Below are 230,686 nucleotides of genomic sequence, written 5' to 3'. Positions count from 1 at the left end.
GTCCATGAGACGTACCAATCAGACGCTCGACAAGTTCAACGGCTGACTCAGTTTCGCACACAACAGATTCGATTTCGCCATTGTCCCGGGCAGTCAGAAACTCCGCCACGGACCGCTGCTCGTGCCGCCATCCACGCAACTGATTAGCCTCGCGGAATTGACGTTCGCCTTTCCATGATGAAAAGCCACTTTTGGCGAGAACCTTATCGTCTCCAGAATTTTCCAGCTCTCCATGTTGCAGAAGATTCTGAAAACGCTTATCCTTCTTCCCTTCGTCATGGTATAAACCGGCTCTGAAGAACAAGCTTTCCAGCTCCCGCAAACCAATCTGCTCGGCAATGGCCTGAGCACGATTCGCCACATACCGCTGATGCCCTTCAGGTCCATGCAAGTCGACACCGTGCAAGTCGACACCGTGCAAGTCGACATCCTTCTGCCGTACAGAAGAAGATTCCTGCGACAGCTCGTTACCTGTCAGCGCCGCATCGCTACGCAACGCAAACCAATACACATCATGACACGACAGTGAATGGCGCTTGGCATATGTCACCGTATCCACATGCTCGGTTTCATGTTCGCCATCGTCAACAAGATAATCAGCCATGGTCAACTCATTGGCCGCTTGAGATTGCGACTGCATAATGGCGTTCAATAGTCTTTGGATCAGAGAAGGAATTTCACGTTGCTTCTCATCAAGTTTCTCAGAGGAAACCCTCCCCTGTTCCATGTACTGCTGAATATCATCCAGCTGCATGCGGAGATTCTCTGCGGCTTCGCTGGCCGAATTCCTCACAGTCCGGTCAACACGTACGACCACCAGATCTTGTTGTTTGATTGATTGAGATGCTTTATCCATCCCATTCCAATCACCATTGCAGCGATTTAGCACGTCTTCGGTTGGGCTGCCTCCCTTGTCTTTCGGATCAAAAACAGGATATTCAGCATCGCTAAACAAGGGTGCATAGGAATCCACTATGAACACATCACCAGGTTCCACGCAGCCAGACTGTGATATATCGAACTCCTGCTGATTGGTAAAGACAGCAACGCGTGCGCTGGCGTTTGCCGAAGCGCGATACCGGAAGATTCGACGATGATGAAGTTCAATCTCTCCAATCGCATTCTGCATTCGGATTGGCTGATATTCATCTTCGTTCTCTTCCAAGTATGATCTCAGCGAATTAGTGCGGTTCGACAACTGCGCCCAACTGCGGACCGGGAAAATCTCACTGTCCATCGGAGCGGCCAGTCCAATCAATTCCGCGGCAACCGCATCATCCCAAGGAAGATCACGCACAACAATGCCCACAGACGGAGCAATATCCTGATCCAAACTGTCACGAAGCCAGAGATTGATATCCGAGGGAGTCTGTTGAAGCTCGCCGATCGAACAGTCAGCGAACAAATCCTCATCCGTATGAGACAGATTCTCGACATCCCATGATTCCAGACGCTGATACAACAATCGAGAGGGCTTGCTCACAGGGACGGGATTGCCTCGTTCCTCGGCCTCACGTATTGCCCAGGCACTGAATTCATGATCATCTTCCAGAACTGGCAGCTTGTCAATCCACTTCCGGGACTCATCCAGTTCTTCCACAGTGTAGGGCCGAGCATTTTTCTCTCGGTCAGTCGAAGACGCCTTATCGCTTAATCCATATACGTAGATATGTGACAACTCGCGTAATCCACGGCGATTAACACGTCCCGCACGTTGGGCCAACGCACTGGCGGGAGCAAGTTCCGTAACCATATCCGCGAAGTCGACATCCACACCCACTTCCAGCGTTTGCGTGCCGATGATGCAGCAGGGCGCTTGGGCTGAGCTTTTCTCAGCAAACGTGTCATGGAACGATGCCGCTACTTGTTCTTTGTCATACGGCCGCATAGGACCGACATAGCTCTGTATTGTTCCCTTGCTTTCATCCCCTTTCAACCGCTTTTCCAGTTCTTTCTTCACTTTCTGCGCGGTTGAAACGGTGTTCACCACACAGCCCACGATATTGGGCAGACCATCCGCCGTCTGATCGGCATGATTGGCGATAAGTTCCTCGCAACAATCGACGATGTTGTTGATTTTCTCTTGCTCTTTCAACGCAGAACAATCAACAGTTATACGCTTCGAACACCGCTCAAGCACTCCGGAATCATCGACACTATATGAAGCACCAAGGCGCCGAGCAAGGTCCGTGTCCACGGTAAAGTCCGCACTCTCCACACCAACGCTAATGATGTCATCCGCGTGATCCTCCGCGGAGGACGGAGTAGCGGTCGTCTCCACCACTTGCAGCGGCGAAACGCATGAACGCACAGTGTCGTCGGAGGAGAACGACTCAATTCGCGATACTTGCCGCGCAGTTTCCAGCAATTGCCGACTGAGATGCGCTTCGTCAGCGACGAGCACAGTATCGTATGCCAGCTCGCCCGCCTCCATCGGCCGCATGGCACGACTAGTGCCATATCCCCGAAACAGCAAACGGCTGCCAAACATATCCGGCGTCGCGCAAATCACAGCGCAAGTCTGAGGATAATACCGCCATTCACGCCGCTGCGCGTTGGATCCCAGTCCTCCACGCAGCTCAACGGCAATCAATGTGGACAAGGCACGCTGGTCATCTTCAATCTTCGGCAAAGCATCTTTACCAGCACCGGCGCGGGATTCCAAACCGCATCGAAACTCATATAGCGCATCATCCTTGTCGGAATCCAATATCCTCCGTTGCAACGCCAACGCCTCTTCATATTGATCATCGACCAGAGAGCGCCTATTTACCGTCAGCGCCAGTCTTCTCGGCAGTTTTTGCAATGACGGTTCGTTCGCGTCATTGTGCATATCTTCTGGCGACTGCTTGTCCTCTTGCAATCCAGCCATCGCGTTCAAAAACACATGAATGTCGATCACACAGGTTTTGCCCGAAGCCGTAGGCGCTACGATTCTGTCAGGCCAACGACCATGTTCTGCAATCATGCGCATCGTGCGGATCTGCCACTGGTAAGGCACCCGACCATCGTGTGCCGCTGCGATGAACGCACGGAAGCGTTCCTCCAGATAATTCACAAACGTTATTTCAGCCATACCGGCACATCTCTTCCCGATGAATCCTGATCCACAAGATCGTTCGTGATGTCAACAGGAAGCAGAAGACCGCCTCCCAAATGACGACTTTGTCCGATCGCCATTGCGGCGCAAGACAATGATTCCGATTCCTTTGGCGCAATGGATATCAACCCGCTCATGCCTCGCAGTACATTCGCGGCGTCTATGTGATGCGCATAATCCTGCATATTCACGGTGAATACCGGTCGTTCGTCGCAAACGTAGAATGTGGCACTGTCCACAACTCGGTTCGACAACGACCACATGCGGGCCTCATACTTCTTAGGCTGTTCATCCACCGATTGACTGTCGGCGAAAGCGTCACGCCACACGTGCCCCAGCGACAAATACAGCGCCTCCCGAGTTCTCCACCGACGCCCAGATTCTGGGTCCGGCGACAAGGGACGTGTTTCCGCCACGGAGAGAGGGAAAGGCCTCCAAAAACGGGTTCGGTCATCGTCGGGTGCACGCCATAATGCACCGTCATGTACGTATCGAGCTTCGCCAAGCTGGATCCGCCCGACATGACGCGACAGATACACACGCCTGCCCCGACTGCGCTGACAGACCTCATACAGCCTAGTCCGCTCCTCATCGGACATGGTCTGCGGCAGCATGAGGAGGAACGCGGGGAGACCGCATTTCTTGACCTCATCGGACAACAAATCCGTCGCCTTGCCCAAGCCTTCGCTGAGAATTTGGATGCCGATGTTGTTTGCAGGTCGATACATGTCGCTGGCATACTTACCTGTCAAACAGGCGGGAGGATTCAGCCCCCACTGCTTCACCAGGAACCTGTGAAGGGCGACAGACCAGCCGACATAATCAGATTGATCGGGGAGCCACTGTTCATCACTGTTTTCAGCAGGATCAGCGATTACGGGAATGACGATGAAATCCGGCCATGGTTTTTGCAGACCAAGCTTAGCTTCATCATTCACGGGGTATGAGTAACTTGCCTCCTCAACCGTGTCCAGCATGGGCACAGCCGCAAGCAAATTCTGCTCATCCTCCTTACCCCGGACGGCTTTATTGGATCTGGAGGGATTAACCTGCTCATACCCACGCTTGAGCTCATCCAAACGTCCAACGCCCGGGCATGCGAAGAGAACATTCCCTCGCCGTCCAAGGTTGCAGAACTTCGCAGAATCGTCCTTTTGCAAAGAGCCGCTCAGGGGATAATCGCCACCGTGCAATTTTGACGTTGTCAGCCGCACTTTCGAGCATGCTTCGCCCAAATACGGCACTTCCCAACACAGCAAAGACAGTGTATTGGCAACGTCTTCCGCAGGTTCCTGTTCCCACTGCCAAGTCAGCAACCCATCAGTCGTATCATCCGCATACGTCACCGATGTTGAGGCCGATGCCGATGACACTTTCGGACGCTGTTGCCCTTTGCTCTTTTCGATGTATCCTTTTTGGCGAAAGACCACCGCTTCAGAAGACGCTCTATCCGCGCTGAAGTAAGCTCGCGGCAAAAACACTGCGTCCGGGGGGTTGCCCTCAAGCCAACGCAACGCTTTCAGTATGTCGTTATCAGACAATTCCTCAGCTTGGGAACGATCAGGCCGCTCAAATCCGAACACGGTATAGGCGGTGGAAACCAACGCCTTATACAACCGATCCGGCGACGGATAGCACTCTGGCACACCCCCGGAGTCACGCCCCTGATACGTTCCCAGCAAGAATTTCGCTGAGATCGCAAATGGCATCAGTCATTCCCCTCGTCAGAACTATTGTTGATTACTTCAGGATTGCCGACGACCTCGAACGTCTGGCCTTCCCACGTAATCCCAGCCTTGGCATGGGCCTGATCATATGCTTCTTGAAGCAGTTGCTCCGCCACCTCAATGGTGAGCGGCTCCAGCTCCGTCTTGTTGCCGCCGCGCCGGTCCAGCGTCATCGTTGCCGGACCAGTTTCGACAAGGTAGCAGTTCGCCCTAAGCACTGGATCAGCGTTATAACCCACCATTGCTCGAAGCAGGACGGCTGCGATCAACGCACGAATCGCTTCATCGCCTTCCTTGCCCTTGCCGAAACGGAACGTGCGTAGTGTGGCGAAGCTGAGCACATGAATGCAGATGGCCTTGCTGATCGCCACTCCGTCGAAATCCTTGTCTTTATCCGCACTCGGAGGAATCGCTCCAAGCCCAATGGTGGATCCCTTGCCGTCGTTGTCCTTTATGAATTTGTCAGCCGTTTTCTTGCTAAGATCAACCGCGGCTTTGACAATCGCATCTCGATCCTTCTTATCTTCAAAAGACACACTGGCTTCCACTGGATCGACTCTGGCTCCAGCACGATGAATAACGGGATCGTCATTGCTCTGGTCAGCAAGGACACCGATCACTTCCCCTGAGAAGACTGAAGGAATCCTCAGCTGATTACGGCTTCGTGTGGAGTCCCATCCGCCGAAGGTCACTGTGTCCGGAGACAAGTTGAACAATGGAAGCAGGTTCTCCAGCGTCGCATTTCGCGCTTGAATATACTCTTCCACCTCGGAAGTGAGGCTACCGTCATGCGTGCCCACACGAATATGTCCATCAAATGCCCTATGTGGCAGCTCGTTGTCAAGAAATGTTGTTGCGCCAGTTGTCTTCGTCTCATAGGTGACACGAATGCGAGGCATCTTGCTCAGAACACCTTCGCCATCTTTCATGGCGTCACTGATGGTCTTTTCCAGACGATTGGACTGGGAAGGTCGCGAATCCAGCAATATGACACGCTTAGGCTCTTCATCTCCGGCAATAAAACGCTTCTCAATAATGTAGGTGGGACCGCTGTTGCCGACATATTTCGCCGGGGCCACCACACCCTCAACCCCTCCCGCAGGTTCCAGCTCAATACGCTCGCACAAGCTCGCGGGGCCTCCGGTACGAACAGCCTCGTTTAGCATTTCCAACGTCAACGTTTCCATTGTTTCCCCTTTCAAAACGTCAGGCAACCCTGCCCAACACTTGGATGCGATGATACCGTGTGGTGTGCCCGACACGACGCCGGACACACCAACACAGCTCATCAACGAAGTCCCGGCATTGCCGGGAATGTTATATCCTGCGAACTTCTATCGCATGATTGCATCCCTCAATGAAGAAAGCACAGCACGCCTTCCAGTAACATGCACAGAGAAAGCGCGCTATACTTGCTATCGCAGGATAACAAGCAGGGCGAGTATGAAGATGATCCATGCTGTCGTACTCATTAAAACCTCCTTTCCTGCCTTTGGAACCTGGTTCTGGCGGATTCAGGTTCCGAGAGCACTTTGTGTTATATGTAATTATGAGATAGAAGTCTGAAGAAAGACCTCATACCCCTATCATCGACCATGATAGCAGTTTTTTACAGAGAAGCAATCCAGACGAACAGCAAATTGTCCGCCATGTTGCTGAGGACAAAACCTGGCTAACGCAAAGGAGGCAGCGACTTGGTGAAAGTCGCTGCCTCCTGTTGGATTATTGAGCGTTTGGACGAACTACTCCAACTCGACCGCGCCGGTGTAAAGCTGGTAGTACTCGCCCTTTTGCGCGATGAGCTCGTCGTGCGAGCCGCGTTCGATGATGCGGCCGTGGTCGAGCACCATGATCACGTCGGAGTTGCGCACGGTGGACAGGCGGTGCGCGATGACGAACACGGTGCGGCCCTTCATCAGCGCGTCCATGCCGGCCTGCACGACCTCCTCGGTGCGGGTGTCGATCGACGAGGTCGCCTCGTCGAGGATCAGCGCGGGCGGATCGGCCACGGCGGCGCGCGCGATGGAGATCAGCTGGCGCTGACCCTGCGAAAGGCCGGAGCCGTCGCCTTCGAGCACGGTGTGGTAGCCGTTGGGCAGCATGCGGATGAATCCGTCGGCGTTGGTGAGCTTGGCCGCGGCGATGCATTCCTCGTCGGTGGCATCGAGCTTGCCGTAGCGGATGTTGTCCATCACGGTGCCGGTGAACAGGTTCACGTCCTGCAGCACGATACCGAGCGAGCGGCGCAGGTCGGGCTTGCGGATGCCCTTGACGGAGATGCCGTCATAAAGAATCTGCCCTTCCTGCACATCGTAGAAACGGTTGATGAGGTTGGTCACCGTGGTCTTGCCTGCGCCGGTCGCGCCCACGAGCGCGATCTTCTGGCCCGGCTTGGCGAACCAGGTGATGTCGTGCAGCACGGGCTTGTCGGGGTTGTAGCCGAAGGTCACGTCGGTGAAGCGCACGTCGCCGCGCAGCAGGGTCAGTCGGCCGTCCGGGGAGGTGACGGCCTGCTCGCGGGCCTTGGTCGCCACTTCGGCGGCCTTGGGACTGAGCAGGTGGGCGGCGGCCAGCGAACGCGTGCCGTCATCGCCTTCCTCGCGCTTCCACGCCCAGTTGCCGGTCACGTGGTCGACCTCACGCATGGTGCGGCCGTCCTCGTCGAGTTCGACGTTCACCAAGGTCACGGTACCGCCGTCGTCTTCGACCGGCTCGTCCATCAGCGCGAAGATGCGCGAGGCGCCGGCGAGGGCCATCATCACCATGTTGAACTGCATGGAGACCTGGCCGATCGGGTTGACGAAGGAGCGCGAGAGTGTGAGCAGCGAGATCAGCGTACCAAGCGTGAGCGGGCCAGCGCCGGACAGGCCGAAGTTGCCGATGCCCGACAGCGCGACGGATCCGCCGACGATGGCGAGCAGCACGTAGAGGATGTAGCCCATGTTACCCACCACCGGCATGGTGATGTTGCCGTAGATGTTGGCTTCGGAGCTGGCGTGGAACAGGCGTTCGTTGCGCTCGTCGAAGTCGCGCTGGGTGGCGTCCTCGTGGTTGAAGACCTTGATGACCTTCTGGCCGTTGACGGATTCCTCCACGAAGGCGTTCACGTCGCCGAGCTCATGCTGCTGGCGCACAAAGTAGCGGCCGGAGCGGCTCACGATGCCGCGCACCACGACGATGAGCAGCACGGTGAACACGAGCACGAACACGGTGAACGGCACGGACAGCCACAGCATGGAGATCAGCGCGGCGAGCGCGGTGATGGCCGACGAGAACATCTGCGGGAACGATTGGCTGATGGCCTGGCGCAGCGTGTCGGTGTCGTTGGTGTAGTGGCTCATCACGTCGCCGTGCTCGTGGGTGTCGAAGTAGCGGATCGGCAGTTCCTGCTGGTGGGCGAACATCTCGTCGCGGATGTCCTTCAGGGTTCCCTGTTCGATGTCGACGAGCATCCAGTTGTACAACCAGGTGCTGAAGATGCCCACCGCGTACAGGCAGCCCATGAACACGAGCGCCTGCAGAAGCGGCGCCCAATCGGGGTCGCTCACGCCGATCATCGGCAGGATATAGGTGTCGATCAACGACTGCAGGAACAGCGATGATCCGGCCTGCGCCGCGGCGGACAGCAGGATGCACACGACGACGAGGGCGACCTGCCATTTGTATTTGAAGATGTAGCCGAAGATGCGCTTGGTGGTGCCAGGCGCGGCCTTGGCCATCTGCGGTTTGTTCTGCGCGCTCATGCCTGGCCTCCTTCCAGTTCCTCGGGCTGGGCTTGGTTCTTGGTTTGCGATTCGTAGATGCTGCGGTATTCGTCGCAGCTGGCGAGCAGCTCGTCGTGCGTGCCCTTGTCGAGCACGCGGCCGTTGTCCATGACGATGATCATGTCGGATTCCTGCACGGAGGCCACGCGCTGGGCGATGATGATCTTCGTGGTGTCCGGGATCTCGTGGTGGAACGCGCCGCGGATGAGCTGGTCCGTTTTGGTGTCGACCGCGCTGGTGGAGTCGTCGAGGATGAGGATCTTCGGCTTCTTGAGCAGCGCTCGGGCGATGCACAGACGCTGGCGCTGGCCGCCGGAGACGTTGGTGCCGCCCTGTTCGATGTAGGTGTCGTATTTGTCGGGGAATTCCTGGATGAATCCGTCGGCCTGGGCGAGCTGGCAGGCGTGGCGCAGCTCCTCGTCGGTGGCGTTCGGATTGCCCCAGCGCAGGTTCTCGGCGATGGTGCCGGAGAACAGTACGTTCTTCTGCAGCACCATGGCGACCTCGTCGCGCAGGGATTCCAGATCGTATTCGCGGGTGTCGCGTCCGCCGACCTTGAGCGAGCCCTCGGTCACGTCGTACAGACGCGGGATGAGCTGCACGAGGCTTGACTTGGCGGAACCGGTGCCGCCGACGATGCCGATGGTCTGACCGGATTCGATCTTCAGGTCGATGTGGTCGAGCACCGGCTTCTCCGCGTTGTCGGAGTAGCGGAAGCTCACGTCCTCGAAAGCGATGGAGCCGTCGGCGACCTCGGTGACCGGATTCTCGGGGTCGGTCACGGTGCTCTGCTCGACGAGCACCTGGCAGATGCGTTCGGAGGAGGCGCGTGAGATGATGACCATCACGAAGATCATCGACAGCATCATCATGCTCATCATGATCTGCATCGCGTAGGTCACCAACGCGGTCAGGTCGCCGGTGGTCAGGCCCAGGGCGGCGTTGTTGCCGGAGGCGACGATCTGCTGCGCGCCGATCCATGCGATGAGGATGAGCGAGGCGTACATGCAGAACTGCAGCAGCGGCATGTTGAAGCTCATGATCTTCTCGGCCTTGACGAAGTCGACGAAGATGCGTTCGGAGACGCGGGAGAACTTCCTGACCTCATGGTCCTCGCGGTTGAAGGACTTGACGACGCGCACGCCCTGCAGGTTCTCGTCCACCGTGTTGTTGAGCTCATCGTAGGTGTGGAAGACGCGCTCGAACACCGGGTGCACCAGCGCCGCCAGTCCCATCAGGCCGACGCCCAGAATCGGGATGCAGGCGAGGAACACCAGCGAGATCGACGGGCTGATGCGGAAGGAGAACAGCCAGGCGACGACCACCATGATCGGGGCGCGCACGCCCAGACGGACGATCATCTGGTAGGCGTTCTGCAGGTTGGTCACGTCCGTGGTCAGGCGCGTGACGATGGAGCCCGTGGAGAAGCGGTCGATGTTGGTGAAGCTGAAGCCCTGCACCTTCTCGAACAGGTCGTGGCGCAGGTTCTTCGCGAAGCCGGCGGACGCGATGGCCGCGTACTTGCCGGACAGGAAGCCGCTGGCCAGGGAGACCATCGCCAGACACAGCAGGATGATGCCGAACTTCCAGACCGCGGGCATCGAACCGCCCGTGATGCCTTCGTCGATGAGCTCCGCCATCACGGTGGGGATGACGATTTCGAGGATGCCTTCGACGGCGACGAACGCCGGGGTGAGTAGGCTCGCCTTCTTGTATTCGCGTAGTGATTTGAGCAGCGTGCGCACCACCGGCACCTTGGCCGGCGGGGTCTGCTGCTGGGCCTGCGACGTGGCGTTGCCGTCGCGGTCCACGGTTGTGGATGTCATACCCTGTCCTTTCCTTCCATTGTCGTATCGTCCATACACTCTTTGTCGTCCTTGCCGACCTTGCCGGTGGCGATGAGGTTGTCCCGCATCGTATGCAGGCTGCGGCGCAATGCCGCCACCTCCTCGTCGTCCATGCCCCGCAGCAGCATGCGTTCCATCGCATCCCCATGCTGACGCATCGACTCGGCGATGGCCTTCGCCTTGTCGGTGAGCACAATCGATTTGCAGCGGGCGTCGCGCTCGACCGGTCGGCGTTCGACCAGCCCCTTGCTTTCCATCAGGCCCAGCACGCGCGATACGGTGGAACGCGTGGTGCTGAACCGTCGTTCCAGATCCTGCGGGAAGACGTCCCGATCCTGATGCTGCGCCAAAAAAACGATGATATCAGCGTTGACGCCGGTGACCTCGCAGCGGTCCTGCGACGAGGTGACCGCGACGTACCGCGCGATCATGTTGTTCAGCGAACGCACCGCAACCCCCAACGGAATGCGGTTCGAATCGCAATCGTCTGTCATGCGCGCGCCTCCTTCCGATGTGTGCTCCATACACCTTAATAGGTGGCATATACAACAGTTGCATCTACAACAATCGGCGTGTCGCGCAAAGCGTCAATCGAACACACCCTCGTCATCCCGAGCAGAGGCCACAGGCCCCAACATCCTCAAAGCGCAAGCGGAAAGCACCCCGTCATCCCGAGCGGAGGCCGCAGGCCGAAGTCGAGGGATCTCCTGACACAAGATCATCGTTTCGAAGATCCTTCGACTCCACTTCGTTCCGCTCAGGATGACAAGGAGGGGATCATTCCGTCCAGAATGGCAAAAGGAAGCGACCATCAGCCAAGGATGACGGATAGGAATTCCCACGACGGCAACGACAGCCACGACAACGAAGCCGAGGAAACCAGCCCGCACCGGTTCATCGCGGACTGGCTCCCTCGGCTTCGTATCTCCTCCCCTAGGCCCTAGAGGAGGACGTTTATCGGTCGCTCAACTTCGTCACCTTGGCGTATTCGTCGAGCAGGAAGGCGGTGATCTCCTTGCCCGAGGCGCCGAGCAGGGTGGTCATGCTGTTGATCGGCATGGATTCCAGGAACATGGTCATCATGTCGCTGTCGGGCAGTTTTACCAGTTCGCCCGACTCGCCCTTGGCATGCATCGCCTCGACGATCGGAGCGCCAACCGGGTCGGAACGCCATTCGCCGAAGGTGGACCATTCGTTCAACGGCAGAGCCTTGCCGTCTCCGTCGAGCGTGACCACGCCCTTGGCGGCGATGTCGCGGCTGGAGGTGCCGATCTCGACCGTGTATTCGCCGGCCTCCACATGCCAGTCGTTGAAGCGCTCGGACCAGTAGGCGAAGGCGCGCTCGTCGAGCTCGATGGTCACGGTCGCCGACTCGCCGGCCTTGAGGAACACCTTCTTGAAGCCCTTGAGCTCATGCTTGGGACGGGCGACCTCGGCCTTGCCCGGCGCGACGTAGACCTGCACGGTTTCGGCGGCGTCCACATCGGAGGTGTTGGTCACGGTCACGGTCACGGACGCGGTGTTGGCACCGGTTTTGGACACGGCCGCGTCGGACAGTTCGAAGGTCGCATAGCTCAGGCCGAAGCCGAACGGGTAGTCGACCTCCTTGCCGTAGGTGTCGTAGTAGCGGTAGCCGACGAACACGCCCTCGCCATAGTCGACGTGGCCCTCCTCGCCCGGCCAGTTGAGCATGCTCGGGTCGTCGTTGATGTCCATCGGCACGCTCTGCGCGAGCTTGCCGGAGGGGCTCGCCTCGCCGAAGATCACGTCGGCGAGCGCGCCGCCGCCGGCCTGGCCGAGCAGCCAGGATTCGAGGATGCCCTTGGCGTTGTTCGCCCAGGGATGCACACTGACGACGGAGCCGTTGGAGAGCACGACAACCACGTTCGGGTTCTCGGCGGCGACGGCTTCGAGCAGCGCGACCTGCTTGGCGGGGATGTCGAGGGTGGTGCGGTCGAAGCCTTCGGATTCGGCGGCCTCGGGCAATCCCAGGAACATGAGCGCCACGTCGGCGCCCTTGGCGGTTTCGACGGCTTCGGCCACCAGCGCGGGATCCTGCTCGTCCAGGTCGAGCGTGAAGCCGGGGGCGAAGTTCGCCGCGACGGCCCGCTCGGCGAGCGTGTCGAGGAAGCTGGTCATCTTGGTGGGGGTGATATGCGAGGAGCCGCCGCCCTGATAGCGCGGGGTGCGGGCGAATTCGCCGATCACGGCGATGTTCGCCGTCGGGTCGAGGGGCAGGATGGCATCGTCGTTCTTGAGCAGCACCATGGATTCGACGGCCGCCTGACGGGCGACCTCATGGTGGGCGTCCACATCGAAACGGTAGCCTTCGATGCTCATGGCGGCGCGGGACTTGTTCGCCAGTTCGACCATGCCCTGGGCCATCCGGTCGAGCTGTTCGGGGTCGATGCGCCCCTCGCGGGCAGCGTAGACGATCTGGTCGTCAGTGAAGCTCGGCGGCATCTCGAGGTTGAGGCCGGCGTTGAGCGAGGCGACGCGGTCGTGCGCCGCGCCCCAGTCGCTCATCACGATGCCTTCGAATCCCCATTCGTCGCGCAGCACCTCGGTGAGCAGCCAGTGGTTCTGCGAGGCGTGCACGCCGTTGATCTGGTTGTAGGCGCACATGATGGTCCACGGCTGGGCGGTTTTGACGATGTGCTCGAAGGCCGGGAAGTAGATCTCGCGCAGGGCACGCTGGGAGACGTTGGCGGAGATGCGCAGACGGTCGGTCTCCTGGTTGTTGACCGCGAAATGCTTGAGGGAGGTGCCCACGCCCTTGGATTGCACGCCGGAGACGATGCCGACGGCCGTGTGTCCGGCCAGGTACGGATCCTCCGACCAGTATTCGAAGCAGCGTCCGCCGAGCGGGTTGCGTTTGATGTTGACGCCGGGGCCGAGGATCACGGCGACCTTCTCCTGGATGCATTCCTCGGCCATGGCCTGCCCGACCTGATGGATGAGTTCGGGATTCCATGAGCTGGCGAGTCCGGCGGCGGGCGGGAAGCAGGTGGCGGGCACCGAGTCGTTCAGGTCGGTGGAACCGGTTTCGACGGCGAGGGATTTGCGCAGGCCGTGGGGGCCGTCGGTGATCATATAGCCCGGGATGCCTTTGTCTTCGACGCCCTGCAGATGCCAGGCGTCGCCGCCTGAGGTGAGGGACGCCTTCTCTTCCAGGGTGAGGTCGTTGACGGAGGGAAGGGTGTTCTCGCTCATGGGTTCCTCATTTCTTGATGTTCGCGCTTCGTTGTCGCCGATTGATGTGCCGATCAACGGTGATATACATTACCAACCGGTTGGTAGGTAGTTTATCAACTATTATCACCCGACACGCCATCGCTCATTGAAATCACAGCCTACCGACCGTATGGTTAAGGTGGACTTCGCCGCTTCACGGCGGCCGATAGTCGTCAAAGACGACGAAAGGAGAACCATGGCTTCCGACAGCGGCACCGCCAACGACACCGACCGACGCGCCGCGATTCTCAACGCGGCCGTCGCCTCGTTCGGCACATTGGGCTATTACGGCACGTCCCTGCAGCGCATCGCCACCGAGGTGGGACTCACCAAGGCCGGCGTGCTCCACCACGTCGGCAGCAAGGAGGGGCTGCTGAACCTGGTGCTCGCCGAAATGTACGACCGCGAGACCGAGGACATCACCGCCGCCATGGTGCGCGACGAACGTCCGCTGATCGCCGAGTTGTGGCGCCGCACCGTGGCCGTCAACGCCGAACGCCCCCGGCTGGTGCATATGTTCTCCACCCTAAGCGCCGAGGCGCTCGACCCCGAGCACCCGGCCCACGACTATTTCGAGGATCGCGAGCGCGCCACCGTCGACATGGCGCTCAACATCCGCTGGCATGTGCCCGGAAACGTGGATGTGGAGCGTCTGCTGCAGGCCGGATTCTCCATGATGGACGGCGTGCAGCTGCGCTGGCTGCGCGCCCCCGGCAGGGATCTGAAGTCCATGTGGGCCGCATGCGAGGACGTGCTGTTCCCGCTGCCCCTGTGGGACGGCTATCGCTGATCGCGGTCGCGGGCGATGCCGGCAAGGCGTCCGTCGAGGTCGTAGCACAGCAGCAGCACGGCCATCACCGCGACCATGGCGAATGGAATCCATGCGAAGGTGTTCACCATCGCGTCGACGGTGGCCCGCGCCTGCACGGTGGCGGTGCCGTCATAACCGCTGACGCCGAGGATCCAGGCGATCGCGGCCGATGAGACGCCCATGGCCACCTTCATCGAAAAACTCGACGAGCTGAACACGATGCCGTCGGACCGCACGCCGGTCTTCCATTCCCCGTATTCGACCACGTCGCCGCTCATCGCGTTCAGCGCGGCGTTCATCGGCACGATGCCGACCATACGCACGATGATCGAGACGAAGAACACCCACAGGCTCGTCGGGTCGACGAACACCAGCAGGCTTCCCGCGGCGACCAGCGCAAGCCCGGCCAACGAGGAATTGCGTTTGCCGAAGCGGGCGACCAGCGGACCGGCGAACGGTAGTCCGACGATCAGCGGGACCACCGTGGCCAGGCCGATCACCGAGGTCAGGTTCGAATTGCCGAGCACGTATTTGGCGATGTACGCGGCCATGCCGTTCGCGATGCCGTTGTAGATCCACAACGAGAAGTTCAGCCCCAGCGTCAGCCACCAGTACTTGTTGCGCGCCAGGGCGCGGAAGTGGTCCCCCACCGGGCGCCTGTCCACCCCGCCGCCCGCCGGGACCGCGCGCTCCTTGGTGTTCGCGAACGTGAACCAGTAGCCGAACGGAATCATCACCGCGATCACGCCGAAGAACACGCTCCACCCCAGCGACTCCCCGCCGAACAGGTTGATCACCGGCATGGCCAGCACGTATACCAGCATGGCGGCCACATTGGCCAGCGTCATACGGAAGATGTTCAGCTGCGTCTTCTCGTCCGAATCCCGTGTCAGCAGCGAGGTCAGCGAGGCGTACGACACGTTGACCGTGGAATAGGCGATGTTGACCACCGAATACACCACCCATGCGTAGACGACGCCGGCCAGAGAATCGCCGAAGGGGTCGACGAACAGGAAAAGGAACGCCACGCCGTAGGCGATGCCGCCGAACAGCATCCACGGACGGGCCTTGCCCCAGCGGGTCGAGGTCTGGTCGACGAGGATCCCCACGGTCAGATCCCAGAACGCGACGGCCAGACGCACCACCAGCAGCATCGAGGCGACCATGGAGGCCGAAAGATGCACCACATCCGTGTAGAACATGGTCAGATACGTCGCCATGGCGATATTGCCGATGGACGTCCAGAAATCGCCCATACCGAACGCGAATTTGGTCAATGTCGAAAGTTTGCCCGCAGGCTTGACGGATGAAGGCATAGTGGGACCTTTGCAGCGAAAAACGGAAAGGAACGGAGAGGATAGGAACGTCAGCGACGAGACGATATCCACCCGCGGGCCCTTCCGAAGGAGGCCCGCGCGTGGGAAAAGGAAGAAGGAGACGGAGATCAGGCCTTGCGGATGCGCACGGCCATATACTGGCGGCCCAGATCGACGCGGACAGAGCCCTCATAGGTGCCGGGAAGCGTGTCGATCGTCATGTCCCATGTGTCGATCACGTCCACGACGTAGCGACCTCCCTCCGGCAGGAGGAACTCACGATAGGCGGGACGGTACCAACCGAAATACGCAAGCTGGTAGTCGTCGCCGCTGCGCAGCACCGGCACGTCCCAATACCGCCCCGCTTTCTCATCATGCGGCGTAAAGGGCGCTCCGCCCTCAGACGGCGCCGGCGCGGACCACACGAATTCGGGCGGCATGTCGTCGTCCAGAGGGGCCGCGTCCAGCGGCAGATCCGCGAACACGCCGCGCATGAACGCGATGCGCTCCGGCGTCTCGCCGTGCAATTCGCCGCCATGGGCCCACCACACCTGCTCGCCCTGGTCGATGAACGTTTCGCCATGGGTCACATAGCCGCGCCGCATCGCCCCTTCCCAGAACCTGCGGACCAGCTCCTCGCCGGTAAGATTGCCCCATCCCCAATAGATGTTGCCCTCATACCCCGGCTCGTCGCACACGACCGGCTTGCCGAATTCGCGACGCCAGTCGGCGATGCATTCGGTGGTTCGGGTCACGTCGACGCGCTGGGTCGAGCAGTGGGTGCACCACGCCTCGTTGTAGTCGTACACCTTCACGCAGTTGTGGACGGAACGCAGGTGGTTGAAGGGATCGTTCGCCATCACCACGCGGGCGTACCGACGCCAGTCCTCCAGCGGCTTCTGCGGCAGCAGAATGTCATACTCATTGGCCAACGACCACCACACGTTCTTGTAGGCCGCGTACCGGCGGACCATATAGCTGAGATAGAACATGTCGGCCTGCGCGCCCATCGAGCTGAAGCCCCATTCCGGCTTGTCATAAGGATGCAACAGGATGATATCCGCTTCGATGCCAAGCTCGTCGAGCTGCGCGATGCGGCGGTCGAGATTCTCGAAAAACGGCTCATTGAAACGCGTGTGGTCGAATCCCTCGACCATGGACCCCTCATAGGCGAACATCTCGGGATCCGCGGTATTGAAGTCGTAGTATTTGGGGAACACACACATGCGAATCTTGTTGAACGGCGCTTTGGCGAGCGTGGCCACAGTACGGTCCTGCACGCGCTCGGACTGATTCGTCCATGCGTAACATGTCGTGCCATGGGGTTGGTAGGGTGTGCCGTCCTCATAGGAGAAGCAGTACGGCAATTGCGCGCCGTACGCTTCGCGCAGCGCGCCTTTGGCCACGTCGCAGGCCCTCAGCACGCGTCCGTGGTTGCCTTCGCCGGCGGGGTCCACGACGATCTCGCCTTTCAGCTCTTCCATGGAGGGATCGTCGCTTCGCGTCCCATACGTCCATACGCCTTCCTCGGTCGGCATGAAGCGGATCGAATATCGCCCTTGTCCACGGTAGAAACCGTTCACGTCGATGGAATCTCCGGTGGCATGGCTGGTGAACGACGCCCGAAGGGTCACATCCGCGTAGGGGTTGCCCGCCGAGGTTCCGGTGAGATTGAGTTCGAACATCTTGTAGCGTTCGACATGCGCGATTGCAGTCATGATTGGTATGCCTTTCGTCGGGCGCACGGCGACGTGCGCGCTGATCGGTGTGATCGGTAGCCGCCAACAGGTCGAACACCGGAACCAATTCGACTTGTTAGTGATTACTGATAGATAACTTAACTCCAGTCGTCCATATCGTCAACCCCGACGCGCCCGCGTTTCGCGCACACACGCGAAGCACACCGCCTACCGGCATCCCTCCCACTGCGGCAACGGGAACAGATAGTCCGAATAGCGCTCCCATTCGGCCAGGAAGTCGATTTCGTCGGGACGGGCCAGCCAACGCCCCTCCAGGCCATACATCGCGGCGTTCGCCAGCATGTACACGAACTCGCCGTCCACGCCATCGGGCACCTGCCAGCGGTACGCGCGATAGGTGTCCCGCATCCACTGGGGTCGTTTGGCGAAGTAGGTGTACGCGGGATGCTCGGGAGACATGGCCTCGGCGTTGAGCATCTCGAACACGCGAACCAGCTCCGGCTGCCGCGCGTTCTGCTCGACAACCGCACGCAAGGCCTGCGGGATCCTCGGCAGCTCGCCCTCCCGCTCGCCGCCGGCGTCGAATTGCGACAGATAGCTCACGGTCGCGTCGGTCCGGTCGTAATACCGTTCGATCACCGCGATCAGCAGCCCCTGCTTGCTTTTCACACGATGGATCACGGCGGTCTGCGAAATGCCGATCTCCGAGGCGATGTCCTGCAGCGACATCCCGTAATAACCCTTACGTCCGATCAGACGCACCGCCACATCCACGATCTGTTCGAAACGCTCCTCCGAGCTCATCCGCCTCTTCGCACCCCCAGCGCCCTTCGCGGCGCCATGTCCGGCGATCATCTCGGCTATGCGAGCGCGGCCCTCCCCACGCGCCGCGTCCGCAACGGTCGCCCCCACACCATCTTCAGCCATATCGTCCACTCCCCTCGCATCCGCAGAATCATCGTATCGGTCAGCAACCGGTAACCAGTAATCAATAACCAATCTCCCACAACCCGCCTCCACATCAACCACGACACGCCCGAACCTCCACATGTTGACAACGTTTCGACCTCCGGTTAGATTCTGATGTTACTGGATAGTAACTATTAACTAGTAACTACCTACCGGAACAGTGTTGTTGTCATATCCGCATGAAAAACACCAAGGAAGGTGTGCACATGGAATCGCAAACCATCGCCAACGACGAACTCGCCCCGGACACGGGCGAACCCGTCAGCAAACTCGATCTCGGCCGCTTCGGCGCCGGATTCATCTTCTTCTGCATCGTCTTCATGATGTCCGGCACCATCGGATCGACCGTGCTGCTGCCCGCGCGGTTCAACACGCTGGGCATCGGTCAGGGCGAGACCATCCTGGGCACGATGAACTCCATCGGCATCATCTTCGCGCTTGTGGCCAACGTGGTGTTCGGCGCGCTCTCCGACGCCTCGTACAGCCGGTTCGGCAAGCGCACCCCATGGATCATCGTCGGCGGACCAATCGCCGGCGTCGGCTTCTACCTGACGTCCATCTCCGTCACCCTGCCCACCATCGTCGCCTCATGGTCGCTGCTGCAGGTCGGCCTCAACTGCATGCTCGCCCCCTGCGTCGCCATCCTCTCCGACCGTGTGCCGCAGAAGTACCGCGGCACCATGAGCGCCTTCTACGGGGCGGGACAGATCGTCGGCCAATCGCTGGGCACCATCATCGGATCCGCGTTCATCGACGCCCCGACGACCGGTTTCATGATCGGCACCGTCTGCTGGTTCCTGTGCGGCATCGGCACCGTGGCCCTTATTCCCCGCGAGCTCCCCGCGAAGAACGATTCCGCCCAGAAGTTCAGCCTCAAGCAGGTGGCGCTGCAGTTCCGCCCGCCGACCAAGGGCGCCTCCGACTTCTATAAGGCTCTGGTCGGCCGTCTGATGCTGATTTTCGGATACAACATGATCGTCGGCTACCAGCTGTATGTCTGCATGCGCTACATCGGCCAGGACGACGCCACCGCGGCGGCCACCGTCTCCACCATGGCCGTGATCACCATGATCGTCTCGCTCGCCGTCTCGCTGATCTCCGGTCCCATCTCCGACAGGATCGGCAGGCGCAAGATTCCTGTGTTCGTCTCCTCCGCCATCATCGCCGTCGGCATCGCCGTGCCGTGGCTGTGGCCGACCCGCACCGCCATGCTCGTCTACGCCGCGGTGATGGGTCTCGGCTACGGCATTTACATGGCCGTCGACCAGGCGCTCAACGTCGATGTGCTTCCCAATCCCGACGAGGCCGGCAAGGATCTCGGAATCCTCAACCTCGCCAACACCCTCGGCCAGGTCATCGCGCCGATCGTGGTCTCCTCGATCGTGGTCGCCACCGGCGGATACTTCCTCGTGTTCCCAGTGGCCATCATCGCCGTGATGGCCGGCGCCGTCGTGATCATGTTCATCAAAAAAGTGCGCTAGTCCACCCGCCGCGCCCCTCGCCGGCCACGCCACAGTCGCGGAAAACGAGAGATGGGCGGTCTCCTTCAAGGAGACCGCCCATCTCTCGTCGCGGGACCGTACGGTCACCGGCTCGCTCTTACTTCGTCAACGCTTTGAGGATGACGTTCTTGAGCATGCACAGCACGAACACCACGGCGCTGACGCAGAACGCGACCAGGCACGGGGTCATGATCGCCGCGTTGGTGCCGGAGGTCAGCACGTACCCGATGGACCAGCTCAGGATCTGCACGTTCGTCACCGCGAGGATGTAGATGACTCCCGCCAGGATGCCGATCGACGCGCTGGCCACGATCAGCACGAGCCAGACGAGGTTGATCGCCGGGGATGTTTTCAATTCCTGGTATGACTTGCTCATCATGCCATCGCCTTTCCGTCGTCGTTCTTCGCCGGAGCGCACCACGCGCGCACCGGAAGGGTCACGAACAGGGCCAGGGTGACCACCGCGAGCACCACATTGCCCGCGATCCACGCCCACTCCCAGTTCACGTCGTACTTGCCGCTCACCTCGGAGGCCTTGCTGTTGGCGTACACGTACAGGATGTTCTTGGCGGCCTTCTGCATCTGGGTGATGCCGTAGTCGCTGTCGAGCGTGGTGGACGTGTAGCCGCAGTCGCCGCTGGCGCGGGTCAGCATCATGTCGTTGCCCGCCGCGATCGCGTAATCCGGGAGCATGTAGTAGTCGCCGCCGGGGCCGACGCCGTCGGTGATGATCTTGCCCTTGAAGCCCCATTCGTCGCGCGGCAGCTCGTCGCACAGCGCCTTGGTAGCGGAGCTCCACGAGGTGCCGATGCGCGACAGCTCGGTCATCAGGCCGGTGCAGTCGGCCTTCTTGATGGCCAGCTCGAACGGACGGGCGTAGATCTCGCGCAGCGCCTGCTCGTTGCACCAGTTCGCGGCGCCGTCTCGGTTCGTGTCCTGCGTGTTGAGCATGTAATGCTTCGCGTAGACGTACACGCCCTCGCCCTGCATGCCGCTCACCTCAGCGACGGCCAGCAGGCCGGACAGGGTCGGATCCTCCGAGAAGTACTCGAAGTTGCGGCCGCCGAACGGCGAACGGTGGGTGTTCATAGCCGGCGCGTAGATGCCGACGATGCCCCAGGAGAGCGCCTCCTGCGCGTAGATGGAGCCCATCTCGTTAATCAGGTCGACATTCCAGGTCATGCCCATCAGCACCTCGGAGGTGTAGGTGTTCATCTTGGTGCCGCTGAAGTTGAAGCCGTTGAGGCCCTGCGGACCGTCGATGTCGACCGTGGCCTTCTTGCCGACGGATTCGATCGCTGAGGTCTGCCAGCCGGCGTTGCCGGTGAGCTCCACCAGCTCGTCCACGCTCATCTGCTGCACCAGCAGATCCCACTGCTCGTCGTCGTAATCGACGCCGGCCAGGTCGTCGACGCTCAGACCGTTGTCCGCGTCGGTGATCGGGGTTTCGACGTCGGTATCGGCGGTTTCCAGCACGGTGGAGCCGGGACCGTTGTCTTCGAGACGGGCCTTCACCTCATCCGGGATCTCGGTCGGGTTCAGGCGGCGCTCCACCTTCGGGAAGGTGCCGGCCAGATCGGCGCGGGACAGGTAGGTCATGTTGGTCTCCAACGAGCCGGCGTCCTGGAACTCCTGCTGGGAGACGGCGGCCACCTCGTCGGTGGAGCGCTTGCCGTCATGGTCGTCGTCGTAGATGATCGTGTCGGACAGATCGTAGGTGAACTCGGCGTCGTCGTTCTTGACGGTGTGCGAGTCGGTGCGCAGGCTGAAGGTGTAGGTGCCCGCGTCCATCACGTAGGCGCCGGCGTCCTCATAGTCGAAGGAGGCCATGTCGTCGAAGGTCATGGTCAGCTCGACGTCCTGGGATTCGCCCGGCTCCAGCAGATCCGTCTTGGCGAAGGCGCCGAGGTTGACGGCCGACTTCTCGATGCCGCCCTGGATGTACGGGGCACTGTAGTAGAGCTGCACCACGTCCTTGCCCGCGACGTCGCCGGTGTTGGTGACCTTCACGGTGGCGGTCACGTCGCCGCCCTGGCCGTCGACCGTGTAGTCCTCGAGCTCCCAGTCGAAGGTGGTGTAGCTCAGGCCGTAGCCGAACGGATACTGCACGATGCTGTCGTAGTCGGAGTAGTCGTACACCGTGCCGTCGGCGGCGGTGATCACGGCCTGTTCCTCGGCGGCGGTCTCATAGAAGCGGTAGCCGGTGTAGATGTTCTCCTCGAAGTAGAAGTAGCTGTCGGACATCTCCTGCTCGTAGTCGGAGTAGCCGCAGTCGCCCATGTTGTAGTAGGAGGGCGCGCTTTTGACGTCATAGGCGTAGGTGTCCACCAGATGGCCGCTCGGGTTGGTCTCGCCGAGCAGGATGTCGGCCACGCCGCGCATGCCGGTGGCGCCGGGGCCCGCGATCTGCAGTGCGGCGTCCACGCCCTCGTCCTCCAGGAAGCCCAGTTCCATGGCGTGGGAGGAGTTGATGAGCACGATCACGTTGTCGAAGTTCTGTTCGACGGCGTGGAGCAGCTCAAGCTCCGTGTCCTGCAGCTCGAGGTAGCTTTTGCCCTCGTCGCCGCCGACCAGGCCTTCTCCGGTCGTCTCGTCGGTCACGCCCATGTCCATGGGCAGGTCGCCGCCCTCGCCGCCGGCGCGGGAGAACACGATCACGGCCGTGTCGCTGTACTCCTTGGCGGAGTCCATCATATCGAGCACTTCGGTGCAGTTGGCGTCGTAGATGTTGTAGTCGCCGCCGTTCGGGGAGAACACGTTCCACGAGGCGCTGTCCTCGGACTTATCGGTGTAGAAGTCCCACAGGTCCTCGTTGATTTCCAGACCTTCGGCCTCGAACGACTCCTTGAGGGTGTCGCTGTAGGAGGCGCCGGAGGTGGATCCCGATCCGGAGCCGCCGTAGACCAGGTTCACGCTGCTGTAGCCGAACACGTTGATCTTGTTGGTGGTCAGCGGCAACGAATCGTTCTCGTTCTTCAGCAGGGTGGTGCCTTCGCCGCCGATCTCCTGCGTGATCTCGCGGGCCTGCTCGTAGATCGCGTCGTCGCCGCCGTCGCTGATCTGCTTGTTGAGGTCCAGTGTGGACGAGATCGTGCTGGAATACCGGTTGAGCGCCACATTGGCGACGATCATCGTCATGGTGAGGATGACCACCATCACCAAGCCGAACACGCCGAATTTCTTGCTGACCGGATGCATGAACTTCTTCATCGCCACTCCTTCCGGTCGGAGCGTCGCACGCCGGACACGCCGGACGGGGACGCGGAGTGGATTGCATGGGTGTAACGCATTGCGCCTGCTCCTCTGTCTTGCGGTTGTTACTGCCCTCCGAAGCGGATCGTCCTGCATGGCCTCCACGCCATAAGGACCATCCGCTGCGAGTGATTCCATTTCACCGGAAAACAATGGGCTTCGTTCAGCAAACGGCATGGTTGGCATCAATCGCGGCATCATCCGCATACCGCGCGGGCACCGCGCATACGCGAAGGCCCGGTGCCGACGGTCGTATCGAACCGTCGGCACCGGGCCGCGATTGAGCGGGGTCCGCTCACCTCACTTTGCGGATGAACATGATCACCACGGCGCCGGCCAGCACGCTGGCGAGCGCGATCGGGAACAGCGTCGCGTAGCTGCCGGTGGCCACGACGATCGCGCCGACGATCACCGGGGCGAGCACCTGCCCGACCGTGTTGGCGAGGTTGAGGATGCCGAGGTCCTTGCCGGCCTCCTCCTGACTGGGCAGCACGTCGACGTTGAGCGCCTGGTCGACGGCGATGTAGATGCCGTAGCCGAAACCGCCGACGCCGGCGAACAGGACCATGCCGAATCCGGTGGGCATGAACCATGGGATGGCGATGCCGACCGCGATGATCACCGATCCGATGGCCACGATGATCTTGCGCCGGTGCAGCAGGTCGGAGATCGGCCCGGAGACCACGGAGGTGATGATGAGCACGACCATGGAGACCACCGACATCGTGGAGATCGTGGCCGCGGATTCCTCGGTCGTCTGGCCGCAGTACTTCTGCAGGATGTACAGCTGGTAGCCCTGGATCATCGACCAGCCGAGGATGAGCATCAGACGGCCGACCAGAGCGAGATAGAAATCACGGCAGTTCCTCGTGGGCGGCACGAACGACCTGAGGATGGCTTTGGCGTCCAGCCGGGCGGCCGTCCCGCCGTCGGAGGAGGGGTCGGAGGCTTTCGACGAGCGTTCGCGGGGCCATACCAGCACGGTCACGACGCCGGTGATGGCGAACAGCGCGACGCCAACCATAAAGCCCTGCCCCATCTTCTCGATGAACTGCGCGCCCAGGAAGGTGCCGGCGGACTGGCCGACGATCTGCGCGCCGCCGTAGAACGCGGAGAAGGTGCCGCGCGTGCTTTCGGGGATGCGGTCGGAGAGCACGGCCACGGCCGGGGCGATCATCATGTTCACGCCCACCTGCACGACGGACCAGCCCGCCACGATGCCGAACAGGTCGACGCTTTGCGAGGCGAGCACGTATCCGGCCGCGGTGATGAATCCGCCGACGACGATCCACGGCGTGCGTTTGCCGAACCGCGAGCGCGTGATGTCGGAGAGCGCGCCGAACACGACGTTGGCCACCAGCGCGAACACGCAGCCCACGGAGTTCATGGTGCCGAGGATCACCTCGGGCACGCCGATGCCCAGTTCGGTGAAGCGCTGCGGCAGCAGCACGGCCGAGCCGGAGGTGCCGGCGGTCATCCAGATCAGGGAGAACAGCGCGAAGCCCACGCCGAAGCGTATCTTCTCCCGACTGCTCAGGGGGCGTCCGGTATCGGGCGCGAGGTTGGAGACGGTTGCCGTAGCGGCTGCGGTGCGAGTCGTCGACGACTCTTCGTTGAGTGTCATCAGTGCTTCCTTTGCTGAAACTATCGAAGTCGAAAGATTGAAGAATATCGAAAGGAGCGGCGGTGCCGCCGGGCACGAGGGGTTCGGACCCGGCGGCACCGTTGGGCGAGGATGGGTGACGCCTATCGGCGGAATTCGAGCCGGTGCTCGCCCGCGCCGAGCTCGCGGGGCTCGTAGTCGGGGATTTCGACGAGCGCCGTGGTGCCGACCGGCACGGCGACGGTCAGTTCCAGAACGTCATCCGCGCCCCGCCAGTCGACCGCGGCCTTGCCGTAGGGGGTGATATGCGAGGTGGAGGCGTGGTCGATGCCGCCGCCGACGCGCGGCGAGACGCGGAACCGCCGCCAACCCGGCTCGATGGCCTCGAGGCCGCCGATGCGCGCGTGCATCCATTCGGCCACCGAACCCAGCGCGTAATGGTTGAACGAGGTCATGCCGCCCGGGTTGAGCGTGCCGTCCTCGCGCATCGAGTCCCAGCGTTCCCATGTGGTGGTGGCGCCCATCCTGACCTGGTACAGCCAACTGGGACATTCGGTCGAGGTCAGCAGCTCGTATGCCTCCTTGTCGTGGCCGGTGATGCTCAGCGCGGGCAGTACGAACGGCGTGCCGGCGAAGCCGGTGCTCACCCGCCCGCCGGACAGGCGCACGAGTTCGGCCAGTCGGTTGCCGGCCTTGATGCGGCGCACGGGCTCGTCGTCGAGCAGGCCGAAGGCGATGGTCAGCGCGTAGGCGCATTGCGTGTCGGAGGTCATGGTGCCGTCGAGCTTCGTGAAGCGGGCGAGGAATCCGCCGCGTACGAGATCACGCAGTCCGGCGAAGCGTTCGGCGTCCGCGTCGCGGCCGAGGATGCGGGCGATGGCTTGGGCCTGCACGCAGCTGCGGTAGTAGAACGCGGTGGCGACGAGTTCCTTCTCGGTCATCGCCTGGGTGGGATCCTCCGGAGGGGCGGCCGGGTCGAGCCAGTCGCCCAGCTGACCGAGCACGAAATCCGGTTTGCGGTCCCACACGCCGTCGTCCGACAGGTAGCCGGCGACCTCGTCGATCCAGTCGCAGACCAGATCGTAGGAGTCCTCCAGCACCTTCGTGTCCCCGCTGTCCATGTACAGCGTCCACGGCACCTCCACCGCGGCGTCGCCCCATGTGGAGATGGCCTGCGGGTGGGCCCACACGCCGAGCGGGATGAACGGCACATAGAACGGCACGGTGCCCCATTTGGTCTGGTCGGCGCGCACGTCCTTAAGCCAGCTGCCGAGGAATCCCTGCACGTCGTACAGGTAGCTGGCGGTGGGCGCGAACAGGCAGATGTCGCCGGTCCAGCCCAGCCGCTCGTCGCGCTGGGGGCAGTCGGTGGGCAGGGAGACGAAGTTGGAGCGCATGGACCATACGGCGTTGGCGTGCAGACGGTTGAGCAGCGTGTCGGAGGTCTCCAACTCGCCGGCCCGGTCCATCACCGAATGGTAGACGCGGCATTCGATGTCGTCGGCGGTCAGTTCGCCCGGCAATCCCTCGATCTGCGCGTAACGGAAGCCGTGCATGGCGAAGCGCGGCTCCCACCAGGCGTCACGTCCGTTGGAGGTGTAGACGTCGTGCTGCTGGCCGCGGCGCAGGGTGCGTGTGGCGATCGTGCCGTCGGGTTCGAGCACTTCGACGTGCCGCAGCTCCACCGTCTCGCCGGCGGAAAGGCCGCGCATATGCAGGCGGATACGCTGCGAGCAGTTCTGGCCGAAGTCGACCAGCCACACGCCCCGGCCTTGCGCTGTGTCGTCAATGCGGGTGATGGAGAGGGGCTTATGCTCCTCGTGGGCGCGCACCGGCGAGGTTTCGGGGTTTTCGATATTCGCCGGATCGTAGAACACCTCGGCGACGGGCGCCCAGTCGGAGTCGTCGAAACCGGGTTCGGACCAGCCCGGCCGTTCGAGACGGGCGTCGTACCGCTCCCCCTCGCACAGGTCGGAGCAGACGATGGGGCCGAGCGCGGCCTTCCATCGACGGTCCCACGAATTGGAGTAGAAGGCCTCGGTGACGCCGTCGGCGTATTCGACCTCGAGCTGCGCGAACACGCCGATCCTATCGCCGTAGTAGTTCGCATAGCCGCCGTCGAAGCCGACGCGGCCGCGGAACCAGCCGTCGCCCAGCCAGAATCCCAACGCGTTGCCGCCGGCCTGAAGCGCGTCGGCCACGTCGTAAGTCCAGCATTCCACGCGCCTCTCGTAGTTCGTCCAGCCGGGGATCAGCGCGTCATTGCCGACTTTGACGCCGTTGATCTCCGCCTCGACCAGGCCCAGCGCGGACAGGTACAGGCGGGCGCGGGACGGCTTGTCCCGCAAGTCCACCTCGGTACGCACCAGCGGCAGGTGACGGTGGTCGCTTTGCGGTTCAGCCCACGAAGGTCCAACGAAATCGGCCACATGGTCGTGCTCCAGCAGCAGACCGGCTTCGAAATGCAGCGTCTCGCTGGGATCCCCCAACGGCTGGTGGCTGGCCGACACCACCTGCACGGTGGCGTACACCTCCTCACGGGAGACCAGCGGTTCGAACTGCCAGGGCACGAGCACGCTGTCGGCGACCGGCAGATAGGTTTCCAGCTCGACCGGCTCTCCGCCGGGCACGCGGCGGGTGAGCTTGAGCAGGATCTGCGCGTCCTCCGGAACGGGTTTCGCGTACACCCAGCTCATACGCGGGGCTGCGGTGCCGATGCCGAGCGCGTCGCCGGGGTAATGTTCGACGGTGAAACGGGTGATGTCGAGGTCTCCGGCGGTCACGGCCGGCACGATCTGCGGCGTATGCGTGGTGGTGTTCATGATGGTTCCTTCGTCAGCTTATTGCGTGATGTCGTCTCGTGTGTGTTTCTTGTCTCGCATGGTCCGTCGCTTCGGGCGGGACGGGAACGACCGGGTCGCCGCCCGCCCGGAGCGGGGCGCGCCGTCAGGCTTCGGACGAGGCCAAGGCCTTCGCCCGACGCTCTTCATCGGTGCCGTACTTCTTCTGCAGGGCCAGCATCACGGAGCCGGCGATGAGTTCGATGATGACGACCCCCACGAAGCCCCACATGGTGGTTTTGATGACGGCCGGCACCACCAGGGCCGGGGTGACCAGGGCGAACAGGCCGCAGCACAGGCGGGAGAAGCCGTTGATGAAGCCTTGGATGGAGGCGCGTACCTCAATCGGGAAGGATTCCTGGGTCCACACCTTGTAGAGGGCTTCGCCGGCGAACGGGCCGCCGACGTTCATGATGGCGGTGGCGGCGACGATGACCCACAGATTGGTGCCGCCCAGCGAAAGCATGACCATTGAGACCAGCGTGATGGCCATGCCGACGTAGAAGAGCCTGTTGCGGTATTTGCCGCCGGCGATGGACGCGAAGGCGATGTTGAGAACAAGCGTCACGAAGTTGAGGATGATGCCCAGACCAGTGGCGAGGGTCTGCGAGGCGTTGGCCTGCACGAACATGTAGGTCTGGAACTGGCCCCAGGTGTTGGCCAGCAGGTTCCAGCCGAGATAGAAGACCATGATGGACAGGAAGAATCCGAGGAACATCTTCTTATCGGCGCCGAACAGCACCTTGGTGACGGAGACCTTCTCGGTGGAGGCCTCGCGGCCCTGGGCGGCGTCGCGGGCGTCGGCCTCCTCGTGGAAGCGGCGGAAGGTGGGCGACATCAGACGCCACAGCCATGCGACGACGGCGAACACCGTGAGGATGGCGAACACGACGCGGCCGCCTGTGGCGCCGGGCATCGTGGAGACGAGGAAGGCGCAGATGAAGGAGATGAACACGCCGATCTGCCAGAACACCTGGGTGGTGGAGACGAGGCGGGCGGCCATCTGGTCGTTCGGCGCGTCATGGGAGACGACGGTCATCGACACCGGCAGGTCGGCGCCGGAGGCGATGCCTGCGATGATCAGACCGATGAGCAGTACGGTGAAGTCGTTGGCGAAGATGCAGATGCCCGCGCCGATGGCGTAGAACAGGTTGATCCAGTTGAAGAAGGTGACGCGGCCGATCCTGTCGGCGAGGCGGCCGCCGAACAGGGATCCGAAGGCGATGGCGAAGGTGAGCACGCCGGAGAGCACGCCGACCTCGGTGGTGTTCAGTCCCAGGCCGTCCTGCCAGACGGTGATGGTCGAGGACAGGCCGACGATGATGCCGGAGCCGAGCATCGAGCCGATGCCGGCGGCGACGGCCAGCGGCATATATCCGCCGAGTCCCTTGTCCTGCTTCGTTGAAGTATTCATATCTTTTCCTTGCACCTCGTGTTTCATGCCCACCATGGCTTGAAACCTGAATTGATATTTTCAATTCTCTTCAAGATATTCAACAGACGTTCCGTGAGTCAATCTCACAACAACACCATTGTTATTCTTGAGTTCTCTTGGCTTTATCGGGGAAGGCGAGCAATTCGTCGCATATTCTCCGTTCCACCTTGATATCCTTGATTGTATTCCTATATTTTGAAATATTCAAATCTTTCCACTCGGCGTGTTGAAAGTTTTCAAAGACATCGTACGAGATTCGGCGTATTGTGGAACACATCAGCCCATCCCGCCCACACGGCGACGAGTCAGGAGGACGCGCATGCCATCAACGAAGAAAATCGGGGTGTCGGATGTCGCCAAACATGCGGGAGTGTCCATCGGCACCGTGTCGAACTACCTCAACTATCCCGAACGCGTCTCCGACACCCTGAAGGCGAAGATCAGCGCCTCCATCGCCGAACTCGGATATGTGCCGCGACGCGCCATGCCCGTTTCCGCCGCATCCTCGGCACTCGCCACACCGCTGATCGGATATGTGATGACCGACATCGAGCATTCCCTGTTCACCTCGATTTTCGAAGGGATCCAGGAGGTGTGCGAGGACAACGGCATGCAGGTGATCGCGACCAACGCCTTCTCCGACCTCGACCGGCAGCACGAACTGGTGCGCCTGTTCGCGCAGATGCCCGATGTGGCAGGCATCATGCTCGCCACCGTGCAGGATCCGCGGGAGGACATCGCCATCGCCGACGCCGCGGGCAAACCCATCATTCTGCTCGACCACACCTCCCCCGCCGGAGAGAACGCCGTCTGCAGCGTGCAGGAGAACAACGTGGCCTGCGGACGCCTCGCCGCCGAGGAGCTTATCCGCACCGGATGCCGGCGACTGGCGTTCGTCGCCCATTCCTTCGACTACGAGTCGATCCAGGACCGCTACTTGGGCATGCAGCAGGCCGTGATGCGCTCCAGCGCGGACGTGACACTCACCATAATCGATTCGGGTGGACTCGCGGTTGAAGACGGCATGGAGATCGGCCGTCGGCTCGCCGATGCCCATGCCGAGCAGGCATCCACATCCCACGGCGAGGATGGCGACTTGCCGCCTGACGGCATCGTCGCGGGCGGAGACCAGCTTGCGATGGGATTGACGTTGGGATTGACGGATGGCGGCCTGTGTTCGATACCCGGCGACGTCAGCGTCATCGGCACCGAGAACTCACGACTCGAAGCCATCGGCAATACACCGCTCACCGTCGTCTCTGCGCCGGGCGCGGATATGGGGCGCAAAGCCATGATGACGATGCTCGACGAGATCAACAATCCCACGCATATCCACGGCTCCACCTTGCTCGACCCTACGATGGTCCGCCGCGCCTCCACCCGGCGATAGCGGCCCTTCGCACGGTTATACGAAACGGCGGACCTCCACATCGCGTGGACGGCCCGCCGCATCTGCGCGTTCGCGCGTCGGCCTACAGCCGGATCATCTCGCCTTCGTCGGCGGCGCGTTTGATGGCGTTCAGCACCTCCAGCGATTTGATGGCATCCTCCGGAGTGACCAGCGGGTTCGCCTCGCCGCGGATCACCTCGAGGAAATGCTTGAGCTGCAGACGGTGAGGCAAGCCTTCTCGCACGCCCTGGATCTCGCAGACGAACGGCTTGGTCCAGTCGCTCACGCCGCCATCGTGGGTGAACAGCTTGAGCTGCGGCATCGACAGCGATCCCTTGGTGCCCATGATGTAGTAGGCGTCCGTGTCGAAGGGCGCGAAGAAGGGATTCTCGCGGGCGGTCGATTCCCAGTTCCAGGGGCTGGCCGCCGCGTCGGAGAGGGTGATCGATCCAAGCGTGCCGTTGGCGAAGCGCACGTTGACCACGGCGGTGTCCTCCACCTCGAAGCCGCGAGCCCGGTTGGCGGCCATGCCTTGGATCTCCGTCGGCTCGCCGAACAGGAAGCGCAGCATATCCACGTCATGCACCATGTTCACGAGGATTGGCCCCGCGCCCTTCTGGCGACGCCACGGAATATCGAAGTAGCCGTCCGGCTTGTAGATGCCGTAATGCACCGACACCGCGACGATGGTGCCGAGCGCGCCGGAATCGATGATCTCCTTGGCGCGGCGCGCCTTGGGGTTGTGCCGACGATGCTGGCCCACCAGCACGGGCACGCCAGACGAACGAGCCTCGGCGGCGAAGGCGCGCGCGTCGTCGAGGTCGTCGCTGATCGGCTTCTCCACCAGCGCGGGGATGCCGTGGGCGATCGCGGCGCGGGCGTTCGCCAGATGCAGATGGTTCGGCGAGGCGATGACCACGCCGTCGAGTCCACCCGCGCCTGCCATGTCCTCGCAGTCGGCGAACCACGGCACGCCAAGGGAGTCGGCGAGCGCGTGCGCCTCGTCCGTGGGGTCGGCGATGGCGGCGAGCGTGGAGCCCGGATCGTCTTGGATGTAGCGGATATGGTCGCGGCCCATGGCACCGGCGCCGACGACGGCGAGTCTGAGCTGTTCGGTCATGATGATGGCTCCTTTGTGTGTGGGTGTGGATCGAGTTGGATGGAATCGTCAACGGCGGGGAGCGCGCATGGTGCCGGCGCGCCTGACCTTGGCGGCGAGCAGCAGGGTCACGACCAGGCCGATCACGGTGATCGCCGCGGCCGCGTAGAAGGCGTATCGGTAACCGAACGCCTCGCTGTGCAGGCTGGTGGCGATGCGGGGCCCGATCCACGCGCCGAGCGCGTAGCCGAGGAACATGATGCCGTAGTTGATGCCCAAATGTGTGGCGCCGAAGGTCTCACCGGTCAATGGCGGATAGATCACCAGCAGCGCGCCGAACGCGCAGCCCAACACGATCACGCATCCGATGAAGAACGGCGCGGTCGTGGCGAACGACATCGCGACCATCGCGGCGGCGGTCACCACCAGCATCACGGACAGGCAGCGGAACGCGCCGAACCTGTCGTAGAACGCGCCGAATGCCAAGCGCCCCACGAAGTTGGACAAGGTGTTGATGGACACCACCATGGCACCGAACGCGGCGGCGCTCATCGCGCCCACGGCGCCGACCTGTTCCTGTGCGATCGAGGAGAGCGCGCCGACCAGCATGGTGCCGGCGGTCGCGGCCGCGGCGTAGATCAGCAGCAGCACGTAGAAGCGCGGCGTGGACAGCATGCCCTTCCAGTCGAAGCCGTCCACGGGCACCCGCGCTTTGTCCGATTTGCTCTCGTCGGGCGGATTCCAGCCGTTCGGCTGGTAGTTGGCCGGTGCCGGCGAGACGAACAGCGCCCCCAGAGTGATGGCCGCCCAGAAGGTCACGCCGAGAATCTTCAATGCGGTCGAGACGCCGAAGGTGCTGGACAGCAGGCTCGCGATCGGCGAAAGCGTGGCCGGGCCGATGGCCGCGGCGGCCAGCAGGATGCCCGAGGCCTTGCCGCGGATGTCGGGGAACCAGCGTTGCGCGGTGGTCAGCGCAGGATTGTAGACCAGACCGTTGCCCATGCCAGCGATCAGGCCGTGGAACAGGTACAGCATCGGGACGCTGCCGGCCATGCCGGTCAGGAACCAGCCGAGACCGAAGACGAAGCCGCCGATGAGCATCACCTTGCGCGGACCGAATTTGTCGCAGATCCGGCCGGAGAAGATGCCGGTGACGGCCATCACCGTCTGGAAGATCGAATACGACAGGCTCACCTCGGCGGTGCTCCACCCGTGCTGTTCGCTCAGCGGCGTGAGGAACACGCTGAACAGGGCGATGGAGGCCACGAAGAACATGACCACGAAGGCGGCGGCCAGCACGCCGTATCGGTTGGCCTCTTTGGGCGAGGCGACGGCCGTGGTTGTCGAAGACACGTATTGCTCCTTGATATCAGGTATTGGAATGTTGACGATTCGATATGGGTTCGATATGGGTTCGCCGGCGGCGATCGCACGCGGGATGGGTGCCGCCGGTCTCACGCCCCGAAGCATGGGCTCAGATCAGTCCGCGTTGCTTCAGCGAATTGACGGCGAACTGGCGGCGGCCGCCCGGCTTGGGCGTCAGATCCCCCATCATCAGGTGGAAACCTCCGTCGACGCTGATCTCGTCGCCGTTGACGAAGTCGGAACGCGGGCTCGCCAGGAACGCCACGGCGTTGGCGATGTCCTCCACCTCGCCGATGCGGCGCGAGGCGATAAGCCGTTCCCGTTCCTCGGTCACCTTCGGGTCGGCGTAGAACGACGCCGACATAGGCGTTTTGACGAAACAGGGGCACACGCAGTTGCTGCGGATGCCGAACGGCCCCCATTCGGCGGCGAGCATTTTGGACAACATGCCCAGTCCCGCCTTCGCGCAGGAGTACGCGCCGGAGAAGGTCTCCGGCGAATGCGAGGCGACCGTGGAGATGTGGACGATGCGTCCGGACCTATGCTCCAGCATCACCTTGCCGAAAGCCTGCGAAAGGATGAACGCGCCGGTGAGGTTCACGTTGACCACGTCGCGCCAGTCGTCAAGCGGCAGATCTTCCAGGGGCGCGAAGCGCAGGATGCCGACCGTGTTGACCAGCACGTCCACGGTGCCGAAATCGGCGAGCACCTTGTCTTTGAGGATGGCGACGTCGTCGGCGTCGGAGATGTCGCAACCATACCCCCTGGCCTCCACACCATAGGTCGAGCCGATCTCGTCGGCGAACTGCCGGGTGGCCTCCTCGGACACGTCGACCATGGCCAGCCGCGCCCCGGACTTGGCCAGCTCCCCGCAGATCGCGGTGCCCATGCCGCCCACCGCGCCGGTCACCACGCAGACATCCCCCGCGATGCCCAGCCAATCACGTTTCTCTTCCGCCTGCATGGCAGCTACCTCCTTGTATATGCGGCTTGCCCCGTACCGTCTTCGTTCGGAGCGACATCCGGAATGCTAGACTTTGCCCCAGGGGCAAGGTCAAGGAGGTGCGCGTGGCCGACGATGACGAGCTGCTGACGATCGGCGAGGTCGCCAAACTGGACGGAATCACCACGAAGGCGCTGCGCTATTACGACGCGCACGGCATCCTCAAGCCCGAGGTCGTGGACGCGCAGACCGGCTACCGCTACTACTCCCCCGACCAGGTGCTGGAGCTTGACGTCGTGCGCATCTGCCTGGCGACCGGCATGCCGTTGGACTCGCTGGAACGACATCGTTTGGAGGACGGCACGTTGGATTGGCGCGGCGTGCTGAGCGCCAGCCGCGCCCGGGTGGATGACGAGATCGCGCGCCTGCGCAAACAGCAGGCCAGTCTCAACGATTATCTGGATGAGATCGTCCGCAAGGCGCAGACTCCCGAGGACGGCGTGGTCTCGTCGGACCTGCGGCCCACCTGGCTGGCGGCCAAACCTTGGGCCTACGACCAACCGTTCGCCATCAAACGGTATCTGCGCACCATGTCGGCGTTGCGCGACGCCATGCGCAAGGCCGATGCCACGCCCCTGCTTCGGCGTGGCATCCTCATCGACCATCTTCACGAGCGCGCGTGGGCCTACCACCAGTTCGACCCGCAGGACGCGCCCGACGGCCCGTACCGTTTCGACGGGTCGATCACCGTGCTCAACCCCGCGGGAGGACCCGCGCAAAGCATGGCGATCGAACGCGACCGCCTTTCGCAGTGCTTCGACGAGGGTTTCGCCATGACGATGCGCGATGATCCCGAACAATGGCCCCACGCCACCATGACGGAGATCTGGGGCAGCCGCGCGTCACGCGGCAAGGTGTCGATCCGCTATTCGCGGCACCGCTGCGCGATCTGACCGAGCCAGCCGAGGCTGGGCTTCGCCGTGCGTTCGAACGTCTCGCGGTCGACGGCGATCAGACCGAAGGTCGGCGCGAAATCGCCCCATTCGTAATTGTCCAGCAACGACCAGCAGTAGAAGCCGCGCACATCGGCACCGCCTTCGATCCGGTCGGCGATCGCGGTCAGCGAGCCGCGCAGATAGTCGACGCGCCGCGCGTCGTCGTCGGTGGCGATGCCGTTCTCGGTGATGTAGATCGGCATATCGGGCAGCATGGCGCGCACCAGGTCGATGCCGTCGCCCGACGCCTGAGGATAGTATTCCCAGCCGTTTTTGGTGAGCTCCGCGCCATCCGGCACCGGCTGCGGGCCGGAGGCGGTGATGCGGGTGCGCGTGTACGCCTGCACGCCGATGAAGTCGTCGCCGCGGGCCGCGTCGATGAACCACCGTTCGCGAGGCCAGGCGTACGCCCGCAGCACCTCGTCGGCGGTCGGCGCGCCGTCACGGTCCTCACAGGCATCGGCATAGAACGCTTGGGTGGCCACCGACCAACCGGCCTGATAGCCGCCCTCCCGCAATACCGAAACCGCGGCCTTATGCGCGTCCCGCAACGCTTCGGCGATGGCCATGTCGGGTTCGGGGAGGCCGGCGGCCTGCAGGTCGGCCGACTCGTCATGGAACCGCGCCATCATCGACGCGATATTCGGTTCGTTGATCGTGCACACCAGCCGGACGTCATCGCCGAGGATGCCCATCACTCGCCGCACGTAGCGGACGAACAGTTCGACGGCACGCTCCTGCGTCCATCCGCCGGACTGCGCGAACCATTGCGGCGTGGTGAAATGCATCAGCGTCACCATCGGTTCGACTCCTGCGGTGACGCATGCCTCGATCATCCTGCGGTAATGCGCGAGTTCGGCGTTCGAGAAGCATCCCGGCGCGGGTTCGATGCGGGCCCATTCCACGGAGAAGCGATAGGTCCGCAGTCCGGCGTCGGCCAGCAGTCGGATGTCTTCGTCGAAGCGGTGGTAGCTGTCCACGGCGTCGCCGGACGGCTCCTTCACCGACGCGGGCACGGCATGCTCCCTCGCCCACCAGTCCGAGTTGATGTTGTTGCCTTCGATCTGGTGGGCGGCGGTGGCCGCTCCCCAGAGAAAACCTGCGGGATATCGGGCCGCGAGCTCGTCATCGTACGTCATTGGTTTCCATTCCTTCCTTGTATGCACGCATATGGGCGACGGCCGCCGAATCCTGTTCGGCGGCCGTCGCGTTCAACCCGGATGGGCGTTTCGCCAACCGTCTTGCAACGGGGCGGACGGGTATTAAGCGACCGTGAACGTGGCGCGCTTGAGATCCTCGCGGCGCGACGAATGTCCGATGAGCAGCTCGAATTCGCCGGCTTCGACGATGCGGTTGGCGTCCGCGTCAACGATGGTGCAGTCCGCGACCGGAATGTCGAAGGAGACGGTCCGACTCTCCCCCGGCGCAAGTTCCACGCGTTTGAAGGCTTTGAGCTCGCGGTCGGTCCAGCTGTAGGAGGTGACGATGTCACCGATGTAGGCCTGCACGATCTCGGTGCCGGGGCGATCGCCCGTATTGGTCAGGGTGATCTCGGCGTGCACAGTGTCGGTTTCGACGAATGGCTTGGATTCGTTGGCGTTGGTGATCGCCACGTCGCCGTATTCGAAGGTCGTGTAGCTCAGGCCTTCGCCGAACGCGTACGCCGGATCCTGGGTGAGGTCGGCGTAACGGTTGCCGTGCTGGCCGCGGATCTGGTTGTAGTAGACCGGCAGCTGGCCCGCATGGCGCGGGAAGGTGATCGGCAGACGGCCGGAGGGTTCGGTCAGGCCGAAGATGATTTCGGCGATGGCCTGCCCGCCCTTCATGCCGGGGCTCGGCGCCCACAGGAAGGCGCTCACGCCGGAGTCGGAAGGCTTATCGGCCACGCCGTATCCACCGACCACGCTGGCCGGCATCACCTGGGGCTTGGAGCTGACCAGCACCACGACGAAGGGCTTGCCGGTCTCCTTGGCGACGGCGGCGAGCGCGTCGATCAGCGCGTTCTGACCGCCCACGAGTTCCAGCGTGCCGGTGGAGCACCCCTCGCCGATGAGCTGGATCACATCGCCCACCACGGCCACGATCAGGTCGGATTGGCGGGCGTTGGCCACGGCCTCATCGAGCAGCGCCTGGTCGACGGGGGCCGCGACGCCGATCTTCGGACGGGGCTGTCCGTCGGGATAGAACTCGCCTTCGGGATCGGGCACAAGGTCGATGATGTTGGCGCCGCGCGAGTAGACGACTTCGGCTCCGGCCTCGCCGGCGATCGTCTTGACGCCGTCGAGCACGGTGGTGATCATCTCGCGCGGATGGCCCTCGGGCATCCAGTTGACCTGTCCGGAGCTGCCCGCCCAGTCGCCGAGCTGGGTTTGCGCGTCGTCGGCGAGAGGGCCGACCACGGCGATGCGCTTCGCCTTGCCAGGAGCGAACGGCAGCGCGCCGTCGTTCTTGAGCAGCGCCACGGATTCGCGGGTGAGCTCGAGATTGAGACGCTGGTGCTCGTCGGAGCCGATGACGGCTTTGATGCGTTCGGAATCGGGCAGGCGCGGATCCTCGAACAGTCCAAGGCGGAACTTGAGCGCGAGGATGCGCTCCACGGCGGCGTCGATCAACGACTCGTCGAGCAGACCGGTATTGACGGCCTCAATGGCACCCTCGTAGAACTGCGGCGTGGTCATGACCAGATCATTGCCGGCCTTGACCGCGTCGGCGGCCGCATGCACGTAGTCGGGCTTGACGTGCTGCTCCCATACCGAGCGGCCGACGTTGTCCCAATCGGTGATGAGCGTGCCCTGGTAGTTCCACGCGCCGCGCAGCTTGTCACTCAGCAGCCACTTGTTGAAGGTGACCGGCACGCCTTCGATGGATTCATAGCCGAGCATGAACGTGCCGCAGCCTTCCTTGGCGACGCGTTCGAACGGCGGCAGGAACCAGGATTCGAGCTTGCGGTGGCTCAGATCGGCCTCGGAGGCGTCACGGCCGCCTTGGGTTTCGGAGTATCCGGCGAAATGCTTAGCGCAGGCGAGGATCGCGTCCTTGGCGAGCGGCTCGCCCGCCTTGGCGCCGCCCTGATAGCCCTTGACGATGGCGGAGGCAAGTTCGCCGATCAGCATCGGATCCTCGCCGAAGGTCTCGCCCACGCGTCCCCAACGGGTGTCGCGTCCGATGCACAGCACCGGGGAGAAGGTCCAATGCACGCCGGTGGTGGAGACCTCCTCGGCGGTGGCGCGGCCCATCGCCTCGATTTTCTCGCTGTCCCAGCTGACGGCCATGCCGAGCTGTTCGGGGAAGATCGTGGCTCCCGGCCAGAACGAGTAGCCGTGGATGCAGTCGTCGCCGATGACCAGCGGGATGCCGAGGCGGGTTTTGGTGTTCACCGTCTCCACAGCGCGGGGCAGATCCTCGGGGCTGGTGTGCAGGATGGAACCGACGTGCTTGCCGACAATCAGATCGTCCAGGTCTCCGCTGCGGGCGTCGAGCTGCATCATCTGGCCGACCTTCTCCTCGAGGGTCATGCGGCCCAAAAGGTCCGCGATGCGCTCCTCGACCGGAAGATCGGGGTTTTTGTAGGGCAGGGTGGCTGTGTTCTCGGCCATGGGTTTCGCCTTCCTCGCTGAAGTTGCGCCGAATGTTAATTACCATTTGGTATTTTCACACCATACACGAAAGCGCGGCGACACGCAACACCACACCGGCAACCGCCGGCATTCAATACTGAGACACGCCGATAAAACATATGAATACCAACGTTTTTTGCGACATGGTGAACATTATCGAAAATAGGGGCATATACTGAAAACCACTTAATTACCAATCGGTAGTTATATGACGCGAAGTCGCGCCCCGCATGATGCGTACGCACCATGCCCACGTTGTCGCAGCAGACATACGATTATCTCAGAGGAGCAACGCACATGACCAGCGAGTCAACCGCAACCATCGACCCTCGACTGCAGGCCCATTACGACGCCATCGCCGCGGCCGAACGAGACCACACCCTCTCACCGGAGACCGGAAAACCAGTGAGCAAACCCACCCTCTTCCGCTTCGGCGCGGGATTCATCATCTTCGGACTACTGTGGATGAGCGGTTTGGGCATCGTCTCCTCGGCACTGCTTCCAGAGCATCTGAAAACCGTCGAGGGCATCGCGCCGGAAGCGTTGGTCAGCATCATCAATTCGTTTACGGCGGTCGCCTCGCTGGTCTCCAACCTGCTGTTCGGCAACTTCTCCGACCGCTCCCGCTCCCGCTTCGGCCGCCGCACCCCGTTCATCCTCGGCGGCGCCGTGCTCGGAGGCGTCACGCTGTTCGCCACCGGCATGACCACAAATCCGGTCATCATCACCATCGTCTACTGCGCCTGCATGTTCGGACTCAACTGCATGCTCGCGCCCATGGTCGCGATGATCTCCGACCGCATCCCCATGGGCGTGCGCGGCACCATGAGCGCCTTCTACGGTGCCGGCGCCTCCATCGGCTCCCCCATCGGCACGCTGATCGGCTCGTACTTCATCCTCAACCGCGCCCCCGGCTTCGTGCTCGCCGGCGTGCTCATGTTCCTCGGCGGAGTCATCGCGGTCATCATCATCCCCAAGGAGGGTTCCGCCGAATATCTTCCCAAGGACGAAGGCACGCTCAAGGATGTGCTGATGAGCTTCCGCCCGCCGAAATTCTCCGGCGCGCACGACTTCTACAAGGCGTTCGCCGGCCGCCTGTGCATGCTGCTGAGTTACCAGATGATCGCCGTCTACCAGCTCTACATCTTCGAGAAGTACGTGGGGCTGAGCGTGGCCGACGCCGGCGTGGCCCTGGCCACGATGTCCGTGATCCTCATGGTCGTCTCCCTGGCCGGATCCATCGTCTCCGGCCCCATCTCCGACTTCATCGGACGCCGCAAAGTGCCCGTCGTCGTCGCCTCCGTGCTGTTCGCCATCGGCACCGCCATGCCTTGGATCATGCCGACCACCATGGGAATGTTCCTCTACGCCGGCATCGCGGGCTTTGGATATGGCGTCTATTCCTCCGTGGACCAGGCGCTGAACGTCGACGTGCTGCCCAGCAAGGAGGAGGCCGGCAAGGACCTCGGCATCCTCAACCTCGCCACCACCATCGGCCAGATGCTCGGCCCGGTCGTGATGGGCGTCATCACACTGAACCTCAGCTACGCCGCGGCGTTCCCGATCTCCATCTTCTTCGCGCTGCTCGGCTGCGTGTTCATCCTGATGATCAAAGGCGTGAAGTAGCGGCGCTTCTCAGCATTCGCTCCCCCGCCATCCCGGAAGGCCGACCCACACGGGCCGGCCTTCTTCGCGTGATCCACACCTGCCATGAGGCAGGAGACCGGCCCGACCCGGATCCAGCGCCGGTTCGTGGAATTTCAACCCACATCTGCCGTGAGGCAGGTGACCCCGGTTTTTTCTTTTCGCCCGGTTGGGCAAGCATTTCGATCCATATCTGCCATGAGGCAAGTGCCCCGACCTCACCAAGCTCGCCATGGCCCAGATCATTTTTCGATCCACACCTGCCGTGAGGCAGGTGACCTGACCGTAAGCACCACTGCGACCAGCGGAACGATTTCAATCCACACCTGCCGTGAGGCAGGTGACGCCCAGGGAACGCACGATGCCGGTGTCCTTGTTATTTCGATCCACACCTGCCGTGAGGCAGGTGACCCTCCACCGAGGTCACGGTGTCGGCCCACTGCTCGTTTCGATCCACACCTGCCGTGAGGCAGGTGACCCCCCGACCCCGTGCACGAATGTCTATTTGCTTGAGTTTCGATCCACACCTGCCGTGAGGCAGGTGACCGTCCGTCTGATCCACGGACCGGGCCAACACGAGGTTTCGATCCACACCTGCCGTGAGGCAGGTGACTGGAGGCCCCGCCAAACCATACGCAGGCCCGGTAGTTTCGATCCACACCTGCCGTGAGGCAGGTGACCGCCGCGCCCCTGCGCAATACGGGGATATTGGAAGGTTTCGATCCACACCTGCCGTGAGGCAGGTGACCGCCGCGCCCCTGCGCAATACGGGGATATTGGAAGGTTTCGATCCACACCTGCCGTGAGGCAGGTGACCGCCGCGCCCCTGCGCAATACGGGGATATTGGAAGGTTTCGATCCACACCTGCCGTGAGGCAGGTGACCGCCGCGCCCCTGCGCAATACGGGGATATTGGAAGGTTTCGATCCACACCTGCCGTGAGGCAGGTGACTGACCGTAGCGGTCTGACGGACGGACGTCTCCTTGTTTCGATCCACACCTGCCGTGAGGCAGGTGACATGCCGAACGCGGCGAAGTCGTCGTAGGAGGGAGTTTCGATCCACACCTGCCGTGAGGCAGGTGACTCTCGGCGTGGAGTTCTCCTCGTCGATGTCGTAGTTTCGATCCACACCTGCCGTGAGGCAGGTGACCGCGGTCGCCGTCGGGCCAGCCGGACTCCTCGTCATTTCGATCCACACCTGCCGTGAGGCAGGTGACCCTGCACCATCGGCGTGCGGGAGCCCGACTACCGATTTCGATCCACACCTGCCGTGAGGCAGGTGACTTGCGGCAGAACACCCCGCCTCGCTTCGGCACGAGATTTCGATCCACACCTGCCGTGAGGCAGGTGACTAGGCAATGAACACGTTGTCGCCGCTGGCCGGAACGATTTCGATCCACACCTGCCGTGAGGCAGGTGACAGTTGGCCGGCGGCGCGAGCACGCAGGAGCAGGAGTTTCGATCCACACCTGCCGTGAGGCAGGTGACTGTCGTGAGGTGCGTTTGGTGCGTCAGGTACGGGTTTCGATCCACACCTGCCGTGAGGCAGGTGACAGGTCAGGCGGACGCGGAGGCCTGCTGCTTGACGTTTCGATCCACACCTGCCGTGAGGCAGGTGACAGGATGGTCTTTCCTCCATGACCGTGGACGAGCTGTTTCGATCCACACCTGCCATGAGGCAGGTGACCCATGCCTGCGGGGCCGCGCGGTCACGAGGCCATTGTTTCGATCCACACCTGCCGTGAGGCAGGTGACACGACGCAGCTGCTCAACGGCGACGGGTCCGGCGAGTTTCGATCCACACCTGCCGTGAGGCAGGTGACACCGTGGGACGCCGAATCACGCCCACGCAGGTCAAGTTTCGATCCACACCTGCCGTGAGGCAGGTGACTGTACGCCAACCAGCCCATGTACGTGCACTGCTGGTTTCGATCCACACCTGCCGTGAGGCAGGTGACTCACCGCGCAATGGCTGGCCGACATCAACGCCGCGTTTCGATCCACACCTGCCGTGAGGCAGGTGACCGCCGTCGCCAACGCGTTCCAGGTGTCGCCTGAGTTTCGATCCACACCTGCCGTGAGGCAGGTGACGCTCAAGGACATGCGCGACAAGTACCGCGGCATGGGTTTCGATCCACACCTGCCGTGAGGCAGGTGACCGCCGCCAACGCCTATTGGACGGCATAAAGAAAGGTTTCGATCCACACCTGCCGTGAGGCAGGTGACGACCCAAGCCAAAGCCTACGTCGACGCGCTCGACGTTTCGATCCACACCTGCCGTGAGGCAGGTGACTCTGATGACGGAGGCAATGACCGTCTGGATCGGTGTTTCGATCCACACCTGCCGTGAGGCAGGTGACAGTCGTCCAAGCCGTCATGCCCTCTTTCTGTGCGTTTCGATCCACACCTGCCGTGAGGCAGGTGACTCGATGATTTCCGGATCGCCGACGTTGAGGACGTTTCGATCCACACCTGCCGTGAGGCAGGTGACCGTCGCTGATAGGCCCGTTCTCCGGCGTGACCGTGTTTCGATCCACACCTGCCGTGAGGCAGGTGACCCCCAGCCCACCGCCGCCGATCATGTTCAACATGGTTTCGATCCACACCTGCCGTGAGGCAGGTGACGGGAAGCCGCGAACTTATTGGCCCAACGCTCGTCGTTTCGATCCACACCTGCCGTGAGGCAGGTGACTGGTTCGTCGGGTTCCACGGCGGATGTTTCACGTGTTTCGATCCACACCTGCCGTGAGGCAGGTGACCTGATTCCCGTGTTCATCGCCAATGGTTTTTACAGTTTCGATCCACACCTGCCGTGAGGCAGGTGACTGAGGCTGATGGTCGCCACGCCTGGGATAAGCGGGTTTCGATCCACACCTGCCGTGAGGCAGGTGACCATCGCGTGGACGCAGCTCACCGGCTATTCGAGCGGTTTCGATCCACACCTGCCGTGAGGCAGGTGACGGTCACGACGTCGGCGGCGGCGTCGCCGATGCGGGAGTTTCGATCCACACCTGCCGTGAGGCAGGTGACGGCGAGCTCGCCGGCGAATTGGGCGAGGGAGAGCAGTTTCGATCCACACCTGCCGTGAGGCAGGTGACTATTCGCGGCAGTACAGGCCGTTCGCGTAGCCGATGTTTCGATCCACACCTGCCGTGAGGCAGGTGACTCGCCGAACACGACCGCGAACAACAATCCGGCGAGGTTTCGATCCACACCTGCCGTGAGGCAGGTGACCCTGTGACCGGCGTGCTCAAGTCGCTGCTGGCTGTTTCGATCCACACCTGCCGTGAGGCAGGTGACGCGCCCGTTGGCCATGCGCACGAGCAGGTCGGGGTTTCGATCCACACCTGCCGTGAGGCAGGTGACTTGGATCACCGCGCCCACCGTCGCGCATGGCGAGTTTCGATCCACACCTGCCGTGAGGCAGGTGACGCAAGCCTCCTAGATATCGTCGTGCGCGTCGTTGTTTCGATCCACACCTGCCGTGAGGCAGGTGACACGAACGCGACTGGGGCACCGCAATGGCCCTCTTGGTTTCGATCCACACCTGCCGTGAGGCAGGTGACCCCAGACGCATGATTCGGTGGGCGGCATTTTGTGGTTTCGATCCACACCTGCCGTGAGGCAGGTGACCTTCCGCGATGGAGCTTTTCTTTGGATTCAGCATAGTTTCGATCCACACCTGCCGTGAGGCAGGTGACTCCTTCGACGAACTATGTCGCATGGTACCCGAACTGTTTCGATCCACACCTGCCGTGAGGCAGGTGACCGATGTCTTCTCTGCGCCGGTAGCCGACGCTGTCGGTTTCGATCCACACCTGCCGTGAGGCAGGTGACCCTCGTCCAATGGTGTGGCGCTCGATACGGTTTGTTTCGATCCACACCTGCCGTGAGGCAGGTGACAGATCATGAACGAGACCGGCGGCTACGCCTACATGTTTCGATCCACACCTGCCGTGAGGCAGGTGACGCTGGGCGATGGCCGCGCGCGGCAGGCTGGCGGTGTTTCGATCCACACCTGCCGTGAGGCAGGTGACCCGGGCCGCAGGACCCTTGAGCAGATGTCCTCGTTTCGATCCACACCTGCCGTGAGGCAGGTGACGCCACGAGCACGATGATGCGTCGGAAACGATACGTTTCGATCCACACCTGCCGTGAGGCAGGTGACCTGTACGCCAACCAGCCCATGTACGCGCACTGCTGGTTTCGATCCACACCTGCCGTGAGGCAGGTGACATTCGAGGATCTTCCTTCTGTCCTCCGGCTTGGCGTTTCGATCCACACCTGCCGTGAGGCAGGTGACCCATCGCGCCGCGCATGACGGTGTCGCCGACCTCGTTTCGATCCACACCTGCCGTGAGGCAGGTGACCTTCGTCCTGCCGGATGGGCAGGTGTCCATCTGGTTTCGATCCACACCTGCCGTGAGGCAGGTGACATTCCGTTGCCCTGCAATACTGCCTCGAGAGGGTGTTTCGATCCACACCTGCCGTGAGGCAGGTGACCGGACTGACGTGGGACGAGATCAAAGCCCACCGCGTTTCGATCCACACCTGCCGTGAGGCAGGTGACCCGCCGATATGGCGACATTGCACGTGTGCGAAATTGTTTCGATCCACACCTGCCGTGAGGCAGGTGACCATTGACGCGCGCATTCGAGTTGACATGCAGTCAGGTTTCGATCCACACCTGCCGTGAGGCAGGTGACCGCATGGACGCCGACCCCTTCAGCGCCGCCGATTGGTTTCGATCCACACCTGCCGTGAGGCAGGTGACGAGACAGTTCGTCCACGGCCCTCTCCGTGTTGGAGTTTCGATCCACACCTGCCGTGAGGCAGGTGACGTCGCTGTTCGCGGGCACTTGCATGATGGCCGCGAGTTTCGATCCACACCTGCCGTGAGGCAGGTGACTGATGCCCGTGCTCACCGAGCAGATCGTGGCCGAGTTTCGATCCACACCTGCCGTGAGGCAGGTGACTGCCGGCCCCCTCGGCGAAGGAGTCCGTGGCCGTGTTTCGATCCACACCTGCCGTGAGGCAGGTGACGATCTGGCACAGGTTGCCCTGCGTGATGATGCTGTTTCGATCCACACCTGCCGTGAGGCAGGTGACCGTCCAAGCGGGTCAGGCGTGCGCCGTCCTGATTGTTTCGATCCACACCTGCCGTGAGGCAGGTGACGGCCGGCATCATCCGTGGCGGGTCGAGCTACTGGTTTCGATCCACACCTGCCGTGAGGCAGGTGACTAACTGCTCCTTAATCTGGTTAATTGGTGAAAGAGTTTCGATCCACACCTGCCGTGAGGCAGGTGACATGCCCTTGCCGACCGAACCCCAGTCGGTGTTCGTGTTTCGATCCACACCTGCCGTGAGGCAGGTGACGAGGACTTCGGAGGCCTTGCCCAACGCGGTTTTGTTTCGATCCACACCTGCCGTGAGGCAGGTGACTGCGTTTGACGCGGCTGCCGGTCATGGCGAATTCGTTTCGATCCACACCTGCCGTGAGGCAGGTGACCGTGCCCCACGGGGCGGATTTGCTGCCGAGTTTGTTTCGATCCACACCTGCCGTGAGGCAGGTGACCCGTCGCGCCCGGATTGGCCGTGCTGTGGACGCAGTTTCGATCCACACCTGCCGTGAGGCAGGTGACCGGCCCAGGCGTGCACCTGCGCGGCGTTGTCCTTGTTTCGATCCACACCTGCCGTGAGGCAGGTGACAGGTGACGGGCTCGCATGCATGGTTCAGGTTCTGGTGTTTATGTTCAATGTTCTTTAGGCAGGAGTGTCATGGTGTTTCCCGCTTGATGTGCAGCTGTTTTTCCGCAGAATAGTCATCCCTGATGTTGAGAGGAGACATGGGTTCGCTCCGCCTGTTAGATTCCCGGGTTGCAAACCAAATAGCAGCCAGGGCCGGTTGCCGCCGGCCCGGGGAAGGAAAGGACAGTGACGATACCCATGTCCCAACAGCAAGATATCAGGAGGCTCGACGCGAAGGGCCTGCCGCACGCGGAGATCGCCAGAAGGCTCGGGGTGGACCGGGGCACGGTCGCGAAGTACGCGGGCATGGAGGACTGCTCGCCGAAACCGCCCGCCAGGCGCGGGGTGAAGTCGATTCTCGACGAGTACAAGCCGATCGTCGACGGCTGGCTGGAGGCGGACCGGCTCATGCCCGGCAAGCAGCGCCACACCGCCAGGCGCGTGCATGACCGGCTCGTGGCCGAGCACGGGTTCACGGGCTCGTACTCCACCGTGCTGCGCTACGTGGACGAGTGGCGCGCGGCGAACCGCGAGCCGTCCGACGGCTACGTGGAGCTGGAGTGGACGCCGGGGAGCATGCAGATGGACTTCGGCCTGGCCAAGGCCAGGATCGCTGGCGAGTGGGTCGACGACCATTGCCTGGTCGTCACGTTCCCGCATTCGAACAAACGGTACGCGGCGAGCCTGCCCGCGGAGAACGCGGAGTGCATCTGCGAGGGCCTGACGGCGATCTTCGAGCACATCGGCGGCGTCCCGCACACGCTCGTGATCGACAACGCGTCCGGCGCGGGCCACCGGGATTCCAAGGGGAACGTGACCATGTCGCGCGTGTTCGAGGCGTTCGTCAGTCACCACCGGCTCGACGTGCGGTTCTGCAATCCGTATTCCGGCAACGAGAAGGGCAGCGTGGAGAACGCGGTCGGATTCCTGCGGCGCAACCTCATGGTCCCGCCCATGGCGGCCGAGACCCACGAGCAGCTCACCCGGCTCATGCTCGCCAAATGCGACGGGCTGGGAAGGTCCGTCCACTACCGCGCGCTCGTGCCGGTCGATGACCTGTTCTCCGACGATTTGAAGGCGCTGCGGCCCCTGCCGTCGTGCCGGTTCGACGCGGTGAGGTGGGAGACCCGCAAGGCCGATAAATACGGTTGCGTCGAGATCGACTCCAACCGCTACCAGGTCGGCCCCGCGCTGCACGGCAGAAGGGTCGACGTCGCTGTGCGCGCCACGAGCGTCACCGTCAAGGACAAGGACGGGCGCACGGTGGCCGAGCTCTCCCGCGTCTACGGCAGATCACCACGCACGATCCAGGATCCCGCCACGGTGTTCCCGCTGCTCGCGCGCAAACCCGGGGCGTGGCGCGACTGCTCGATCCGTCCCGACGTGCCCGACGACGTGAGGGAACGGCTCGACCAAGCCGACGACAAGACCCTCAAGGCCAGTCTTAAGGCCATCGCAGGGGCGTGCGAGGCCGCGGGCTTCGAACCGGCGATGCGGGCCGCCTCGCATCTCGTCGACCGCGGCTGGCCCCTCGCCGAGGCCGACATGGCGATTCTGGCCAGACGGTTCGCGGACGGCGACGCCGACCACGGCGGCGACCTGCCCGACCTGGGCTCCTACGACAGGTTCAACCGTCCCGGCGAGGAGGACGCATGAGCACGAGACCCGAACCGCAGATCCCCGAGACCCGCCGCCGCAGGGCCGACACCATCGCCAAGAGCCAGCGCATCATGGAGATGAGCAAACAGCTCACGCTCACCCGCAGCGTACTCGCCAACACGCTGGCCGGGGCCACGCCCGCCCAGCTCGACTTCATCGAACGCTGGTTCGAGGCCGAACTCGAATCACGCGACCATGCCAAACGCGCCCGTCTGATGAAGACCGCCGGCTTCCCGTCCGACAAGGAGCTCGACGGATACGACTGGACCAACCTAGACATGCCCGCCGACTGGGGACGGAGCCAGCTCGAATCCCTCGAATTCGTCGGTAGGACCGAGGACCTCGTGCTCTACGGCAACGTCGGCACCGGAAAGACGCACCTCGCGATCGCGCTGGGACGGGCCGCGTGCCGGGCCGGGATACCGGTAAGGTTCTTCACCGCCTCAAGCCTGGTCATGCGCCTGAGACGCGCGAAACAGGACAACCGGCTCGACAAGGAGCTCGCCGCCATCGCCAAGGCCCGCCTCCTGATCATCGACGAGCTCGGCTACATCCCCATCGACGAGGAGGGCAGCCGCCTCCTCTTCCAGGTCATATCCGATTCCTACGAGACAAGGAGCGTCGTCTACACCACCAACATCGAATTCAGCGGATGGGCCAGGGTGTTCGGGGACCCGAACATGGCCGCCGCGGTCGTCGACCGCACCGTCCACCACGGACGGCTCATCCGGTTCAAGGGCGAAAGCTACCGCAGCCGCAACGCCCTCATGACCAAATAACCAACAAACCAGACCAAGGCGGCGGGCGGACCCACGGAACGATCATCCCGCGGAAAACCCGCTGCACAACCTGCGGAAAACAACATGAATATCCAGCCGACACGAACTTGACAAAACACATTCTGGTTTCGATCCACACCTGCCGTGAGGCAGGTGACCTCCATGTCGGCTCCTTCTTCTCCTGGTATGGGTTTCGATCCACACCTGCCGTGAGGCAGGTGACTACGCCTCGATCGCGATAGCGAACGGCGCCGATGTGTTTCGATCCACACCTGCCGTGAGGCAGGTGACCGCTCGTGACAGGCAAGGGCCAGCAGTACTTCGTGTTTCGATCCACACCTGCCGTGAGGCAGGTGACTGCCCGCCGGGTAGGACTTGCCGGACCCCTCGGCGTTTCGATCCACACCTGCCGTGAGGCAGGTGACCCCTGACCGCCTCCACGTCGTCGCGGGCGCGCTCGTTTCGATCCACACCTGCCGTGAGGCAGGTGACGATGACGGTGCCGACGATCGGCACGATGGCGTTGTTTCGATCCACACCTGCCGTGAGGCAGGTGACCGTTGGTGTTCGGCTCGGCCGAGAGGACGGTGAAGTTTCGATCCACACCTGCCGTGAGGCAGGTGACACCGGTCGCCGGCGCTGAGATCCGCGCGCAGGTAGGTTTCGATCCACACCTGCCGTGAGGCAGGTGACTGGCGGTGGGCCGACGAACCGAACATGCCCTTGCAGTTTCGATCCACACCTGCCGTGAGGCAGGTGACCGAACACATATCCTCGAACGTGTCGTGCAAAACACTGTTTCGATCCACACCTGCCGTGAGGCAGGTGACGCCACGATCCGTGTGGAGACCAGATTCCAATCGGTGTTTCGATCCACACCTGCCGTGAGGCAGGTGACCATGGTGTTCGAATGCGTCGCCACCGGCAATGTGTTTCGATCCACACCTGCCGTGAGGCAGGTGACCTGGTGTCGGAATACGGCGAACAGTTCACTTCCGAGGTTTCGATCCACACCTGCCGTGAGGCAGGTGACAAAAACGATGGCGAAAGACCGCCGAAGCGATGCTGTTTCGATCCACACCTGCCGTGAGGCAGGTGACTGCTTACCGCGTTGACGATATGGTGGCCTTACAGGTTTCGATCCACACCTGCCGTGAGGCAGGTGACCTCAGGGATGGGTCGCAGTACGGCGCGTGGGCCGTGTTTCGATCCACACCTGCCGTGAGGCAGGTGACGAGGTCGATGGATATTCCTCGGTCCTTGGCGTTGTTTCGATCCACACCTGCCGTGAGGCAGGTGACGCCGGCCAGATCATCATCTCCACAGACCCGGCAGGTTTCGATCCACACCTGCCGTGAGGCAGGTGACTGTTCGCGCTGGTGGCCTTGGCGAGGTTCTGCCTGTTTCGATCCACACCTGCCGTGAGGCAGGTGACCGAAGCAGGCGGCTAACACTCAGCTGCAGCAGATGTTTCGATCCACACCTGCCGTGAGGCAGGTGACCGGCGGCGAGACTACAGGGGCATGCTGCTTCCGTGGTTTCGATCCACACCTGCCGTGAGGCAGGTGACTTCGAGGCTCGCCGCGTCGCCCTGTACCGAGTTGTTTCGATCCACACCTGCCGTGAGGCAGGTGACCCGCGCCGCCTGCTGCCTCGACCGCGACATCAGCGTTTCGATCCACACCTGCCGTGAGGCAGGTGACAGGTGGGTGAGGCTGCCGTCGCGCAGCATGTCCTGTTTCGATCCACACCTGCCGTGAGGCAGGTGACTTCAAACAGCGCCGGCGCTCGCCGGCATGCCAGAAAGGTTTCGATCCACACCTGCCGTGAGGCAGGTGACCTACCTCGCTGGCGCATACCACCACGCCTGCCAGTTTCGATCCACACCTGCCGTGAGGCAGGTGACTGATGGCGTCGCGTATGAGGTCCCATGCGGCTTTGTTTCGATCCACACCTGCCGTGAGGCAGGTGACCCGGCACCGCAGTCGCGGGCGTTGTATTAGGGAGGTTTCGATCCACACCTGCCGTGAGGCAGGTGACCGGACACGGCGGCGACTGCCGCCCCGTCGGTCGGTTTCGATCCACACCTGCCGTGAGGCAGGTGACACCGGCACCGCAGTCGCGGGCGTTGTATTAGGGAGGTTTCGATCCACACCTGCCGTGAGGCAGGTGACCGCGCCGAACTTGACTGGCAGCAGGCCGTCCGTGTTTCGATCCACACCTGCCGTGAGGCAGGTGACCCTACGTGTACCGGCCCAAGGAGATGCCCTGGGAGTTTCGATCCACACCTGCCGTGAGGCAGGTGACAGGAGCGTCTGACCTCCGCGCAGAACAAAAGCGTTTCGATCCACACCTGCCGTGAGGCAGGTGACCGGTTTCTGCCAAATTCGTTGGGTCGCGCGATAGTTTCGATCCACACCTGCCGTGAGGCAGGTGACTCTCTTCCATGATGTTCTCTTCTTATATTTTTTAGTTTCGATCCACACCTGCCGTGAGGCAGGTGACAGCGGCCGTCGAGGGCAGCAACCTGACCTACACGTTTCGATCCACACCTGCCGTGAGGCAGGTGACCATGCCGTACAGCAAGGGCGGCAGCGACACCGTGTTTCGATCCACACCTGCCGTGAGGCAGGTGACGGGCGGAAAGGAGGCCGAATTGGCCAACGTTATTGGTTTCGATCCACACCTGCCGTGAGGCAGGTGACCCCAGACCGCAGGCCAGGGGAAACTGACCACGGAGTTTCGATCCACACCTGCCGTGAGGCAGGTGACCGTCCGCGCTGAACGGCATGGGGTCGAAGTCGAGGTTTCGATCCACACCTGCCGTGAGGCAGGTGACCGGTGGCCTTCAGTCGTGTGGCCATCGTGGGCATGTTTCGATCCACACCTGCCGTGAGGCAGGTGACGACGTGGATAAACACCAACTTCCTCACCTACAGCGTTTCGATCCACACCTGCCGTGAGGCAGGTGACGCGACCTCGAACCTAGTAGCGGGGCATGGATTTGTTTCGATCCACACCTGCCGTGAGGCAGGTGACCGACCCCGACAACACGTACGGCGAGGCCGGCAAGGTTTCGATCCACACCTGCCGTGAGGCAGGTGACTCAAGGTCGGCGAATACCCCGCGCGGACCAAGGAGTTTCGATCCACACCTGCCGTGAGGCAGGTGACTCCTGCGCTCCGACCTCAAACTCGACGTGCATGTTTCGATCCACACCTGCCGTGAGGCAGGTGACCCGCATCGGCCACAACCCCTTGCCCATCGGCAAGTTTCGATCCACACCTGCCGTGAGGCAGGTGACACCTCGCCAGCGTCTCGCACGAATTCACCCTCGACGTTTCGATCCACACCTGCCGTGAGGCAGGTGACTCGCCGTCATGGGACTCCAGGAGATGCTCGACGCGTTTCGATCCACACCTGCCGTGAGGCAGGTGACCAGCAGGTATCCAGCATCGACGAACTCGCCAAAGTGTTTCGATCCACACCTGCCGTGAGGCAGGTGACCCGTGACCAAGTTTAGACCCAAGGTCGGAGGAAGTTTCGATCCACACCTGCCGTGAGGCAGGTGACCGACGGCGTTGACCATCGTGTTCCAGATGTTGGAGTTTCGATCCACACCTGCCGTGAGGCAGGTGACTCTCCTAACGCCGCCCGCCACACCGCTTCGAAGACGTTTCGATCCACACCTGCCGTGAGGCAGGTGACAGCTTCACGGTTCCTTCGGTGTTGGGCACCCACTCGTTTCGATCCACACCTGCCGTGAGGCAGGTGACTCAAGCCCACACGCTTCGCCAATCAGGCCGCGAAGTTTCGATCCACACCTGCCGTGAGGCAGGTGACTGTACGCCAATCAACCCATGTACGTGCATTGCTGGTTTCGATCCACACCTGCCGTGAGGCAGGTGACCCGTTGGCCGTGAACATGCACAAGTCGCCTTCCTGTTTCGATCCACACCTGCCGTGAGGCAGGTGACCCCGAAAGGCCCTTGTCGAGCACAATCGATCCAGGTTTCGATCCACACCTGCCGTGAGGCAGGTGACTGCACAGATGGGCTCTCCATCTCGATATATGGGACGAAGAGCTCATCCGCACGTTGATATTATGCGAGTTTATTGTAGAGAGTGATCAGCAAACATGCATCATCGATCTCTTGTCTCACATCAATGCCCACTATTCAGTTATCAAGCATCAAACGGAATCTGCTAAAAAGATTCGCTACAGCCTGAACACAAATTTAGCGGTGCGAAGGAACCAGGGATTTTCTGAGCGCTTCCATTTCGCACCACATATATGAGAAACCCATTAAATCAACATCACATCATCAACGGGAAGATGTCGCCGCCTGCCGAACTGTTCAATCTTGGACGAGTGCTTGGCACCAAGTTTATACATGCGAAGACTGTCTCGTTCTTGATCCATCACCTCCACAAGATCATGTACCAACATCAAATAATCCGACGGCGAAACTTCACATTCAAACACGCTGTTCTGCACACGCTGCCCGTATTTTGCGCTGATTTTTGCCACCGCACGAAGTCTTTTCCGCCCTTCCGGCGTTTCCGTATTAACGTCGTAAGCCACAACCACCATCATGATTCGTCACTTCCAAAAGAAAGGCGGATAAGCATCAAGATCACCACGTAGCAAGCGAGCCAGCAGCAACGCCTGCACATATGGGACCAATCCCCAAGAAATTCTCTCTTGCAGGAAAGGATGGGTTATCAACTCCATCTTCCGTTTCTGCCAAGAAGACAATACCGCCTTTCGACCTGAATCAGTCAGAAACACCCCTCCGTTTTCACGCTGCTCAAAATCTTTGGATTGAACCACTCCTGTATTAACCAAAGTCAGCGCGAAACGATCCGCGAGAACAGGACGAAACTCCTCAACCAGATCCAAGGCGAGAGAGGCTCGTCCAGGACGATCAACATGCATGAATCCCACGTAGGGATCCAAGCCAACTCCCTGCAGCGCAGCAACGCAATCGTTGGTCACTACCGAATAGATAAAAGACAGTAACGCATTCATCTTGTCAAGAGGAGGACGCCGTGTTCTTTCTTCAAAGAAGAAATCATCCTTGCTCTTAAGAATCAGATCGTCAAAGGCATAGAAGTAATCCTTAGCAGCTATCCCCTCTATCCCTCTTAGCGCTTCCATGGACTCGCATCCGCGAATATCCCGCAACGAATGCGCAAGACGTTCGCTCTGCTCAGACAATCGTTTCACATTCACCCGCAGTGCATGATCACGTTTCGCACGCTCCAGCACCCATCGTGAGTTAAACACTTTTCCCAAAATAAACGATTTCGCCAATGTCAATGACAAGACCTCATCGTCCGCATACCTGTACTGTGCACGACGCAGCAGAACGTTACGGTTGTTTTCACCAAGAATCGAACAGTAGTACCTTCCTCGCGGCGAATAGAACGATAGCCCGACGCCAAGTTCGCCGCAGCGCCCCATTAACGATGGAGATGCTCCTTTGTATGAAAAACAGAGGATGGACTCTATCGAGCGCAGCGGAACCTTCGCTAGAATCTGGTCATCTTGATGAACGACCACATTGTCGTTCTCTAAAGACAGATACACATCCTCAGTCGTCACAAACAACGTATTCAGCAGTTGTCTCATCAGATACTCCCCGTTCAGCCCACATCATCGTTGACATACTCGTCGATGTATTCACGCGCTGTTTTTGTTTTTTGCAATTCCGGCAGGCACCAGTCCTTCAACGAACAAGCTGCACATGATTTGCCGGTTTTGACCACCGGCGTCCATCCTCTCTTCATCAGATCATGCATTTGCTCGAACAATTCCCGGACTTTGAACCGAAGATCGTCGTTTAGGACTACCTGTTCGCGCCTTTTTGTTTCCCGGTAGAACAACGCGCCTTCTGGTATCGCGCAAGCGAGCATCTCTTCAAGACACATGGCTTCAGCGCATAACTGGAGTCGATCCGCATCGTTGATTTTAGATTTACCATGCTTGTATTCGATTGGGTATGGAAGCCATAGGCCCTCCCGTCCATGCAGAGGTACACCATCCGATGAACGCTGGAACTCCACCACATCACAGGCACCGGTAACTCCCAACGTTCGTGAAAAGATTCGAAGATCACGCATAATTAGCGTATTGCCACGTGATTCAGACGCGGCGTAATCATGTGCTCTATCGTGCTCGAGAAAACCTGCTGTGGTCAGATAGTTCTCCGACCACAGCTGCTCGATATGGATTAGTGCCCACTGCCGTTTGCAGAACGAAAAGTGCTGGATGCCGGAAAGGGCCAGCCAATCGTCCTCTGGATAACCGTCCGGCCCTTTCATATGCGACCCTCCACCGCGTAACTGCAATCTGACTCGAAAATCAGCGTCCCGAAAGAATCTCGTATTGCAAGCCGGGAATTTCCTCCGGGTTCACAGTCACAGCACCGTCGTCACTCACAGTGACCGCACGATGCACTTTGGCTGAAGAATACTGTCCGCCCTTGCAGTTGTGCGTGAACCAGACCACGTTCAACACCTCCATGGAACCGGCCGGGCGCGCTGAGCTTTCGTCGTTTTCGAACAGCGACAACAAAGCCTGCTTGATTTTCTCAGCATCGGCTTCGGAGAAGCCGGTCTTCTCGGCCAGCTGCGGGCTGATGCTGCCACATGTCGTATACACCACACGACCGGAAACACGGTATTTCATACCCATGGTGTCCGAGGATTTCTTACCGGTGTCCGTGGTTTCACTGTTCACCGACTTCGTGATCTGCACATCATCGATGGCTATCGGCTGAGTGGAAAACGCCGGCTGGATGGAAACAGGCCCCCGGACGCCGAGCGACACCTCGTCGACATCCTTATCCTTCGCCTTCTTAAATGCGAAAACCTGACCGAACGCACGGACATCAAGCCAGTTCTCGCACGCTTTCTTGGATACCAGTTCCTTCTGTTTCTGTTCGTCTTTAGGCAGCGTCTTCAGGAACGTATTGAATCGGTCTGACAACGACTTCGCGCCATCATCGGAACGCTCATCCGCCTGTACAAAAATACGTTCGCCTTCGTCCTGCAGACGATTGCGAATTTTCCGTTTCAACGCGACATCCGAGATCTCGCCAAAACCTTCGAAAGTGGTGCGAGGACGATTACCATCCAGCGGATCACCATTGGGATTCGCGTTCTTGGCCGCGATGGAGACGACGTAATCAATCTTATATGCCAAGCTATTCATTATTGCTCCTTAATACCGAAATTCAATCTTTATATTGTTCTAAATTGATGCATAAATAGGACCTCATTCGGCCTCGCTTCTCTTTTTCGCAGCTTTTTCTTGGGCTTGTTGCCGCAGATATCTACGCTGATGCGAATAACCCACGAGGTACAGCGGAGAGAGGGGACTCTTGTCTTCATACTCGCCATTCTCGAAGAGTGCTATAACGTCATCAATGTCATCACGGAACTTATTAGACACACCCGGTGATGCAGCCGCCATATACGGCAAAAGTCGATCCCACAAGTTTCCCCATGTCGCATATGGTTTAGCCGCAAAATTACTCATCAGTCTCATAGCGTTGGTTTGACGGGTTCCGCCAATACCACGGCGGTACATCTCCCTTTCCTCAAAATTGTCCATCAACGCCAGCAACCGACCATATAAATAGTCCCGATCTGTTCTCTTTGGATCCAGTTCCACCTTTATCTCCTTTGTTCCGTTGCGTTTGAATTCATCGTTGAAATGTTTTTTCCACATGCTGCAGGCAATGCCGAGATCTCGATTCCATGCCGTAGGACTGTCATATCCCATAGGTCTCGAGACTTTGCGAGCAACGGCATTGAGCAGCGAGCGTGGTAGTTCGCTATTGCTGAACATACATTCAATAAGCTGTTTCCTAACGTTCTTTTCGAATCTCTTGTAGCTCTTGCCGCTGCGATCCGTAGTGGGATAAGCACAATTGATGATGTCGATGAAAGATGGAGATCCGATATAGTGAATCGGCTTGGCGGAACCATCGGTTTTTGCGGAATCCTTTTCAAACCGGACCATCGGCCATGATGAATCGACATGCCAATTCATCACGCTCTCGATATATTCGTCTTTTTGCAGCTCACGGTAATATGTAACGCTCAATCGACCTGACGTGGCCGCATCGAGAATCACCACCACCATCGTGTCGGCATGACGCTCTAGAAAATCTGGACTTCCATAGCCCCCTAGCAACGCACGGAAGCGTTTCGCGTAACTGACATCCGTTCGGACAAGCGCATCCTGCAGCGCATCGGACTCCGTCTCCGTGGCCGGCAGGAAATCCGAGAGATCGCCGAATTGCGCCATAGGATCTACAATTTCATCATTGGGCGCTCCCACAGCCCATGTAACGATGGCTTGTGTATCGGTAATGGTTCCATGTCGATTGATCAGCCAGCGCAATGTGGAGTGAATCTTCTGCGATGTCTCCGCGTCAATGCGCAACGCTTCGTCTCGGTCAGCATAGCGCCCCCTAAACGTGAAATTCGTCGAGTCGTTGGCCGAAATCAGTTTGGCATTGCCTGCAGTGCCAACAATGTTTTTGGGGAAATTGGCAGCTTGCGCATAGAGCTCCTTGCCGAATAAATCAGTCCCATCTCTCATGCGCCCGCGCTGACGGTACTCAATCCACCGATTCCGGAGATTAACATCATCCTCCACATGGGGGTTATACTCACCTGGAAGCTGCACAGCAAAACGAATCCCAATCTTTCGATCTTTTTCGGACAGAGCAACCCCACATTCAGACGCATCCTCGCTAACGCTCCGTGCGGAGACATACGCATATATCGCGTTAAGCTTTGGATCGTTTCCCTTCCATTCGGCGAGTTGTTTCAGGTACATAGTCGTTTTCATATCGTCAAAACCTTTGTCGACATACTGCAGCTGATCACACAACGGATGCGGCACAGGCTTACTGGTTCGTCCCATCGATTCCTCAGTGCAAGGAATGATGATGGTACGAGGCCGGGGTTCCTTTTCGATGTGTAGCAGTTCACCATGCTGATTCAGCGTGACGCAAATCTGCACGTGCATTGTCGTGTGATAAAGAGGCAACAACGTCTTTTTTTCATCAACGACATCATTGCCATTGGCGTCTTTTTCCACAGCTTGCAAGCCTGCAGCGTTTTGCACCGAATCGAAAGTCGTCAGCAGACAAGACCATAAACTCATACGATCACTCATCCTCCGCCAAGGTGAGGTTCTCCCCCACCACAAATTTCTTCACCGCCTGCTTCTCGCGAATGACGTGACAATCAAGCAGGTCAGAGTCGGGACGCACGAATTCTATGACGCCATCGCGCATAACCGGAGACCAGAACTGCGCAATGAAATCATGCTGCGGATTTTCATCGAGGTACGAGAACCCATAGGACATGTATCCGAGGCTCAAATCACCGTAACCGTCATAGAATCCCTCTCCGGAGCCGAATTCGCATGACTCGACGTATCCTTGGCATTCTCTCGTTCCGAGGAAGATATCCCGCCTCCCTCCGCGAGCGACTGAACGCAGGGCAATCTGATGATGTTTATTCTCGTTGCGGTCCGCAATAAGGTCTTTGCGCTGCTCGTTCCATTCGAAATGCGCTCGCACCTGGTACCGTACGTCTTTGAGGTATGTGTAATAAGACAATTCATTGCCGCCGCTCATTTTGATTGGCCGGACCCCCTTGCCTTCTGTTTGTATTTTGTTCATGATGCGCACGGCATCAATCACCCATATAATCGTGGGTTTCCAATAAATGCTTTCAGTGATGCCTTTGAGCGCCTGATACGTAGGCACTTGATATGAGCATTTTTCACCGCCGATTCGAGTGGCGACATCTGAGAATAATGCATATCTGGCATCGACCTCGTAGTCGATAGAATTCCGGTGTTTCACAAAAGCCGATTCACGCATCTCCCATCCTTCTTTCCCGTTCGCTGAGCTTCACTGCCCGAAAATGATTAATCTCCAACATACAGCCTTTATCCGCGATAGGTATTTTTTTACCCACGCATGTCGAATAATGTTTTCTAGATCATCATCACAGGCATCTCCGACTCTCTCAGCACACCATATACGTCGTCGTAGTAACTCGAGTCGAGCGCATAGATGTTAAACTCCTTATTCACCAAAATAAACGCGCGCTTCTGATACAGAAGATCGAAATCGCGGTCGAACAGTGACACTGAATACTGCTGCAGCAGCCGGAGCACACGTACTTTCTCACGTAAATCGTCAAGATCCGCAAGCCGATCAAGCAGTTCCGACGCACGACCGTACCGCACCACGATATCCTTCGTAAGATTCGGAATCACATGGAAGCCATCATTCACCGTCTTGAAACCTTGCGCGAACGCATATGGATATTCCCCACCATCGTGACGATTCCTATATTCCCCACGTCCACGTGTATTGAACGAAAGCAGCCCATACGCGGTTTTCGATTCCCCTCCAGGCAGCGCGTAATCCATCGCGTCAGGCCTCTCCTGTAAGCGAGCGAGGAATCTGCCGTAATACTCTTCAAGCATTCCCTTCGAAAGAAGGTCTTCGTTCGGATACTCTCGAACCAACTGATCCGTAAGCTCCTTACCGGTTTGTATATCTTTCAGATTGTTCAGCCCAGTTTCGTCTTTCACTGGGTACACATACACACTTTTTGCTTCCGAGGATTCACCGTTACGGTTGCATCGACCGGCGGCCTGCAGAATGCTGTCGAGTCCAGCCATCGCACGCACCACACAGGAAAACGAAATATCGACGCCCGCTTCAATCAGCTGTGTACTGACGCAAATCACCCGCGAGCGCGATTCACCATCCAGCAATGCCCGCACATGGTTGAGTTTGTCCATTCGATGTTTGCCACACATCGAAGTACTGAGGTGCACGATTTCAAACTCATGTCGGTCATCAAGTTCACGTAGTGCACGACAAATATTCTCCGCTTCGGATTTCAAGTTGACGATGGCGAGGCAGTTACCATTTTCGCGAGCGCGCTCAAGAACGATCGAGGCCAATTCGTCGCACGTCTTCTGTTCTACCGATGCCACAATATTGGTCCGTTTCAGTTTCGCAACGTCGCCTTCGGGAACCTCGATTAATTCCGGATGATCCGACAGCAATAGGTTCTTCCGCTCTGTCCGTTCCAGCAGTGGCTGGGTGGCGGAGCACAACAGGATCGTGCATCCCAGCATCGAGGAAAGGAAGCTCACCACTTCGTTGAACAGGTTGATGGTGTTCGTCGGTAGCGATTGAATCTCATCAAAAATAATCACGCTATCAGTCATGTTATGAAACTTACGAAGCTTGGTTCCCTTCGCGGACATCACCGTTTCCAAGAACTGGACCATAGTGGTGACGATGATAGGGCTGTCCCATCGCTCGGCGGCTAACTTCCGCTGGCGCTCCCCCTCATCCTCGCTTTCTCGTTCGACTTCACTTAATTTGCGCCCGACAGCCGATTCATCGTCCATGCCCACACTGGAGTAATGCTCAAGAAGGACATCACCGTCATCATCCAAATCGAGAATATCTCGGAACACTTTGGAGGTTTGTGCGGTAATCGAAAGGAATGGGATAACGTAAATGATGCGCCTCTTACCGGTTTTCAGCGCATGATGAAGCGCGAAGTTCAATGAAGATAATGTCTTGCCTCCCCCGGTGGGTACGGACAGCTTGTATATGCCTGTCCGCCGCCCACTTGCTTCGCGGCATAAATCAGAAACCCTCTTTCTGACCGCACCGATTTCCGATGAGGAATCGAACGCACTCAGATTTTTTTGGAAACGTTCAAGCAACGCTTCCCAGTCGGCCTCATTAGGAACATACGTCCTTTTGGATTCGAAACAAGCGGCATCCAATCGGTCCGCATCCACCAAGCGAGAAAAAATGTATTTCACGTATAGGCCAAGAAAGAAGCACATGCTGTCGCAAGTCGAGACTCCACTGTCTTTCATCGCTCGGAACAGTCCTGTAACGTCTTTGACGGACTCACTGAACATATTAGATGTATCCAAATTTAACTCAGAAAGATTATTGAGAACTTCTTGATAGGAGTATTTCTCATCGCTTTCAGTCTCATCCGTTAAACGGTCAAAGAATCCCTCATCTCCATTCATCGCAATGCAGTCCGGCAATCCTCCATGATGACGTGAAATCACCATTTCCAGTAGCTCTTGCGCAATCTTCTGAGAACCAGGTTCCGTCTCAAAATCGTTAACAACGAAAGCGCCCTGCCACGCATGAATCACATCACCTCTGCGTCCATCATCCGACAGAAGGTATCGCTGAAACTTTTCCGTCGCCTTCCCCAAGTCGTGCAACAGTGCTGCGGTTTTTGCCGTGGCAGAAAACTCATCTTCGAAGCTTTCCGCCAGCCGACCCGCACCATGCAGATGATCGCGCAATGTTTGCACAGCACCCGTTTTGTCTTTTCGTGCCAGTAGCTCGTTATATCCCACTACCACCCTCCTTGGCACCATTACCAACCTTGTGTTCATCACACAACAATTTGATTTCATCATATCGGCGGTTTAAACTTACGCCAAATCACATTTCACTTATATAGAATTTATTACAGACATGCATCTTCCTTGCTGGCACGCTATTCTAGGAATAGGATGAGGCACGCCTCATCCACGTCGCATAAAGCCGTGCGTGAGTCGAAATTATATGAGTGACATGCAAGCATGCATCACAGTCACGCCAGGAAGGGCGATATGCTATTCAGCACTTCGCCCCTCTTGGACATAGCCTTTCCTTTAAAGGCAGATGACTCCTGCCCACAGATTAAGCCCATCACACACATAGCACATCCGTCACGCAACGGTCATATCCGAACGTACGCGCTCGGCAGCAATATCAATATCGCCAAGCCACGTCGGCACGCCAAATATAAGTCGAACATCATTAAAAACTTTGGGAGAACGAATCTGACGGTACACCCCGCGATCCATATACGATGACATGTCGAACACGCCCGACGTACCATCGGAACATTTCACCTTCAACCGATAGTCCGGCAAAGGCTCGCACTCTACGACTTTCACACCATAATCGACTGACATAATAATACCCTCACCTATCTAAGAGGCTCAATTGTGAACGGACGCTCAAGATTTGAGGCAAGTTCCCAGTTAGCTTCCAATTCCTCGCTATGCAGCAATACCCATGCTTCAACCAGTTTCCGTTGTTTACGAGGCAACTCACCATTCAGCATCTCGCCGTCAAACGTAAACGACGCTTCATGACCTTGATACCGCGCATGAATATGCGGTGGATTATGATCTGCCGTATTCAGCGAGATAATAATGCCAAAAAACATGCTGATTACAGGCAACTATGCCACCTCCTCCTAAGTCTAGATATGAGCCAGACCCAATTGAGAATAATCATACTAGAGCGCGCGTTCACGTAATGATGCACCGACGTTCGTCGTAATGTTTGAGCGCGAAATTGGATTCCGTTCGTCATAAATAATGAGCGCGAAATCCCGCGCGGCCCGCGTCGTTCGCGGGGATGCTTGCCTTATGGAAGGCAGACTGGACATGGCCACGAGAAAACGGCTGACGAACAGGTTCAAGGCGGAGTACGCCAAGGGCGACAAGAAACAGAAGGGCGAGATCCTCGACCGCCTCGAGGCCGTCGGGATGGGCAGGTCCACCGCCCGGCGGCTGCTCACGCAGGCGGAGAGGGAGAAACCCGTGAAAGGCGCGGCGCGGGGCAGGCGGCCGAAGTACGACGCGGGCGCGCAGCGGCTGCTGGAGCGCCTGTGGCTGCTCATGGGCATGCCGTGCGGCCCGTACATGAAGGCCATGTTCGACCAGTGGATTCCCGCGCTCCTGGCGAACGGCGAGCTCGACGGCATCGACGGCGACGCGCTGGACCAGGTGCTGGCGATGAGTCCGTCGACCATCGACCGGCGGCTCAGACCGCTCAAACAGGCCGCCATGCCGAAGGGCGCGTCGCTGACCCGGCCGGCCGCGGAGCACATGCGCAACTCGATCAGGATCCGCAAATGCACCGACGAGACAATCCGCGTTCCCGGCCTGGCCGAGGCAGACACCGTGGCCCACTGCGGGCCCAGCATGAAGGGCGAGTTCGCCCGCACCCTGACGATGGTGGACTACGCGACGAACTGGACCGTGAACGTCACCGCCCGCAACAATGCCAAATCCAACATCAAGGCAGCGGTCGCCACCGCCCTGCCGCTCTTCCCGTTTCCCGTCACCTGCTTCGACTCCGACAACGGCGTCGAGTTCATCAACGACGAGCTCGTCGACTGGCTGCTCGAACAGGACATCGAACAGACCCGCAGCCGCCCGTACAGGAAGAACGACCAGGCCACCGTCGAGTCGCGCAACAACCACGTCGTCAGGAAATACGCGTTCCACTGGCGCTACGACACCGCGCAGCAGCGCGAGCTGCTCAACCGGCTGTGGGCGAAGACCTACGTGCTGCTGAACCTGTTCACGCCCACCCGCAAGCCCGTGCGCGTCGACCAGGGGCGCGACGGGCGCAGGAAGACCGTGTACGACGAGCCCCGCACCCCGTGGGCGCGCGTGCTGGAGCACGACGCCGCCGACCGCGCCGCCGGGGGCGGCGGATACGTCGTCGACGACGCCCGCCGCCGCATCGAGGGGATCATCGCCGCCACCAACCCCGCCCGCCTCAACCGCGAGATCGCCGTCATCCAGGACGAACTCGAACGCGTCAGCCGGGACCGCACCGAGGCGATGGCCCGCCGCGCCGGCCTGGACATGGGATACTTGGGAAAGGCGATCGAACGCATGCGCGCCGACGCCGGACAAAACGACAAATAGATCGCAGGCACCGTTTCGCGCTCACCCATTACGACAAACGAACAACGATTACGCGCTCACTTATTAATGACGAACCTCGTGCACAGGTCGGGGCTGAATTTCGACCCATACCTGCCGCATGGCTAGAGACTTTCCGCGACGCCCGAAACGATCAGTCTCACCTAATTCGCCACCGCAACAAACGCCTACCGGTATCCATCCCACATCGGCGAGGGGAACAGCATGCGCTCGAATTCCAGCCATTCGTCATACAAGTCGATCGGCGGGTCGCTCAGCCAACGCAGCTGCACGCCATCCATCGCCTCCATCGCCCTACGTACAATCGGACGCATGGACTGATCCCAGTCCCCCATCTGCGGCGGAATCTCCCACGAATACAGCGAATAGACCTGCCAAATCTGGTCGTTACGCCCGCTGAATTCGTCATACAGCGGGTGCCCCGGATTGAGAGCCTCGGTGTGCAGCACGGAGAACAGACGCACCATCTCGCGACGCTGTGCGTTATGCCGCACCAGAAAACGCAGATACGACGGAAACCGCAGGTGCTCCGGATCACTACCCGGCAGCTTCGATTCCATGAACTCCTCCACCGTGCCAGAAGTGGCGTAGTAGTCGGTGAACGTCATCGCCAACATATTGTCCTTGCTGCCCACATAACGCAGCAGTCCCTGTTTGGAGATTCCCACCTCGTCGGCGACATCCTGAATCGAAATACCATTGAAACCGCGTTCGCCGATCAGACGCACCGCCGCATCAAGTATCTCGCGCTTACGCTCCTCAGGCGACTTGCGCACCCGCTTTCCGCTGTTCTCCGATGTAGGCATACTACGCAAGTCTAGCCAATCCTCCGCACCTCGACGTGCTTCATGTTTTTGAGCGTGAAACACGTCGTGAACATCTAAGAAATCCCACCTTTTGATATCATTGTGATATCAAACCTAAGGAGGGGCATTATGACCACATCACTGTTGATTCGCAAACTTCCCGAAGACGTCAAAGAGACCCTGGCCAAGGCGGCAAAAGCCAACGGCCGCTCCACCGAGGCGCAGGCACGCTCCGTACTCGAGGAGTTCGCCGCCTCATGGGTGGAACAGCCGAAGGAAAGCATGTACGACTTCTTCACGAGAATACGGGAGGAAGTTCTTGAGGGAGGTATCGACGAGGACGAGTTCCAGCCCATGCCCCGAGACAAAAACGAACAACCAAGGCCGGTGGATTTCGAATGAACGGCAAGCCCCACCGCATCCTGCTCGACACCAACGTGGTCTCGGAACTCTACAAATCACAGCCAGATCAAGCAATGGTCGACTGGTGCGAAAGCATCGACCTTGACGACACCTTCATCAGTTCCATCACCATCATGGAGCTCATGTACGGCATGTGGCGCATGCCGGCGGGAAAGCGACGCACTCTGCTGTCCAACGCGATCACCCGCACCTTACGCAGCTATGAGCGGCGTATGCTGCCGTTCGACCTTGACGCCGGCATACGATGCTCTCTTATCCGAGCCGACCTGGACGCACACGGACATCCTGTCGGATTGGCCGATGCGCAGATCGCCGCCATCGCCCAAGCCAACGACTGCACCATAGCCACGCGCAACACCAAGGATTTCCAGCACACCGGCGTCCCCCTCGTCAACCCATGGGAGACCGCCGCATAATCCTTCGCAGATGAGACAATCACCGACGCAAAGTCACGCCACCGGCGTCACGGCATTGGAGTTCAGACGATCCAGTAAATCTGCCCGGCAGAGACGTTCCATGCGCGCAGTTGCAGCGCCGCGACCGCACGGTAAGCGTCGCGCATGCGTCGTTCGAGTTCGGCGCTTGCATCAGCCGAACCGCCGACGCCTACAGCAAGTTCGCCGCATGACGCGGCCCACCGGTTCTCGATACACCACTCGCCGACCGCCACAGGAACATGAAGCGCCGCACCTCGGATCATCAACTCGTTGAACCCCACGAACACCCATCACCATGCCGCCCTCCGTGGAATATCCGATTCCGCGATGCCTGCCACAACACGTTCTACAATGCCGTACCCTTCTTGGGAACATACAGCGCGTCCATATCCGCATGCTCCAGTTCGAGCAGCGCGACTTTCCGCCGTACTCCCCCAGCGTAGCCCGTCAGGCTGCCGTCGGCACCGACGACACGATGGCAGGGCACGATAACCGAAATATGATTATGTCCGACCGCGCCTCCCACGGCCTGGGATGAGAAGTGCGGCAGGCCGCGTTGCTCAGCGAGCCGCTGGGCGATCTGACCGTAGGTGACGGTCCGCCCGTATGGGATGGTTTGCAGAATCTCCCACACCTCACATTGGAATGGCGTGCCCACGAAATGAATCGGCGGCTGGAAATCAGGCTCCTTACCAGAAAAGTAGACATCCAACCAACGTTTCGCTTCGGCGAGCGCGGCGGTCTCCTTCTCTTCGACGGAAGTCGCCAGATTGTGGGCGTAGTACTTCTGTCCATCGAACCATAGGCCCGTCACGCCGATATCGTCCGCGGCCAGCAGAATGTCACCAAGCGGCGATTGATAATGGCAGATGTATTGCATATGACCGCCCCTGTCTCTTCTTTACTAGGATTTTAGTATAGAAATATCTTCCACCAGCGGTCAATCCATCAACGAATGAAAATAATTTTTTTATTCTGTCGGTTATAGAGTATAATTGAAAAAGATTTTATTTCGAGAGGTGCAGGATGATCGAGCGGCCGCATTACCTAGATATGCTGAAGCCTTGGAAAGACAAGGATGTCATCAAAGTCATCACAGGCGTGCGACGCTGCGGCAAATCCACGCTGATGGAACTGTGGAAGCGTTATCTGCAGGAGCAGGAGGGCATCGACGCACGCCACATCATTCACATCAATCTCGAACTGCTCGAAAACGAGCCGCTCCTGGAGTACCACGCGCTCCACAATGAGATTCTGAGCCGGTGCGCCGACGATGCAATGCATTATGTGCTGATCGACGAAATCCAGAATGTGCCGGATTTCCAGAAGGCCGTCGACAGCCTGTACGTGCGCCCCAACATTGATCTGTATATCACCGGGTCGAATGCCAATCTGCTCGGCGGCACATTGGCCACCCTCCTATCCGGCCGATATACGGAGATCTCGATGCTGCCGCTATCGTTCGCCGAATATCTCACCACGCCCACAAACACCGGAATGTCCCAGCAACGTCGGTGGTCGAACTATATCCACGATGGCTCGTTTCCCGCGGTCAATGAGCTGGACGGCAACGACAATCTCATACACGATTACCTCGATGGCGTGCTCAACACCATTCTGATCAAAGACGTTTCGCAACGTATCAACGCGAACGCCTCATTACTGCGGACCTTGGTGGTGTATCTGTACGACAATATCGGCAATCTGACCACGCCCCGCAATATCGCGAACACACTGACCTCGATGGGTACCAAAGTCTCCACCCCTACCGTCAGCGCTTATCTGGAAGCACTGGAATCGGCGTTCGTGCTCTATTCCGCGGATCGCTACGACGTCAAGGGCAAGCGCATCCTCAAACGAGAAAAGAAGTATTACGCAGTCGACATGGGATTGCGCCGAATCCTATGTTCGAACAATGTTCGCGACACCGGTAGAATTCTCGAAAACATCGTATATCTCGAACTGCTTCGCCGAGACAAAGAGGTATTCGTTGGGCAAGGACCCACAGGCGAAATCGATTTCGTCACCAATGGCCCGCAAGGACGACGATACTGGCAGGTCTGCGAATCGGTGAACAATCCGGAGACTCTTGAACGCGAATTGTCGTCATTCTCCTCGATCCGCGACAACTACCCCAAAACATTGATCACCCTCGATGACGTACGCCCCACCTCACATGACGGCATCCAGCAGGTCTATGCGCTCGATTGGTTGGCTGCGGGCAAGTAGCGTCAGCGGCGAGACACCGACGCCGCGACACTACTTATCCCCATATTCGCCGCCTCTGGCCATTACGACAGCCAGCACCACCAAAGCGGCAGCACTCGACAACCATTTCAGCACGTCGATCATCATGTCGTAGGAATCGCCCCATTCCATAAACCGCAGTCCCCAAGACAACCACGACAACAGATACACCGACATCGAAAGAACGACATAGGATCTTGGATATCGTCGTTCCAAATAGATGAACGCCACGGACCATACGCCCAGCACCGCCCACAACACCATCCAGGTCGAAGATCCGAACGGCAACGACTGTTGAGCCGTCACAGGCAACGTCGCACAGATGTTCATTCCCACGACAAGCGCCGCCGTCACGACGAGATACCCGCCCCATTCTAAAACATATCGTTTCATCCGAACACCTCCGCAATCACTTTGCGTTCCAACCACCGCCCCGTGTTCGGGGCACGAACCAATACGTCTCCCGCACAAGTTGAGCTCATGATAGGCGTTCGCAAACAGCCGCCACAAGCGAACTCATAATAACTTGGAGGCTCGGGCAGGATGAAGAGACACCTGTCTACAATGCAGGTATGAGTCCAACGTCGGAACCAGCCACGCGCATCGGCATACTCGACAATGACCGATGCGCCCTCGACATGATCGCCATGCTCGCGGAACGTGAACACGGCAATTCAGTCATATGGAAAACCACCAACGCCCAGCATGCGCTCGAACACTGTCTATTCGATCGCGAACAGCCGGATATCATCGTGCTCGACATCTCACTGAACGGCATCTCCGGCATAGAGGTCTGCCGACGCATTCGCGCGCGTTCCGCCACAATCAGCATTCTGTGCGTCACCGCGTACCCGCTCACCCACTATCAGACCCAGGCGATCGAATCAGGCGCGCAGGCACTGCTCAGCAAGGACCGTCTGCTATCGCCGATTTTCCAAGAGACGCTGCATGCGCTCAGTGACGGACAGCCCTACCCGCCCGGACAAGGTTTTCTGCCCGTCGACCAAGCCTATGAGCGGCTGCTCAACATCCAATCCTCGGTACGGCAGTCATTGACCGCACGCGAGCGAGAGATACTCGAATGCTACGCCGAGGACCTCACCACGCGCGAAATCGCCCAACAGCTTCGGGTCTCCGAAAACACCGTGTTCTCCCATCTCAATCATGCGATGAAGAAGATGCGACTTCACGGCAAAGCGGAGACGATTCGCATGTTCAAACGGATTCGCGAACAATGACCAGTCCACAGCCGCACCACCACACGCTCCCCTCGATCTCGAGGTGGATAAGCTTCCATCTGCCGTTCATCACACATCGATGGATAGCGGCCTTCGCGCTTGCTTCCTGCGCGTTGAACATCATCGTCTCGTTTGCCGCCGTTCATCTCACGAATCCAACCGCGATGCAGATGACGTCTCCGGCGATTCCGTACCTGCTGTTCATGCACGTTTGCGTGCTGTCTATCGCATTGTTGCCGGTGGCCGGCAGCTGCACGACCATAATCGTCTGGTGCGTGGGAGTCCTTCAGCCAACAGCCGCCACAGGAATGCCGTTCACGCTGATCTTCAGCGTATGCCTTGCCATCGCGGCGCTTGAATACTGTATGGAGCCTGCGGGATTCCCAACCGCCATCGTTGCCGGAATCATCGCCGCCCTCGGCACCAGCGTGGAACGCATCGATTCTTCGGAACTTGTGCCAAGTCATGAGCCGATGAACCTGATGCCCATCACCGTTCCTCTGTTTCTCTGTGTCGCGCTTTTCGCGCATCTGTTGACCAGAAAAGAGCAACTCGATGCGCTTGGCAATGCGCTACGCAGAAAATCGGACAACGAACAGACATCCCGCCTGCTGCATGACTCCATATCCAACGAGGTGACGGACGCCATGCTCCTGCTTGACGATGCTATGGGGACGGCGCAGGACGAGCACGCATCCCTGCGCATACAGCAGGCTCGCACGCATCTGCAGCAAGCCCACGCGCACACCCACGAACTCATCGCACTGCTCGACTCCGATATGAAGGATGCCGAAGCCGCTACAACCGCCGGCTTCTCTCGCTGGGACTTCGCCCTTGCCGGCCCCGCCTCCCCCGCTTCACACAGAGCGGACGCCGCTAACCGCATAAGCCGAGACGACCTGCTTGCCGTATTCCAAAGGATTGAAGGACAGCAGACCAAGGCCTTCACATCGCTTGGATTCGACGGCGAGATTCTGCTTCCGCATTCGCTGGCATGCGCCCACTATGCCAGCGATACCGTCCATCTGCTTCAGGGGCTTTTCAACGAATGTTGCGCGAACGTACGCAAACATGCCGATCCGCGATACGGATACGTCATATCGATCGAATCGGAGTCAAACCGTTTTCTCTTGCGTGTGAAGGACGTTCCTTTGCACGAGAAAGATTCATCATCCGGCGACCATATCGGAAACGCCCACCCGTCCGCATCCATTGGTCTCCGTCTCCACACCGGCTTGCGCCGATACGAGGCGGAGCTCCGCGCTATCGGCGGCACGCTGACCACACAGGATGAGAACGGATTCTGGACGTTGGAGGCCAGCATTCCCGCCATACGATAGTCCTACAACCATCATGAGAATCCGCAGAAGTCTTACTTCAGCGCTCAAAACAAACACAAGAAAGCGCCGCCCGCGACGACTGATCGTCGGGAGCGGCGCTTAGGTGCGGCCCGTCAGAAGACGGGCACGCGGACAGCCACGTCAGGCGACGGGCTTGGACTCGTCGGCCTGGTAATCGAAGAAGTCGAAGTCGGCGGTGCGCTCGTGCAGCGAGGCGTCGGTGACGGCCACGCCGACCATCGTGCCGGTGAACTCGCCGAACTTGCAGTACTCGTCGGAGAAGGTGGTGGTGTCGAACTCGGGTCCGATCTTGGTCCAGTTCTCACCGTCGTAGCCCCACTCGAACCAGGTGCGGCGGCCTTCGATGTTCAGGCGCATGTAGATCGCACGGTCCTCGACGGCCACACGGGTGTCGAGCATCTCGGTCTTCTCACCGTTCTCCAGTCGCACCAGCGAGATGGCGGCGCCGCCGAGCGTCTCCGAATAGTACTTGCGCAGGAAGATGTTGTTCATGTTGTCGTAGTAGATGGTGAGCCCCGCGGAATGCTGGTAGACCTCCGGGGAGAACTCCATCTTCGTGGTCACCGTGGCGTACACGCTGGTGAGCTTGCGGGCCACGAGGCTTGTGCGGTTGAGCGAGGCCAGCGACTCCTGACCGCGCACGCGCAGCCAGCCCGGACGCTCGATCACGTTCGCGAAGGTGGTGGGCATCAGGCGCGGCGAATAGTACCAGTTGCCCAGCTTGTCGCCGTCGAAGTCGTCGAACGCGGGGATCTCGGGCATCGGCACGTCGGGCAGATTCGGCTCCTCAACCTGAATCTTGGCGAGATTCGAACCGTCGGCCATACGCAGCCAGCCGTCCTCGGTCCACGTCATCTTCTGGATGGCGGTCTCACGGCCGAGCGTGCAGCGCAGTTCGGGCGCGAACGGACGCGAGGTCAGATGCACCAGGTAGGTCTCGCCGTTCGGCAGGTCCACATAGGAGCCATGGCCGGACTTCTGCAGCACGGAATCCGGATTGTAGTAGCGGGGCTTCAAGTGGTCGTCATCCGCGCGCTCGTTGGATTCGACCGGCTGCGAGGTGACGATCGCACCCTGCGGATCCGGCTCGTACGGGCCCCACACGTTGCGCGAGCGGCCCATGGTGACGGCGTGGTTGTAGCCGGTGCCGCCCTCGGCGCACATGATGTAGTACCAACCGTCGCGCTTGGTCAGATGCGGAGCCTCGATGCAGCCGCGGTCGGTGGCGCCGCGCCAGATGCGCTTGGGGTAGCCGACCACATGCTTGGTTTCGGGATCGTATTCGACCATGCAGATCACGCCCGGCTTCTCGTAGCCTTCGCGGGTCTCCCATTCGAGCGAGACGATGTACTTCTTGCCGTCGTCGTCATGCAGGATGGACGCGTCGAAGCCGGAGGAGGTGAGGTAGACCGGCTCGCTCCACGGGCCTTCGATGCTCTTGGACTTGATAAGATAGTTGTCCACGTCGAAGTAGCGGGCGTTCATGGAGTTCATCACGCCGTAGATCACGTAGAACATGTCCTCGTCCTCGTTGTAGGTGAGGCACGGCGCCCAGATGCCCTTGGCGGAGGGCAGCTTGGTGAGGTTCGGCTCGGTGTCGTCGGTAAGCACGTGGGTGAGCAGCTCCCAATGCTTCATATCCTTGGAATGGTAGACGGGGATGCCGGGGAACCATTCGAAGGTGGAGACGGCCACATAGTAGTCGTCGCCTTTGCGGCAGATCGCCGGGTCGGGATTGAAGCCTTTGAAGATCGGATTGAGCAGCATTGCGTTTCTCCTTGGGTTGCGTGATTGGTTGCGGTGGTGCGGTGTCCGCCGGTGGGTGGGATGTTCTATTTATGACACGCTCCGGGCCGCTCAGGCCAAGTCTTTACGGTCCTAAACAGAACATCCCACCCACCGGCTCGTTACGTTGTATGAGCCAGCTGCGTCCGACTATTTGTGGTTGGCGGGGGTGGGGAACCAGTCTTGGGCGATGCAGCGGCCGAGATCCCATGCGTCCCAGCCGATCCAGCCGGGGGTGTTGACGGTGTCGGTGAGCAGCTTGTAGTTCCAGTAGTAGTGGCCCAGGCCTTGGCTCCACGCCTCGAGCTGGCTTTTGGCGACGCCTTGGTAGAGGTCGCGCTTCTCGGCCGGGGTGAGCGCTTCGACCTGCGCGCCCTCCTCTCCGTTGAGCACGCTCTGGCCGCCGTGGGTGTCGACGCCGCAGCCGACCGAGTTGAACAGGCACCACTCCCCCACGATGACGGGGAAGTATTCGCTCATCTCCTTGATCATCGGCGCGTAGGTGTTGCGCACGAAGTCGTCGTAGCCTTCCACGGTCTGCGGGCAGCCCATCATTTCGGCGGTCATCAGGTACTGGTGGGTGTCGAGGATCACGTTGACGAACTCGGGTGCGAGCTTGCCGTCCTCGCCGCGCATGAAGTCCTTCCACTGCCAGATGTCGAAGCCGTCGTGGAACACCACGGCCTTATCCTCGGGCAGCGCGCCATGGTCGGCGTCGCGCAGGCGATGGTAGGCGGTGACGTAGAAGTCCTTGAGCCAGTCGAATTCGATCGGGCCGGTGCCTTCGGCGAGTTCGGGATCGACCGCCTTGTAGCGCTCCGTCACGTTCATCAACGACCAGGAGGTGGTGGTGTTCGGCTCGTTGATGATTTCGATGCCCATCAGTGCTTCGCGATCGCCGTAGCGCTGGGCGAGGCGTTCGAGCACGGTGAGCACGAATTCCACCTCGTCGGGCAGTTGCGCCCACTTGCACACGCCGGAGATGCCGCCGTTGTCGAAGCCGTTCTGGCTCAGCGGCGCGGTGTGCAGGTCGATGAGGATGGTCAGACCGTACTTCTCGGCCCAGTTGAACGCCTTGTCGAGTTCGTCGACGCAGCCGATGAAGGGGGCGCGGTCGCCGAAGACGAAGTACGGCACGGGGATGCGCACCGAGTTGAGGCCCCAGGACTTGATGGTGGCGAAGTCGCGTTCGTTGATGTATTCCGCGCGGTGGGTTTTGATGCGGGCCTCATAGACCTCCGGCGAGAGCTGGGTGGGCAGATAGTATTCGTCATCCGCGGTGGTGCCGTCGAACAGAGCCGGGTTCATCCACTTCTCGAGGACGAGCCAGTTGCCGAGGTTCACGCCGTTGATGGTCTTGATGTCCATGTGCACTCCTTCGTACTCGTGTGACCACTTTCTATTACCTAGTAATCACTTAGTTATATGATAATACATTCCAGCGAAAGCGCAACTTCGCAACAAAAAGTCGTGTCGGATCAGGCCATGGACTCCTCCATCCGCAGACGCTCCTCCGGCGAGATCCACTCGCCGCCGGCCGCTTCCACCGCGGCCTTCTGCGAGGCGACGATCTTCTCCTGGTCGGCCTTCACATGCTTCTCGACCCCAAGGAAAACCATCAGCACGGCGATGATGGCGTAGCAGACGATCTCCCCGCCGAGATAGGTGCCGGTGAGCACGGCCTGCACCGCCCCGCTTTGCTCCGGCAGCGACGCGTCGTAACCGCCCGCGACGAGCAGCGCGTTGATGATGCCGTTGCCGAGGCCTGTCATGCCGACCATGATCGAGCCGTACACCGACATGGTGAAGCCGTCGGAACGGAAGCCGTTCTTGGCCTCCAAGTGGTCGAGCACATCGGAGAGCAGGGCCAGAGTCACGTACATGGCGGGGATCGAACCGATGCCTTTAAGCACCACGCCCGCGCACACGACGGTGAGGTTGTGCACGTCAAGGAAGCTCACCGACCCGCCCAGCACGGAGATCACCATACCGGCCACGATGGCGTTGCGTTTGCCGAGCTTGCTGGCGATCGGCCATGCGACCAGCATGCCGATGGCCGTGGGCACGCCGCCGATCAGACCGAGCAGGCTCATCACGGTTCCGGCGGAGGCCTCGTCGGTCACCCCGTCGAACATCCAGCGCGAATAATAGCTCATCGAACCGTTCTTGAGCATGCCGGAGAACTGGAAGAACACGAAATACAGGATGATCAGCCACCAATAGGGCTCGCTCACGCAGCTGGCGACCTGCTTGCCCAGCGGCACCTTCTGCTCGACGATGCCGAGTTTGAAGTTCTCCTCGGTGATGCGCTCGCGGGTGTGGTAGTACTCGATGAGGATGCCGAGCACGGTGACCGCGCACAGCACGACCATGAGGATGCGCCAATGGTCGTAGCTGGCGACGGTGTCGATCGACCCGTCGGTTTCGACGAACAGCCAGCTTTGCAGCAGCACCGGCACCAGGATGCTCGCGCCCACGCCAACCGCGGCCACCATCGACGCGTTGGAGAAGGTGGCCAGCAGGCCGCGCTGTTTGGAATCGCGGGTGGAGAGCGCCACGAAGGAGCTGTGCGAGGCGTAGAAGAACGGGTAGGCGACCGCGTAGTAGATGTTGTAGCTCAGCGCGATCCACACCATCTGCACGGCCGGGCTCGCCTGATACGGGTCGGAGAGTAGGAACACGATCGCCACCAGCAGCAACGGGGCGGAGATCAGCAGATAGGGACGGGCCTTGCCCTGCGAGGTGCGCGTGTTGTCGATCAGGTGGCCGACCCACAGGTTGCCGACGATGACGAACACCACGGAGATCATGGGCAGCAGTCCGGAGAAGACGCCGAACCGTTGGACGTCGGTCCAGCCGAGCACGTCGGAATAGTAGCGGTTGAGGTAGGAGCCGAAGATCGCGTTGGAGATGAACGCCAGGAACGGGCCTACGAGATAGCCCAACACGGCTTCGGGGATCTTCACGTCCGCGGACGTGACGCGCGTCGCGACAAGAGGCGAGTCGAAGAAGCGCTGCAGTTTGGAGGTCATGATCACAAAATCCTATGGTTCAGATGATGGTTGAGAAGGCCATACGGCCCGCCGCCAGGAAAAAGGAATGAAAACCGACGGGCGGGCCGTATGGCCGCGAGGAGGAACCGGTCAGGCCGTCACCGGCTGGGAGACCACTTCCACGGATGATGTTGCGGCGCGGTTGAAGAATCCCGCCGCGCATACCGCGACGACCGCAAGCAGGTAGCATGCGATGCCCGCGAACGCCGTGTACAGGGCCTGGTGCGCGGCGGTGTTTCCGGCCTCCAGCGAGGATCCGAGAATCAGGGCCACGGATTCGGCGCGGGCGGCGATGTACTGCACCATCGCGGCGATGCCGAGCACACCGGCGATCGGATAGCACGCGTCGATCCACTGCCGATCCCCCACAACCGTCTCCAGCACGATGGGCGCCACGATGAGCACCAGGGTCGCCAGGCCAAGCACCGGCACCAGCAACGCAAAGTCGCCGTAATAGCTTCCGGTCGCGTTGACGATGTAGACCACGGTTCCCGCCAGGGAGAACAGCGCGGACAGCGCCAGCAGAATGTTCCCTGCGCCGATCTTCTTCTTGCTCATCGTTCGATCTCCTTTCCGCTCTTGCGCATCGCGCGAGCATACATCGTCAGGGACAGCACCGTCAGAGCCAATGCGGCCACGATGAACGCCGCGTAGCTCCAACGCCACCATGTCATGTTCGTCACGACGCGTGAGGTGCTGTTCAGTCCATTCATGGCGTTCGAATTCGCGAGAGCGTAGAACAGGTACTTCGTGTTGTCCCGGAGCGCCTGCACGAACTGCCGGTCTTCGCTGACGCCTTCCACGGTCATGTACTGCCACGATCCCGAGCTGCCGATCTGGCTGTCGGAGCTGATGCCCATCAGCGTGGTGCCGCCGATGACGGATTCCTTGGCCGACATGTAATCGGTGACGTCCTTCATCGAGAAGATGATGTCGGTCATCAGGAAGCCCTGATAGCCCCACTCTCCGCGCAGGATGTTCTGCATCAGACCGACATGGCCGGACGAGTAGGTGATGCCGACGCGGTTCATGGAGGTCATCAGACCGTTCATGCCCGCATCCACCATGCCTTCGAAGCCACGCAGCTCGGTCTCTCGGGCCTTCTGCTCGTTCATGAACACGCTGATGCCCATGCGTCCGGACTCCTGGTCGTTGAAGGCCAGATGCTTGGGGACGATGATCGTGCCCTTCTCCCTAGCGGCGGCGACCACGGCGCTGGCGCAGTAGTTCGTCACCATCGGATCCTCCGAATAGTATTCGTCGTTGCGTCCGTTGTACGGCGTGCGCTGGTTGTTCACGCCCGGGGCGAAGAAGATCGTGGTGTTCGTCCACAGCGAGTCGTTGCCGAACAGGGCGCCCTGCGCGGTGGCGAGGTCCTTGTTGAAGGTCGAGGCGACGATGGGCTCGCAGACGTAGTCGTTGGGCTTGTAGGTCGCGTTCGGGTCGTCCTCGGACACGTATGTCGGCGAATCGGGGTCGGTGCTGCGGGTGGCGAGGTCGGTGCCGTTGATGCCGCCGGGGCCATCCGACTCGAGCGCGTTGACGATTTCGTCGACGGATTCGTACTTCTTCGGCTGGGTGCCGCCGACTCGGATGCCGTAGAGGGCGTCCTCCAGCGTGACTCCGTCCATGATCTCGTCCCAACGCTCGTCGTCGAGGTCGGCGCCCTTCATCTCCAGGAAGGAGACGCTGCTTTCCTCTTCGGGGAAGATGTCGGAGGTGTCCTCGTCGGTTTTCATCTCGTAGAAATCCGACTGCATGTACGGCTGCATCTCGTCGGTGATCGCGATGTCCGTATAGGCCTTGGGCCAGGTGCCCTCCCAATCGGAACGGGACAGATACGTCACCGTGCCTTCCTGCCAGTAGTTGAGATCCATGTCATCGAGCTGGTTGGTGATCTCGGTGCCGTTCTCGCTGGTGGCGTAGGTGGTGTCGTCGAACTCGTCCTGATGCCAGGTGTAGGTGAGCGACCCGTCCCCCGCGTCGGTCATGCCGTCGGAGACGTCGTAGCCTTGCGCCGCGAGGATGTTGTTCAGCGCCTCATGCGCGCCGTTGCCGATGGACAGATAGTAGTCGCCGGCGTCCATGATGTAGGTTTTCGCGGTGGTGTAGTCGTAGCTGGCGAGATACTTCAGTTCGAACGTGGTCGAGACGGTCTGGGATTCGCCGGGCTGCAGCTCGTCCGTCTTGACGTAGTCCATCAGCTGCACGCCGGCCTTCTCGACGTTGTTCTGCCTGTCGTAGTCGGTATACGGCGACTGCGCGTACACCTGCACGACGTCCTTGCCCGCCACGTCGCCCGTGTTGGTCACCGTCGCGGTCACGGTCATCGTATGGTTCTCCTCGTCGGTCTCGACCGAGTCGAGCCTCTGCTCGAAGGTGGTGTAGCTCAGGCCCTCGCCGAATCCGTAGACGATCTCGTCCTCGTAGTTCCATGCGCCGCCGTCGCTGGATCCCGTGGCGGAGTCCGCGTTGCCCTGGCCGGAGACGATGTCGGCGTATCGGGTTTCGTAGTATTTGTATCCGGAGTAGATGCCCTCTGCCTCGACCAGATACATCGACTCCATTTGGTCGCCCTTGTTGGTGTATTCGAAGTTGCCGAAGTTGACCATGGCCGGAGAGGACTGCGAGTTCGCAGCGTAGGTGCTCGTCAGGTGGCCCGAGGGGCTTTCCTCGCCGTTAAGCACGTCGGCCACGCCGTTGAATCCGTAGACGCCGGGCAGGCCGACCCACAGGATCGCGTCGATCTGGTCGTTGTCGGCGAGATCGCCGAGTTCGAGCTGGTTCACGGAGTTGATGAGCACGACGACCTTATCGAAATTCTGGCAGGCCAGATCGATCATCGCGCGTTCCTCGTCGTTCAGAGCCAACGCGTTCTCGCCGCTTTCGCCTTCGGCCAATCCGTCGTCGCCAGGCAGATAGTCCGCGGCCTCGGAGGCGGAGCGTCCCAACACCACGATCGCGGCGTCCGAGTACTCGGCGAAGGAGTCCTGGTATCCCGCGGCGTTCTCCTCATAGGCGGACAGCGGCGGCTCTCCGACCGCATACTGGCCCGGAACCGGACCGATGAACGTGGAGGTCAACGCGCCCGGACGGTAGGGGTAGATGTCGTTGCCCTGCTCGTCCTTGCCGTCGGTGATGTTGCCGAGCGTCTCGTACAGGGCGGTCATGGTTGGATTGACCTCGAAGCCGCCGTCCGTCAGCGCCTGCTCCAAGGACACCGCGTTCTCCTCGTCGACGGAGCCTCCGAATTCGGGACCGTAGTACGGGTAGTGGCTCGCCGCTCCGAACAGCGTGACCTTGTCTCCGCTGCCCAACGGCAGTGTGCCGTTGTTCTTGAGCAGCACGCTTCCTTCCTCGCTCAGCTGCTCGTTGAGCTCCTCGTGGGCCTGCACCAGCTCGTCGGTGGTGGTGTAGTCCGAGGTGTAGGTGTAGGTGTCGCTCGCCGTTTTGTCGCTGGTCTCGATCGAGCTGGAGGTGGTGCCCAGGTTCTGGTCCAGGGACTCCTTCCAGCTTTCGCACACCGTGGCCACACCCACGGATAAGGCCAGCAATGAGGCGGTGATGGTCGTGAATCCACGCCATACGTTTGTCTTGCGGGACATCCGCTGCTCTCCTTGTTCTAGTTCAGTTCGAATTGATGGAAATCAAAGGCGCCGGTGCCTTCAAAAGTGAAGTACAGCGCTTGCGTTCCCTCTTGCGGCTTCAATGCCGCCGCGGGGAACGTGGTGATGCGTGTGGACGGCGTGACGTCGATGCTGGCGACCGGTTCGCCGTGCATACGAGTGGACACCACCATCCGTCCGCGCGCGTTGCCCTTGCCGCTGATGGCGATCCGTCGGGTGCCGTCCAGCGCGAAGTATTTGAAGCCGGCGGTCGCGCCGTTCCTCATGTTCGCGATGTATTGGTCCGGATTGTCTTCGCGGTCTTTCCCGGTTTGCGTGAAATAGGGCTCGTGGCCTTTGAGTCCCCTGAACGCTCCGTAGAATCGGGTGCCCTTGGCGGACATCAGATTGCAGGCGATTCTTGCCTCATATACTCCTTTCCCTGTAAGCGGACCCCCGTTGAGTCCGCACGACGTCGTTTCGGCCTGCAGGAATCTGCCGTCCTCGAACCGGATCTCCTCGGCGCAGGCCTGCCGGGAGAACTGGTGACGGTTCGTTTGGCGATGGTAGAAGACGTAGTACTTGCCGTTGAGCTCGATCAGGCTGCCATGGATGTTGCCGGTGAAGTTGGTCGCCTCCTCGGCGGTGCGGCCGTCGAGGCCGATGTCTCCGTTGGAGATCAGCACGCCGCCGAAGCGGAATCCGCCCACCGGATTGTCGCTGGTCGCATAGCACAGCTCATGGCTCAACTGCGAGCTGTAGACGAAGTAGTAGGTGTCGCCGAATTTGCGCATCGACGAGGCCTCCAGAAACTCATGCCCCTCGTATCCCGTGCCTTCGGCGGCGCCGGGACCGGGCACGCCGATGTAGTGCACATCCTCATAGCCGGGCTTGATGGTGAGCATGTCGGGTTCGAGTTCGAACACCATGGCACCTTCGACGGTGGGCTTCTCGCCGTGCAGCAGAATCGGATTGGATCGCAGCGCGAATCCGGAGTACAGGTAGATGCGGCCGTCGTCGTCCACGAACACGCCGGGGTCGAACATCTTCGGCTCGTTGCGCATGCCCAGCGCCACACCGTCGGCGTATTTGACCACGCCGAGGTATTCATAACGTCCGGCGGGCTCGTCGCAGACGGCCACCTTGATGTAGTGGTCGCCCATGAAGTAGAAGAAATAGTAGCGTCCGTCCGGCCCTTGGCACATGTCGGGGGCGGCGAATCCGTACTGGATGCGGTTACGCCCGCCGTGCGGATCCTGATCTCGCGAGAGGATCACGCCCTCGTAGCGCCAGTCGGCCAGATCGTTCAGCGGAGCGGACCAGCACACATAGTCGTTGAGGCAGAAGCTGTAGCCGTTGAACCGGTCGTGGGAGCCGTACAGGTACACGCGGTCGCCCCACACGTGCGGCTCGCCGTCGGGCACGTACTCGTAGCTCGGCAGATACGGGTTGAAGGCCTGAAGCGCTGCCATGGGAGAACCTCCTCGTCTCGTTCGTCACGTTGTTGTGATGGTTCCAACGTACCGAACGAGGCAAGGCGGTCAGGCGCGGCGAACGCCATCGGTGGCGATTGTGCCGTGAACTGTCATTCGACGACGCGATCGGGCCGTCTCGCCTCCGAGGCCGAGCGCACGGGGATCAGCATACGCAGGATGAAACGCCCGTCGTCGACCCGTGCGGTGATGGAGCCGCCGTAGCGTTCCACGATTTCGCGCATGCTTTTGAATCCGAACCCATGGTTGGCGTCGTCGCCTTTGGTGCTGCGCGGCACGCCTTTGTCGAAGGCCACCGGCCCCTCGCATCCGTTTTCGACGCAGATCTGCACGAATCCCCTGCGCTCCGCGACGGAGCAGCGGATCTGCCGACGGTCGGCGTCGCGCACGCGACCGGCCGCTTCGATGGCGTTGTCCAGCGCGTTGCCGAACAGCGAGCTCAGATCCATCGGATCGATGAACGCAAGGCTCTCCCCCTGCGCCACGCATTGCAGTTGGATGCCGAGCGCGCGGCAGCGTTCGGCCTTCATGGTCAGCATCGTGTCCAGCACGTCGTTGCCGGTGCGGTAGGCGGCCTCGTACGCGCCGATCTCGCGTTCGAGACGGTCGAGATGCGCGTTCGCGTCGCCGCCTTCGGTCCGCAGCAGCGCGATCTGATGCTTGAGATCATGGTATTTGCGGTTCACCAGCTCCATGCTCTCCTTGGAGATGCGGTAGCTGTTGTATTGCATCTGCAGCATGGACCGCAACGCCGTCTGCTCCATCTCCAGATTCCGCTCACGCATCTGAAGGTCGAACACGAACAGCATGGCCACGCCGGCGAAATCGGTTATCGTGCGGATGATGAACAGCTCGCCCGACAGCGTGGTGCTGAACGGAGTGTCCGACAGCACATAGCTGATATTGCTCAGCGAATAGGCGAACAGACCGATGCACGCCACCGTCAGCAGATCGTTCCAACGCACGCGCAGTTCCGGACCGGAGCCGCGGCTGCGCCGGGTGAGCAGCCACGCCGCCGAGAACACCGCGGCATGGATCACCACCAGGCACACCACATTCGTCACCCGCACGCTCGGCACCGACCAGCGGGTGATCAGATAGTAGTAGATCTGGTATTCGAGCGAGGCGGCGAACTCCCCCAGCATCACCACCTGCACCGTGTAGTATCCGGCCTGCATGGCGCTCAGCCGGCACGTCGCGAGGATGAAGCCGAACACCACCGCCATGCACAGCGCGACGCTGGGCACATACAGCACCATGGGGATGCCGTCGGTCAGCCGCATCCATCCTTCCAGCACGCCGATCGCAGCCAACGACAGCGCGGCGGTGCGCCACCAGTCGAAACGGCGCGGCATACGCGCCACGCACAGCACCAGCGCGGCCAGCCAATAGGCGAACATGTAGTAGCTGCCGGGGGTTTCAACCAGCGTCATATCCATGGGGGCATCCGGGCTCACAACGTCGTCTCCCCCATACGGTCGTTAAGCGCGTCCAGCAACGGCTTGCGGCGGGCGCGGCTGACGATCACCGTCTCGTCGCCGATGATCACGTCGCTTCCGTCCAGCCCGTCCACATAGTCGAGGTTGATCAGGAACATCTTGTTGCAGCGGAAGAACACGCTCCCGTCGAGTTTCTCCTCAAGCTCGCGCATGGTGACGCGGGCGGCCATGTCGCCGTTCGTCGTGTGCAGCACCAGCGTATGGTCGCGCACCTCGACGTATCGGATGGCGTCGGTGCGCACACGCTGGAAACCGCCCGCCATGGGCAACGTCACGAAGCTCCCCTGCTTCTTGCGCAGACTGCGGACCGCCCGCTCGAAATGCTGGCGGAACGTGCCATAGGTCATGGGTTTGAGGATGTAGTCGAACGCGCCGACCTCATAGCCTTTCATCGCGTATTGGGGCGCGTTGGTCACGAAGATGATGATGACGGCGTCGTCGGTTCTGCGGATTTCGGCGGCCGCGTCCATGCCGTTCATGAAGCGCATCTCGATATCCATCAGGATGATGTCGCAACCGGGCTTGTACCGGGCGGCGATGTCCTCGCCGTCCGCATAGCTCGTCACCTCGACGCGTTCGCCGTTCTCCCGGCCGTACCGCTGCAGAAAACCGCACATCTGCGTGCGGCAATCGTCATCGTCCTCGACAACGGACACTGAAAGCACCACATCATCCTTCCGTCGGCCCATATCACCTGCCATTGGGAATTCCATATGGAATGTTCCATCATGAAATCGCGGCACCACTAAGACTAACCGACCAAAGAGATATGACCACGCTCAAGGATGCGAAAACCGCCGACTGACCCACAGATGGAACCGGAAATCCGTTCCGGCAAAGAACACCCGAGCCCCTGCGCGGCGCATGGCGGTCAATCGATACGGGCTTCGGCAAGTCGGCCGAGCAACACGTCGGCCTGCCATCGCGCCGAAGCCCATACCACGTAAGCCACGACGCCCGTCGCAAACACCAGAACAAGCAGACCCGCGGAGGCCAACCCCCACAGGTAGCCGCCTATGGCGACGATGGAGACGATGACGATGGGGATCCGACGCACGGACAATAGAACCGCGTTGCGCGCAAGCGTCAGGACATTCGCGTTCGGACATTCGACGACCAGCACCAACGATATGAGCATCGACTGAATCGCCACCACCATGCACACCACCATCAAGGGCACCACCGCAACACCCCATGCCGTTTGCATGAACAGCAGAAGATCATAGACGAAACAGAACACCAAAGCCATGAACATCGCGCCCATGGCAAGCGCACGTGGAAACAGTCGAGCATACGCCCGAAGGAACGGGCGTGCGAAGGCGACGGACGAATCGACGCGAACATACGGGTCCGCGATTCCCTCCGGCCTGTACGAGGTCTCACCATTCCGACCGATTCCGATCCTTCGAGACAGGGCATTCGCCGAGAACAGCGTCGGATGATCACGAAACACCGCGAATTCCGCGGCCAAACCAGGTGCGCTTAATGCCGCGGCGATGATATACCCCGGCCAATAGGACAGGTCGCCGACGCCGAACGCCACCGCGAACAGCGGTGCCATGCCGACCACCAGACATAATCCGGCAAGCAGCATGACAAGAACCGTGTTGACGACCTTGACATACACCGCGCCGAATCCTCCTTGTTCCGCCTCGTGTCCTCGTTCCACACCGATCATCGGATTCCTTCCCTCGACATAGCATCGATATCCCGGATTCGTGGGGCGTGGCGCAAATCAACGCCACGCCCCTACACACCTCGTCACCCCTTCATACCGGAGGTGGCGATTCCTTCGATGAATTGTTTCTGGCCGATCAGGAAGATGACCAAAATCGGCAATACCGAAATGACCGAACCGGTCATGATCATCGCGTAATCGGCATCGTACTGTGAGATGAATTGCTTCAGGCCGATCTGGATCGTCCACAGGCTGCGGTCGCGAAGATAAATCAACGGTCCCATGTAGTCGTTCCACGTATTGGTGAACGTGATGATGCCCAAAGCCGCGATCGAGGGGCCTGACAACGGCAGCAGAATCCTGCGGTAGATGCCGAATTCCGACAGGCCGTCAAGACGTCCGGCCTCCGAAAGCTCTTCGGGAATCGTGTCGTAAAACTGTTTCATCATGAACACGCCGAAGGCCCCGAACGCCTGAAGCAGGACGATCGACCATCTCGAATCGGACAACCCGATGGCCGAGAGAATCTTGAACTGAGGAACCATATAGGCCTGCCATGGCACGGCTATTGTGGCCACATAGATCATGAACAACACATTTCGCCCGGGAAATCTGATCTTCGAAAACCCATAGGCTGCGAATGAGCCGGTGAGCACCTGCAAAAACGTGACGACCACCGCAAAGAACACGGTGTTGCCAAGCCAGATGAGCATATCGGACTTCGTCCAGATATCCACATAATTCTCCCAGTGCCACACCGAAGGCAGTACCTTGATCGGTACGGTGAACACCTCGTTGTTCGGTTTCAGCGACGATAGGACCATCCACACGAACGGCACCAGCACAAAGGCCGCACACACCAGCAACGAGGCGTAGCCGATAACCCGACCGCCGATTTTCAACGGCGAAACAGGCTGGCGGTTGAACGGAATCGAGGGATTGACCGTGGACACGGTTTGCTCCGACCTGCGCATCTCACTTCTCCTTCCTGTTGTTGTACCAGAACTGGATGAGCGTGACGATCATGCAGATCAGGAACAGAACGAGCGCGACCGTCGATGAGTAGCCGAAGTCATACCGTTCGAAGGCCACCTGGTAGACATACTGGGCCAACACCAGAGTGCTGCTGCCGGGGCCGCCGCTTGTCATCACCAACACCAGATCGAGAATCTTGAACGAGCCGACCGAAAGCATGACCAACACAAAAAACAAAGTCGGCCGCATGCTCGGCACTGTGATACGCCAGAATTTCTGCCATCCATTGGCCCCATCGATCGAGGCCGCCTCATACAGCTCGGAAGGAATCGTCTGCAATCCCGCCAGTAACAGAATCATGTAGTATCCGGCCTCTTTCCATGTGGCCACGATGATGACCGCAGGCATCGCCCAAGAAGTCGAGCCAAGCCATGCGGGAGGATCCTCGACCAACCATCCGATGAACTGGTTGATGACGCCGTGTTGGTCGAACAGCATGCTCCATACCTGTGCGACGGCGACGATCGACGTGATGTATGGGAAGAACGCGACGGTGCGGAAGAACGAACGGAATTTAAGTTTCGAATTCAGCAGCACCGCCAAAGCGAAGGCGATAGCCAAAGTCAGCGGAATATGCACAATCGCGTAATAACAGGTATTCCAGAGCGCTCTCCAAAACATATTGTCGCCGACAAGACGCTTCCAATTGTCCAAACCATTGAAAACCGGGTCACCGAACGCGTTCCATTGCGAAAACCCAATGTAGAACAGACTCAGCACCGGCACCAGTGTGAGCAGGATGAATCCGATGAAATTCGGAGAGATGAACAATAAGCCGTTGCGGGTGTTTCGACGGGTGATGGCGCCGCTCGTCAACGAGCCACGCTGCCGCCGGCGAGCGCCGGCTTGCGGGGATGTGGTGTTCGTGGTCATTGTTGCCTCCATGACTGTTCAAAGACTTGGGGTGGCGGCCTGTCCGAAACCGCCACCCAGCCTCGCGGATCGGGTTACCGTCACTCCTCGGCGGCGCCTTGATCCTTGATGTTCTGCGACGCCTCGGCAAGCGCATCGTCGATGGATTGGCTTTCGCTCATAATCGAGGAATGGGCGGTGCCCAACAGATTCTGAATGACCTGCGTGTGGTCGCCGACCGGATTCTCCGGTCCGCGATCGTGCTTCTGCCAGGCATCGCGTGAGAGCTGATCCTGAGGCATGCCCTCGGCGGAGAAGAACGCGTCGACGACGGTCTGCGACGTATAGGCCGGGGAAATGCCGATGCTTGCCAGAACCTTCGATCCATCCTCGCCGGCAACCCACTTGACGAATTCCTTGGCGGCGGCCAGCTCTTGTCCCGAGATCTCAGAGGACACGGCGAACGAACCCGGATCGCCGAACGTCATCGGCATATCGGATGTCTGCCCGTCGGGATTCTGCGGAATCGGCGCAAGTCCCCATTCGAAGTCGTCGGAGTCACCGGACTTCTGGGATTTGAGCAGAGACGAGATGTACCACGTGCCCATAGGCATCATCGCCGCCTTTTGAGTGCCGAACTGAGACTGGTACTGCACCTTGGTGGTGAACGCCGTGTTGTAGTCGATGGTCAACCCCTCGTCCTGCCATTCGAGGGCACGCTCATAATACGGCTTCATATAGCTGAAGTCGGCCGCAAAGAACTGGTCGTACGCGTCACTCTGCGCCGTGGCGAAGGACTGGACGGTCGCCATCCAGCTATGCAGGTACGTCGGATACACGCTGTCGGCATCATATCCGGCTTCAGGAAGCTTTTCCTTGAGCTCTTTGGCCGCTTCGGTGTAGTCATCCCATGTCCAAGTGCCGTCGGGGGCGTCGACTCCCGCTTTTTCGAACATGTCCTTGTTGTAGTACAGCACCCACGAATCGTTCTTATATGGCAGGGCGTAATACTTGCCGTCGATTTCGAGCGCGGACAGATCGATGTTCTCATCGCCGTCGTAGCTCTGCGCGACATCGGTCAGATCGGCGAAACCTCCGGATCCAATGGCATACGTGTAGTAGGTGGCCATCGTCTTGATCGGCATGACATCGGGCTGCTGGTGCCCGGAGATATCGGCGGTCAGCTGCTTGTCGTAATCGTCCGCCGAGTATTCCTTGATTTCGATGGTGACGTTCGGATATTCTTCCGTGAACGCATCCACCATCGTCTGCCATTCGGGATTCTGGCTCACCGTCCAGGCACCCAGTGTGATCGTGGTCTTCGCCTCCGGATCGAAGGCGACGTTCTCCTCACCTTCGTTTCCGCTTGTTCCGCCGCAGGCGGTCAGCATGGATGCCACAAGCGCGCAAGCGACAAGAGCCGTCACTTTCCTAGCTTTCATATTTGCTCCTTTTGGTAGGCCTGCAACTTTGCCGGGCCACTTCCTCTTCCTGACAGACGTCAATGTTCTGTTCGCGGTCGCATAGCGTTCGCTTCGCGACAGCATTCAGATTACCGCTTTTTTCTTTAACGTTCAACAGAATCGATAAAAAACCCCAAAAGCCTTTTATTACTTGATTTTTCTCGGCGTGTCACCACCTTTATCACGCCATAGTCCTCAAGAAGCCCTCGTATGATAGGTTCGGTACATCGGAGAAAGGGAGCGCATGAAGAAATCGACCCCGCGAAAAGCCCCGGCATCGAAGAAGTCCGACCACCGCCCAGCCACATTAAGCGACGTTGCGCGAAAGGCCGGCACTTCACCGCAATCGGTCTCGAACTATCTCCACGGATACCAGTTCATGAGCGACGGCATGAAACAGCGTATCGCCGCGGCCTTGAAGGAAACCGGCTACATGCCGAACACGACGGCCAGGAATCTACGCATCGGAAAAACCGGCAAAATCCTGTTGGCGGTGCCCGATATTCGCCAGAACTACTTCGCACAGATGGCTGGAGACGTCATCGATCAAGCCGAACGGCACGGCTATGACGTCATCATCCGCTCCTGCAGCAACAGCAGAGACGCCGAAGCCGCCAGCATCGAAATCGCACGCAACCATGGGGTCGACGGACTCATCCTCTCATCGACGGAACTTGGATACGAGGACGCCCGCCTATTGGAGGGAAGCTTTCCTATGGTGGTGCTCGGATCCAGCATTCCGAACGCCCCCGCGCCTCACATCCAGGTCGACAACATCGACGGGGCGAAAGCGGCCACCGCTTGCCTCGCCGACCATGGCTGCACGAAAATCGCCATGATCGGCCCGAATCGGATCCCCGAGCCAACCGATATGCGAACATCATCGGTCTGGCTCAGATTCCATGGATACCGCCAACAACTCGAGGAGCTGGGATTTCCTTACGATTCCTCGCTCGTACGCGGATCCGGTCTGATGCATTCCGCGAACGGAGCGCAGGCCATCGCCGACATCGTCACCGACGGAGGGCGCGCCGACGGAGTCTTTGTGGTCAACGACACAACCGCCTGGGGCGTCATATCAGGACTTCAGCGAATGGGATTCCGCGTGCCGCAGGACGTCAAGGTCATCGGTTTCGACAACTTGGCGGAATCCGCGTTTTTCGCCCCACCGCTATCATCGGTGGACCCCGATCTATCGAAGATTACCCATCTTGCCGTCGAATCGCTGATTCAGCAGATCAATACCGGACAGCGCGGCGAGCCAAACGAACAAATCGTGCCGTCACGCCTGGTCCTTCGGCGGTCGACGGATGACTAAGCCACGCGGCGGACTGCGACTCGGATAGCTTCCCTCTTTGCGAAACACATGGCGTTTGACAATCGTGCGCCTCAGTGTTTAACGTTAAAGACAACTTGCGGAGATCAACCGCAAAGTCACATGGTCCAATGACGATCCATCGAAAGGACAACCATGCAGTCGTCAGCGATGACACCACTCACAACACAACCACAGGCATCGGCGCCTGGGTTCGCCACACCACCCGCGCGCATACCCGTCACGTCTGACCTGCGCGTGCGGGACAACGCACTCAAGACCCTACTCAACCACGGCGCCGAGCGTCGCCTCATCGACTTGACCCAAGCCGACTGGATGTTCTCGAGCCACGGCGGCAGCATCGATTCCCTCGAGCCTGCCGCGGCAGGCTATGACGACTCCACATGGACCCACGTGACGCTGCCCCACACGTGGAACGCCGAGGACACATGCAATGGCGTGCTTGGTGATATGCGACGTACCGTAGGCTGGTACCGCACCCATCTGAATATCGACGCCGGAGCGCTTGACGGCCGCGTCGCATATCTCGAGTTCCTCGGTGCCAATACCATGACATCGGTTTACGTCAACGGAATCAGACAAACGATAACACCCAAAACACCCGCCGACGACGCGCGCGATACCGGCGATCGGACCACGCACTTGGGCGGATACGCGGCTTTCCGAGTCAATATCGGTTCCGACCTGCATGAGGGGGACAATGTCATCGCGGTCCGCGTCGACAATCGTTTCGATGCCCGAGTCGCACCGTTGTTCGCCGACTTCGACTTCTACGGCGGCATCTACCGCGAGGCGTATCTGGTCATCGCCGATACCGTGCATATCGATCTCGATGATTACGGTTCGTCCGGTCTCTACGTCGCCACACCGAACGCCGGCAAACGAGATTCGTCCGACAGACCCGAACATCTGGGACGCACCGTCGTCCGCGCACGTCTCGTCAACAATTCGGATTACACGCGGCAAGTGGTGGCGACCGTCCGCATCGCACAGGCCGACGGCGCAATCGTCGTGTCGGAACGCCGTCAGGTTGAGATCGCCGCGAACGACGGAACAACAATCGTCCAAGAAATGGAGGTCGACGACCCGCACCTTTGGCGGCCGATTGATTACTCGCGAGGCGCCGACCGGTCGGATGTCGGGTACCAGTACACCGTTCTTCTCCAGATAGCCGACTCCGACGGCAACCCGATCGACTCGGTGGTTGAACGAATCGGTTACCGATGGTTCCACGTCGATCCCGAAACCGGTTTCCATATCAACGGCGTTTCCCATCCACTGCGGGGAGTCGCACGCCATCAGGAACGCGAAGGCGTCGGTAATTGCCTGACCAACGCCAACCATCTGGAGGATATCCGCATCGCACTCGATCTTGGAGCCAATTATCTGCGTCTCGCGCACTACCCGCATGCGAATTACTTCTATGACCTCTGCGACGCCAACGGCATCGTCGTATGGGCGGAAATCCCGTTCGTCGACTGGGTAGGGGAAGATCCGGCTTTCGCGAATGTCACCTGCGCGCAAATGACCGAACTGGTCCGTCAACAGTTCAACCGTCCTTCAATCTGCTTCTGGGGATTGCAGAACGAAGTCGGCAACCGAGCCACATCGAATTCCTGGATCGCCATGCCCGAGCTTATGGAACGACTCGACTCGATCGTCCATCAGGAGGATCCGACCCGCTACACCACGCAAGCCACGGACCAGTTCGAGGCGCACTCCTCCTATGAGAATTGGTCAAGCGATCTGATCTCGTGGAACATCTATCCGAGCTGGTATATGGAACCGGGGTTCGGACTCCTGATGGACAAGCGCCGCGCGGCAGAGACTCGTCCGCTCGGCGTCTCCGAATACGGAGCTGGTGCCAACATCCGACAGCACGCCCTCCATCCGACCTGTGACGAGGTACGCCCGAACGGATCGTGGCACCCTGAGGAATTCCAGTGCGACATCCACGAGGAGGCTCTGGCATACATCAACACCCATCCGTGGATTTGGAGTTCATCGGCATGGTCACTGTTCGATTTCAGCGTCGACCACCGTCCCAGCGAAGCCGGACGCTTCGAGCTCAACAACAAGGGTCTCGTCACACGCGACCGCCGCACCCGTAAAGACGCGTTCTACCTGTACAAAGCGAACTGGAACCATGCGGACCCGTTCGTCCATCTCGTCTCGAAACGCTACCACGTGCGCGCCGAAGGCCCGACCGATATCCGCATCTACTCGAACACCGATCGGGTTTGGGTCAAAATCTCCCACGACGGCATGCCCCAAACCAAGATTCAGGCCGAATACCGAGGCAACGGCGTATTCGTGGTGCCGGGGCAGATGCAAGAACCAGGCATTTATACGGTGTGGGCGTACGGTTCGACAGACGGCTGCGACACCGAGACCGTGAAGGATTCGGCGATATGGACGCGTCTGCCGGACAACACCGTTGCGGATGACCGGCCATCGGCGACGGAGATCCGACATACCGGAGAGCCGGCCAGCATCGTCGCCCATGAGAATTCCGGATTCACATTTGACACGGCGACACGACGGATGGTGGCCGATCGAGAACTGTCCCAAATCACGCCGGCGCAATGGGAGAAGGCATTCGAAGTTCGCGGAGATGGGCGTCTTGACTTCCACGCAATCCTACCGGCGAATCTAACACCGGCCGACTATGCGCTATTCACAGACGAGCAAGGCAACGTCATCCGCATCGACGTCGTTTCCAGCATCAAATAATCACATGCCATCCCAACCAAAGAAAGAGTAATAATGTTGAAGTTCTCTGATGAGTTTTGGACGTCGACGTCGGGTGATCTGTCGCAGCGTCGCGAGGCGCTGGCGGTGCCGGCCGTGGTCGATGGTCCGGGGGACGCGGTCAGGATCGTGGTCGATCCCGCCGACCGCAGGCAGCCGTGGATCGGCGCGGGCGCGGCCATCACCGACGCCGCGGCCTCGTTGATCTGGAACAGCATGGACGCCGAGCGGCGCCACGAGTTCCTGGACGACTGCTTCAACCCGGAGCGGGGCGGGTTCTCCGTGGTGCGCGTCCCGTTGGGCTCGTGCGAACCCGCGGCCCAGCCGTACTACACGTACGACGACGTGCCCTTCGGCGAGCACGACAACACGCTCTCCAAGTTCTCCCTGGGCGAGGGCGAGCCCGGCGCGCCGGACGCGACCAAGGACCTCAAGCACATCGTCCCGGTCCTTCAGGAGATCCTCGCGATCAACCCGGCCGTCAAAATCATCGCCTCGCCGTGGAGCGCGCCGGCCTGGATGAAGAACACCGGCCACCTGTGCCAGGGCGGCCGCCTGCGCTTCGGCGAGTGGACCGGCAACGGCTTCGACCCGATGCACGACTCCTTCGAGGGCTGCTACGCGCGCTACTTCGTCAGATACGTCGAGGAGATGGCCAAACTGGGCATCCCGATCTGGGGCGTGACCGTGCAGAACGAGCCCTCCAACGCGCCCAAATGGCCGGCCATGATGTGGACCCTCAAGGAGCAGGCCGCGTTCGTCCACGACTTCCTGCGCCCCGCGATGAACGAGCGGTTCCCCGAGATGCGCATCTTCGTCAACGACGACTCCACCCACAACCTCATGTGGCCGGTGCGCGACCTGGTCACCCCGGACCAGGCGTCCTCGATCGACGGGCTGACCGTGCACACCTACGAGGGCCCGTACGAGAACTTCTTCAACGCGTCGCGCGCCTACCCGCACTGGACGCTGGGCATGACCGAGCGCCGCTGCATGATCGACGAGACCCCCGAGGACGCCGCGCACATCATGTCCGGCGTCATCGGCAACTGGCTCGTGCGCAACGGGGAGGGGTTCATCGCCCTGTGGAACCTCGCGCTCGACGAGCGCGGCCTGCCCAACCAGGTCGGCGCGACCGGACGGCGCGGCGTGGTCACCGTCCACCACGAGACCGGCGGCGTGATCCGCAACCTCGAGTACTTCATGCTGCGCGCCTTCGGCCAGGACGTCGAGCCCGGGAGCGTGGTCGTGCGCTCGTCCAACCACACGCCCGACGGATGGTCCGGCGGCCTGGGATCGGTCGCGTTCCTCGCGCCCGACGGGGGCGTGTCCGCGCACATCTACAACCCGACCGGAGAACCCATCGAGGCGGCCGTGACCATCAACGGGATGGGCGGCGCGTGGCAGAAGGTCGTCGTGCCCGCCTGGGGCACCGTCACCATGCACAAAAACCACCACCCCATCAACCAATCCACCGTCCCCAACGACGACCAATTCGAACTCAACCCACTCCCCGCCGATTTGGCTGGGGATGTGCCGCCCGGCAAAACCCGTATGCGGAATTGACGATTTGCAACGATGGGCTGGCTTTTGCGATATCGATGACTGACGTATCGCAAAAGCCAGCCCATCGTGTCAATGCCAAAGCCTGACGATCCGAACTTATTCTGACGCATCAACAAGCTATTCCAGCAGAAGGTATTACGCGGACGAGCGCACGGATTCATGACGTTCCATTGCTCATCACTCACACTCGTTCAAGTCAACATACTCGCGTTAATCCCTAGACAGAGCAAAAGTGATAGCCTTTTCATATGAAAACGCCATCGAAGAAGATGCCTCTGGGATTCAATCACATCATATTGATTCAGGCGCTTATCTGGATAGTATCGCTTGTGGTCATATGGGTGTTCCCGTCGGTTCTGTCGATTTACGGCGTGCTATGGATCGTCCTGCCATGCCAGCTTTGTTATATCGGATTCAGATCGGGGAAATCCCGTCGAGGCGTATGCGCGAACTTGATGACCGTACTGCTTTCGGGGATATCGTCATTGATTGCGACGATGATTATCGGCACGTCGTTGAATATGCTCTATGGATGGAATCTCTACTTTTCGCCGCTCGATTACCTGATACTCGGCTTCGTTTTTTCCTCAGGCGGAGTGCTGCTTTCCATCGCGACGCAATGGATAAAGACCCATCTCCCTCGAGGATGAGTCCATGGAGCGATCACTTTCCGATTGACAGCGGGCCGCGGATCCAGCTGCGGTCCGGATACCCGGCACAACGTAGGGAAAACAGCTAAGCGAACGTCTTGCGGCACATCCTTTCCGAATGGTCCGCAAGACGTTCGCTTATGGCTTCAGCCGCTCCCCTAGTCCAGCACGAAGGTGTTGAACGAGCGTGGGGCGAGGGTGGCCTTGATGCCGCGCGAGGCGTCGGCCGGATCGGCGAATTCGAACGGCATCTCGGTCTCGAGCGCGTTCTGCGCCACGACGGCGATGGTACCGTCGGGGTTGCGGAAGGCGATGGCCATGGAGTTGAAGTGGCCGGTGGTGCCGAGCACCTTCGCGCCGGGACGCACGAATTGCGAGAAGTGGCGCATCACATAGTATTCGGGGTTGCGACGCACCTCGTTGGTGTCGGCGGTGATGGTGAACAGGGAGTTCTGCCACCATCCCCACGTGGAATCCTGGTCGTCGAGGATCATGTTCCAGTAGGTGTAGGCGGTGGCGCCGTTGCGCAGGTAGTGGTTGATCAGATGGAAGATGTATTCCGCATACTCCCAGCTGTTGTCGCCCATGCCGCATTCGGATTCGGACTGGATCAGTTCGATCTCGGGCCACGACTCATGCGTGCGGGCGATGCAGTTCTGCCCCGCCCACTGGTAGGCGATGCCCTTGATGTACTTGCGCGCCTCGTCGTCGAAGAGGATGTTGTCGACGTAGCGGTTGTAGTTGTTCAGCCGCATGCCGTAGCCGCCGCCGGTCCACGCCATGTCCTCCGGGCCGTTGAGCGTGCCCAGCCAGATGTCGGTGTCGAGGCCGACCTCCTCGAACGCGGGTCCGAGGTAGTCGCGGATGAACACCTTCATCGCTTCGGAATCCCACAGGGCGCTGGGGAACTTCTGGTCGGCGAACACCTCGTTCTGCACATGCAGCTGGTTGACGGTGATGCCGTGCTCGGCGTAGGCCTGCACGTACTTGACCAGATATTTGGCGTAGGCGGTGAGGTTCTCCGGGGTCTGGATCAGACGGCCGTAGTTGTAGGCCTTCGGACGCTTCATCCAGGTGGGCGGCGACCACGGGCTGGAGAACAGCTGCATGTCCGGCTGCCACTCCTGGGCGCGGTGGATGTACGGGATCAGCGTGCTTTCGTCGTTTTCGACGGAGAAATGCTCCATCTCATAGTCGCCTTCGACCTCGTCGTAGCTGTACCAGTGGTCGGCGAAGTCGTTGGCGGCGACGGGCGCGCGGTTGAAGGTGAAGTTCATCTCGTCGGGGCTGAACAGCTCCTTGATGATCTGGTCGCGCTCCTCTTCGCTCACGCGCTGCAGCGGCAGCCATCCGAGTTCGTTGAAGCAGCCGCCGAAGCCGCGCAGGGCTTGGAATTCCTCGCCGGTCAGCTGCAGGTCGGGGGCCGCGGTGGCGCCGGTGGCGGCGATGTCGGCCGAACGGTCCTCAAGTTTGCTCGTCTGCGTCGTTGCGATCCAGGTGGTCATGTCATTCTCCTTTGAATGAGTGTCGTGTTGGGTATGGGAAGTGGGTGAGGGAATGCCCCGCGTCCGATACGGAGAGCCGTGCCGGGCGCGGGGCGCGAGGAGGGGATCACTTGACGTTCTTGATGATCTGGATGAAGAAGCATCCGATGATCGCCAGGGCGATGGAGATGGGGAACGCGAAGGCGTAGCCCAGGGACAGCACGATGGCGCTCATGATGATCGGGCCGACCATCTGGCCGAGGGTGGTGGCGAGGTTGAGGATGCCGAGGTCCTTGCCGGCCTCCTCCTTGTTGGGCAGCACGTCCACGAGCAGGGCCTGGTCGACGGCGGAGTAGACCGCGTAGCCGAGGCCGGCGATGCCGGCGAACAGGTACATGCCGGTGGTGGTGGGCATGATTCAGGGCATGGCGATGCCGACGGCGAACAGCACGGAGGCGACGATCACGGGCAGCTTGCGGCGGCCGATAAGGTCGGAGACGGGGCCGGAGACGAAGGAGCCGATCAGGGAGACGACCATGATGATCGAGGACATCACGGAGATCGTGACGGCGGATTCCTCGGCGGTCTGGCCGACGTAGTTCTGGATGATGTACAGCTGGTAGGCGAAGATCATCTGGTAGCTCACCAGCATGCAGAAGCGGCCGGCGAACGCCTTGTAGAAGTCGTGCGCGGTGGAGAACTTCGGCGGGCGGAAGCTCATGAGCACGTCCTTGAAGGTGCCCTCGTCCTTGGGCAGGAAGTCGGCCGGGCCCTCCTTGGGCATGACGAGCACGGAGACCAGACCGCCGAGGAACATGAGCACGCCGGCGACGGCGAAGCCGGGGATCAGGTTGGTGATGAACAGAGCGCCGATCATGGTGCCGATGGGAGAGCCGATGGTGGCACCGGCGCCGTAGAAGGCACTCATGGTGCCGCGGATGCCGGAGGGCACGCGGTCGGACAGGATCGCGACCATCGGGGCGATCATGCAGTTGAGGCCGAACATGCAGGCGCAGTAGAAGATGGTCAGCAGCACCGGGTTCGTGGTGGTGCCGGTCAGGAACAGGGTCACGCCGCCCAGGACCGCGCCGCCCAGGATGAACGGGGTGCGGCGGCCGAAGCGGGAGCGGGAGCGGTCGGAGAAGTTGCCGAACAGCAGGTTGGAGACCAGCGAGGCGACCGCGGTCGCGGCGTTCACGATGCCCAGCAGGGCCTCGGGCTGGATGCCTTCGATGCTCTTGTAGTGCTCCGGCAGCAGCACGGCCGAGACGATGCCCAGACCGCTCATCCACAGGATGCCGAAGATCAGGAAGCCCGCTCCGTAACGGGCCACGGACAGCTTATCCAGCGAATTGCCAGTCGCCGGCGACAGGTTCGGATCGGCGTTGGCTGCCGCGATGTTCGCGTTGTACGCGGCCAGACGCTCCTCTTTGGAGGCGGTGGCGGCAAACGAATCACTCATTGGGAAACCTCTTTTCTTGCAAATCATGGACGTCGGGGTCCATGCCGGTATACGGAAATATTCGTGTGGTTATCGAGTATTTCGCAATCGGCAGTGATCTACTCCTCGTTGAGTTGTAAGGCAATCACCGTTCTTGTTTTCCAGTACTTAGTAATTGCTTAGTTAGATAATAAACCCATCAAACTTAGTTGGGCAATTCGGCGTGTCGCGTCGGACACGCCACACCTCCTCTCCTTTCACCTAGTACCTTGTAAGTAGACAAATAAGTCATGCGGCCCTGCCGCATGGAGTGCGCCCTTGAAAGAAAGGAACGCCGATGAGACGTCGAGCCACCACCCCCACCAAACGCATGAGCGCCGAGGACCGTCGCAGACACATTCTGGACACCACCATCTCCTGCATCTCCCAGTTCGGATTCTGGGGCTTCACCATCCGCGACGTGGCCGATGCCGAGGGCATCACCGAGGCCGGTCTGCTGTACTACTTCTCCGGCAAGGAGGAGCTGTTGGTCGAGGCCTTGAAGCACGCCGACCGCATCAATCAGATCGCCATCGCCGAACATCTCGGGGTGGAGGGCGTGACCGGCGACGTGCTCGCCGACGGTATCGCCTACCACTGCGACCACGGCCTGAAGGCCATCCTCAACGCCACCGTGGAGACCAACGCGGCGCGCCCCGAACTGGTGCGGCTCTACACCCTGCTGGAAAGCGAGGCCCTCAGCCAGGACCATCCGGCGCACGAGTATTTCGAGGCCCGCGAGATCAATCTGCTCAAGGAGTACGCCTTCGCCGCCAAGCGGGACGGTGTGGACGACCCCGAACGCACCGCCGTGCAGGCGCTGTCCGCCATGGAAGGCTTGCAGCTGCGCTGGCTCAACGGCGCGCGCGAGGTCGATTTCGTCGGCGAGTGGAAGGCCTTGATCGACCTGCTGATTCCTTAGAATCGCGTGGCCGATGATCAGCCGGCGATCACCATCAGGTTCCAGCGGCCGACGGTCAGCTCGTCGCCGACCGCGACCTTCGATCCGGCGTTGATGGGCAGAGCCGCCGTGGCCGCCTCATCGAGGGTGCCGTCCGTGGCGACGGCGACCGGGGCGACGACCACCTCGCCCGCGACGGGGCTGGCGACGGCGACCGGTTCGGCGGAATAGTTGAGCAGGTAGGTGACGGTTTCGCCCTTGGCGTTCTCGCCCTGACGCACCACCAGGGATCCCGCGAGCGCCTGTCCTTCCGACTTGACGCCGGCATTCGCCGCGGCCTCGCCCAGCACGGCCTTCATGGTTTCGGCGTCGAGCACGGTGCCGATCCATTCGGCGCTGCCCTTGCCGAAGGCGTGGCGGGTGACGGCCGCGTAGTCCTTCCACGCGTAGTGGCCGTAGGAGGCGAGCGTAAGGGTGTCCGCGTCGGTGTTGAGCAGTTCGATCAGCGCCTCCGCCCCCGCCTGGGCAGCGCCGCTGAGCGGGCCCGCGAAGTCGACCGGCACATTGCCTTTCGGACGGGTGAACTGGTTGTAGGTCATACCGAACACGTCGGTGAGGTTGTGCGGGGCGCGGTCGTGCCATACGGTCACCTCCTCGTCGGTGACGAAGGAACGCAGCGTGGAGACCAGATGACCGCCGTTCGCCACATACTCGCGCAGTGTGTCGGTGGTGGACTGCGGGGCGCAGTACAGGGCCGGGGTGATGACCATCGCGTACTTGGCGAGGCGTTCGGCCGGTGCGTCGACGGGCACGAAATCGCATTCGATGTTGAGCGCGAACAGCGCGTCATAGACGCGGCGCACCACGTCGTTGTAGTTGAGCCCCACGCCGTCGGGGAAGCCGGTTTCGAGGCGGAACCATTCAAGGGCGCTCAATGCCTCGTTGCTCACCATGATGGCGACCTGGTTGCGTTTCTTCAGATGCACCAAGCGCTCCCCCACCTGCGCGATCTCCTTGCCGAACACGCCGGCCTCACGATAGGTGGGGTTCGGTTCGAGATCGTGGCTGAGCAGGCCCTTCCAATAGGTTTCGAAGGAGTTGTGGATGGAATGCCAATGCCAGTACATCACCGAGTCGGCGCCGGAGGCGAGGTGGCTGTAGGCCTGCAGACGCAGCTGGCCGGGGAACGGCAGCCAGCCGTGCTGGCCTTGGGCTTCGGTTTCGAGTACGAGGTAGTTGGCGCCGTCCTTGGTGGAGCGGGTCATGTCGCCGCCGAATGCGATCTCCGTGCCGGTCAGCTCGTCCTCGGTGGGATGGTAGATGTCCACGCCGGTGATGTCGACGGCTTGGGAGGCTTTGAAGTGGTCGACCGCGGGCTGCACGCCATAGGAGTAGCCGCGCCATTCGAAGTCGAAGTTCTGGGTGACGAACTGGCCCGGCTTCGCGTATTCGCGCACGATGTCGGCCTGCCAGGCAAGGAACTCGGCCACCTGGGCGCGGCGGAACACGTCGAATTCGCCACGCAGCGACTGGTTGATCGAAGCGGTCACATCGGGGAAATCCTCCCACGCGTTGATGCGGTTCGACCAGTAGTCGAGGCCGAAATGCGCGTTGAGCGCGTCGAAGTCGTCATTGAACTTGCCGCGCAGATACTTGACGAACAGCGCCTGCATGTCTGCGGAGACGGAATCGTAGTATTTGGTCTCGTTGTCCACCTGATAGCCGATGACGGCCGGATGGTCGGCGACGTGGCTGATGAGTTCGCGGATCACACGCTCGCCGTAGAAGCGGTATGCGGGGTTGACGATGTCCATGATCTGGCGCGCACCGTACTTGCCTTCACCATTCGGGGTGACGGCGAGCACGTCCGGATGCATCCTGACCAGCCAGGTCGGCACGGCGTAGGTCGGGGTGCCCACGATCACGTCGATGCCGTGGCGTTGGGCGGCGTCGAGCGCGCGGTCGACATGGGAGAAGTCGAAGACTCCAGGCTGCGGCTCGCAGGTGCTCCAGGTGGATTCGGCGATGCGGATCACGTTGATGCCGGCGTCCACCATCATCCGCATGTCTGTATCAACCCGGTCGAGATCCTTGGGGATATATTCGTCGTAGTACGCGGCGCCGAAGAGGATATGGTCGACCGATGCTGCGCTCATCATAAACTCCTTTGTTCTATATCTAATGGCTATTAGATATAGAACAGGATATGCGACAAGGATGACGTTGTCAAATCGAGATGACAGCGCCGTTTTCCTATCTAACGGACATACGATAGATCAGCGATACCTATCCCACATCGGCGAGGGGAAGATCATCCGCTCGAACACCAGCCATTCGTCGTACATGTCGATCGGCGGCTTGCGCAGCCACCGCAGCTGGATGCCGTCCATCGCCTCGATGCACTGGCGGACCACCGGCTTCATCCCCTCGTCCCATGAGCCCAGCTGCTCGGGGATCCTCCACGGGAACCGGCTGTAGTAGTCCCATACGGACTCGGGGCGGTTGCTGAAGTACTCATGCAGCGGATGGTCGGGATTCAACGACTCCGTCTGCAGAATCATATACATCTGCACCATCATGCGCCGGCTGGCGTTGTGCCGCACCAGAAAACGCAGATACGACGGGAACGACGGAGCGTCCGGATCGCTGCCGGGCAGTCCGGACTTCAGAAAGTCGTCGGGAGTGCCGGTGGTGTCGTAGCTGTCCGTGACCAGCATCGAGAGCAGCCCCTCTTTGGTGCCGATGTAATGCAGCAGTCCGGGCTGGCTCATCCCCACCTCGTCAGCCACATCTTTGAGCGAGATGCCATTGAACCCACGCTCACCCACCAACCTAGTCGCGGCCTCGACGATCTCGTCCCTTCGCTCCTGCGGACTCTTGCGCACCCTTTTCTGCTTCACATTCCCCGAATTCACCATGCGCACCAGTGTATAGCGAGCGTCCCCCACCGGCGACCCATCTCCAAAAACGCCTTCACTCCGACATGACGGTGTCGTCCAACACACGATGGACATTATCGTCTCCGCAAGCAACTTCCCGGCGCATCGAGGATACGCGAACGGCCGTCCCATCCGATAGGAAACGGACAGAACGGCCGTCAAGACGCCGCGCGTCACACAAGCGCGATGCGCAGCGTGTTCACCGAAGCGGGGGTGAGGGAGACGACCAGTTCGGTGCCGGAACCGGCGGCGGTCGCCTTCACCATGTCGGCAACCGGCACCGTGCGGGCGCGGACCAGATCGGACCGCTCCTCGGTGTTGCAATCGTGCGGATCCGCTGCGGCCAACACGGTCGCCTCTTCGACGCGCGCGGCGGCCGGAATCACCACGGTGATTTCGGCGGCGCTATTCATATGCGCGTTGGTGAGGTTGACGAGCAGCTCCTTGCCGTCCTGCGACTTGGAGGCGAAGGTGTAGACCGACTCGTCGGCGGCGTCCTGGCGAGGCACGTCGAGCGCGACGGCGTCGCGGTGCGCCTTGTACATCATGAACACGTCGTAGTTCGGCGTGAGGATGGTGGCCCCGCCTTCGGTGAGCACCAGCGAATTGAGCACGTTGATGGTCTGCGCGTTGCAGGCCATCGACACCTTGTCGCAGTTGCGCTGCAGCAGGTCGAGCGTGAGCGCGGTGGTGACCGCGTCGCGCATGGTCACCTGCTGCCTCAATGCCGGGCGGGCGAAGAACGCTGTCTTGTGCCAGTTGCCCCATTCGCCGATGATCAGGTCGACATGGTCGAGTTTGGTGTCCATGGCGACTTCGGGCTCGTGGATCAGGGCGAGCCCGTCCTGCATCAGCCGCCACTGGTCACGCAGAATGTCTTCCAATTCCAGACATCCGTCGATCACGGTGTTCCAGCCGGCCTCGTCGAATTCGGTCGGGGTGTCGGCGTCGTTGTCCACGTTCCAGTTGTAGAAGTGCAGGTCGTAGCCGTTGATGGGAGGCTGGCGGTATTCGGCGAGCGCGCGGAAGAAGTCCTGCGTCCACGCCTCGCGTTCGCGCGGTTTGTTGCCGTCGGGACCGCAGGCGATGGCGTACATCGGCGAGGGCGCGAACACGTCGGTGGTGAACTTCGGCATCGCGGAGGCGAAGCGGCGGTATTCGTCCATGTAGGTGGATGGGGTCATGGTGCCGCCGCCGGCCCACACCTCGTTGCCAATGCCCCAGTATTTGACGCCGTAGGGCGACTCATGGCCGTTGCGCGCGCGTTCGAGCGCCACATCGGTGGGCTGTTCGCGGTTGCAGTATTCCATCCATTCCTTCATCTCCGCCACGGTGCCGGAGAGCATGTTGATGTTGATCCACGGCTCGGCGCCCAGCATCTCGCACAGACGCAGGAATTCGTCGGTGCCGAAGCTGTGATCGTCAAGCTCGTAGGTGGCGAAGTTCTCGTTGAACGTGGTTTTGCGTTCGGACCTCGGCCCCACGCCGTCACGCCAGTGGTAGGTGTCGGCGTAGCAACCGCCGGGCCAGCGCAGCAGCGGAGGTTCGAGGGCGCGCAGCGCGTCGAGCGTGCCTTTGCGGTAACCCTGTTCGTTCTCGATCTGCGAGTCCTCCCCCACCCACAGGCCCTCGTCGATGCATTCGCCGAGGAATTCGATGAACTGCCCGTGCAGCTTGGGGTCGATGCGTCCGATCTCGCGGCTCGGATCGATGAAGGTGGTCATGGACGTGTCCTTTCTTGGAACGGAAGACTACTTGACCTCCTTAATCATCATAATGAAGCCGCAGGCGAGTGCGACCAGCACAATGGTGCCAGCGATGCTTATTACGCGAGCAACGGCGGATTTCCGTAAAAGGTGCCGCAAAGGAAAACTCAGTGGCCGAAATTACACGAGAAAACGGCGACTTCCGTAATTCGCGCCACTGACGGCAACTCAGCGATCGAAATTACGGAAGTCGCCCTTTTGCCTCGTAATTCATGCCTGGAACACGTCGGGATGGGCGGGGTCGCCGGGGACGTCCGCGAGGATGCCTTCGATTCCCAGGAACTCCTGCCAGAAATCAAGCGGCTGGCCATAGGGGCTGGCGTCGCGGCCACGCGCCTGGATGTTGGCTTTGGCCTCGAGCACGTCCTCCTCTCGAAGCCCATCGAAGTAGCTTTCGAGACGGATGCGGTTGGCGGGCACGTAGAACAGCGAGGCGACGATTTCGGTGAGCCGTTCGGCGCGTTCGACGGGCAGCGAATCCCAGTGGCGCAGTTCGATGAAGTTCTTGAGCCGCACATCGTTGAAATGCGTGGAGATGATGTGGTTGATCTCGTACGCGTTGAGCTCGCGGTCCGGGTAGACGTCGCCCGCGTTCTCGTAAAAGGCGGCGCGATGCAGTTCCTTGGCCGTGGTGCCGGATTCGAGCGCCTCCGGAGTGTGCGTAAGGTCGGCGAACATCAGCGGCGTGGACAGCACGTCGATGGCGTAATCCTCCCAGCCGAAACGCTGGTCGAACAGTCCGGGGATCACGTTCGTGCGCTGGAAGTCGAGATAATCCCACATGCGCTGACGCAACAGCGGATAAGGGTTGATCCGCCCCTCGAAATACGGCGAGTTACGGAAATACCAGGCGAGGATCGGGCCGATGGCGGTGCCGATGCGCATTTTGGCGATGGCGTCGTGCTCGTCCACGAAGTCGATGCTCACCTGCGTGGAGGCGGAGCAGCGCATCATGCAGGGGCCGAACTGGCCCACGCGACCCAGATATGAGGTCATCGCGTCATAGCGGTCCTTGGGATTCACCGGTATGTCGGCGAAGCTGGATTTCGGCTGGTACCCGTAGGCGACGAACCGCCAGCCCAGCTCGGCCACGATGGGGTCGGCCTCCTGGCGGAACCGGGAATACAGGGCGTTGAGATCCTCGGGCGTATGCAGGATGCCGATGGAGGTCTCCACTTGGCCGCCGGGTTCGAGGGACACGGACACGCCGTCGCGGGCGAGCCCGACCAGATGGCCGTTCTCCCAGTATTCCTTGGATTCGTCGTAATACGGACGAAGCCGCAGCAGCAGCGTTTCGACGCCGTTCGGCTCGTAGTAGCTCACGGCGGTGTCGTCGGCGTTATGCACGGGCAGATGCTCGATTTCGACGCCGAAGCCGCCGGTGCCGCGCTGGGCCCGGCCGTTCTCGAAGAACGACAGCAGACTGTCGACATGCTTCGGATTAGGCGTGGCCAGCAGGTGCGCGTAACTGATCCGTGGAGTAACCATGCTTCACCATCGTATTCGAGCGCACCTACGGGCTGGCCGAAAGCGCGCCAATCCGCTATACGAATAATCGATAGCCTCCTATCGCCACCCACCATCAACTCATCGATGAATTCATCGATGTCTTATCGATGAATTATAGTAGGGCGTATAGCGAGGTAAGGAGGCCACCATGCCCCTATTGCGGGAGAGTTCCACGGTCGAGTTCAAAAGGCAGCTTACCGAATGGACGAAGAAAGAAATCATCGCCTTCGCCAACTGTGAAGGCGGCGACCTCTATATCGGATTCGACGATGACGGCAATCCCGTCGGAATCGACAATCCAGACTCCGTCATGGGAGCGGTCGGAGATATGATTCGCAACGCCATCAGACCCGACCTCACGGCATACACCGACATCACATGCGAATGCATGAACGACGCAGAGGGGAAACCTCGCGAAATCGTGCACGTCACTGTGCTGCGAGGCACGCAACGCCCTTATTATCTGCGAAACAAAGGACTGACGCCTCCCGGGGTGTTCATCCGGCATGGCGTGTCTTCGGTGCCGGCAAGCGAACATCAGATTCGTCGCCTGCTTCGCGAAAGTGATGATATGGCGTTCGACTCGTCGCCGTGTCTGCGACAGGAGCTCACATTCGAATATGCGGCCGCGTATTTTCGTAAGCATGATGTGCAATGGGGAGAAAACCAGCGACGCACACTCGGACTGGTGAACGACAACGAGCTGTACACGAACACAGCGCTACTGCTTTCGGACCAATGCCACCACACCATAAAAAGCGCGGTGTTCTCCGGAAGCACCAAAGCGTCGGCGTTCATCGACAGGAGGGAATTCACCGGTTCGATACTGCAACAGCTAGAGGACGCCTATCGGTTCCTGGAGTTGAACAACACGCAATCGGCCACATTCGACGGCTTATACCGCAACGACCATTACGCATGGCCGCCAAGCGCCCTGCGCGAAGCCTTATTGAACGCCATCGTGCACCGCGACTACGATTCCACGGGAACCACCTTCATCAACATCTACGACGACCGGGCGGAGTTCATCTCACCGGGAGGTCTTCCGTTGAACATCGCACTCGCCGACGCGCTGAACGGCATGTCCATGCCCCGCAACCGCACGCTAGCCGAAGTGTTTTACCGCCTACGTCTTATCGAAAGCTACGGCATGGGCATCCCCTCGATAACACGCCAATATGAGGGCTGCGGCAGCCGACCTTGGATCCAGACATCCCCTGCGTTCTTCTCGCTGACGCTTCCCAGGCAAAACGGTCCATCAAACTCCGGAGGCGAAACCGTTCCCCAGCCCCGCGGCGGCGGATCCCCCTCGCGCCCCTCCACCATCGCGCAGGAACGCGGAGAACGACGGCACTCCTACACCCAATTCGCCACATTGGGAGAAGACCTCGCCCCAGCGGATGAAGCGAACGGTCTCATCATCGAAACGGTCGCCCAGCAAACACCTACGACCATATCCCGCAAAGGCGCTCCGGACGCACTGATTCTGGCACCGGTGCAAGGCGACGCGCATATCGTCATGCCGGATGGCTCCGTCCTCGACCGTATGGAGCTGCGCGCAGCCGGTCACGTCACGCACGACGACGCGCAGCCGCAGCATCACACAGGTCCGCTCCACCAGACAGCGCCGCCGGAGGAAACGGCCAGTTCCACCGCCCCGCCTCCGACATCCAGCGAGTTGGAGCGGCTCACGCTCGAACTGATCGCCAAACGCAACGTTCCCATGAGCCGACTGGAAATAGAGCAGGCTCTGGGCATCAACAAAAACAGAGCGGCCTACGTGCTGCGCAAACTCGAAAAGGAGGGCAGCATCGTCTCTTCCGGCTCGGCACGCAGCACCAGTTACGCTCTGGCCTGACTGAACCGCTATTCAATCCTCGCGCGCCCCAAACAAAGGATGCCGCCCTGTGCGAAAGGCGGCATCCACACTAAATCGACATCGTTTCGACGTCAGGAGACGGCATTGCCCGCCTGGTTGGCGGCGGTCTTTTTGGCGGCGGCGATCATCAGCTTGATGCGGTTGAGCTGGTTGGCCTCGCTGGCGCCCGGATCGTAGTCGATGCTCACGATGTTGGCCTCGGGGTGCAGTCGGCGGATCTTGCCGAACATGCCGCGGCCGGTCACATGGTTGGGCAGGCAGGCGAACGGCTGCGCGCACACCACGTTCGGGCATCCCTGCTCGATGAGCTCCAGGATCTCGGCGGTCAGCAGCCAGCCTTCACCGGCCTGCACGCCGATCGAGGTGACCTCGGCCGCCTTCTTGACCAGTTCGGGCATAGGCTCGTCCTGCTGGAACTTGCCGTTCGACGTGGCGATCGCGGCGCGCACCGGATTCATATACCGGTCCAAGCCCCAGCGCATCAGCGCGTAGGCCGTCTTGTTGCCGCCGGTGCCGAGGTTGCGCTCATTCCAATCGGAGATGTAGGGGCGCGTGGTCATGAACTCCATGATGCCGGGCACCACCGCCTCGCAATCCTGCGATTCGATGACGTCGACCACATGGTTGTTCGCGTCCGGCTGGTATTTGACGAGAATCTCGCCCACCACGCCGACGCGCACCTTGCGCGGAATATCCTTCAACGGCAGCGCGTCGAAGGACTTGACGATCTCCTTGACGAGCTTGGGATACGGCAGATAGCCCTTGCCCACGCCCAGCGTCTTGCGCGCTGTCTTGGAATGGCCATGGTGTTCGAGCGTTTCGCGCACGATGGTGTCCCACTGGCGGTACAACGCGTCCGCGGAGCCGGGTTCGACCTCATAGGGGCGCACGCGGTACAGGCATTTCATCAGCAGGTCGCCGACGATCAGCGCCTTGATCGCGCGATGCAGCAGCGTGGGCGTGGCGGTGAAACCGGGATTGTCCTCGATGCCCTGCGTGGAGATGGCGATCACCGGAATCTGCGGATATCCCGCGTCGACCAACGCCTTGCGGATCAGGCCGAAATAGTTGGTCGCGCGGCACATGCCGCCGGTCTGCGTGATGGCCAGAGCCGTGGTGTCCGGATCGTATTTGCCTTCGATGATCGCGTCCACCAGCTGCCCGATGACCATGATGGCCGGATAGCAGGCGTCGTTGTTCACGTATTTGAGGCCGGTTTCGACATCCTCATGGCTGGCGTGTTCGAGGATGTCGAACTTGTAGCCGCCGGAACGGATCACGGACTCCACCAGCGAGAAGTGGATCGGGCTCATCTGCGGGGCCACGATCGTGTAGTCCTTCTTCATGGACTTGCCGAAGGGCACACGGTTCGCGTAGCGGCTCATCGTCGCGTTGTTGTGGCCGGAGCCGGACTTCTGGCCGGTGCTCTCCGACGCGCGCTTCGCAGCGTCCTTGACCGCCTGGGTGAGCTTCGGATTGGCTTTCATCGTGGCGTCGAGCAGCACCTGACGGCCCGGAGTCGGCGCTTCGGAGCCGGTTTTGCGGAATCCCGTGGACTTCGGAGCCGTGCGGGAGGCGAGCCTGGCCTCGGCGGCCTCGACCGCGGCCTGCGCCATGGCGAGCTCGGCTTTGGCGGCGTCGAGATCGGCTTGGGCCTGGGCGGCGGATTCGTCGGGGGATCCCTCGACTTCGCTCGGGATGACGGAGGAAGAACTCGGGTCGACGGAAGAAAAACTCGGGTCGACGGAGGAAAGGCCCGAGCTGGCGGAGGAAAGACTCTGGACGGCGGGCGAGGGGGCCTCGGTGGTGTCGATGGCGGACCTGTTGCGTTCGCGTTCCTCGATGGCGGCCTTCAGCGAGCGCAGACGAATCTTCGCCGCGCCGAGGTTGGAGACCTCGTCGATTTTCAGCAGCGTGTACACATCGGCCTTGTCGGCGAGGATCTCGCTCACCTGGTCGGTGGTGACGGCGTCGAGGCCGCATCCGAAGGAGTTGAGCTGCACGAGCTCCAGCCCCGGGTAGGAGGCGACGAAATTGGCGGCCGTGTACAGGCGCGCGTGGTAGGCCCACTGGTTGGTGACGCGCAGCGGCATTTTGGTGACCTTGCGGTCGCCGACGTGACGGAAGCCGTTCGCGTTCTTGGCGCGCGGATCGGTTTCGTCCTGGCCGAGGAATTCGGTGAGGTTGAGCTTCTCCCCCGGCTGCAGCTCGCACACCGAATCCTCGGACAGCACCACCATGCCCAGCGAGCAGATCGTCTCGGGGATGCCGTGGTTGATTTCGGGGTCGATGTGGTAGGGGCGGCCGGCGAGCACGATGCCGCGGCAGTCGTGTTCCTTCATGTAGGCCAGCGCCTTCAGGCCCTCCTGTTGCACGTCGTGTTTGAAGACCTTGTCTTCCGCGTAGGCGGCTTTGACGGCGGTCTCGGCCTCCTCGCGCGTGACGTTCGCCCACGCGAACTCGTCGACGATGCGGTCGACCATCAGCTCGTGGTTGGCGAGGTTGAAGTAGGGGTGCATGTAGCGCACGTTCTCGTCGCGCAATTCGGGCATGTTCGCGCCGATGACCAGCGGATAGTTGGCCACCACCGGGCAGTTGTAGTGGTTGTCGGCGTTCTCGACGAGATTGTCCTCGTAGCTCACGCACGGGTAGAAGATCGTGGTGACGCCCTTGCCCAGCAGCCATTTGATATGGCCGTGCACCAGCTTGGCCGGGTAGCAGATGTTCTCGGAGGCGATCGATTCGATGCCGGTTTCGAACAGCTCGTGCGAACTGCGGCCGGAGATCATCACCTTGAAGCCCAGCGTGGTGAGCAGCGTGAACCAGAACGGATAGTTCTCATACATGTTCAGGCCGCGCGGAATGCCGATTTCGCCGCGGGTGGCGTTCTTGTCGGTGAGCCTGCGGTAGGCGAAGCACCGCTTGTACTTGTAGTCGTACAGGTTCGGACGGTCGGAGCGCTGCTTCTTGGCGTCGCCGCCGCGTTCGCAGCGGTTGCCGGTCACGTAGCGCGACCCGTCGGCGAAGGTGGTGATGGTGAGCTTGCAGTGGTTCTGGCACAGCTTGCAGATGTCGCGTTCGGAGGTCATCGACAGATTGTCGAGCGCCTCGCCGGTCAGAATCGACGAGCAGGTGTGGGCGACGCCGTCGACGACTACCGTATGGGAGGCCTCGCCGGTGGCGCGGAAGCCGTCGGAGGCCTGCGTGGCGGATTCCTCGCCGGACGCGCCCGTCTGGGGCTGCGTCGCGGCCGTCGACTGGCCGTCCATCGCGTCCGCTTCGTCCGTGTAGTGCATGCGGGCGGTGAGGGCGGCGCCGAACGCGCCCATCAGGCCGGCGATGTTCGGTCGGGTCACCTCGCGTTCGGTGAGCAGTTCGAAGGCGCGCAGCACGGCGTCGTTGAGGAAGGTGCCGCCCTGCACGACGACGGTGTCGCCGAGCTCGCCCGAGTCGCGCAGTTTGATCACCTTGTACAGGGCGTTGCGCACCACCGAATAGCACAGGCCCGCGGCGATGTCCTCGATGCTCGCGCCCTCCTTCTGCGCCTGCTTGACGGAGGAGTTCATGAACACGGTGCAGCGCGAGCCTAGATCCACCGGATGCGTGGAGTTGAGTGCCTTCTGCGTGAATTCCTGAATGGTCAGGCCCATCGACATGGCGAAGGTCTGCAGGAAGGATCCGCAACCGGAGGAGCAGGCCTCGTTGACGGCGATCGAGTCGATCACGCCGTCGGAGATGGCCAGATATTTCATGTCCTGGCCGCCGATGTCGATGACGGCGGTGACGCCCGGGCTGGTCATTTCGGCGCCCCGGTAGTGCGCCATGGTCTCGACCACGCCCTCGTCGAGATGCAGGCCCGTGGTGATGAGGCCCTCGCCGTAGCCGGTGGCGCAGGAGCGCGCGATCCACGCCTCGGCCGGCAGCTCCGACTGAATCTGCTTGACGATGTTGATGGCGGCGGTCAGCGGGCTGCCCTCGTTGTTCGCGTACGACGACCAGACGATCTCACGGTCGTCGTTGACGAGCGTGGCCTTGATGGTGGTCGATCCCGCGTCGATGCCGAGGAAGTGCGGTCCGTGCGCGCCCTCAAGCGTGCCGACGTGCACATGCTCGCGATGGTGGCGGGCGTTGAACGCCTCACGGTCCGCCTCGGTGGGGAACAGCGGCGGCATGGTGGGCGTGTTGCTCGGCAGGTTCTCCAGCTCGTCCAGTCGGGCCAGGATATCGCTGCAAGGCCGGGCTTCGAAATGGTTGCCTTCGTCGTCGGTGTCGGATTCGGCGAGCAGCGCCGCGCCGTACGCCACGTACAGGTGGGCGTCGGTGGGCACGATGAACTCGTCGACTTTGCCTTCGAGCGCGCGCTGGAAGGCGGCGCGCAGCTCGCTCATGAAGAACAGCGGGCCGCCGAGGAAGATCACGGTGCCGTGGATCGGGCGGCCGGAGGCGAGGCCGGCGATGGTCTGCGTGGCCACGGCGGTGAAAATCGAGGCCGCCAGATCAGGCTTGGCCGCGCCGTCGTTGATCAGCGGCTGCAGATCGGTTTTGGCGAACACGCCGCATCGCGAGGCGATCGGATACAGGTTCTGGTATTCCTTCGCCATATCGTTGAGACCGGCGGCGTCGGTGTCGAGCAAGGTGGACATCTGGTCGATGAACGCGCCGGTGCCGCCCGCGCACGATCCGTTCATGCGCTGTTCCGGCGTGGGCTTCAGATAGGTGATTTTGGCGTCCTCGCCGCCGAGTTCGATGATCACATCGGCCTGCGGATATTCCGCATCGATCGCCTCGGTTTCGGCGATCACCTCCTGGACGAACGGCACATGCAGATTGTCGGCGAGCGCGAGTCCGCCGGAGCCGGTGATGGCCAGACGGATGGGTTCGTCTCCTCGGCCGAGTTCGGCCAGTGTCTCACGGATGTCGACCAACAGTCCCGCCACGGTGGCGCGCACGTTGGCGTGATGGCGGCGGTAGTCGGAGAACAAGGTGTCGCCGAGCGCGTCGGACTGGTCCAACACCACGGCCTTGACCGTGGTGGAACCAATATCCAATCCCACACGCAGCGGCTTGACCTTGCGAGTCGTCGCGGTGACGTCAACCATACTTGTCCTCATCTGCTCTGTTTCTGGGATGCCATGCAATGGTCCTTGGCGGCCGGTCGGGCATGGCTACGCCCAGCTACTCATATAGGTAATGTAGTCGGTCGCCTCGTCAGACAGGTCGTGGTTCGTGCCGTTTTCGCTCGTAGGATGCATACAAACCGACATTTCCATCGATTATGTCGGCATATGGGCCGCCTGTGCGGACGGGTATACTGGGGCGCATGAGTGAAACCTTCATCATCCGCAAACTCGTCAACGACGACGCCACCGCAACCATCAGCGACTACGGCGCGCATGTGCTGTCGTACGCCCCCGCGGGGCACGAAGCGGTGGTCTGGCAGCCCGCGGCGGTTTATCTCGCCTCGGGTTGCGCCATCCGCGGCGGCGTGCCGATCATCTTCCCGTGGTTCAACACCGGCTACGACGGCGGCCGTCCCGTGAACAAGAAGCCGAAGCATGGATTCGCCCGCGCGAGCTTCTGGAAGTTCGACGAGGCCAACTCCGACCGCGCCCGCCACGTGCGCTACACCTTGGATTCCGCTGATTGTGAGCCCGAACTGCTGCGGACCATCGGCTGCCCCGATCCGCGGTTCCGGGCCGTCTACGATGTGACGGTGGGCGAACGCCTGACCATGGCGCTGACCGTCACCAATACGGGAACCCAGCCACTGGTCTATGAGGCCGCGTTGCACACGTACTTCCAGGTGGGCGATGTGGAACGGACCGTGGTGCGGGGGCTGGAGACCGCCGGATATCTCGACAACGCGCGGGATGGCGTGCCCTATGTCGAGGCGAGCGGCGAGGCGATCACCTTCGACGGTATGGTGGACCGCACGTATGAGGCGGATGGCGCGGTGCGTATCGAGGATGCCGTATTGGGCCGCACCATCGTGGTTGAGAAATCGGGTGCCCCGCAGACCGTGGTGTGGAATCCCGGCGAGGCCGCGGGCGATGCGATCGGCGACATGGCCCAGGGCGAATGGCGCGGATTCGTCTGCGTCGAGGCGGTCGCGCGGTTGGATCGCAGCATCGCGTTGGAGCCGGGTGCCACGCACACGCTGACGCAGACGGTGTCGCTCGCCTGACGCAATCTGACGCACGCCCGACGCATATACGATGCATATGATGAGGGCCGCCGAACCCGTTGGCTCGGCGGCCCTCATCATATCGGAACGTGGACGTCGGTCGCTCCGACGGACGGTTCGCGTATTCGCTCAGCTGGCTTGTTGCCCTTCGCCGGCGGCGCGATCCTTGCCGTAGATTTCGGGGATGAACCGCTCCTGGTCGTGCAGTTTGGCCCAGATCACTGGCTCCCCCGCAGCCAACGATTTCGGCACGTCGAGGATGCGTTGGTTCGCGGAGCCGCGGAACTGCAGCAGCGAGTCGTGCTGAGGCTTCAGGTAGCGGCCGTCCACGAGGATGTCAATGAGTTCGAGCAGCTCACGCTTGTCGGGGGTCTCCCCCTCACGCATCAGCTCCTCCCACGTGTAGCCGGTCCAGCTCCAGATGTCTTTGGTGTGGCCGAATTCACGGCGGATGCGGCGCGCGAGCGGCACCAGCACCGGTGTGGCGAGCATGGGTTCGCCGCCGAGGAAGGTGATGCCCTGCACCCAAGGCTGGGCCAGATCGGTGATGATCCTGTCCTCAAGCGCCTGCGTGTACTCGTGCCCCGCCTGGAAATCCCAGATGGAGGCGTTGAAGCATTCCACGCAGTGGAACGGGCATCCGGAGACGTAGAGCGAATTGCGCACGCCTTCGCCGTCGGTGACGATGAAGGTTTTGTAGTCGGCGATCATACGCTTGGACATGCGGCGGCCGTCCCACTGCCCGGCGCGCGGATCGTTGGCGAATCCGCCGCTGGGAATGGAGGGGCCGCGCCCTGTCTCGCCGGCCGCGAAGTCGCGGCGCTTGGTCACTTGGTCTCCTCGAACCATTCGCGGGTGTTGCCGTCGTCCAGCACCACCTTGCCGGTGGAGCCGCTCATATGCTTGACGCGATGGGCGATCTCCTCATGGCGGCCGTGCACCATCGGGCGCTGCACCGGAGAGCCGAGATAGCCGCAGGTGCGCTTGGTGACGTTGCACTTATCCGGGTTGGAATTGCCGCACTCAGGGCACTTGAAGCCCTCCTCGGTCGGCTCGAAGTCGCCCTGGAAGCCGCATTCGAAGCAGTGGTCGATCGGGGTGTTGGTGCCCAGATAGCCGATGCCGATGTTGTAGGCGTAATCCCACACGGCCTCGAGCGCCTTCGGATTGTCCTGCAGGCACGGGTACTCGCAGTAGTTGATGAAGCCGCCGGAAGCGTAGTACGGGAAGTCCTTCTCGTAGTTGAGCTTCTCCATCGGGGTGGGCTGCAGCCACACGGGATAGTGGAAGGAGTTGGTGTAGAAGTCGTGGTCGGTCACGCCGGACACCTCGCCGAACTTCTCGCGGTCCATACGGTTGAATCGGTCGGTCAGGGACTCGGCGGGCGTGGAGTACACGGAGTAATGGTAGTCCTCCGCACGGCTCCACTGCTTGCACAGCTCGTTCATGCGCTTGACGATGGACAGCGCGAACTCCTTGCCTTCCGGATCCCAGCCATGGTCGCGGATCCAATGCTCGCCGTAGAAGACGGCGGTCGCCTCGGCCAGGCCGATGTAGCCCAGCGACACGGTGGCGCGCTCGCCGCGGAAGAGCTGGTCGATGTTGTCGTTCGCGCCGAGGCGGCCGAAGGCGCCATAGCGGAACAGGGTAGGCGCGTTGACCGGCGTGGCCTGCTTGCAGCGCATGATGCGGAACTGCAGAGCCTGGTGCGCGATCTCCATACGCTCGTTGAACAGCTTCCAGAAGCGCTCCTTGTCGCCGTGGGATTCCAAGGCGATGCGAGGCACGTTGACGGTGACCACGCCGAGGTTCATACGGCCGTCTTCCTCGTCCTGGCCGGTTTCGGGATTGATCCAGCCCTGCAGGAAGGAACGGCAGCCCATCGGCGCTTTGAAGCTGCCGGTGATCTTGACGATGTTCTCGTAGAACACCACGTCCGGATACATGCGCTTGGTGGCGGATTCGAGGGCGAGCTGCTTCAGATCGTAGTTCGGGTCGCCCGGATCGGCGTTCACGCCGTGCTTGACAGTGAACACGAGCTTCGGGAAGATCGCGGTGTGATGCTCCTTGCCGAGGCCGCGGATGCGGTTGAGCAGCATGGCGCGCTGGATCTCGCGGGCGAACCAGTCGGTGCCCAGACCGAAGCCGATGGTGACGAACGGGGTCTGGCCGTTGCTCACGCGGTTGGAGTTGATCTGGTATTCCATGGTCTGCATGGCGTCGTAGATGGCCTTGCGGGTGCGGATCTTGGCGAGGATCTCACGCTCCTGCTCCAGCTCGTCGACATCCGTATGGAACGGCGTGTCCATCGGCAGCGGCTCGCGGGAGCCGAAATGCAGCTTGGCGGGCTCGTTGCGCTTGGCGTTCTCCACCTGGCGGCGGGCGAACTCCACCGGCATGCCGTCGGGAATGGTCTCGCGGGCCTCCTCAAGGAACTTCTCGTAATCCTTGCGGGCGTAGCGGGCCAGATGCTCGTCGGCGCGGTTGGCGGTCTGGCCGCCGTACTGGCTGGAGGCCACATCCTTCATGATCTGGGTGATCTGCGTGGCGGCGATGGCGATGGACTTCGGGGAGGCCATGGGCGCGTTGCCGAGGGTGAAGCCGTTGGCCAGCATGTCCCAGAAGTTCGGCAGCGAGCAGTTGGACTGCGCGGTGAACGGGGAGTAGTCGGCGTCGTGGAAGTGGATGTCGCCCTTCATATGCGCGTTGGACACGGCCGGGGGCAGCATGTTGAACGCCGCGGCCTTGGACACGGCGCCGGCCAGCAGGTCGCGCTGGGTGGCGTAGACGTTGGAGTCCTTGTTCGCGTTCTCATGGATCAGCGTCGGATCGTGGTTGATGAAGCGGGAGACGGCCTCGTTCACATCGGTGGCCTTGGCGCGCTCGATGTCGCGGTCGAGGCGGTAGTTCGTGTAGTTGCGGGCCACGTCGTACAGATGGCGCTCGATCAGCGCGTGCTCGACGAGGTTCTGGATGTCCTCGATTTTGGCGGGTCCGGCGTAGCGCTCCTTGATCTCGCCTTCGATCTGGTCGGCGATGCCGCGGACGAGCTTCTCCTCCTCGGGACCGATCCGCTTGCCCAGATCCTCGAACGCGGACTTCACCGCGGAGATGATGTTCAGCGGGTCGAAATCGACGATACGACCGTCGCGCTTCTCCACCAGCACCGCGGAATTCCTCACCGTCTGCTCGGTTTTCACGGCGTTCTCCAGAACCTGTGCGTCCATCGGGCGTCCCTTTCCTAGTACCTCGCACCGCCCCTGTGGCGGTCTTACGTGCTGCGTTAATTACACACGTGTGATTCAATCAGCTTTATGAACTGTACGGCAAGGGCACCCCTATATCTAGTACCGCAATGCGGCGTGTCTACTATTTATAGTGGTTTTTGGCGTATTTCCGCCAAAACTACATGTGTGTGATTAAGGTAACGATTTCACCTCAGCGTGTCGCCCACTCCTCTCGTCATCCCGAGCGAAGCCGAGGGATCCCGATCCCATATGAGGCAACACCGCCATGGCATACATGTCCCTTATATAGAGGAATCTTGAGGCTTATGACATCGTTTATGGGAACCCCGAATCCAGGCGCGCCCGCCGCCGTGGATATCCCCGCCGAGCCGCGGCCGCTGGACCAACTGCCCGCGCGCGCCGGCGAGACCACCGCGGCCAATCCGTGGCCGGTAAGCATTCTGAGCCAGAAGTTCCACACGGCCGTGGATCGCTGGCCCTCGGCCTGGGTCTGCGGGCAGATCACGCAGATCAACACGCGTCGCGCAGGCTCCGCCTACATCACCCTCCGCGACGATTTCGAGGACATCGCGATGGAGGTCAACGGCTTCGGCCAGTTCGCCGCCGCCGCCTCGCAATTCACGCAGGGCGACCGCGTGGTGATCCACGGCAAGCCGAACCTGTGGATGAAACGCACCTCGCTGTCGTTGCGCGGCGACATGATCCTGCGCGTCGGCGCTGGCGGCAGCCTGAAAGCCATGATCGACGAACTGCGCAAGCGGCTCAAGGGAGAAGGCTTGTTCGACGAGGACCACAAACTTCCCCTGCCCCAATTCCCCGGCCGCATCGGCTTGATATGCGCACCTCAGGCCCGCGCCGAAGGCGATGTGATCACCAATGTGAATCTGCGTTGGCCGGCCGTGGAATTCTCGGTCGTGCACGTGCACGTGCAGGGCGAACAGTGCCCCGCGGATGTGGTCAAAGCCATCGAACAATTGGACGCCGACCCGCAGGTGGACGTAATCATCGTGGCCCGCGGCGGCGGCGCGTTCGAGGATCTCATCGGCTTCTCCGACGAGCGTGTGGTGCGCGCGGCCTACGCCTGCGCCACCCCCCTGGTCTCCGCCATCGGACACGAGGACGATTGGACGCTGCTGGATCTGGTGGCCGACATGCGCGCCTCCACACCGACCGACGCGGCCAAACGTGTGGTGCCGGACGTGCGCGAGCAACAACAGCTGATCGAGAACGCCATCGGCCAGATGCGGCTGCGCGTGCGCGCCCGCGTGGACAACGAGATCCGCCTGGTCGAAGGCTATGCGAACCGGCCGAGTCTGACCCAGCCCCTGACCATGCTGGAACCCCACCAACGGTTCGTAGACGAGGCGCTGCAACGATTGGACATCGGCCTGCGTCGCATCGCCGACGACGCAGCGCTCACCATCGAAAAGGCGCACGCCTCGCTCACCGCGCTCAGCCCCCAATCCACACTGAACCGCGGCTATGCCGTCGTGCAGACCGCCGACGGGCATGTGCTCGACGACGCGGCGAGCGTCTCCCCCGGCGACGAGCTCACCCTGACCTTGAAGCGCGGCGTCCTCACCGCCCAAGCCACGTCATCCGCCGTCGACTGACCCATACATAGATGTTCGTCATCCCGAGCGAAGTCGAGGGATCTCACAGAAAGCAGAACCACATGACCGAGAAAAACACCGCCCCCGCGTCCTCCCTCAGCGATAAGGAACGCGAGGCCATCGCGCAGATGCCGTATGAGGAGGCGCGAGACAAGCTCATCCAAGCCGTGCAGGCGCTGGAGGCCGGAGGGCTGAACCTCGACCAGTCGATGCGCCAATGGGAGATCGGCGAGGCGCTGGCCAAGCGCGCGCAGAGTCTGCTCAACGACGTGCGCGCCAAGCTGGACGCCGCCCAAGCCGCGCAGTCCTCCGGCGCGGATACGGCGGGGACTCAGGACAATCTGTCCTGAGTCCCATTCGCGGCACACCGCTCACCTCGCCTACACGCGCCCCACAGGGACGCGCGCTCCACGGCTCGGCCCAGGACAATCTGTCCTGAGTCCCATTCGCGGCACGACGTTTAATAGATGGCGTAGCCGCCGTCGATCTGCAGATTGGCACCGGTGATATACGAGGACGCGTCGCTGGCGAGGAACAGCAGCGCGCCCGCCAATTCGTCGTTGCAGCCGAAACGCTTCATCGGCACCACATCGATCATCGCGTCATGCACCGCGTCGTCGATGCGGCCGACGTGGATGCCCGACCATACGTATCCGGGAGAGATCACGTTGGAACGGATGCCGTACGGAGCCAGCGCTGCACCCAGATAACGCGCGTACTCGTAGATGCCGGCCTTGGTCGCGCCGTACGCGGCGACCGGCGAGGGTCCTCCGGCGATGTAGTTCGCGTTGTGCCCGGATAGGGACGAGGTGAAGATCAGCGAGCCGCCATGCCCATGCTCGCGCATGATGTTCTGGGCGATCTGCGCGGTCATATAGGCACCGGTCAGGTTGATGTCGATGGTTGTACGCCACACCTCATACGGCTCGTCGGCGTCGTCGCCAGGCACGTTGACGCCGGCGTTCAGAAACGCGATGTCGACCGTGCCGAGCTCGTCCACCAATTGGGTTTTCAGCGCGGCGACCTGCTCGCGGTCGGACACGTCGCACAGCATCGGCACGACGCGCACGCCGTAGCGTTCGGACAGTTCGGCCGCCAGCGCCTCCAACTCGCCCTTTTTCGGTTCGATGTCGACGATGGCCACGTCGGCGCCGGCCTCCGCCCACGCGGCGGCGGCGTTGCGTCCGATGCCACCGGCACCGCCGGTGACGAATCCTTTCTTGCCGTTCAACGAGAACTTGTCCATCACCTTATAGTCGGGATCGCGCCATTTATCGAGGGGATAGATCGCATCATAATCACGCATGTCGTTGCCTTTCTCACGTCACGTCGTTGTTCCGTCCGGCGCATGGCCGTACCGCAACGCTATCATCCCGGCGCGCGGATTCGCCGGCAATCAGCAACGCCACGCCGGGCGGTGAATCACCATCGGACAGTTGCCTTGCCCTACGGGCGGCTGCATACCACCTACGGGCGGCCGTCTCCCACCTACGGGCGGCCGTCTTGCCTTACGGGCGGCAATCCCCGCCTTCGGGCGGTCAAAGATTTTATCCACTCTCCGACATTCGTTTATTCTCGCAATAAGAAACGTTGAAATTCAGCCATTCCCGTCTTGATAAAAACAATCAGCCGATGGAAATGACCAACCCATCAACCGCCCGAAGGGCAAGACAACCACCCGTAGGGCAAGACAGCCGCCCGTAGGTGGTACGTAACCGCCCGAAGGTGGCATGCGACCGCCCGAAGGTGGCGCGCAGCCGCCCTAGCGGAACGGAACAGGCCGATCAGGGAAACCGAAAGGCCAACACCTTACTGGAGCAGCGAGCTGTACCGCCGACGCCACGCCTCCCATGCGGCGAGGTCGGCGGACTGGTTCTCCGGGGTGTCGAAGGTGGCGAGCAGCGACTGGCGCGCGAATTCGGCGAGTTCGGACATCGTATAGCCGGCTTCGACCAACGCGATGTAGTTGTCGGCGATGTATCCGCCGAAGTAGGCCGGATCGTCGGAGTTCACGGTGATGCGCACGCCGGCCCGGGCCAGTTCGCGCAACGGCAGGTCGCGTACGTCCCCCACCACATTGAGCCGCAGATTGGATAGCGGGCAGCAGGACAGCAAAGCGGCACGCTTTTCCAGACAACGCACCGGCGGGCTCGGCCGTCGGCATGCCGAAGGAATGGTGCCCCAGATAGGAATCGAACCTACGACACCATCTTTAGAAAGGAGCGGCCTTTGTGTTTGCATTCTTGTTCTGGCAACATCGGCTGCGACAATTGGTCGAACCAGGTGCGAAACGCGTGTACAATATCAACTCGTTGCCCCAGTAGCTCAGTGGATAGAGCACATCTCTCCTAAAGATGGTGTCGTAGGTTCGATTCCTATCTGGGGCACACTTGTTCTCCGCCCTCCAGCGGCCCTATCGAACAGTTCGTGCCGGTTTGGTGCAAACCGGCGAATCAGCCTGGCGAACGAGTGCGCGCGCCAAGCCCCATGCGTTAAGGTGGCAATTCGCGATCACGCATGTGATTCGGCGACAGGCAGGAGGCATAATGGCAGGATTGGCTGGCAAAGGCAGGAGACGTCATCGCATTCTCGGCGCGTTCGCCGGAATCTTCGCCGTCGCGGCGTTGCTGGGCACGGCCGCGCGCGAGCTTCCCGCCGACTTGCAGGAACTCCCTTATGTGCCGGTCGTCGTCTCCGCCACGCCGTGGTTCACGCTATTGGCGTTACTCGCGCTGCTGCTCGCCATCATCTCCCGTCGTGTGGTGATGGCGCTGATCGCCGTCATTGCCATCGGATTGAACGTCTACTGGCAGTTGCCGTTCTTCCAACCATCCGCCACACTGCCCGACGAAGCGCAGCAGGCGGTGGCCTCGGCCTCGGCCGACACCTCGGACGCCTACGCGCGCGTGATGACGCTCAACGTCTACAAAGGCCAGGCCGACGCGCAGGAGATCGTCGATCTGGTACGCGACCAACGCGTCGAGGTGCTGGCTCTGCAGGAGACGACCGATGATTTCGTGGAACGGCTGAACGAGGCCGGCATCGAATATTACCTGCCGTACGCCAACGTCTCCTCGTCGGATGGCGTGTATGGCAACGGCATCTGGTCGGCCGCGCCGCAATCCGACCCGGCCGACGACGACGTGAACTCCAGCGCCTCGTTCATGCCGGGCGGCACGGTGGACTTCGCCGGCACCGAGGTGCGTTTCGTCTCCGTGCACACCACCGCCCCGGTTCCCGGCTATTGGGCCCAGTGGAAACGCTCGCTGGACGAACTCGCCCTGATGCGAGCCGACACCGACACGCGATACATATTCATGGGCGATTTCAACGCCACCTACGACCACACGCCCTTCCGCAACTTCCTCGGCGACCGATTCACGGACGCGGCCCGCCAGTCCGGACACGGATTCACCTTCACTTGGCCCATGGATCGAACGTATCTGCCTGCGTTCGCCGGCATCGACCATGTGGTGCTCGACCAGGGCATGACGGCCGGCCAATGCCGGACGGTGAAGGTCACCGGGTCGGATCATGCGGCCCTGCTGGCCACCATCGCGGTCTGACCAGGCTTCCGACGTGCGGATCAGTCGAACACGAAGTTCACGTCGACGATGGGGAATCGTGGACGCAGCGCGGCTTCCAGCTCCTGTTTGCGGCTGTTGACGTGGCTGACGTTCATCGTGTCGTTCTCGCACAGCAGGTACACGTCGACCGTGTAGCTCATGCCTTGTTTGAACACGTGGACGCGGTCGAGACTGGTGCCTCCGGGCAGATGCCCACGCGCTTCGAGTTCGATATGCTCGTTGGTCTCCTCGTCGATGACGCGGCCGCCGATCAGTTCGACGAATCCGTCGTGCAGCACGGTCAGCGGTTCCTTGAGCGAAATCGCCACCAAAGCGATGGTGATGAAGAAATCACCGGTGTAGTTGAGCCATCCGAGCGGCGAATCCAACGGCACAAAGGTGAGCGCCAACGCGGCCACGCCGATGCCGCCGGAAACCATGCCATCGACCAGCGTGGTGCGCGCCTCCGCGTCGAGCATGGTGCTGGCACCGTGAATGCGCGCGTTCTCATAGCGGTAGAACAACACCATCCCCACGCAGATCGCCACCATCACCAGCTCATACCAGACCACAGGACCGAGCACCAACGGCTCCCCTATGCCGAAGCGCCAATACTCAATGGCCGCCTGCGTGACGTTGATGGTGGAGAAAGCGAGCAGCGACAAAGTCAGCACCGCCTTGACGATCGCATACAGCGGTTCCAACGCGAAAAACCCGTTGGGGAACCGGTCTGTGGTGCGCGCGCTGCGCGACGAGACGACCAGCGCCACCAGCCCGGAGATCAACGCGATGACGGTGAACACACCGTCTAGGAAAATCGCCTCCATACCGGTGATGAAGAACACCGTCAGACCCGCGGCGCCCATCACCGCATTGCATGCGATACCCACGCCGAGCGCACGCTGTTCCACACGTTTCTGATTGAGCATCCGCCACCTCGCTTTCATTGTCGGGGCGGCTCGAAGAACCCGCACGTTCCATGCTATCGGCAATACGCGGGCGCCGACGCGCATTCAGCGCGGGGCGGAGATGCGAGGTCGCACAAAGCGCCATCCAACCGACGCCCGTGCGACTTTTCCGCACAGAAACGAACACGCGATGATCATACGGTCCGGCGGAATACCGCCGTTCGGGACGAAATCTGTTCGTTTACGCCCCGAAAAAGGGTCGCACGGGACCTACCGCCTGATGCGACCGTGCGACGACCTCACCTCACAAACCTCCCCAGCCGCTCCAGCCCTTCCGCCAGCGCCTCGCGCGAAGCGGCGTACGACAGACGCACATGCGTGTCGGCGGTGGCCGCGCCGAAATCACGGCCGGGGGTCAGCGCCACATGCGCGTCCGCCAACGCGCGCTCGCAGAAGGTCCACGCGTCCATTCCGGTCGAGGAGACGTTGAAGTAGGCGTAGAACGCGCCGTTCGGCTCCACCTCCACCGGCAGCCCGATGCGCCTGAGTCCCTCGACCACGATGGCGCGGCGGGCGAGCAGCTCCCGACGCCGGCGCTCGCATTCGGCGAGGCTGTCGGGGGTGAAGCAGGCGAGCGCCGCGTGTTGGGTGGGTGTATGCGCGCACAGGTAGTAGTTGGTGGCCAGATCGTCGACCGCGGTGAGCACGGCGTCGTCGTCGGGCATGATGGCCCAGCCGAGCCGCCATCCGGTCATGCCGAAGAATTTGGAGAAACTGTTGCACACAATGGCGCCCGGATCGCAGGCGAGCACGGAACGCACCTTGGTGCCGTCCGGCTCGCGGTCGGCCAGATCGAGGTAGGTCTCGTCCACGATGCGCCATGCGCCGCGACCGGCGGCCAGCGCGCAGACTCGGGAGAGCATGTCGAAGCCGATGGTGGTGCCGGTCGGATTCGAAGGCGAGGTGATCATCACGGCTTTGGTGCGTTCGGTCCAATACCGTTCGACGAGTTCATCCGTCAGATGGAAGCGGGTCGCGGCGCTGGTCGGCACGTCCACGACATTGCCTTCGAAGGAGCGCACGAGCTCGCGGTTGCATGGATACGAGGGGTCGGCGACCATCACATCGTCGCCGGGGTCGACGGTCAGCGCGGTGGCAAGCAGCAGCGCGGCCGAACCTCCCGCGGTGATGACGATACGTTTGGGATCGATGTCGAGCGCGTGCCGTTCGTGGTAGAAGTCGGCGATGGCGCGCCTGAGTTCGGGCAGCCCCATGGCCGCGGTGTAGGGCAGGGCGCGTCCGTCGTATTGCTCGCGCATCGCGTCGCGCACGGCGGGCGGCGCGCCGAAGTCGGGCTCGCCGAGGCTGAGTTTGATCACGTCGACGCCGTCCGCGATCATACGGTCGGCCTTCTCACCGAACACCATCGCGCGGAAGGGGTTGGATTCCGCCGCGCGTCGCGACATCGCGGGTGTCGGGACCGGGCCTCCGCCGGACGCCTTGGCGGAACCGGAGGACTGAGACTGCTGCTGTGCTGCGCTTTCCATAATGTCGTTGTAACCGCGATTCGGGACATTGCATCCCTTCCCCGTCGAGATGTTTCGACTCCGCCCACGCCTGCGCCCGGCGCGATGAAAAAGAAACGGCACCTCCGGCCTCCATCCTCCTTCGACATCCCAAGCGGGACGGTACGCCTCCCGCGAGCAGGAGGAACCGTGGATGAAAGATGGATGGAGACCTTTCCGCAGCGTGTCTCCCGCACGCGAGCGGAACAATCCGGTGAGACGGTCGATGCGTGAGGGCGCGGGTATGCCTCCCGCGCGCGGGCGGAACCGTATACTGAGGTACGACGAACCAACATCGACGTTCGAAGGAGAACCATGAGCAGGCTGAACGGCACCCGCGCAGCATTCGACACCAATGACGAGAAGGTGAACGTCGCCATTCTGGGCGCGGGACGCATCGCGCACACCATGGCCGACACGTTGGTCAAAATGGCCGCCGACCCCCGCTATGCGGACCTGATCCACCCATATGCGGTGGCGGCTCGCGACTTGGGCCGCGCGCAGGCTTTCGCCGACCAGTGGGGATTCGACCAGGCGTACGGTTCGTATGAGGATCTGGTTGCCGACCCGGCCGTGGATCTGGTGTATATCGCCACGCCGCACAGTCTGCACGCCGAACAGGCGATCCTATGCATGAAGGCCGGCAAGAACGTGCTGGTGGAGAAGTCGTTCACCGCGAACGCCGACCAGGCCCGCGAAACGCTGGATGTGGCCTGCGAGACCGGCATGCTGTGCGCGGAGGCGATTTGGACGCGGTACATGCCCAGCCGCCGGATCATCAATGAGATCCTCGATTCGGGAGAGATCGGCGAAGTGAAGTCCGTAAGCGCGAATCTGTGCTATCCGGTGTCCGATAAGGCGCGTATGACCGATCCGAACACGGCCGGCGGCGCGCTGCTCGACGTGGGCGTGTATCCGTTGAATTTCATCGATATGGCGGTGGGCGCCGACCATGGCCGCGCGATCGACCATATGGACACCTCCATGGTGGCGCATGAGTCCGGTGTGGACGCGCAGAACTCCACCACGCTGGTTTACGACGACGGCGTGATGGCCGTCTCCGCCAGCTCGATGGTCGCCGCTTCCGACCGCGGCGGCTACGTGTGGGGCACCAAGGGATATCTGGTGGTGCATAACATCAACAATCCGGAAGGCATCGACGTGTATGGCGCGGACCATCGGCTGGCACGCCATGTGGAGGTTCCCGAGCAGCTCACCGGATATGAGTACGAGGTGGCAGACGCGGCGAACGCGTTGATCGACGGCAAAACCGAATGCGAGGCCATGCCGCATAAGGACACGGTGCGCATCATGGAGCTGATGGATTCGATTCGCATGCGCTGGGGTCTGAGGTTCCCGTTCGAGGACTGAGCATCACCGAGACGTGTCGGGTGGCGTCGTCGTATTGGGCACGACGACGTTACCCGGCGAAGTCTCGCTTGGCATGGGCCCGGCCGATGCGGCCCTGACCGGTGTGACGCCGTTTGACTTGACGTCATCAGATACGGCCATGCCGCTGTCGCCGGCGGCATCGTCGGCCGGACCGGCGGCCGCGTCGGCGCTCTGGCCGACGATCTGCTCATACAGCCGCGCAAGCCGCTCCTCGCGGGCGGTTTTCGTCAATTCGCATTCCCACACGGTGATGACATGCCATCCGTCCGCCTCGAGTTGTGCCCGTTGCATCCTGTCCCGTTCACGGTTGCGTAGCAGTTTCGCACTCCAGAACTCCACGTTGGATTTGGGATTGCGCACGCCTTTGGGGCAATCGTCGTGCATATGCCAGAAACATCCGTTGACGAACACGATGGTGTGCCAGCGCGGCAGCACCACATCGGGATGCCCCGGATATCGTTTGTCGTTCTTACGGAACCGCAGGCCGCGAGAGAACAGGTAACGGCGCACCATCACCTCGATCGAGGTGTCTTTTCCCCGGATGCGCGACATCGTGTACGACCGCGTGCCCCGCTCGTATTTCTCCGTTTGCTGCCCTCGTGCCACCCTCACAGCCTATACCACGGTGAGGGCGGCACGTCGCGTTCCGCTTGATCGGCCGTCCTATCGCTCGATGCGCAGGCCACGGGCCAATGGGGAGCCGCACGGAGCGTTCCCCGCGCCGCAATCGCCGCCGGGATTCAGGTCGAGCAGCACCGACAGCACCGCGACCGACGAGGCCGCCGACCATGCCTGGGGATGGCATGCCGCCGGATACGGCGCAGGACCGTACTCCCCCGCATCGCCCGAATACAGTTCCGGAATCTGGTAGTCGAACCTCTCCGCGGCGCTGATCAGTCCTTCGGCGATGGCGGCCGCCTCCTCGACGTATCCTTCGGCCCGCAGACCGCACATGACGATGGCGCTGTCGTGGGCCCACACCGATCCGCAGTGATAGCTGTCGGGCGAATATCCGCCGGCCAGGCCGCTCATCGTGCGCACGCCGTATCCGCTCATCATGTCGTCGCCCGTCAGACGGGCGACCACGTCGCGCACACCCTGCTCGTCGAGGATGCCAGTGCCCAGCAGATGACCGATGTTGCTGGTCAGCGCGTCGACGGGACGCTTGTCCGCGTCCAGGGCGATCGCCGGATATCGGCCGCGCTCGTCCTCCACCCAGAAGCTCCCGTTGAACCGGGCTTTGAGTTCCGCCGCCCACGCGCGCCATTCCCGTGCGCCGTCGCGGCCGAAACGTTCCAGCAGCTCGGCGCCCAGCATGGCCGCCTGATAGGCGTAACCCTGCACCTCGCACAGGGCGATCGGCCCCTGCGCGATGCCGCCGTCGTTCCAACGCACCGAGTCGCCCGAATCCTTCCAGCCTTGGTTGCTCAGCCCATGGCCGGTCTCGTCGATGTATTCCAGGAAGCCGTCGCCATCGCAATCGCCCCAGTCACGCAGCCAAGCCAAGGCCGCTTCGAGATTCGGCAGCAGCGCGCGCACCTCCTCTTCGGGCGCGCCCCAACGTGCGGCCTCGGCGAGCAGGATGATCCACAGCGGAGTCGCGTCGATGGTGCCGTAGTACAGCGGCGGCAGCGTCATCCCATCGGATGCGAACACGCCGGCGGACACCAACGGTTCGGCACGCAGCTCATGCATGATCTTTCCGGGACTCGCGTTGGTCTGCGGATCCGACATCCGGGATTGGAAATGCGCGAGAGTGCGCAGCGTGCCCATGGCCGTGCGCGTCGTCAGAGGCAGCATGAACCGGGCCGCCCACAGCGAGTCGCGGCCGAACAGCGTGAAGAACCAGGGCGCGCCGGCGGCCAGGAATTCATCGTGGGGCAACGCCGGCACCGACATGCGAAGCCCGTCAAGATCGCGCAACGACACGTTCGCCCAGCTCTCCAGCCGATTGTCGTCGGCCCGCACGCGAACGTCAGTCCACGGGCAGGGACCGTCCGCCGCCATGACGGCGTTGCTCGGGGTCTCGACGCGAAGATCCAAAGCCACCTCGCGCACGCCTCGCGCCGGAACCGTCAGATTCCAGACGAACAGGCATTCGAGTCCCGATATGGAGACCTGCGGAACATCGTCGACTCCCTGCGGCGTTCCGACCGCACGGACGAGAGCGGATATCTCGCCGCAGTCGACCGCCACGCCGTGACGCGGCCCCGCCGCCTCACCTGCCGGCAGATGGCGCAGCGTCACCTTCCCGCCCTTCGCCGCGGAGGACTCGATGCCTCCTTTCACCTCCTGCATCGTGGCCATGTCGAATCGCAACGACATCTCGAGACGGACCGCGCGGTCCTCATCCAGCGCGCTGCGCAGTTCGACGCGCTCGATGAGGCCGTCGGCGCTTACGGAACGATGTTCGTTCACGCGCATCTGAGGGTCGACCGTGGGGCCTTCGATATTGCGCGCGACCAGTGTGGACCGGCTCTCGCCCTTGTTCCGCGAATCCCAGCCGATAGGGGTCGGGGTTTCGCCATCCACCCGCAGACCGATGGCGGAGACGATTCGCGTGTCCCCGAGGTAGAAGCCCGCGATCGATTCCGCCCCCGCATGGCTCGCGGTCGCGTCGACCACGCCGTCCGGCGCGCACCACAGCTGCGCGGGCGCGTGCACCAACGGCTTCATATCATGCATCCACGGCTGGCGCGTACGCTGCGTATCGTTGCTCTGCATCGTTATCGATTCTCCATTGTTCGAGTTGTTCATAGTGTGCGTGTGCTGTGCCGGCGTCACGGCCCTTATTCCTTGACCGATCCCTCCGAGCTGTTCATGATCTGTTTCTGGAAGATGAAGAACAGCACGGCCACAGGTATGGTCATCACCACCGCCGCGGCCAGTTTGACCGGATATTGGTTGCCCGCCGACAGCTGGCCGCTGGCCAGCGAGGCGACGCCCTTAGTCAGCGTGGTGAGGCTGGAGGATTGCGTGGACACGATGAAGTGGGACAGTTCGTTCCACGATCCTTGGAACGAGAGGATGGAGATCGTCACCAACGCGGGACGCGCCATCGGCAACACGATCGACCAGAAGATGCGGAACGTGCCCGCGCGGTCGATCATCGCCTGCTCCTCGACGGAGCGGGGAATCGATTCGAAGAAGTTCTTCATGATGAACACGCCGGACGCGTCGATCAGCAGCGGCAGAATCATACCCGCGTAGGTGTCGTAGATGCCCAGGGTTTTGATGATGAGGAATTTCGGGATCAGCAGGACCACGCCGGGAACGCTCATCACCGCGACCAATGCGGCGAACACCAGATTGCGGCCACGGAAGTTCAGCCGGGACAACGCGTATCCGGCGAGGGAGTCGAAGAACACCCTGCCCAGGGTCACCACGATGGTCACGACGAAGGAGTTCCTGAACCACACCGGGAAGTCCGAGTTGAGGAACAGCTTGTTGTACGCGGCGGTGGTCCACACCTCGGGCACCAGCGAGACCGGATTCGAAGTGGCGTCCGCGTCGGTTTTGAACGAGGTGGCCACTTGGATCACGAACGGCATGATGTAGATGAACGCGAGCGCGATCAGCAGGACATACAGCAGAATGCCGCTGTGGGCCAGGCGCTTGAGCCATGACTGGCCGCCCTGCCTTGCGGCGGCGGACGATGTGCGGGACATCTCAGACCCCTTTCTCTTTCACGGCATGCGGTGCGGCGGAGTTCGGCCGTCTTCCCAGCGACATGACCTCATCGCGGCTCATGCCGCGGGCTTCGGCCTTCATCGCCTCATAATCGGCCCGCTTACGACGGGACAGTTTCTTGTCCTTCATGATCTGGCGCTGCGCCCAGGTCATCGCGATGATGATGAGGAACAGGATGAAGGCGATGGCCGCTCCCCTGCCCCACTCCTGGCTGTTGAAGGCGGCGCTGTACGACAGGTAGGCGGGGGTGAGCGTCGTCTTCGCGGGGCCTCCCTGCGTGCCGGTGTAGATCTGGTCGAACACCTGCCAGGTGCCGATGATGCCCAAGGTTACCACGGTGAAGATCGTGGGTTTGAGCTGCGGCACGGTGACCTTCCACAGACGCTGCCATGTGGTGGCGCCGTCCATGATGGCCGCCTCGTCGGTGGCCTCGCCGATGCTCTGCAGGGCGGCGATGAACATCAGCATGTAGGTTCCCGATGTGGTGAACACCACCATCAGGATGATGGCGAACATCGCCACGGATGGACCGGCCAGCCAATCCCACAGGCTCACGCCGAGGAACTCGGTGTTCGTGAGCGCCGCCGGCCCCTGCGTCACGCCCATCGCGCCCAGCAGGATGTGAAGCAGTCCGCGCGAGTCGTTGAACCAGTTCGGGCCTTCCACGCCGAACCATCCGAGGATCGCGTTGATCGTGCCGGAGGCGTTGAACAGGAAGAGCCACAGCACGGTGATCGCCACGGAGCTGGTGACGGAGGGGAAGTAGAAGGCCGTGCGGAAGAAGCCTCTGGCCTTGAGGATCCTACGGTTGAGCATCACCGCCAGCAGTAGGGAGATGATCGTCTGCAGCGGGATGACCAGCAGCGTGTACCACAGGTTGTTGCGGATAGCGGTGCCGAAATCGCGTTGCGCCAGGCCGGGCGTCGTGAGCACGTCCTGGTAGTTCTCCAGTCCGATGAAATCCACGTTGCTGCCGAACGGGGTGCCGCGGCCGCTCCAGTTCGAGAAGCTCACCCACAGCGCCATGATGATGGGGATGACGAGGAACACACCGAGGATGACGATCATCGGAAGGCAGAACAGCCATCCGGAAATCTCCTCGTTGCGCCTGTTGATGCGTTGGCTCGCGCCGTCGCCTTTGCATTTGGCCCCGCCGCAGCTTTTCGCCCGTGCGTCGCCATGCGTTGCGAACTTCATGTCGGCCGACTCCTTCCGTCATGTCTTCGATGTGTGCCGCCCGGGGCGCGCGGGCCCGGGCCGGCCGCCAACAAGGTCGTGTCGCTTCGTTGGCGCCCGGACCGCGGCCATGCGCGCCCGGGCCGGCGGATTACAGAATGGCCTCGAGGTTGGTCTGGGTGTCGTCGAGGATCGACTGCACGTCGCCGCTCTTGAGCCCTTCGATCTGGGCGTTGAATTCGGTGATCACATCGGAGGCGCCCTGGGCCGTGGGAACGGTGACCGAATAGTCCAGACCGTCCATGAATGCACTGAGCTCGGGGAAGGCGGACTTCCAGGTGTCCGCCAGCGTCGTGCTGGCCGGCATGATGCCGAAGGCCTCGGCGAAGTCCATCACCACGTCGTCGCTGGTCAGATATTCGACCAGGCTGACGGCACCCTCTTGGTTCGGGCTGTCGGCGGCGATGCCCCAGCCGTTGGTGAAGTGCATGGTGCCCTTGCCTGCCGGCCCCTCCGGCAGTTCGACGACCGTGTAGTTCACGTCGGGATAGTCTGCGGACATGCTGCCGGTGAGCCAGTTGCCTTCGATGGCCATCGCGGCGGCGCCGGTGCCGAACGCCTCGCCGCCCCAGCCGGTGCCGAGGTCCGCCGCGTAGGCGGCGTTGCCGCTCTCCAGCAGCGTCTTGACCTCCTGCAGGCCTTCGACGGTCTCATCGGTGTTCGCGATCGCGGTCGTGCCGTCGTCGCTGACCAGACCGCCGCCCGCCTGCTTCATGAACACGCCGATGCGGGCGTATTCGCCGCTGAAGGCCAGTCCGACATGCTCGTCCGTGGTGAGCGTGGCGGCGACCTCGGCCAGCTCGTCCCACGTGGTGGGATAGTCGTCCTCGGTCAGGCCGGCCTCCGACCACATATCCGTGTTGATGACCAGCTGCAGGGTGGACACGTCCTTGGGGGCGGCGTACACCTCACCGTCGTAGGTGAACGTCTGCAGCAGATTGTCGTAGAAACCGTCGGTGTCGATATAGTCGCCGTACGCCAGCAGCGAGCCGTTCGACGCGTATCCCGCCAGCTGTTCGGGCGCCAGATAGAAGACGTCGGCGGGGTCGCCGCCCGCGAAGCCCTGGGAAAGCTGCTGGGTGAGGTCGTTGGCCACCTGCACCGTCGCGCTCTGGCCGCTCTCCTCGCACCATGCCTCCACGGCGGCCCTGACCGCCTCCGTCTCGGCGTCGCCGGAGGAGCCGATCAGCACCGTCAGCTCCTGCGAGCTGTCGTTGGTCAGACCATCGGTGGTATCAGTCGCGCTGTCGTCAAAACCGTTGCCGCATCCGGCCAGCATGGTCATCATCGCAACCGAAGCCGCCAGCGCGGCCTGTGTCTTTCGCCTCATCGTTGAGTTCCTTTCAAACCAGGGTGTTGATTGTTCACCACCACAACCGTTCCTTTTAGAACGTTCAAATTCTTTTCCAAAACAATACCATCCGTAATTGCAATCATGATTGTCAACTTCCTTGTGAAAGCTTATCTGACTGTTCCTCACTGAATGTCATCATCTTGATTTTTACGTTCCAAAAGTTGTTCTCATGTTATACAATAGCAATCACATCTGTCAAGTCGTGGCGCGCGCATCGTCGCCATCGGCGGGCATGCTTGGACAAGCGGCGAAGGGAAGGACACGGCATGGTCAGCATCAAAGACGTGGCGAGGGACGCGGGAGTCTCGCCGCAGACCGTGTCGAACTGCATCAACAACCCCCGCATCGTGAAGCCCTCCACCCGGGCGCTGGTCACCGACTCGATCACCAGACTCGGCTACACTCCGAACGCCTCTGCGCGACGGCTGCGCACGCAACGCAGCAACACCATCGCCATCGGCATCGCCCCCGTCAGCTATTCGCGAGTATACGACCGTCTATTGCATGCGTTGGCCACCGAAGCGGACGCCAACGACATCCGCATCATCCTGTACAAAACCGATTCGTACCAGGACGAGCTCCGCCAGTTCAACGCGCTCACCGCCGGCGGCGATGTGGATTCGTTCGTGCTCACCGACACCGGCCATAACGATCCGCGCATCGACTGGCTTATCGAGCACCATCAGACCTTCGTGCTGTTCGGACGCCCCTGGGGGCTCGACGACATGTACGACCCGGACGTGCCGTGGGTCGACGTCGACGGCAGACACGGCATCGCGCAGATGACCCGCCATCTGATCCTGCACGGGCGCAAACGCATCGCCTTCATCGGATGGCCCGGCCTGTCGGGAACGGGTATGGACCGCCGGCTGGGCTGGCAGGAGACCATGTTGGACGCCAAAATGGCCTCCGCAGAGGAGTTGGCCGGATTATGTGCCGAAGCCGAGGACGACATCACCGCCGGGCAATCCGCATGCGCGGCGCTGCTGGAGCGCAATCCGGATATCGACGCGGTGGTATGCGTCAGCGACACGCTCGCCACCGGCGCGGTTATGGCGATGCCGGCCGGCGCGAACATCACGGTGACGGGATTCGACAACACCGTCTCCGCGCAATCCTTGAAACTGCCGACCGTCGACCAGCCCCTCGCGCAAAGCGCGCACGAGATCGTGCGCATCATCCAGGAGCGTCTCGACTCGAGAACTTCCCAAACCGGGCGCGATGAGAGCCGGGCGGCAGGGGAACACCATATCCTGCTCGCGCCCTCCATCGTGATTCCCGAGTGAGCGTCAGCCCAACAGGTCGAGCAGGTCGTCCTTGGTGAGAGCGGCGATGGAGGCGACGCCCGCCGCGTCCGAACCGAGCGCGGAGGCGTCGGTGAACTGGCGCGCGAGTTCGCTTTTCGTGTGCTGCAGCTCCAGAATGCGCTCCTCGATGGTGTCTTTGGCCACCACCTGATACACGCTCACATCTTGGGTCTGCCCGATACGATGCGCGCGGTCGGTGGCCTGGTCCTGCGCGGCGGCGTTCCACCATGGGTCGGCGTGCACCACCACGCTGGCGCCCACGAGATTCAATCCGGTGTTGCCGGCCTTCAGCGAGATCAGGAACGCCGGGGTGTCGTCCCCGTTGAAACGGTCGACCAGCTCCAGGCGGCGCTTCTTCGGCGTGGCGCCGGTGATGGAGTAATGCCTGATGCCATGCGCGTCGAAACGCGCGGCGACCATCTCCAGAAAACTGGTGAACTGCGAGAACACCAACACTTTTTTGCCCTCATCCATGCAGTTGGCCACCAGCTCCTCGATGGCGGCGAGTTTGGCCGACTGGTCTTTGGCGTCGTCGTACAGCAGCCTCGGATCGCAGCAGATCTGCCGCAGCTTGGTGAGCTCGGCGAGGATACGGATTTTGGAGGTGTTGAAATCGGCGGAATCGCTGTGCTCCAACTGCATGCGCAGACGCTGCTCGTGGGCGGCGTACAGTTTGCGCTGTTCGCCGGCCAGCTGCACGGTGACCACGGATTCGAGCTTGTCGGGCAGGTCGGTGAGCACCTGGGATTTGAGCCGACGTTTGATGAACACGCCCACCAACGATTGCAGGCGGTGGGCCACGCGGGCGGATTCGGGATTGACTTCGGCCGCGGCGCGTCCCTCGGCGGTGTCGGCGTCGGCCGCGCGGCCGTTGGCGATCGGCAGCTCGTAGCGCTCGTGGAAGCGCTTGTAGGAGCCGAGCAGTCCGGGCATCAGAAAATCGAAGATGCTCCACAATTCGCTCAGCCGGTTCTCGATCGGCGTGCCGGTGAGCGCGAACCGATGGTCCGCCGCGATGGATTTCACCGCTTTGGCGACCTGCGTGGTGTGGTTCTTGATGTATTGCGCCTCGTCAAGCGCCATCACGTCGAATCGGCGGCCGGACTTCGTGTATTCCTCCACGTCGCGGCGCAGCAGATCATACGAGGTGATCAGCACGACGCTCGACGCGCCCTGCGGCCGCTCCTCGAAGGCCCGCGCTATGGCGGCGCGGCGTTCGGCCTTGCCGCCGGCCACCGTGCGAGCGTCGATGCCGGGCGCGAATTTGGCGAATTCGGCGGCCCAGTTGTAGACCAACGAAGCCGGGCAGACGATCAGCGACACCGTCCCAGCCGTCCCGGGCGAAACCGCATCCGTCACCCCGGGCGACACCGCCTCCGCACTCCCGAGCGGAGCCGCTTCCGCACTCCCGGACGAAACCGCTTCCACACTTCCGGACGAAGCCTTCTCCGTCATCCCGAGCGAAGCCTTCTTCGTCATCCCGAGCGAAGCCGAGGGATCCCGCCCGTCCCCCTCCTGAGCCCGCGAGGCGAGCAACGCGATCAGCTGCACCGACTTGCCCAATCCCATCTCGTCGGCGAGGATGCCGCCGAATCCCTTGTCGCACAGGGTGCGCAGCCATCGGTAGCCTTCGGCCTGATACGGGCGCAGCACGGCGGCCAGTGCTTCCGGCACCTCGTACCGGTCGGGATCGATGACGCGCAGATCGTCCACATACTCCTGGAAGGCGGCGTCCTTGACCGCGTCGGAACCGTCGTCGGGCAGTTCGCCGTCCAATAGGAAGGCCTGATGCCCGGGCAGTTCGATCAGTCCGGAATTAAGCTGTTTCTCGTCAAGCCCCAGCTCGTCGGCGATGCGGTCCACGGCCTCCAACCGCGCGCCCCGCAGGTTGACCAGCGTGCCGTCGGACAATTGGTGGTAGCGCTGGCGGCGTCGGTAGGAGGCGAGCAGCGAACCCACCTCATCCGGCGGCACTTCGTCGGCGATGGGTGAGATCTCCACGAGATTGCCTTTGATGGACAGGCCGACCTTGACGCTTGGCGGTTTGGGCGCGAGCAGTCGGTCGAATGCCGGCGTGGTGTAGACGGTGCCCATGGACCGCAAGGCCGCAAGTCCCTCGTCGAACAGACGGATCAGCTGTGTCGTGTCGTCGCGGTCGATATACGCGGTGTGCGGCGCCGAGGTTCGCGACGGCGCAGGCTGACCATATCCACGGCGACGTGCCGTCGAGCGCGCGCCGGCGGCGTCCGGCATGGCGAAGAACTCACGGACCACATCCAGCAGCAGCCGTTCCGTATCGTAGTCGCGTCCGACAGGCGCGGACGCGCCGGAAACCGCAGGCATCAACGATATGCGGTCGTCGCCGTAGCGGGCTTTGACCTCGCACAGCACGCCATGCTCGTCGCGGTCGAGATAGAACTCGCCCACGCATTCGACCGAGCGTAGTTCGGCGAGCTCGCGCGGCAGTTCTTCCTCGTCGACCAGTCCCGCCTCGATCAACCGCGGCAGCAGCGTGCGGGCGAACAACGGCACGTCGTCGCCGGGAATCGGCTGGCCCTCGCCGTCGGGTTCGAAAAGCTCTCCGATCAGCGCGGACAGCGGACGCACGCGTTTGGGGCAGCGCATGAACCGGCATCCCGACGCGGGTTTGCGGCGGGTCTCCATCAGACGGCGGTCCTGCAACGTCAACGCGGCCGCATACCCTACCGGCTCGTCGGAGGCGAGCAGCAGCCAGTCGTCGTCATCGCCGCGGATCACCGTCTCCACCGCGGGCGCGCCGATAAGCAGATAGCCGGCGTCGTCGCCATGCGCCCGCGAATCACGCCGGCGCACCGTCAGCTCCAGCTGCGCCTCCGATCCGTCCACCCACACGCTGGAGGGTTGGTTGTGGAACCATGTGTCCAGAACCAGTCCGACTCCCCCGCCCTCGCACAGGCGCAACAGCGCGGCGACCTCCGGTTCGGAAAGCGTCAGATGCCGGTCGATGGGGATATGTCCGTAATACCGGTCCTGCCGTTCGGCGGCCTGCCGCGTGGCCATCGCCGTGGACAGCCAGCGCATAATCCCACGCGATGCGGCGTCGAACATATTTGCCGTATGGGTGAAGGCGAGTTTCTTGCCATACTGCGCGTACGCGCCCTCGCGCAGGTCGTTCACCAGCCGGGGGATCGATTTGAGCACATACGACGAGCCGTTGGATGGCGCGCCGATAAGGAATTCCACGCTCCACACGCCGTCGATGAAACTCAGTATCGGATGCAGATGCACGCCGCCAGGCGCGACGGTGTCGGATTCGAACGCCAAGGCCCGAGGCGACGTGGAGGATCGGCCATAACCCCCATAGGATCGGCCGGCGTCGCGTCGGGCGGACGAGGCGCGGCGTGACGGGGACTCGTCCGACGCCGAGTCGAGACGTGCGAACAATGCCTCACGTCGGGCCCGACGGGCGCGCGCCTCACGGTCGTCCTCGCGTTCCATATACGTCATCAGCGCTCTGGAGGGGCGGGCCGGACCGGCACCGTAGCCTTCGAACAGCCGTGGATCGTCGCTGAAGGCGAGCACCACGGCGGCCATATGCTTGCAGATGCCGTAACCGCGCTGGTAGGCGGGGCATGTGCAGCTGCCGCCGGACATCTCGCCGTCGCGAAGATCGAATTGCACGTTGGTGTCGTAACAGTCGGAGGGGCTGGTCGTGCCGCGGACGACCGCATCGAGCTCGCCGTAACCGGTGTGCTGGTTCTCATGGTATGAGGGATCGACCAGCATGCTCTCGCTTCGGCGCGCGATGCCGTGCGCTCGGTCCAGCACCGCGTGGGAGACGGAACCCTCCATATCGGCTTTCAACGCCGCGATCGGCACGGCGGCATGATCCGGAGGCTCCGTAAGATCCGCGAAACGTGTGCCCGACGAGCCGAAGACGTGGGATGCGCGGGACGAACCGACGTAGTTGGCGAAGGGATTGTCGGCATCATCGCTCGTATCGAGGTCATCGGCGTCATCGTATGGGTACGTGTCACCCAGATCGTCGAATCCACCGAATTCGTCCAGGTCATCCAAACCATCGTCCATATGGGCGGCGCGCCAGGGACGGTTTCGACTCCCCTTGCCACGGTTGCCGTCCCTATCGGAGCCGTCGGCGAAAGGATCATCGGGCACATGCCCGAACACTCCCGTGATGCCGCCCATATGGCTCCTTGCCCGAAAACGAATACTGGAATCCCCATCTTAGCCGCCGCCCACCGCAACCCATGCAACACGCGCACCAAGCATTCCGCAAAGCCGATATAAGCGAGTAGCCTTGCATCCATGACGCGTAAAACCTACGCCGGCAACACCTCCATCGATGTGGCCGAGGTGTTGTGGCGGCATACGTATTTCGGCCATGGGCTGAGCGTGCGGCAGATTCTCGATGAGCTCGCCCGCATGCATCCAGGCACGGACGCCCTACCCACGGAGAAAACCGTGCGCAACCAGCTGGCCAATCTGCACGCCAACGGTTTTCTTGGACGCCGCGTCGACCGCGTGGGCGCGGAGGAGCTGTCCGACATCGAATGCGCCGACCCGCAACCGGGTTGGTATATGGACGCATTCCTCACCGCGCCGCAGATGCGCCTGCTGGCCGACAGTCTGACCCTGTCGAGGATCGACCCTGAGGCGCTGAACGAACTGGTCGGTAAGATCCGCGAGCTGGCGGGCGCGGCGGGCGACGGCATCGCGCATCTGGAACATGTCGCGAGCTACGCGCATATGAACGGCGAATTCCTCTACACCATCGACCAGCTCAATCAGGCGATCGAGGAGCGGTGCGCGGTCACCTTCGCATATCGCGATTACGCGCCGGACGGCAGTCTGGTGCCCCATGTGAGCCGCAGCGCCTCCGAGGAGGGCTCCGATCCGACGCCGACCGTCTATACGGCCGACCCGTACCAGATGGTGTACAAGAACGGACGGTACTATCTGATCTGCCGGCTGCATGACAGGCCGAACTTGCGCACCTTCGTGGTCGACCGTATCGCCGAGGTGGACCTGCACGGCGGGCGGATCGCCATGAAGCATCCCATGCCGGAGGACTTCGACGCGGTGGATTTCATGCGTCACCGCCCCTACCCCGTGACGGACGATTCCGTTATGATCCATATGGTCGTCCGCGGACAGTCGATGCTGAACAATGTGTTCGAATGGTTCGACGAGCCCACGGTCACCGAACGGCATAGCGCTACATCCAACGAGTCGCCGGAAGGACGCGAATACATCGTCACCGTCGAAGCGCCGGAGAGGGCCGTGTTCTGGTGGGCGCTGCAGTACTCGTGGAACGGTGCCGTGATCGTGGCCAGTCCGGACAGCCTCAAACAACAGCTGTACCAGGCGGGAACCACGCTGATCAAAGCGTACCGGCGGGACTCCGACGCCACAAGCCAGTGACCGCGGCGGAACCCGCCGCCAAGCCGACGCCCCGTCCTGAGGAAAGGGCCATACGCCCGCAATCGCAGCTCAAGACGCGCATATGGGGCCGAAGCTGGGCGCGACATTTCCGCCATTCGCGATGTTACGGCGTACCTGCCGCTAAGGTGGAGTTGAAAATTGCCCTGCACACACAAGGAGCGAATATGAGCAATGAACGCATGGCATGGGGCTGGGGCCTGGCGAGCGTGGACGCCGCCGGCAACACCCTGGACGTCTGGTATCCGAAGCTGACGCTCGGCGAGGCGCCGGCCGAAGGCTCACGTCCGAACCATCAGTTCGATGCGATGGTCCACGTCGAAACCGACGCCCGCGGTGTGCGTCGTATCCCCGTGTTCACCATCAGCGCCCTCGACGAGCCGGTCGCGGACGCCGCCGACGCCTACCTGCGTCTGCACCTGCTGAGCATGCGTCTGGTCAAGCCGAACACGATGAACCTCGACGGCATCTTCGGCAAGCTCACCAACGTGGTGTGGACCAACTTCGGTCCCTTCGCCGTGCCGGACTTCACTTTGCGCAGACTCGATGTGATGGCAGCCTCCACACAGGCCGCTCCCGGCCTGCCTCGGGCGGATGTGAATGTGCTGGCGATCGACAAGATCCCGCGCATGGCCGATTACGTGGTGCCCACCGGAGTGCGCGTCGCCGACGCCGACCGTGTGCGCCTCGGCGCATACCTGTCCGAAGGCACCACCGTGATGCACGCCGGCTTCGTGAACTTCAACGCCGGCACGCTGGGCGTCTCCATGGTGGAGGGACGCATCTCCCAGGGCGTGGTCGTGGGCGACGGCTCCGACATCGGCGGCGGCGCCTCGATTATGGGCACGCTCTCCGGCGGCGGCAAGCTGCGCAACACGATCGGCGAGCATTCGCTGCTCGGCGCGAACGCCGGCATCGGCATCTCGCTGGGCGACAACTGCGTGGTGGAGGCCGGTCTGTATGTGACCGCCGGCACCAAGATCACCATCTACGACAAGGCCAAGGTCGAAGCCGGCGAGCCGCTTGAGGTCGTCAAGGGCTCGGATCTGAGCGGCAAGAACAACATCCTGTTCCTGCGCAACTCGCTGACCGGCGGCATCGAGGCCCGTCACCGCAAAACGGGCATCGAGCTCAACGAGCAGCTGCATAGGAACTAAGAACAAAGTTCTTGGTTCCTATGCAGCCGTCGCCGAAATGGCTCCCCTCGCCTACGGACAGCCCACAGGGCTGTCCGCTTAACGGCTCAGCATAAGAACTAAGAACAAAGTTCTTGCCTCTTATGCAGCCGTCGCTGCACGGCCGTCGCGCTGCGAACGAAATTACACGGCAAAAGCAAGACCTCCGTAATTTCGATTACTGACTGAATCTCAGTGATCGAAATTACGGAGGTCTTGCTTTTGCCACGTAGAAAGCGCCGCTGACGAGTCATCAACGACGCTTTCTACGGAAGTATGGCTTTGTCCGTGTAGAATCCGACGCACTGAAGCGCCGGGCCATCGCGTGTCTACCGTTCGGACATCGGCACCCAGTCGCGTTCGACGGGGCCGGTGTAGACCTGACGCGGACGGCCGATTTTGGTGTTCGGATCGGCGAGCATCTCGCGATACTGGGCGATCCATCCGGGAATGCGGCCCAGTGCGAACAACGTGGTGAACATCGCCGGATCGAAGCCGATCGCGCGGTAGATCAGGCCGGTGTAGAAATCGACATTCGGATAGAGGTGACGCGAGACGAAATACTCGTCGTTCAAGGCGATGTCCTCCAGCTCGACCGCCACGTCGAACAGCGCGCGCTCGTCGGCCGGCAGCTTCAGCGTATCCTCACGGTCCATGATCCGCTCCAGATACTGACGGGCGATGGCCGCACGCGGATCATACGACTTGTAGACGCGGTGCCCTAGACCGGAGATGCGGTGGCCGCCGTCCTTGGCCCAATCGACGAATTCGCGCACGGACTTGCCGGAATCGCGGATCGCCTTGAGCTGGCGCAGCACCGCCTCGTTCGCACCGCCATGCAGCGGTCCCGACAACGCGTTGATGCCTGCCGACACCGCCGAATACAGATTGGCGTGGGCGCTGCCGGCGATGCGCACCACCGAGGTGGAGCAGTTCTGCTCGTGATCGGCGTGGATGATCAGCAACCGGCCGAGCGCATGCACATACAGCGGATCAGATTCGAAAGGCTCGTATGGCACGGCGAAGCACATGCGCAGGAAGTCGTCGACGTAGCCGCGCGCGTAATCCGGATACAGCATCGGCTCGTCACGGCGGCGGCGGAAGATGTAGCTGACGATCGTGCGCACCTTGGCCATGATGATTTTGGCGGCCTCGTCAAGCTGGTCGGAATCATCCGGATCGGTGGTGTCAGGGTAGAACGTGGCCAGCGCGTTCACCGCCGAGGCGAGCACGCTCATCGGATGGGCGGAACGCGGGAACGAGCCCATGAAAGTGCGGAAATCCTCCCCCACCATGGTCTTATGGTTCACGTCGGCGCAGAACTGGTCGTATTCGGCCTTGGTCGGCAGTTCGCCATGACGCAGCAGCCAAGCGACCTCAAGGAAGTCGGACTGTTCGCACAACTGCTCGATCGAATAACCGCGATAGCGCAGCACCGAGTTGTTGCCATCGATGAAGGTGATTTTCGACTCGCACTGGGCGGTGGTCAAAAAGCCCGGATCCAGCGTCACCCAGCCGTCGTTGCGCAGGCCGGAGACGACGATGCCGTCCGGGCCGTTGCTGGCCTTGACCACGGGCAGCGTGAATCTGCTCTCATCGACGTTCAACTGTGCCGTTGCCATGCAACCTCCTTGAACCCCGCCTGTCGGGATACTCCACAAACCATAGGGCACGTGTGTTACCGCACGATACGCATCGATACACGTGTGCCGAAATGCGCCCATACTAACAGACTGGACGGCACCCGCAGACCGGTTATTCCGTTCTGCGGGCCGGATATGCGCGCCGCCCGCCGCCTCGCGGTTGCGAAGCAGCGGGCGGCGCACGGAACATCTCTCACTCGCCTCGGTCGGTCAGAATGATCGGACCGTTGTCGGTGATGGCGATGGTGTGCTCGCTGTGCGCGCCGCGCGAGCCGTCCGAGGAGCGCAGCGTCCAGCCGTCGCCGGGATCCTGGTAGATCTCGTCGGTGGTTTTCAGGAACCACGGCTCGATGGCGATGACCAGACCCGGGCGCAGCTTGTAGCCATGGCGGGCGCGGCCGTCGTTGGGCACATGCGGGTCGCCGTGCATGATATGGCCCACGCCGTGGCCACCGAATTCCAGGTTGATCGGATACCCGTAGGAACGCGCCACCTCGCCGATGGTGTTGGAGATGTCGCCGAGGCGGTTGCCGGGCTGAGCCGCGTCGATGGCGGCGGCGAGCGCCTCTTCGGTGCATGCGATGATACGCAGGTCCTCGGGGTCGGGGTTGTTGCCGACCACGAAGCTGATGGCGGAGTCAGCCACCCATCCGTCGACGCTGATGGCCAGATCAAGGCTGACGAGGTCGCCTTCCTTGAGGTTGTAGTCGTAAGGCACGCCGTGCAGCACCGCATCGTTGATGGAGGTGCAGATGTAGTGGGCGAAGGGGCCGGTGCCGAAGTCGGGGGCGTAATCCACATAGCAGGATTCGGCACCCTTGCGGTCGACGATCCTCTTATGCACGAATTCGTCGATCTCCAGCAGGTTGGTGCCGACATGCGTCATGGCTTTGAGGTCTTTGAGAATGCCGCCGACGAACTTGCCGGCGGGCTTCATCGCCTGAATCTCCGAGGGTGTTTTCAGTTCAATCATGGCTCCACCCTATCGCGTCGGCTCAACAAACCCGCACGTCACTTGGCGCGGCGGCCGAAGGTGAACGCCCTGATGATGGCGCTGATGCCGATGACCACAAGCGCGCACGCTCCGAAGATCATCAGCCATGCGGTGGCGCTCAGCGGGGAGAACAGCACGATCATGCCGGCGATGATGGAGATGATCGCGTACAGTATGGCCCATCCGGAACGCGGCAGACGCCAGGACTCCACCAGCGACATCACGCCCTCGAGAATCCATCCGAATCCGACGAACAGGGTGATCATCAATGCAAGCGTCTGTCCGGTCAGCACGGAGTTCTTCACCACCATCGCGCCGCCCAAGGCCAGCAGGGCGCCGACGATTACGTCGAGCACGCGCCACCCGCCGGGCAGCCCGGGTTCGACGAGCGCGGTGATGACGCGCACCAGACCGGAGACGATGAAGTACACACCCAGCGCCACGGCCAGCACGGCGAGCGTTTTGCCCGGCACAAGCAGCAGGGCGATGCCGATGACGATGGCGGCGATGCCGGCCACGCCGTAGATGGTGCGGATTAGGGTGACGGCACGGTGGGGCAGGTTCTCCTCGATGAGTTTGAACGGGTTGAGCTGCGGCTGCCAGCCGGGCTGCCATTGCGGACCATTGCCGTAGGGATTCTGCTGGCCGTTGCCGTAGGGGTTCTGCTGGCCGTTCGGATTGTCGGCGTACGGCCCGTAGTACTGCTGGCCGTTCCCCTGGTTCTGTCCTTGCGGGGCGTAGGCGCCGTATTGCGGCTGCTGCGACCCGCCGTTGGGGTCGGGGTTCGCGTACGGATTGTTCTCGGTCATGGTCGCTCCTTAAGTTCCAATTCGGCATGGTGCCTACTTTGAGTTTAGACACCGTGTCTAATTCTCGCCTGAAGCGCAACCCGACGATTCCATTCGGCAGATATGGTCAAAATGTCGGGATATGCGCGTTCCACGCCCGCCACCGACATAGCCCCGCGCCGAAATTCCAACGATTCTCTCCTCATACGATTAGGCTGGGGCCTATGAGTGATTCCCTGACCTCCGGCATCGATCCGGCATCCTTCTCTTCCGTCATCAGCCCCGCCACCGACCTGTTCCGTTACGTCAACGGACCATGGATCGACACCTACCGCCTCCCCGACGACCGCTCCCGCTACGGTGCCTTCGACCGCCTGGCGGAGAACGCGGAGAACCAGATCCGCGACATTCTCGAAGACGAGCATTGCCCCGCGGCCAAGGCGCATGCGCTGTACCGCTCCTTCCTTGACACCGAAGCCATCAACCAGGCCGGATTCGAACCGATTCGTCCGCTGATCGACGCCATCGACCAGGCCGATGACAAAGCCGCGCTCACCCGCACGCTGGGCGCATTGAACCCGGCCGGAGGCCCCGACCTGTTCGGCATGGGCGTCTACGGCGATCCGGGCGATCCCGATACGAATATCGTGCATATCGAGCAGGGCGGTCTGGCACTTCCCGACGAAGCCTACTACCGCGAGGACCATTACGCGCCGATCCGCGAGGCCTACACCGCGATGGTCGCCCGCCAGCTGATGAACGCCAGGCTCGCGGACGACGAGAACGCCGCCGAGGAGCAGGCCAAGCGCTTCCTCGACGTCGAGACGCGCATCGCCGCCAACCATTGGGACAACGTCGCCACCCGCGATTCGGTGAAAACCTATAATCCCACCGATTTCAGCGCGCTGGCCGACTCGTTGGCACAGTTCGACATCGCCGCCTGGGCCACCGCATGGCAGCAGGCCTACGACGCGACGCCCGCCGCGGCCGCGCAGCCTGTCGACATGATGGGCGCGCTGTCGCGTGTGATCGTACATGAGCCGAGCTTCCTGACCGGACTCGACGCGTTCTGGCAGGCCGCTTCGCTTGATGACCTGAAGCTGTGGGCGCGCGTGCACGTGATCATCGGCTCGGCAAGCATCCTGAGTGAGGAATTCGACACGACGAATTTCGACTTCTACGGCAAAACGCTTTCCGGCACGAAAAAGCAGCGCGACCGCTGGAAGCGCGCCGTCAGCCTGGTCAACGGCATCTGCGGCGAGGAGGTTGGACAGGAGTATGTCCGCCTGCATTTCCCCGAGACTTCGAAGCGACGCATGGAGGAGTTGGTCGCCAATCTCATCGACGCCTACCGCGTGTCGATCACCCATTCCGACTGGCTGGGCGAACAGACCAAGGCCAAGGCATTGGAGAAACTCTCGAAGTTCAAGCCGATGATCGGCTACACCAGCCACTGGCGCGACTACACGGCGCTCGATGTGCGCGAGACGGCCGGTCTGGTGGCCAATATGGCCGCCGCCAACCTGTATGAGACGGGCTACCAGCTGGCCAAAGCCGGCAAACCGGTGGACCGTGAGGAATGGCTGATGAACCCGCAGACCGTGAACGCCTACTATGAGCCGACCATGAATGTGATCGTGTTCCCCGCGGCCATTCTGCAGCCTCCGTTCTTCGATCCGAACGCCGAGGACGCGGCCAACTACGGTGGCATCGGCGCGGTGATCGGCCACGAGATCGGCCACGGCTTCGACGATCAGGGCGCGCAGTACGACGGTGACGGCAAGCTCAACGACTGGTGGACCGCTCAGGACAAGGCGAATTTCGAGGCGCGCACCAAGGCTCTGATCGAACAGTACAACGTCTTCACTCCCCAGCAGCTGCTCGACAAGTACGCCGACGAACCGGACAAGGCGCCCCATGTGAACGGCGCGCTGACCATCGGCGAGAACATCGGCGATCTGGGCGGCGTGAACATCGCGATCAAGGCATACGCGTTGGCGCTTGACAAGGCCGCGGGACGTTCCACGGACGGTTCGTCCGAAGCCATCAGGGCTTCGCTGCAGCGTGCCCCCGAACTCGACGGGTTCACCGGAGCGCAGCGCTTCTTCCTCAGCTACGCCTCGATCTGGCGCACGAAGAACCGCGACGAGCTGGCCGAACAGTATCTGCAGATCGACCCGCATTCGCCGGCCGAGTTCCGCACCAACGGCATCGCCCGCAACGTGGACCTTTTCGCCGAGGCTTTCGACGTGCATGAGGGCGATGCCATGTGGCTCGACCCGGACCAGCGCGTGCGCATCTGGTAACCCCATAACACCGCACCGCATCCGTATCCTAAGGGGAGGCCGTCAGAATTCGGCCTCCCCTTCGTCATGTTCGGGGGATGGCGCGAATCCATCCGTATATTGGACGGCGGACTGCATCTCGGCTTCGGGCTGCGTTTCCGCTTCGGATTGACTACCGGTCAAAACGTCGGGCGGCTCGCTCTGATCCACACCGAGATCGACCATCCCCACCGGTGCCTTAGGGACGGCTGGTTGGGCGAAAGGATCCGCGCCGACCGGCGGATATGACGCCATACCGTTCACTTGATTGGTCTGCGCGACGTTCTGCCCGTCCTGCCCGTTCTGCGGATTGACGACGCGACGGAATATGGTGGTGCCGAAGTTCAGATCGTGCCCGATATTCGTCGCTTCGACCACCGGCGTGATATGGTCGACGCCGTCTTTGGTCCATCGTTCTGTACGCAGGGTGCCGGTCACCACCACGGGATTGCCTTTTCTCAGCGACTGGAACGCGTTCAGTCCCAATTTGCGGAACGCGCGAACCGCCACCCATGTGGTGTCCCGATTCTTCCATTCGCCCGAGGACTGGCTGTAGTAGCTGGGAGCGAAACCCACACGGAATGAGCACGCCTGCTGGTTGGGATCCTTGCCGAACATCACCGGGTCCGCTCCCAGATTGCCGCTGATGGTGATGCTGCCTTGTCTCTGTGCCATGATGACTCCTTTCCTAACGGATACGGTGGCCCGCCGGAGCGCCGTGCGGCAGGGATCGGCATGATCCAAACAGCAGCGTCGATGCTTGGGGAGCGTCTCGGCCTGCCCGCGCGGATCCAACGGTGATAACCACTGTGCCCGATGCGAACAGCCCTGTACAAGCGCCATCGGGAATTGTGTATCCAGAGAAGAGGATTCGGCGTGTTGTGGATAGCGTGTGGACGAAATTCCACTTATCCACCATTAGTAAACCTCACAGGCATAAATAGCCCGGCGCGCAGCCACAGGTCTCAGCGTGGACCAAACGCCATACACCACCAGCTTTGCCACGCCTACCGCACCCTCAGCGTGGCAGAAACGTCACATACCGACAACCGCGCCACACTGAAAACACATCAGCGTGGTATGGATGCCACATGCTGACATTCATACCACGCTGAGAAATCCAAGAACGGATTGGCTGAGAAACCTTGTCAGGCCACGCGCTTGACGAGCTCGGCGAGCGCCTCGGCGGCCGGCACGGCCACCAGGTTGCCGCCGTCGCGGTCGCGGATCTCGATGGTGCCGTCGTTCACATAGTCGCGTCCGAGCACGGCGATCACCGGCACGCCCACCAGCTCCGCATCCTTGAACTTGACGCCCGGAGACACCTTCTTGCGGTCGTCGTAGATGACCTCGATGCCGGCCTCCTCAAGTTCGGCGATCAACTGTTCCGCACCTTCGAAGGCCTTCTCGTCCTTGCCGGTGGCGACCACATGCACCTGCGCCGGAGCGACCACGGACGGCCAGGCCAGACCGGCCTCGTCGTGATGCGTTTCGGCGATGCAGGCGAGCACGCGGCTCACGCCGATGCCGTAGCAGCCCATCCACACCGGAACGGCCTTGCCGTTCTGGTCGAGCACGGTCAGCCCCAATGCCTTGGAATACTTCAATCCCAGCTGGAACACCTGGCCGATCTCCACGCCGCGTTCGAAGCTCAACGGGCCGGATCCGTCCGGGCTCATGTCGCCATGGCGCACCTCGACGGCCTCCACAACGCCGTCGGCGGCGAAGTCGCGACCGTAGACGAGATCGTAATAGTCCACGCCGGCCTCATCGGCACCGGTGTACCATGCGGAGCCCTTCGCCACATGGGCGTCGATGAAATAGCGGATCGCCGTATCCTCAGCGGAACCGATCTCGGCGTCGCCGCGCGCCTGCGGTCCGAGCGCCATCGGGCCGATGTAGCCCTTGACCAGTTCGGGATGGGCCTTGAGATCCTCCTCGGTGGCCTCTTCGATCTCGGCGGGGGCGAACTGCGCCTCCAGACGCTTCATATCCACCGTGCGGTCACCGGGCACGCCCACCACGACCAGCTCGCGCCACGGCTTGTCATGCGCGTCGTCCTCGGCGTGCTTGACCGCGACGACCACGTTCTTCAACACATCGGCGGCCTCCCACGCGCGACCGTCCTCGCGCGGATACGTCGCGTTCGCATACTCGACCATCCTCTCGATGGTCCCCGCGTTGGGCGTGGGGCGCTTGGTGGCGGCGGGCGTGGCGGAGCAGTCGACCTCGGCCGGCTCGGGAGTGGTCAGCGCCTCGACGTTCCATGCCTTGCCGGAGGGCGCGAGCGCGAACGTGTCCTCGCCGATGGCCATCGGCGCGAGGAACTCCTCGGAGGCGGAGCCACCCATCGGGCCGGACATGGCGAACACCGGCACATACTTCAGATCGAGACGGTCGAAGATGCGCTCGTAGGCGCCGCGCTCGTCCATATAGGCCTTGCGCATGCCCTCCTCGTCGATGGTGAACGAGTAGGCGTCCTTCATAATGAACTCGCGTCCGCGGATCAGACCGGCGCGGGGGCGGAACTCGTCGCGGTACTTGGTCTGGATCTGGTACAGCGTGACGGGCAGGTCCTTATATGAGGAGTACATGTCCTTGACCAGCAGGGTGAACATCTCCTCGTGCGTGGGCGCGAGCAGGTAATCGGCCTGATGGCGGTCCTTCACACGGAAAATATTGTCGCCGTACTCCTCCCAGCGGTGCGTGGCCTCATAGGGCTCGCGCGGCAGCAGCGCCGGGAAATGCACTTCCTGCGCGTCGATGGAGGCCATCTCCTCGCGGATGATCTCCTCGATTTTGTTGAGCACGCGCAGACCCAGCGGCAGCCAGGTCCAGATGCCGGGCGCGGCCTTGCGGATATAGCCGGCGCGCTGCAGCAGCTTGGCCGAGTCGACGTCCGCGTCGGCGGGGTCTTCGCGCAGGGTGCGCAGGAACAGTGTTGACATACGAAGGGTGTTGGAACTCATGGACTCCAAGATATTCGCGTCAATCGACAAGCCGCCCCGCGTCACCCGCCCTAGGACTTACGCCCGCGGCCCGCCGTGGCGTCGATGGTCTCGTCGACCTGTTCCTCGACCAGATCCTCCAACATATCGCGGCGCAGCGAGGCCGGAGGATAGGCGAACACCGGCAGGATCATCAGGCATCCGATCAGGTAGAACACATCCGCGAGCGGGAACAGCCCAAACAACGACACCGCGTTGGGGATCATGATGCCCACGCACACGACCACCACACCGACCGGCGGCAGCGTCGCCCAAATCACACGGTTCGGGGCTCCGTCGGCGGTTTTGCGCGCCACCGAATCACGATAGATCGGAGCGATGAACAGCACGCCGCCGACGATGGCGAGCGCGTCTGTCAGTTTGAACGTTCCCCATGCGGGAACATCCGGATTGGTGAACATGACGAACGAAACGAACAGAACCAGCAGTCCCACCGCGGATACAACATACGACCATACGTGCTTCATGGCATCCTCCTTCGGATGGGCGGCCCCTCGCGCCGTCGTCATTGGCGGGCATGAGGCGGGTCCGCCTGTGTGCCACCATCTTACGCCTCCGGCTCGCGCCCCGGCCGCATCCCGCGCCGTTCGTCTCGACCAGACCGGCGTCCCTCAATCAGAACAGCGCCTCCTGCTCGAACTCGTCACCCGCGTCTCCCTGTGCGTTTTGGGTCGAGTCGAACCGCACGAACGCCTGCGCGCCTTCGTCGGCGAGCCGACCCGAGGCGTCGGCGGAGCTGGCGCGCAGATCGCCGTCGAGACGCACTGCCTCGGGCGAGACGAGGAACATCCGCTCGTTGACTCCCGCCAGGTACAGTCCATCCAGGAATTCCACACGCGACAGCGCCACATAGCCCATGCCGGGCGCGAAGGTGCGTTTGAGGTCCATCACCGCCCGGTCGAGCGTCATGCCTTGCGATTTGTGGATGGTGATGCCCCACGCGCAGCGCAACGGCACCTGTTTGACCGAGGCGAGCACAGTGTCGCCATCCATCATCTCCCATGATGCCGGCTTCATGGTGACGATATTGCCGTTCTCGAACTCGACGATCGGCCAGCCGCCTTTGGCCTCCGGTGCGAAGCCGCGCACCGTGCCGAGCGAGCCGTTGACGTACTGGCGGTCGGGGTCGTTGCGCAGCGCCATCACGGCGGCGCCCGTTTTGAGCACCAGACATTCCGGCGCGAGCATATTGCGTCGCAGCCGGTCCACCAGATTCGCCTGCCCCGCGGTCTCGGCGTGGAACTCATGCGTTTCGGCCATGATCTCGGCCAATCGCATGTCGTTGAGATTATCGGCCTGACGGTTCACGGGGAACAGGTGCACGGCCACCTGCCCAGGTTCGGGAATGCGCCCCAACCGGGTGACGAGCACGTCGCGGTCCCGCTGGGTGACCGCGCCCTCGCGGATGTCGGTGAGCACGGTGAGCAGTTCGCCGGTGTCCTGACGGTGCTGTTCGGTCAGATAACAGATGGCGGGATCAAGCCGTTCCCAGACCAACGATTCGGTGACGAATCCTTCCGGATTCCTGCCGGCGCGCGCGTACCGTTCGCGGGATTCCAGGAATTCCGGCGTGGGGGCGATCATATCGTTGTTGCGCCCGGATACGCTCACGGGCGGCAGTTGGAAGAAGTCGCCCGAGAGCACCACCTGGATGCCGCCGAAGGGGCGGGGGTCGCGGCGCACCTCACGGCACACCTGGTCGACCATGTCGAACAGCCAGGCGTGCATCATCGACACCTCGTCGATGATGAGGATGTCGGTGGCCTGGATGCGGCGTTTGCGCCGGGCTTTGATGGTTTTCAGCAGACTGGGGGTCAGGCTGGTGGATACGCCCACGCCGCTCCACGAATGGATCGTCTGTCCGTTGACATGCGTGGAGGCGATGCCTGTGGAGGCGGTGACGGCGATATCCGCCCCATCCGCCCGCGCCTGACGGATGAACTCGTTGAGCACGTATGTCTTGCCCGCGCCGGGAGCGCCTGTGAGGAACACGTTCGCGCCGGCGTTCAGAATCGCCAGGGCTTCCGATTGACGCATGTCGACTCCTTCCGGGTTCGCACGGATGGTTGGCCGAGGTCTGCCCGTGCGACTTTTCCGCACACGAATCCAACAATCGCACATCGGACTGATTGGCGGAATCTCAACGAAACAGTCGTTGTCATGTGCGATTGCAGGCCGTTTGAGGGTCGCACGGACGACCGCTTCCGGTCAGTTCGTGCGAAGCAGGCTGGTCGCCGCCACTTCGGCGGCGACCGCTTGGGCCTGGGCCGCGTCCGGACCGGGGGCGGGCGCCATGAAGGCGGCCCGATAATAACGCAATTCGTCCAGGGATTCGATGATGTCGGCGAGCGCCCGGTGGCCGCCGTTCTTGGCGGGGCGATGCTCGTAGACCGCCGGATACCAGCGGCGGGCGAGCTCTTTCAGGGTGCTCACGTCGACCACGCGATAGTGCAGATGCTCCATCAGTTCGGGCATGTAATGGTCGAGGAATTTCTTGTCGGAGCCGATGGAGTTGCCGGCGAGCAGCGGCCGCACGCCGTCAGGGGTGAACCGCTTGACGTAGTCGATCACCTTGGCCTGCGCCTCCTCAAGGGACAGACCGCTCTCCCACTCGTCGATCAGTCCGGAACGGGTGTGCATGGCGCGCACGAAGTCGTTCATATGGTCGACCGCCGCGGCCGAGGGCTTGATCACATAGTCGACGCCTTCGTCGAGCACGTTGAGGTCGAAGTCGGTGGGCACCACCGAGATCTCCACCAGTTCGTCGCCTCCGAAGATGTCGAGTCCGGTCATCTCACAGTCGATCCAGATCAGGCGCGAATCCCGCGCAGTGTAGGTCTCCCCGTCGTGGGCGTCCACCATCGTATGCCTCGTTTCCTTGATATGTTCGGACATTACAGCCTATGCCCGCCCTGTGACCTAGCGTGGCGCCACACGCGCGGTGGTGGAACGCATCACCAGCGAAGTGGGCATGACGCTGTACGGTTCGTCCAACGCCTCCCCCTTCATCAACGCGAGCGCCTTGAGCGCGGCGGCCCGACCGATGGCCACGGGATCCTGCCGCACGGTGGTCAGCTCGGCCAGATCGCCGAGGTTGTCGCCGTCGAATCCGACCAGTGACACCTCGTCGGGAATTTTCCACCCGAGCCGGTCCAGTTCCTTGCGCAGCAGCACCGCGCATCGGTCGCTCTCCACGCAGATGCCGGTGGGTTTGCTCGGCGCGCTGAGCAGCTGCGCGGCGAGGTCCGATATGGCCGTCTGCATATCGCGGGCATCTTTGCCCCGCATCGACGGGATCGTCATCACCTGGTCGTCGTCGTATCCCAGTTCGTCGACCGCGTCGAGGAACCCCTGCAGCCGCACGGAGTCGCTGCATACGAACGGCGAGGGGTTCGCCGGCTGCTCGACGTAGGCCACGCTGGCATGACCCAGCGAATGCAGCAGCCGCACCACGGCGCGCATCGCTTCGACGTCATCGATCGCGGCGGAGGCGTCGAGACCGTCGTTGGTGGGGGTGTTGATGCCGATCACCGGCAGGGTCAGTTCGGAAAGCACGCGTTTCTTGTCGTCGTCCAGATCGAACGAGGTCACGATGATCGCGTCGACGTTCTGCGTGCCGGGTAGCGTTTGAAAGAAGCGGTCCAGATCTTGCTCGGACCACATCACATAGGGAACGACGTCGTACCCCTCTTTCGACAGCACCTCGTACACGCCTTCGAAGGCATTGGCGTTGAACCAGTCGCTGATCTCGTTGGGCAGCAGCACGGCCACGCGCATGGTTTTGCCGCTGGCCAGGGACGAGGCCGTTTTGGAGAAGGAGAAATGCAGACGCGCCGCGGCTTCTTCGACCCGTAAACGCGTTTGCGGGTTGACCTTGTCGAGTCCACGCAGCGCGCGGGACACGGTGGAGACGGATACGCCGGCCTCCTTGGCCACATCGTCGATCGTGGTTCTCGCCATTGCGTTCCTCCTTGCCGCCGCTGACCATTCTACCTGACAGGTAACAGCGCTTGCATCTCCATAATATAATAACGCTTGCATATGACAAAAGCATTGAAATTCAGCCATTATTCAACAATGCGACACGCCGTGGAGTATACATTTTGCATTCTTTTGTGCAAGCGCTATTATTCCTACTAACTTCAATCTCGTCGACAACGCCGCATCGAGAATAAAAGAATCCGAAAAGCTGTCATGACGCCGCTCGCGGCGAGATGACAGTCCTGCACCACACGGTGCAAACGCTGTTACGAAAGGAGCACCCATGATTGAGGCACAGGATCCGGCGCTGTGGTGGAAGCAGGCCGTCGTCTACCAGGTCTATCCGCGCAGCTTCAAGGACACCACCGGCTCGGGACTGGGCGACATCGCCGGTGTGACCGAGAAGATCGACTATCTCGCCGATCTCGGCGTGGACGCGATCTGGCTGAGCCCCTTCTACCCCTCCCAGCTCGCCGACGGCGGCTACGACGTCGACGACTACCGCAACGTCGACCCCAAGCTCGGCACCATGGACGATTTCGACGCCCTGACGAAAGCCGCGCACGAACGCGACCTCAAAGTCGTCGTCGACATCGTCCCCAACCACAGCTCCAACCTGCACGAGTGGTTCCAGGCCGCCCTCGCCGCAGGCCCCGGCTCCCCCGAACGCGACCGCTACATCTTCCGCGACGGCAAAGGCCCCAACGGCGACCAGCCTCCCACCAATTGGGAGAACCACTTCGGCGGTCCGGCCTGGACCCGCGTGCCCGACGGCCAGTGGTACCTACACATGTTCACCAAGGAACAGCCCGACTGGAACTGGAACAACCGCGAGGTGCGCGACGACTTCCTCACCACCCTGCGCTTCTGGCTCGACCACGGCGCCGACGGCTTCCGCGTCGACGTGGCGCATGGCCTGGCCAAAGACCTCGATCGCGACGACCTCGACGACTACGTGGTGTGGTGCACCTCCGACCAGCCCGACGACGGCACCCATCCGGTGATCGACCGCGACGAGGTGCACGAGATCTACCACGAGTGGCGCCAGGTCTTCAACGAGTACGATCCGCCGGCGTTCGCCGTGGCCGAGGCTTGGGTGCAACCCAACCGCCAGCACCTCTACGCCTCCCCTGACGATCTGGGACAGATCTTCAACTTCGAGTTCGCCAAGAAGGACTGGATCCGAGGGGATCTCCACCTCGCCATCGAGGAGGGACTGGCGTGCGCCGAACGTTCCGGCTCGTCCGCCACTTGGGTGATGAGCAACCACGACGTGGTGCGCCATGCCACCCGCTACGCCCTGCCGCAGGTGCCGACCAGCGAATACCATCAGCTCGCCAAGGACTGGGTGCTGCGCGACGGCACCACCTATCCGGAGGACCGCGAATTGGGCACCAAACGCGCCCGCGCCGCGATTCTGATGGAGATGGCCCTGCCCGGCTCCGCCTACGTCTATCAGGGCGAGGAGCTCGGACTGTTCGAGGTGGCCGACCTGCCGTGGTCCGCCGTCGAGGACCCCTCCGGACACCGCACCTCGCAGGCCGCCAGCACCAAGGGACGCGACGGCTGCCGTGTGCCGCTGCCGTGGGTCGCCGCCGACGCCCCCACGCTCGATGACCCCGACGACCAGTTCGGCCACGGCGGATCCTTCGGGTTCTCGCCGACCGGCGCAGCGAACGAGCCGCATATGCCCCAGCCCAAGTGGTACAAGGATATGGCCGCCGACGCCGAAGCCGCGGACCCGGATTCGATGCTCAACCTCTACCGCCGCGCGTTGAAGCTGCGCCACGAGCTGCAGACCACCGACCTGACCATCGAATGGCTGCCCGAGGACGCTCCCAGCGGCAAGCTCGACGGCGCCAACGGTTTCGAGGGAGGCACCATCGCCTATAAGCGCGCCAACGGCTGGGCCTCGATCACCAACTTCGGCGCCGATCCGGTGAGGCTGCCGGCGGGCGAGGTGTTGCTCGCCTCCGGACCGCTCACCGAGGATGGTTTGCTGCCGCAGGATACCTCCGCCTGGATCCAGCTGGGCTAACCCCTCCCGCAATACCCCGCGTTCGCCACGCGAACCCGCCGAATCGGGGCGGGACGGTGTCCGTCCTTTGGAACTACGCCAGCCGTCCCGCCCATACCCCATTCCACCCATGCCCATGCCCATGCCCATGCCCATGCCCATGCCAAAGGAGAACATCATGTCTTCCGCCGCCTCATCCGCCGCGCCGTCCAGCTCGGCCGTCAACAAGTGGCGTTTCACCGCCGCGTTCATGTGCTTCGCCGTACTCTCCGGCGCCGCGTTCTACATGACCATGTCGGTGATGGTCCCGCAGCGCCTGCGCGATCTCGGCATCGAGAACTCGACCGCCGTGCTCGGCGCGATCAATTCCGCCGGATCCATCGCCTCGATTTTCATCGCCCTGTTCGTCGGCGCGCTGTCCGACCGCACCGCCAGCCGTTGGGGACGCCGCACTCCTTGGATCTTCGCCGGAGCTTTCGTGTACGGCATCTGCTTCTGGTCGCTGTCGCGCCCCTCGAACGCGGTGATCATCGGCATCTGCTACGTGCTCGCCCTGGTTGGCCTGAACATGGTGCAGGCGCCGATCTACGCGCGCCTCTCCGACCAGGTCGAGGAGAAGTCCCGAGCCACGGTTTCCGCGGCCATCGGCGGCGGCGGTGTGATCGGTCAGGGCATCGGCACACTGATCGGATCCTCCCTGATCGAGAATATGGAGCTGGGCTTCGTCTGCGCCGGACTATGCGCGTTGGCCGCGGGCGTGCTTTCCGTGATCGTGGCTCCGCGGGAGCCGTCGTCCAAGGATATGCCGAAGGACACCACCGGCAAGCCCATGTGGAAGGTGGTCGTCGAATCCCTCACCCCGCCGCTGAAGGATTGCGCGGACTTCTACCGCGCGTTCATCTGCCGCACCTGCCTGATCGTCGCCTACCAGATGGTCTTCAGCTACCAGCTTTACATCCTGCAGGACCATGTCGGCGAGACCAAGCTCGAGGCGGCGGCTTCGATCCAGATCATCTCCGTCATCACCATGATCGTTTCGATGATCGCCTCACTGATCTCCGGACCCATCGCCGACGCGCTCCACCGCCGCAAGGCCCCGATCGTCGTGGCATGCATCCTGTTCGCCATCGGCCTGGCCATGCCGTGGATCTTCCCCACGCAGATGGGCATGTTCCTCTTCGGAGGCATCGCCAGCTTCGGCTACGGCATGTACCTCTCCGTCGACCAGGCTCTGAACGTGGACGTGCTGCCGAACAAGGAGACCGCGGGCAAGGACCTCGGCTTCATGAACATCGCCACCTGCGCCGGCCAGGCCATCGGCGTGGCCATCACCTCCTCCATCGTCACCGTCACCGGATCCTACGTGCCGGTGTTCCCGACCGCCATCGCGATGACCGCCATCGCCGCGGTGAGCGTGCTGGGCATCAAGCGCGTGCGCTAGTCCCGGTCCGGCCTTCATAAATCGCCCCGAGCGCCATTTCCGCGCCCGGGGCGATTTCGTATGCGTCGGCGAAGTCGAGAGCCCCGGCCTACAGGCCAAGCGCCGCATGGCGCATATGGTGATGGCGGCCACCCAACCGGGTGGCCGCCATCACCATATGTCTTCGTCGCGTATTGCGCGCGATTGAACTTTAGTTGCCGTGGAAACCGGAGTAGTTCGGCGCCTCAGAAGTCATCACGATGTCGTGCGGATGCGATTCGCGCAGACCGGCGTCGGTGATGCGGATGAAGCGGCCCTTCTCGCTCATTTCGGGGATGTTATGCGCGCCGATGTAGAACATCGACTGGTGCAGGCCGCCGATCATCTGGTAGAGCACGGCGTTGAGCGGACCGCGATACGGCACTTCACCTTCGACGCCTTCCGGCACGACCTTGTCGCTGCTGGTCACGTCGGCCTGGAAGTAGCGGTCCTTGGAGTAGGACTTCTTGCCGCGCGGGGCCATCGCGCCCAGCGAACCCATGCCGCGGTAGAGCTTGTACTGCTTGCCGTGCAGCAGCACCTTCTCGCCCGGGGCCTCCTCGCAGCCGGCGAGCGTGCCGCCGAGCATCACGGACGAGGCGCCGGCCACCAGGGCCTTGGCGATGTCGCCGGAGTAGTGGATGCCACCGTCGGCGATGCACGGCACGCCGGCGGCCTTGCAGGCCTGGGCGGCTTCGTACACGGCGGTGAGCTGCGGCACGCCGACGCCGGCGACCACACGGGTGGTGCAGATGGAGCCGGGGCCCACGCCGACCTTGACGGCGTCGACGCCGGCGTCGATCATGGCCTGCGCGCCGGAACGGGTGGCGATGTTGCCGCCGATGATCTGCACACCGTTGAAGGCGGAGTCGTGCTTGATGCGGCTGATCATGTCGAGCGCCAGTCGGGCCTCGCCGTTGGCGGTGTCGACCACGAGCACGTCCACACCGGCCTCCATCAGGGCGGAGGCGCGCTGCCAGGCGTCGCCCAGGAAGCCGACGCCGGCGGCCACGCGCAGACGGCCCTGCTCATCCTTGGTGGCGTCCGGGTACTGCTCGGTTTTGACGAAGTCCTTCACGGTGATCAGGCCGGTCAGACGTCCTTCGCCGTCGACCAGCGGCAGCTTCTCGACCTTGTGCTTGGCCAGCAGGTCGTGGGCGTCCTCCTTGGAGATGTCGGAGGGGCCGGTGATGAGGTTCTCGCGGGTCATCACGTCCTTGACCTTCAGATGGTCGTAGTCCTCGGAGGCGATGAAACGCATGTCGCGGTTGGTGATGATGCCGACGAGCCTGTTGTCCTTGTCGACCACCGGCAGGCCGGAGATGTGGAAGCGGCCGCACAGCTTGTCGAGGTCGGCCAGCGACACCTCGGGGTTCACGGTGAGCGGATCGGTGATCATACCGGACTCGGAACGCTTGACGATATCGACCTGGGCGGCCTGGTCGTCGATGGAGAGGTTGCGGTGCAGCACGCCGATGCCGCCGTTGCGGGCCATGGCGATGGCCATTTCGGATTCGGTGACGGTGTCCATGGCGGCGGAGATGGCGGGCACCTTCATCGTGATCTCGCGGGTCAGATGCGTGGTGGTGTCCACTTCGGACGGAATCACATCCGTCTCGTTGGGCAGCAGCAGCACATCGTCATAGGCGAGGCCCAGCTGGGCGAAAATCGGAGGGAGGGGAGCATACGCGGATTGATTATTCATATCAGTTGTAGCCATGTACCCACTATATGAATGCGTCCTGACGAGCGACACACGTCGGCCATTGGAGGCGGGCGCGGCCCACACGCAACCGCCCCACGAATCAGACGTCAGTCGAGCCGCCATCGCCCTCCGTGCCGCCCTTGCCCTGCCGTTTGGCGGCGGCGAACTGCGCGTTCTCCTCCCTGATGTCGGGCAGACGGCGTTTGAGATACGGGAACAGCGTGGCCGCGCTCAGCAGCGCGACTGCGACCGCCATGCCGACGAGCACATAGCCGATCGGGAAGAACAGAATCGTCAGCGAGCCGAAGGCGATCAACGCCGCCCATCCCCACAGGATGAGCACCGCGCCGCGCACGCTGTGCCCGATTTTGAGCATGCGATGGTGCAGGTGCATGCGGTCGGGGTGCATCGGCGATTGGCCGTGGCTGACGCGCCGCACGATCGCCAGGCACATGTCGAGCACCGGCAGGAACAGCACGAGGATCGGCAACAGGATCGGCATAAAGGCCGGCAGGTAGATGCTGGCGTGGATGGTGGCCGGGTCGAGGCGTCCGGTCATCACAATCGAAGCGCAGGTGATGAGATAGCCGAGCAGCATGGAGCCGGAATCCCCCATGAACAGTTTCGCCGGATGCCAGTTGTGCAGCAGGAATCCCACGCAGATGCCGACCAACGCCACGTCGATCAGCGTGGCCAGAGAGGCGTAGCTGGGTGAGGAACGGGCGATGATGTACGAGTAGATGGCGAAGGCGATGCCGCCGATGGCCACGATGCCCGACGACAGGCCGTCCAGTCCGTCGACGAAGTTCACCGCGTTGATCGAGGCGACGATCAGAATCGCGGTGATCGCCATGGACAGGCTGGGTGAGGCGGTGACCAGCGAACCCAACGGCAGTGAGATGATCTGCAGGCCGCCCCATGCCACGAACACGGAGATGAGCAACTGCCCCGCGAGTTTGAGCATCCAGTCGAGATCCCACAGATCGTCGGCCATGCCGAGCAGGCTGATCATCACCGCGCCGGCGAGCACCACCCATGGTTGGTGGTTGTTCGCGAACAGTCCGGACAGGAACGGCAGATGGCTGGCGAACACCATCGCTACCGCGAAACCGATCAGCATGCCCAACCCGCCCAGTCGGGGGGTGGGAATGGTGTGCACGTCGCGGGCACGCACCTCCCCCACCGCGCCGATCTCGATGGCGATATGCCGAATCAGCGGCGTCACCAGATAAGTCACACCTCCGGCGATGGCCGCAAGCAGCAGGTAGATCCTCATGCGCCGAGCCCTCCGCCGTTCATATGCAACGCTTTGCGGATCACATGCGAGGCGATCACGCCTTCGCGCAGAATCTCGATGCCGTCGCGTCCGTGCGGATCGGCGGCGACCACCGTGCTGGCCACATGCCCTTGGGTCGGGCCGCCGTCCAGATACAGCGCCACCTGATCGCCCAGCGCGGCCGCGGCCTCATTCACGCTTTGCGCGCTGTCCTGACCGGACAGGTTCGCGCTGGAGGCCGCCAGCGGACCGGTAGCCCGCAGGATGGCGAGCGCCGCCGCGGAGTTGGGGATGCGCACGCCTTGCGTGCACGCGCCTAAGGACGCGCGCGACAGGGTGCACAGGTCGCAGTCCTCGCGGGCCAGGGCGATCGGAGAGAACGCGCCGGGCAGGAACTGCGCGGCCAGCCGGTTGAGCGGTGCGGGCAGCTCCAGCCCAAGCTCGTCGAGCTGGTCGATGGAGTGCAGCAGCACCTGCAGGGATTTGAATCGGGGACGCCGTTTGATGGCGAAGATGCGCGCGATGGCGTCCGGGTTGCGCGGATCGCAGGCCACGCCGTACACCGTGTCGGTCGGCATCACGATGAGTTCGCCCGCATGGACCAGTTCGGCCGCCAGGGCGAGCGAGTCGTCGTTGATTCCTCGGATGCGCGGTTCGCTCGTCATTCCTGCTCGCTCCTTACCGTCTGTTATCCGTTTGTGCCAATCGGATCCGTCCGTTGCCCTGTCCCGGCCGTCGAGCCGAACGCGTCGGGTCATCTATCCAACCTACCAGCGTGTGGACGCGCGTGTGCGCGACACTCCCCGAAAGCGGCCCGTTCGTAGGGAAACGCCGTTCGCTTTCGCCTGCACGCGCCGCTAGCGGACCGCGAAAAGATACCGTTCCCGCCCGGTCCAGTCGCGTTCGGTGCGGGATTCGACGAACCCTACGGAATGTGCGTATCCGGCCAGTTGGTCGCCTTGGCTGACGTCATGCTCCATCACCAGCGCGCCGCCGTCGCGCAGCAGTCGCCAGGCGCGTTCGATGATGCGCTCGGGGATCAGCGTGCCGTCCGTCGAACCGCCGTAGAGTGCCAGGGCCGGATCGTGGTCGCGCACTTCGGGCTGTTCGGGGACCGCCGACAACGGCACGTACGGCGGATTGGTGATCACGAGGTCGATGGTGCCGTCGAGATGCGCGAGTGTGGTCGCGTCGGTGGCGTCGGCGACCTCCAGCTGATAGTTGGAGGCGATGGAGGGGTATCGTTTCGCCGTGTCGGCGAGGTTGCGCCGGGTCCATTCGGCCGTGCGATCGCTCAGTTCCACCGCCCATACCTGGCTGCCGGGCACTTCCGTGACGACGGACAGGCCGATGGCGCCGCTGCCCGCGCACAGGTCCACCACGCGGGGGCTGTACAGTCCCTGCTGGGTGATCCAGTCGAGGCCGGCCTGCACCACGGTTTCGGTTTCCGGACGCGGAATGAACACGCCCGGCCCGACCTTCAAGTCGAGATAACGGAAGGGCGCGTGCCCCGTGATGTGCTGCAGGGGTTCGCGCGCGGCGCGCCGGGCGATGAACGACGCGAAACGTCGGTCGGCGGCGGCGTCGCTCCAGCGCTCCCCCATCAGTCCGGCTTTGTCCACATCACACGGCTCGCATCCGTGGGCTTCGGCCAGCAGGAGTTTGGCGTCGTGTTCGGGGGTTTCGATTCCCGCCTCACGCAAGGTTCGCGCGGCCGCGCGGATGGTGTCGGCGACCGGTTGCGTCGTATTGGTCGGATCGATCATTGCTGGCTGGCGAGACGCTCGGCCTCATCGGCCTGGATGTCGGAGTCGATCACGGCCTGCAGATCGCCGTCGAGCACGGCGTCGAGGTTGTACGCCTTGTAGTTCGTGCGATGGTCGACGATGCGGTTCTCCGGGAAGTTGTAGGTGCGGATGCGTTCTGAACGGTCGAGGGAACGCACCTGGGAGTGGCGCATGTCGGCGGCCTCGGCGGCCTCCTGCTCATGCTTCATGGCCAACAGTCGGCTTTTAAGCACGCGCAGCGCGGCCGCGCGGTTCTGGATCTGCGACTTCTCGTCCTGCATGCTCACCACGATGCCGGTGGGGATATGCGTCATACGCACCGCGGAATACGTGGTGTTCACGGACTGGCCGCCCGGGCCGGAGCTCATGAAGATATCGATTTTGAGGTCTTTGGCGTCGATCTCGATCTCATCGTCGTCCTCGTCGGCCTCGGGGAACACGATCACGCCGGCCGCGGAGGTCTGGATGCGGCCCTGCGATTCGGTGACGGGCACGCGCTGCACGCGGTGCACGCCGCCTTCGTACTTCAGGCTCGCCCACACGCCGTCCTCGGGAGCGGGAGTGCCCTTGGCGCGGATCGCCACCTGCACGTCCTTGACGCCGCCAAGCTCGGTGGTGTTCTCGGATTGGATGTTGACGGTCCATCCGCGCTTTTCGGCGTAGCGCGTATACATGCGCAGCAGATCGCCGGCGAACAGCGCGGCCTCCTCGCCGCCGGTGCCGGCCTTGATCTCCATAATCGTGTCGCGGGCGTCGTCCGGATCGCGCGGGATCAGCGCGGTGCGCAGCTTCTCTTCCACCCCCGGCAGCTCGGCTTCCAGACGCTTGGCCTCCTCGGCGAAATCGGGATCGTCGGCGGCCATCTCCCGGGCCGCCTCAAGGTCGTCGCGCACCTGCGCGTAGGCCGTGTACGCGGAGACGATGGACCCCAGTTCGGCGTGGCGCCGTCCGAGTTTGCGCAGTTGGTCCGGATCGGACACGATCTGCGGATCGGCCATCTGTTGTTCGATGGAACGGTATTCCTCCAAAGCGGTCAAAGCCGCGGGAAACTGTTCGTTTGCCATGCCGTTGTTCTTTCCGCCCCGATGCGTGGGGCTTGGCGGGATTGTCGGATGAGGTCTTGAATATACAAAAACGCCAGTCCGTTGTTCGGCTGTCCAGACGCGCGAACGCGCGCCTTACCGAGCGGACTGGCGTGAAGTATGCTACTTGGTCTTCTTGCCGTAGCGCTTCTCGAAACGGGCGACGCGGCCGCCGGTGTCGAGGATCTTCTGCTTGCCGGTGTAGAAGGGGTGGCACTTCGAGCACACGTCGGCCGTCATATGATCGCCATTGGCGGTGGAACGGGTGACGAAGGTGTTGCCGCACGAGCACAGAACCTCGACGGCATGATAATCGGGATGAATACCCTGCTTCATGGTGTGTCTCCTAAGGGATTCGGGGGACCCGGGTCGCCATGCCCCTGTGGCAGGCGTGAACCGGAACCTATGGGATTGTACGCCCACCTCGAGATTTACGCGAGGCGCGGAAGAAACGAGTGGGGCTGCAGGGGCTTGAACCCTGGACCGGCGGATTATGAGTCCGATGCTCTAACCGACTGAGCTACAGCCCCACGTCGACTGTCTCAGACAGCCAACTCGCCTAGTGTATCAGCCGGCCGGACAGAGTCAGTCTTCGGGCATGAAATGCAACGGATCGTCGATGAAGCGCCTCAGGCCCATTTCCGCGGCGCCGTACAGCGAGGGGTGTTCGGCGACCGGCGGCACGAACACACGCACCTGCCGTTCGGGGGAGCCCAGCACTTCGGAGCGCAGACGACCGCCGAGCACACTGGCGAGCTCGTCGCCGAAATACGTCCACAATCCGCCCAGCAGCACGGTGTCGATATCGCACAGGTTGATGGCCGAGGCGATGGCCGACACCAACGCGTCCACCGCGCGGTCGACCACATCCGCCACCACGGGGTCGCCGCCGCGCCATCGTTGCAGGAACCGTTCGAGAGCCTCGCCTCCGGTGGCTTCATCCCCTTCGGCAAGCCCCGCGGCTTCGATCAGGGCGCGCCGTCCGGCGAAGCATTCGAGGCAGCCATGCCGCCCGCAGCTGCATACCGGACCATCCAGAGACACCGATATATGGCCGATCTCACCGGCGAATCCCTGCACGCCGGCCACGACCTCGCCGTCGCGCACCACGGCGCCGCCGATGCCGATGTCGGTGGACAGATAGATGAAGGAATCCGTGCGGTTCACGACGTTCAGGAAGTTCGCGCGCTCGGTGGCGTACCCGGGGATCTGCGCCAGCGCGGCCATCTTCGCCTCGTTGCCGGCCACCGCGTCAAGGCGGCGCACCACATTGAAGCGGGTGAGGTCGATGTTCTCCCAGCCGAGGTTGCGGGCCACCAGCAGGCGCATATCCTCGGTGACGAGGCCGGGCAGGGCGAGGCCGGAGCCGACCACCGTGCAGCCGCGCCGCTTCAGGCGGCTTTCCAGGGGAAAGGTCATCGCGTCGAGTCTGGCGAAGATATCGTAGGGATCGGTGCCGGTCATGTCGGCGCTCACCCACTCCTGGCCGAGGGTGTCGCCGTTCAGGTCCAACGCCAGGCATCCGTATCCGTCGGTGTTGATCTGCAGGCCGATGCCGCAGAACCGCCCGCCCCGCACCACCAGCGGAGTGCTGGGTCGGCCGAATGCGGCCGTTGCCGCGGGCGTCCCCTCTTCGATGATGCCGTGATCAAGCAGCATGGAGACCAGCAGCGACATGGTCGCCTTGGTCAGTCCCGTGGTTTTGGCCAGATCCGCCCGGCTCATCGGCTCCTGAGCGCGCAGCAGCGTGTCCAACGTGACGGACAGATTGTGGTTGCGCAGATCGTCCTGATTGATCCTACGTAAAGCCCCCATACCACCGGCCTCCTTCCCGCTCAGTGGGCGTCCTCAGTGATCGATTGTCCACCTTGACCGGCTCCCTTGACAATTCGACGCGCTCCATCGTCGCGTTTCGGTTGCGTTTTGCCGCTGGAATACAGTATAGTTTATTCGTCTAACTATATTGCTCGCGGCGCGCCGAACACAGCGGCGGGCACTCACCGAGGAGGAACACATGGCGAGAATTCTTGTGGCCGGCATCGATACGTCCACCCAGTCGACGAAGGTGCGTGTCACCGATGCCGCAACCGGCGAAATGGTCCGTTTCGGGCAGGCCAAGCATCCTGACGGCACCAGCGTGAACCCCGAGTTTTGGTGGAACGCCTTCCAGGAGGCCGCGGCGCAGGCCGGCGGTCTCGACGACGTCGCCGCCCTGTCCGTCGGCGGCCAGCAGCACGGCATGGTGATCCTCGACAAGCAGGGCAATGTGATCCGCGACGCCATGCTGTGGAACGACGTCAGTTCCGCCCCGCAGGCCGCCGCCCTGATCGACAAGCTCGGCGAGGCGCCCGCTCAGGACGGCGAAAGCGAGGACGTGACCGCACGAGGCAAGCAGCGCTGGGTCAAGGCCGTCGGCTCCTCCCCCGTCGCCTCCTTCACGCTGACCAAGGTGGCTTGGGTGGCCGAGAACGAACCCGAGAACGCCAAGAGGATCGCCGCCATCTGCCTGCCCCACGACTGGCTGAGCTGGCGCATCGCCGGCTACGGCCCTGTGGCCGAGGGCGAGGACGCCCATCTGGAAGCGCTGTTCACCGACCGTTCCGACGCCTCCGGCACCATCTATTACGACGCCGCCACCGACACCTACCGTCGCGATCTGATCGCCATGGTGCTCGAGGCGGCTTGGGGAGACGCGGCCGCCGCGAAGGCCGCCGCCGAATCGATCGTGCTGCCGACCGTGCTGGGACCGCGCGACGCAGCCACGGCGAAGGCCTCCCCCGCCGTCGCCGGCAAGAACATCGAAGGCGGTTGCCTCCTTGGCCCCGGCGGCGGAGACAATGCGATGGCCGCGCTGGGCCTGGGCATGGCCGTCGGCGACGTGTCCGTCTCGCTGGGCACTTCCGGCGTGGCCGCCGCGATCGCCCAGAACCCCGTCTACGACCTGACCGGCGCGATCTCCGGCTTCGCCGACTGCACCGGCCACTATCTGCCGCTCGCCTGCACCATCAACGGATCGCGCATTCTCGACGCGGGACGCGCCGCGCTCGGCGTGGACTACGACGAGCTGGCCGATCTGGCGTTCCAGTCCGAACCGGGAGCCGGCGGCATCACACTGGTGCCGTATTTCGACGGCGAGCGCACGCCGAACCGCCCGGACGCGACCGCATCGCTCACCGGTCTGACACTGAAGAACACCACCAAGGCGAATCTGGCCCGCGCCTTCGTCGAAGGCCTGCTGTGCTCGCAGCGCGATTGTCTCGAACTGATCCGCGCGCTCGGTGCCGAGGTCAACCGTATCCTGCTTATCGGCGGCGGCGCGAAGTCCGTGGCCATCCGCACGCTCGCCCCGGCGATTCTCGGCATGGACGTGACCCGCCCCGAAACCGACGAGTATGTGGCCATCGGCGCCGCCCGTCAGGCGGCGTGGGTGCTCTCCGGCGAAACGGAGCCGCCGGCGTGGCAGCTCAACATCGAGGGAACCGACACCGCCGAGCCCACGCCTGCGGTGTATGAGGCCTACGCGGCGGCGCGCGGCTGATCACAGCCGGCCTCGAAAGCCTTTTAACCACTCAGGTGGCAAAACCAGGCCGGCGGGCGCGGAATCGAACCCCTTTCGATTCCGCGCCCGCCGGCCTTTCCATACCCGCAAGCGTGGCATAACCGTCACACACTGACATACACACCACGCTTACGGACCGGGCGGAAGCGGGTTGCAGGCCGGCACCGTATCCGTCACATATCGATCATGCGCGGTCGGAAGGATCAGGACCTTCCACTTCGGCGAATGCGGGGTCATAATCGGGGATGGGCCTGACCACGTGGCACGGATTGCCGACTGCGATGGAATCAGCAGGAATGTCATGCGTGACGACGGAGCCGGCACCGATAATCGAATTGTCGCCGATGGTCACCCCGGGGCAAACGGTGACGTTGACGCCGAACCACACATTATTGCCGATGCTCACGCGGGAGGTGTGCTCCCACCCCTCGAGTCGAGTGTCGGCGTCGAGCGCGTGGTTCGGTGTGGCGATGGAGCAGCGCGGGCCGATTAGGCAGTTCTCGCCGATGTCGATATACCCGCCGCCGACGATCAGGAAATCCTTGTTGATGAAGGTGCCTTTGCCGATGGTCAGGCCGATGCCGTAATCCACATTGAACGGCGGGGTGAACTGCACGCCCTCCCCCGCGCCAGGAATGAGCTCGTGGAACAGGCGGTATGCCTCGTCGGGATCATCGAAGTAGATGCGGTTGATGGCGGCACACGCCCGCATCGCCTGCGCGGTGTATTGCGGCAGCGTCTGCGATTTGCGGTACTGCATGGGGCGCCCGGAGAACAGTCGTCGGACATCCTCGTCCGTATCGATCAGACGCTTGAGATCATCGGTCATGGCGCACGCCTCCTTCATCGGAGTTTGATAGTTAGACGATTTAACTATCATAGCGCGCGCCGAAGACCCGGCAGCCGGAACACCCGGTTCGCGACACGCCGAACAAAACAAACATTTTTGTTCTGTTTTTCTTGATTAAGCACAAATTAAATGTTCGCTTTAACATATTCCGAACAGAAAAACCAATACCCCAACAATACGACTCAGTTTCGAAACATTCCCGAAACCAATGCGCGAAAACCAGTATTTGCCATCATTTTCATTGGTTTTTTGATGATAGGCTATAACGCGGATGCCACAGCGGCATCACCACCACAAGCAGTACGCAAAGAAAAAACGAACATTCCACGAAGTCGATATCGAACATCACCAATGTTCGTTTACACCATCCCACGAGGAGGAACACCATGGCAGACAACAAGACCATCACCGTGAATCTGGAGATGTTCGGCAAGGACGCCGCCGCCAAAACCGCCGCCGCGAACAAAGTGGCCAAGGAATTCGGCATCAGCGACGAGGCGCTCGCCCAGGTCGAGGACTTCAAGGCCGAACTCACCAAACACAACGCCTGGGGTCTGCCGTTCATGGGCTATGTGAACGAGGACGGCTACGGCTACGCCTACGTGCCGGACGCCGCCATCACCATGACTCCGTACTGGGACGCCCATCAGGCCTTCCTCGCCCTGCCCGAGGACGTGCAGACCGCATTCGCGATCCGCATGCTCTTCACCCACCGCGAAGTCGACCGCTACGGCGCCAACATGTTCCTGCACTACCACCGCGGCTTCACCGTCAAGTGGGAGGGCACCGGCGCCAACCAGTACTGATCGGCGAGCGCGTTTTCCAAGAGGCGCTTCCTAAGCTGAAACTTACACCCCCATCGAATGAGGTCCGCACAACGGCGTGCGGACCTCATTCGTTATGTTCTCGGCATGGCCACAATGAATTACCGTGCTTACGATTAACTTGTTCGTAAGCAAGTTAATCGTAAGCACGATATAATATTGATTGACGTACGCAATATTATGGTTTCCACGGCGAAGGCACCACCTATGACATTCATCGGACGAGAAGAGGAGTTGACAGCCCTCAACGAACTTATCGATAAGAACAGCTTCCAGATGGCGGTCATCTATGGCCGGCGGCGCGTGGGTAAGACGGCCCTCATCTCACACGTATGCGCCATGAGCTCCCAGCGGGCGCTCATGTTCACCGCGCGAGAACAAAGCTCGGCCAACAATCTGGCCGATTTCTCCCAAGCCATATACGAATTCTTCGGCATCCCCTCCTCGGCCGGAGCCATCGGCAACTGGCTTGACGCCTTCACCTTCATCGCCGAACAAGCGCAAGCGGACACGGAGCATCCGTTCATTCTCGTCTTCGATGAGTTCCCATACGCGGCCGCGACGGAGAAAGCCCTGCCCTCCATCCTGCAGATCGCCATAGACCACTCGTTCAAGCAGACCAACATCACACTGATTCTGTGCGGCAGCAACGAGGGATTCATGGAAAGCGACGTGCTCGGCGCGAAAAGCCCGCTCTACGGCCGCCGCACCGCGCAGATCAGGCTGAAACCTTTCGACCTGTTCACCGCGACGAAGCTTATGCCCTCACAGAGCACCTGGGAGGATCAGATCCACTACTACGCCGCTCTGGGAGGAACCCCCTATTATCTCGAGCAACTCGACGATGCGAAAACATTCAGCGAGAACATCGCGGCATTATGCTTCCGTACCTCAGGAATCCTCTATGAGGAACCGGCCATGCTGATGCGGCAGGAACTCAGAGAACCGGCGCTCTACAATTCCATACTCAACGCGATAGGCGCAGGGCAAACACGCCCCAAGGAAATCGCCGAAAAAGCCGGAGTCGACGCCAATACCGTCGGCGCATATCTGAAAACGCTCTCCGCCCTTGGCGTGATCCAGCGAACGGTGCCTTTCGGAGAGGACGCATCGCGATCCAGAAAAGGACTGTGGACGTTCAAAGACCCGTTTTTCGACTTCTGGTACCACTTCGTCAGCCCCTACGTTTCGCTAATCGAAAGCGGCACCGCCTCCGGTGCCGTACGATACGCCACTTCCGGTGGAGTGTTCGAAACCTATGTCGGCGCTCAATTCGAGAGCCTGTGCATGCAATGGCTGTTGCGTGAATGCCGCGAAGGACGATTGGACTTCCAGCCCACAGCCTTCGGCAAATGGTGGGGCAACGATCCCGTGGCACGCGAGCAAACGGACATCGACATCGTCATGACCGACTCGTTCGACCGCAAGATGCTGTTGGGTGAATGCAAGTGGCGCAACGCCTTCGACGAATCTGAAGCGATCGACAAGCTCAAGCGGCGCACCGCGCTTATCGATTTCAAGGGCGAGACGGCCTATTACCTGTTCAGCAAGCAACACGCGTCCGAGGGCACCCGCGCGAAAGCCGACATCGACCCCTCGTTCACCCTCATCGACGCGCAGAGCATGCTGGAGGGATGAACCACATCCGTCATGCGACACGGAACGCGACGGCGCGTCGCCATCGGCCGTCGAAGTAGATACGGCTGACGGCAACGCGCCTTCCTTAGGTTTTTGTCAACATCCCATGAATGTTCGTCAGGTTTTTTGCACGGCACGCCGAAATCTTCCTCAGGAAAATTGCAACTCCCGATAGTCGAAGTAGTTGAATGTCGCTTCGGTGCCGTAGCCGGCCACGTCCACGCAGGCCAGTCCGACGAAGGCTCCGGTGAAGAATCCGCCATAGCGCTGGTTCACATAGTCGTCCGACAACAGCTTGGCGTCGAGTTTGACCGGGATCTCATGCCACTGTTCGCCGTCGAAGGAGTATTCGTACGTGTAGAAGTGCGTGCGCACTTTGGTGCGCAGCCAGACCGCATCCACGTCGTCCGGCACCACGATGGCGTCGTCTTTCAGGAATGAGGTGTAGACGCCGAAGTCGTTCTGCGCCACTTCGATCACGCGGGTGTTGCGCTTCTCATCCCACGTCACGTACACCCACGACCAGGTCACGTCGGAATAATAGTTGGTCAGACCGGCCATGGCCATGTAGGTGGTCGGGCGGAACTCGACTTTGGTTTCGGCGTCGAAGTCGAAGGCCTGCCAGCGTCGCGCCACCAGCGACAAATCATGCAGGTTGCGCAGCGACCCCTGGCCCCGCAATGTCAGTTCGCCGCCACCGACACGCCCCATGGCTTCGTTGAACGGCACGCGCAGCGTGTTCCAGTCATGCCCCAGAGCGTCGGATTCGAACTCGTCGTGCTGCGAGTGGTCGGCCGGGGCGACGGTTTCGACCGCGTCCTTGGGCGCGTCGACATACCGTTCGCCTCCGTGACCGCCGACGATATGGGGCCAACCGTCCTCGTCCCATTCGACCTTCTGGATCGAGGTCTCACGTCCCAGCGTGCACCAGCCGCGCGGATCGTTAGCGGCCTCGGTTTCGTGATGCCACGGGCGGGCGCACAGCGAGGCGTAGTACCACTCCCCCGACGGGGTTTCGACCAATGAACCGTGGCCCTGCTTCTGCAGGTAGGATCGCGGGGTGTCGAAGTTGGTGAGGAACGGATCGCTGGGCATCCCCTCGAAAGAGAGCGCGTCCAATGAACGGGAGCGGGCGACCGACTCCTGATGCGCGTACACGGTGCCGCCCTCGGCCGCGAACAGATAGTAGTAGTCGTTGATTTTGTACAGATGCGGTCCTTCGACCAGTTTGGCCTCGGTGCCATCCCAGATGGTGCGCGCGGTTTCGGGCTTGAGCCGCATCGTGTCGACATCGAATTCGGTGAGGGTGATCCCGTCGAAAGGATGATGGTATTCTCGGAAGTCCCAGGTCTGCTGCACCAGATACTTGCGTCCGTCGTCGTCATGGAACAGACTGGCGTCGAATCCCACGCCGTTGAGACGGATTGGTTCGCTCCAAGGCCCACGGATGTCTTCGGAGGTGACCAGATAGTTGGTGCAGTCCTTGAACGCCCCGTCGACCATTTTGACATCGGCGTACACCAGCCAGAACCTGCCGTCGGCGTAGCTGAGATCAGGCGCCCACACACCTCCGGACGAGCAGTTGCCCTTCATATCGATCTGGCTGACGCGGTCCAGTGCGCCAGGCAATGTGTTCCAGTGCACCATGTCTTTGGATTCGTGCAAACGCACGGCCGGGAACCAGTCGAATGTGGAATTGGCGATGTAGTAGGTGTCGCCGACGCGGATCATCGAAGGATCAGCGTGGAAGCCGGGAATCACCGGATTCGAGATCTTCATATCTTCTTACTCCTTGCGCAACGAAAAGGAATCCGGGGAGACGGAAGAGGGAATCTCCCCGGATCACAGTGGGACGCGGGACGCGCGTCAGCCCTTGACCGCACCGGTCAGGCCGCCGACGATCTTCTTCTGGAAGATCGTGAAGCAGATCAGGGCGGGAATCATCGACAGCGAGGTGAACGCCAGTACCTGCGCGGTATCCACGGAATGCTGCGAACTGAACATCTGCACGCCCAACGGCAACGTGTATTTGCTGGAATCATTAAGCAGGAACAGCGGCAGCATGTAGGCGTTCCAGCTGCTGACGAAGCTGAGGATGCCGACGGTGGCCACGCCGGGCCAACTCAAAGGCAGCACCATACGGGCGAAGAATCCCAGACGGGAGCAGCCGTCCAATTCCGCGGCCTCCTCCAACTCTTCGGGGATGGATTTGAGGAAGGGAACCAGAATGATGATAGCCTGCGGCAATCCGAACGCTATCTGAGGAAGAATCAGACCAAGATGGGAATTGACCAGATGCAGGTTCCTCAACAGCAGGTACAGCGGAGTGATGGCCACGGTGATGGGGAACATCATGCCCGCCGCAAACAGCGAATACAGCAGCCCGTTGAATTTGAATTGGTACCGGGCAATGACGAAGCTGACCATCAGAGCCAGCACCACGACGCCGACCATGGTGCCGAGGCCCACGATCAACGAATTGACGAGTTCTCCCCAGAACACATCCGACGTGAACACCGTCTTGTAGTTCTCAAAATTCCATGGATCGGGCAATCCAGCCGGATCACGGGTGATCTGCGAGTTGGTGCGGAAGCCGCCGATGATGATGTACACCACCGGGCCGACGCAGATGCCGACCAACAGCAGCGAGAAGAAGTAGACGATCGGATTGCCCCACGGAGTCTTCGAGGATTTCCTCAAGGCGTAGGGATCGCCTTTCCTATTGGTGTTCTTGGATACGATTGCTCCATTGACTGCGGTTGTCATTTCATGCCACCTCACTGCTCATTGCGATCGGACGAACCGACTTCTTCGCAAGCTTCGCCGCTTCCTTCTGGGCGCGCCGCTCGCGACGCTTCTTGTCTTTGGCGTCGGTGAGCGCGCCATCGAGGTCACGATTCAGAACGAAACGCTGATAGGTCAGGGCGATGACCAACGAAATAAAGAAGATGACCACGGCGACGGCCGAACCATAGCCGTAGTTATTGGCGAGGCGTCCCTCACGCACCATATAGGTGGCCATCGTGGAAGTGCCCGCGGTGGACGATACGTACTGTCCCCAGATGATATAGACCAGGTCGAACAGCTGCAGCGAACCGATGATCGACATGAACGCCCAGATCCTGATGGTCGGGCCAAGCAACGGAAGCGTGATGCTCCACTGCATGCGCCAGAATCCGGCTCCGTCGACGCGCGCCGCCTCGTACAGCTCTTCGGGAATCGCCTGCATGCCGGCGATCATGAGGATCACGGCGAATCCGATGTATTTCCACGAGATGATGAACATCAATGTCCAGATGGCGATGTTGGGATCGGATATCCAATCGGCGCCGTCGATACCGATTTTTTCCAGCAACGCGTTGACGGCGCCGGTGCTTTGCAGCATCAGGCTCCAGCCCGTACCGACGATGACCTCGGAAACGACATACGGAACGAAGATCAGCGTTCGGATAAGCGCGCGCCCTTTGAACTTCTGGTTCAGCAGCAGGGCGAACAGGATGGCCAGCGGCCCCTGGATGACCAACGACGCGACCACGACGAAAAGGGTATGTCCAAGAGCTTCCTGGAAACTGGGATCCGTGAGGATGATCTTGTAGTTGTTCAGGCCTACGAACTCACCGTTCACGCTCGGCGTGCCGTATCCCTTCCATTTGTAGAAGCCATAGTACGCCGCCAGAAACACCGGCAGAATCACGAAGGTGAAGAACATGATCAGCGCGGGGGCGGAGAGCACCCCTATCTCGATCCGCTTCCTCGTCTTATCGTTCATCAGCCGCGGTCCGCGTTGGCTCGACTGCCTCTTTGCCATGGTCTTGCTTGCCTTCCTTTTAGTGGCGGTGACGGTCCGAACGGACCGTCACCGTCTTGCCATGCCGTGTCTCAGACGGACGGTCAGCCCTTGGCGGCCGCGTCCTCGACGCCCTTGACGATGTCTTCGGCGGTGCCCTGTCCGGCCATCATGTTGACGACGCCTTCGTTGAGCGCGTTGCCGATGTTCTGCCCGAACACGGTGTCCAGCCACATCGAGACGGACGAAGCGTTGTTGTAGACATCAAGCACCTGCTTCAGCGCCTCGTTCGTCACCACTTCCTGCGCTTCCACGGAGGCGGGGATGGTGGAGAACGCCTCCGCGTACTTCTCCTGCCATTCCTTTTCGGAGACGAAGTTGAGGAAGTCGACGGCCTCGTCCGGGGCCCAGGCGCCGACTGACATACCGTCCGAGCCGCCCATGATCGCGCTCTCGTCGCCTTCGCCTCCGTCAATGGTCGGGAAGGCGAAGTAGCCGAGGTCTTCCATATCGGTCTGGTCGGGGGTGAGATCACGAACCACACCAGGCTCCCAACCACCCATGAGTTCCATGGCGGCCATGTGATTGGCGAGCAGACCGGCTGATGAGCTCGCGCCTTGCTGCGCCGGAGTGGTCAGATATCCCTCATTGAACGCATCGAGATCGATCAGCTCCTGCACGTCATCGCCGGTACGAGTCCAGCATTTGTCGCTGAAGTCCTTGTCGGACTGGGCCTGTTCGAAAGTCTCAGCCGAGCATTCGCGCAAAGCGAACCAGTACCACCAGTGGGCGGCCGGCCATGCGTCCTTGCCGCCGACGGCGATCGGTGTGATGCCGGCATCCTTGAGCTTCTGCACGACGGTTTTGAACTCGTCCCACGTGGTCGGGGTTTCGGTGATGCCGGCCTGGGCGAACAGATCCTTGGAATACCACATACCACCGGGAAGCACGGATTGCGGAATGCCGTAGATCTTGCCATCAATGGTATCGGCATCAAGAGCGGTCGCCATCTGAGTCTTCACCGTGTCCGAAATCTTATCGGTCAGATCCATAGCCTGTCCGGCCTCCACAACATCCCGAAGCTTCTGCCCGCCGCGGGCGAGGAAGATATCGGGAGCGGAGTCGGGATCCTGCAAAGCGGTTTGCAGCTTGCCGTCCATATCCTCATTCTGGATGGCTTCGATTTTGATGGTGACGTTAGGATTCTCCTCCTCGAAGGCCGCAGCGGCGTCCTCCCAGAACTGCTTGCCATCGCCTGTGGTCGAATTATGCCACATCACGATTTCGACTTGACCGTCGGCGTTCGTATCGGATGCGCTGCCGCAGGCGGCGACGCTTACCAGCGTCGTCACAGCAAGAGCCGCAGCGGCAATGGACTTGAGCTTCATATGCATTCTCCTTACCGGTTTCGCTGTAGACACCCACGTATCCACAACGAAAGTTTTCGACAGATGTATTTCACATCACACGAAGAAGCCGCATCTGAAACAGCTTTTCGAAATATGTGCCATCGCCTTCTCTGGCTTGCGACACATGATTTTCAGTAGTTCTCCTTCGAACTCGTTCAATATATCTTATCGAAAACTTTGACTTTTTTTCGTCGATACTTACGATAACACCATTTGATTAAATGGTCAAACTAACTAAGACGACTCTATTGTAGAAAACCTGATAAATAGAGTATTTTCAACAAAAAGACACCTATAAAAATATGTCGCATCGCCTCAATCGGCGTGTCGACACCATTATCGAAACTTTCGTGATAGACTCGTTGCAACATCAGCGAAGGAGCCTACAATGAGCGCTACCTCACCGAATCAGGTCAGCAAACGCGTGCAATTGTCCGATATCGCCGCTCAGACAGGAGTCTCCTTGGCGACCGTTTCCAAAGTGCTCAACGGCAGAGCTGACGTCTCTGCGAAAACAAGAGCGAAAGTCACCGAAGCTTTGCAGTCCAACGGATACACCCGACGTCACGCAGCCATCAAACAGCAACGGCTAATTGAGGTGGTGTTCGAAGACGTTGAAACGGTCTGGGCCCTGGAAGTCCTCCGAGGTGTTCTCGCCGAGGCCAAACAACATGATCTCAGCGTCACTGTCACCGAAGGCGGCACCAAACAACACCCCGACCCCTCATGGCTCGACGGCATGCTTCGCCGCCAACCGCTTGGCGCAATCCTTGTGTTCTCCAATCTGTCCAAAACGGAACGCACCAAACTCAAGGCCCGCAACATCCCCTTCGTGGTGTTTGATCCTTCCGGAGATCCTTCCGCCGACAGTCTGTCGGTGCAGGCCGACAACTGGACCGGCGGCGTCATCGCAACACGCCATCTGCTTTCTTTGGGACATACCCACATCGGCATCGTCACTGGACCGGATTACATGATGTGCTCGCGCGCACGTCTGGATGGATACTCGTCCGCACTGGCGGAGAAAGGCATATCCGTGGATCCGGCACTGGTCACCGAGGGTGATTTCACCACTCCCAGCGGATACGCGCAAGCCATGGCAATGCTTGAGAACCCCGACACCCGCCCCACCGCCATATTCGCAGGCAACGATCTTCAGGCCATGGGCGTCTATGAGGCGGCACGGCAACTCGGATTGCGCATTCCAGAGGATCTTTCCGTCGTCGGGTTCGATGACGTGCAGACCGCCGCGTTCATGGGCCCCGCGCTCACCACCGTCCGCCAACCGCTACAAGAGATGGCAGGTGTCGCCACGCGCATGCTGATACAAGCCACACAGGGAGAAACACCGTCAAGCGTGATCCTGCCCACCAGTCTGATCGTCCGCAACAGCACGCGGGCGCTGAACGGCTGAACACGCAATCATACGCCGGCCAGACATCCCACGAAGCCGCCCGACCACTCGGTGCTGAGGAATCTCGCATCGAAGGAGGTGAGCACGGTGGCGTTGTGCGGCAGGCCCTGCCCCACACGCAACGGCAACGACGGGCAGGCGAAGCCGAACTCCGAGCCAGAATCTTCCGAGGCGGTGAGGCACGACACCATGTTGCCATACAGCCGAACGCCAATCCACGCCGCATCCTTCGACATCTTATACGAGGTCGCGGTGCTTACGCCGGCGGATAGCGTCTCGCAATGCAGCATCCCATTCTCAACATGGATGAGAACATGGTTCCGTGAATCCTGGAACAGCATTAGTGACGAGTCGGCATCGCGCGAGCCGCGACACATTGCGGTGTAGTCATAGTCGTTCACGCGCACGAACCGTTTGCCGGGAGCCTTGCCGATGGTCAGCGTCTCACTGATTGCCGAAGGGACCACATGGACCTCCTCCGCACGGTCGTCCTCTGTTGGAGACGGACAGCTCCCTGGAATCTCTACGGTCTGCGGCAGGCGGCCGGTTCCATTCGCGAGTACCGGCCATCCCGGATCACTGGCGTCGCGGCCCGCTGACGGATCGCCTCCGGCGGAGAGTTTCCAGTTCGCCGGATCATGCCGCCACTCCACCGGAGCCACGAAAGTCTCCCGACCGAAGTAGCTCAGCAGCTCCCTTTCGTCCGCTCCCGCGGTCTGGCGCACACCCAAGCAGGTGAGCCACCAGCCGAACTCGGGATGATGCAGCAGATCGGCATGGCCGACGCATTGCACCGACTCGGACAGGCCCAAGTGCCTATGAGTGAGGAAGGGGTTCTTCTTGTCGGGATGGAATAGTCGGTGGTATTCACCGACCGCGGAACGCTCGTCGTCACGCCCGGCATCGGCCCACACCGCCGCGCCCCCGTTCGCATCATCACGGAACGCGTGCAACGCGGAGGCGAATCCTTCGGGCGCGTGCACGCGCATCATCATCTCGCTATGGTCGAAGCTGGTACCGCCCTCGGCCGTCATCAGATATAGATAATCGCCGATGCGGTACAGATGCGGCCCTTCGGCCCACACCGCCTCGATTCCGTAGCCGTGCCAGATCACGGTTTTGCCGTAGTCGCCATGCGAATCGGAGCTCTCCTCCAGCCGCCATGTTTCAGGATCGATGCGCTGCGTCCAGATCTCGGTCTGCCCCTCCCATTGAGGATGCGGTGCCGGGCGCGTCTGCGTCCACCATACCGTGCCGTCGATGTCCTCGAATACATCCGGATCGATGCCCTCCGCGCCGGCGATCCAATAGGGCCCCTCCCACGGCCCCTCCACCGTGTCCGCGGTGATGATGAAGTTGCCTTGCGCGGCCTGAATCTCATCCAACACCGCCTGCGGCACTCCGGCCTTGGCGGCGGCGTCGCGATTCAGGCGGGCGACGGTGCATGCGATCACGTATTTGCCACCGATATGCCGCAGGGTGGGCGCGTATACACCGCCGGAATCCTCCATAAAGCCAAGCAGCAGACGATTGGCCATCGTCTCGTCGACCGCGTGCGAAACGAGACGCCAATGCGCCAGATCGGACGAGGCATGGATCGGTAGTCCGGGCACAAGTTCGAACGACGAGTTGACCAGAAAAACCTCGCCTCTCGTCTCGTCCCATATCCAGCTGGGATCGGGATACATGCCGGCCAGAACCGGATTAGAGAAGGTCATGGTGTCGCTCATATAGCCCGCCTGACGATATATGCGGCCGTTTCTTCACGCAATATCGCGTGAGGCCGCAGATTGAAAGTTTCGAAGCCCTAATACTGGAAAACCGCCCGCGGCTAAGGCTACGGACGGTTTTCCGGTTTGGAAGGAAAAGAAGGAGATGGAAGAATGTGCGCCGGTCGGCGAACCATCTGTTGTTCACCGACCGGCTGTTCAGTTATCAGCCCGATCACAGCTTTACACTGCGATCATCGCTCAGAGATTCACTCACGCATTGTCCCGCAATTGCGGAGCGCTGCGCGCGCTCAGCGTTCGCTCGGCTTCGGCTACCGCCTCAGCCTCACCCAACGCTACCCGAAAGCCCACAGGGCTTTCGGCTCACGCGTTGGCAAGAGTTTCGAGCATGTAGTTGTTGATCGTGGCCTTGATGGACTCAAGGTGATCGGACTTGGTCGCGGCGATGAGCTCGGACTGCGGCTTGTCGAGGCTGTAGGTCTCGAGGTCGGCCAGGGTGACCTTGCCCTCGTCGATGTCCTTGCCGATGCCGGAATCGTAGGAGCTGTAACGCTCGGCCTGCAGGTTCTGGATGAACTTGTCCTGATGCATCTTGTCGGCGATGAGCAGACCGGCGGCGAAGGTGTCCATGCCGGCGATGTGCGAGCGGAACAGATCCTCGGCGTAGAAGGAGGTACGACGCGGCTTGGCGTCGAAGTTCAGGCCGCCCTTGGGGCCGATGGAGCCTTCGTCGAGCACCTCCCACATCACGGTGGTGGTCTCGTACAGGTCGGTCGGGAACTCGTCCATATCCCAGCCGATGAGCTTGTCGCCCTGGTTGGCGTCCAGCGAGCCGAGCACGCCGGCCTCACGGGCGGTGCGGATCTCGTGCTGGTAGGTGTGGCCGGCCAGGTTGGCGTGGTTGCCCTCGAGGTTGAGCTTCATGAAGTCGATGTCGTAGGTCTTCAGGAAGGCGATGGCGGTGGCGGCATCGAAGTCGTACTGGTGCATCGTGGGTTCCTTGGCCTTCGGCTCGATCAGGAACTGGGCGTCCAGGCCGATCTCCTTGGCGTACTCATGGCACATGTGGAAGAACTGGGCCATGTGGGCCTGCTCGCGCTGCATCTGCGTGTTCCACAGGTTCTCGTAGCCTTCGCGGCCGCCCCAGAACACGTAGTTCTCGGCACCCAGACGCTTGGCGATTTCGAGGGAGTGCTTCAGCTGGCCGCCGGAGTAGGCGTAGATGTCGGCGAACGGCGAGGTGGAGGCGCCGGAGACGAAGCGCGGGTTGGTGAACAGGGAGGAGGTGTTCCACAGCAGCTTGACGCCGGTGGACTTCATATTCTCCTCGATCTTGTCCACGACCTTGTCGAGGTTGGCGTTGGTCTCGCGCAGGGTGTCGCCTTCGGGGGCGATGTCGCGATCATGGAAGCAGAAGAACTCGGCGCCGAGCTTGGTGAAGAACTCGAAGGCGTAGTCCACCTTGGCGAGGGCCTCGTCCATCGGGTTGGAGTACTTGCCGTACCACGGACGATGCGAGGTGCCGGTGCCGAACGGATCGACCAGCTCCTGATCGAAGGTGTGCCACCAAGCGACGCCGAAACGCATCCAGTCCTTCATCTTCTTGCCGGCGACGACCTTGTCGGCGTCATAGTAATGGAAGGCGAGGCCCTCCTGCGGACCCTGCTCGCGGCCGACGTACTCGATCTTGTCGATATCCCACAGACCCATTTAGGGGCTCCTTTGCAGTAGCGGTTGCTAAAACTTACAAACACATAATAAAACGAGCTAACTTAGTTTGTCAAATGATTTAATTTACTGATGCGTGTCCTGCGTGTCGCCTTGGAATTATTGGGATTCAGGCACTCACATCAGGCCGCGGGAAAGCTTGGTCCAGATGGTTTCGACGCCGTGGGTGCGCTCGTAGTCGCGCAGCGCGTCATACCTCACATGGCGCCCCGCGTCCCGGCCATGGAAGAACCGCACCAGATCGGCGAACTGCGGCTGTCGCACGTTCAACAACTGGCAGAACCGCACATGCGCGCGATTCGCCTCCCCTCGGCGCGATATATGCAACGGCTCACCCACCAGACGCCACACCCCATGGGACATGGCGATCCGCGCGACCAGCGCGCCGCCACGCACGCCGTCGAGTTCGCCCGCCAGCCGACGATCCCTCACCTCATACAGCTGATCCGAGGCCAGATCCTCCAACATCAGCGTGCCGCGGACGGCATCGGCGTCCAATATCGTGAACCACGACGCGCGGTTCGAGGCCGAGACGCGACGCATATTCGCATACTCGCTCCTGTCGATGTCGCGGGTCACGTCGAAGCGGTAGCGGGCGGCGAGATCGAAAGGCGTCTCGCCCTGCTCGTCAATCTCGCAGTCGAATGCGAACCATTCCTCGAACGCACACCGCATACGCGACGAGGCGTCGCCGTCCGATCCAAGGCCAGAGCCGATGGTCGGGCCGATATTCGCCCAGAGCAGGAAATCACGCCAGGCATCGCCGTACAACGCGAGATCCGCACGTTGGAACAATACCGCTATGGCATGCGGGGTCATCATCGCGGGCAGCGCCTCCCGCGAATCCTCCGCACGGTTCGAATCGATGGCGTCGGCGCATACGGACATGGTCATGGTCGTTCCCTTCCGAACGTGCGGACGGCTTCGTTACCGTCCGTCGGACCGCCACCATAAGACAGTTCCGCCAACCGGCGCAACCACCCTCGAAAAGCTGGGGATGGCGGTGGATAACTTCCCTCTTTCCACCGTTGCGCACACTGTGAAAGACGCCCCAGCCGCAACAGACCGACACGACCTCAGGACGGCGCATCGCTTCGGCACCGCCACGCCTTATAGCAAAAGGCCGACGGCGGGAAGCCATCGGCCATGAGATGCGATATCGGCTCACGCACGAGCGCGCACGCAATCCAAAATCATCGTACTGGATGCCGGAGCAAGGCGATATCGGCCCATGCGCGGGCGCGTGCGATCAGCGACCGGCGCGGAAGGGTGCGGCGGCGCGCTTGCCGGAGCGCGACGAGCGGAATCCGGCGGCGGAACGACGGCCGCCCCGCCCGTTTTCGCCGCGCGAATCACGCGAGTCACGTGAGCCGTGGGAGTCGGTGTTCCAATCGCTCCACTGCTGCGATCGCTTGCCTTCGCGGCGCTGCTCGGTACTTGCGGTGGACTTGCGGTTGTCATATTTGCCGACCTTGCCGCCAGCGGCGCGGTCGTCGCGCGACTTCAAACCCTCGGCGGAACGCTTGCGTTCGGCGCCGGACGTCTTGCGGTACTGTCCGCCGGCGTTCTTGCCGTACGAGCCGGACCCCTTGCGTCGGCGCGAACGGCCCGCGGAAGGATTGGTCACCGGAACGCTCAGCGTCCAGCCGTGCACCAGCGGCGCATGCTCGCCGACGAGCTCCTCAAGCACCGGCGAATTCGGGGTGATCGTCTCGCAACGCACCTGAATGCCGGCGCGACGCATCATCGAACGGGTGCCGCGCTCCTGGTTCGGCAGCACCAGCGTGACCACATCGCCCTTCTCGCCGGCGCGAGCGGTGCGGCCGGAACGATGCAGGAAGGACTTGGGATCCTCCGGCGGCTCGGTCTGCACCACCATCTCCACATCGCTCACGTCGATGCCGCGAGCGGCCACGTCGGTGGCGACCAGCACGCGCACCTCGCCGCTGGAGAACGCGGCCAGATTGCGGTCGCGCTGGTTCTGGTTGAGATTGCCCTGCAGGTCGACCGCGGGAATGCCCTGGTCGACGAGCTTCTTGGCCATGTTCTTGGCCTGGAATTTGGTGCGGGTGAACAGGATGCGCTTGCCCTTGCCGGAGGCGAGCTCGCGGATCACCTCATGCTTGTTGCCCTGGGAGACGGCGAACACGTGATGGGTCATGGTGTCGACCTGCGCGTCGGCATCGTCGACCGCATGCACGCGTGCGTCGGTGAGGAAGCGCTTGACCACCTTGTCGACGCCGTGATCGAGCGTGGCGGAGAACAGCATGCGCTGGCCGTCGGCGTCCACCTGTTCGAGCAGGCGGGTGACCGCGGGCAGGAAGCCCATGTCGGCCATCTCATCGGCCTCGTCAAGCACGGTGATCTCCACGGATTCGAGCGAAAGCGCGTTCTGGCGCAGCAGATCCTCGAGTCGGCCTGGGCAGGCGACGATGATGTCGGCACCGTCGCGCAGCTCGGCGATCTGACGGCTGTATTTGACGCCGCCGTAGATGGTGGCGGTGCTCATGCCGTAGGCGTCGGCGAGCGGGCGGATCACCTCGTCGATCTGGTTGACCAGTTCGCGGGTGGGGGCCAGCACCAGGCCGCGGGGGTGGGGCAGCATCGCCTTGCGACGCGCGTCGTTGTCTTTGATATTGCGCAGCTGTTCGAATTCCTGCATGGCCAGTTCGGTCACGCTGGTCTCGTCGTTCAGACGGGCGACCAGCGGAATCGCGAAGGCGAGCGTTTTGCCGGAACCGGTGCGGCCACGGCCGAGCAGATCGCGGCCCGACAGCGAATCGGCCAGAGTGTCGGCCTGGATGGGAAACGCGGTGGTTTTACCGTCGGTGGCAAGCACGCGCACCAGCGGCTGGGGAACGCCCAACTCGGCGAAGGTTTTCGCGGGGGCGTCGACGGCGTTCAGATCTCCGGAAATGGTCGCGGCGTTGTTGGAGAAGTCAGCGGAATAATCCTCGCGCGCCTTCGGCGAACGCGAACGGTCACGGGAGAAATCCTTGGAATACGAACGGGAATCCGCTCCCTTGGAGCGCGATCCGTACCGTGAGCCGGAGCGTGAACCGGCATGCGAAACTGACTTGGAATGGGAATGGTAATTCGGCACAATAGCCTTTCAGACTTCGAAGCCGATTACTTGTATCTTCTTTTCACCTGCGGCTTCGTAACAGACACTTCACTCTTTCAGCACCGCTCGACATCGGTGTGTCGCACTTCGCCGCCCGACGAAGCGCGCACGCCCACGTAGACCCCTCAGGGAATAATAGGTGATGTTTTATGACCGAAACCCATTCCAAGAGAACGGAACAACGTTGGCTGAATTCGTATATCAGATGATCAAGGCGCGCAAGGCCTTCGGCGACCGCGTGATCCTCGACGACGTGACCCTGAGCTTCCTGCCGGGCGCGAAGATCGGCGTGGTGGGCCCCAACGGCATGGGCAAGTCCACACTGCTCAAAATCATGGCCGGCATCGAAACCGTGAGCAACGGCGAGGCATCCCTCACCCCCGGCTTCACGGTCGGCATCCTGCAGCAGGAGCCGCCGCTGGACGACACCAAAACCGTGGGCGAGAACATCAAGATGGCCTTCGGCGAGATCGCCCAGAAGGTGGCGCGCTTCAACGAAATCGGCGAGGAGATGGCGAATCCCGACGCCGACTTCGACGCGCTAATGGACGAGATGGGCAAGCTGCAGAACGACATCGACGCCGCGGACGGCTGGGATCTCGACTCACAGCTCGAGCAGGCGATGGACGCGCTGCAGTGCCCCGACCCGGACACTCCGGTGAACGTGTGCTCCGGTGGCGAGCGCCGCCGTGTGGCCCTGTGCAAGCTGCTGCTCGAGGCTCCCGACCTGCTGCTGCTCGACGAGCCCACCAACCATCTGGACGCCGAGTCGATCCTGTGGCTGGAGCAGTTCCTGCACCAGTACAAGGGTGCCGTCATCGCCGTCACCCACGACCGCTACTTCATGGACAATGTGGCCGAGTGGATCTGCGAGGTCGACCGCGGCCACCTCTACCCCTACAAGGGCAACTACACCACCTATCTGGAGACCAAGGCGAAGCGTATGGAGATCCAAGGCGCCAAGGACGCCAAGCTCGCCAAGCGTCTGAAGGACGAGCTCGACTGGGTGCGCTCCTCCCCCAAGGCCCGCCAGGCCAAGAACAAGGCCCGTCTGGAGCGTTACGACCAGATGGAGCAGGAGGCGCGCAACAACAAGAAGCTCGACTTCTCCGAGATCCAGATTCCGGCCGGCCCCCGTCTGGGCTCCATGGTGCTCGAGGCCAACCATATCCACAAGGCCTTCGGCGACCGCGTGCTCATCGACGATCTGAGCTTCACGCTGCCGCGCAACGGCATCGTCGGCGTGATCGGCCCCAACGGCGTGGGCAAGTCCACGCTGTTCAAGACGATCGTCGGCCTGGAGCCGCTCTCCGGCGGCGAACTGAAGGTCGGCGAAACCGTGAAAATCAGCTACGTGGACCAGAACCGCGCCGGCCTCGACCCGAACAAGAACCTGTGGGAGGCCGTCTCCGACGGTCTCGACTTCATCGAGGTCGCCGGCGTCGAGGTGCCGACCCGCGCCTATGTGGCGAGCTTCGGATTCAAGGGCTCCGACCAGCAGAAGCTCACGGGCGTGCTCTCCGGCGGCGAGCGCAACCGTCTGAATCTGGCGCTGACCCTCAAGCAGGGCGGCAATCTGCTGCTGCTCGACGAACCCACCAACGATCTGGACGTCGAGACGCTGGAAAGCCTTGAGAACGCGCTGATCCAGTTCCCCGGCTGCGCCGTGGTCGTCTCCCACGACCGTTGGTTCCTCGACCGCGTCGCCACGCATATCCTCGCGTGGGAGGGCGATGACGAGAATCCGGCCCGCTGGTACTGGTTCGAGGGCAACTTCCAGTCCTATCAGGAGAACAAGGTGGAGCGTCTGGGCGAGGAAGCGTCGCGCCCGCACCGTCTGCACCGCAAGCTGACCCGCGTCTGACCGTTGTGTCGACCGGCTTTCGATCCGAAGCCGTAAGCCGAGAGCCGAAGAACGCAAAACAGGCCGCCGGAACCATCGTTCCGACGGCCTTTGCATATCCGTCACCCGTCACAGCCCCACCCTCACACACCGCAGGATTCGACGGACCGGCGCTTCCGGCACGACGCGTACGCATGACGGGAGCACGGCGAAGCTAGGAAACATGCGCGTCGGGGCAAGCATGCACGGCAGAGTGGAGCACCCTCGAATGACGGATTATGATGATTCGTTACATTCCCTGACGAATACGGTTACTTACGGACGCTAAACTGCTCAGCAGGATTGAACACCACCGGCGCTCCCAGCGCGCTCCAAGAATCGAGGAGATTATGACCGATACCGCCACGACCACACCTCTGGACCATCTGGTGAACGTGCTGCGGTTGGGAAGGCCCTCCGATTACCGCAACCACACGTACGTCAACGGCGAAAGCCTCTACTTCCCCACCGGCCGCGTCTACGGCGGCCAGGTGATCGCGCAGGCGATGATGGCCGCGGCGAAAACCGTCTCTCCGAGCCGCCTGCCGCATTCGATCCACGGCTACTTCATCGCGGCCGGCGACATCCGCCAGGATCTGCTGTTCGACGTCGAAACGCTGCGCGACGGCCGCTCGTTCTCCGCGAGGCGGGTGAACGTGACGCAGGCCGAGGGGCCGATCCTCACCGCGATCGCCAGCTTCCAGGAGAGCGGACAGTCCGGCGTGGAATTCGCCGATCCCATGCCCGCCGACGTTCCGGCACCCGAAACCCTGACCAGCGCCAAGGAGCTCATGGCCCCGTACGCCGAGCATTCCCCGTTCGCGAACTATTACGCGCAAAAGTCACCGTTCGACATCCGTCACGTGACGCCCACGATCATGCTGGGTGCCGACAATGAGTCCGCGAAGCGTGATTCCGGCAAGCAGATGGTGTGGATGAAGGTGGACGGCACGGCGGACGCGCCGCAGGTGATGCATCGCGCGATCCTCGCGATGGAATGCGACCAGGTGATGATGGAGCCGGTGCTGCGCCGCGCCGGATTGAGCATCTCCACGCCGGGCATCTCCTACGCCTCGATCGACCATTCGATGTGGTGGTACCGCGATATCGACATCAACCAGTGGCATCTGTACGTGCAGGACACGCCGACCGCCGCGCACGGCCGCGGCCTGGGCACGGCGAAGGTCTATTCGCGCGATGGCGAGCTGGTGGCGGCGATGGCCCAGGAGGCCATGATCCGCGTTCCGCAGCAGTAATACGCCGTCAGTCGGCGGATTTGGAGACGGCACCGGCCATCCGGCGGTCTCTGGCCGCCTTCTTCATTTTGGGATGCTCCGCGCCTTCGGTGGGAGGCAACTGGCACAGCCACTCCCCCACGATGCCGATCACCATATCGGCCAGACAGACCACCACGGCGAACGCGCATTCGAGCACGACCTGCGTGTAATAGTCCGCCTCCATATGCGCGATGGACAGCAGCGCCTGGCCGCCATACCATCCGGCGAGCGCCGCGCCTGCGAGTCCCAAGGCTTTGGCCAGCACCAGCGTGTATACGGCCAGCGTGGGATTCACAAACGTGTTCGGCCGCTTACGGGGATCGGTGGTGGCGTATTTGTGCACCTGCAGGGCCAGCACGAGCACGATGATCCCCAACACGGCCAGCAGCACGGAAACGAACCAGGGCGCGCCGAGCAACGACGCGCCGGAACGCTCGTCGTAGACGGCGATGCCGGCGCCGCCCATCAGGCCGAGCACGATGGCGATCAGGTAATACCACCATGGGGTACGTCGTGCGTTCATATGTTCTCCTTCATTCCAACGCCGGCTCCCGTCTCCAAGGATGGGGCGGGCCGGCTGGAACCGACCGTCCGGCATGCGTTCAGTCGATCAATCCTTGCGCTCCGAGAATCCAATTGTCGCTGAGCATGCCAACGAATCCCGAGTCGGGGGCCATCGCCAGCAGGAAGGAGACCGGGTCGCCTCCCAATTCGGCGTTGGGATCCATATCGAGCCAAGGGGCCAGCACACCCGCATGTTCGCGGGCCGAGGGCCACGGCACGCGGCAGTCCGGCTCGTCGGAACGCACGCCTTCCATATCCACCAGATCCAGGTCCACCGCGCCCTCATGGGACGCCTCCACCGCGCCGAGCACGCTGATGAGTTCGCGCGCGCTCATCCGGGTGGTGATTTGGATGACGGCGGCCATCGCGTCCGGTCCGGTGACGCCGCTGACATGGTAGAGCGGCGAGATACCCTCCACCTGATTGCCGGGGATGCCGTCGATCGCGACGATCGCCGCGCGGAATATCGCTTCGGCCCGTGGGGAGACGCTGTCCAGGGAGATGACGGCTCTGCGGGAGACGACGGCCGCTCCGTCGTTCGGCAGACCGTTCTCACCGCTTTCGGTGGGGGTGGCGGCACGGGTGTCGAAGCCACGCGTCTGCGGGGACACGTCGCCGCCGTCGATACGGTCGATACGGTCGATACGGTCGCCGCCGTCAAAACCGTCGATGCCGTCGACCCGCACATCGACGTCATGCGCGAAGGCCACGAACCCGCCGTCGGCGTCACGCACGATAACGTCCACATGCGCACCCGAGGCGAGACGCTGCGCCTGCCGCGGGGTCAGACGCAGCGTCACCTCGGCGTCGAGTTCCTGATGTTCGGTATTCGTCACGATCTTCTCCCCATATGGCAGGGGGCCTGCCGCACGGCACGCCCCCTGGTTGTCGTCTGCGATCACTCGCCCGGCTTCATACCCACCGAGCGCTTGAGCGACTCGGGAATCTCGACCGGAGGTTTGTCCGAATCGGGTCGGCGCTCGTCGGAGAGCCACACCTCGCGCTTCGGTGCCTTCTTGATGTTCGCGAAAATCGCGGCCAGTTCCTTCTCGTTCAGAGTCTCCTTGACGAGCAGCTGCCGCACGAGTTCGTCGAGCACGTCGCGGTTGTCGTTGATGATGGTCCACGCCTCGGTGTGCGCGGTCTCCACCAGCTTCAGCACCTCGTCGTCGATGACCTCGGCGGTGCGGTCGGAATACTTGCGCGGGGCGAGTCCGTCCATCACCGTGGTCTGATCGTCGTCGTCCGCCCACTTGATCGCGCCGAGCTTGGCGGAGAAGCCGTATTCGACGACCATGGTGCGGGCGATCTTCGTCGCCTTCTCGATATCGTTCGAAGCGCCGGTGGTCGGATCGTGGAAGACGATCTCCTCGGCGGTGCGGCCACCCATCGCATAGGCCATCTGGTCGAGCAGCTGGTTGCGCGACTGCGAGTAGCGGTCGGCGGTGGGCATCACGGCCGTGTAGCCGAGCGCGCGGCCTCGCGGCAGAATCGTCACCTTGGTCACCGGATCGGTGTCGTTGAGCGCGGCCGCGACAAGCGCGTGGCCACCCTCATGGTAGGCGGTGTTGCGCAGCTCCTCGAGGGCCATGCCCTTCGACTGCTTCTTCGGACCGGCCTGCACACGGTCGATGGCCTCGTCGATGGCGCGGTTGTCGATGAGCTGTGCGCCGGCGCGGGCGCACAGCAGCGCGGCCTCGTTGAGCACGTTGGCCAAATCGGCGCCGGTGAAGCCCGGCGTACGCACGGCGATGGTGTGCAGGTCGACGTCCGGCACGAAGGGCTTGCCCTTGGCGTGCACCTTCAGAATCGCCTCGCGGCCTTCCAGATCGGGGGCGGCGACGCCCACCTGGCGGTCGAAGCGTCCCGGACGCAGCAGGGCCGGATCGAGCACATCGGGGCGGTTCGTGGCAGCGATGATGATGAGGTTGGTGTCGTTGTTGAAGCCGTCCATCTCGACGAGCAGCTGGTTGAGCGTCTGCTCGCGTTCGTCGTGGCCACCGCCCATGCCGGAGCCACGCTTGCGGCCGACGGCGTCGATCTCATCGATGAAGATGATGGCCGGGGCGTTCTTCTTCGCCTCTTCGAACAGGTCACGCACACGGGAGGCACCCAAACCGACGAACATCTCGACGAAGTCGGAGCCGGCCATCGAATAGAAGGGCACGCCGGCCTCACCTGCGATGGCGCGCGCGAGCAGCGTCTTGCCGGTGCCGGGAGGGCCGTACAACAGCACGCCGCGCGGGATGCGCGCGCCCAGCGCCTTGTACTTGGACGGATCCTTCAAAAAGTCCTTGATCTCCTCGACCTCGGCCACGGCCTCGTCCTCGCCGGCCACGTCGGCGAACTTGGTGGTCGGGGTCTGGCCTTCGAGCAGCTTGCCCGCGTTCTTCTTGCCCCCCATGCCGAACATGCCGGAGGCGCCGCCCATACGGCTCATCAGGAACCAGAACAGGCCGAAGATGATGAGGAAGGGCAGCAGTGAGGACAGCAGGTAGCTGACCACGCTGGTCTGCGCGATATTCGAGGTCCAACCCTTCGACAGGTTGGCCTCCTCGACCATCTGCGCCAGTTGGGAGCCCTGCGCGAAGGTGTAGTAGAACTGCACGTCCTTGCCGTAGTTCACCTCACGACCGGTGTCGGGGTCGGTTTTGGTGAAGTCGCTGCTCAGCTCCAACCGCACCTGCTGCCGGTTGTCGGTGATCTCGGCGTAGGTGGCCTGGCCGCTTTGGATCAGCTCGAAGCCGTCCTTGGTGTCGATGGTGCGGGTGCTGGAGCCGGCGAACATCTGGAACATGAGCACACTGAGCATCACCAGCACCACGCCCCACAGCCATGGCGACTGCCAGAAAGGCTTGGGTTCGTTGGAGTTGCCCCGCTTGTTGCCGTTGCCGTCGTTGTTTGCGCGGTTGAACGGGTTGGTGAACGGGTTGCCGTTATTGCGGTTGTTGCCGCCGTTGGGCGAATTCCCGTTGCCGGATTGGCCGGGTCCTTGAGGGAAGGTCATGCTTGTTCTCCTTGGTATACGGACGGCTTGAGCACCGCGATCGAGTCGAGGTTGCGGAATCGCTCGTCATAATCGAGACCGAATCCGACCACGAATTCGTCCGGAATCTCGTAGCCGCTGTATTTCACGTTCACGTCCACTTCGCGGCGCGAGGGCTTGCTCAGCAGCGCGAACACCTCGACCGAGGCGGCACCGCGCGATTTGAGCTCCTCGACCAGCCAGGCGAGCGTGCGTCCTGAATCCACAATATCCTCGACGATCAGAATGTGCCGGCCGCGAACATCGACGGACAGGTCCTGCCGCACGGTGACGGTGCCGCTCGACGTGACTCCCGCGCCATAGCTCGACAGGCTCATGAAGTCCATCTGGGCGGGGATGCTCATGGCTTGCGAGAAGGCGGCCAGCGTGTTCACGGCCCCCTTCAGCACCGCCACCAGCAACGGATCCTTGTCTCGGTAGTCGTCGCTTACGCGCGCCGCGGCCTGACGGATTATGGTATCAATCTGTTCCGCACTGACCAGCTCATGGTCAATGCACTCCTCCACATCAGCGATTCGCATGCGCTCCATCTTGGCACACACGAATGACGTGTTTCTTGCGGTTCGCTGAATATCCTCTGGGAAGCGCCACACCCCCCTGGCCATGCCAGTCGCCGACCAGCGCGTCGATGGCCTCGACCTGCTTCATGGAGCAGGCGATGCCGGCGCGGGACAGCGCGTGCGCGACCACACGCCTGCGGATCGCCGGATGCGCTTCGGCGAGCGCACGCGCGTCGAAACGCACCGCCTCGCCTTCGACGGCGTGCCAGATCACGCACCGCTGAGCCAACCGGTCGGCCAGATCGTCCAGACAGTCCCTGTCTAGGCGCGCCTGATTCGCCCCTTCGGCCAGATGCCCCACGATGTCGGCATCGGAGAATCGTTCGATATAGGGGATGAGATCATGGCGTACGCGTGAGCGCAACGGATAATCGCGGGGCAGTTCGGCGTCGCTTCGCGAAAGCACCGTCCGCTCGCCGCCCGCTTCCCCGTCGCCGTGCCCGCGTCTGACCGCGTCATCGCCGTTGGTCGGATCGTCCCAGTACTCCAGATCCAGATCCTCGCAGATGCCGGTGGTATCCGCGCGGGACATGGCCAGCCACGGCCGCAGGAAGGTGACGCCGCCGCGGTCGAAACGCGGGGGCATGCCGGCGAGCGCGTCCACACCGCCGGAGCGCAGCAACCCCATCAGCACGGTTTCGGCTTGGTCGTCGCGCGTATGGGCCAGCGCGACCACACTGCGGGGGGCGCATGAACGCGCCTCGTCGATCAATGCGGCATACCGCGCCTTGCGGGCGGCGGACTCCATGCCTTCGCCGTCGGGCGTCACCTCGACCGTACGCACGGATACCGGCGACAATCCCAGCGCACGGCAACGGTCGGCCGTCTCACGCGCCACCCGCGCCGAATCCGCCTGCAGGCCATGGTCGACGACCACGGCGCCGCAACGCAGTCCCAGCGAGGCGCACACCCGCAGCGCCACCGCGGCCAGAGCCGTCGAATCCCGGCCTCCGGAGCAGGCGACCAGCACGATGGGCGCGTCCGGATCCGGCTCGTGTTCGCCATGTTCGGCGAAGCGGGGCGATTGCAGGCCCAGTCCGGCCTGTTCCAGCGATGAACGCAGCAGGCCGATGGCGTGTCGCAGACGTGCGGAATACACCATGGCTCACAACCCGGCCAAAGCGGTTACGAACACGTCGATCGCTGAACGCGCGGCCGCGTAATCCGTGGGATCGTTGACGACCACGGCGAAGGAGAGCGCGCCGCCGCCGGTCCGCGAGACGTTGCCGGCCATCGAGGTGACCGTGCCGAGACTTCCGGTTTTCACCCGCAGCAGTCCGGCAGCCGCCTCGTCGGTGTATCGGGCGCGCGCGGTGCCGACCAGACCGGCGATGGACAGGCCTTCGGCGGCGGAGGCACCGTTGCCGACCGTCAGGTTGCGCGTCTGCACGGCGGCCAACGTGCGCACGGTCACTTGGGAGCCGGGGGTCAGTCCCGAGCAGTCCGCCATCGCCAGACCGGTGGTGTCGATGCCCAATTCGCGGAGGACCTCCGCGACCGTGGCCGTCGCGCCGGCCGGCGAGTTATGGGAGCCGCGCGCGAGAGCGGTCAGTCTGCCGAATTCCTCGGCGAGCGTGTTGTCCGAATTGCGCAGCATGAAGGCGAGCACCTCCCCCAGCGTGGCCGACGAGACGCTGGCGATCGGAGAAAGATCGTCCGGAGTCGTTCCCGCACTGGGCGACCCGTTCACGGTGATGCCATATTCGCCCAGACGGGCGGCGAACACATCGGCCGCATCGGCCGCGGTGGTCTGCGACAGCGGCGGATACGACGAGGAATCGTCGGGATCGGAGGGTTTGGACAGGGCGCTCGACCATTGGCGTCCGCCATCCACCGCCATGGATGAGACGGGCGTGTAGTAGAGATGGTCGCCGTTGTTCTCCTCGATGCCCTCGGGCGAGCGCAGATCGCCGAATAGGGTGTCGTCGTAGACCAACGTGACGGCGGTGATGCCGCGCTGCGCCAGCGCGGAGGCCGTCGATGCCGCCAGCGTGCCCAATCCGGCGCGCCCGTTGACGTGCTCGGAATCGCTTTCGCCTTCGCCGAGCAGCATGTCGCCGTTGCCGGTGAGCACCAGTGTGGCGGTGCCGTCGTCGTGTTGGATGAGATAGGTTTCGGTGTCGAAGGTCGAGGCCATATCCAAAGTGGTGGAGGCGGCGAGCGCGGTCAGCGTCTTCATGGTGGAGGCCGGCTCGCGCGGGGTGTCCGCCTCGTATTGCGCCACGACGTTGCCTTGGGCGTCGGCGATGATCACCGAAAGATCTTCTCCAATGCCGTCGGTGGAGACCAGCGTTTCGATGAGATCGGCGGCGGCCTGCTGGTCGACGGTTCTCGTCGTGTCGAGGTCGCCCACCACCCCATCACCGACGCGCACGACGGACGGATCGGCATAGTCGCGCACGGAGACGGGCTGCAGCGTCAGCAGTCCGGGGGCCACATCGAACACGTCGGCCACGGCGTATCCCACGCATAACGCCACGGTGAGCGCCGACGACAGCAGAACGGTCCACCGACGCCGCCGCATGTCGCGCACGGTCTGGGTCCCAGGCCGATCGGGCCGCTGATCCGCCGTCTCGAAAGCCAACTGCCGCACTCCTTGTCTTCCAACCGATGGGCTTTGCGCCCACCGAAGCGCGTCACTTCTGCAGGCTGGCGAACGATTCGAGCGTCTGGACGATCTTGACCATTCGCGCATCCATCAGCTTACCGCCAAGCCATGAACCCACAAGCAACGCCACGACGCCGTTGACCAACGCGGCCACGGCGACGCCCGCCAACATGACCATGGCATCGCCCACGGCCAGACCAAGCACCAGCGCCACGATGCCGGTCGGCAGCATAAGGATGATGGAGCCGAACAGATGCGCGAAAGGAAAGAATCCCTGTGCGGCCATGCGCCCCTGCGGGGACGAGAACGGTTTCTCGATCGAGGGCACCGGGTACATGAGCACGCAGGACAGCACTTCGGCCAGACCGAGACCCGCGAACACGACGCCGATGCCGATGCTGGTGCACACCAGGCCGAGCGCCAGCCCATCGCCGGTGCGCCAATCCCCCGTGAACGCGAAGATACCCAAGGAGAGGATCAGCATGTAGACCAGCGAGAACGTCGCGTAGACACGCACGCGGCCGAAGCGGTCGTCGCGTCCGCGCACGCCGGCGAGCACCTGCATGGTGAACCCGCCGCCGTCATAGGCCAGGCCGTTGCCTTCGATCATCATCATGAACAGGCCCATCCAGGTGAGCGACTGCCAGATCATCACGGAAAGACCGTGCGACTGAATGCCGAAAATCACCACGAACAGCAGCGGCATGAGGAACATCACCGACAGGCGCGGATCGCGGCGCATCGAAATAAGCAGTCGGGCGGAGATCGCGCCGGAGGGCGAGTCGGGCATCCACGAGAACGCGCCGATGCCTTTGATCGTGGCCGTCGCGGCATCGCGCCCGGCGACCAGACGTTCGCGGCGCAGGCACCAAGTGCAGACCATGAAACACACCACCCAGGTGAGCGCAAGCACGGCGAGACGGCCGCACAATGGCAGCCACGCGCCGGCAAAGGCGTCGAAGGGCAGTTGGAAGGCGGCCGCGAGCGGCGTCCAAGCCAGAATGTCGGCGAGCATCGTGCCGCCGGCCATTAGGGCGGCCGTGTCGAAGCCTTCGTTGTCCACACTGGTGTTGAGCACGATGCTCGGCATCTGGCATAGCAGAATGAACACCACCGTCGTGACGATATAGAACATGGTCCGACCACGCGTGGAAGTGACCATCGAGGTGGCCAGCGAGATGATCATGCGCGAGATGCTGATCATCGTGACGACGGCCAGCGGCGCGGCGACGACCGCCACCAGCACGGGCACCGGCCCCATCCAACGGTAGGCCATGGCCCACAGCGCGAAGGCGAGCGTGCCGCCGATGGCAGGGGCTCCGGCGAGTCCGGCGAGCAGCAGACCGAACTGCAGCGTGCGGTCCTCGATGCCATATAATTCGAATTTTTTAGGGCTCAGTGAGGATCCCTCGCCGATCAGCATGAGTTGTATCGCCGCGACGAACAGCAGCAGGCAGGCCGCGACGATAACGACCACGCAACGGGTCACCGACGCGTAATCGCGGGCGACGGTGGCAGCCTCGCCCGCCGACGATCCCATCAGATCAGGACCGAAACCGAGGACGAACGCGCCCACCGCCACGCCGATGACGCACATGGCGCCCATCGCCAGGCAGACGACGTATCCGACGGTCTGCCATACGGATTTGCGCATGGCGGCGAAGGTCAGCGCCCAACGCAGGCGGACGATATTCAACGCGATGGTCATCGCACGCCTCCGTTGCCATCCGACGCACTAGTATGATCGGCCGGCGCGGGCGATCCAATCGGATTCTGGACCGGAGCCATGGACTGAACCGGAGCCATGGACTGGATCGGACTCTGGGCGGAACCCGGTACGGGAGCCGGTATGGGAGCCGGTATGGGCGCATCGTCCGCGCCGCCGTCGAGCCAGTCGAGTTTGGCCGCGCCATGACGTCCGCCGACAAGCTCGAGGAAACGCTCCTCCAGGTCGCCACCCGCCGCCACCTGGTCGACGGTACCGGCCGCGCACACCTGACCGCGGTTGATAACGGCCACATGCGTGCACATCTTCTCGACCAGCGCCATCACATGCGAGGAGATGATCACCGTGCCGCCGGTGGCCGCATATTCGACCAGAATGTCGCGCAGATTCGCGCTGGAAACCGGATCGACCGATTCGAACGGCTCGTCGAGCACAAGAATGCGCGGACTGTGGATCATCGCGGCCGCAAGACAGATCTTCTTGGTCATACCGGAGGAATAGTCGACCACCATCGTGTTCGCCGACTGCGCCAAATCGAAGGCATTCAGCAGATCGTTGGCGCGGCGCAGCACCTCCTCGCGACGCATGCCACGCAGCATGCCCGAATAGACGAGCAGCTGCAGGCCTGTGAGCCGGTCGAAGATCTGGCCGGCCTGAGGCATCACGCCAATCTCGCGCTTGACGCGGTTGACATCGCTCCACACGTCGTTGCCGAGGATCATCGCCGTGCCCGCATCCGGCACGAGCAGGCCGGTGAGCATGTTCAGCGTGGTGGTTTTGCCCGCGCCGTTGGGACCGACCAAGCCATAGAAGGAACCGACGGGAATGTCAAGTGCCAAGCCATTGACGGCGACCTTGTCGTCGAAGCGCTTGAACAGGCCGCGGATCGACACGGCGGCGTCAGGATCGGGAGGAATCGGAGCATAACCAACAGAATTGGCAAAAGTGTCGAATGTCATGCCTCCCACACTACCCCACGCGTGAAGGGCTGCCGTGCTGTTGTCAACACCCGTGCACAGCCGCGCGGCGATTACGAAGGTGACGTTCCAAGGAGCTTCGCTCGGCTGCCGCCTCACTCAGGCTGAGCCATTCATTACGGGTAGGTTGTACGGAGTTACATGGAAAAGGCCCCACTGGGGCCTTTTCCATTCCACCGTCTCCGCGGCCTTTGTGTAATCGCGCAGCGATTACGAGGGTGACATCTTAAGGAGCTACGTTCGGGAAAACCCACAGGGTTTTCCCTTCACTGCGCCGCCTCCGCGGCCTTTGTGTAATCGCGCAGCGATTACGAGGCCGCGCCTTTATGTTGTATGGGTTTCCATTGGGCTTTGGCGAAGATGGCTTGGAAGGAGATCGGCACATAGCTGAGCATGTAGATCGGGAAGCTGAGCACGTAGGCGAACAGCTCCTTGTTGGTGGCGCCGATCTGGTCGCGCTCCACGATGATCGTCAGGGCCGCCAACGCCATCATGCCGAGAATGCTGGTGATGATGCCGCTCGACCATCCGCTCAGCGACTGCAATTGGCTGGGCCAGGTCACGAAACCGAACGCGGCGAACAGGCATCCCATCACCACGCGTATCACACCAAGCACGGTGAACGGGCACAGCAGCAACGTGAAATCGATGCAGGAGAAGTCGCGTTCGCGCACGGCGCGTTTGATCAGCGCCTCGCCGTAATAGCGGAACACCTGCAGGAATCCCTTGCTCCACCGCAGGCGCTGGCGCCAGCTCTGCGCGAAGGTGACCGGCTGCTCGTCGTACAGAATGGCGGTGCCGCAATAGCCGATGCGGTCGCCGTGCAGAATCGAATCCATCGTGAATTCGAGATCTTCGGTGAGCAGATGGAATTTCCAGCCCTTGTTGCGCTGCATCACCTCGCGAGAGAACATGAATCCGGTGCCGCCCACATGGCAACTGGAGCCGAAGATCATACGCGAGCTGTTGAGGAACCGCGATTCGCGGATGAACCACAGCGCCGAGCCCGAAGACACCCAGTTGTCGGCGAGGTTCACCGAATTGCGATAGCTGGTCAGAATGCGGAATCCCGACTGGTAGGCCTTGTTCATCTCCGCGACATAGTGGCGGTCGAGTTTGTTGTCCGCGTCGAAGACGAAATACGCGTCGTACCGTTCGGCCGCGCCGGAGTCGATCATATGGTTGAGCAGATAGCTGAGCGCGTAGCCCTTGCCGATCTGTTCGGTGTTGTGCCGTTCGATCACATGGCATCCCAGATCGCGTCCCACCTGGGCGGTCTCGTCGGTGCAGTTGTCGGCCACCAGCCAGATGTCGATAAGCTCGCCGGGATAGGTCTGCTCACGGATCGAGCCGATGAGATTGCCGACCACGTTCTGCTCATTGCGCGCGGAGATCAGCACGGCGAAATGCTTGTCCTCGGGCGCGTCGGGGAAGCGCGCCGGCTTGGCCAGCAGCGACATGATGATGCAGGCGGCCTGGTACAGGATGCCGGCCGCTCCGAGAATGACCAGCAGGACATCCAACACGTTCAGCAACAACATCAGCGCCACCCCGCACGAGGATTGTCGCCGGCGGGAGACGGGCCGCCGTCCTCCTCCTCGCGGCCGTCGTCCAAGACATCGCCCTCATCGACGGTCCCATCGGCACCTGCGAGCGGACGTCGGGCCTGTCCGGACAGCACGTTCTTCGGAATCGCCACCGTGGCGGATTCCTCGTCGTCGTCCTGACGTTCGGACGAGGGAATATTGTAGATCTGCTCCTGCAGACGGCGCAGCTCGTCGTTGATCGGCACGCGGCCGGCCGTGCTTTTGGCCGCACGCGGCATATGCTCGGCGACCGGCTTGATCACATGGTCGGCAATCGCCTCGCTGGCCTCCACCACCTTGGATTTCTTCACCGGTTCGGGGTCGTTCATCAACGGCGAGTCGACCAGCTCGTACCGTTTGGTGTAGGCGCGGAACACGGCCTGCAGGCTGGCGGTGATCGGCAGCGCCAGGAACGCGCCGAGCGCGCCGAACAAAGAGCCGAACAGCAGCACGGCAAGGAAGGCCACGGCCTCGTTGAGGTCCATCGTGCGCTGCGAGATCTTCGGCGAGAGGATCATATTCTCGATCTGCTGATAGACGACGATGAACACCAGCACGGCGAGCGCGGCCGGCACACCGTTGTTGCTCCATGCGAACAGCACCGGCAGCGCGCCGCCGACGTAGGTGCCGACCACGGGGATGAACTGGGAGACCAGTCCGCAGAAAATCGCCAACGGCAGCCAGTAGGGCACGTGGATGACCTCAAGGAAGATGCCGGTGCAGGTGGCGTTGATCAGCGCGAGAATCGAACGAGAGAACAGGAATCCGGAGATCTGCTCCTGCACGATCGTCCACACCAGCAGAAAACGGCGCTGCTGGGAGGGCCCCATCCACTGGCACAGCGAACGGCGCATTTTGGGGCCGGCCGCCGAAACGTAGAAGGTCACCATCAGCACGGTAAGCAGGTCGATCAGCACGCTGAAGACGCCCATCGTGGTGTTGAGCGCCTGACCGGCGAAGTCGGTGACCCACGAGGTCTGCAGGTTCTTGATGATCTCCGTGCCCAGACTGTCGATCTCCGGCAGCCTGAACGTGGTGTATTGGGCCACCAGATCGGCGATCTGCTGGTAGAGCGCGGGCATCCCCCGCACCATGCCGACGACCTGCTGCACGAACATGTTGCCGAACAGGGCCAGCAGGCCGACGATCGCCACGCACAGCAGCAGCAGGGCGGAGGCCGAGGCGACGCCCCGCTTCCACCCGTGCCGCACCAAGGCGACGACCATCGGCTCCACCGCCAACGCGATGAAGATGGAGATGACCACATCGAGCACGATGTAGTCGATTTTGCTCCACGACCTCCAGACGAAATACGCCAGGAACACGGCTATGGCCGTGTACAGCAGGGCGCGCCCGAACCATTCCGGAGGCCGGCGCGCGTCCCCCTTGGATGGGAACACCGACGCGAAATCGATCCGCTCGTTGTCTTCATCGTTGATGCTCATGGCTTACCATTCTCGCTATCGGCACGGGACGCGCCGGTTCGGTCAGAGGGATTCGTTGTACTGGCGGACCTTCAGCGTGCGGCGCGACGAATCCACGTTCTCGATGATCAGTCGCTTGAGCGCGTTGTCCGCATCCTGGTGCGATTCGAGCCACGCGTCGCCCAGTTCCGTCAAGTCCGCCGGATCGGCGTAGGACGGGTACAGGCCGGTCAGCAGCGCTTCGGCCATATGGTAGGTTTTGTTCGCCCACACCCAGTCGACCGTGTCGAAGTACCGCTTCGCATACGGTTCGGCCAGATCGGCACGCGGCGTGCCGGAGAATCCATGGGCCACGGCCTCCAGCTGCATATTCGTCAGTTCGCTGTTGTGCAGCGCCTCGTTCCAGGCCCAGCTCTTCGCATCGGCCGTGGCGTGGGAGGCGCGGGCACCCAGCGCGAACTCACGGTTCTCCGTGGTCTCCTTCTTGACCAGTTCGGCCTGCACATCAGCCTCGTCCATCTCATTGACCGAGGTGAGCGCGGTGATGATCGTCCAACGGAAATTGTTGTCGATCTCAAGCCCGGGCAGGAGAACCGTGCCGTCGAGCAGACCGCGCGCGTTCGCGGCGAACGTGTCGTCGCCCTCCTCGCCATAGCCCAGATAGGCGGTGGCCAGCTGGAACTGGTTGTCGGAGCCGGCGTCGGCCGCATTGGCCAGCGTCCACAGCTCGGCCGCCACATGGCGCAGCATCTCGTCACGGGCGTCGACGGGCACGTAATGGTGCGCGGCGGTGCTCATGCAGCTGAGCGCATAACGGAAGGTGGTGGACTCGGTTTCAGTGGCGAGCAGACGCAGCGTCATGTCAACGAAACGCGCGGCGGGGAACTCGCCGTCGCGGGTCATATCCCAGAAGGCGAGCCAGATGACGGCACGGGCGAGCGCGTCGTCGAAGCGGTGCAGGTTGGCCTCGGCGAAGGCGAGGGACTCCTCATCGAAACGGACCTTCGTGTAGGTCAGGTCCTCGTCGTTGACCAGAATCAGCGCGGGACGGGTCTTGCCGGCGGCCTCGGCCACCGCGGTCGTCTCGCCGTCCACATCCAGTTCCAGACGCTCGACGCGCACGATCTTGCCGCTGGCGGGATCCTCGTCATAGAAGCCGAGGGCCAGACGGTGCGGACGCAGCACGGCATGCTCGGCCGGAGCGGTCTGGCGCAGGGTGAGCGAACGCAACACGCCGTTCTCGTCGGCCTCAACCTGCGGGGTGATGGTGTTGATGCCGGACTCCTCCAGCCACTTCGCGCTCCACGCCTTCAGGTCGCGGCCGGAGGTGGCCTCCAGCTCGCCCAGCAGGTCGGCGAGGGTGGCGTTGGCGTAGGCATGCTTGTCGAGATAGTTGTGGATGCCCTCGAAGAAGCGCTCACGGCCCACATAGAACACCAGCTGCTTCAGAACGGACGCGCCCTTGGCATAGGTGATGCCGTCGAAGTTCACGTAGGTGTCGTTGAGGTCGTTGATCGGCGCGACGATCGGGTGCGTGGTGGGCAGCTGGTCCTGACGCAGCGCCCAGCTCTTCTCGCCGGAGCAGAACGTGGCCCAGGCGTCATGCCATTCGGTGGCCTCGGCGGTGGCGAGGGTGGAGGTGAACTCGGCGAAGGATTCGTTAAGCCACAGGTCGTTCCACCACTTCATGGTCACATAGTCGCCGAACCACATATGGGCCAGCTCGTGCAGCACGGTCACCACACGGCGTTCGGCGAGCGCGTCGGTGACCTTCGAGTCGAACACGTACTGGTCGCGGATGGTGACCATGCCGATGTTCTCCATGGCGCCCGCGTTGTATTCGGGCACATAGATCTGGTCGTACTTGGCGTACGGATAGGGCACGCCCCACGTCTTGGCATAGAAGGCGAAGCCCTTCTTGGTGATGTCGAACAGGTAGTCGACGTCCTTCTCGAACGCGGCGGCCAAGGATTGGCGGCAGTACTGGGCCATCGGCACCACGCGGCCGTCCTCGTTATGGTATTCGGTATGCCATTCGGCGTACGGACCGGCGCAGACGGCGGTCAGATAGGAGCTCATCACCGGGGTGGTCTCGAACGTCCAACGCTTGGTCGTCTCGTTCGGCTTGTCGCCGAGGGTGCCGTCGGCGGTTTCGGCGTCGGTCTCCTCCACCGAGGTCACCGGCATATTCGAGGTGACGATCCAGCTCTTGGGCGCCAGCACGGAGAAGTCGAACACGGCCTTCAGATCGGGCTGGTCGAACACGGCGTAGACGCGGCGAGCGTCCGGCACCTCGAACTGGGAATACAGATAGACGTTGCCGTCGGTGGGATCCACCGAACGATGCAGGCCCTCGCCGGTGTTGGAGTAGCGGCACAGCGCCTCCACCACCACATCGTTGCTTTCCTTCAGATCATTCAGCGCGATGCGGTCGTCGACGAACACCTCGGCCGGGTCCAGTGCCGTGCCGTTGAGCGTGACCGCGGTCACCTCGTCGGCGATGAGATCCAGAAAGGTGTTCGCGCCGGCCACGGCATCGAATGTGATATGGGAGACCGAACCGAAGGTGCGCTCCCCACGCGTCAGATCCAAATCGACATGATAGGTGATCGGCGCCTCGACGACGCCTTTGCGTTCCTCAGCCTCGACTCGGGTCAGGTTAGAACCGGGCATGCTACTCCTTTGCCACAAGCTGGCGCGGCCCCGCCACGCCATATGAAAACGGCGCAACCTTTCGGTTACGCCGCTTTGCTATTCCGATAGGAACAACTGTATACCCTTTATCAGCGCGGAGCCAATTATCGCTCCTGGCCGGCAAACTCGTCCACGTCGGCGGCGAGGTCGGCCACCACGGGCACGATCATCGGCTTGCGCTTGAGCTGGCGGGAGATCCAACCGCCCAGCGTGCGGCGCATCAGCTGCTGCAGCTTGTAGGTGTCCTTCGTGCCGCTCATCATCGCGTCGTTGAGCTGTTCGACGATCTGATGGCGCACCTTGTTGAATTCGCTTTCGTCCTCGGCCACGGCGTTCAGGTAGATCTTCGGACCGGAGACCACCTCGCGCGCCTCGGTGTCGACCACCACGAACGCGGAGACGAAGCCTTCGGTGCCGAGGATGCGGCGCTTCTCCAGCTCCTCCTCGGTCAGCTCGCCCACCGAGTCGCCGTCCACATACACGTAGCCGCACGGCACGGAGCCGACGACCGCGGCCTTGCCATGGTAGAGGTCCACCACGTCGCCGTCCTCGGCGAGCACCACGTTCTGCGGATCCACGCCGGTTTTCACGGCGATCAGGCCGTTGGCCACCAAGTGGCGGTTCTCGCCGTGGATCGGCATCGCGCACTTGGGCTTGACGATGTTGTACATGTACAGCAGCTCGCCCTCGTTACAGTGGCCGGAGACGTGCACGGCCGCATTGTCGCGGTTGACCACGCGCGCGCCCATCTGCACGAGCTTGTTGATGATCTTGTACACGCCGTGCTCGTTGCCGGGGATCAGGGAGCTGGCCAGGATCACCGTGTCGAACTCGTTGATCGAGATGTCGCGGTGGTTCCCGTCGGCGATGCGGCCCAGCGCGGCCATCGGCTCGCCCTGGGAACCAGTGCACATGTACACCAGGTTCTTGTCCTCGATGTCGTTGGCCTTCTTGAGGTCGACCACCGTGCCTTCGGGGATGTGCAGGAATCCCAGGTCGGCGGCGATGGACATGTTGCGCACCATGGAACGGCCGACGAACACGACCTTGCGGCCGTACTTGTGGGCGGCGTCCACCACCTGCTGCACGCGGTGCACATGCGAGGAGAAGCTCGCGACGATGATCTTGCGGGTCGCCTGCGCGAAGGCCTGGTCGAGCGCGGGGCCGATCGTGGTCTCGGGCTTGACGAAGCCGGGCACCTCGGCGTTGGTGGAATCCATCATGAGCAGATCCACGCCCTGCTCGCCGAGCTTGCCGAACTCCACCAGATCGGTCACGCGGTGGTCGAGCGGCAGCTGGTCCAGCTTGATGTCGCCGGTGTCGATCAGGCTGCCGGCCGGGGTTTTCACGTAGACGGCGAGCGCGTCCGGAATCGAATGCGTCACGTTCACGAACTCGAGGTTGAACGGGCCCACCTTGAGCTTGTCGCGGCCGGAGACCTCCACCTTGGTGGGGTTGATGCGGTGCTCCTTGCACTTGGCGTCCACGAAGGCAAGCGTGAGCTTGGAGCCGATCAGCGGGATGTCCGGACGCAGCTTGAGCAGGTAGGGCACGCCGCCGATATGGTCCTCATGGCCGTGGGTGAGCACGAGCGCGTCGACCTGGTCGAGGCGATCCTTGATATAGCTGAAGTCGGGCAGGATCAGGTCCACGCCCGGCTGCTCCTCTTCGGGGAAGAGCACGCCGCAGTCGATGAGCAGCAGATGGCCGTTGTATTCGACCACGTTCATATTGCGGCCGATTTCACCCAGGCCGCCGAGCGGGGTGATGCGCATCGAGCCCTTGCGGTACTTCGGCGGCGCGATCAGGGTCGCATTCTGCTGGGGCGCGGTGGCCTGCGTGGAGTTGTTCTGGTGGCGGGGACGGCTGCCGCCCCTGCCGCCGCGCTGGCCGGACTTGTTCGCGGTCGTGTTCTTCGCCTTTGCACCAGACTTCGCGCCGGTGTTCGCGGTGGATTTCGCCGTGGCCTTGGTGGTGGCGGTTTTGGCGGAGCCGCGGCGGCGGGTGCCGCGGGTTGAGGATGAGGTGTTGGAATCGTTGGTGTTGTTTTCTTGTGCCATGTACTTTCGTTGGTTTCTTATGGTTATTGCCTTCGTGCTCTCACGGAGGCGACGTGGGGTGCGTCCGCTCAGAGCAGGCCGGAGGCGCGCATGCCCTCCTCGGCCTTGTCGAGCTGGATGGCGTCCGGGCCGATGTTCGGCAGACGCATTTCGGTGGATTCAAGCGTGCCGTTGACACGGCAGGCGGCTTTGGCCATCACGGCCTGATAGCCGTCGCCGTTCAGGGCGTGCACCAGCGGCGCGAGCTGGTTGGCGAGGCGCTGCGCCTCGTGGATGTCGCCGCGGTCGAAGGCCTCGGCCAGTTCGCGCATCGGCGCGGAGGCGACGTGCGCGATCACGGAGATGATGCCCACCGCGCCGATGGACAGGAACGGCAGGAACAGACCGTCGTCGCCCGAATACCAGGCTAGACCGGTGCGCTGCTGCTTCTCGACCGCCGCGGCGAGGTCGCCGGTGGCGTCCTTGACGGCCACGACATGGTCGAGCGCAGCCAGACGGTCGTAGGTGTCGACCGTGACCTTCAGGCCGGTGCGGCCGGGCACATCGTAGACGATGATCGGCTTGTCGGTGGAGTCGTTGACGGCCTTGTAGTGGCCGACGACGCCGTCCTGGGAGGGACGGGAATAGTAGGGCATGACGACGAGCACCGCGTCGGCGCCCGCCTCCTGGGTCTGTTCGACCATACGCACGGTATGCGCGGTGTCGTTGGAGCCGGCGCCCGAAATGACGGGCACATCCACGACCTCTTTGACCGCGCGCACGAGGTCGACCTTCTCGTCGATATGGGTGACGGGCGATTCGCCGGTGGTGCCATTGACCACGATGCCATCCGCGCCGTCGGCGACCAACGCCTTGGCCAGCTTCTGCGCGGCATCGAAATCGACGCTGCCATCGGCCTTCATCGGAGTGACCATCGCGGGAAGGATGCGGCCGAACGGGGCTGGATTCAGAAGATGGATGTCATGCTCACTCATAATGTTCACCGTACTTCTCGTTATGGACGCTTTCACTTTGGCGAAACTTGGTGTTTGGGGCCGTGGGGCGCTGCGCATACCTATGCTCGACACGCTCCGGGCCGCTCAGGCCAAGTCTTTACGGTCGAGCATAGGTATGCGCAGCGCCCCACTCTCATAGTTTATCTAGAGGTCGAGGAAGTTGGCCAGGCCGACGGTGAGGCCCGCGGGGGCGTCGGAGGCTAGCTTGCGCGCGGCGAGCAGCACGCCCGGCATGAAGGAGCCGCGGTCGAAGCTGTCGGCGCGGATCGTCAGCTGCTCCCCCGCGTTGCCGAACAGCACCTCCTCATGGGCGTTGAGCCCGCGCAGACGCACGGCGTGCACCTGGATGCCGTCAACCGACTGGCCGCGCGAGCCGCCGTCGGTTTCGGTGGCGTCCGGCACGGCCGGCAGTCCGGCGGCCTTGCGGGCCGCGGCGATGCCCTGCGCCGTGTGGATCGCGGTGCCGGAGGGGGCGTCCACCTTGTTCGGATGGTGCAGTTCGATCACCTCGACGGATTCGAAATACTTCGCCGCCTGCGTGGAGAAATAATCGGCCAGCACGGCGGAGATGGCGAAGTTCGGCGCGATGAACGCCTTCTGCCCCTCGCGCGGGGCCTTGGCGAGCGCCTCACGCACCTGGTCGAGACGCTCGTCGGTCCAGCCGGTGGTGCCCACCACCACGTCGACTCCCTGCGCGATCAGCGTGAGCACATTGTCGAGCGTGACGGACGGCACGGTGAATTCCACCACCACGTCGGTGTTGTCCGGGGTGATCTGGGTCAGGTCGTCGCCCGCGTCAAGCGTGAGCGCCAGCTGCATGTCGGGCGCGCCGTTCACCGCGTCCACCACATGACGGCCCATACGTCCCTTCGCGCCAACCACGGAAACCTTGATCATATTCGCTCCTTACCGTTCATGGCCCATCCTCACGATAGGGCTCCGTCATTCTTCCCAAAAGCGTAGCGCGGGCCATGGCGGAACACACCCCCAAGTCCACATGCTTGTCGCGAAAGCCGCCCGTCAGTCTGAGCGGACGTAGTTCCTCTTCGTCATCCTGAGCGGACGCATTTCCTCTTCGTCATCCTGAGCGGAGCGTAGCGAGGCGCAAGGATCTCAAGCCATGAGATGCCTCGACTTCGCTCGGCATGACGAGGGCTTCGCATGACGAGGGGTTCGCCCGGTATGACGGAGGTATGGCTCAGTGCTGGGATGGGCGATGGGAGAGCCGCCAGCCCAGGAAGGCGAGGGGCAGTGCGGCGGCGGTGAAAATCCAGGGCAGCATCATGCCGGAATGCACGCCGGAGGCATCGAGCACGATGCCGCCGATCGACGAGCCGATGGAAGTGCCCACCGTGCCTGCGGTGGACAGCCAAGAGAGGCCTTCGGTGAGCGATTCGGCCGGCACCAGGCTTTTGACGATGAGGTTGCCGGTGGTGAACAGCGGCGAGACGCACAGACCGGCGAGAATCTCCACCACTCCCAGCAGGAAGAAGTTGTCCATCGTCAGACGGAACAGCACGAAACCGATGGTGAGCAGACCGAGGAAGATCACCATATGAGCCCAATGCGAGCCTTTGAGCTGGCGGGAGCCGAACACCACCGCGCCGATGCACGAGCCGACGGCGAACATGGCGAGCTGCAGGCCGAGGAACTTCTCGACGCCCGCCTCCTGCATGGCCGCGGTGATGGACACGTCGAAGGAGGTGAAGCTCATGTTGAAGACGACGAACACCACCAGCAACGGCAGCACACCCGTGTACAACAGCACGTTCTTCGGCTTGGTGCCCTGATGGCGCAGCTGGCTCAGCGACAGCGTGTCCGTCCCGCCGTCGGCGGACTCGAGTGCGGATTCAGCGACGGGCGACGCGACGGTCTGGACCTGTTCGACCATCGGCTTGGGCTGCGTGGATTTGAGCATGAAGAATACGGTGCCGCCGATGCCGCAGGCCAACGTCGGCACGAACAGCTGGCTGACCGGATGCACGGAAGTGGCCAGCCACGCGGCGAGGATCGGGCCCAGAATGAACACGACCTCGTCGATGGCGGCTTCCATCGCATAGGCGGTATTGAGCAGCCGCTCGCCGTCGTCGACGCCGCGCAACGCATACGCCCAACGGGTACGCACCAGCGCGCCGAAGGAGAACTGGGTCAAGCCCATGACCACGGCGAGCACGAACAGCAGCGGAATCGGCACACGCATCAGCGCGCCGAACGCGAAGCCCAACATGGCCGCGACCTGCACGGCGAGCGCGAGCCTGCCCACACGGGCCTGGCCGAAGCGGTCGAAGGCGCGCGCGTAGAACGGGGTCACGCAGGAGAGCGCGAACACGTAGGCTGCGCTCATGGTGCCGGCGACGGTCCAATTGTCGTACAGATGGTTGAGGGCGAGCACGATGCCGAGGCTCATCATGGAAATCGGCAACCGCGCCACCGCGCCGGACACGCAGAATGCCTTCGCTCCGGGGATGCGGAACAGCCTGGCGTACGGCGAAGCCTTGGGGGTGTGGCCGCCGCCATCGTTCACGGTCGTCTTCCGCGCGCGTCTCGTATCCGTCATGGTCTGCGCGGCCTGGTCGTTCGGGTCGGTCGTGGGGCTTGTCGTCGCCACGGCATCTCTCCTTACTGTCGTCCGTTGCGCGTGTGCCCGCCCACACGTCGCACCAAGGGTAGCGGCTCCCCGGACCCACGACGTTCGCGATGCGTTCCTCTCGCGGGACCGGCGGTTATAGGCCGGTCTAGTCGTTGTCCGATTGCTCGGGGATGCCGGAGCTCAACTCGGCAAGGATGTCCTGTTCTGTTTTCGCGCGGGCACGCAGCTCGCGCCGGCCCTCGTCGGGCTCACTCACATAGTAGAGAGTGGCGTCGATACTGTCCAACCCGATGCCTTCGACGGCCGCGAGCAGCAGACGGTACATGTCCAGCTGCGCGAGTTTGCGTTCGATATCCTCCGGATCGGTGGGTCGTTTGCCGGTTTTCCAGTCGACCACCGTGTAGGTGGGCTCCGATGATGCGCCCGTCACGGCAACTCCCCCCGCTGTGCCGTTTGCTCCGTCGTCATCCAGACGGCCGTGGAACACGGCGTCGAGTTTGCCGTTGACGATGCCGATGCCGGGAATGTCCACGACGATCTGCCGTTCGGCCCAGGCCGGCGTACGGCGCGCCCAACGCGATGTGGCCAAGCGTTCGGCCCATACGCGGATCCGCTCATTGGGATCCCGCGCGGCCTTGGCCATCAGCGATTCGCGGGATTCGCCGACGCCGGCCATGCCTCCGCCAATCACATCGCCGACGCCGAGACTCGCGTCACCGGTTCCGATGCCTCCGATGCCGGAGCCGAACGCGAGCGCCTCGTCCGCACCGGGCAGCCCCGCGTTCACGAACCGTTCGGCCCAATCATGCAATCGTGTGCCCGCTTCGGCGGCGGGTGAGGCGACGCGTGGAATCGGGCGGATGATGCCGCGCCAATACTCGCGTTCCTCTCGTTCTCCCATGCTTCCGGCCCGCGCCTGCAGGCCGGTGACGTTCTGGCGGCCGGAGGCGCTGATGCGCAGCGCTTTGGTTTTGATGGCCTGGTCGAACGCCTTGCCGTCCATGAGGTTGGCCATCAGATCGGGGTCGGAGACCAGCATGCGAGCGCGCTCGGTCAACGGACCTTCGCCTTGCCGGCCGGCCGTGCTTGCGCCATCCGTTTGGCGGCCCCCTCCGGTTTCGAGGGCCGCACGCACCGCCGCGACTCCACGGGTCAGGCGTTCCATCGTCTCGTCGCTTAACACGGCGGGCCATGCCAGTCCCAAGGATTCGCTCTCGGCATCCAACGGCGAACGCCATGCTTCGCCCACCACGGCGTCCCCGTATTCCCGGGCGCGCTCCCCCACGAAGAATCCTTGGGGGGCGGGCGTCTCCTTTTGCCTGTCGTCGGGGTTCTCCACGAATTCCTCCGCCCAATGCGCATCGTGGCGCGAATGCATGGAATCGTGGACCTCCTGCCAGAAATTGGAGGGCTCGCTGCCCTTCTTATCGCCGGCTGCGTTGGGGTCGCGACTCAAACTGGCGGTCTGAGCATAGGTCAGCAGAACGTCTTCACGGGCGCGGGTCAACGCCACATAGGCCAGCCGTCGTTCGTCGGCGTGCAGACGCCGTCCGTATTCCTCCTCCTGGGTCAGATACCACCCGTGCGGATCGACGTCGTCGATGCCGTCGCCGATGCCGCGTATGGATCCGTAGACTTCATCGTCGATGATTTCGGCCTCTTCCAACGTACGCAAGCCTTCGAGGGGGTCCGCGTCGGCGGACAGATCGTGGGGGAACCGCGGGAGGATGCCGGCGTCGGCGCGTACCGGCACCGGCACCGCGGTGGGACTGGTCAGCCATGTTCCAGCCGTTTCATTGTATTGCGGTGCCACCCACCGGCCGTTGTCCATACCGCCCGCATACCGTTCGTCGAGTTTGACGCTCAGATTGTCGCCCTGATTGCTGGGGAACGCTCCCGCGGACAGGCCGACCACGGCCACGGCGTTCCATTCCAAGCCTTTGGACTGGTGCACGCTCATCAACTCCACATCGACGGGGTCGGACGGCAGCGCCACGGCCTCGTCCTCCACGGAATCGAGTTGGTCGATCCACGACATGAACCCGCGCAATGTCGGCGTCTGATCGATGGCGATCTCCCGCGTATAGGTGTCCACCAGATCGACGATCGTGTCCATGGGAATGCGCGCCAATGTCGGATCCGCCGCATGCCCGTCATGTCGGAGCGCTCCGGCGACCACGGTGTCGATATCCAGCGCGGACGCCTCCACCGCCGTGCGGATCACGTCGGGCAACGGTCGTCCGACGGCCCGCTGCACCTGTTCCAGCATCCGCGCCGCGCGTGCGATCGACTCCATGCCCTGCCTACTGACCGTTCCCGCGCGTTCCATCAAAGCCCGCGCATCACCGCCGACCAATACATCGACCAGAAACACCGCGTTGGCGACCTGGTCGCGGTGCTCGCGCACCACCTCGGCCCATTGGCGGCGTGGCGTGCCTTCGTCGGCGAGCCCGGCCTGCACGAGCGCGCGGAAGCGCTGTTCCGTATTGGCGTTCTCCGCAAGCCGTGCCAACGCCTCCAGATCCTTCGCGCACACATTGAATCGTGGGGTGGCCAGCAGCCGCATCACCGGTTCCACGCTGGTATGGTCGGCCACCGCGTGCAGGATGGCGAGCGCATCACGCACTTCGGGGCGGTTCAGCAAGGCGGAGTATCCCACCGCGAAGGCGCGCAATCCAGCTTTTTCCAACGCCTCTTGGTACTCCGGCATCATGGTTTTCGAGCGGAACAGCACCGCCACCGGCGTGCTGCCGTTCTTGTCTGCCATCGAACGGTGTCGGGCGACCGCGGCCGCGCAGAACCGCACCACGGCGTCGATCTCCTGACCTCGCGTTCTGAAGCCGAGCACGCCGAGTGTGCCTTCGGCGGCGGTGTCCTGCGGGTCGAGCGAGGCGACGTCCACCTCATGCATCAGCGAGCTGCTCGCCCGCGCGGGCGTGGTGCGCAGCGGCATGGTGAGATTGTTGGCGGCCTCCAACACCACGCGGGGGTTGCGTCGCGTGACGCTTAAGGGGTATGGCCTGGCGTCGGGCGGCAGTCGGAAGGCGCTTTGGAACATGCGGAAGGCGCCCGGACTCGCGCCTCGCCACGCGTAGATGGATTGGAAGGGGTCGCCCACGGCGTTGACGGCGCAACGGTTGCGCTCGTCGGCGTGGAACAGTGCGGCGAGCAGCGCGGCCTGCGTGGTGGAGGTGTCCTGGTATTCGTCCAGCAGCACGTGGCTGTAGCGCCGGCGGCATCGCTCGGCGATGGAGGGGAAGCGTTCGATAAGCTGGTAGGCGGCGATGGTGAAGTCGGAGAATTCCGCCATGTTCTTCTCGCGTTTGGCGTGCGCGTAGGCTTGCACCAGGGTGAGCAGAATCTCACGTTTGCGCGTGGCCTGCCGCAGCTGGTCGCATGAATACACCGACCTGGCGTGGATATAGTCGTCGCGTTTGGCCTGCCATTCGTCTTCCGAATATTTCTTGAGTCTGCGGCCGAGTTTGGGCTCTTGTGGCGCGATGGGATCGTCGCCGATCGCCCGGTCGAGGCATGCGATGAACTCTTCGTCCCATGCGCGCACACGGGCCACGGCGTCGTCGAAGTTCGTGCATCCCGCGCCGATCATGGCGCTGGCGATGGCGTCGGACAGCGCGAGCACGTTTTTCGTCAGGCTTGAGAACCCACCCAGATCCTGATTGAAGATCTCGCTCATATGCGCGTCGATGACGTCGCTGGCCAACTGCAGCCGGCCCGCTTGGCTCAGGGGCTGCGTGTTCTGGTCGAAGCCGACCAGAAGACCGTACTGGCGCACGATGGTTTGGAAGAAGGCATCGTAGGTGAAAACCGCAGGCTTCAGGAACGCACGGTCCGCGGAAGAACCCATGGTCTCGGTGGATCCCATGGTCTTGGTGGGTTCCGTAGTCTCGGTGGATCCCGTAGTCTTGGTGGATTCCCCGGTCGCCATGGTCGCTTGGGCCGCCGCAGCCGGGGACATCACAGCCGTGGCCGGCGCAACCGCCGTGCCCGGCGATGGAGTACCCATATCCGACACCGCGGCCGATACGCGTTCCAGCAGCTCGCCGGCGGCCTTGCGCGTGAAGGTCAGTCCGAGGATGCGCTCCGGCGCGACTCCTTGGCGGATCAGCGCGATGATGCGTTGGGTCATGGTGAAGGTTTTGCCGCTGCCCGCGCCGGCGACGACAAGCACATCCGCGTCGGCGGGGGCTTCGATGATGTCGCGTTGTTCCTCGCTTGGGGTGAATCCGCTCATGCCTGCCTCGTTTCGAATATGGTGTCGACCTGTCCCGCGCATGCGGGGCAGACCTGTTTCATCCGGCAAAACCTCAGGTGCTGCTGTTGGGGATGGGCGACCAGCGTGACGGAACGGCTCGCGGCCGCCGTATACACCACGCGCGAGATCATCGTCAACGCCCACAGCGTCTGGGTGCCGGCCAACGCGGCGAACTGCGCCCAGGTTTCGGCGCGCACGCCTTCCGGTCCATGGTCGGCGTCCGGAACGGGCATGTCGTAGCAGTAGCGCGTCGGATCCGAACAGTGGTTCCTCGCGGTGAACGGCTCGGCGTTCAACGATCCGTTCGCGAACAGCGCAGGCTGGAACATGCTTTCCGGAGCATAGTATTTCGCGGGGGCGTCGCTGTGTTCGACGTCGAACAGCGCGCTCTGTCCGATGGATGGCATGCGGGCCAAGGCGTCGGCCCCACGAGCTCCGCCTTCGGGGAACATAAGGCCCAGTTGGTAGCACACCAGCTGCAGGTCATTGAAGAGTTCCAAGCCGGTGTGCTTGCCTCCGGTCTTATAGTCGATGAGGCGGATGTTCTCGCTGCCGTCGGCGAGCGTCCGTGTTTCCATGCGGTCGATGCGTCCGCTCAGCCGTATGGTCAGATCCTCGCGCATGCCGTCCGGCCAACCGCCGACCAGAACGCCCATCAGCACGCTGAGTTCGCTGCGGGTCACCGGCTTCATCCCGGGAACGGCGTTGTAGGCGGCGAGGATGTCGTCGAGGTCGAAGCATGCGGCGAACTGCCATTCGCAATCCGCCCGCGTCAAACGGCCGATGGCGAAGTTGCCGGCATTGGCGCCAAGATAATCATCGTCGCCGCCTTGTGCGAAATAGTGGGCGATGGACGCCAGAGCGTCGGGCGCGGACCGGTCTTTTTTGATGAGGTTGTATCGTTCCCTCACATCCGCGACGGCGTCGGGATTCGGCCTCATCGACTCGTAGATCGCGGTGAGCCGCCGCTGGATGTTGTCCTCGGTCATGTCGGACAGGTCGAGCCCTTCCTCGCTCCCCCGCTGGGCGACGGCGTGGATCAACGAGCCGAATCCCGTGGCAGCCGACCCGGGTCGGGGCCCGGCGAAACGGTTCTCCAACAGCCAACACACCGGGCATGACCACAGCCGGTCCACCGACGAAGGCGAAAGCACAACCGTCGTCGTGTTGTCGGTCCCGTCGTCGTCCTCAGCCGGAGCGGCGCTCATAAACGACCATTGCGCGGGATCGGCGATATCCACCCCATGTTCGGCGAGCAGGGCGAGTGTGTCGACGGCATCTTTGGCGGACTCGCTTTCGGGTTCGCTGGTGGCGAGCATAATACGCGCGGCGGTGACCAATCCTCGGGCGCTGGCGTCCAAACCCGCGAAATCGCCATGGTCATCCGCCGTGACGTACCGTGCGTCCGAACGGCTGCGCACGAACCGTTCGGGCATATAGCCGAATAGGAAGTCCGACGGACTGGTATCGTCGTTCCACACCGCGCTAACCGTCGCGCGCTCGTCGGCACGTGTAAGGGCGACCAACAGGCTTTTCTTCTCGCTGGACAGCACCGACACCAGTCGAGGATCGCGCTCGCCCTGCGCCACATCGGCGAGCCGGCCGCGCAACACCAGTTCGACCAGATCCTCTCCGCCGAACATGGTGTTGCGTTCGGCGAGATTCGGCCAAACATCCTGCTGTACGGACGGCAGCCACACATAGCGGAAATGCCGTCCCGCCGCGCCTGCGGGCGTGGTCAGGGTCACCGCGTCCTCCACCGGGCCGATATGGGCGAGCGAATCGGCCTCGATCCGCTGCGAGCGCATATGGCCGATGAATCCGGTCATATCCGTCGAACTGTTTTCGGCGAACTGGAACAGGCGCATGGCCGAGTCCAGCCGGTCGTTGGCCGCACGACCCTCGGGGGTGTTGTTCAAAGCGAGACTTTGCCACGATTTGGCCACGCCGGCGGCATCCCAGGCGAGAGCGAGCACATGCTGGGGTTCCGGACGGTGCGACGGGTCAGCCGCGGACAGCGCGGCCATGCCCCGCGCGATCGTTTCGACAAGCCGCCACAGGCGTGTGAACGCCTTGGCCTGCACGTCGGCGCCCAACACCGCCTGGATGGCGTTCATCGCGAGTTCCGCCGGAGCGAATTCGCTGTCGAACGCCAGCATCACGTAGATGGCGTCCGCGCCAAAGGCGAGGTCGTCGCCGCGGGCGGCCAGTTCATCCACCAACGCGTCGTCCACCTCAACGACGCCGGGCGACTCCGCACCGCTACCGCGTTCCCGCCGAACGGTTTCGACATGGGAGCGAAGCCGCTGCCACGCGGTGCCCAGTCGGGCGATCATCGCGTCGTCATCGGCGACGATGCCGGACAGCGAATCCAACGCTCCGATCGCCGATTCGATGGGCGCGAGCCGCGCCGGACGGCCGCCGGCCGCGCTGACCAGCGGACTGTTGAGGATGGTGGCGACGCGCGAGCGCACGAACGCCGCGGTCTGCGCCAATCCCATACGATTGCGTTCCACGCCGCTCCCGCGCAGGTCGGCGAGTTCGATCAGCGCGAACAGACCCTGTACGAAGGGTTCGTCCTTCAGCGCCCGCGCAACCGACGAATAGCGCACCGGCACGCCTTCGCGGCGCAATCGTTCGCCGAATCGCCGCACCGTGCTGTTGTCGTGGGCGATGACGGCCATATCGTTCCATGCGGCGCCTTCGTCGAGTCGCGCGCGTTTGATGCGCCACACCACATCATCGAGTTCCTCGCGCGGGGAACGGTACAATGCGGTGTCCAGACCGCCTTCGGCGAGCGCCGAGTCGTCGCGGGCGGCGTTGTGGCACAGTTTGCCCGGACGCTGCGCGATCGGCAGCGGATCATGTTCCTCGGACGGGATCGACAGGGAAACGCGCGAGGCCACCACGTCGAGATACCGCGGTTCGGCGGACCGTAGCGATTCTCCAACCTCGCTGACGGGCACGCCGCCGGTCGGCTCAGCGTTGCCGGTTGGATCCGTATCGCCGGAATTGGCCTCCCCCGACGCGATTACGGTCGTAGCGTCGCACAGCCGCGCATGGATGGCACCCTCCTGCGCCCTACGGAATAGGTATTCGGGGTAGGATCCGCGGAAGGTCTGCACGGCCTCATCCGGATTGCCGACCAACAGCAGCCGTACCCCGGCCTCATGCAGCGCTTCGAGAAAGCGCAGGCCCGCAAGCGTGGTGTCCTGGAAGTCGTCGACGACCAACAGTTCGGGCAGGTCCCCGCCCCGCGCGAGTTGGGGAATCGCGTTGGCTCCGGCGACCAGCAGATAGGAGGCGTCGAGCCGGTAATCGTCCGCGTATGTCTCCCGCAGCATCGCGATATATTCGGCCCGCAAGGCGAACGCCAGCCGCCACTGCTCGGCCAGGCGAGTCCGGCCGTCATCCAACCGGTTCAGCAGATCCGCCTCATGCCGCGCCGTGACGCCAAGCTCATCCATGCGGGCGAGCATGTCGCGAAGCTGGGCGATGAACGCGTCCGACACTCCGCGTGCGAACACCTCCGCGGTGGGTGATCCTCCGGGTACGGGCGTGTCCTTATCGGCGCCCGCCGATGCCGGCTGCGGCGTCGCGGACGTATCCGGCGGCATGGCCGAGGCGTCGGTGATCAACGTCGACCACGACCGCTGCGCGAAATATCCACGCAACAGCACGCATGTGGGGCAATCGTCGCCCACCGCGGCATGCCCCAGATGCACGGCGACGACTTGGCGCAGCAAGGCGTCCTGTTCGGCACCATTGAGCAGACGCGGCGCGCTCAGCCCTTGTCGCGCACGGTCGGCGGAAATCATGCGAAACGCGATGGCGGCCAGTGTGGTGACGGGACGAACCTGCGTGGAGGCGCCCATATGGCGGATCACACGATTGGACAGCCGGTCCGCGGCGGTGCGCCCGGACACCGCCATCACAGCTCCTTGCATGCCGAATCTCTCCAAACCGCGCAGCAGCGTGGCGAACGCATATTCGGTTTTGCCGGCCCGTGGAGGCGCCACCAACAGCATCGCCTCCCCCGCCCGCATTCCGGCCGCATCGCCGTCGTACGTCGTCTGGCTGTCGCGCGTATTCGTGTTCGTATTCATGCATCCAGCCTAAACGCCCGTACCGGCAAGAGAAAAGTTTTACCTTCCACGCGTGTTACCCCTTACACACCATATGAATTTCTGTCCGATTCCGTGGCGACAATGACTGGACCAATGAACCCGCAACGAGGAGGGCATCATGATCAACGCACCGCCATTCCCATCCGCGCCGCGGCTGCGCGGCTACGATTTCATCCGGGTGTTGGGCTCGGGATCCACCGCCGTGGTGCTGCTCTACGCCCAACATGCGCCCCGTCGTCATGTGGCGGTGAAGGTCGGCGATCCCGCCGCAGGAGCGCATGCCGCGGACGCGCTCCGCCATGAGGCGTCGGTGATGGCGCGTCTGCCCCTCCACCCGCATATCCTTCCTTTCCTCGACTCCGGTCGCACCGATGACGGTCGCGACTACATCGTCATCGCCTACGCTCCTTACGGCACCCTCGCCGATCTGCTGCGCCGGGGACCGCTGCCATGCGAACGCGCGATGGACATGGGAGTCCGTCTGGCAAGCGGCCTGTATGTCGCCCATCGCCACGGCATCATCCACCACGACATCAAACCCAGCAATGTACTGATCGGCGCGCGGGAACAGCCGATGCTCGGCGATTTCGGCGTTTCCTCCGATGTCTACGCCGTCCGACCGGCCGGCCACTCGCCGCCATGGGCCGCGCCGGAGGTGCTGCGAGGTGTTCAGGCCGGCGATGAGGCGTCGGATGTCTATTCCTTGGCCGCCACGGTTTTCGCGATGCTGACGGGCTTCTCCCCTTACGAACACGGATACCGGCCTCGGTCGCAATCCGAGCTGATCGCGTCGATACTCGACGAACCGCTGCCGCGTATCGGACGTGACGACGTTCCCACAGACGCGGAGCGAGCCCTGCGTATGGCGCTCGACAAGAATCCGGGCAACCGCCACTATTCCGCTTTGGAATTCGCCCGGGATCTGCAACGGGCGCAGTATGCCAACGGTTTTCCGCCCACTCCCGTGGACGCGGAGGGCGAGCCCCGATATCCGGACGCTTTTAAGCGGCTCGGACGCTGCGGATCTCATGGATCCCACGAATCCCTTGGATCCCAGGAATCCCAGGGACACGAGCCATCCCCATCGCATCCGACGGCGACGGGTCCGTTGCCGTCGCGGCGCTGGGCGAGGCCCTTCGCCGTCGTTACAGGCACGGCGGCGGCAACGACGGCCGTGGTGCTGATATTCGTGTGCGCCGTCGCGCCCTTGATGGATTGCGCGCCCACCCCGTCCGAGACACGTATCGACGTTCCCCAAAGCGACGGCGGATACCGCCGGAGGGTTCCGGACGAGTCCATCACCGAAGCCGTCGGTTCCGCCGCAACCGCCCGAACCGCATACGGCGGCATAGTCAAGGAGGCGTCATGATGACACGACGACATCGCATCCGAGACGCGCGACGACGTCTCTTCTCCATCGCCGCCAGCCGTTGGACGCTGCCCGCAGTCGCATTGGTGGCGATGCTCGCCCTCGCGGCGGGAGCGATCATCATCAGTTCGGTGACCAGACAGCATGTCCGTCTTGACGACGGCACCGTCTGGGTCTCCTCGCTGACACAAGGCGCAGCGGCACGGTTCAATGTGCGCAACAGGGAGGCGGACGCCAGCGTGCCGGCCTCCGCGGCGCGCTTCGACATCATCCAACATGACGGCGTCACCATCCTGACGGAACCCGGCCGTCTTATATCGATCACGGCATCCACCGTGAGCACCGGTGCCGTCGTGGACACTTCGAGTGCCGCCATCGCAGCCATCGGCGGCGACGTCATCGCCATCCTCAACACCATGACCGGCGATGTGTGGGCCGGAACGACGACCGGATTGGACGCGCTCACGCCAAACAGCGAGCCTCCATGCATGCGGCTCGGCTCCGGCGGCAGAATCGCCGTCGATGCCAATGGTCACGTATATGGATACCGGCCGAAGGACGGCATGGTCCTGCGATTGGACTCCCCCGATGGCGGCGAGCCCGAACAACTCGCATCGCTCACCGGCGGCCGCTTCACCCATGCCGACGGTTTCACCGTTATCGATGGCGTGCCGGTGATCGTCACGGGAGGCACCGTGCTGTTCCCCCATGGCAGCGCCGTCGTCGATGACGCCGGCACGCTCGCCTTGCAGTCACCTCCCAGCGATGGTCGGCAACACGGATGGGTGGCGGCCGCCAGCGACCGCGGATTGGCGATTATCGACCTCGATTCGGCCGATCCCACTCCCCTGGTGTTCCGAACCGGCGGAAGGGCCGACGCCGCGCGGCCGGCGGCCGTGGCCGGCTGCGTGTATGCGGCATGGAGCCAGAACGCCAACAACTACCTGCGCTGGTGCGCGCCCGATGCCGATTATGATTCCACGGATCTTCTCACTCTGGAATCGGTGCGGGCCGGCAGCGAACTGGTGTTCCGGACCAACCACCGGCTGGTGGTGCTCAATGACGTGACGAACGGCACGGTATGGAACACGGATGGGAGTACCGCCGCCGTCACCATCCAATGGGATGCGATGCGAGTGGAGGAGGCCGAACGCGAACGAGGCCATACCGGTTCCGCCGACAACCATCGCGAGTTCAGCACCGTATGCTCCGCCCAATCCGAACGATTCGCCGCGGTGGATGACGAGTTCGGCGTAAGAGCCGGAGGATCGCGGATCATCGATGTGCTGCGCAATGACGAGCTCGGCGACTGTTCCGTGCTTCGTATCACCACCGTGGGCACGCCCGATCATACGGACGTGTCCGTGCATACCGTCTACGACGGGAGGTATCTGCAGGTCGATGCCGCCGGCGCGACCGCCGGCACAGCGCGGTTCAGATACGACATCTCCGACGGCCGGGGGCAGACCGCCAGCGCCACGGTGGTCGTCGCGATCGCCGGCACGGGCAATCACGCGCCCGTGCAATCCGATATGCCGCCGCATATCGATGTGGAGCAGGGCGCCACATATACGACCGACGCGTTGGCCGGTTTCATCGATCCCGACGGCGATCCGATGACGTTGACATCCGCGGTGACGCCGCATACCGATCAGGTCGCGGTATCCATCCGCGCGGACGGCCAGCTTGTGTTCGACGCCGGTTCCCTATCGTCCGGACGCGTGGGAGTGGAGGTCACCGTATCCGATGGCCGCAGCACCGGCACTGGCATCGTGTATTTCTCCGTCAAACCGGCGAACACCCTTGCCGCGGTCATCGACCCGGTGGTGCGGCAGACCACGCCGAACACCGACACCACCATCGATCTGACCCCGTACGTGCACGGCACGTCCTCGCAGCCGGCACGGCTCACACAGGCCGATTCCCTCGAAGATGGAGGCGGCGCGCACGTCGAAGCCCGCGCCGACGATATGAGCCTCGTATTCCGAGCGTCTGGTATCGGCACCCACTATGTCTCCTACACGATCACGCAGGGCATGGTTCCCGCCATCGGGCTGGTGCGTGTGGAGGTCAGTCCGGCCACCGCCGAGCACAGCGAACCCACGGTGGCCAATGATGTGACGACGCTTGCCTCGGATCTCACCGCCATCGTCGAACCTCTCGCCAACGACGCCGATCCAATGGGAGGCGTTTTGGCGGTCACCGAGGTCCATGCCGATGAGGACTCCGGCATCACCGCCGCCATGGTGGGGAACAAACGCGTCTATCTCACCGCACGCCAGGCGCCGACGACCCCTGTGTCGATCTCCTATACGGCGGCCAACGCGGCCGGCACCGCCACCGGCGTCATCGTGGCGCTTCCGCCCATCTGGCCGACTGCCGCCCGAGCTCCGAAAGCGGATGACATCGTCGCGCGTGTACGCACGGGAGGCATCATCACCGTGGATGTGCTCGACCATGTCACCGCCGCCGACAACACCTCCGTGCGCGTGCGCGACGATCTGCGCGTCGATGAGGCCGCGTTCCGCGGCCTGGCGTTCGTGTCCGACGGCACCGTGCGCTATCAGGCCTCCGGAGAGCCCGGCGTCTACGACATCATCTACACCGTGGAGGACGCGTCGGGAAATACCGCATCAGCCACCATCACCGTCGCCGTGCACGCCCGTGATGCCGCATCCAAAGCCGTTCCCACGCCACGCGCCGTCGAGGCGCAGGCGGCGGCCGGACGGCGCACACGCATCCCCATCGATCTGGTAGGCATCGATGGGGATGGCGACGATGTGCAGTTGCTGGGCTTGGGCAACACCGCTCCCCGGCTCGGGCGCATCGTCGAAGTCGGCTCCGACTTCATGGTGTATGAGGCGTATGCCGATTCACGCGGAACGGACGTCTTCACGTACGCGGTGGAGGATTGGACCGGGCAACGGGCGCAGGCGCGGATACGTGTGGGCGTGTTCCACGCTTCGACCGGCTCGGGTGTGATGGCGCGCGACGATGCGGTCACATTGCGTCCGAACACTTCGGTCGCGGTGCCGGTGACGCATAACGATATCGCCGGCGACGACGCCGAACTCGCCATCGATCCGCGATTGGACGCGCAAGGCGTCGAAGACGCGCGGGTGGACGGCGATCTGATCGCGTTCACCGCGCCGTCGCAGCCGGGAACCGCCCATATCGCCTATACGGTCGTCGACAAGGCGGGATTGCGTGACACGGGCACATTGCATGTGACCGTCGATCCGAACACCGATATCGAATCCCCCACCGCCTATGACTATCGGGTGCCCTCGGCCGCCACCATCGACAAGCGGTCCGTGGACGTGGACGTATCCGCATGGATCGCCAATCCTTCCGGATCCGTCGATGATTTACGGGTGGATGTGCACGCGTCCGCGCGGAACCACGCACGTCTCACCGGCGGCGAGGGGTCTACGACGATCCGCGTGGACCTGACCGACGAGGCGCGCGCCGTGCCGTATACGGTGACGAACACGGCATACGGCATCACCGCCACGGCGTTCATCCATGTGCCGGCCTATGGCGTCTTTCCGCCGACGCCGCGCCCCAAAGCACCGCCATTGACGGTGAATGCCGGGGAATTCATCGACATCGCCATCGCCGACTATGTGCGGGTGGGCGCGGGCAAAAGGCCGTATGTGGCCGATGTCGGCTCGGTCAGCGCGACCAAGGCGGCCGACGGCGATCTGCTGGTGGATGATGAGACGTTGCGTTTCACCGCGCTCACGGATTACGCGGGTCCCGCCTCCATCACCTTCACCGCAGTGGATGGCAGAGGTGGAGCGGACTCCGCGATCATCAATTCGGCGGTGATCACCCTGCCCATCACGGTGATCGGCCGCGACGCTCCCGCGCCGACGTTCTCCTCGGCGACCATCGAAGTGGAGGCCGGCGCGGACGCGACCGTCATCGATCTGACCGCGCTGACGCGGCCGACGGATGATTCCACGGATGGAGGCCGGCGATACTCCTATTCCGGCGCGCCTACATCCGATGAGAGCATCAGCGCTACCGTCACCGCCACCGGATCGTTGCGTGTCAGAGCCGTGGCAGCCGCCAAGCCCGGCACGACGGCGTTCATCCCCATCGCCATCGGCTATGCCCGCGGCACCGTACATGCCGGTATGACCGTACGCGTGGTGGCGTCCACCAAACCCTTGGCGCGCATCGGCAACACCACCGTGCAGATTCGCGCAGGTTCGAACGTATCGGTGGACCTGTTGTCCGAAGCGTACAATCCCTTTCCCGATACCGCTTTGCGCGCGGTATCGTGCACGGACAGCCAGGATTCCGTGATCACCGTCGAATGCGCGCCCTCCGGCGTGATCGACATCCACGCCGCGGCGGATACCGGCGCTTCCGCCACCACCGTGCTCGTCACCGTAAGGGACGCCACCGATACGCGGGAACGTGAGGTCACCGCCGGCATCACCGTCACCATCGTGGACAAGCCCGAGGCGCCGTTGCTGTCGCCGGTTGCCGGCACCGCCGAGAACGGCAGGGTGACGTTGCGCTGGACGCCGGGTTCGGCGAACGGCGAGGCGGTCGACGAGTATCGCGTGTCGTGGTCGGGCGGCGGCACTGGCGAACGATTATGCGGCACGGCCACCCAGTGTGTGGTCGATGGTCTGGTCAACGGTCGGCGATATATCTTCACCGTCGCCGCGCATAACGCGGTCGGGTGGTCCGGGGAGTCCCATGCCGTCGCCGCCACACCGGACACGAAGCCGTCCGCTCCCACCGAGGTCGCCGTCATCGGCGGACATCGGCAGGCGAAGGTGCGCTGGTCCGCGCCGGAAGGCGATTTCACCGCAGTCACCGGATACACGGTGACGCTCACGCTCAGCAACGGGCATACCCTCGTCCGGCAGACCAACGGACTGTCGCATACCTTCGTCATCGACAACGAACGCATCACCGATGGCGTCACGGCCACGGCCACGGTGACGGCTGCGAACGCCATCGGAGACGGTCCCGCCTCGGCCCCATCCTCCCCGAGCGTGGTCTGGGGAACTCCGGACGGCATCGACGGCCTGGTGTCGGCCACGCAGGACGAACGCAACGCAGACTCGGTCACGGTGGGTCTGCATGAACTGCCCGATATGCGCAATGCAGGCTGTGAGGCGCTGCGGTTCACCGTAGGCCAGGCATCCGCAGCCACATCCTGCGAAACGCTTTCGACGAGTCTGCGCATCGCCTCATCGGATTTCGGACGGCGACTCGACGCCACGGTCACTGTGGTTCCCAAGCGTTCGGGAGTCGACGCTCCCGCCGCGTCCGTCACGGTCACGCCCGTGTATACGCCATCGCCACCAAGCGAGGCACGCGTCATCCGCGACGAAGGCGTCTGCACCGTATCCGCCCGCAGTTCGGATCCGACCCATAATGACGGCATGCTGATCACCCGCCATGGCGTGCCGATCACCGGGTTCAGTTACTCCATTGACGAGTGGGATAGCTGCGGTTCCGTCGAGGTCAGGCAGGTGTTCCGCGGGCAATCCAGTGATGCCGTAACCGCCTCCAACACCGATGTGTGGAAGGTCGTGCCCGTGTTCCGTACCGACTATCGGCCGATGTGGAGCGGTCGCAACCGGCTGGTGTTCCATCCCGACGCCATGGTGAACGCATGGGGGCAGCCGGTCACCGCCACCATCATGGTGATGCGGGGAGGCGACGTCATCGCCTCGACGGACTCGCCGCGCTCTCTTGACTCCACCATCGCCCTGGATCTGCCCGACGCATCCGACGAATCCCTCACATGGGCGATCAAGCTCACCGCTGACGAGCCGATACTGCGCGCAGAGGCCCGCGGCGTCGTATCGCGCTACACCGTATCCCAGTCGATATGCGCCGTCCGCGCATTCCCGCTGTCGAAAGGAGAGAGTGATGACTGGCCCGAGCAACGCATTCCTCACCGATGACACGGTGACGGCCGACGACACGGTGCTGTCCGATGGCACGGTGCTGTCCGATGGCACAATGTTGGCCGACGATACGGTGTTGGCCGACAATGCAAGGACGTCCAACCGCATGCCGGCGAGCATGCGGGGGATCGTCACCACGCCCTCACCGGAGATCGCATGGTTCCAGCAACGGTTCGCCGCAGTGGTGGAGAACGTCTCCACAGTGGTGCTCGGACAGGTCCCGTCGATCACGCAATGCGTCACCGCGATGCTGGCCGGCGGGCATGCGCTGATCGAAGGCGATCCGGGCACCGGCAAAACGCAGATGGCGCGTGGTATGGCGCATTCCATCGCCGCATCGTTCAAACGCATCCAATTCACGCCGGATCTATTGCCCTCCGACGTGCTCGGCGTGACGTTCTATGACCAGCGGCGCGCCGCATTCACCTTCCGCGAAGGCCCGGTGTTCGCCTCCATCGTGCTGGCCGACGAGATCAACCGTGCCAGCGCGAAAACCCAATCCGCGCTTCTGGAGGTGATGGAGGAGCGCAAGGTCACAGTGGATGGCGTCTCCTACGACGTGCCCCAGCCGTTTATGGTGATCGCCACGCAGAATCCCGGCGAACAGCTCGGCACCTATCCGTTGCCCGAAGCACAGCTCGACCGTTTTCTGCTGCGCATATCCATCACGCATCCCGACCATGCCACGTCGGTGGCGGCGATTCGACAGCTCGACATCATCGACCGTGCGCGCATCATCCGACCCGTATGCGACACGGATGAGATTCTCCGTATGCGTCAGATCGCCTCCATGGTGCATATCGACGAGACGATCCGCGAATACATCGTGCGTCTGGTCGAAGCGACCCGCCACGACGAGCGCATCGCCAGCGGCGCCTCCATGCGGGCCATATTGGCGCTGGCCCGATGCTCGCGCATCACGGCGGCGGCGGAGGGGCGCGACTATGTGATTCCGGACGACGTCAAAGACCTGACGCACGCCATCCTCGCCCACCGCATACGGCTCACCGCCCAAGCGTCATACGAGGGGATACGCGCGGACGAACTCGTCACGCGGATCCTCGAGAACGTTCCGATTCCGAATGTCAGCGGACATCACACCGGCCACCTTCGCTTGCGCCAACGAAAGGCCCGATCATGACCGCCTTGCCATCCTTCACATTTCCATTTGCCGCGGTGAGGCCATCCGCGCGCGCCTCACGCCCAGCGCATGGCCTACGGCGGTTGGTCCGCGGCATAGGGCGTCGCATTCCCGTCGCGGTTCCACGCCGACAAGCTCGCGTCGTCTCGCCTCTGGGATGGGCGATGGCCGCGTCCGCGGTCGCGTGTCTGGCTCTGTTTCCCTATTGCGGATGGCATGAGTTGTTGACGTTCGGCTTGTTCTCCGCGGTTATGATGGTGGCCGCTTTGCTGTTGTCGCTGGGATCCATGCGGTATGAGGCTTCGATGCGGGTATCCGACCGACGCGTCACTGTAGGGGATGAGGTGTGCGTGCATATGGAGATTCGCGCCCATGGACCACGCCGTTTTCGCATTCCCGTACCATTCGTGGATCTGCCCATCGACGGGATGCATACGCGTTTCGCCATTCCCGCGCTGCCATCGGAAGACTCCGCCGTCATAGACATGCGTCATATCGCCGAAGTCCGCACCGTATTGGAGATCGGGCCGCCGCTGGTATGGCAGGGAGATCCTTTCGGCCTTGTGCGCCGTGAGCGATCGCTGTGCGAACGCGTCAACGTGTTCGTCCATCCAGCCACAGTGCGGCTGGCATTGCCGAGAACCGGAACCGCCCATGATTTCGAGGGGCTGGCAAGCGGTCGAATCGTCTCCGACGATCTCGATCTCCATGGACTGCGTCCATATGAATTCGGCGATGACATACGCCATGCGCACTGGTTGAGCAGCGTGAAAAGCGGGCGGCTGATGATCCGTCAATACGAGGAGACGTGCCGGTCCGACGCTTCGCTGACGCTTGACGTGAACGCCGGGCACTACTCCTCATCGGAGGAATTCGAATTGGCCGTCTCCATCCACGCCTCCATCGGCCTCGCCTGTCTCGAACAGGGAAGGATGATCGCCACGCATGCCGGTACCACGCATCGCATGCCGCGAGACGCCGTCACACTGCTCGACGCGGCCAGCGCCATACGTCCCGACGGCGACGGTCCGATTCCCATAGACGAGACCGTGCATCATACGCCCCATGCCTCATGGTACGGGCTTGTCGTCGGATCCAACATCGATATCGACCAGATCGCACGAGCCACGACGATGTTGCCGCGTTCCGCCCGTCGCGTGGTGGTGAGGGCCGCCCTCGACGAGTCCGGCGACGTGTTTGGCCTCGCCGGATTCACCGTGGTCACCATCGGATCACTCAAGGATCTGCCGTCGTTTGCGGAGGTGATCATATGACCGTCCAAGCCAAAGTCATCCATGGCGAAAGCACCCATGGCCCACCGCCGCGAAGATACCGACTCGTCGGCGTGATATGCGCGGCCACGGCCATTCTGCTCGCCATGGCCAATCTCATCGACGTGTACGGCGATTCTCTACGATGGGCGTTGACGGCCGTACCCGCCGTGGCTTCGGGAGCTGCGATCGCTTGGTCCGGCACATGGCCGGCGTGGCGCCTATGGCGACAACTCGCATCGCTGGCGGCCGTCCAATTCGTCCTTGGCCCGCTTATCGCCGTGGACCGCGCCGCAGTATCGCAACCGCCGCCCATCTGGCGCACGCTGGTCCAAGGATGGGAGGCGACCTTCGGGGCGTTCAAACACCTTATCGCCGTGGAACCGCCGATCGGAACCGCTCACGGATCCCTGATGGCCATATGGACGATCGGCGTATGGTTCGCCCTGCTGGCCGGCGTATTCGCGGTCTGCGAACACGCATGGCTGACTGTGATGTCCGTACTGCCGATCGGCGCGGCGATGGCGCTCTGCGCATGGCTCGGCACCGATTCGGGATGGCATCGCGCAGGCGTGGGCGTTCTCGTCGGAAGCGTTCTGATCGTCTGGTTGTCGTGGCGGTGGGGGTCGTTTGCGTGGAAGCGGTGGCGAACCGTCGCGGCCATGTTGGCCGTCGCCGTCGCGGTCGCGGGATTTGCCTCGTTCACATTGCCGCAGCATCGTCGTGTGCTGCGGAACATCTACGACCCGCCGTTCGTTCCGGTCGCCTATGCCAGTCCGCTAAGCGGTTTTCGCTCCTATATCAAGGACCATCGGGACGAGACGCTGCTCACCGTCGAAGGACTGCCCGAGGGTACGCCTGTACGGCTGGCGGTGATGGACCATTTCGACGGCACGGTATGGAATCTCGCCGGAACCGGTCAATCAGTCGATTCCGCGCCTTCCTCCGGATCGTCACAGTACCGCCGCGTGGGCGCACGCATCCATAACGAAACGCAAGGCGAATCCTTCACCGCCACATTCACCGTCGCCTCCGGCCTCACCGACATCTGGCTGCCGCTGGCCGGAGCCGCCACCTCCGTCGACTTCGCCGATGATGAGGATGCACGCGCGTTCTTCTACAACACGGACACCGATTCCGGCATCCTCTCCCATGCCACGACCGAAGGCATGGCTTATACCGAAACCGGCGTCATCGCCGCCGTTCCCAACAACGACGCCATCGATCAGGCCACCGCCGCCCACACCGACCAACCGCAGGCGCTGGATATTCCCGAAGTCGCAAGCGAATTCGCCTCGGTCGTCGCCGGTGGGCGGGCCAGCGACGGCGAGGCGGCCAGAGCGATGGCCACCCTGCTCAGAACATCCGGATGGTTCTCGCATGGACTCGAAGGAGACTATCCCTCGCTCGCCGGCCACGGCAATTACCGCATCACCAGCCTGCTGTCCGGCGACGCCATGGTGGGAGACGACGAACAATACGCCTCCGCCATGGCGCTGATGGCCCGGACGCTCGGATTGTCCAGTCGTGTGGCGCTTGGATTCCGGTCGAATAGCGATTCCGCCCCATCCAACCCATCCGTTCCACGCAACGCATCCGATTCATCCGATTCATCCAGTTCCGTCGTTTCGTTCACCGGCGGCGACATCACCGCATGGACGGAGATCAACCTGTCCGGATTGGGCTGGGTGGCGTTTCACCCTACGCCCGACGAAACGAAAACCCCGAACGACGATCAAAGCCTCACACCTCCCGATCCACAGACTCTGGTGCGTCAACCACCGGTACCACTTACCGATCCGCTGCGGGAGACACCGCGGATTCAACCGCATAGCGCAATCACCGGAACCGATGCGGAAAGAAACGAAAACAATCCGTTCCGGGCGCGATTCGTCCGTCTCGTCACCGGTATCGCCCTGTATGGTGCTCCGTTGTGGATCGCCGTCATCCTCATCGGCGGCATCCTCGCCTTGAACGCCGTGCGGCGCATGCTGTCGCGTATCCGCGGCACGCCTCGACAGCGCATCCTCGCAGGATGGAACACACTGTGCGATCTTGCCGAAAGCGGCGGCATACCGCTATCGGGGAGCCGACGCCAGCAGGCGTCCGATATCACCAACCGCATGCTCTTGGACGACCATACGGCGCTCACCGTGCGATCGTTGGGCTATGCGGCCGATTTCGCAGCATTCTCCGGCCAGGCGATTCACACCAAACAGGCGCGCAGATACTGGAGGCATGTCAACCGCCTCCGCACGGCCATGTTGCGCGCCCTCCCCCGGACCCGCCGATGGCGCGCACGTCTGGCGCTGCGAGGAACGCGTTCACGGAGACGATCCTCCGTACACGATTCCCTGCGGATACGGGCAGGGCCTCGACATCCGTGGGGATGCCGAGGCCCTGCTACCAGCGTGTCAGGCGCTTCGCTTACAGAACGTCGCCCAGATCGCCGCCGAGGTCGACCTGACCGCCGGCGTCGTTGAGGAAGTCGTCCGGATTGAAGTCGTCGCCGAGCTTCAGATCGCCGAAGTCGATGTTGGAGAAGTCCACATCGCTCAGATCGGCGTCGGAGAAGTCGGCTCCGGCTTCCATATCGCCACCCAGACCGAAGTTCGGGTAGATGGTGTCGCGAATCGCCTTGTCGGGCTCGACCACGGCGTTGCGGTAGCGGGCGAGGCCCGTACCGGCCGGGATGAGCTTACCGATGATGACGTTCTCCTTGAGGCCCTTCAGGTCGTCGACCTTCTGGCTCAGGGCGGCTTCGGTGAGCACGCGGGTCGTCTCCTGGAAGGAGGCGGCCGACAGCCACGAGTCGGTGGCCAGCGAGGCCTTGGTGATGCCCATCAGCGCCGGACGTCCGACGGCGGGCTTGCCGCCGTTCTTCACGGTCGCCATGTTGGTGGAGCGGAAGCGGGCGTTGTCCACCAGCTCGCCGGGCAGCAGATCGGTGTCGCCGGAGTCGATGATGGTGACGCGGCGGGTCATCTGATGCACGATGACCTCGATGTGCTTGTCGTGGATATCCACGCCCTGGGAGCGGTACACGTTGTGCACCTCCTCCACGATGTTCACCTGGGCGGCGCGCTTGCCGAGGATCGTGAGGATCTTCTTCGGATCGACGGAGCCTTCAACCAGCTGGGTGCCGGTCTTGACATGTTCGCCGTCCTTGACGAGCATCGGCACGCGGCGGGACACCAGATACGTGATCGGCTTGATCACGCCGTCCTCGGTCGGAGCGCCGGAATCGGCGTCCGGGGTGAGGATGATCTGGCGGCCACGGTCGTTCTCGACGACCTTGATGGAGCCGGCGAATTCGGTGATCGGCGCCTCACCCTTCGGGGTACGGGCTTCGAACAACTCGGTGACACGGGGAAGACCCTGCGTGATATCGGAAGCCGAAGCGACGCCACCGGAGTGGAAGGAACGCAGCGTCAGCTGGGTGCCGGGCTCGCCGATGGACTGGGCGGCGACGATACCGACGGTTTCGCCGACGTCGACCAGCTTGTTGGTGGCCAGCGACCAGCCGTAGCACTTGGAGCACACGCCACGCTTGGATTCGCAGGTGAGCACGGAACGGCACTTGACCTCTTCGATGCCATGCTCGACAAGCGTGTTGAGCGCGTCCATCGACAGGGCGTCGCCACGCTTGAACAGCACGGTCTCGCCGTCGGCCGGGTCGATGACGTCGGCCGCGAGCAGACGGGAGTACGGGCCACCGTCGGCGGCCTTGACCAGCGTCAGGTTGCCTTCGGAGTCGCGATCGGCCACGCGCAGCATGAGGCCGGCCTTGGTGCCGCAGTCCTCTTCGCGCACGATCACGTCCTGGGAGACGTCGACCAGACGACGGGTCAGGTAGCCCGACTCGGCGGTACGCAGTGCGGTATCGGCCAGACCCTTACGGGCGCCGTGCTGCGAGATGAAGTACTCCAGCACGGACAGGCCCTCACGGTAGTTGGACTTGACCGGACGGGGGATGATCTCGCCCTTCGGGTTGGCCACGAGGCCTCGCATACCCGCGATCTGGCGGATCTGCATCCAGTTGCCTCGCGCTCCCGACTGCACCATGATGTTCACGTTGTTGGCATCGTGGAAGTTGTCGCGCATGGCCTCGGCCACCTTGTCGGTGCACTCGGTCCACAGGCTGATGAGCTCCTCACGACGATCCTCCGCGGTGAGCAGGCCCATGTCGAACTGGTCGTTGACCTTGGCGGCCTGCTGCTCGTAGTCGGCGATGATCGCGTCGCCTTCCGGCGGGGTGGCGATGTCGGAGAACGACATGGTCACGCCGGACCACGGGGCGCGGGTGAAGCCGAGATCCTTCAAGGCGTCCAGCGTGGCGGCCACCTGCTGGGTGGAGTAACGCATGGCGATGTCGTCGACGATGTTCGACAGACGTCCCTTGGCGACCTGGTCGTTGACGAACGGGTAGTCCGTCGGCAGGGTCTCGTTGAACAGAATGCGGCCGAAGGAGGTGGCGAACAGCACGGTGCCGGCGTGGAAGCGCTCCTCTTTGACGACGTCGGCGCTGCCCGGCTGCGGATCGACGACCTGCACCTCGCCCGGCTCCCAATCGGTGGGCAGGGTGAAGTCCTGAGGCAGGCGGATCAGCACCTTGGCCTGCATATCGATCTCGTGCAGGTCGAGCGCCATCTCGGCCTCGTCCAGCGAGGAGAACACACGGCCCTGGCCCTTGGCACCCTCCACCACGGTGGACAGGTAGTACAGACCGAGGATCATATCCTGCGAAGGCATGGTCACGGTGTGGCCGTCGGCGGGCTTGAGGATGTTGTCGGACGACATCATCAGCGAACGGGCCTCGGCCTGGGCTTCGGCGCTCAGCGGCAGATGCACGGCCATCTGGTCGCCGTCGAAGTCGGCGTTGAAGGCGGCGCAGGCGAGCGGCGGCAGGTGGATGGCCTTGCCTTCGACCAGAATCGGTTCGAAGGCCTGAATGCCCAGACGATGCAGCGTAGGCGCACGGTTGAGCAGCACGGGATGCTCGGCGATGACCTCTTCGAGCACGCCCCACACTTCGGAGTCGCCGCGGTCGACCAGACGCTTGGCGCTCTTCATGTTCTGCGCGTAGTTGAGATCCACCAGACGCTTGATGACGAAGGGCTTGAACAGCTCGAGCGCCATCGGCTTGGGCAGACCGCACTGGTGCATGCGCAGGGACGGGCCGACCACGATCACGGAACGGCCGGAGTAGTCCACGCGCTTGCCGAGCAGGTTCTGGCGGAAGCGGCCCTGCTTGCCCTTGAGCATGTCGGACAGGGACTTGAGCGGGCGGTTCGAGGCGCCGGTGACCGGGCGGCCGCGGCGGCCGTTGTCGAACAGCGAATCGACGGCCTCCTGGAGCATGCGCTTCTCGTTGTTGAGCATGATCTCGGGGGCGCCGAGCTCGATAAGGCGCTTCAAACGGTTGTTGCGGTTGATCACGCGGCGGTAGAGGTCGTTGAGGTCGGAGGTCGCGAAGCGGCCGCCGTCGAGCTGCACCATGGGGCGCAGGTCCGGCGGGATGACCGGGATCACATCGAGCACCATGGCCTCCGGCTTGTTGCCGGTGGTCAGGAAGGCGTTGACGACCTTGAGGCGCTTCAGGGCCTTGGTCTTGCGCTGCTCGGAGGCGTCCTTGATCTCTTCCTTCAGCTCCTTGGAGATGGTCTCCAGGTCGAGGGACTGCAGACGCTTCTTGATCGCCTCGGCACCCATGCAGCCGTCGAAGTAGTCGCCGTAGCGGTCCTGCATCTCACGCCACAGATCCACATCGTCGATCATGTCGCCGGGGGCAAGCTTCTTGAACTTGTCGAACACGGCGTCCAGACGGGAGATCTGGTCGTTGAAACGCTGGCGGATGGCGGCCATCTCGCGCTCGGCGCTGTTGCGCAGCTTGGCGCGGGCGGGTCCCTTGGATTCGCCGGCGGCCTCGAGCTCGGCCAGATCGGCCTCGACCTTCTTGGCGCGCTCTTCGATCTCGTTGTCGCGGCGGCGTTCCAGCTGCTTGACCTCGGTGTCGAACTCGTCCTGCAGGCCGGGCAGATCCGTGTGGCGCTGCTCGTCGTCGACCTCGGTGACCATATAGGAGGCGAAGTAGATCACGCGCTCCAGATCCTTCGGGGTCACGTTGAGCAGGTAGCCCAGACGCGACGGTACACCCTTGAAGAACCAGATATGCGTCACCGGGGCGGCCAGTTCGATATGCCCCATGCGCTCGCGGCGCACGCGGCTCTTGGTCACCTCGACGCCGCATCGCTCGCACACGATGCCCTTGAAGCGCACGCGCTTGTACTTGCCGCAGGCGCACTCCCAGTCGCGGGTCGGACCGAAGATCTGCTCGCCGAACAGACCGTCCTTCTCGGGCTTGAGGGTACGGTAGTTGATGGTTTCGGGCTTCTTGACCTCGCCGTGGCTCCAACCGCGAATATCGTCGGCGGTGGCGAGACCAATCCTCAGTTTGTCAAAAGCGTTGACATCCAGCACTTGTGTTGTCCTGTCTTTCGTAAATTCGGATACAAGTTCAGATCAGTTCAGATCACTGATATTCGGGCGTGTCGACGATCTGGTCTTCCTTGGCGGACGCGTCGGGACGCGCGCCGATGTTGAAGCCGAGGTCGTCGGAGGATGAGACGGGATCGTCGTCCTCGTCCTTCATGTCGATGGCGACGCCTTCCGCGTTGAGCACCTCGACGTTCAGGGACAGGGACTGCATTTCCTTCAGGAGCACCTTGAAGGACTCGGGGATGCCCGCCGGCGGCAGGTTGTCGCCCTTCACGATGGCACCGTAGACGCGCACGCGGCCGTCGACGTCATCGGACTTGGTGGTCATCATCTCGTGCAGCGTGTACGCGGCGCCGTAGGCCTCGAGGGCCCACACCTCCATCTCGCCGAAGCGCTGGCCGCCGAACTGCGCCTTGCCGCCCAGCGGCTGCTGGGTGATCATCGAGTACGGGCCGGTGGAGCGGGCGTGGATCTTGTCGTCCACGAGGTGGTGCAGCTTCAGCATGTACATGTAGCCCACGGAGATCGGCTTGCCGAAGGGCTCGCCGGTGCGGCCGTCGAACAGCGTCGCCTTGCCGTCGGGGCCGACCAGACGGTCGCCGTCGCGGTTGGGCAGCGTGGTGGACAGCAGGCCTTCGAGGGCCTCCGGGCGCACGCCGTCGAACACCGGGGTGGCCACCGGGGTGCCCGGTTCGGCCTTCTCGGCACCGGCGGGGATGAGCTTCTTCCACTCGGCCTCCATATTCGGATCGAGGGAGATGTCCCAGCCGGAGTGCGCGATCCAGCCGAGGTGCAGTTCGAGCACCTGGCCGAGGTTCATTCGCGAAGGCACGCCAAGCGGGTTGAGCATGATGTCGACCGGGGTGCCGTCCGCGAGGAACGGCATGTCCTCCTCGGGCAGGATGCGCGAGATGCAGCCCTTGTTGCCGTGGCGGCCGGAGAGTTTGTCGCCCACCGTGATCTTACGGTGCTGGGCGATGTACACGCGGATCATCTGGTTGACGCCGTTGGGCAGCTCGTCGCCGTCGTCCTCGGCGTCCTCGCGGGTGATCTCCTTGACGCCGATGACGGTGCCGGTCTCGCCGTGGGGCACGCGCAGGGAGGTGTCGCGCACCTCGCGGGACTTCTCGCCGAAGATGGCGCGCAGCAGACGCTCCTCCGGGGTCAGCTCGGTCTCGCCCTTCGGGGTGACCTTGCCGACGAGGATGTCGCCGGCCTCGACCTCGGCGCCGATGCGGATGATGCCGCGCTCGTCGAGGTTGGCCACCGCGTCCTCACCGACGTTCGGCAGGTCGCGGGTGATCTCCTCGGCGCCCAGCTTGGTTTCGCGGGCGTCGATCTCGTACTCCTCGATGTGGATGGAGCTGAGCGTGTCGTCCTGGACGATGCGCTGCGAGATGATGATGGCGTCCTCGTAGTTGTAGCCGTTCCACGGCATGAACGCGATGAGCAGGTTCTTGCCCAGAGCCAGCTCGCCCTTTTCGATGGCGGGGCCGTCGGCCAGCACGGTGCCGGCTTCGACGCGTTCGCCGTCTTTGATGATCGGACGCTGGTTGTAGCAGGTGGTCTGGTTCGAACGCTGGAACTTGGCCAGCTTATAGCTGGACTGCGTGCCGTCGTCGTTCATCGTGCGGATGATGTCGGCGGAGACGTAGGTCACCACGCCGTCCTTCTCGGCCTTGATCACGTCGCCGGAGTCGTTGGCGGCGCGCCATTCGGAACCGGTGCCCACCAGCGGGCGCTCGGATTCGATCAGCGGCACGGCCTGGCGCTGCATGTTGGTGCCCATCAGCGCTCGGTGGCCCTCGTCGTGCTCCAGGAACGGGATCAGGGAGGCGCCGAGGGAGACCATCTGGCGCGGGGAGACGTCCATGTAGTCGACCTGGGAGACCGGAACGTCGACCGCCTCCTCCTCGCCGACTCGGGCGAGGGCTTCGGCCTTGACGAAGTTGCCGTCCGCGTCGAGCTCCTGGTTGGCCTGGGCGATCACGTGGTCGAGATCGCGGTCGGCGGTCATGTACTCGACCTCGTCGGTCACATGGCCGTCGACGACCTTGCGGTACGGGGTCTCGATGAAGCCGAACGGGTTCACACGGCCGAAGGTGGCCAGCGAGCCGATCAGACCGATGTTCGGACCTTCGGGGCTTTCGATCGGGCACATGCGGCCGAAGTGGGACGGGTGCACGTCGCGCACCTCCATGGAGGCGCGGTCGCGGCTCAGACCGCCGGGGCCCAGAGCGCTCAGACGGCGCTTGTTGGTCACGCCGGAGAGCGGGTTGTTCTGGTCCATGAACTGGCTCAGCTGGGAGGTGCCGAAGAACTCCTTGATGGTGGCGTTCACCGGGCGGATGTTGATCAGGGACTGCGGGGTGATGGCCTCGGCATCCTGGGTGGTCATGCGTTCGCGCACGACGCGCTCCATACGGCTCAGGCCGGTGCGCAGCTGGTTCTGGATCAGCTCGCCGACCTGGCGGATGCGGCGGTTGCCGAAGTGGTCGATATCGTCCACGTCCACGCGCAGGTCCACATCCTGGCCGTCGCGCTTGCCCGGGAAGGAGGTTTTGCCGTCGTGCAGCGTCACCAGGTACTTGATGGTGGCGATGATGTCTTCCTGGTGCAGGGAACGGTCGTTGTAGTCGGTTTCCAGACCGAGCTTGCGGTTGATCTTGTAGCGGCCGACGCGGGCCAGATCGTAGCGCTTGGTGTTGAAGTAGAAGGAGTCGAGCAGGTTCTTGCCGGCCTCCGGAGTGGGGGTGTCGGCCGGGCGGATCTTGCGGTACAGATCGACCAGGGCCTCCTCCTGGGTCTCCAGGGTCTCCTTCTCCAGCGCGTCGAGCACCAGCGGGTAATCCTTGAACG

General features: G+C 62.3%; 145 protein-coding genes, 2 tRNA genes, 3 pseudogenes and 2 CRISPR repeat arrays (2 of these 152 cut by a window edge). Of the genes and pseudogenes, 41 read left to right on the top strand and 109 right to left on the bottom strand.

Annotation, left to right across the window (positions count from 1 at the left end):
• The 7 genes from cas3g to BE0216_RS10745 form a co-directional block, all read right to left on the bottom strand.
• Positions 1 to 3,076 carry the 5' portion of a type I-G CRISPR-associated helicase/endonuclease Cas3g gene (gene cas3g, locus BE0216_RS10775; protein WP_094637563.1) on the bottom strand. It extends 242 nt beyond the left edge of the window, so 3,076 of the gene's 3,318 nt are visible here — the first part of the coding sequence; its start codon is at positions 3,074 to 3,076; the stop codon falls past the left edge of the window.
• On the bottom strand, positions 3,064 to 4,809 hold the full coding sequence (gene csb2, locus BE0216_RS10770; RefSeq protein WP_094637569.1) for a type I-G CRISPR-associated protein Csb2: 1,746 nt from the start codon (positions 4,807 to 4,809) through the stop codon (positions 3,064 to 3,066). Before csb2 ends, cas3g begins: the two co-directional genes overlap by 13 nt.
• Positions 4,809 to 6,014, bottom strand: coding sequence for a type I-G CRISPR-associated RAMP protein Csb1/Cas7g (gene cas7g, locus BE0216_RS10765; protein WP_094637562.1), 1,206 nt, complete (start codon positions 6,012 to 6,014; stop codon positions 4,809 to 4,811). The genes csb2 and cas7g overlap by 1 nt, the downstream gene beginning before the upstream one ends.
• Positions 6,015 to 6,569: 555 nt before the next feature.
• Complete coding sequence (locus BE0216_RS10760; protein WP_094637561.1) at positions 6,570 to 8,570, bottom strand: ABC transporter ATP-binding protein; 2,001 nt, start codon at positions 8,568 to 8,570, stop codon at positions 6,570 to 6,572.
• Positions 8,567 to 10,417 (bottom strand): ABC transporter ATP-binding protein, encoded by a 1,851-nt coding sequence (locus tag BE0216_RS10755; RefSeq protein ID WP_094637560.1) that lies wholly within the window; start codon positions 10,415 to 10,417, stop codon positions 8,567 to 8,569. The genes BE0216_RS10760 and BE0216_RS10755 overlap by 4 nt, the downstream gene beginning before the upstream one ends.
• Positions 10,414 to 10,932 (bottom strand): MarR family winged helix-turn-helix transcriptional regulator, encoded by a 519-nt coding sequence (locus tag BE0216_RS10750; protein WP_158217244.1) that lies wholly within the window; start codon positions 10,930 to 10,932, stop codon positions 10,414 to 10,416. The genes BE0216_RS10755 and BE0216_RS10750 overlap by 4 nt, the downstream gene beginning before the upstream one ends.
• 460 nt (positions 10,933 to 11,392) lie before the next feature.
• Positions 11,393 to 13,651 (bottom strand): exo-alpha-(1->6)-L-arabinopyranosidase, encoded by a 2,259-nt coding sequence (locus BE0216_RS10745; protein WP_143249333.1) that lies wholly within the window; start codon positions 13,649 to 13,651, stop codon positions 11,393 to 11,395.
• A gap of 217 nt (positions 13,652 to 13,868) precedes the next feature.
• Here BE0216_RS10745 and BE0216_RS10740 point away from each other — a divergent pair, with 217 nt between their 5' ends.
• Positions 13,869 to 14,462 carry a TetR/AcrR family transcriptional regulator gene (locus BE0216_RS10740; RefSeq protein WP_094637557.1) on the top strand — a complete coding sequence of 198 codons (594 nt, stop codon included), beginning with the start codon at positions 13,869 to 13,871 and terminating at the stop codon, positions 14,460 to 14,462.
• Here BE0216_RS10740 and BE0216_RS10735 read toward each other — a convergent pair.
• The 3 genes from BE0216_RS10735 to BE0216_RS10725 all read right to left on the bottom strand — a co-directional run bounded on the left by BE0216_RS10735 (position 14,453) and on the right by BE0216_RS10725 (position 18,426).
• Positions 14,453 to 15,799, bottom strand: coding sequence for an MFS transporter (locus tag BE0216_RS10735; RefSeq protein ID WP_094637556.1), 1,347 nt, complete (start codon positions 15,797 to 15,799; stop codon positions 14,453 to 14,455). The two genes, BE0216_RS10740 and BE0216_RS10735, sit on opposite strands and share 10 nt — an antisense overlap.
• A gap of 128 nt (positions 15,800 to 15,927) precedes the next feature.
• Complete coding sequence (locus BE0216_RS10730) at positions 15,928 to 17,517, bottom strand: DUF5605 domain-containing protein (protein WP_094637555.1); 1,590 nt, start codon at positions 17,515 to 17,517, stop codon at positions 15,928 to 15,930.
• Positions 17,518 to 17,706: 189 nt separating this feature from the next.
• Positions 17,707 to 18,426 (bottom strand): TetR/AcrR family transcriptional regulator, encoded by a 720-nt coding sequence (locus BE0216_RS10725; RefSeq protein ID WP_226805784.1) that lies wholly within the window; start codon positions 18,424 to 18,426, stop codon positions 17,707 to 17,709.
• Between the two features lie 248 nt (positions 18,427 to 18,674).
• Here BE0216_RS10725 and BE0216_RS10720 point away from each other — a divergent pair, with 248 nt between their 5' ends.
• Positions 18,675 to 19,949: an MFS transporter gene (locus BE0216_RS10720; RefSeq protein WP_094637553.1), complete on the top strand. Its 1,275-nt coding sequence runs from the start codon at positions 18,675 to 18,677 to the stop codon at positions 19,947 to 19,949.
• A gap of 118 nt (positions 19,950 to 20,067) precedes the next feature.
• On the opposite strand, the gene BE0216_RS10715 is transcribed toward BE0216_RS10720, so the two are convergent.
• From BE0216_RS10715 to BE0216_RS10695, 5 genes are all read right to left on the bottom strand, one after another.
• Positions 20,068 to 20,349, bottom strand: a complete 282-nt coding sequence (locus BE0216_RS10715) for a hypothetical protein (protein ID WP_226805783.1) — start codon at positions 20,347 to 20,349, stop codon at positions 20,068 to 20,070.
• Positions 20,346 to 23,180 (bottom strand): glycoside hydrolase family 3 C-terminal domain-containing protein, encoded by a 2,835-nt coding sequence (locus BE0216_RS10710; protein WP_226805782.1) that lies wholly within the window; start codon positions 23,178 to 23,180, stop codon positions 20,346 to 20,348. Before BE0216_RS10710 ends, BE0216_RS10715 begins: the two co-directional genes overlap by 4 nt.
• Positions 23,181 to 23,517: 337 nt before the next feature.
• Positions 23,518 to 24,846 (bottom strand): MFS transporter, encoded by a 1,329-nt coding sequence (locus BE0216_RS10705; RefSeq protein WP_094637551.1) that lies wholly within the window; start codon positions 24,844 to 24,846, stop codon positions 23,518 to 23,520.
• 122 nt (positions 24,847 to 24,968) lie between these two features.
• Positions 24,969 to 27,647, bottom strand: a complete 2,679-nt coding sequence (locus tag BE0216_RS10700) for an alpha-L-rhamnosidase (RefSeq protein ID WP_094637550.1) — start codon at positions 27,645 to 27,647, stop codon at positions 24,969 to 24,971.
• A 124-nt stretch (positions 27,648 to 27,771) separates the two neighbouring features.
• Positions 27,772 to 29,079, bottom strand: a complete 1,308-nt coding sequence (locus tag BE0216_RS10695) for an MFS transporter (protein WP_094637549.1) — start codon at positions 29,077 to 29,079, stop codon at positions 27,772 to 27,774.
• Positions 29,080 to 29,419: 340 nt separating this feature from the next.
• Here BE0216_RS10695 and BE0216_RS10690 point away from each other — a divergent pair, with 340 nt between their 5' ends.
• Positions 29,420 to 30,490, top strand: a complete 1,071-nt coding sequence (locus BE0216_RS10690) for a LacI family DNA-binding transcriptional regulator (RefSeq protein WP_094637548.1) — start codon at positions 29,420 to 29,422, stop codon at positions 30,488 to 30,490.
• Between the two features lie 82 nt (positions 30,491 to 30,572).
• Here the strand turns inward: BE0216_RS10690 and BE0216_RS10685 are convergent, their stop codons facing one another.
• The 3 genes from BE0216_RS10685 to BE0216_RS10675 form a co-directional block, all read right to left on the bottom strand.
• Complete coding sequence (locus tag BE0216_RS10685) at positions 30,573 to 31,610, bottom strand: Gfo/Idh/MocA family protein (RefSeq protein WP_094637547.1); 1,038 nt, start codon at positions 31,608 to 31,610, stop codon at positions 30,573 to 30,575.
• A gap of 48 nt (positions 31,611 to 31,658) precedes the next feature.
• Positions 31,659 to 32,942 (bottom strand): L-lactate MFS transporter, encoded by a 1,284-nt coding sequence (locus tag BE0216_RS10680; RefSeq protein WP_226805781.1) that lies wholly within the window; start codon positions 32,940 to 32,942, stop codon positions 31,659 to 31,661.
• A gap of 121 nt (positions 32,943 to 33,063) precedes the next feature.
• A complete protein-coding gene (locus tag BE0216_RS10675; RefSeq protein WP_094637546.1) occupies positions 33,064 to 33,918 on the bottom strand; it encodes an SDR family NAD(P)-dependent oxidoreductase in 855 nt (284 codons plus the stop codon).
• 104 nt (positions 33,919 to 34,022) lie between these two features.
• Between BE0216_RS10675 and BE0216_RS10670 the strand changes: the two genes are divergently transcribed.
• Positions 34,023 to 34,850 carry a MerR family transcriptional regulator gene (locus BE0216_RS10670; protein ID WP_094637545.1) on the top strand — a complete coding sequence of 276 codons (828 nt, stop codon included), beginning with the start codon at positions 34,023 to 34,025 and terminating at the stop codon, positions 34,848 to 34,850.
• On the opposite strand, the gene BE0216_RS10665 is transcribed toward BE0216_RS10670, so the two are convergent.
• Positions 34,823 to 36,031 (bottom strand): glycoside hydrolase family 1 protein, encoded by a 1,209-nt coding sequence (locus tag BE0216_RS10665; protein WP_094637544.1) that lies wholly within the window; start codon positions 36,029 to 36,031, stop codon positions 34,823 to 34,825. The two genes, BE0216_RS10670 and BE0216_RS10665, sit on opposite strands and share 28 nt — an antisense overlap.
• A gap of 123 nt (positions 36,032 to 36,154) precedes the next feature.
• Positions 36,155 to 38,488, bottom strand: a complete 2,334-nt coding sequence (locus BE0216_RS10660; RefSeq protein WP_094637543.1) for a glycoside hydrolase family 3 N-terminal domain-containing protein — start codon at positions 38,486 to 38,488, stop codon at positions 36,155 to 36,157.
• A gap of 318 nt (positions 38,489 to 38,806) precedes the next feature.
• Between BE0216_RS10660 and BE0216_RS10655 the strand changes: the two genes are divergently transcribed.
• From BE0216_RS10655 to istB, 3 genes are all read left to right on the top strand, one after another.
• Positions 38,807 to 40,135, top strand: coding sequence for an MFS transporter (locus tag BE0216_RS10655; RefSeq protein WP_094637542.1), 1,329 nt, complete (start codon positions 38,807 to 38,809; stop codon positions 40,133 to 40,135).
• 131 nt (positions 40,136 to 40,266) lie between these two features.
• Positions 40,267 to 45,864: direct repeats of the CRISPR family, unit length 33 nt; unit sequence GTTTCGATCCACACCTGCCGTGAGGCAGGTGAC.
• A gap of 225 nt (positions 45,865 to 46,089) precedes the next feature.
• The gene (istA, locus tag BE0216_RS10650; protein ID WP_094637805.1) at positions 46,090 to 47,559 is read left to right on the top strand and encodes an IS21 family transposase; all 1,470 of its coding nucleotides are present in this window, start codon (positions 46,090 to 46,092) and stop codon (positions 47,557 to 47,559) included.
• Entirely contained in the window at positions 47,556 to 48,341 is a 786-nt protein-coding gene (istB, locus tag BE0216_RS10645; protein ID WP_094637804.1) for an IS21-like element helper ATPase IstB, read from the top strand. The genes istA and istB overlap by 4 nt, the downstream gene beginning before the upstream one ends.
• A 125-nt stretch (positions 48,342 to 48,466) precedes the next feature.
• Positions 48,467 to 52,385: direct repeats of the CRISPR family, unit length 33 nt; unit sequence GTTTCGATCCACACCTGCCGTGAGGCAGGTGAC.
• 262 nt (positions 52,386 to 52,647) lie between these two features.
• Here istB and cas2 read toward each other — a convergent pair.
• The 9 genes from cas2 to BE0216_RS10600 all read right to left on the bottom strand — a co-directional run bounded on the left by cas2 (position 52,648) and on the right by BE0216_RS10600 (position 61,676).
• Positions 52,648 to 52,938: a CRISPR-associated endonuclease Cas2 gene (gene cas2 / locus BE0216_RS10640; RefSeq protein WP_094637793.1), complete on the bottom strand. Its 291-nt coding sequence runs from the start codon at positions 52,936 to 52,938 to the stop codon at positions 52,648 to 52,650.
• Between the two features lie 6 nt (positions 52,939 to 52,944).
• Complete coding sequence (gene cas1c, locus BE0216_RS10635) at positions 52,945 to 53,976, bottom strand: type I-C CRISPR-associated endonuclease Cas1c (RefSeq protein ID WP_094637792.1); 1,032 nt, start codon at positions 53,974 to 53,976, stop codon at positions 52,945 to 52,947.
• Positions 53,977 to 53,990: 14 nt separating this feature from the next.
• Entirely contained in the window at positions 53,991 to 54,668 is a 678-nt protein-coding gene (gene cas4, locus BE0216_RS10630; RefSeq protein ID WP_094637791.1) for a CRISPR-associated protein Cas4, read from the bottom strand.
• Between the two features lie 40 nt (positions 54,669 to 54,708).
• Positions 54,709 to 55,560, bottom strand: coding sequence for a type I-C CRISPR-associated protein Cas7/Csd2 (gene cas7c / locus BE0216_RS10625; protein ID WP_094637790.1), 852 nt, complete (start codon positions 55,558 to 55,560; stop codon positions 54,709 to 54,711).
• A gap of 63 nt (positions 55,561 to 55,623) precedes the next feature.
• Entirely contained in the window at positions 55,624 to 57,528 is a 1,905-nt protein-coding gene (gene cas8c / locus BE0216_RS10620) for a type I-C CRISPR-associated protein Cas8c/Csd1 (protein WP_094637789.1), read from the bottom strand.
• 4 nt (positions 57,529 to 57,532) lie between these two features.
• Positions 57,533 to 58,255: a type I-C CRISPR-associated protein Cas5c gene (gene cas5c / locus BE0216_RS10615; protein ID WP_094637788.1), complete on the bottom strand. Its 723-nt coding sequence runs from the start codon at positions 58,253 to 58,255 to the stop codon at positions 57,533 to 57,535.
• 116 nt (positions 58,256 to 58,371) lie between these two features.
• Positions 58,372 to 60,798, bottom strand: coding sequence for a CRISPR-associated helicase Cas3' (gene cas3, locus BE0216_RS10610; protein ID WP_319020632.1), 2,427 nt, complete (start codon positions 60,796 to 60,798; stop codon positions 58,372 to 58,374).
• Between the two features lie 357 nt (positions 60,799 to 61,155).
• A complete protein-coding gene (locus tag BE0216_RS10605; RefSeq protein ID WP_094637787.1) occupies positions 61,156 to 61,404 on the bottom strand; it encodes a DUF2442 domain-containing protein in 249 nt (82 codons plus the stop codon).
• A gap of 14 nt (positions 61,405 to 61,418) precedes the next feature.
• Complete coding sequence (locus tag BE0216_RS10600) at positions 61,419 to 61,676, bottom strand: DUF4160 domain-containing protein (RefSeq protein ID WP_193042861.1); 258 nt, start codon at positions 61,674 to 61,676, stop codon at positions 61,419 to 61,421.
• A 208-nt stretch (positions 61,677 to 61,884) separates the two neighbouring features.
• Between BE0216_RS10600 and BE0216_RS10595 the strand changes: the two genes are divergently transcribed.
• Positions 61,885 to 63,159, top strand: coding sequence for an integrase catalytic domain-containing protein (locus BE0216_RS10595; RefSeq protein ID WP_226805655.1), 1,275 nt, complete (start codon positions 61,885 to 61,887; stop codon positions 63,157 to 63,159).
• A 185-nt stretch (positions 63,160 to 63,344) separates the two neighbouring features.
• On the opposite strand, the gene BE0216_RS10590 is transcribed toward BE0216_RS10595, so the two are convergent.
• Positions 63,345 to 63,983, bottom strand: coding sequence for a TetR/AcrR family transcriptional regulator (locus BE0216_RS10590; protein WP_094637704.1), 639 nt, complete (start codon positions 63,981 to 63,983; stop codon positions 63,345 to 63,347).
• A gap of 129 nt (positions 63,984 to 64,112) precedes the next feature.
• Between BE0216_RS10590 and BE0216_RS10585 the strand changes: the two genes are divergently transcribed.
• Positions 64,113 to 64,385, top strand: coding sequence for a FitA-like ribbon-helix-helix domain-containing protein (locus BE0216_RS10585; protein WP_094636788.1), 273 nt, complete (start codon positions 64,113 to 64,115; stop codon positions 64,383 to 64,385).
• On the top strand, positions 64,382 to 64,822 hold the full coding sequence (locus tag BE0216_RS10580) for a type II toxin-antitoxin system VapC family toxin (RefSeq protein WP_094636787.1): 441 nt from the start codon (positions 64,382 to 64,384) through the stop codon (positions 64,820 to 64,822). The genes BE0216_RS10585 and BE0216_RS10580 overlap by 4 nt, the downstream gene beginning before the upstream one ends.
• A 62-nt stretch (positions 64,823 to 64,884) precedes the next feature.
• Here the strand turns inward: BE0216_RS10580 and BE0216_RS10575 are convergent, their stop codons facing one another.
• On the bottom strand, positions 64,885 to 65,124 hold the full coding sequence (locus tag BE0216_RS10575; RefSeq protein WP_143249343.1) for a hypothetical protein: 240 nt from the start codon (positions 65,122 to 65,124) through the stop codon (positions 64,885 to 64,887).
• A gap of 65 nt (positions 65,125 to 65,189) precedes the next feature.
• Positions 65,190 to 65,723 carry a methylated-DNA--[protein]-cysteine S-methyltransferase gene (locus tag BE0216_RS10570; RefSeq protein WP_094637706.1) on the bottom strand — a complete coding sequence of 178 codons (534 nt, stop codon included), beginning with the start codon at positions 65,721 to 65,723 and terminating at the stop codon, positions 65,190 to 65,192.
• A 173-nt stretch (positions 65,724 to 65,896) separates the two neighbouring features.
• Between BE0216_RS10570 and BE0216_RS10565 the strand changes: the two genes are divergently transcribed.
• A complete protein-coding gene (locus tag BE0216_RS10565; RefSeq protein ID WP_158217251.1) occupies positions 65,897 to 67,072 on the top strand; it encodes an ATP-binding protein in 1,176 nt (391 codons plus the stop codon).
• Between the two features lie 30 nt (positions 67,073 to 67,102).
• Here BE0216_RS10565 and BE0216_RS10560 read toward each other — a convergent pair whose 3' ends face one another.
• A complete protein-coding gene (locus tag BE0216_RS10560) occupies positions 67,103 to 67,483 on the bottom strand; it encodes a hypothetical protein (RefSeq protein WP_094637708.1) in 381 nt (126 codons plus the stop codon).
• Between the two features lie 179 nt (positions 67,484 to 67,662).
• On the opposite strand from BE0216_RS10560, the gene BE0216_RS10555 reads away from it, so the two are divergent.
• Positions 67,663 to 68,328, top strand: coding sequence for a response regulator transcription factor (locus BE0216_RS10555; RefSeq protein ID WP_094637709.1), 666 nt, complete (start codon positions 67,663 to 67,665; stop codon positions 68,326 to 68,328).
• Complete coding sequence (locus BE0216_RS10550; RefSeq protein WP_094637710.1) at positions 68,325 to 69,668, top strand: sensor histidine kinase; 1,344 nt, start codon at positions 68,325 to 68,327, stop codon at positions 69,666 to 69,668. The genes BE0216_RS10555 and BE0216_RS10550 overlap by 4 nt, the downstream gene beginning before the upstream one ends.
• 141 nt (positions 69,669 to 69,809) lie before the next feature.
• Here BE0216_RS10550 and BE0216_RS10545 read toward each other — a convergent pair whose 3' ends face one another.
• The 12 genes from BE0216_RS10545 to BE0216_RS10490 form a co-directional block, all read right to left on the bottom strand.
• Positions 69,810 to 71,456, bottom strand: a complete 1,647-nt coding sequence (locus BE0216_RS10545) for a glycoside hydrolase family 43 protein (protein WP_094637711.1) — start codon at positions 71,454 to 71,456, stop codon at positions 69,810 to 69,812.
• A 168-nt stretch (positions 71,457 to 71,624) separates the two neighbouring features.
• A complete protein-coding gene (locus tag BE0216_RS10540; protein WP_094637712.1) occupies positions 71,625 to 72,842 on the bottom strand; it encodes a glycoside hydrolase family 5 protein in 1,218 nt (405 codons plus the stop codon).
• 110 nt (positions 72,843 to 72,952) lie between these two features.
• Positions 72,953 to 74,506: an MFS transporter gene (locus tag BE0216_RS10535; protein WP_094637713.1), complete on the bottom strand. Its 1,554-nt coding sequence runs from the start codon at positions 74,504 to 74,506 to the stop codon at positions 72,953 to 72,955.
• Positions 74,507 to 74,617: 111 nt separating this feature from the next.
• Positions 74,618 to 75,085: a hypothetical protein gene (locus tag BE0216_RS10530; protein ID WP_094637714.1), complete on the bottom strand. Its 468-nt coding sequence runs from the start codon at positions 75,083 to 75,085 to the stop codon at positions 74,618 to 74,620.
• The gene (locus BE0216_RS10525) at positions 75,082 to 78,132 is read right to left on the bottom strand and encodes a glycoside hydrolase family 3 protein (RefSeq protein ID WP_094637715.1); all 3,051 of its coding nucleotides are present in this window, start codon (positions 78,130 to 78,132) and stop codon (positions 75,082 to 75,084) included. The genes BE0216_RS10530 and BE0216_RS10525 overlap by 4 nt, the downstream gene beginning before the upstream one ends.
• A 17-nt stretch (positions 78,133 to 78,149) precedes the next feature.
• Positions 78,150 to 79,604 (bottom strand): family 43 glycosylhydrolase, encoded by a 1,455-nt coding sequence (locus tag BE0216_RS10520; protein ID WP_094637716.1) that lies wholly within the window; start codon positions 79,602 to 79,604, stop codon positions 78,150 to 78,152.
• 113 nt (positions 79,605 to 79,717) lie between these two features.
• Complete coding sequence (locus BE0216_RS10515; protein WP_143249344.1) at positions 79,718 to 81,082, bottom strand: ATP-binding protein; 1,365 nt, start codon at positions 81,080 to 81,082, stop codon at positions 79,718 to 79,720.
• A complete protein-coding gene (locus tag BE0216_RS10510) occupies positions 81,079 to 81,825 on the bottom strand; it encodes a LytR/AlgR family response regulator transcription factor (RefSeq protein ID WP_158217252.1) in 747 nt (248 codons plus the stop codon). Before BE0216_RS10510 ends, BE0216_RS10515 begins: the two co-directional genes overlap by 4 nt.
• 170 nt (positions 81,826 to 81,995) lie before the next feature.
• On the bottom strand, positions 81,996 to 82,793 hold the full coding sequence (locus BE0216_RS10505; protein WP_143249345.1) for a hypothetical protein: 798 nt from the start codon (positions 82,791 to 82,793) through the stop codon (positions 81,996 to 81,998).
• Between the two features lie 92 nt (positions 82,794 to 82,885).
• Positions 82,886 to 83,776 carry a carbohydrate ABC transporter permease gene (locus BE0216_RS10500; RefSeq protein ID WP_094637720.1) on the bottom strand — a complete coding sequence of 297 codons (891 nt, stop codon included), beginning with the start codon at positions 83,774 to 83,776 and terminating at the stop codon, positions 82,886 to 82,888.
• A gap of 1 nt (position 83,777) precedes the next feature.
• Complete coding sequence (locus BE0216_RS10495; protein WP_226805780.1) at positions 83,778 to 84,710, bottom strand: carbohydrate ABC transporter permease; 933 nt, start codon at positions 84,708 to 84,710, stop codon at positions 83,778 to 83,780.
• Between the two features lie 80 nt (positions 84,711 to 84,790).
• Positions 84,791 to 86,131: an ABC transporter substrate-binding protein gene (locus tag BE0216_RS10490; RefSeq protein WP_158217253.1), complete on the bottom strand. Its 1,341-nt coding sequence runs from the start codon at positions 86,129 to 86,131 to the stop codon at positions 84,791 to 84,793.
• A 265-nt stretch (positions 86,132 to 86,396) separates the two neighbouring features.
• On the opposite strand from BE0216_RS10490, the gene BE0216_RS10485 reads away from it, so the two are divergent.
• The 3 genes from BE0216_RS10485 to BE0216_RS10475 all read left to right on the top strand — a co-directional run bounded on the left by BE0216_RS10485 (position 86,397) and on the right by BE0216_RS10475 (position 91,805).
• Positions 86,397 to 87,470, top strand: coding sequence for a LacI family DNA-binding transcriptional regulator (locus BE0216_RS10485; protein WP_094637723.1), 1,074 nt, complete (start codon positions 86,397 to 86,399; stop codon positions 87,468 to 87,470).
• A 255-nt stretch (positions 87,471 to 87,725) separates the two neighbouring features.
• Positions 87,726 to 90,221 (top strand): glycoside hydrolase family 2 protein, encoded by a 2,496-nt coding sequence (locus BE0216_RS10480; protein ID WP_158217254.1) that lies wholly within the window; start codon positions 87,726 to 87,728, stop codon positions 90,219 to 90,221.
• Between the two features lie 33 nt (positions 90,222 to 90,254).
• Positions 90,255 to 91,805 carry a glycoside hydrolase family 30 protein gene (locus BE0216_RS10475; protein WP_193042860.1) on the top strand — a complete coding sequence of 517 codons (1,551 nt, stop codon included), beginning with the start codon at positions 90,255 to 90,257 and terminating at the stop codon, positions 91,803 to 91,805.
• Between the two features lie 808 nt (positions 91,806 to 92,613).
• Here the strand turns inward: BE0216_RS10475 and BE0216_RS10470 are convergent.
• Both BE0216_RS10470 and BE0216_RS10465 read right to left on the bottom strand, forming a co-directional pair.
• A complete protein-coding gene (locus BE0216_RS10470) occupies positions 92,614 to 93,960 on the bottom strand; it encodes a glycoside hydrolase family 30 protein (protein WP_094636619.1) in 1,347 nt (448 codons plus the stop codon).
• A gap of 106 nt (positions 93,961 to 94,066) precedes the next feature.
• A pseudogene (locus BE0216_RS10465) lies at positions 94,067 to 95,401 on the bottom strand (MFS transporter).
• Between the two features lie 316 nt (positions 95,402 to 95,717).
• Between BE0216_RS10465 and BE0216_RS10460 the strand changes: the two are divergent.
• Positions 95,718 to 96,341 carry a TetR/AcrR family transcriptional regulator gene (locus BE0216_RS10460; RefSeq protein WP_094636618.1) on the top strand — a complete coding sequence of 208 codons (624 nt, stop codon included), beginning with the start codon at positions 95,718 to 95,720 and terminating at the stop codon, positions 96,339 to 96,341.
• 17 nt (positions 96,342 to 96,358) lie between these two features.
• Here the strand turns inward: BE0216_RS10460 and BE0216_RS10455 are convergent, their stop codons facing one another.
• The 4 genes from BE0216_RS10455 to BE0216_RS10440 all read right to left on the bottom strand — a co-directional run bounded on the left by BE0216_RS10455 (position 96,359) and on the right by BE0216_RS10440 (position 102,513).
• Positions 96,359 to 98,476 (bottom strand): beta-galactosidase, encoded by a 2,118-nt coding sequence (locus tag BE0216_RS10455; protein WP_094636617.1) that lies wholly within the window; start codon positions 98,474 to 98,476, stop codon positions 96,359 to 96,361.
• A gap of 120 nt (positions 98,477 to 98,596) precedes the next feature.
• The gene (locus BE0216_RS10450; protein WP_094636636.1) at positions 98,597 to 99,238 is read right to left on the bottom strand and encodes a TetR/AcrR family transcriptional regulator; all 642 of its coding nucleotides are present in this window, start codon (positions 99,236 to 99,238) and stop codon (positions 98,597 to 98,599) included.
• 194 nt (positions 99,239 to 99,432) lie between these two features.
• Positions 99,433 to 100,983: an alpha-N-arabinofuranosidase gene (locus BE0216_RS10445; protein ID WP_094636616.1), complete on the bottom strand. Its 1,551-nt coding sequence runs from the start codon at positions 100,981 to 100,983 to the stop codon at positions 99,433 to 99,435.
• A gap of 252 nt (positions 100,984 to 101,235) precedes the next feature.
• On the bottom strand, positions 101,236 to 102,513 hold the full coding sequence (locus BE0216_RS10440) for a glutamate-cysteine ligase family protein (protein ID WP_094636614.1): 1,278 nt from the start codon (positions 102,511 to 102,513) through the stop codon (positions 101,236 to 101,238).
• Positions 102,514 to 102,682: 169 nt separating this feature from the next.
• Here BE0216_RS10440 and BE0216_RS10435 point away from each other — a divergent pair, with 169 nt between their 5' ends.
• A complete protein-coding gene (locus tag BE0216_RS10435; RefSeq protein WP_094636613.1) occupies positions 102,683 to 104,392 on the top strand; it encodes an ATP-binding protein in 1,710 nt (569 codons plus the stop codon).
• 92 nt (positions 104,393 to 104,484) lie between these two features.
• On the opposite strand, the gene BE0216_RS12300 is transcribed toward BE0216_RS10435, so the two are convergent.
• Positions 104,485 to 109,512, bottom strand: coding sequence for an acyl-CoA dehydratase activase-related protein (locus BE0216_RS12300; protein ID WP_094636612.1), 5,028 nt, complete (start codon positions 109,510 to 109,512; stop codon positions 104,485 to 104,487).
• 221 nt (positions 109,513 to 109,733) lie between these two features.
• Here BE0216_RS12300 and BE0216_RS10425 point away from each other — a divergent pair, with 221 nt between their 5' ends.
• Positions 109,734 to 110,597 carry a D-hexose-6-phosphate mutarotase gene (locus BE0216_RS10425; RefSeq protein WP_094636611.1) on the top strand — a complete coding sequence of 288 codons (864 nt, stop codon included), beginning with the start codon at positions 109,734 to 109,736 and terminating at the stop codon, positions 110,595 to 110,597.
• Between the two features lie 129 nt (positions 110,598 to 110,726).
• Here the strand turns inward: BE0216_RS10425 and nrdG are convergent, their stop codons facing one another.
• The gene (gene nrdG, locus BE0216_RS10420) at positions 110,727 to 111,428 is read right to left on the bottom strand and encodes an anaerobic ribonucleoside-triphosphate reductase activating protein (protein ID WP_226805777.1); all 702 of its coding nucleotides are present in this window, start codon (positions 111,426 to 111,428) and stop codon (positions 110,727 to 110,729) included.
• On the bottom strand, positions 111,425 to 113,824 hold the full coding sequence (gene nrdD, locus BE0216_RS10415) for an anaerobic ribonucleoside-triphosphate reductase (protein WP_094636609.1): 2,400 nt from the start codon (positions 113,822 to 113,824) through the stop codon (positions 111,425 to 111,427). Before nrdD ends, nrdG begins: the two co-directional genes overlap by 4 nt.
• A 326-nt stretch (positions 113,825 to 114,150) precedes the next feature.
• On the opposite strand from nrdD, the gene xseA reads away from it, so the two are divergent.
• Positions 114,151 to 115,458 (top strand): exodeoxyribonuclease VII large subunit, encoded by a 1,308-nt coding sequence (xseA, locus tag BE0216_RS10410; RefSeq protein ID WP_094636608.1) that lies wholly within the window; start codon positions 114,151 to 114,153, stop codon positions 115,456 to 115,458.
• Between the two features lie 62 nt (positions 115,459 to 115,520).
• Positions 115,521 to 115,808: an exodeoxyribonuclease VII small subunit gene (locus tag BE0216_RS10405; protein ID WP_072725840.1), complete on the top strand. Its 288-nt coding sequence runs from the start codon at positions 115,521 to 115,523 to the stop codon at positions 115,806 to 115,808.
• Positions 115,809 to 115,918: 110 nt separating this feature from the next.
• Here BE0216_RS10405 and BE0216_RS10400 read toward each other — a convergent pair whose 3' ends face one another.
• Together BE0216_RS10400 and BE0216_RS10395 are read right to left on the bottom strand one after the other, a co-directional pair.
• Positions 115,919 to 116,764: an SDR family oxidoreductase gene (locus BE0216_RS10400; RefSeq protein WP_094636607.1), complete on the bottom strand. Its 846-nt coding sequence runs from the start codon at positions 116,762 to 116,764 to the stop codon at positions 115,919 to 115,921.
• 503 nt (positions 116,765 to 117,267) lie between these two features.
• A complete protein-coding gene (locus tag BE0216_RS10395) occupies positions 117,268 to 117,699 on the bottom strand; it encodes an amidohydrolase family protein (RefSeq protein ID WP_094636606.1) in 432 nt (143 codons plus the stop codon).
• Positions 117,700 to 117,772: 73 nt separating this feature from the next.
• On the opposite strand from BE0216_RS10395, the gene BE0216_RS10390 reads away from it, so the two are divergent.
• Both BE0216_RS10390 and BE0216_RS10385 read left to right on the top strand, forming a co-directional pair.
• Positions 117,773 to 117,845: transfer RNA gene (locus tag BE0216_RS10390), tRNA-Arg, on the top strand.
• Positions 117,846 to 118,004: 159 nt separating this feature from the next.
• Entirely contained in the window at positions 118,005 to 119,024 is a 1,020-nt protein-coding gene (locus BE0216_RS10385; protein WP_094636605.1) for an endonuclease/exonuclease/phosphatase family protein, read from the top strand.
• A 20-nt stretch (positions 119,025 to 119,044) separates the two neighbouring features.
• Here the strand turns inward: BE0216_RS10385 and BE0216_RS10380 are convergent, their stop codons facing one another.
• On the bottom strand, positions 119,045 to 119,953 hold the full coding sequence (locus tag BE0216_RS10380) for a cation transporter (protein ID WP_094636604.1): 909 nt from the start codon (positions 119,951 to 119,953) through the stop codon (positions 119,045 to 119,047).
• A 278-nt stretch (positions 119,954 to 120,231) separates the two neighbouring features.
• Complete coding sequence (locus BE0216_RS10375) at positions 120,232 to 121,398, bottom strand: aminotransferase class I/II-fold pyridoxal phosphate-dependent enzyme (RefSeq protein ID WP_226805830.1); 1,167 nt, start codon at positions 121,396 to 121,398, stop codon at positions 120,232 to 120,234.
• A 414-nt stretch (positions 121,399 to 121,812) separates the two neighbouring features.
• Here BE0216_RS10375 and BE0216_RS10370 point away from each other — a divergent pair, with 414 nt between their 5' ends.
• On the top strand, positions 121,813 to 122,868 hold the full coding sequence (locus BE0216_RS10370; RefSeq protein ID WP_094636602.1) for a Gfo/Idh/MocA family protein: 1,056 nt from the start codon (positions 121,813 to 121,815) through the stop codon (positions 122,866 to 122,868).
• Positions 122,869 to 123,045: 177 nt separating this feature from the next.
• Here BE0216_RS10370 and BE0216_RS10365 read toward each other — a convergent pair.
• The 5 genes and pseudogenes from BE0216_RS10365 to BE0216_RS10345 all read right to left on the bottom strand — a co-directional run.
• A pseudogene (locus tag BE0216_RS10365) lies at positions 123,046 to 123,441 on the bottom strand (very short patch repair endonuclease); the annotation flags it as partial.
• Positions 123,442 to 123,552: 111 nt separating this feature from the next.
• Entirely contained in the window at positions 123,553 to 125,613 is a 2,061-nt protein-coding gene (locus BE0216_RS10360; RefSeq protein ID WP_226805775.1) for a glycogen debranching N-terminal domain-containing protein, read from the bottom strand.
• A 65-nt stretch (positions 125,614 to 125,678) separates the two neighbouring features.
• Positions 125,679 to 126,557 (bottom strand): carbohydrate ABC transporter permease, encoded by an 879-nt coding sequence (locus BE0216_RS10355; RefSeq protein ID WP_094636600.1) that lies wholly within the window; start codon positions 126,555 to 126,557, stop codon positions 125,679 to 125,681.
• Position 126,558: 1 nt separating this feature from the next.
• Positions 126,559 to 127,776, bottom strand: coding sequence for a carbohydrate ABC transporter permease (locus tag BE0216_RS10350; protein ID WP_094636599.1), 1,218 nt, complete (start codon positions 127,774 to 127,776; stop codon positions 126,559 to 126,561).
• 130 nt (positions 127,777 to 127,906) lie between these two features.
• A complete protein-coding gene (locus BE0216_RS10345; protein ID WP_094636598.1) occupies positions 127,907 to 129,145 on the bottom strand; it encodes a sugar ABC transporter substrate-binding protein in 1,239 nt (412 codons plus the stop codon).
• Between the two features lie 290 nt (positions 129,146 to 129,435).
• Between BE0216_RS10345 and BE0216_RS10340 the strand changes: the two genes are divergently transcribed.
• The gene (locus BE0216_RS10340; RefSeq protein ID WP_094636597.1) at positions 129,436 to 130,455 is read left to right on the top strand and encodes a LacI family DNA-binding transcriptional regulator; all 1,020 of its coding nucleotides are present in this window, start codon (positions 129,436 to 129,438) and stop codon (positions 130,453 to 130,455) included.
• A gap of 3 nt (positions 130,456 to 130,458) precedes the next feature.
• On the opposite strand, the gene BE0216_RS12030 is transcribed toward BE0216_RS10340, so the two are convergent.
• Complete coding sequence (locus tag BE0216_RS12030) at positions 130,459 to 134,661, bottom strand: DEAD/DEAH box helicase (protein WP_226805774.1); 4,203 nt, start codon at positions 134,659 to 134,661, stop codon at positions 130,459 to 130,461.
• Positions 134,662 to 134,781: 120 nt separating this feature from the next.
• Here BE0216_RS12030 and BE0216_RS10325 point away from each other — a divergent pair, with 120 nt between their 5' ends.
• Both BE0216_RS10325 and dapD read left to right on the top strand, forming a co-directional pair.
• Positions 134,782 to 135,897 carry a helix-turn-helix transcriptional regulator gene (locus tag BE0216_RS10325; protein ID WP_094636596.1) on the top strand — a complete coding sequence of 372 codons (1,116 nt, stop codon included), beginning with the start codon at positions 134,782 to 134,784 and terminating at the stop codon, positions 135,895 to 135,897.
• A gap of 185 nt (positions 135,898 to 136,082) precedes the next feature.
• On the top strand, positions 136,083 to 137,072 hold the full coding sequence (gene dapD / locus BE0216_RS10320; protein ID WP_094636595.1) for a 2,3,4,5-tetrahydropyridine-2,6-dicarboxylate N-succinyltransferase: 990 nt from the start codon (positions 136,083 to 136,085) through the stop codon (positions 137,070 to 137,072).
• Positions 137,073 to 137,419: 347 nt separating this feature from the next.
• On the opposite strand, the gene BE0216_RS10315 is transcribed toward dapD, so the two are convergent.
• The 3 genes from BE0216_RS10315 to BE0216_RS10305 form a co-directional block, all read right to left on the bottom strand.
• Positions 137,420 to 138,712, bottom strand: a complete 1,293-nt coding sequence (locus BE0216_RS10315; protein ID WP_094636594.1) for a citrate synthase — start codon at positions 138,710 to 138,712, stop codon at positions 137,420 to 137,422.
• A gap of 214 nt (positions 138,713 to 138,926) precedes the next feature.
• The gene (gene map / locus BE0216_RS10310) at positions 138,927 to 139,706 is read right to left on the bottom strand and encodes a type I methionyl aminopeptidase (protein WP_094636593.1); all 780 of its coding nucleotides are present in this window, start codon (positions 139,704 to 139,706) and stop codon (positions 138,927 to 138,929) included.
• 38 nt (positions 139,707 to 139,744) lie between these two features.
• A complete protein-coding gene (locus BE0216_RS10305; protein WP_094636592.1) occupies positions 139,745 to 140,536 on the bottom strand; it encodes an HdeD family acid-resistance protein in 792 nt (263 codons plus the stop codon).
• 203 nt (positions 140,537 to 140,739) lie between these two features.
• Between BE0216_RS10305 and BE0216_RS10300 the strand changes: the two genes are divergently transcribed.
• Positions 140,740 to 142,821 (top strand): M13 family metallopeptidase, encoded by a 2,082-nt coding sequence (locus BE0216_RS10300; RefSeq protein ID WP_094636591.1) that lies wholly within the window; start codon positions 140,740 to 140,742, stop codon positions 142,819 to 142,821.
• 42 nt (positions 142,822 to 142,863) lie between these two features.
• Here the strand turns inward: BE0216_RS10300 and BE0216_RS10295 are convergent, their stop codons facing one another.
• The 6 genes from BE0216_RS10295 to BE0216_RS10270 all read right to left on the bottom strand — a co-directional run bounded on the left by BE0216_RS10295 (position 142,864) and on the right by BE0216_RS10270 (position 149,807).
• Complete coding sequence (locus BE0216_RS10295; RefSeq protein WP_158217193.1) at positions 142,864 to 143,514, bottom strand: single-stranded DNA-binding protein; 651 nt, start codon at positions 143,512 to 143,514, stop codon at positions 142,864 to 142,866.
• A 473-nt stretch (positions 143,515 to 143,987) separates the two neighbouring features.
• Positions 143,988 to 145,808, bottom strand: coding sequence for a proline--tRNA ligase (locus BE0216_RS10290; protein WP_169714257.1), 1,821 nt, complete (start codon positions 145,806 to 145,808; stop codon positions 143,988 to 143,990).
• Positions 145,809 to 145,858: 50 nt separating this feature from the next.
• A complete protein-coding gene (locus BE0216_RS10285; RefSeq protein ID WP_094636588.1) occupies positions 145,859 to 146,314 on the bottom strand; it encodes a hypothetical protein in 456 nt (151 codons plus the stop codon).
• Positions 146,315 to 146,462: 148 nt separating this feature from the next.
• The gene (locus BE0216_RS10280; protein WP_094636587.1) at positions 146,463 to 147,884 is read right to left on the bottom strand and encodes a DEAD/DEAH box helicase; all 1,422 of its coding nucleotides are present in this window, start codon (positions 147,882 to 147,884) and stop codon (positions 146,463 to 146,465) included.
• 171 nt (positions 147,885 to 148,055) lie between these two features.
• Positions 148,056 to 148,709: an oligoribonuclease gene (gene orn, locus BE0216_RS10275; protein ID WP_094636586.1), complete on the bottom strand. Its 654-nt coding sequence runs from the start codon at positions 148,707 to 148,709 to the stop codon at positions 148,056 to 148,058.
• Positions 148,710 to 148,766: 57 nt separating this feature from the next.
• Positions 148,767 to 149,807 carry a LacI family DNA-binding transcriptional regulator gene (locus BE0216_RS10270; RefSeq protein ID WP_094636585.1) on the bottom strand — a complete coding sequence of 347 codons (1,041 nt, stop codon included), beginning with the start codon at positions 149,805 to 149,807 and terminating at the stop codon, positions 148,767 to 148,769.
• 304 nt (positions 149,808 to 150,111) lie between these two features.
• Between BE0216_RS10270 and BE0216_RS10265 the strand changes: the two genes are divergently transcribed.
• Positions 150,112 to 151,866: a glycoside hydrolase family 13 protein gene (locus tag BE0216_RS10265; protein ID WP_094636584.1), complete on the top strand. Its 1,755-nt coding sequence runs from the start codon at positions 150,112 to 150,114 to the stop codon at positions 151,864 to 151,866.
• A gap of 157 nt (positions 151,867 to 152,023) precedes the next feature.
• A complete protein-coding gene (locus BE0216_RS10260; protein ID WP_226805773.1) occupies positions 152,024 to 153,286 on the top strand; it encodes an MFS transporter in 1,263 nt (420 codons plus the stop codon).
• 190 nt (positions 153,287 to 153,476) lie between these two features.
• Here the strand turns inward: BE0216_RS10260 and guaB are convergent, their stop codons facing one another.
• The 8 genes from guaB to BE0216_RS10220 all read right to left on the bottom strand — a co-directional run bounded on the left by guaB (position 153,477) and on the right by BE0216_RS10220 (position 160,969).
• On the bottom strand, positions 153,477 to 155,024 hold the full coding sequence (gene guaB / locus BE0216_RS10255) for an IMP dehydrogenase (RefSeq protein WP_094636583.1): 1,548 nt from the start codon (positions 155,022 to 155,024) through the stop codon (positions 153,477 to 153,479).
• An 85-nt stretch (positions 155,025 to 155,109) separates the two neighbouring features.
• Positions 155,110 to 156,285, bottom strand: a complete 1,176-nt coding sequence (locus tag BE0216_RS10250; protein ID WP_094636582.1) for an MraY family glycosyltransferase — start codon at positions 156,283 to 156,285, stop codon at positions 155,110 to 155,112.
• Entirely contained in the window at positions 156,282 to 156,950 is a 669-nt protein-coding gene (locus tag BE0216_RS10245; RefSeq protein WP_094636581.1) for an L-threonylcarbamoyladenylate synthase, read from the bottom strand. The genes BE0216_RS10250 and BE0216_RS10245 overlap by 4 nt, the downstream gene beginning before the upstream one ends.
• Positions 156,951 to 157,142: 192 nt before the next feature.
• Positions 157,143 to 158,051, bottom strand: a complete 909-nt coding sequence (prmC, locus tag BE0216_RS10240) for a peptide chain release factor N(5)-glutamine methyltransferase (RefSeq protein ID WP_094636580.1) — start codon at positions 158,049 to 158,051, stop codon at positions 157,143 to 157,145.
• Positions 158,048 to 159,136 (bottom strand): peptide chain release factor 1, encoded by a 1,089-nt coding sequence (prfA, locus tag BE0216_RS10235; RefSeq protein ID WP_094636579.1) that lies wholly within the window; start codon positions 159,134 to 159,136, stop codon positions 158,048 to 158,050. Before prfA ends, prmC begins: the two co-directional genes overlap by 4 nt.
• Before the next feature lie 141 nt (positions 159,137 to 159,277).
• Entirely contained in the window at positions 159,278 to 159,490 is a 213-nt protein-coding gene (gene rpmE / locus BE0216_RS10230) for a 50S ribosomal protein L31 (protein WP_072725782.1), read from the bottom strand.
• Positions 159,491 to 159,610: 120 nt separating this feature from the next.
• Positions 159,611 to 159,684 (bottom strand) — tRNA-Ile (locus BE0216_RS10225).
• 55 nt (positions 159,685 to 159,739) lie between these two features.
• Entirely contained in the window at positions 159,740 to 160,969 is a 1,230-nt protein-coding gene (locus BE0216_RS10220) for an ROK family protein (RefSeq protein ID WP_094636578.1), read from the bottom strand.
• A gap of 199 nt (positions 160,970 to 161,168) precedes the next feature.
• Here BE0216_RS10220 and BE0216_RS10215 point away from each other — a divergent pair, with 199 nt between their 5' ends.
• Complete coding sequence (locus tag BE0216_RS10215) at positions 161,169 to 162,692, top strand: xylulokinase (protein ID WP_094636577.1); 1,524 nt, start codon at positions 161,169 to 161,171, stop codon at positions 162,690 to 162,692.
• Between the two features lie 205 nt (positions 162,693 to 162,897).
• Here BE0216_RS10215 and BE0216_RS10210 read toward each other — a convergent pair whose 3' ends face one another.
• Positions 162,898 to 163,542: a sugar O-acetyltransferase gene (locus BE0216_RS10210; RefSeq protein WP_094636576.1), complete on the bottom strand. Its 645-nt coding sequence runs from the start codon at positions 163,540 to 163,542 to the stop codon at positions 162,898 to 162,900.
• 407 nt (positions 163,543 to 163,949) lie between these two features.
• Here BE0216_RS10210 and BE0216_RS10205 point away from each other — a divergent pair, with 407 nt between their 5' ends.
• Together BE0216_RS10205 and BE0216_RS10200 are read left to right on the top strand one after the other, a co-directional pair.
• Positions 163,950 to 164,369: a glycerophosphodiester phosphodiesterase gene (locus tag BE0216_RS10205; protein WP_094636575.1), complete on the top strand. Its 420-nt coding sequence runs from the start codon at positions 163,950 to 163,952 to the stop codon at positions 164,367 to 164,369.
• A 225-nt stretch (positions 164,370 to 164,594) separates the two neighbouring features.
• Positions 164,595 to 166,025, top strand: a complete 1,431-nt coding sequence (locus tag BE0216_RS10200; protein ID WP_094636574.1) for an ATP-binding protein — start codon at positions 164,595 to 164,597, stop codon at positions 166,023 to 166,025.
• A 150-nt stretch (positions 166,026 to 166,175) separates the two neighbouring features.
• On the opposite strand, the gene BE0216_RS10195 is transcribed toward BE0216_RS10200, so the two are convergent.
• The 4 genes from BE0216_RS10195 to BE0216_RS10180 form a co-directional block, all read right to left on the bottom strand.
• Positions 166,176 to 167,804 carry a glycoside hydrolase family 43 protein gene (locus tag BE0216_RS10195; RefSeq protein ID WP_094636573.1) on the bottom strand — a complete coding sequence of 543 codons (1,629 nt, stop codon included), beginning with the start codon at positions 167,802 to 167,804 and terminating at the stop codon, positions 166,176 to 166,178.
• Between the two features lie 87 nt (positions 167,805 to 167,891).
• The gene (locus BE0216_RS10190; RefSeq protein ID WP_094636572.1) at positions 167,892 to 168,791 is read right to left on the bottom strand and encodes a carbohydrate ABC transporter permease; all 900 of its coding nucleotides are present in this window, start codon (positions 168,789 to 168,791) and stop codon (positions 167,892 to 167,894) included.
• Between the two features lies 1 nt (position 168,792).
• Positions 168,793 to 169,833 (bottom strand): carbohydrate ABC transporter permease, encoded by a 1,041-nt coding sequence (locus tag BE0216_RS10185; protein ID WP_094636571.1) that lies wholly within the window; start codon positions 169,831 to 169,833, stop codon positions 168,793 to 168,795.
• 83 nt (positions 169,834 to 169,916) lie between these two features.
• A complete protein-coding gene (locus BE0216_RS10180; protein ID WP_094636570.1) occupies positions 169,917 to 171,200 on the bottom strand; it encodes an ABC transporter substrate-binding protein in 1,284 nt (427 codons plus the stop codon).
• A 409-nt stretch (positions 171,201 to 171,609) separates the two neighbouring features.
• On the opposite strand from BE0216_RS10180, the gene BE0216_RS10175 reads away from it, so the two are divergent.
• Positions 171,610 to 172,635: a LacI family DNA-binding transcriptional regulator gene (locus BE0216_RS10175; RefSeq protein ID WP_094636569.1), complete on the top strand. Its 1,026-nt coding sequence runs from the start codon at positions 171,610 to 171,612 to the stop codon at positions 172,633 to 172,635.
• Between the two features lie 8 nt (positions 172,636 to 172,643).
• Here BE0216_RS10175 and BE0216_RS10170 read toward each other — a convergent pair whose 3' ends face one another.
• The 4 genes from BE0216_RS10170 to BE0216_RS10155 form a co-directional block, all read right to left on the bottom strand.
• On the bottom strand, positions 172,644 to 174,365 hold the full coding sequence (locus tag BE0216_RS10170; protein WP_094636568.1) for a glycoside hydrolase family 43 protein: 1,722 nt from the start codon (positions 174,363 to 174,365) through the stop codon (positions 172,644 to 172,646).
• A 363-nt stretch (positions 174,366 to 174,728) separates the two neighbouring features.
• Positions 174,729 to 176,075 (bottom strand): xylose isomerase, encoded by a 1,347-nt coding sequence (xylA, locus tag BE0216_RS10165; protein ID WP_094636567.1) that lies wholly within the window; start codon positions 176,073 to 176,075, stop codon positions 174,729 to 174,731.
• 135 nt (positions 176,076 to 176,210) lie between these two features.
• Complete coding sequence (locus BE0216_RS10160) at positions 176,211 to 176,987, bottom strand: hypothetical protein (RefSeq protein WP_094636566.1); 777 nt, start codon at positions 176,985 to 176,987, stop codon at positions 176,211 to 176,213.
• 355 nt (positions 176,988 to 177,342) lie between these two features.
• Entirely contained in the window at positions 177,343 to 179,010 is a 1,668-nt protein-coding gene (locus BE0216_RS10155; RefSeq protein WP_404801833.1) for a DEAD/DEAH box helicase, read from the bottom strand.
• Positions 179,011 to 179,401: 391 nt separating this feature from the next.
• On the opposite strand from BE0216_RS10155, the gene ettA reads away from it, so the two are divergent.
• On the top strand, positions 179,402 to 181,081 hold the full coding sequence (ettA, locus tag BE0216_RS10150) for an energy-dependent translational throttle protein EttA (RefSeq protein ID WP_072725767.1): 1,680 nt from the start codon (positions 179,402 to 179,404) through the stop codon (positions 181,079 to 181,081).
• 368 nt (positions 181,082 to 181,449) lie between these two features.
• A complete protein-coding gene (locus BE0216_RS10145; RefSeq protein WP_094636565.1) occupies positions 181,450 to 182,355 on the top strand; it encodes an acyl-CoA thioesterase in 906 nt (301 codons plus the stop codon).
• Positions 182,356 to 182,362: 7 nt separating this feature from the next.
• Here BE0216_RS10145 and BE0216_RS10140 read toward each other — a convergent pair whose 3' ends face one another.
• The 17 genes and pseudogenes from BE0216_RS10140 to BE0216_RS10060 form a co-directional block, all read right to left on the bottom strand.
• Positions 182,363 to 182,899, bottom strand: a complete 537-nt coding sequence (locus BE0216_RS10140) for a DUF3180 domain-containing protein (protein ID WP_094636564.1) — start codon at positions 182,897 to 182,899, stop codon at positions 182,363 to 182,365.
• Positions 182,900 to 182,978: 79 nt separating this feature from the next.
• Positions 182,979 to 183,470 (bottom strand): annotated as a pseudogene (locus BE0216_RS12025) (2-amino-4-hydroxy-6-hydroxymethyldihydropteridine diphosphokinase); the annotation flags it as partial.
• Positions 183,471 to 183,838: 368 nt separating this feature from the next.
• Entirely contained in the window at positions 183,839 to 185,947 is a 2,109-nt protein-coding gene (gene ftsH, locus BE0216_RS10130; protein ID WP_094636563.1) for an ATP-dependent zinc metalloprotease FtsH, read from the bottom strand.
• Positions 185,944 to 186,507: a hypoxanthine phosphoribosyltransferase gene (gene hpt / locus BE0216_RS10125; protein ID WP_094636562.1), complete on the bottom strand. Its 564-nt coding sequence runs from the start codon at positions 186,505 to 186,507 to the stop codon at positions 185,944 to 185,946. Before hpt ends, ftsH begins: the two co-directional genes overlap by 4 nt.
• Entirely contained in the window at positions 186,494 to 187,648 is a 1,155-nt protein-coding gene (gene tilS, locus BE0216_RS10120) for a tRNA lysidine(34) synthetase TilS (RefSeq protein WP_094636561.1), read from the bottom strand. The genes hpt and tilS overlap by 14 nt, the downstream gene beginning before the upstream one ends.
• A 3-nt stretch (positions 187,649 to 187,651) precedes the next feature.
• Positions 187,652 to 189,130, bottom strand: a complete 1,479-nt coding sequence (locus tag BE0216_RS10115) for a D-alanyl-D-alanine carboxypeptidase/D-alanyl-D-alanine-endopeptidase (protein WP_404801815.1) — start codon at positions 189,128 to 189,130, stop codon at positions 187,652 to 187,654.
• 52 nt (positions 189,131 to 189,182) lie between these two features.
• Positions 189,183 to 190,862: an ABC transporter permease gene (locus BE0216_RS10110; protein WP_094636560.1), complete on the bottom strand. Its 1,680-nt coding sequence runs from the start codon at positions 190,860 to 190,862 to the stop codon at positions 189,183 to 189,185.
• On the bottom strand, positions 190,859 to 191,839 hold the full coding sequence (locus tag BE0216_RS10105) for an ABC transporter ATP-binding protein (RefSeq protein ID WP_094636559.1): 981 nt from the start codon (positions 191,837 to 191,839) through the stop codon (positions 190,859 to 190,861). The genes BE0216_RS10110 and BE0216_RS10105 overlap by 4 nt, the downstream gene beginning before the upstream one ends.
• Before the next feature lie 326 nt (positions 191,840 to 192,165).
• Entirely contained in the window at positions 192,166 to 193,398 is a 1,233-nt protein-coding gene (locus BE0216_RS10100; protein ID WP_094636558.1) for a glycosyltransferase family 2 protein, read from the bottom strand.
• Complete coding sequence (locus BE0216_RS10095) at positions 193,398 to 194,888, bottom strand: AI-2E family transporter (protein ID WP_193042858.1); 1,491 nt, start codon at positions 194,886 to 194,888, stop codon at positions 193,398 to 193,400. Before BE0216_RS10095 ends, BE0216_RS10100 begins: the two co-directional genes overlap by 1 nt.
• 42 nt (positions 194,889 to 194,930) lie before the next feature.
• A complete protein-coding gene (gene pepN / locus BE0216_RS10090; RefSeq protein ID WP_094636557.1) occupies positions 194,931 to 197,540 on the bottom strand; it encodes an aminopeptidase N in 2,610 nt (869 codons plus the stop codon).
• A gap of 125 nt (positions 197,541 to 197,665) precedes the next feature.
• Entirely contained in the window at positions 197,666 to 199,621 is a 1,956-nt protein-coding gene (locus BE0216_RS10085) for a ribonuclease J (protein WP_094636556.1), read from the bottom strand.
• A 68-nt stretch (positions 199,622 to 199,689) separates the two neighbouring features.
• A complete protein-coding gene (gene dapA, locus BE0216_RS10080) occupies positions 199,690 to 200,595 on the bottom strand; it encodes a 4-hydroxy-tetrahydrodipicolinate synthase (protein ID WP_094636555.1) in 906 nt (301 codons plus the stop codon).
• 165 nt (positions 200,596 to 200,760) lie between these two features.
• Entirely contained in the window at positions 200,761 to 201,513 is a 753-nt protein-coding gene (dapB, locus tag BE0216_RS10075; RefSeq protein ID WP_094636554.1) for a 4-hydroxy-tetrahydrodipicolinate reductase, read from the bottom strand.
• Between the two features lie 301 nt (positions 201,514 to 201,814).
• Entirely contained in the window at positions 201,815 to 203,173 is a 1,359-nt protein-coding gene (locus BE0216_RS10070) for an MFS transporter (protein WP_094636630.1), read from the bottom strand.
• Positions 203,174 to 203,351: 178 nt separating this feature from the next.
• Entirely contained in the window at positions 203,352 to 207,458 is a 4,107-nt protein-coding gene (locus BE0216_RS10065) for a UvrD-helicase domain-containing protein (RefSeq protein WP_094636553.1), read from the bottom strand.
• On the bottom strand, positions 207,455 to 211,525 hold the full coding sequence (locus BE0216_RS10060; RefSeq protein ID WP_094636629.1) for a PD-(D/E)XK nuclease family protein: 4,071 nt from the start codon (positions 211,523 to 211,525) through the stop codon (positions 207,455 to 207,457). Before BE0216_RS10060 ends, BE0216_RS10065 begins: the two co-directional genes overlap by 4 nt.
• A gap of 199 nt (positions 211,526 to 211,724) precedes the next feature.
• Here BE0216_RS10060 and BE0216_RS10055 point away from each other — a divergent pair, with 199 nt between their 5' ends.
• The 5 genes from BE0216_RS10055 to BE0216_RS10035 all read left to right on the top strand — a co-directional run bounded on the left by BE0216_RS10055 (position 211,725) and on the right by BE0216_RS10035 (position 223,812).
• Entirely contained in the window at positions 211,725 to 212,975 is a 1,251-nt protein-coding gene (locus tag BE0216_RS10055) for a serine/threonine-protein kinase (RefSeq protein WP_094636552.1), read from the top strand.
• Positions 212,972 to 218,914 (top strand): Ig-like domain-containing protein, encoded by a 5,943-nt coding sequence (locus BE0216_RS10050; protein ID WP_094636551.1) that lies wholly within the window; start codon positions 212,972 to 212,974, stop codon positions 218,912 to 218,914. The genes BE0216_RS10055 and BE0216_RS10050 overlap by 4 nt, the downstream gene beginning before the upstream one ends.
• A complete protein-coding gene (locus BE0216_RS10045) occupies positions 218,880 to 220,058 on the top strand; it encodes an AAA family ATPase (protein ID WP_094636550.1) in 1,179 nt (392 codons plus the stop codon). Before BE0216_RS10050 ends, BE0216_RS10045 begins: the two co-directional genes overlap by 35 nt.
• Positions 220,059 to 220,222: 164 nt before the next feature.
• Positions 220,223 to 221,332, top strand: coding sequence for a DUF58 domain-containing protein (locus BE0216_RS10040; protein WP_158217192.1), 1,110 nt, complete (start codon positions 220,223 to 220,225; stop codon positions 221,330 to 221,332).
• The gene (locus BE0216_RS10035) at positions 221,329 to 223,812 is read left to right on the top strand and encodes a transglutaminase-like domain-containing protein (RefSeq protein ID WP_158217191.1); all 2,484 of its coding nucleotides are present in this window, start codon (positions 221,329 to 221,331) and stop codon (positions 223,810 to 223,812) included. Before BE0216_RS10040 ends, BE0216_RS10035 begins: the two co-directional genes overlap by 4 nt.
• Here BE0216_RS10035 and BE0216_RS10030 read toward each other — a convergent pair.
• Both BE0216_RS10030 and rpoB read right to left on the bottom strand, forming a co-directional pair.
• Positions 223,757 to 227,809 (bottom strand): DNA-directed RNA polymerase subunit beta', encoded by a 4,053-nt coding sequence (locus BE0216_RS10030; protein WP_094636547.1) that lies wholly within the window; start codon positions 227,807 to 227,809, stop codon positions 223,757 to 223,759. The genes BE0216_RS10035 and BE0216_RS10030 overlap by 56 nt on opposite strands.
• 52 nt (positions 227,810 to 227,861) lie before the next feature.
• Positions 227,862 to 230,686 carry the 3' portion of a DNA-directed RNA polymerase subunit beta gene (gene rpoB / locus BE0216_RS10025; RefSeq protein WP_094636546.1) on the bottom strand. It continues 706 nt past the right edge of the window, so only the last 2,825 of its 3,531 coding nucleotides appear in the window; its start codon lies off the right edge, out of view; it ends in the stop codon at positions 227,862 to 227,864.

The sequence above is a fragment of the Bifidobacterium eulemuris genome (assembly GCF_014898155.1).
GTDB lineage: Bacteria > Actinomycetota > Actinomycetes > Actinomycetales > Bifidobacteriaceae > Bifidobacterium > Bifidobacterium eulemuris.
The sequence above is the reverse complement of the archived record's forward strand: the minus strand, read 5'-3'. Positions and strand labels throughout refer to the sequence as shown.

Excerpts from the sequence above, each read along its gene's own strand:
- csb2 (WP_094637569.1), bottom strand. The coding sequence starts at position 4,809 with ATGCCATTTGCGATCTCAGCGAAATTCTTGCTGGGAACGTATCAGGGG.
- cas7g (WP_094637562.1), bottom strand. The coding sequence starts at position 6,014 with ATGGAAACGTTGACGTTGGAAATGCTAAACGAGGCTGTTCGTACCGGA.
- BE0216_RS10760 (WP_094637561.1), bottom strand. The coding sequence starts at position 8,570 with ATGAGCGCGCAGAACAAACCGCAGATGGCCAAGGCCGCGCCTGGCACC.
- BE0216_RS10755 (WP_094637560.1), bottom strand. The coding sequence starts at position 10,417 with ATGACATCCACAACCGTGGACCGCGACGGCAACGCCACGTCGCAGGCC.
- BE0216_RS10750 (WP_158217244.1), bottom strand. The coding sequence starts at position 10,932 with ATGACAGACGATTGCGATTCGAACCGCATTCCGTTGGGGGTTGCGGTG.
- BE0216_RS10745 (WP_143249333.1), bottom strand. The coding sequence starts at position 13,651 with ATGAGCGAGAACACCCTTCCCTCCGTCAACGACCTCACCCTGGAAGAG.
- BE0216_RS10740 (WP_094637557.1), top strand. The coding sequence starts at position 13,869 with ATGGCTTCCGACAGCGGCACCGCCAACGACACCGACCGACGCGCCGCG.
- BE0216_RS10735 (WP_094637556.1), bottom strand. The coding sequence starts at position 15,799 with ATGCCTTCATCCGTCAAGCCTGCGGGCAAACTTTCGACATTGACCAAA.
- BE0216_RS10730 (WP_094637555.1), bottom strand. The coding sequence starts at position 17,517 with ATGACTGCAATCGCGCATGTCGAACGCTACAAGATGTTCGAACTCAAT.
- BE0216_RS10725 (WP_226805784.1), bottom strand. The coding sequence starts at position 18,426 with ATGGCTGAAGATGGTGTGGGGGCGACCGTTGCGGACGCGGCGCGTGGG.
- BE0216_RS10720 (WP_094637553.1), top strand. The coding sequence starts at position 18,675 with ATGGAATCGCAAACCATCGCCAACGACGAACTCGCCCCGGACACGGGC.
- BE0216_RS10715 (WP_226805783.1), bottom strand. The coding sequence starts at position 20,349 with ATGATGAGCAAGTCATACCAGGAATTGAAAACATCCCCGGCGATCAAC.
- BE0216_RS10710 (WP_226805782.1), bottom strand. The coding sequence starts at position 23,180 with ATGAAGAAGTTCATGCATCCGGTCAGCAAGAAATTCGGCGTGTTCGGC.
- BE0216_RS10705 (WP_094637551.1), bottom strand. The coding sequence starts at position 24,846 with ATGACACTCAACGAAGAGTCGTCGACGACTCGCACCGCAGCCGCTACG.
- BE0216_RS10700 (WP_094637550.1), bottom strand. The coding sequence starts at position 27,647 with ATGAACACCACCACGCATACGCCGCAGATCGTGCCGGCCGTGACCGCC.
- BE0216_RS10695 (WP_094637549.1), bottom strand. The coding sequence starts at position 29,079 with ATGAATACTTCAACGAAGCAGGACAAGGGACTCGGCGGATATATGCCG.
- BE0216_RS10690 (WP_094637548.1), top strand. The coding sequence starts at position 29,420 with ATGCCATCAACGAAGAAAATCGGGGTGTCGGATGTCGCCAAACATGCG.
- BE0216_RS10685 (WP_094637547.1), bottom strand. The coding sequence starts at position 31,610 with ATGACCGAACAGCTCAGACTCGCCGTCGTCGGCGCCGGTGCCATGGGC.
- BE0216_RS10675 (WP_094637546.1), bottom strand. The coding sequence starts at position 33,918 with ATGCAGGCGGAAGAGAAACGTGATTGGCTGGGCATCGCGGGGGATGTC.
- BE0216_RS10665 (WP_094637544.1), bottom strand. The coding sequence starts at position 36,031 with ATGACGTACGATGACGAGCTCGCGGCCCGATATCCCGCAGGTTTTCTC.
- BE0216_RS10660 (WP_094637543.1), bottom strand. The coding sequence starts at position 38,488 with ATGGCCGAGAACACAGCCACCCTGCCCTACAAAAACCCCGATCTTCCG.
- BE0216_RS10655 (WP_094637542.1), top strand. The coding sequence starts at position 38,807 with ATGACCAGCGAGTCAACCGCAACCATCGACCCTCGACTGCAGGCCCAT.
- istB (WP_094637804.1), top strand. The coding sequence starts at position 47,556 with ATGAGCACGAGACCCGAACCGCAGATCCCCGAGACCCGCCGCCGCAGG.
- cas2 (WP_094637793.1), bottom strand. The coding sequence starts at position 52,938 with ATGATGGTGGTTGTGGCTTACGACGTTAATACGGAAACGCCGGAAGGG.
- cas1c (WP_094637792.1), bottom strand. The coding sequence starts at position 53,976 with ATGAGACAACTGCTGAATACGTTGTTTGTGACGACTGAGGATGTGTAT.
- cas4 (WP_094637791.1), bottom strand. The coding sequence starts at position 54,668 with ATGAAAGGGCCGGACGGTTATCCAGAGGACGATTGGCTGGCCCTTTCC.
- cas7c (WP_094637790.1), bottom strand. The coding sequence starts at position 55,560 with ATGAATAGCTTGGCATATAAGATTGATTACGTCGTCTCCATCGCGGCC.
- cas8c (WP_094637789.1), bottom strand. The coding sequence starts at position 57,528 with ATGAGTTTATGGTCTTGTCTGCTGACGACTTTCGATTCGGTGCAAAAC.
- cas5c (WP_094637788.1), bottom strand. The coding sequence starts at position 58,255 with ATGCGTGAATCGGCTTTTGTGAAACACCGGAATTCTATCGACTACGAG.
- BE0216_RS10605 (WP_094637787.1), bottom strand. The coding sequence starts at position 61,404 with ATGTCAGTCGATTATGGTGTGAAAGTCGTAGAGTGCGAGCCTTTGCCG.
- BE0216_RS10595 (WP_226805655.1), top strand. The coding sequence starts at position 61,885 with ATGGCCACGAGAAAACGGCTGACGAACAGGTTCAAGGCGGAGTACGCC.
- BE0216_RS10590 (WP_094637704.1), bottom strand. The coding sequence starts at position 63,983 with ATGCCTACATCGGAGAACAGCGGAAAGCGGGTGCGCAAGTCGCCTGAG.
- BE0216_RS10585 (WP_094636788.1), top strand. The coding sequence starts at position 64,113 with ATGACCACATCACTGTTGATTCGCAAACTTCCCGAAGACGTCAAAGAG.
- BE0216_RS10580 (WP_094636787.1), top strand. The coding sequence starts at position 64,382 with ATGAACGGCAAGCCCCACCGCATCCTGCTCGACACCAACGTGGTCTCG.
- BE0216_RS10570 (WP_094637706.1), bottom strand. The coding sequence starts at position 65,723 with ATGCAATACATCTGCCATTATCAATCGCCGCTTGGTGACATTCTGCTG.
- BE0216_RS10565 (WP_158217251.1), top strand. The coding sequence starts at position 65,897 with ATGCTGAAGCCTTGGAAAGACAAGGATGTCATCAAAGTCATCACAGGC.
- BE0216_RS10560 (WP_094637708.1), bottom strand. The coding sequence starts at position 67,483 with ATGAAACGATATGTTTTAGAATGGGGCGGGTATCTCGTCGTGACGGCG.
- BE0216_RS10555 (WP_094637709.1), top strand. The coding sequence starts at position 67,663 with ATGAGTCCAACGTCGGAACCAGCCACGCGCATCGGCATACTCGACAAT.
- BE0216_RS10550 (WP_094637710.1), top strand. The coding sequence starts at position 68,325 with ATGACCAGTCCACAGCCGCACCACCACACGCTCCCCTCGATCTCGAGG.
- BE0216_RS10545 (WP_094637711.1), bottom strand. The coding sequence starts at position 71,456 with ATGCTGCTCAATCCGATCTTCAAAGGCTTCAATCCCGACCCGGCGATC.
- BE0216_RS10540 (WP_094637712.1), bottom strand. The coding sequence starts at position 72,842 with ATGGACATCAAGACCATCAACGGCGTGAACCTCGGCAACTGGCTCGTC.
- BE0216_RS10535 (WP_094637713.1), bottom strand. The coding sequence starts at position 74,506 with ATGACCTCCAAACTGCAGCGCTTCTTCGACTCGCCTCTTGTCGCGACG.
- BE0216_RS10530 (WP_094637714.1), bottom strand. The coding sequence starts at position 75,085 with ATGAGCAAGAAGAAGATCGGCGCAGGGAACATTCTGCTGGCGCTGTCC.
- BE0216_RS10525 (WP_094637715.1), bottom strand. The coding sequence starts at position 78,132 with ATGTCCCGCAAGACAAACGTATGGCGTGGATTCACGACCATCACCGCC.
- BE0216_RS10520 (WP_094637716.1), bottom strand. The coding sequence starts at position 79,604 with ATGGCAGCGCTTCAGGCCTTCAACCCGTATCTGCCGAGCTACGAGTAC.
- BE0216_RS10510 (WP_158217252.1), bottom strand. The coding sequence starts at position 81,825 with ATGGCAGGTGATATGGGCCGACGGAAGGATGATGTGGTGCTTTCAGTG.
- BE0216_RS10500 (WP_094637720.1), bottom strand. The coding sequence starts at position 83,776 with ATGCGCAGGTCGGAGCAAACCGTGTCCACGGTCAATCCCTCGATTCCG.
- BE0216_RS10495 (WP_226805780.1), bottom strand. The coding sequence starts at position 84,710 with ATGACCACGAACACCACATCCCCGCAAGCCGGCGCTCGCCGGCGGCAG.
- BE0216_RS10490 (WP_158217253.1), bottom strand. The coding sequence starts at position 86,131 with ATGAAAGCTAGGAAAGTGACGGCTCTTGTCGCTTGCGCGCTTGTGGCA.
- BE0216_RS10485 (WP_094637723.1), top strand. The coding sequence starts at position 86,397 with ATGAAGAAATCGACCCCGCGAAAAGCCCCGGCATCGAAGAAGTCCGAC.
- BE0216_RS10475 (WP_193042860.1), top strand. The coding sequence starts at position 90,255 with ATGTTGAAGTTCTCTGATGAGTTTTGGACGTCGACGTCGGGTGATCTG.
- BE0216_RS10470 (WP_094636619.1), bottom strand. The coding sequence starts at position 93,960 with ATGACCACCTGGATCGCAACGACGCAGACGAGCAAACTTGAGGACCGT.
- BE0216_RS10460 (WP_094636618.1), top strand. The coding sequence starts at position 95,718 with ATGAGACGTCGAGCCACCACCCCCACCAAACGCATGAGCGCCGAGGAC.
- BE0216_RS10455 (WP_094636617.1), bottom strand. The coding sequence starts at position 98,476 with ATGAGCGCAGCATCGGTCGACCATATCCTCTTCGGCGCCGCGTACTAC.
- BE0216_RS10450 (WP_094636636.1), bottom strand. The coding sequence starts at position 99,238 with ATGGTGAATTCGGGGAATGTGAAGCAGAAAAGGGTGCGCAAGAGTCCG.
- BE0216_RS10445 (WP_094636616.1), bottom strand. The coding sequence starts at position 100,983 with ATGACCACCTTCATCGATCCGAGCCGCGAGATCGGACGCATCGACCCC.
- BE0216_RS10440 (WP_094636614.1), bottom strand. The coding sequence starts at position 102,513 with ATGGTTACTCCACGGATCAGTTACGCGCACCTGCTGGCCACGCCTAAT.
- BE0216_RS10435 (WP_094636613.1), top strand. The coding sequence starts at position 102,683 with ATGCCCCTATTGCGGGAGAGTTCCACGGTCGAGTTCAAAAGGCAGCTT.
- BE0216_RS12300 (WP_094636612.1), bottom strand. The coding sequence starts at position 109,512 with ATGGTTGACGTCACCGCGACGACTCGCAAGGTCAAGCCGCTGCGTGTG.
- BE0216_RS10425 (WP_094636611.1), top strand. The coding sequence starts at position 109,734 with ATGAGTGAAACCTTCATCATCCGCAAACTCGTCAACGACGACGCCACC.
- nrdD (WP_094636609.1), bottom strand. The coding sequence starts at position 113,824 with ATGGACGCACAGGTTCTGGAGAACGCCGTGAAAACCGAGCAGACGGTG.
- xseA (WP_094636608.1), top strand. The coding sequence starts at position 114,151 with ATGACATCGTTTATGGGAACCCCGAATCCAGGCGCGCCCGCCGCCGTG.
- BE0216_RS10405 (WP_072725840.1), top strand. The coding sequence starts at position 115,521 with ATGACCGAGAAAAACACCGCCCCCGCGTCCTCCCTCAGCGATAAGGAA.
- BE0216_RS10400 (WP_094636607.1), bottom strand. The coding sequence starts at position 116,764 with ATGCGTGATTATGATGCGATCTATCCCCTCGATAAATGGCGCGATCCC.
- BE0216_RS10395 (WP_094636606.1), bottom strand. The coding sequence starts at position 117,699 with ATGCAAACACAAAGGCCGCTCCTTTCTAAAGATGGTGTCGTAGGTTCG.
- BE0216_RS10385 (WP_094636605.1), top strand. The coding sequence starts at position 118,005 with ATGGCAGGATTGGCTGGCAAAGGCAGGAGACGTCATCGCATTCTCGGC.
- BE0216_RS10380 (WP_094636604.1), bottom strand. The coding sequence starts at position 119,953 with ATGCTCAATCAGAAACGTGTGGAACAGCGTGCGCTCGGCGTGGGTATC.
- BE0216_RS10375 (WP_226805830.1), bottom strand. The coding sequence starts at position 121,398 with ATGTCGCGACGCGCGGCGGAATCCAACCCCTTCCGCGCGATGGTGTTC.
- BE0216_RS10370 (WP_094636602.1), top strand. The coding sequence starts at position 121,813 with ATGAGCAGGCTGAACGGCACCCGCGCAGCATTCGACACCAATGACGAG.
- BE0216_RS10360 (WP_226805775.1), bottom strand. The coding sequence starts at position 125,613 with ATGCAGAGCAACGATACGCAGCGTACGCGCCAGCCGTGGATGCATGAT.
- BE0216_RS10355 (WP_094636600.1), bottom strand. The coding sequence starts at position 126,557 with ATGTCCCGCACATCGTCCGCCGCCGCAAGGCAGGGCGGCCAGTCATGG.
- BE0216_RS10350 (WP_094636599.1), bottom strand. The coding sequence starts at position 127,776 with ATGAAGTTCGCAACGCATGGCGACGCACGGGCGAAAAGCTGCGGCGGG.
- BE0216_RS10345 (WP_094636598.1), bottom strand. The coding sequence starts at position 129,145 with ATGAGGCGAAAGACACAGGCCGCGCTGGCGGCTTCGGTTGCGATGATG.
- BE0216_RS10340 (WP_094636597.1), top strand. The coding sequence starts at position 129,436 with ATGGTCAGCATCAAAGACGTGGCGAGGGACGCGGGAGTCTCGCCGCAG.
- BE0216_RS12030 (WP_226805774.1), bottom strand. The coding sequence starts at position 134,661 with ATGGGCGGCATCACGGGAGTGTTCGGGCATGTGCCCGATGATCCTTTC.
- BE0216_RS10325 (WP_094636596.1), top strand. The coding sequence starts at position 134,782 with ATGACGCGTAAAACCTACGCCGGCAACACCTCCATCGATGTGGCCGAG.
- dapD (WP_094636595.1), top strand. The coding sequence starts at position 136,083 with ATGAGCAATGAACGCATGGCATGGGGCTGGGGCCTGGCGAGCGTGGAC.
- BE0216_RS10315 (WP_094636594.1), bottom strand. The coding sequence starts at position 138,712 with ATGGCAACGGCACAGTTGAACGTCGATGAGAGCAGATTCACGCTGCCC.
- map (WP_094636593.1), bottom strand. The coding sequence starts at position 139,706 with ATGATTGAACTGAAAACACCCTCGGAGATTCAGGCGATGAAGCCCGCC.
- BE0216_RS10305 (WP_094636592.1), bottom strand. The coding sequence starts at position 140,536 with ATGACCGAGAACAATCCGTACGCGAACCCCGACCCCAACGGCGGGTCG.
- BE0216_RS10300 (WP_094636591.1), top strand. The coding sequence starts at position 140,740 with ATGAGTGATTCCCTGACCTCCGGCATCGATCCGGCATCCTTCTCTTCC.
- BE0216_RS10295 (WP_158217193.1), bottom strand. The coding sequence starts at position 143,514 with ATGGCACAGAGACAAGGCAGCATCACCATCAGCGGCAATCTGGGAGCG.
- BE0216_RS10290 (WP_169714257.1), bottom strand. The coding sequence starts at position 145,808 with ATGAGTTCCAACACCCTTCGTATGTCAACACTGTTCCTGCGCACCCTG.
- BE0216_RS10285 (WP_094636588.1), bottom strand. The coding sequence starts at position 146,314 with ATGAAGCACGTATGGTCGTATGTTGTATCCGCGGTGGGACTGCTGGTT.
- BE0216_RS10280 (WP_094636587.1), bottom strand. The coding sequence starts at position 147,884 with ATGCGTCAATCGGAAGCCCTGGCGATTCTGAACGCCGGCGCGAACGTG.
- orn (WP_094636586.1), bottom strand. The coding sequence starts at position 148,709 with ATGGTGGACGCCCACGACGGGGAGACCTACACTGCGCGGGATTCGCGC.
- BE0216_RS10270 (WP_094636585.1), bottom strand. The coding sequence starts at position 149,807 with ATGGCGAGAACCACGATCGACGATGTGGCCAAGGAGGCCGGCGTATCC.
- BE0216_RS10265 (WP_094636584.1), top strand. The coding sequence starts at position 150,112 with ATGATTGAGGCACAGGATCCGGCGCTGTGGTGGAAGCAGGCCGTCGTC.
- BE0216_RS10260 (WP_226805773.1), top strand. The coding sequence starts at position 152,024 with ATGTCTTCCGCCGCCTCATCCGCCGCGCCGTCCAGCTCGGCCGTCAAC.
- guaB (WP_094636583.1), bottom strand. The coding sequence starts at position 155,024 with ATGGCTACAACTGATATGAATAATCAATCCGCGTATGCTCCCCTCCCT.
- BE0216_RS10250 (WP_094636582.1), bottom strand. The coding sequence starts at position 156,285 with ATGAGGATCTACCTGCTGCTTGCGGCCATCGCCGGAGGTGTGACTTAT.
- BE0216_RS10245 (WP_094636581.1), bottom strand. The coding sequence starts at position 156,950 with ATGACGAGCGAACCGCGCATCCGAGGAATCAACGACGACTCGCTCGCC.
- prmC (WP_094636580.1), bottom strand. The coding sequence starts at position 158,051 with ATGATCGATCCGACCAATACGACGCAACCGGTCGCCGACACCATCCGC.
- prfA (WP_094636579.1), bottom strand. The coding sequence starts at position 159,136 with ATGGCAAACGAACAGTTTCCCGCGGCTTTGACCGCTTTGGAGGAATAC.
- rpmE (WP_072725782.1), bottom strand. The coding sequence starts at position 159,490 with ATGAAGCAGGGTATTCATCCCGATTATCATGCCGTCGAGGTTCTGTGC.
- BE0216_RS10220 (WP_094636578.1), bottom strand. The coding sequence starts at position 160,969 with ATGGGGGCTTTACGTAGGATCAATCAGGACGATCTGCGCAACCACAAT.
- BE0216_RS10215 (WP_094636577.1), top strand. The coding sequence starts at position 161,169 with ATGGCGAGAATTCTTGTGGCCGGCATCGATACGTCCACCCAGTCGACG.
- BE0216_RS10210 (WP_094636576.1), bottom strand. The coding sequence starts at position 163,542 with ATGACCGATGATCTCAAGCGTCTGATCGATACGGACGAGGATGTCCGA.
- BE0216_RS10205 (WP_094636575.1), top strand. The coding sequence starts at position 163,950 with ATGGCAGACAACAAGACCATCACCGTGAATCTGGAGATGTTCGGCAAG.
- BE0216_RS10200 (WP_094636574.1), top strand. The coding sequence starts at position 164,595 with ATGACATTCATCGGACGAGAAGAGGAGTTGACAGCCCTCAACGAACTT.
- BE0216_RS10195 (WP_094636573.1), bottom strand. The coding sequence starts at position 167,804 with ATGAAGATCTCGAATCCGGTGATTCCCGGCTTCCACGCTGATCCTTCG.
- BE0216_RS10190 (WP_094636572.1), bottom strand. The coding sequence starts at position 168,791 with ATGACAACCGCAGTCAATGGAGCAATCGTATCCAAGAACACCAATAGG.
- BE0216_RS10185 (WP_094636571.1), bottom strand. The coding sequence starts at position 169,833 with ATGGCAAAGAGGCAGTCGAGCCAACGCGGACCGCGGCTGATGAACGAT.
- BE0216_RS10180 (WP_094636570.1), bottom strand. The coding sequence starts at position 171,200 with ATGAAGCTCAAGTCCATTGCCGCTGCGGCTCTTGCTGTGACGACGCTG.
- BE0216_RS10175 (WP_094636569.1), top strand. The coding sequence starts at position 171,610 with ATGAGCGCTACCTCACCGAATCAGGTCAGCAAACGCGTGCAATTGTCC.
- BE0216_RS10170 (WP_094636568.1), bottom strand. The coding sequence starts at position 174,365 with ATGAGCGACACCATGACCTTCTCTAATCCGGTTCTGGCCGGCATGTAT.
- xylA (WP_094636567.1), bottom strand. The coding sequence starts at position 176,075 with ATGGGTCTGTGGGATATCGACAAGATCGAGTACGTCGGCCGCGAGCAG.
- BE0216_RS10160 (WP_094636566.1), bottom strand. The coding sequence starts at position 176,987 with ATGACCATGTCCGTATGCGCCGACGCCATCGATTCGAACCGTGCGGAG.
- BE0216_RS10145 (WP_094636565.1), top strand. The coding sequence starts at position 181,450 with ATGACCGATACCGCCACGACCACACCTCTGGACCATCTGGTGAACGTG.
- BE0216_RS10140 (WP_094636564.1), bottom strand. The coding sequence starts at position 182,899 with ATGAACGCACGACGTACCCCATGGTGGTATTACCTGATCGCCATCGTG.
- ftsH (WP_094636563.1), bottom strand. The coding sequence starts at position 185,947 with ATGACCTTCCCTCAAGGACCCGGCCAATCCGGCAACGGGAATTCGCCC.
- hpt (WP_094636562.1), bottom strand. The coding sequence starts at position 186,507 with ATGCGAATCGCTGATGTGGAGGAGTGCATTGACCATGAGCTGGTCAGT.
- tilS (WP_094636561.1), bottom strand. The coding sequence starts at position 187,648 with ATGGTGTATTCCGCACGTCTGCGACACGCCATCGGCCTGCTGCGTTCA.
- BE0216_RS10110 (WP_094636560.1), bottom strand. The coding sequence starts at position 190,862 with ATGACCATCGCGTTGAATATCGTCCGCCTGCGTTGGGCGCTGACCTTC.
- BE0216_RS10105 (WP_094636559.1), bottom strand. The coding sequence starts at position 191,839 with ATGACATTCGACACTTTTGCCAATTCTGTTGGTTATGCTCCGATTCCT.
- BE0216_RS10100 (WP_094636558.1), bottom strand. The coding sequence starts at position 193,398 with ATGTTGTTGCTGAACGTGTTGGATGTCCTGCTGGTCATTCTCGGAGCG.
- BE0216_RS10095 (WP_193042858.1), bottom strand. The coding sequence starts at position 194,888 with ATGAGCATCAACGATGAAGACAACGAGCGGATCGATTTCGCGTCGGTG.
- pepN (WP_094636557.1), bottom strand. The coding sequence starts at position 197,540 with ATGCCCGGTTCTAACCTGACCCGAGTCGAGGCTGAGGAACGCAAAGGC.
- BE0216_RS10085 (WP_094636556.1), bottom strand. The coding sequence starts at position 199,621 with ATGGCACAAGAAAACAACACCAACGATTCCAACACCTCATCCTCAACC.
- dapA (WP_094636555.1), bottom strand. The coding sequence starts at position 200,595 with ATGAGTGAGCATGACATCCATCTTCTGAATCCAGCCCCGTTCGGCCGC.
- dapB (WP_094636554.1), bottom strand. The coding sequence starts at position 201,513 with ATGATCAAGGTTTCCGTGGTTGGCGCGAAGGGACGTATGGGCCGTCAT.
- BE0216_RS10070 (WP_094636630.1), bottom strand. The coding sequence starts at position 203,173 with ATGACGGATACGAGACGCGCGCGGAAGACGACCGTGAACGATGGCGGC.
- BE0216_RS10065 (WP_094636553.1), bottom strand. The coding sequence starts at position 207,458 with ATGAGCGGATTCACCCCAAGCGAGGAACAACGCGACATCATCGAAGCC.
- BE0216_RS10060 (WP_094636629.1), bottom strand. The coding sequence starts at position 211,525 with ATGCGGGCGGGGGAGGCGATGCTGTTGGTGGCGCCTCCACGGGCCGGC.
- BE0216_RS10055 (WP_094636552.1), top strand. The coding sequence starts at position 211,725 with ATGATCAACGCACCGCCATTCCCATCCGCGCCGCGGCTGCGCGGCTAC.
- BE0216_RS10050 (WP_094636551.1), top strand. The coding sequence starts at position 212,972 with ATGATGACACGACGACATCGCATCCGAGACGCGCGACGACGTCTCTTC.
- BE0216_RS10045 (WP_094636550.1), top strand. The coding sequence starts at position 218,880 with ATGACTGGCCCGAGCAACGCATTCCTCACCGATGACACGGTGACGGCC.
- BE0216_RS10040 (WP_158217192.1), top strand. The coding sequence starts at position 220,223 with ATGGCCGCGTCCGCGGTCGCGTGTCTGGCTCTGTTTCCCTATTGCGGA.
- BE0216_RS10035 (WP_158217191.1), top strand. The coding sequence starts at position 221,329 with ATGACCGTCCAAGCCAAAGTCATCCATGGCGAAAGCACCCATGGCCCA.